This window comes from Streptomyces sp. NBRC 109706, from assembly GCF_000974485.1.
Classification (GTDB): Bacteria; Actinomycetota; Actinomycetes; order Streptomycetales; family Streptomycetaceae; genus Streptomyces.
On record NZ_BBOM01000008.1, the window covers coordinates 173014 to 403699 of the forward strand.

187 protein-coding genes, 1 tRNA gene, 2 pseudogenes and 1 riboswitch (2 of these 191 running past the window's edge) are annotated in these 230686 nt (G+C 71.3%); of the genes and pseudogenes, 104 read left to right on the top strand and 86 right to left on the bottom strand.

All coding sequences use genetic code 11. The features are described 5' to 3' along the window. The 3 genes from AOM46_RS17950 to AOM46_RS17960 form a co-directional block, all read right to left on the bottom strand. Positions 1-264, bottom strand: the start of a protein-coding gene (locus tag AOM46_RS17950) for a carbohydrate ABC transporter permease (RefSeq protein WP_062213062.1). The gene continues 666 nt to the left of window position 1, outside the view; 264 of the gene's 930 nt are visible here — the first part of the coding sequence; the start codon lies at positions 262-264; its stop codon lies beyond the left edge, outside the window. Continuing rightward, positions 261-1202, bottom strand: coding sequence for a carbohydrate ABC transporter permease (locus AOM46_RS17955; protein ID WP_062213067.1), 942 nt, complete (start codon positions 1200-1202; stop codon positions 261-263). The genes AOM46_RS17950 and AOM46_RS17955 overlap by 4 nt, the downstream gene beginning before the upstream one ends. 907 nt (positions 1203-2109) lie before the next feature. Further along, the gene (locus AOM46_RS17960) at positions 2110-3348 is read right to left on the bottom strand and encodes an IS110 family transposase (RefSeq protein ID WP_062213070.1); all 1239 of its coding nucleotides are present in this window, start codon (positions 3346-3348) and stop codon (positions 2110-2112) included. 623 nt (positions 3349-3971) lie between these two features. Between AOM46_RS17960 and AOM46_RS17965 the strand changes: the two genes are divergently transcribed. The 3 genes from AOM46_RS17965 (at position 3972) to AOM46_RS17975 (ending at position 7622) form a co-directional block, all read left to right on the top strand. Continuing rightward, positions 3972-6014: a glycoside hydrolase gene (locus tag AOM46_RS17965; protein WP_062213072.1), complete on the top strand. Its 2043-nt coding sequence runs from the start codon at positions 3972-3974 to the stop codon at positions 6012-6014. Positions 6015-6636: 622 nt separating this feature from the next. Next, the gene (locus AOM46_RS17970; RefSeq protein ID WP_062213075.1) at positions 6637-7290 is read left to right on the top strand and encodes a nucleoside deaminase; all 654 of its coding nucleotides are present in this window, start codon (positions 6637-6639) and stop codon (positions 7288-7290) included. Then, on the top strand, positions 7287-7622 hold the full coding sequence (locus AOM46_RS17975) for a hypothetical protein (protein WP_062213078.1): 336 nt from the start codon (positions 7287-7289) through the stop codon (positions 7620-7622). The genes AOM46_RS17970 and AOM46_RS17975 overlap by 4 nt, the downstream gene beginning before the upstream one ends. 265 nt (positions 7623-7887) lie before the next feature. On the opposite strand, the gene AOM46_RS17985 is transcribed toward AOM46_RS17975, so the two are convergent. The 12 genes from AOM46_RS17985 to AOM46_RS18040 form a co-directional block, all read right to left on the bottom strand. Further along, positions 7888-10347 (bottom strand): family 78 glycoside hydrolase catalytic domain, encoded by a 2460-nt coding sequence (locus AOM46_RS17985; protein WP_062213085.1) that lies wholly within the window; start codon positions 10345-10347, stop codon positions 7888-7890. Then, positions 10344-12275, bottom strand: a complete 1932-nt coding sequence (locus AOM46_RS17990) for a hypothetical protein (protein WP_062213088.1) — start codon at positions 12273-12275, stop codon at positions 10344-10346. Before AOM46_RS17990 ends, AOM46_RS17985 begins: the two co-directional genes overlap by 4 nt. A 55-nt stretch (positions 12276-12330) precedes the next feature. After that, positions 12331-13194: a carbohydrate ABC transporter permease gene (locus tag AOM46_RS17995; RefSeq protein WP_078856937.1), complete on the bottom strand. Its 864-nt coding sequence runs from the start codon at positions 13192-13194 to the stop codon at positions 12331-12333. Further along, on the bottom strand, positions 13191-14105 hold the full coding sequence (locus AOM46_RS18000; RefSeq protein WP_062213091.1) for a carbohydrate ABC transporter permease: 915 nt from the start codon (positions 14103-14105) through the stop codon (positions 13191-13193). Before AOM46_RS18000 ends, AOM46_RS17995 begins: the two co-directional genes overlap by 4 nt. Next, positions 14102-15394: an ABC transporter substrate-binding protein gene (locus AOM46_RS18005; RefSeq protein ID WP_062213094.1), complete on the bottom strand. Its 1293-nt coding sequence runs from the start codon at positions 15392-15394 to the stop codon at positions 14102-14104. The genes AOM46_RS18000 and AOM46_RS18005 overlap by 4 nt, the downstream gene beginning before the upstream one ends. Next, the gene (locus AOM46_RS18010; protein WP_067226325.1) at positions 15391-16761 is read right to left on the bottom strand and encodes an FAD-dependent oxidoreductase; all 1371 of its coding nucleotides are present in this window, start codon (positions 16759-16761) and stop codon (positions 15391-15393) included. The genes AOM46_RS18005 and AOM46_RS18010 overlap by 4 nt, the downstream gene beginning before the upstream one ends. After that, positions 16754-17596, bottom strand: a complete 843-nt coding sequence (locus AOM46_RS18015; protein ID WP_062213097.1) for an IclR family transcriptional regulator — start codon at positions 17594-17596, stop codon at positions 16754-16756. The genes AOM46_RS18010 and AOM46_RS18015 overlap by 8 nt, the downstream gene beginning before the upstream one ends. 601 nt (positions 17597-18197) lie before the next feature. After that, entirely contained in the window at positions 18198-18953 is a 756-nt protein-coding gene (locus AOM46_RS18020; RefSeq protein WP_199823997.1) for an IclR family transcriptional regulator, read from the bottom strand. A gap of 24 nt (positions 18954-18977) precedes the next feature. Continuing rightward, positions 18978-20948, bottom strand: coding sequence for a hypothetical protein (locus AOM46_RS18025; protein ID WP_067226328.1), 1971 nt, complete (start codon positions 20946-20948; stop codon positions 18978-18980). A 41-nt stretch (positions 20949-20989) separates the two neighbouring features. Beyond that, entirely contained in the window at positions 20990-21868 is an 879-nt protein-coding gene (locus AOM46_RS18030) for a carbohydrate ABC transporter permease (RefSeq protein WP_062213107.1), read from the bottom strand. Continuing rightward, positions 21858-22793, bottom strand: a complete 936-nt coding sequence (locus AOM46_RS18035) for a carbohydrate ABC transporter permease (protein WP_078856938.1) — start codon at positions 22791-22793, stop codon at positions 21858-21860. Before AOM46_RS18035 ends, AOM46_RS18030 begins: the two co-directional genes overlap by 11 nt. Further along, positions 22790-24097 (bottom strand): sugar ABC transporter substrate-binding protein, encoded by a 1308-nt coding sequence (locus AOM46_RS18040; protein ID WP_062213110.1) that lies wholly within the window; start codon positions 24095-24097, stop codon positions 22790-22792. The genes AOM46_RS18035 and AOM46_RS18040 overlap by 4 nt, the downstream gene beginning before the upstream one ends. A 264-nt stretch (positions 24098-24361) precedes the next feature. On the opposite strand from AOM46_RS18040, the gene AOM46_RS18045 reads away from it, so the two are divergent. The 6 genes from AOM46_RS18045 (at position 24362) to AOM46_RS18070 (ending at position 32395) form a co-directional block, all read left to right on the top strand. Next, positions 24362-25969, top strand: coding sequence for an FAD-dependent oxidoreductase (locus tag AOM46_RS18045; RefSeq protein WP_062213729.1), 1608 nt, complete (start codon positions 24362-24364; stop codon positions 25967-25969). 70 nt (positions 25970-26039) lie between these two features. After that, positions 26040-28310 (top strand): FAD-dependent oxidoreductase, encoded by a 2271-nt coding sequence (locus AOM46_RS18050; protein WP_062213113.1) that lies wholly within the window; start codon positions 26040-26042, stop codon positions 28308-28310. 256 nt (positions 28311-28566) lie between these two features. Continuing rightward, entirely contained in the window at positions 28567-29622 is a 1056-nt protein-coding gene (locus AOM46_RS18055) for an aldo/keto reductase (protein WP_062213116.1), read from the top strand. Between the two features lie 13 nt (positions 29623-29635). Beyond that, positions 29636-30154, top strand: a complete 519-nt coding sequence (locus AOM46_RS18060; protein ID WP_062213119.1) for a PaaI family thioesterase — start codon at positions 29636-29638, stop codon at positions 30152-30154. Between the two features lie 317 nt (positions 30155-30471). After that, the gene (locus tag AOM46_RS18065) at positions 30472-31758 is read left to right on the top strand and encodes an MFS transporter (protein ID WP_370592735.1); all 1287 of its coding nucleotides are present in this window, start codon (positions 30472-30474) and stop codon (positions 31756-31758) included. A 100-nt stretch (positions 31759-31858) separates the two neighbouring features. Continuing rightward, positions 31859-32395, top strand: coding sequence for a helix-turn-helix domain-containing protein (locus AOM46_RS18070; RefSeq protein WP_067226331.1), 537 nt, complete (start codon positions 31859-31861; stop codon positions 32393-32395). Here the strand turns inward: AOM46_RS18070 and AOM46_RS18075 are convergent. After that, positions 32379-32981: a TetR/AcrR family transcriptional regulator gene (locus AOM46_RS18075; RefSeq protein WP_062213130.1), complete on the bottom strand. Its 603-nt coding sequence runs from the start codon at positions 32979-32981 to the stop codon at positions 32379-32381. The genes AOM46_RS18070 and AOM46_RS18075 overlap by 17 nt on opposite strands. 174 nt (positions 32982-33155) lie before the next feature. On the opposite strand from AOM46_RS18075, the gene AOM46_RS18080 reads away from it, so the two are divergent. Both AOM46_RS18080 and AOM46_RS18085 read left to right on the top strand, forming a co-directional pair. After that, positions 33156-34232: an alkene reductase gene (locus AOM46_RS18080; RefSeq protein WP_062213133.1), complete on the top strand. Its 1077-nt coding sequence runs from the start codon at positions 33156-33158 to the stop codon at positions 34230-34232. Positions 34233-34342: 110 nt separating this feature from the next. After that, positions 34343-35044, top strand: coding sequence for an SDR family oxidoreductase (locus AOM46_RS18085; RefSeq protein ID WP_062213136.1), 702 nt, complete (start codon positions 34343-34345; stop codon positions 35042-35044). Between the two features lie 204 nt (positions 35045-35248). On the opposite strand, the gene AOM46_RS18090 is transcribed toward AOM46_RS18085, so the two are convergent. Continuing rightward, on the bottom strand, positions 35249-36244 hold the full coding sequence (locus tag AOM46_RS18090) for an NADP-dependent oxidoreductase (RefSeq protein WP_062213138.1): 996 nt from the start codon (positions 36242-36244) through the stop codon (positions 35249-35251). A 389-nt stretch (positions 36245-36633) separates the two neighbouring features. Between AOM46_RS18090 and AOM46_RS18100 the strand changes: the two genes are divergently transcribed. Continuing rightward, positions 36634-38745: a heavy metal translocating P-type ATPase gene (locus AOM46_RS18100; RefSeq protein ID WP_234313839.1), complete on the top strand. Its 2112-nt coding sequence runs from the start codon at positions 36634-36636 to the stop codon at positions 38743-38745. 58 nt (positions 38746-38803) lie between these two features. On the opposite strand, the gene AOM46_RS18105 is transcribed toward AOM46_RS18100, so the two are convergent. Beyond that, positions 38804-39460 carry a TetR/AcrR family transcriptional regulator gene (locus AOM46_RS18105; protein ID WP_062213144.1) on the bottom strand — a complete coding sequence of 219 codons (657 nt, stop codon included), beginning with the start codon at positions 39458-39460 and terminating at the stop codon, positions 38804-38806. Positions 39461-39661: 201 nt separating this feature from the next. Here AOM46_RS18105 and AOM46_RS18110 point away from each other — a divergent pair, with 201 nt between their 5' ends. Then, positions 39662-41830 carry an ABC transporter permease gene (locus AOM46_RS18110; RefSeq protein ID WP_234313840.1) on the top strand — a complete coding sequence of 723 codons (2169 nt, stop codon included), beginning with the start codon at positions 39662-39664 and terminating at the stop codon, positions 41828-41830. Positions 41831-41955: 125 nt separating this feature from the next. Here AOM46_RS18110 and AOM46_RS18115 read toward each other — a convergent pair whose 3' ends face one another. After that, positions 41956-43491, bottom strand: a complete 1536-nt coding sequence (locus tag AOM46_RS18115; protein ID WP_234313841.1) for an NAD(P)/FAD-dependent oxidoreductase — start codon at positions 43489-43491, stop codon at positions 41956-41958. On the opposite strand from AOM46_RS18115, the gene AOM46_RS18120 reads away from it, so the two are divergent. Beyond that, positions 43460-43945, top strand: coding sequence for a cyclophilin-like fold protein (locus AOM46_RS18120; protein ID WP_062213733.1), 486 nt, complete (start codon positions 43460-43462; stop codon positions 43943-43945). The genes AOM46_RS18115 and AOM46_RS18120 overlap by 32 nt on opposite strands. 52 nt (positions 43946-43997) lie before the next feature. Here AOM46_RS18120 and AOM46_RS36100 read toward each other — a convergent pair whose 3' ends face one another. Beyond that, a complete protein-coding gene (locus tag AOM46_RS36100; RefSeq protein WP_062213147.1) occupies positions 43998-44402 on the bottom strand; it encodes a hypothetical protein in 405 nt (134 codons plus the stop codon). Positions 44403-44487: 85 nt separating this feature from the next. Next, positions 44488-44572 (bottom strand) — tRNA-Leu (locus tag AOM46_RS18130). Between the two features lie 104 nt (positions 44573-44676). Here AOM46_RS18130 and AOM46_RS18135 point away from each other — a divergent pair. After that, complete coding sequence (locus AOM46_RS18135) at positions 44677-46107, top strand: PLP-dependent aminotransferase family protein (RefSeq protein ID WP_062213150.1); 1431 nt, start codon at positions 44677-44679, stop codon at positions 46105-46107. Here the strand turns inward: AOM46_RS18135 and AOM46_RS31395 are convergent. After that, complete coding sequence (locus AOM46_RS31395) at positions 46104-46733, bottom strand: ATP-binding protein (protein WP_158920473.1); 630 nt, start codon at positions 46731-46733, stop codon at positions 46104-46106. The genes AOM46_RS18135 and AOM46_RS31395 overlap by 4 nt on opposite strands. 232 nt (positions 46734-46965) lie before the next feature. Here AOM46_RS31395 and AOM46_RS18145 point away from each other — a divergent pair, with 232 nt between their 5' ends. Together AOM46_RS18145 and AOM46_RS18150 are read left to right on the top strand one after the other, a co-directional pair. After that, the gene (locus AOM46_RS18145) at positions 46966-47202 is read left to right on the top strand and encodes a DUF397 domain-containing protein (protein ID WP_062213152.1); all 237 of its coding nucleotides are present in this window, start codon (positions 46966-46968) and stop codon (positions 47200-47202) included. 100 nt (positions 47203-47302) lie between these two features. After that, positions 47303-48229, top strand: a complete 927-nt coding sequence (locus tag AOM46_RS18150) for a helix-turn-helix transcriptional regulator (protein WP_062213154.1) — start codon at positions 47303-47305, stop codon at positions 48227-48229. Positions 48230-48309: 80 nt separating this feature from the next. Here the strand turns inward: AOM46_RS18150 and AOM46_RS18155 are convergent, their stop codons facing one another. Further along, the gene (locus AOM46_RS18155; protein WP_062213157.1) at positions 48310-49125 is read right to left on the bottom strand and encodes an SAM-dependent methyltransferase; all 816 of its coding nucleotides are present in this window, start codon (positions 49123-49125) and stop codon (positions 48310-48312) included. Between the two features lie 208 nt (positions 49126-49333). Beyond that, a complete protein-coding gene (locus tag AOM46_RS18160; protein WP_234313842.1) occupies positions 49334-50275 on the bottom strand; it encodes an alpha/beta fold hydrolase in 942 nt (313 codons plus the stop codon). 298 nt (positions 50276-50573) lie between these two features. Between AOM46_RS18160 and AOM46_RS18165 the strand changes: the two genes are divergently transcribed. Continuing rightward, positions 50574-52088, top strand: a complete 1515-nt coding sequence (locus AOM46_RS18165) for a peptidoglycan-binding protein (RefSeq protein WP_370592743.1) — start codon at positions 50574-50576, stop codon at positions 52086-52088. 124 nt (positions 52089-52212) lie between these two features. Here AOM46_RS18165 and AOM46_RS18170 read toward each other — a convergent pair whose 3' ends face one another. The 3 genes from AOM46_RS18170 to AOM46_RS18180 all read right to left on the bottom strand — a co-directional run bounded on the left by AOM46_RS18170 (position 52213) and on the right by AOM46_RS18180 (position 54473). Next, complete coding sequence (locus AOM46_RS18170) at positions 52213-52962, bottom strand: hypothetical protein (RefSeq protein ID WP_062213163.1); 750 nt, start codon at positions 52960-52962, stop codon at positions 52213-52215. 167 nt (positions 52963-53129) lie between these two features. Further along, positions 53130-54137, bottom strand: coding sequence for a serine hydrolase (locus AOM46_RS18175; protein ID WP_062213166.1), 1008 nt, complete (start codon positions 54135-54137; stop codon positions 53130-53132). A 108-nt stretch (positions 54138-54245) separates the two neighbouring features. Next, positions 54246-54473 carry a hypothetical protein gene (locus AOM46_RS18180; protein ID WP_078856939.1) on the bottom strand — a complete coding sequence of 76 codons (228 nt, stop codon included), beginning with the start codon at positions 54471-54473 and terminating at the stop codon, positions 54246-54248. A 186-nt stretch (positions 54474-54659) separates the two neighbouring features. Here AOM46_RS18180 and AOM46_RS18185 point away from each other — a divergent pair, with 186 nt between their 5' ends. Continuing rightward, positions 54660-55577 carry a carbohydrate kinase gene (locus tag AOM46_RS18185; protein WP_062213172.1) on the top strand — a complete coding sequence of 306 codons (918 nt, stop codon included), beginning with the start codon at positions 54660-54662 and terminating at the stop codon, positions 55575-55577. Between the two features lie 97 nt (positions 55578-55674). Here the strand turns inward: AOM46_RS18185 and AOM46_RS18190 are convergent, their stop codons facing one another. Further along, positions 55675-55890 (bottom strand): dodecin, encoded by a 216-nt coding sequence (locus AOM46_RS18190; RefSeq protein ID WP_062213175.1) that lies wholly within the window; start codon positions 55888-55890, stop codon positions 55675-55677. Positions 55891-56046: 156 nt separating this feature from the next. Beyond that, a riboswitch (ZMP/ZTP riboswitch) is annotated at positions 56047-56139 on the top strand. A gap of 23 nt (positions 56140-56162) precedes the next feature. Between AOM46_RS18190 and AOM46_RS18195 the strand changes: the two genes are divergently transcribed. Beyond that, positions 56163-57614: a glycine hydroxymethyltransferase gene (locus AOM46_RS18195; protein WP_062213178.1), complete on the top strand. Its 1452-nt coding sequence runs from the start codon at positions 56163-56165 to the stop codon at positions 57612-57614. After that, positions 57611-58318 (top strand): endonuclease V, encoded by a 708-nt coding sequence (locus AOM46_RS18200; RefSeq protein ID WP_370592744.1) that lies wholly within the window; start codon positions 57611-57613, stop codon positions 58316-58318. Before AOM46_RS18195 ends, AOM46_RS18200 begins: the two co-directional genes overlap by 4 nt. 36 nt (positions 58319-58354) lie before the next feature. Here the strand turns inward: AOM46_RS18200 and AOM46_RS18205 are convergent, their stop codons facing one another. Next, on the bottom strand, positions 58355-59404 hold the full coding sequence (locus AOM46_RS18205) for an aminotransferase class V-fold PLP-dependent enzyme (protein ID WP_062213181.1): 1050 nt from the start codon (positions 59402-59404) through the stop codon (positions 58355-58357). Between the two features lie 225 nt (positions 59405-59629). Here AOM46_RS18205 and AOM46_RS18210 point away from each other — a divergent pair, with 225 nt between their 5' ends. From AOM46_RS18210 to AOM46_RS18220, 3 genes are all read left to right on the top strand, one after another. Beyond that, positions 59630-61924, top strand: coding sequence for a bifunctional serine/threonine-protein kinase/ABC transporter substrate-binding protein (locus AOM46_RS18210; RefSeq protein WP_062213184.1), 2295 nt, complete (start codon positions 59630-59632; stop codon positions 61922-61924). 345 nt (positions 61925-62269) lie between these two features. Then, entirely contained in the window at positions 62270-63412 is a 1143-nt protein-coding gene (locus tag AOM46_RS18215) for a serine hydrolase domain-containing protein (protein ID WP_062213739.1), read from the top strand. 81 nt (positions 63413-63493) lie between these two features. Then, positions 63494-63889, top strand: a complete 396-nt coding sequence (locus AOM46_RS18220) for a MerR family transcriptional regulator (protein WP_062213187.1) — start codon at positions 63494-63496, stop codon at positions 63887-63889. A 253-nt stretch (positions 63890-64142) separates the two neighbouring features. Here AOM46_RS18220 and AOM46_RS18225 read toward each other — a convergent pair whose 3' ends face one another. Continuing rightward, entirely contained in the window at positions 64143-65321 is a 1179-nt protein-coding gene (locus AOM46_RS18225) for a macrolide family glycosyltransferase (protein WP_062213189.1), read from the bottom strand. Positions 65322-65775: 454 nt separating this feature from the next. Here AOM46_RS18225 and AOM46_RS18230 point away from each other — a divergent pair, with 454 nt between their 5' ends. The 4 genes from AOM46_RS18230 to AOM46_RS18245 all read left to right on the top strand — a co-directional run bounded on the left by AOM46_RS18230 (position 65776) and on the right by AOM46_RS18245 (position 70522). Further along, positions 65776-66840: a DUF1996 domain-containing protein gene (locus AOM46_RS18230; protein ID WP_062213192.1), complete on the top strand. Its 1065-nt coding sequence runs from the start codon at positions 65776-65778 to the stop codon at positions 66838-66840. Positions 66841-67043: 203 nt separating this feature from the next. Further along, the gene (locus AOM46_RS18235; protein WP_062213195.1) at positions 67044-68885 is read left to right on the top strand and encodes a hypothetical protein; all 1842 of its coding nucleotides are present in this window, start codon (positions 67044-67046) and stop codon (positions 68883-68885) included. A gap of 303 nt (positions 68886-69188) precedes the next feature. Beyond that, entirely contained in the window at positions 69189-70025 is an 837-nt protein-coding gene (locus tag AOM46_RS18240; RefSeq protein WP_078856941.1) for a putative protein N(5)-glutamine methyltransferase, read from the top strand. 74 nt (positions 70026-70099) lie between these two features. Next, on the top strand, positions 70100-70522 hold the full coding sequence (locus AOM46_RS18245; protein WP_062213198.1) for an HIT family protein: 423 nt from the start codon (positions 70100-70102) through the stop codon (positions 70520-70522). 13 nt (positions 70523-70535) lie between these two features. Here AOM46_RS18245 and galE (AOM46_RS18250) read toward each other — a convergent pair whose 3' ends face one another. The 4 genes from galE (AOM46_RS18250) to AOM46_RS18265 form a co-directional block, all read right to left on the bottom strand. Then, positions 70536-71570 carry a UDP-glucose 4-epimerase GalE gene (gene galE / locus AOM46_RS18250; protein ID WP_199824001.1) on the bottom strand — a complete coding sequence of 345 codons (1035 nt, stop codon included), beginning with the start codon at positions 71568-71570 and terminating at the stop codon, positions 70536-70538. A 95-nt stretch (positions 71571-71665) separates the two neighbouring features. Beyond that, entirely contained in the window at positions 71666-73486 is a 1821-nt protein-coding gene (locus tag AOM46_RS18255) for a discoidin domain-containing protein (protein WP_370592736.1), read from the bottom strand. Positions 73487-73647: 161 nt separating this feature from the next. Then, positions 73648-74709 (bottom strand): LacI family DNA-binding transcriptional regulator, encoded by a 1062-nt coding sequence (locus AOM46_RS18260; protein ID WP_062213205.1) that lies wholly within the window; start codon positions 74707-74709, stop codon positions 73648-73650. A 104-nt stretch (positions 74710-74813) separates the two neighbouring features. After that, positions 74814-75713 carry a LysR family transcriptional regulator gene (locus tag AOM46_RS18265; protein WP_062213208.1) on the bottom strand — a complete coding sequence of 300 codons (900 nt, stop codon included), beginning with the start codon at positions 75711-75713 and terminating at the stop codon, positions 74814-74816. A gap of 98 nt (positions 75714-75811) precedes the next feature. On the opposite strand from AOM46_RS18265, the gene AOM46_RS18270 reads away from it, so the two are divergent. The 4 genes from AOM46_RS18270 to AOM46_RS18285 all read left to right on the top strand — a co-directional run bounded on the left by AOM46_RS18270 (position 75812) and on the right by AOM46_RS18285 (position 79165). After that, positions 75812-76225 carry a RidA family protein gene (locus AOM46_RS18270; protein WP_062213211.1) on the top strand — a complete coding sequence of 138 codons (414 nt, stop codon included), beginning with the start codon at positions 75812-75814 and terminating at the stop codon, positions 76223-76225. Continuing rightward, positions 76222-77139, top strand: coding sequence for an NAD(P)-dependent oxidoreductase (locus AOM46_RS18275; RefSeq protein WP_067226340.1), 918 nt, complete (start codon positions 76222-76224; stop codon positions 77137-77139). Before AOM46_RS18270 ends, AOM46_RS18275 begins: the two co-directional genes overlap by 4 nt. 68 nt (positions 77140-77207) lie before the next feature. Then, complete coding sequence (locus AOM46_RS18280; RefSeq protein ID WP_062213214.1) at positions 77208-78434, top strand: ROK family transcriptional regulator; 1227 nt, start codon at positions 77208-77210, stop codon at positions 78432-78434. 107 nt (positions 78435-78541) lie between these two features. After that, a complete protein-coding gene (locus AOM46_RS18285) occupies positions 78542-79165 on the top strand; it encodes a dihydrofolate reductase family protein (protein WP_062213216.1) in 624 nt (207 codons plus the stop codon). 139 nt (positions 79166-79304) lie between these two features. On the opposite strand, the gene AOM46_RS18290 is transcribed toward AOM46_RS18285, so the two are convergent. After that, positions 79305-79727 (bottom strand): ATP-binding protein, encoded by a 423-nt coding sequence (locus AOM46_RS18290; protein WP_062213218.1) that lies wholly within the window; start codon positions 79725-79727, stop codon positions 79305-79307. Between the two features lie 419 nt (positions 79728-80146). On the opposite strand from AOM46_RS18290, the gene AOM46_RS18295 reads away from it, so the two are divergent. The 3 genes from AOM46_RS18295 to AOM46_RS18305 all read left to right on the top strand — a co-directional run bounded on the left by AOM46_RS18295 (position 80147) and on the right by AOM46_RS18305 (position 85706). After that, positions 80147-82582, top strand: coding sequence for a Tex family protein (locus AOM46_RS18295; RefSeq protein WP_062213745.1), 2436 nt, complete (start codon positions 80147-80149; stop codon positions 82580-82582). 175 nt (positions 82583-82757) lie between these two features. Further along, positions 82758-83738, top strand: a complete 981-nt coding sequence (locus AOM46_RS18300; RefSeq protein ID WP_062213221.1) for an acyl-ACP desaturase — start codon at positions 82758-82760, stop codon at positions 83736-83738. Positions 83739-84092: 354 nt separating this feature from the next. Then, positions 84093-85706: an ABC-F family ATP-binding cassette domain-containing protein gene (locus AOM46_RS18305; protein WP_062213224.1), complete on the top strand. Its 1614-nt coding sequence runs from the start codon at positions 84093-84095 to the stop codon at positions 85704-85706. A gap of 45 nt (positions 85707-85751) precedes the next feature. Here the strand turns inward: AOM46_RS18305 and AOM46_RS18310 are convergent, their stop codons facing one another. Together AOM46_RS18310 and AOM46_RS18315 are read right to left on the bottom strand one after the other, a co-directional pair. Continuing rightward, positions 85752-87518 (bottom strand): ABC transporter ATP-binding protein, encoded by a 1767-nt coding sequence (locus tag AOM46_RS18310; protein ID WP_062213227.1) that lies wholly within the window; start codon positions 87516-87518, stop codon positions 85752-85754. Positions 87519-87859: 341 nt separating this feature from the next. After that, a complete protein-coding gene (locus AOM46_RS18315) occupies positions 87860-88132 on the bottom strand; it encodes a hypothetical protein (protein WP_158920475.1) in 273 nt (90 codons plus the stop codon). A gap of 325 nt (positions 88133-88457) precedes the next feature. Here AOM46_RS18315 and AOM46_RS18320 point away from each other — a divergent pair, with 325 nt between their 5' ends. Next, complete coding sequence (locus AOM46_RS18320) at positions 88458-88976, top strand: ATP-binding protein (protein WP_062213746.1); 519 nt, start codon at positions 88458-88460, stop codon at positions 88974-88976. Here AOM46_RS18320 and idi read toward each other — a convergent pair. The 3 genes from idi to galE (AOM46_RS18335) form a co-directional block, all read right to left on the bottom strand. Continuing rightward, positions 88945-89511 (bottom strand): isopentenyl-diphosphate Delta-isomerase, encoded by a 567-nt coding sequence (gene idi, locus AOM46_RS18325; protein WP_062213234.1) that lies wholly within the window; start codon positions 89509-89511, stop codon positions 88945-88947. The two genes, AOM46_RS18320 and idi, sit on opposite strands and share 32 nt — an antisense overlap. Positions 89512-89614: 103 nt before the next feature. After that, positions 89615-90559 carry a cation diffusion facilitator family transporter gene (locus AOM46_RS18330; RefSeq protein ID WP_062213238.1) on the bottom strand — a complete coding sequence of 315 codons (945 nt, stop codon included), beginning with the start codon at positions 90557-90559 and terminating at the stop codon, positions 89615-89617. A gap of 199 nt (positions 90560-90758) precedes the next feature. After that, positions 90759-91745, bottom strand: a complete 987-nt coding sequence (gene galE / locus AOM46_RS18335) for a UDP-glucose 4-epimerase GalE (protein ID WP_062213253.1) — start codon at positions 91743-91745, stop codon at positions 90759-90761. Positions 91746-91951: 206 nt separating this feature from the next. Between galE (AOM46_RS18335) and AOM46_RS18340 the strand changes: the two genes are divergently transcribed. The 11 genes from AOM46_RS18340 to AOM46_RS18390 all read left to right on the top strand — a co-directional run bounded on the left by AOM46_RS18340 (position 91952) and on the right by AOM46_RS18390 (position 103483). Next, a complete protein-coding gene (locus AOM46_RS18340; protein WP_062213753.1) occupies positions 91952-93763 on the top strand; it encodes a DUF5941 domain-containing protein in 1812 nt (603 codons plus the stop codon). After that, positions 93760-94512 carry a sugar phosphate nucleotidyltransferase gene (locus AOM46_RS18345; RefSeq protein WP_062213257.1) on the top strand — a complete coding sequence of 251 codons (753 nt, stop codon included), beginning with the start codon at positions 93760-93762 and terminating at the stop codon, positions 94510-94512. Before AOM46_RS18340 ends, AOM46_RS18345 begins: the two co-directional genes overlap by 4 nt. Continuing rightward, complete coding sequence (locus AOM46_RS18350) at positions 94500-95561, top strand: iron-containing alcohol dehydrogenase family protein (RefSeq protein WP_062213260.1); 1062 nt, start codon at positions 94500-94502, stop codon at positions 95559-95561. The genes AOM46_RS18345 and AOM46_RS18350 overlap by 13 nt, the downstream gene beginning before the upstream one ends. Further along, on the top strand, positions 95539-96324 hold the full coding sequence (locus tag AOM46_RS18355; RefSeq protein WP_078856990.1) for a CDP-alcohol phosphatidyltransferase family protein: 786 nt from the start codon (positions 95539-95541) through the stop codon (positions 96322-96324). Before AOM46_RS18350 ends, AOM46_RS18355 begins: the two co-directional genes overlap by 23 nt. 47 nt (positions 96325-96371) lie before the next feature. Further along, positions 96372-97217 (top strand): glycosyltransferase family 2 protein, encoded by an 846-nt coding sequence (locus AOM46_RS18360; RefSeq protein ID WP_062213749.1) that lies wholly within the window; start codon positions 96372-96374, stop codon positions 97215-97217. Between the two features lie 84 nt (positions 97218-97301). Further along, positions 97302-98210 (top strand): ABC transporter permease, encoded by a 909-nt coding sequence (locus tag AOM46_RS18365; protein ID WP_062213264.1) that lies wholly within the window; start codon positions 97302-97304, stop codon positions 98208-98210. Next, entirely contained in the window at positions 98203-99003 is an 801-nt protein-coding gene (locus AOM46_RS18370) for an ABC transporter ATP-binding protein (protein ID WP_370592737.1), read from the top strand. Before AOM46_RS18365 ends, AOM46_RS18370 begins: the two co-directional genes overlap by 8 nt. A 146-nt stretch (positions 99004-99149) precedes the next feature. After that, positions 99150-100049: a squalene synthase HpnC gene (hpnC, locus tag AOM46_RS18375; protein WP_234313843.1), complete on the top strand. Its 900-nt coding sequence runs from the start codon at positions 99150-99152 to the stop codon at positions 100047-100049. 13 nt (positions 100050-100062) lie between these two features. Continuing rightward, complete coding sequence (hpnD, locus tag AOM46_RS18380; protein WP_062213267.1) at positions 100063-100992, top strand: presqualene diphosphate synthase HpnD; 930 nt, start codon at positions 100063-100065, stop codon at positions 100990-100992. Further along, positions 100989-102416, top strand: a complete 1428-nt coding sequence (gene hpnE, locus AOM46_RS18385; protein WP_078856944.1) for a hydroxysqualene dehydroxylase HpnE — start codon at positions 100989-100991, stop codon at positions 102414-102416. Before hpnD ends, hpnE begins: the two co-directional genes overlap by 4 nt. Next, complete coding sequence (locus tag AOM46_RS18390) at positions 102413-103483, top strand: polyprenyl synthetase family protein (RefSeq protein WP_062213268.1); 1071 nt, start codon at positions 102413-102415, stop codon at positions 103481-103483. The genes hpnE and AOM46_RS18390 overlap by 4 nt, the downstream gene beginning before the upstream one ends. Positions 103484-103887: 404 nt before the next feature. Here the strand turns inward: AOM46_RS18390 and AOM46_RS18395 are convergent, their stop codons facing one another. Next, the gene (locus tag AOM46_RS18395) at positions 103888-104745 is read right to left on the bottom strand and encodes a tyrosine-protein phosphatase (protein WP_062213275.1); all 858 of its coding nucleotides are present in this window, start codon (positions 104743-104745) and stop codon (positions 103888-103890) included. Positions 104746-104845: 100 nt separating this feature from the next. On the opposite strand from AOM46_RS18395, the gene AOM46_RS18400 reads away from it, so the two are divergent. The 5 genes from AOM46_RS18400 (at position 104846) to AOM46_RS18420 (ending at position 108876) form a co-directional block, all read left to right on the top strand. Next, positions 104846-105523 (top strand): alpha-ketoglutarate-dependent dioxygenase AlkB, encoded by a 678-nt coding sequence (locus AOM46_RS18400; protein ID WP_062213277.1) that lies wholly within the window; start codon positions 104846-104848, stop codon positions 105521-105523. Between the two features lie 167 nt (positions 105524-105690). Beyond that, positions 105691-107412: a sensor histidine kinase KdpD gene (locus tag AOM46_RS18405; protein ID WP_158920477.1), complete on the top strand. Its 1722-nt coding sequence runs from the start codon at positions 105691-105693 to the stop codon at positions 107410-107412. An 82-nt stretch (positions 107413-107494) separates the two neighbouring features. Then, the gene (locus tag AOM46_RS18410) at positions 107495-107911 is read left to right on the top strand and encodes a roadblock/LC7 domain-containing protein (protein ID WP_062213761.1); all 417 of its coding nucleotides are present in this window, start codon (positions 107495-107497) and stop codon (positions 107909-107911) included. Between the two features lie 55 nt (positions 107912-107966). Further along, positions 107967-108293, top strand: coding sequence for a DUF742 domain-containing protein (locus tag AOM46_RS18415; RefSeq protein WP_062213762.1), 327 nt, complete (start codon positions 107967-107969; stop codon positions 108291-108293). Further along, positions 108271-108876 (top strand): ATP/GTP-binding protein, encoded by a 606-nt coding sequence (locus AOM46_RS18420; protein ID WP_062213283.1) that lies wholly within the window; start codon positions 108271-108273, stop codon positions 108874-108876. The genes AOM46_RS18415 and AOM46_RS18420 overlap by 23 nt, the downstream gene beginning before the upstream one ends. Positions 108877-108901: 25 nt before the next feature. Here AOM46_RS18420 and metG read toward each other — a convergent pair whose 3' ends face one another. Then, a complete protein-coding gene (metG, locus tag AOM46_RS18425) occupies positions 108902-110641 on the bottom strand; it encodes a methionine--tRNA ligase (protein WP_062213285.1) in 1740 nt (579 codons plus the stop codon). A 166-nt stretch (positions 110642-110807) separates the two neighbouring features. Between metG and AOM46_RS18430 the strand changes: the two genes are divergently transcribed. After that, positions 110808-112019, top strand: coding sequence for an anhydro-N-acetylmuramic acid kinase (locus tag AOM46_RS18430; RefSeq protein WP_234313844.1), 1212 nt, complete (start codon positions 110808-110810; stop codon positions 112017-112019). A 47-nt stretch (positions 112020-112066) separates the two neighbouring features. Here the strand turns inward: AOM46_RS18430 and AOM46_RS18435 are convergent, their stop codons facing one another. From AOM46_RS18435 to AOM46_RS18450, 4 genes are all read right to left on the bottom strand, one after another. Then, positions 112067-114217, bottom strand: coding sequence for a bifunctional diguanylate cyclase/phosphodiesterase (locus AOM46_RS18435; RefSeq protein ID WP_062213291.1), 2151 nt, complete (start codon positions 114215-114217; stop codon positions 112067-112069). Beyond that, on the bottom strand, positions 114214-115026 hold the full coding sequence (locus tag AOM46_RS18440) for an SAM-dependent methyltransferase (RefSeq protein ID WP_062213293.1): 813 nt from the start codon (positions 115024-115026) through the stop codon (positions 114214-114216). The genes AOM46_RS18435 and AOM46_RS18440 overlap by 4 nt, the downstream gene beginning before the upstream one ends. Positions 115027-115403: 377 nt before the next feature. Further along, the gene (locus tag AOM46_RS18445) at positions 115404-116648 is read right to left on the bottom strand and encodes a transglycosylase family protein (protein WP_062213296.1); all 1245 of its coding nucleotides are present in this window, start codon (positions 116646-116648) and stop codon (positions 115404-115406) included. A 222-nt stretch (positions 116649-116870) separates the two neighbouring features. Beyond that, positions 116871-117809: a phosphatase PAP2 family protein gene (locus AOM46_RS18450; RefSeq protein WP_370592738.1), complete on the bottom strand. Its 939-nt coding sequence runs from the start codon at positions 117807-117809 to the stop codon at positions 116871-116873. A 583-nt stretch (positions 117810-118392) separates the two neighbouring features. On the opposite strand from AOM46_RS18450, the gene AOM46_RS18455 reads away from it, so the two are divergent. The 6 genes from AOM46_RS18455 (at position 118393) to AOM46_RS18480 (ending at position 125627) form a co-directional block, all read left to right on the top strand. Then, positions 118393-119580, top strand: coding sequence for an ROK family transcriptional regulator (locus AOM46_RS18455; RefSeq protein ID WP_062213299.1), 1188 nt, complete (start codon positions 118393-118395; stop codon positions 119578-119580). A gap of 146 nt (positions 119581-119726) precedes the next feature. Beyond that, the gene (locus AOM46_RS18460; RefSeq protein WP_062213301.1) at positions 119727-121247 is read left to right on the top strand and encodes a sugar ABC transporter ATP-binding protein; all 1521 of its coding nucleotides are present in this window, start codon (positions 119727-119729) and stop codon (positions 121245-121247) included. After that, the gene (locus AOM46_RS18465; protein WP_062213303.1) at positions 121244-122311 is read left to right on the top strand and encodes an ABC transporter permease; all 1068 of its coding nucleotides are present in this window, start codon (positions 121244-121246) and stop codon (positions 122309-122311) included. Before AOM46_RS18460 ends, AOM46_RS18465 begins: the two co-directional genes overlap by 4 nt. A 55-nt stretch (positions 122312-122366) precedes the next feature. After that, positions 122367-123416, top strand: coding sequence for a substrate-binding domain-containing protein (locus tag AOM46_RS18470; RefSeq protein WP_062213306.1), 1050 nt, complete (start codon positions 122367-122369; stop codon positions 123414-123416). Positions 123417-123427: 11 nt separating this feature from the next. Then, the gene (locus AOM46_RS18475) at positions 123428-124594 is read left to right on the top strand and encodes a Gfo/Idh/MocA family protein (protein ID WP_062213308.1); all 1167 of its coding nucleotides are present in this window, start codon (positions 123428-123430) and stop codon (positions 124592-124594) included. 28 nt (positions 124595-124622) lie between these two features. Next, positions 124623-125627, top strand: a complete 1005-nt coding sequence (locus AOM46_RS18480; RefSeq protein WP_062213310.1) for a sugar phosphate isomerase/epimerase — start codon at positions 124623-124625, stop codon at positions 125625-125627. Positions 125628-125709: 82 nt separating this feature from the next. Here the strand turns inward: AOM46_RS18480 and AOM46_RS18485 are convergent, their stop codons facing one another. Continuing rightward, complete coding sequence (locus tag AOM46_RS18485; RefSeq protein WP_062213313.1) at positions 125710-126222, bottom strand: gluconokinase; 513 nt, start codon at positions 126220-126222, stop codon at positions 125710-125712. Positions 126223-126368: 146 nt separating this feature from the next. Here AOM46_RS18485 and AOM46_RS18490 point away from each other — a divergent pair, with 146 nt between their 5' ends. Then, positions 126369-127547 (top strand): MBL fold metallo-hydrolase, encoded by a 1179-nt coding sequence (locus tag AOM46_RS18490; protein WP_062213316.1) that lies wholly within the window; start codon positions 126369-126371, stop codon positions 127545-127547. A gap of 33 nt (positions 127548-127580) precedes the next feature. Here AOM46_RS18490 and AOM46_RS18495 read toward each other — a convergent pair whose 3' ends face one another. The 3 genes from AOM46_RS18495 to AOM46_RS34070 are packed head-to-tail and all read right to left on the bottom strand — an operon-like array spanning position 127581 to position 128777. Continuing rightward, on the bottom strand, positions 127581-127922 hold the full coding sequence (locus AOM46_RS18495) for a DUF3140 domain-containing protein (protein ID WP_062213319.1): 342 nt from the start codon (positions 127920-127922) through the stop codon (positions 127581-127583). Positions 127923-127952: 30 nt separating this feature from the next. Next, on the bottom strand, positions 127953-128585 hold the full coding sequence (locus AOM46_RS18500) for a hypothetical protein (RefSeq protein ID WP_062213322.1): 633 nt from the start codon (positions 128583-128585) through the stop codon (positions 127953-127955). 21 nt (positions 128586-128606) lie between these two features. After that, positions 128607-128777 carry a hypothetical protein gene (locus tag AOM46_RS34070; RefSeq protein ID WP_158920479.1) on the bottom strand — a complete coding sequence of 57 codons (171 nt, stop codon included), beginning with the start codon at positions 128775-128777 and terminating at the stop codon, positions 128607-128609. Positions 128778-128925: 148 nt separating this feature from the next. Between AOM46_RS34070 and AOM46_RS18505 the strand changes: the two genes are divergently transcribed. Further along, complete coding sequence (locus AOM46_RS18505) at positions 128926-129435, top strand: SET domain-containing protein (RefSeq protein ID WP_062213323.1); 510 nt, start codon at positions 128926-128928, stop codon at positions 129433-129435. Positions 129436-129517: 82 nt separating this feature from the next. Here the strand turns inward: AOM46_RS18505 and yicI are convergent, their stop codons facing one another. The 7 genes from yicI to AOM46_RS18540 all read right to left on the bottom strand — a co-directional run bounded on the left by yicI (position 129518) and on the right by AOM46_RS18540 (position 138980). Beyond that, on the bottom strand, positions 129518-131812 hold the full coding sequence (gene yicI, locus AOM46_RS18510; protein ID WP_062213326.1) for an alpha-xylosidase: 2295 nt from the start codon (positions 131810-131812) through the stop codon (positions 129518-129520). Continuing rightward, on the bottom strand, positions 131809-133293 hold the full coding sequence (locus tag AOM46_RS18515) for a GH1 family beta-glucosidase (RefSeq protein ID WP_078856946.1): 1485 nt from the start codon (positions 133291-133293) through the stop codon (positions 131809-131811). The genes yicI and AOM46_RS18515 overlap by 4 nt, the downstream gene beginning before the upstream one ends. A gap of 55 nt (positions 133294-133348) precedes the next feature. Beyond that, entirely contained in the window at positions 133349-134185 is an 837-nt protein-coding gene (locus AOM46_RS18520) for a carbohydrate ABC transporter permease (protein ID WP_062213328.1), read from the bottom strand. A gap of 7 nt (positions 134186-134192) precedes the next feature. Continuing rightward, positions 134193-135116 carry a carbohydrate ABC transporter permease gene (locus tag AOM46_RS18525; protein ID WP_062213330.1) on the bottom strand — a complete coding sequence of 308 codons (924 nt, stop codon included), beginning with the start codon at positions 135114-135116 and terminating at the stop codon, positions 134193-134195. Continuing rightward, positions 135113-136348: a sugar ABC transporter substrate-binding protein gene (locus tag AOM46_RS18530; protein ID WP_062213333.1), complete on the bottom strand. Its 1236-nt coding sequence runs from the start codon at positions 136346-136348 to the stop codon at positions 135113-135115. The genes AOM46_RS18525 and AOM46_RS18530 overlap by 4 nt, the downstream gene beginning before the upstream one ends. A gap of 57 nt (positions 136349-136405) precedes the next feature. Continuing rightward, positions 136406-137443 carry a LacI family DNA-binding transcriptional regulator gene (locus AOM46_RS18535; protein WP_234313845.1) on the bottom strand — a complete coding sequence of 346 codons (1038 nt, stop codon included), beginning with the start codon at positions 137441-137443 and terminating at the stop codon, positions 136406-136408. Between the two features lie 232 nt (positions 137444-137675). Further along, entirely contained in the window at positions 137676-138980 is a 1305-nt protein-coding gene (locus AOM46_RS18540) for an MFS transporter (protein WP_067226350.1), read from the bottom strand. A gap of 256 nt (positions 138981-139236) precedes the next feature. Between AOM46_RS18540 and AOM46_RS18545 the strand changes: the two genes are divergently transcribed. The 3 genes from AOM46_RS18545 (at position 139237) to AOM46_RS18555 (ending at position 141755) form a co-directional block, all read left to right on the top strand. Then, complete coding sequence (locus AOM46_RS18545; RefSeq protein WP_062213334.1) at positions 139237-140232, top strand: nucleotidyltransferase domain-containing protein; 996 nt, start codon at positions 139237-139239, stop codon at positions 140230-140232. Positions 140233-140407: 175 nt separating this feature from the next. Continuing rightward, positions 140408-141370 carry an aminoglycoside phosphotransferase family protein gene (locus AOM46_RS18550; RefSeq protein WP_234313846.1) on the top strand — a complete coding sequence of 321 codons (963 nt, stop codon included), beginning with the start codon at positions 140408-140410 and terminating at the stop codon, positions 141368-141370. Beyond that, positions 141357-141755, top strand: coding sequence for a VOC family protein (locus AOM46_RS18555; protein WP_370592739.1), 399 nt, complete (start codon positions 141357-141359; stop codon positions 141753-141755). Before AOM46_RS18550 ends, AOM46_RS18555 begins: the two co-directional genes overlap by 14 nt. 36 nt (positions 141756-141791) lie before the next feature. Here the strand turns inward: AOM46_RS18555 and bioD are convergent, their stop codons facing one another. Genes bioD through bioB form a run of 3 tightly spaced genes read right to left on the bottom strand, consistent with a single transcriptional unit; the run spans position 141792 to position 144927 of the window. Continuing rightward, positions 141792-142526 (bottom strand): dethiobiotin synthase, encoded by a 735-nt coding sequence (bioD, locus tag AOM46_RS18560; RefSeq protein WP_234313847.1) that lies wholly within the window; start codon positions 142524-142526, stop codon positions 141792-141794. A gap of 9 nt (positions 142527-142535) precedes the next feature. Further along, entirely contained in the window at positions 142536-143873 is a 1338-nt protein-coding gene (locus tag AOM46_RS18565; RefSeq protein ID WP_062213341.1) for an adenosylmethionine--8-amino-7-oxononanoate transaminase, read from the bottom strand. Continuing rightward, positions 143866-144927, bottom strand: coding sequence for a biotin synthase BioB (gene bioB, locus AOM46_RS18570; protein ID WP_078856947.1), 1062 nt, complete (start codon positions 144925-144927; stop codon positions 143866-143868). The genes AOM46_RS18565 and bioB overlap by 8 nt, the downstream gene beginning before the upstream one ends. 164 nt (positions 144928-145091) lie before the next feature. Between bioB and AOM46_RS18575 the strand changes: the two genes are divergently transcribed. The 3 genes from AOM46_RS18575 (at position 145092) to AOM46_RS18585 (ending at position 148348) form a co-directional block, all read left to right on the top strand. Then, positions 145092-146279: an 8-amino-7-oxononanoate synthase gene (locus AOM46_RS18575; RefSeq protein WP_062213343.1), complete on the top strand. Its 1188-nt coding sequence runs from the start codon at positions 145092-145094 to the stop codon at positions 146277-146279. Between the two features lie 120 nt (positions 146280-146399). Next, positions 146400-147380 carry a hydroxyacid dehydrogenase gene (locus AOM46_RS18580; RefSeq protein WP_062213768.1) on the top strand — a complete coding sequence of 327 codons (981 nt, stop codon included), beginning with the start codon at positions 146400-146402 and terminating at the stop codon, positions 147378-147380. A 149-nt stretch (positions 147381-147529) separates the two neighbouring features. Beyond that, positions 147530-148348, top strand: a complete 819-nt coding sequence (locus tag AOM46_RS18585) for an SAM-dependent methyltransferase (protein WP_062213350.1) — start codon at positions 147530-147532, stop codon at positions 148346-148348. A 9-nt stretch (positions 148349-148357) separates the two neighbouring features. Here the strand turns inward: AOM46_RS18585 and ligD are convergent, their stop codons facing one another. The 3 genes from ligD to AOM46_RS18600 are packed head-to-tail and all read right to left on the bottom strand — an operon-like array spanning position 148358 to position 150052. After that, positions 148358-149368, bottom strand: a complete 1011-nt coding sequence (gene ligD / locus AOM46_RS18590) for a non-homologous end-joining DNA ligase (RefSeq protein ID WP_062213352.1) — start codon at positions 149366-149368, stop codon at positions 148358-148360. A 55-nt stretch (positions 149369-149423) separates the two neighbouring features. Next, on the bottom strand, positions 149424-149804 hold the full coding sequence (locus tag AOM46_RS18595) for a DUF6256 family protein (protein WP_062213353.1): 381 nt from the start codon (positions 149802-149804) through the stop codon (positions 149424-149426). Between the two features lie 8 nt (positions 149805-149812). After that, entirely contained in the window at positions 149813-150052 is a 240-nt protein-coding gene (locus AOM46_RS18600; RefSeq protein ID WP_062213355.1) for a DUF6186 family protein, read from the bottom strand. Positions 150053-150224: 172 nt separating this feature from the next. Between AOM46_RS18600 and AOM46_RS18605 the strand changes: the two genes are divergently transcribed. From AOM46_RS18605 to AOM46_RS18620, 4 genes are all read left to right on the top strand, one after another. After that, positions 150225-150590, top strand: coding sequence for a PH domain-containing protein (locus AOM46_RS18605; RefSeq protein ID WP_062213357.1), 366 nt, complete (start codon positions 150225-150227; stop codon positions 150588-150590). A 93-nt stretch (positions 150591-150683) separates the two neighbouring features. Next, positions 150684-151754, top strand: a complete 1071-nt coding sequence (locus AOM46_RS18610) for an ATP-dependent DNA ligase (RefSeq protein ID WP_062213360.1) — start codon at positions 150684-150686, stop codon at positions 151752-151754. Between the two features lie 274 nt (positions 151755-152028). Then, positions 152029-152823, top strand: a complete 795-nt coding sequence (locus AOM46_RS18615) for an SAM-dependent methyltransferase (protein WP_062213364.1) — start codon at positions 152029-152031, stop codon at positions 152821-152823. A 59-nt stretch (positions 152824-152882) separates the two neighbouring features. After that, a complete protein-coding gene (locus AOM46_RS18620) occupies positions 152883-153413 on the top strand; it encodes an NUDIX domain-containing protein (protein ID WP_062213367.1) in 531 nt (176 codons plus the stop codon). Between the two features lie 10 nt (positions 153414-153423). On the opposite strand, the pseudogene AOM46_RS35935 reads toward AOM46_RS18620, so the two are convergent. From AOM46_RS35935 to AOM46_RS18635, 3 genes and pseudogenes are all read right to left on the bottom strand, one after another. Beyond that, positions 153424-154542 (bottom strand): annotated as a pseudogene (locus tag AOM46_RS35935) (type III polyketide synthase); the annotation flags it as partial. Positions 154543-154609: 67 nt separating this feature from the next. Continuing rightward, on the bottom strand, positions 154610-155815 hold the full coding sequence (locus tag AOM46_RS18630; protein ID WP_234313848.1) for a cytochrome P450: 1206 nt from the start codon (positions 155813-155815) through the stop codon (positions 154610-154612). 190 nt (positions 155816-156005) lie between these two features. Continuing rightward, positions 156006-157280 carry an ROK family transcriptional regulator gene (locus tag AOM46_RS18635; RefSeq protein WP_062213373.1) on the bottom strand — a complete coding sequence of 425 codons (1275 nt, stop codon included), beginning with the start codon at positions 157278-157280 and terminating at the stop codon, positions 156006-156008. Positions 157281-157593: 313 nt separating this feature from the next. Here AOM46_RS18635 and AOM46_RS18640 point away from each other — a divergent pair, with 313 nt between their 5' ends. The 7 genes from AOM46_RS18640 (at position 157594) to AOM46_RS18670 (ending at position 167353) form a co-directional block, all read left to right on the top strand. Next, entirely contained in the window at positions 157594-159282 is a 1689-nt protein-coding gene (locus AOM46_RS18640) for an ABC transporter substrate-binding protein (protein ID WP_078856949.1), read from the top strand. A 9-nt stretch (positions 159283-159291) separates the two neighbouring features. Continuing rightward, on the top strand, positions 159292-160281 hold the full coding sequence (locus tag AOM46_RS18645) for an ABC transporter permease (RefSeq protein WP_062213375.1): 990 nt from the start codon (positions 159292-159294) through the stop codon (positions 160279-160281). Positions 160282-160296: 15 nt separating this feature from the next. Beyond that, positions 160297-162213: a dipeptide/oligopeptide/nickel ABC transporter permease/ATP-binding protein gene (locus AOM46_RS36105; RefSeq protein WP_370592740.1), complete on the top strand. Its 1917-nt coding sequence runs from the start codon at positions 160297-160299 to the stop codon at positions 162211-162213. Continuing rightward, positions 162210-163136, top strand: a complete 927-nt coding sequence (locus AOM46_RS18655) for an ABC transporter ATP-binding protein (RefSeq protein ID WP_078856951.1) — start codon at positions 162210-162212, stop codon at positions 163134-163136. Before AOM46_RS36105 ends, AOM46_RS18655 begins: the two co-directional genes overlap by 4 nt. Before the next feature lie 273 nt (positions 163137-163409). Further along, positions 163410-165881, top strand: coding sequence for a glycoside hydrolase family 2 protein (locus AOM46_RS18660; RefSeq protein ID WP_062213377.1), 2472 nt, complete (start codon positions 163410-163412; stop codon positions 165879-165881). Next, a complete protein-coding gene (locus tag AOM46_RS18665) occupies positions 165882-166724 on the top strand; it encodes a LacI family DNA-binding transcriptional regulator (protein WP_062213379.1) in 843 nt (280 codons plus the stop codon). A gap of 38 nt (positions 166725-166762) precedes the next feature. Continuing rightward, entirely contained in the window at positions 166763-167353 is a 591-nt protein-coding gene (locus AOM46_RS18670) for a DinB family protein (protein ID WP_062213381.1), read from the top strand. Positions 167354-167384: 31 nt separating this feature from the next. On the opposite strand, the gene AOM46_RS18675 is transcribed toward AOM46_RS18670, so the two are convergent. Beyond that, the gene (locus tag AOM46_RS18675) at positions 167385-168731 is read right to left on the bottom strand and encodes an MFS transporter (protein WP_062213774.1); all 1347 of its coding nucleotides are present in this window, start codon (positions 168729-168731) and stop codon (positions 167385-167387) included. A gap of 227 nt (positions 168732-168958) precedes the next feature. Here AOM46_RS18675 and AOM46_RS18680 point away from each other — a divergent pair, with 227 nt between their 5' ends. Together AOM46_RS18680 and AOM46_RS18685 are read left to right on the top strand one after the other, a co-directional pair. Further along, positions 168959-169327: a tetratricopeptide repeat protein gene (locus AOM46_RS18680; RefSeq protein WP_062213383.1), complete on the top strand. Its 369-nt coding sequence runs from the start codon at positions 168959-168961 to the stop codon at positions 169325-169327. Between the two features lie 17 nt (positions 169328-169344). After that, a complete protein-coding gene (locus tag AOM46_RS18685) occupies positions 169345-170391 on the top strand; it encodes a hypothetical protein (protein ID WP_062213385.1) in 1047 nt (348 codons plus the stop codon). Here the strand turns inward: AOM46_RS18685 and AOM46_RS18690 are convergent. From AOM46_RS18690 to AOM46_RS18700, 3 genes are all read right to left on the bottom strand, one after another. Then, positions 170379-172226, bottom strand: coding sequence for a transketolase (locus tag AOM46_RS18690; RefSeq protein WP_062213387.1), 1848 nt, complete (start codon positions 172224-172226; stop codon positions 170379-170381). The genes AOM46_RS18685 and AOM46_RS18690 overlap by 13 nt on opposite strands. 112 nt (positions 172227-172338) lie before the next feature. Further along, positions 172339-173499, bottom strand: a complete 1161-nt coding sequence (locus AOM46_RS18695; protein ID WP_062213389.1) for a Vms1/Ankzf1 family peptidyl-tRNA hydrolase — start codon at positions 173497-173499, stop codon at positions 172339-172341. 27 nt (positions 173500-173526) lie between these two features. Next, on the bottom strand, positions 173527-174069 hold the full coding sequence (locus tag AOM46_RS18700; RefSeq protein WP_062213775.1) for a type 1 glutamine amidotransferase domain-containing protein: 543 nt from the start codon (positions 174067-174069) through the stop codon (positions 173527-173529). Positions 174070-174423: 354 nt separating this feature from the next. Between AOM46_RS18700 and AOM46_RS18705 the strand changes: the two genes are divergently transcribed. Then, positions 174424-176358, top strand: coding sequence for a Dyp-type peroxidase (locus AOM46_RS18705; protein ID WP_078856952.1), 1935 nt, complete (start codon positions 174424-174426; stop codon positions 176356-176358). A gap of 22 nt (positions 176359-176380) precedes the next feature. On the opposite strand, the gene AOM46_RS18710 is transcribed toward AOM46_RS18705, so the two are convergent. Next, positions 176381-177352, bottom strand: coding sequence for a TIGR03557 family F420-dependent LLM class oxidoreductase (locus tag AOM46_RS18710; protein WP_062213391.1), 972 nt, complete (start codon positions 177350-177352; stop codon positions 176381-176383). Between the two features lie 378 nt (positions 177353-177730). Here AOM46_RS18710 and AOM46_RS18715 point away from each other — a divergent pair, with 378 nt between their 5' ends. From AOM46_RS18715 to AOM46_RS18745, 7 genes are all read left to right on the top strand, one after another. Further along, positions 177731-178732 (top strand): LacI family DNA-binding transcriptional regulator, encoded by a 1002-nt coding sequence (locus AOM46_RS18715; protein WP_062213392.1) that lies wholly within the window; start codon positions 177731-177733, stop codon positions 178730-178732. A gap of 129 nt (positions 178733-178861) precedes the next feature. After that, positions 178862-180502, top strand: a complete 1641-nt coding sequence (locus AOM46_RS18720; RefSeq protein ID WP_234313849.1) for an ABC transporter substrate-binding protein — start codon at positions 178862-178864, stop codon at positions 180500-180502. A gap of 108 nt (positions 180503-180610) precedes the next feature. Beyond that, positions 180611-181738, top strand: a complete 1128-nt coding sequence (locus tag AOM46_RS18725) for an ABC transporter ATP-binding protein (protein WP_062213396.1) — start codon at positions 180611-180613, stop codon at positions 181736-181738. Next, the gene (locus AOM46_RS18730; RefSeq protein ID WP_062213398.1) at positions 181735-182715 is read left to right on the top strand and encodes an ABC transporter permease; all 981 of its coding nucleotides are present in this window, start codon (positions 181735-181737) and stop codon (positions 182713-182715) included. Before AOM46_RS18725 ends, AOM46_RS18730 begins: the two co-directional genes overlap by 4 nt. A gap of 4 nt (positions 182716-182719) precedes the next feature. Further along, the gene (locus AOM46_RS18735) at positions 182720-183790 is read left to right on the top strand and encodes an ABC transporter permease (RefSeq protein WP_078856953.1); all 1071 of its coding nucleotides are present in this window, start codon (positions 182720-182722) and stop codon (positions 183788-183790) included. Next, positions 183787-184782: an ABC transporter ATP-binding protein gene (locus tag AOM46_RS18740; protein ID WP_062213400.1), complete on the top strand. Its 996-nt coding sequence runs from the start codon at positions 183787-183789 to the stop codon at positions 184780-184782. Before AOM46_RS18735 ends, AOM46_RS18740 begins: the two co-directional genes overlap by 4 nt. A gap of 31 nt (positions 184783-184813) precedes the next feature. After that, complete coding sequence (locus AOM46_RS18745; RefSeq protein ID WP_062213402.1) at positions 184814-186220, top strand: GH1 family beta-glucosidase; 1407 nt, start codon at positions 184814-184816, stop codon at positions 186218-186220. A gap of 115 nt (positions 186221-186335) precedes the next feature. On the opposite strand, the gene gndA is transcribed toward AOM46_RS18745, so the two are convergent. From gndA to AOM46_RS18765, 4 genes are all read right to left on the bottom strand, one after another. Next, complete coding sequence (gene gndA, locus AOM46_RS18750) at positions 186336-187772, bottom strand: NADP-dependent phosphogluconate dehydrogenase (RefSeq protein WP_062213403.1); 1437 nt, start codon at positions 187770-187772, stop codon at positions 186336-186338. Between the two features lie 135 nt (positions 187773-187907). Then, entirely contained in the window at positions 187908-188738 is an 831-nt protein-coding gene (locus AOM46_RS18755) for an aldo/keto reductase (protein ID WP_062213779.1), read from the bottom strand. Between the two features lie 111 nt (positions 188739-188849). Continuing rightward, positions 188850-189611 carry a ZIP family metal transporter gene (locus AOM46_RS18760; RefSeq protein ID WP_062213405.1) on the bottom strand — a complete coding sequence of 254 codons (762 nt, stop codon included), beginning with the start codon at positions 189609-189611 and terminating at the stop codon, positions 188850-188852. A 65-nt stretch (positions 189612-189676) separates the two neighbouring features. Then, positions 189677-190705: a right-handed parallel beta-helix repeat-containing protein gene (locus AOM46_RS18765; protein ID WP_078856994.1), complete on the bottom strand. Its 1029-nt coding sequence runs from the start codon at positions 190703-190705 to the stop codon at positions 189677-189679. A gap of 249 nt (positions 190706-190954) precedes the next feature. Between AOM46_RS18765 and AOM46_RS18770 the strand changes: the two genes are divergently transcribed. Together AOM46_RS18770 and AOM46_RS18775 are read left to right on the top strand one after the other, a co-directional pair. After that, entirely contained in the window at positions 190955-191800 is an 846-nt protein-coding gene (locus AOM46_RS18770; protein WP_078856954.1) for an endonuclease I family protein, read from the top strand. Between the two features lie 48 nt (positions 191801-191848). After that, positions 191849-193084 carry a DUF4032 domain-containing protein gene (locus AOM46_RS18775; RefSeq protein WP_062213407.1) on the top strand — a complete coding sequence of 412 codons (1236 nt, stop codon included), beginning with the start codon at positions 191849-191851 and terminating at the stop codon, positions 193082-193084. 76 nt (positions 193085-193160) lie between these two features. Here AOM46_RS18775 and AOM46_RS18780 read toward each other — a convergent pair whose 3' ends face one another. Next, complete coding sequence (locus tag AOM46_RS18780) at positions 193161-194177, bottom strand: LacI family DNA-binding transcriptional regulator (protein WP_062213408.1); 1017 nt, start codon at positions 194175-194177, stop codon at positions 193161-193163. 327 nt (positions 194178-194504) lie between these two features. Here AOM46_RS18780 and AOM46_RS18785 point away from each other — a divergent pair, with 327 nt between their 5' ends. From AOM46_RS18785 to AOM46_RS18795, 3 genes are all read left to right on the top strand, one after another. Further along, complete coding sequence (locus tag AOM46_RS18785) at positions 194505-195818, top strand: ABC transporter substrate-binding protein (RefSeq protein ID WP_062213410.1); 1314 nt, start codon at positions 194505-194507, stop codon at positions 195816-195818. Between the two features lie 1014 nt (positions 195819-196832). After that, positions 196833-197783: a carbohydrate ABC transporter permease gene (locus AOM46_RS18790; protein ID WP_234313850.1), complete on the top strand. Its 951-nt coding sequence runs from the start codon at positions 196833-196835 to the stop codon at positions 197781-197783. A gap of 8 nt (positions 197784-197791) precedes the next feature. Next, positions 197792-198688 (top strand): carbohydrate ABC transporter permease, encoded by an 897-nt coding sequence (locus AOM46_RS18795; protein ID WP_062213414.1) that lies wholly within the window; start codon positions 197792-197794, stop codon positions 198686-198688. A gap of 38 nt (positions 198689-198726) precedes the next feature. Here AOM46_RS18795 and AOM46_RS18800 read toward each other — a convergent pair whose 3' ends face one another. Continuing rightward, positions 198727-199587, bottom strand: coding sequence for a UbiA family prenyltransferase (locus tag AOM46_RS18800; RefSeq protein ID WP_062213416.1), 861 nt, complete (start codon positions 199585-199587; stop codon positions 198727-198729). Positions 199588-199804: 217 nt separating this feature from the next. Here AOM46_RS18800 and AOM46_RS18805 point away from each other — a divergent pair, with 217 nt between their 5' ends. Then, positions 199805-200908: a CdaR family transcriptional regulator gene (locus AOM46_RS18805; RefSeq protein WP_234313852.1), complete on the top strand. Its 1104-nt coding sequence runs from the start codon at positions 199805-199807 to the stop codon at positions 200906-200908. 808 nt (positions 200909-201716) lie between these two features. After that, positions 201717-204254 (top strand): alpha-L-arabinofuranosidase C-terminal domain-containing protein, encoded by a 2538-nt coding sequence (locus AOM46_RS18810; RefSeq protein ID WP_062213420.1) that lies wholly within the window; start codon positions 201717-201719, stop codon positions 204252-204254. 175 nt (positions 204255-204429) lie between these two features. Here AOM46_RS18810 and AOM46_RS18815 read toward each other — a convergent pair whose 3' ends face one another. Both AOM46_RS18815 and AOM46_RS18820 read right to left on the bottom strand, forming a co-directional pair. Next, on the bottom strand, positions 204430-205173 hold the full coding sequence (locus AOM46_RS18815; protein WP_062213421.1) for a hypothetical protein: 744 nt from the start codon (positions 205171-205173) through the stop codon (positions 204430-204432). A 254-nt stretch (positions 205174-205427) separates the two neighbouring features. Next, the gene (locus AOM46_RS18820; RefSeq protein ID WP_158920481.1) at positions 205428-205817 is read right to left on the bottom strand and encodes a hypothetical protein; all 390 of its coding nucleotides are present in this window, start codon (positions 205815-205817) and stop codon (positions 205428-205430) included. A gap of 189 nt (positions 205818-206006) precedes the next feature. Between AOM46_RS18820 and AOM46_RS18825 the strand changes: the two genes are divergently transcribed. Both AOM46_RS18825 and AOM46_RS18830 read left to right on the top strand, forming a co-directional pair. Continuing rightward, a complete protein-coding gene (locus AOM46_RS18825) occupies positions 206007-206801 on the top strand; it encodes an Fpg/Nei family DNA glycosylase (RefSeq protein WP_062213424.1) in 795 nt (264 codons plus the stop codon). Positions 206802-206969: 168 nt separating this feature from the next. Further along, the gene (locus tag AOM46_RS18830; protein WP_062213426.1) at positions 206970-207509 is read left to right on the top strand and encodes a ferritin-like domain-containing protein; all 540 of its coding nucleotides are present in this window, start codon (positions 206970-206972) and stop codon (positions 207507-207509) included. A gap of 67 nt (positions 207510-207576) precedes the next feature. Here AOM46_RS18830 and AOM46_RS18835 read toward each other — a convergent pair whose 3' ends face one another. The 3 genes and pseudogenes from AOM46_RS18835 to AOM46_RS18845 all read right to left on the bottom strand — a co-directional run. Continuing rightward, the gene (locus AOM46_RS18835) at positions 207577-209598 is read right to left on the bottom strand and encodes an ABC transporter ATP-binding protein (protein WP_067226353.1); all 2022 of its coding nucleotides are present in this window, start codon (positions 209596-209598) and stop codon (positions 207577-207579) included. 665 nt (positions 209599-210263) lie between these two features. Beyond that, the gene (locus tag AOM46_RS18840; RefSeq protein WP_067226356.1) at positions 210264-212594 is read right to left on the bottom strand and encodes a DEAD/DEAH box helicase; all 2331 of its coding nucleotides are present in this window, start codon (positions 212592-212594) and stop codon (positions 210264-210266) included. A gap of 85 nt (positions 212595-212679) precedes the next feature. Continuing rightward, positions 212680-213851 (bottom strand): annotated as a pseudogene (locus AOM46_RS18845) (Cmx/CmrA family chloramphenicol efflux MFS transporter); the annotation flags it as partial. Positions 213852-214349: 498 nt separating this feature from the next. Between AOM46_RS18845 and AOM46_RS18850 the strand changes: the two are divergent. After that, the gene (locus AOM46_RS18850; RefSeq protein WP_062213430.1) at positions 214350-215108 is read left to right on the top strand and encodes a B3/4 domain-containing protein; all 759 of its coding nucleotides are present in this window, start codon (positions 214350-214352) and stop codon (positions 215106-215108) included. A 576-nt stretch (positions 215109-215684) separates the two neighbouring features. Continuing rightward, positions 215685-217829 (top strand): tetratricopeptide repeat protein, encoded by a 2145-nt coding sequence (locus AOM46_RS35860; protein ID WP_158920483.1) that lies wholly within the window; start codon positions 215685-215687, stop codon positions 217827-217829. Between the two features lie 73 nt (positions 217830-217902). On the opposite strand, the gene AOM46_RS18860 is transcribed toward AOM46_RS35860, so the two are convergent. After that, positions 217903-218823, bottom strand: a complete 921-nt coding sequence (locus AOM46_RS18860) for a carbohydrate kinase family protein (RefSeq protein WP_062213434.1) — start codon at positions 218821-218823, stop codon at positions 217903-217905. Positions 218824-219169: 346 nt separating this feature from the next. Here AOM46_RS18860 and AOM46_RS18865 point away from each other — a divergent pair, with 346 nt between their 5' ends. Then, positions 219170-221608, top strand: coding sequence for a glycoside hydrolase N-terminal domain-containing protein (locus tag AOM46_RS18865; RefSeq protein ID WP_078856958.1), 2439 nt, complete (start codon positions 219170-219172; stop codon positions 221606-221608). A gap of 73 nt (positions 221609-221681) precedes the next feature. Here AOM46_RS18865 and AOM46_RS18870 read toward each other — a convergent pair whose 3' ends face one another. Both AOM46_RS18870 and AOM46_RS18875 read right to left on the bottom strand, forming a co-directional pair. After that, positions 221682-222848 carry a lactonase family protein gene (locus AOM46_RS18870; protein ID WP_062213435.1) on the bottom strand — a complete coding sequence of 389 codons (1167 nt, stop codon included), beginning with the start codon at positions 222846-222848 and terminating at the stop codon, positions 221682-221684. Positions 222849-222954: 106 nt separating this feature from the next. Then, positions 222955-223569 (bottom strand): TetR/AcrR family transcriptional regulator, encoded by a 615-nt coding sequence (locus AOM46_RS18875; RefSeq protein WP_062213437.1) that lies wholly within the window; start codon positions 223567-223569, stop codon positions 222955-222957. A gap of 276 nt (positions 223570-223845) precedes the next feature. Between AOM46_RS18875 and AOM46_RS18880 the strand changes: the two genes are divergently transcribed. After that, on the top strand, positions 223846-226140 hold the full coding sequence (locus tag AOM46_RS18880) for a glycoside hydrolase family 3 N-terminal domain-containing protein (RefSeq protein WP_062213438.1): 2295 nt from the start codon (positions 223846-223848) through the stop codon (positions 226138-226140). Between the two features lie 45 nt (positions 226141-226185). On the opposite strand, the gene AOM46_RS18885 is transcribed toward AOM46_RS18880, so the two are convergent. Continuing rightward, positions 226186-227130 carry a zinc-binding dehydrogenase gene (locus tag AOM46_RS18885; RefSeq protein ID WP_062213440.1) on the bottom strand — a complete coding sequence of 315 codons (945 nt, stop codon included), beginning with the start codon at positions 227128-227130 and terminating at the stop codon, positions 226186-226188. A gap of 238 nt (positions 227131-227368) precedes the next feature. On the opposite strand from AOM46_RS18885, the gene AOM46_RS18890 reads away from it, so the two are divergent. The 3 genes from AOM46_RS18890 to AOM46_RS18900 form a co-directional block, all read left to right on the top strand. Beyond that, complete coding sequence (locus tag AOM46_RS18890) at positions 227369-228175, top strand: DeoR/GlpR family DNA-binding transcription regulator (protein WP_234313853.1); 807 nt, start codon at positions 227369-227371, stop codon at positions 228173-228175. A gap of 211 nt (positions 228176-228386) precedes the next feature. After that, positions 228387-229883 carry an FGGY-family carbohydrate kinase gene (locus AOM46_RS18895; protein ID WP_062213441.1) on the top strand — a complete coding sequence of 499 codons (1497 nt, stop codon included), beginning with the start codon at positions 228387-228389 and terminating at the stop codon, positions 229881-229883. After that, a protein-coding gene (locus AOM46_RS18900) for an FGGY-family carbohydrate kinase (RefSeq protein WP_062213443.1) crosses the window boundary here: on the top strand, positions 229876-230686 show its 5' portion. It continues 665 nt past the right edge of the window; 811 of the gene's 1476 nt are visible here — the first part of the coding sequence; it begins with the start codon at positions 229876-229878; its stop codon lies off the right edge, out of view. The genes AOM46_RS18895 and AOM46_RS18900 overlap by 8 nt, the downstream gene beginning before the upstream one ends.

The window sequence follows — 230686 nt, forward strand, 5'->3', positions numbered from 1 at the left end:
GAGGGTGTCGGCGATGTTCTCGAAGAACGCGAAGTCCCCGCTGAACCACAGACCGAAGGAGTCCAGCAGGGAGCCCTGCGTCTTGGTGGAGTTGATGACCAGCCAGGCGAGCGGCACGAGGCTGTAGAGCAGGACCAGCCCGGTGAGCACCGTGAGAAGAACGCTTCCACGCGGACGGTCACGCTGTCGCGGGCGAGTCCTGAGACGAACGGAGGAAGAACCCGCGGGGCGACGCGGCGCGCGCAGGGACGACGGTCCGCTCATCGGCCGTCCTCCGCCCGTGTGCCGCGGAGTTGTACGGCGTAGGCGATGGCCATGGTGATGACCCCCATCACGATCGCCACTGTCGCGGCGTAGTTGTGCTGCTGGCCGGAGAAGGCGAGGGAGTAGGTGAAGAGGTTGGGCGTGTAGTCGGTGGTGATGGCGTTGGGCGCCAGGTTCTGGAGGATGCTGGGCTCGTTGAAGAGCTGGAAGCTGCCGATGATCGAGAAAACGGTGGCGATGACCAACGCCCCCCGGATCGCCGGGAGTTTGATCGCCGTGATCACCCGCAGCTGCCCCGCGCCATCCACCTCGGCCGCCTCGTAGAGGGAGTGCGGGATCACCCGCAGCGCCGAGTAGAAGATCAGCATGTTGTAGCCGACGAACTCCCAGGTGACGATGTTGCCGATGGAGGCGAGCACCAGATCAGGAGAGAGCGGATCGGGCAACTCGATCCCGAAGGCGTCGTTGATGTTGCCCACCAGACCGAAGCGGGTCCCATAGAGAAAGCCCCACATCAGCGTGGCGACGACGGCCGGCACCGCATAGGGCAGGAAAATCGCGATGCGGAAGAAGTTCCGGCCGTAGAGCCGCCCGCTGTCGATGGCCAACGCCACCAGCAGGGCGATGAACAGCATGATCGGCACCTGCACGGCGAGAAAGAGCGCCACCCTGGAGAAGGACTCCCAGAAGCGTTCATCCCCGAAGACGCGCTGGTAGTTCTCCAGCCCGACGAACGAGGTGCCGCCCACCAACTGGTCGCGGTAGAGGCTGAGATAGAGGGAATAGGCGATCGGCGCGAGAAAGACCAGCGCGAACACGATCATGAACGGCCCCATGAACCCCCAGCCGGTCCAGCGTCCGCGTCCGCGTCGGCGCGGGGGCGGCTCGGAAGACGTCCTCCCGCGCCTCTTGGCCACCGTCGACTGCGCCGCCGTCATGGGCGTCTCCTCATCGTCACGGATCGATGTCCCCGCGTCGGGCGGAGACGGGGGAGAACAGCGGGGTGTTTGCGTAAACATCGCGATGGTTGCGAATTTGTTTACCTCTGAGGGCTGCGGCGCGTCAAGGGGACGGTGGCGAAATCGCGTGCGACATCGAGGTGTTGTGGACCGATAGGGCTCGCTGCGAGTACCCCGGCGGAGGCGAGGTTTCTGTCACGGTTACATCGGATTCTGCTGTTCGGGCTCGTCGCCAATGGCCTTGGGCTGCTCGATATTGGCTGCGTGGAGTTCCGGGTCACCGGGTCACCGGGTCGCTGGACCGGTACCCGGAGGCGTGGCGGAAGTCGTTGTCGTCGTCGTGCCGGTTCTCGCCCAACCGGTAGTGGTGGTCACCGACTTCGGGGGCGCGTCATGTGGGCGTGCAGGGGATCGTCAGCCGTTCGGTCAACTGCTTCCCGTTGGGGCGGTGTTCCGCACCGCCCGGGCCGGAGCATCCGGCGGGAGTGCTGCGGGGAGCCTCGGGCACGGTGTGACCAGCGACAGCGGGCGGCTCGCGGGTCATGGCCTCGTCGCCCGCCCGCAGTTGGGGTTCATGGGCGTTTCACCCACCCCGGACCAGCCGGCGTTGGACGGCACGTCAGAACGGACGTTGTGTTTTGCGGGATCTCGTTGCTTCGTGGGCTCTTCTGTTGCGCGGGGGCTTGACCGGAAGCCAGATCTCCTCATACTGGCGGACATCGGCGCTTCATGTTTACGCAAACATGTATGTCCCCTCCAGCTGCGGCCGGTGCTCCACTTCCCCACACCACGCTCCGGCGCCCCACCGCTTGCTCGTGTGGCCCTGCCTTCTGACGGGGCCACACCTTGAAGGAGCCCTGATTCGAAAATCACCCGTTCCCGCAGCTCAGACCGGTTCCGTGGATTGGAGTGAGACTTGGTAGCCCAGCTGGTTGAGCTGGCTGACCAGGCGGCGGGTCTGCCTGGCCCGGCCGGTGCGTTGGATGAAGTAGTCGCCTCCGAGGTCGTGGTAGCCGACGTCGTCGGTCAGCATGTGCCAGACCGAGGTCAGGATGGTGTGGCCGACGGCGACCAGAGCCCGCTTCTTCCCGCGGCGGAGCGCGATGCGTTTGTAGCGGGCGGCGAGGTAGGTGTCCTTGCTGCGAGCCGCGGCAGTCGCGGCCAGCCCGAGCGCGCCCTTCAGCCACGGGTCGCCGGGGCGGGACTTGCCGGAGGTGTGCTTGCCGGCGGACTCGTGGTTACCCGGACACATCCCTGCCCACGACGCGAGATGGGCGGCGCTGGGAAACCGGTTCATGTCGGCGCCGATCTCGGCGAGGATCACCTCGGCCGACTTCGTGCTGACCCCGGGGATGGTGGTCAGCAGCTCGATCTGCCGCCGGAAGGGGGCCAGCTGGCGGGCGATCTCCTCGCTCAGCCGGGTCTCGGTGGCGGTGACGGCGTCGATGCGGTCCAGCATCGTGCGGGCGAGGAAGGCGTGGTGGCTGGTGAAGTTGCCGGTCAGGGCGTGGGCGAGGATCTCCCGCTTGGCGCGCATGCTGGCCTTGGCCATCTCTGCGAGGACCAGCGGGTTGCGTTCCCCGGCGATCAGGGCTTCGAGCATGGCGCGGGCGGACTTGCCCAGCAGGTCGGAGACGACCGCGGAGAGCTTGATGCCGGCGTCTTCCAGCAGCTTCTCCAACCGCTGGGCCTCGCGGGTGCGCTCGCGGATGACCTCGGTGCGGTAGCGGGTCAGGTCCCGCAACTGCCGGATGGCCGGCGGGGGGACGAAGCTGGGGCGGACCAGGCCGTGCTCGACCATCCGGCAGATCCACTCGGAGTCGGCGACGTCCGTCTTGCGGCCGGGGACGTTCTTCATGTGGCGGGCGTTGAGCAGCCACGTCTCGATGTCGTTCTCCAACAGGTAGAACACCGGCTTCCAGTACGAGCCGGTGGCTTCCATACCGACCACGGTGACGCCTTCAGCGATCAGCCAGTCCCGCATGGCCAGCAGGTCTCGGGTCATGGTGGAGAACGTGCGGATCTCCTTGCGCCGCCGCTTGCCCGGTCCTGGGAGGCGGACGCATACCTTCACGTCCGCCTTGCCGATGTCGATCCCGGCGCATCGCTCGTGGACGACGTCCATCCTGCCCCGGCCTCCCCTTCTCACGTCGTGCGGTCACAGCGCGACCGACCGGCGGGGACCGGACAGGCAAAAGAATCTGATTCACATGCTCGAAGCAATACTTCCGGGTGCCTGACGAAGGATCCCCAGCGTCCTACTCAATGTCGGGTTCCGGTGGCACCAAGACTCCGCGACGTCAGCCGGACGGCCGCGTCCCGATTTTCTCCCCTTCGGGGAATCGCCGTCAGGAGATCGGATTACTCAATGACGAGATCCCGCGCCCAAGGTGTCCTCTCGACCAGGCCCGTGCCGGAGAGGCACAGGCGAGGCCCGACCGATGGGAGGGACCCCAGGGACCGGGCGGATGCCGGCGGTGGCGCCCGCCGAAACCGGTGACGTCGCACCCGCGTGATTGTTCGGCGTCTCGGTCGGTGCGTCGACCTCGCCGAGAAAACGGCCGCGAACGGGGGCGCTTTCGCCTCCGGGGGCCGTCCCGGCCACCCGCTGGACCGGGTGGGTCGCCCGAACAGGGTGGACGAGCCACCGCGAAGCCCGCCGCGCGAGAACGCACGCGTCGTGTGCCGGCCGATCCCCGCATATCGCCGTCGTCCACCGCGACGGCGCCGGAGTGATGAGAGGAAGACATGAGAAAGCGATCCAACAGGAAGTCCCGGCTCGCCGCGGCCGTGGCCACGGCCGCGGTTCTGGCGTCCGGAGGAGCCCTGGCCGCCGTGCCGGGCGCGGGGGCCGCCGAGGCGTCCGCCGCGGTGACCGTCACCCCCGATCCTTCCTACCAGGGCCAGGAGTTCGAGGGCTGGGGCACCAGCCTGGTCTGGTTCGCGAACGCGACCGGTGACTATCCGGACGAGATACGTGAGGAGTTGGCCGATCTGGTCTTCGGGGACGAGGGCCTCGCGCTGAACATCGCCCGCTACAACATCGGAGGCGGCAACGCCCCGGACGTCGCCGACTACCTGCGCCGCGGCGCCGCCGTCGAGGGGTGGTGGCAGGCCCCGGAGGGCACCACGCGCGAGGACACCGACTGGTGGAACGCCGATGATCCCGCGCACTGGAACCCGGACGCCGACGCGACCCAGCGTTGGTGGGTGGACCGGATCAGGGAGGACATCGACCACTGGGAGGCGTTCAGCAACTCGCCGCCCTGGTTCATGACCGTCAGCGGATACGTCTCCGGCGGCTTCGACGCCAACGACGACCAGCTCCGCACCGACGCGGTGACCGACTTCGTCCGGTACCTCGTCGGCGTGGTGGAGCGCCTGGAGGAAGCGCACGACATCGACATCGCCACCCTCGACCCGTTCAACGAGCCGAACACCGACTACTGGTCGACGCGGCTGGGCCCGGACGGCGAGCCGGAGGGGGGCCGCCAGGAAGGCGCCCACATGGGCCCGGCCCTCCAGCAGCAGGTGATCCTCGCCCTGGCGGCGGAACTGGAGGGCGCCGACACCGACGCCCTCATCTCCGCGATGGACGAGACAAATCCCCGCCGATTCGCCGAGAACTGGCAGGAGTACCCCGAGGAAGTACGCGACCTCGTGGACCAGATGAACGTCCACACCTACGGCACCGACGGCCGCACCACGGTTCGCGACCTGGCCAAGGGCGCCGACAAGCCGCTGTGGATGAGCGAGGTCGACGGCGACTGGGGCAACGGGCAGGACTTCGAGGACATGTCCCCGGGGCTCGGCCTCGCCCGTCACATCGTCGACGATCTTCGGCTGCTGGAGCCGAGTGCCTGGGTCTTCTGGCAGCCCGTCGAGGACTACGACAACATGGCGCCGGGCGGTGAGTCACCGGAGGGCGGGAACTGGGGAACCATCCAGATCCCGTTCGAGTGCACCAGCGAGGACACCCTGGAGACCTGCCCGATCCGGACCAACACCAAATTCGACACGGCGCGGAACTTCACGCAGTTCATCCAGCCGGGGGACCGGCTGATCAGGACCGACGATCCCACCGGTGTCGCGGCGATCTCCGCGTCGGGGGACGGCGCCACCGTCGTCCATGTCAACGACGCCACCACCACGCGTACCGTCACGGTCGACCTGTCGAAGTTCGCCGGGGTCGAGGACGATGCCACCGTCACCCCCGTGGTCACGGACGCCACCGGCGCCCTGGTCCGGCAGGACGCCATCCCGGTGGACGACCGGCAGGTGTCGTTCACGGTGCCGGCCGAGTCCGTGACCACCTTTGTCGCCGAGGGCGTCTCCGGGGTCGCTCCGGATGCCGCCCTGATCCAGCCGGGACAGGACTACCAGCTCACGGGCGTCCAGAGCAGCAGGTCCCTGGCCGTCTCCGAGGACGGCACCGGGACGGTCATCGCAACCACCGACCCGGCGGATGCCGCCCAGGCGTGGCAGGTGACCAAGGTAACCGAGGGCACCGACAACCGGCAGCGCTATGTGCTGACCAACGAGGCCGCCGACGGACGGTTGGTCGTGCGCGACGACGAGCTGATCCTGGAGCCCGACTCCGTCGACCGTGACATCGCCGCCGAGTGGATCATGTCGACCACCGGCAGCGGCACGTGGACCTTTGTGAACGCGGACACCGGACAGGTTCTCGAAGTCCCGGGCCAGGCAACGGAAGACGGCACCCCGGTGTCCGTCTGGACGCCGAACTCCGGGTCCAACCAGTTGTGGACCGTAACCGCCACCACACCGTAGAAGGTCGGCCGCGTCGTCCGGCGCCCGGCCCCCGGGGCGCCGGAAGGCGGCCCCTTTCCTCCGTTTTCCTCCGTTTTCCTCCGTTTTTCTTCGATTTTCTCCGGCCCGGACTCGGCCGAGCCCGCTGATCCTCGACGAGGTGAAGAACGGCACCGGTACCGGCCCCGAGCACAGAGGTTCGCGCGCGGGACCGGGTGACATCGATGTTCCCCGGTCCCCGCGGGGTGCCGGCGAAGTAGTTCGCCAGGCGCATGCGGGTCGGCGCCGGCGCCGGCGACTCCGACGAGGTCGGCCCGCGGACCTGGGACGTTCCATGCCCGTGGCCACCCTTCACCGTCCGCGCCCGCCGGTCATCGACGGGGCCGTGGCACACTGGGCGAGGACTTCAACGGCAGGAACGGCCGCTGTGACGGGTGAGGAGGCTGCGGTGCGCGAACCTTTCCCTTGGTGTACCGATCTGCGGCGCAGCGCCCGTCGGGATGCCTGGAGCAGGGGGCACGTCGCTCACGGTCGACCAGACGGCTGAGCCCGCCACCTCGCGCCGGTTCTGAGAGGGACCCCGCGTTGGCCGGTTCCAGAGGCGTCACCCTCCGTGTCCTTCCGCCGCCCCTTGAGGATCACCATGTCCCGAGCCCTGCCCACCCATTTCGATGTCCGTCTCCCCGCATGGGTGAGCGCCGAACTGGCCGACGTCCCCGACACCCTGCCCACCGACGAGGACCGCGTTGGCCTCGTCAACCGCCTTGCCGCCCGCAACCACCGGGAGGGCACGGGCGGTCCCTTCGCCGCTCTCGTCGTCGAGACCGGGACCGGCCGACTGCGGGCGGCCGGCGTCAACCTGGTCCTGGCCTCCGGCCTCTCCTCGGCCCACGCCGAGGTCGTGGCCCTGTCCCTGGCCCAGGCCGGACTTGGCACCTGGGACCTGGGCGCCCCGAAAGGGCCCGCGCTGGAACTCGTCGTCAACTGGCAGACCTGCGTCATGTGCTACGGCGCCGCCATGTGGTCCGGCGTGCGCAGGCTGCTCATCGCCGGGCACGGGCCCGAGGTCGAGGAGCTGACCGGCTTCGACGAGGGGCCCATGCGGGACGACTGGATCGAGCAGTTCGAACAGTGCGGCATCGCCGTGGACAGCGATGTCCTGCGCGACGAGGCCGTCGACGTCCTTCGCGACTACGGGCAACGACTCGACGTCGTCGTCTACAACGCCCGCGGCCGAGGCTCCCTGCGCACCACGGCCACCGAGGAGGACCTCGCTCTGCGGTTGCCGACCGGATGACGAACCTGGAACGCCCCGGCCGGTTGGGCGCACCCGACCGTCAGCATCACGGCACGGAGAAGCCCGTCACCATCCGGCCGTTCGAGCCCGCCGACGCGCCGCGGGTGACGGAACTCGTCCACCGGGCGTATGCTGAACTCGGCGACCGCGGGCTGAACTTCACCGCCGTCGACCAGGATGTCGCCACCACGTTGCGGAGGGCTTCGGCGGAAGCCTCCCGGGGCGCGCTGCGCGAGGAGGGCGTGGTCGCGACCATGACGCTCTCCCTCCCCCGGAGGAAGCTCTCCAGCGACTCACTACGGAAGCCCGACTGCCGCGACGCGTGTGGCTGAACCAGCTCGCAGCCGACCCTCGACGGAGAGGAGAATGCCTCGCCCGTCACCTGCGCGACGAGGGCTTCGCCTGGGCCTCGCGTGAGGGGGCCACCTCCATCGGGCTGGACACCGCACAGTTGGCCGGCCACCTGGTCCGCCTCTACTCCGCCTGGGGTTTCGAGCAACGCGACGTGATCCGGTGGCCGGGGAAGACACACCGGAGCGTCATCATGACCCGTCCCCTCTGAACCAGCCTGCCAGGCGCGTTGTGGGCGGCCACGGGTCAGGTCGGTCGGGAGTCGGTGGGGGGCGGCCGGTGCGTCGTCGAGTGGAGTAGGCCGTAGGGTGTGCGCACCGAGGCTCTGACCCAGTCGACGCCGTCGGGCAGTCTCGGCTCGGCGTGGGCCGCGCGGCCCCAGCCCGGTTCGGTCGGGCGCAGCCCGGCCAGCGTGTGGAAGAGCCAGTCGTCGAGCGTGCCCAGGAAGTAGTGGCCTCGGGATCGGGACTCCTCGCGCCAGTGTTCCCACAGTGTGGTCGCGCCGCGGGTGACCCAGTAGCCCCAACTCGGGTACGTGGTACGGGTGGCGACGTCGTGCGCCAGCTGGAGGTATCCGTACTCGGTGAGCACGGGCAGCAGGAACTTGGTCGCCAGCGCGCCGGTGGCCAGATGCCCGCCGCGGGCGCGGATGTCGCCGGCCAGCGCGTCGGCCGCGCGCCTCGCCGTCCCGGGCGGCAGCAGTCGCAGCGCCAGCGCCAGCACATGGTGGGACTGCCGGAACCCGGTGTCCCCCTGGCCGGCGACGACCGGCGCCTCGGGGTCCGAAGGCTCGGCGACGACGAACGCCCGCCGGAACGCGGTCCGTACCCGGGCCGCCTCCCGCCACCACCGGCCGGCCTCGGCCGGCCGGTCGGCGACCGGGGCCATCGAGGCCAGGGCGAGCGTCATGGCGTGCAGAAACGCGGTCGCCGCGATCCGCCGGTCCTCGGGCGGGTTGCCGCCCTCAGGGTCGGTGTCCGGGCTCACCCAGTCGCCCAGGGTGGTGTCGGCCAGGCCCTCGACCCTGCGGGCCAGTTCGAACTCGACGTAGGAGGTCATGTCGTCCCACAGCTCGTGGACGATCCTTCGATCACCGGTGTAGCGGTGCAGCCACCACGGGCCGAGCACCAGCGCCGAGTGCCAGGTGGGCGCGGGCGACCAGTCCATCCGCCAGCCGCCGAACGGTGCGATGACCGCCGGGGCGCCGGAGCCGTGCCGTGAGTCGGCCACGTCCGTGAGCCATTTCGCGACCAACTCGTGGGCGTCGAAGTTGAGGAGGAACAACTCGGTGCCCAGCATCCCGTCGCCCGTCCAGCCGTTCTTCTCGTAGGCCGGAGTGTCGGTGGGCAGATGGTGCAGGTTGTTGAGGACGGTGCGGCAGGTCAGCTCGTGCAGCCGGTTCAACAGCGGGTCGGAGCAGACGAACTGGCCGGTGCGACGGACCAGGGTGTGCGCGGCCTCCGCCGTGAGCACGGGCGGCGCGCCGAGGCCGGGGGCGCGCACCTCGACATGCTGGAAGCCCTGGTAACTGAAGCGCGGCCGCCAGTTCAGCGCCCGCCGGTCGACGGTGACCCGGTGGGTCTGGAACCGGCCGTCGTAGTAGCCGCGGTCGTCCTCGGCGCGCACCGTGCCGTCCGGACGGAGCAGTTCGCCGTGCGACAGCTCCACTGTGGTCGGACCGCGCTCCGGGTCGGCGGGCAGCTCCAGTCGCGTCCAACCGGCAAGAACCCGAGGGAAGGAGAACACCCAGTGCCCGGGACCGAGTTCGGCGACGGACTCGGGGGCGAGGACATCGGTGACGCCGATCGGCGGCTGACGCTGGTTGACCAACTGCCCGCGCGGCCCCGCGACCACGCGTGCCGGCCGCCACGCCGCGTCCTCGACGAACCCGACCCCGGCGAAGCCGGGTTGGTCGTGGCGGACGTCGAAGTCCTCGCCGGCGTACAGGTCGTCGGCGCGTGTCGGACCGCCGACGGTGCGCCAGGACCGGGAGCTGACCACGGTGTGCTCGCCCCCCGACGCGTCCCGGGCGAGGAGCAGCAGCCGGAGGCGGGGCGCGCCGTGCCAGGGCGCGGTGTGCCAGTCCCAGGTGTTGCGCCGCGCCATGCCGTAGAAGCCGCGCCCCAGCTCCACGCCCAGGGTGTGCCGACCGGCGCCGAGACGTGCCGTCACATCGGTCACCACATACTGGACCCGCACGTCGTAGTCGGTGAACCCCGGGCTGAGCAGGGAAGGTTCGACCGGTTCGCCGTCGAGCAGCACCCGGGCGTAGCCCCCGGCGGCCACCACCAGATGCGCCTCCACCGGGGCGAAGGGCAGCTCGAAGACGTGGCGCAGCAGCGGGGCCGCCTCGTCCGAGCCGGCCAGCCACCGCGCGCCCCGCCAGTCGCCGTCCAGCACACCGGTGACGAACTCCGAGGCGGCGGTGAGCCGTCGACCGCCCGCCCACGCCGTCACCGACCAGCGGTGGCGGCGCAACGAGGCCAGCGGTGGCCCGCTGTACTCCACCTCGGTGGTGCGGTCGCTCGTCACCCGGCCGGTGTCCCAGCGCACGCCGTCCCGGTCGCTCACCACGAGCCGGTACGCCGTGGGCGTGACCGGGTTCTCGTCGGGGTCGGTGACCAGCCAGCCGAACCGGGGCACCACATCGACCCCGACCGGCTCGGCGGTGTGCTCGACGGTCAGCCCGCCCAGGACGACGTTCACGACAGGCGGTAGCGGAAGACGGCGGTCGGCGGGTGGGCCACCCGCAGCACATGGGCCCGGCCGCGGGCGTCGGCGAAGTAGGTGCGGTCCAGATCGCTGACGGTCGCCTCCAGCTGGTCCCCCCAGTGGACGTCGAGGGTGACGCGGCCCCGGCGCAGGCGCAGGCCGCGCGCCGTGACGGTGTCGCCGATCTCGACCCGGCCCGGGCCGCCGGTCCAGGTGAGCCGGTCTCCCCGCCGCAGCAGCAGGGGCACCTGCTCGGTGGCCTCGCTGACGACGTCGAGGCGCCGGGTGATCGAGGCGTCGTCGAGTACGGCGGCGCCCGTGACATTGCCCTGCGGGCTGCGCCAGGTCAGGCCCAACTCGTCGGCGGTCGCGACCTGTTCGGGATCGAGTGCGACGCCGTCCGCCGGGTCCCCGTCGAAGTAGGCGACGGTGAGGTCGGCGGCGGCGTCGGTGCCGCCGCCGGGCAGCACGGTGGCCCAGCAGTCCTCGTTGCTGTTGTGTCCGCCGTGGATGAGGGTGCCGGCCTCGGGATGCCAGATCAGGGAGAGGCCGGAGCGGACCAGGGGGGTCGCGTTGGGCCCGTAGTGGGCCATGGTGTAGTAGCCCGGACGCCGCACGAACAGGTAGTCCTCGCCGCGCGGATCGCGTCGCAGCTCGGTGAACCGGTCCGACGCCAGATAGGGCAGTGCGGCGACGGCGGCGGCCTTGGCCGCACAGGTCGGATACCGCTCGCCGTAGGGGATGTTGACCAGGATGCGCGGGTTGGTCGCCCCGCGCTCCTGCTCCGGCACGGGCGCGGTCTCCGCCGCCCATGCCTCGCGTTGCGCCGCCCGGTCCTCGTCCGTCGGGTAGAACGCGGCCATCGCCGGCACCAGCGGGGTGAACCACGAGCCCAGATCGCGCTGTTGGGGCTCGTCGGTGACATCGTCCAGGTAGTACATGGGGGTGCGGGCGGATCCGGCCGTGTTGGCGATGTAGCCGGCGCCGTCGGGTTCGCGGACCAGGTTGTAGCCCAGCCAGTCGGCGAACCGCTCGACCGTGCCGACCAGTTCGGGCGCCTCGGTGTGGTCCAGTATCTCGACGATCTCGGAGAGCGTGACGTTGAGGTTGTAGGCGATGTCCATGCCGCGCGGCTCGTAGAAGTAGCCGGCCGGGCTCTGGCCCCTGGCGACGATGTCCGCTGTCCTCTCCCGGAGTCGGGTCGCGAGCCCGGGGTCGGGATCCAGGCGCAGGGCGAGGGTCGCGCCGGCGAGGCCGGCCATCGGCTGGTTGACGAACTCGATGGACCCCGGCTGCCACACGCCCTCGTTGGCCGGGTCGAGGAACCAGGTCATGGCGCGGTGCAGCGCCGCGCTGATCTCGTCCCTGGTCCCGGGGAGCCGGTCGGCGCGCCGCAGGTCCTCCAGGGTCTTGGAGAGATAGCCGAGGGCGAAGGCGGTGGCCGCGCGGGAGCGTTCGGTCGGCTCGAACTCGGACCAGAACCCCTCCTCGTGCTGAAGGGAGAGGTAGTAGCGGATGGCGGCGTCCAGCCGGGCCAGCAGCGCGGGATCGCCGTGGTAGGGGTTCCAGTCGCGTTCGGTGGTGGCGAACCAGGCGAGGGTGCGGACATGCTCCTGGATACGGGCGTTGAACGGTTCGACCGGCGTCCGCCACCAGCCGCCCGCCATCCAGCCGTGCCGCTCGGCCCCGTCGTCGACGATCTCGTTGACCATGGGGGCGAGCGTCACCAGGTAGGGGGCGAGCCGCTGTTCGGGGTGGCTGAAGAGGGACCGGTCGAGCGAGCCGGCCGGGAGGGGCGCGATCGGCGGCAGTCCTGAGGCGTCGGCGGGCGGGGAGGCGGCGAACGCGCTCGGACCGGCCAGCCCCGCGGCGGTCACAAGCGTTCCCGCGCCGGCCCCCAGCAGCAGGGTGCGACGGGTCATTCTCGGTGAGGTGGGTCTCGGTGAGGTGGGTTCGGCCATCGTCATCGGTGTCCTTTCAGCCCTTGAGCCCGGAGGCGAAGCCCTTGATGATCGACTTCTGGAGGAGGAAGTAGACGAGCAGGATCGGCAGAATCGCGAGGACCATGCCGGCGAAGATCACGCCCCAGTTGGTGCTGAACTCGCCACGGAAGGCGAAGATGGCCACCGGGAGCGTCTGTTGGGAGCTGCCGCCGACGTAGAGCAGCGGTGTCAGGAACTCGTTCCACACGTTGATCGACGAGATGATCACCACAGTGCCGGTGACGGGGCGCAGCAGCGGGAAGACGACCCCGAGGAACGTCCGCAGGGTGCCGGCGCCGTCCACATACGCCGCCTCCTCGTACTCGCGGGGCAGCGCCCGGGTGAAGCCGGCGTAGAGGAACACCGTCATCGGCAGCTGGGTGCCCACGTTGAAGATGATCAACGAGGTGTAGGTCTGGAGCAGGTCGATGTCCCGCATCAGTTGGTAGAGCGGCACCATGCCCAGCTGGAGCGGAATCATGATGCCCAGCAGGAACAGCACATAGGTCGTGTAACTGAGCCGCCCGGCGCGCCGGGCGATGGTGTACGCGGCCAGCGAGCCCAGCGCGATCAGCAGCGCCACGCTGATCGCCGCGACCACGGTCGAGTTGAACAGCGCCTGGCCCAACTCCGCCTCGCGCCAGGCGGTGGTGTAGTTGTCCAGATGCAGCCCGGACGGTGGGCCCAGCGGGTCGGAGGCGACCTCGTCCGGTGTCTTGAGCGAGATGCTGAGGAAGACGTAGAAGGGGAAGGCGAACAGCACGCCGACCGCGATCATGGCCAACTCGCCCAGCACCGCTCGCGGTCCACGTCCGCGTCGGGCGCCAAGAAGTCCGCCGCCCAGAAGTCCGCCGCTCATGAGTCCACCTCGAATCGGCGCAGCGTCCGCAGCTGGATCATGGCGAAGGCGAACACGATCATGGTAAGCACCAGGGCGATCGCCGCGCTGTAGCCGAACTCGCCCGAGACGAACGCCTCCTTGTACATCACCACCGACAGCGTCTCGGTGGCGTAGCCGGGCCCGCCGCCGGTCATGGCGAAGACCTGGTCGAACAGCTTGAGGCTCCCGATCAGCGTGAGCGAAAGCGCGATCGTCGTCGCGGGCAGCAGCAGGGGCAGCGTGACGGAACGGAACCGCTGCCACGGCCCGGCGCCGTCGATGGCGGCGGCCTCGTGCACCTCGGGTGGGATGCCCTGGAGCCCGGCGAGGTAGATCACCATCGTCAGTCCGGCGTTCTGCCAGATGATCACGCCGATCACCGACCACAGGGCCACCGAGCCGTCCCCGAGCCAGTTCTGGCGCAGCGCCCCGAGGCCCACATCGGACAGCGCCGTGTTCAGCGGGCCGGTCGGTGTGAGCACGTACTGCCACAGAAAGCCGATGATCACCGGCGGCAGCAGCGCCGAGGCGAAGAACAGGGTGCGCAGGACGTTCCGACTGCGTAGCCGGGTGTTCAGCGCCAGCGCCAGGCCGAGCCCGGCGGCGGTCTGGACGATGGTGCAGGCCGCCGCGATCGTCAGGGTGTTGACCAGCGCGGAACGCGCGGACTCCGTGTTGAACAGGCGGCGGAAGTTGTCCAGGCCGACGAAGTTCGCATCGCCGGCCCGGCCGGTCCAGTCGGTGAACGCGTACAGTCCACCGGCGGCCGTCGGGTAGAGCACCACGACGCCGTAGACCAGCAGGGCCGGCACCACGAACAGCCAGGGCGCCCCGCGCACCCCGACGCGTCGCCGCCGGCCGGCGCGGGCGGGGAGGGGCGGCGCGGTCACCTGGTCCCCTTCGCGTACTGTTCGTCCAACTCGTCCAGCAGCGCCGGAATGCCGATCTCCCCGGCGAGCAGCTGCTGCCCCGACTGGAGCAGCGTCTGCTGGGTGTCGCCGTTGGGCCACAGATAGTTGGCGTAGGGCGCGGTGCGGCCCGCGTCGACCAGCGGCAGCACCGGGGCCAGCGGCGAGTCCGCCGCCTGGGCGGTCTCGCCGAGGCCGGGCAGCACGCCCAAAGTGTTGGCGTAGGCCTCGATGTTCTCCGGCTCGGCGAGGAAATCGAGGAAGGTCCGCGCCTCGTCCACCCGGGGCGAGGCGGCGTTCACGGCGAGGAAGTCGGGCGCGGTGGGCAGCACCGTCGCGTCGGGGTCGTCGTTGGCCGGCAGGGCGAACACCTCGAAGGCGTCCGAGCCCTCGGCCGCGTAGTCGTACAGCTGCGGCAGTCCGGCCGAGACCAGCAGGGTCATCCCGGCCTCGCCCCTGGCCAGCGCCTGCTGCGCCTGGTCGGCCGGGACGCCGAGCGCGTCGGGCGTGAAGTACTCGTTCAGTTCGGTCAGCTTCTCGAAGACCTCGGTCCAGGCCGCCTCGTCGGCGAAGCTCGTCTCGCCGGCGCGCATCCGCTCGTCGAGGTCCGGCTGCTCGGCGTGGACCAGGGTGCCGGCCAGTGCGTAGACGAAGAACTGGAGGTAGACCCCTCCGGAGAGCCCGGCCGCGATCGGGGTCTTCCCCGCGGCCTCAAGCTCCTCGCAGACGGCGAGCAACTCGCTCCAGGTGGTGGGGACCTCCAGCGACAGCTCCTCGAACACCTCCTTGTTGTAGGCGGCGACGATCGCGTTGCGTCCGACCGGGTAGGCGACGGTGCGCTCCCCGTCTCCCGCCAACACGCCCGTGGACTCGTCGAGTCGGCTCGCCCATTCGGAGTCGGACAGGTCGGCCAGCTCGTCCGCCTCGCCGAGCACCCCGGCCGAGACGGGGCTGGAGTACCCCGGCGAGACCCGGATGATGTCGGGCGCTGTGCCGGAGGTCAGTTGGACGCGCAGCTGCTGGTTGAGCTCCTCGGCTGCCGCGTGGGAGGCGTCCACGGTCACGCCCTCCTGCTCCTCGTACGCCGCGTACAGGTCCGCCAGTCCCGTGTTCTGCTCGGGGCTGGTGTACGTGGTCAGCGTCGCGGCATCGCCGTCACCGTCACCGGTGTTGACGAAGCCGCAGCCGGACAGGGCGAGCAGGGTGGTCAACCCGGCCGCCAGCCCGGCCCGGGCCGGGCGGTGCCGACGGGCCATGTGGTTGGGGCTCATGTTTCCTCCTTCACCGGCGGGGCCGGGGGTTCCTGGGACGGACCGCCGGGCGCGGGCCCTGCTGGTCCTGGGGGTGGCGGGGGGACGGTGACGTCGCCGGGGACGGTGGCGCCGGTGTCGCGCAGCGTGCGGTGGATCGTGGGGAGGGGCACGTCCCGTACGGCGGTGCCGTCCCGCACCGACAGTGCGGCGACCGTCCCGGCCGCCTGCCCCATCGCCATGCAGGACGCCTGTACGCGGTAGGCCGAGTTCGCCTCCTGGTCACCGGAGACCGCACGGCCGGCGACCAACAGCGATCCCGGCGCGTCCCTGGGCACCATCGCGCCCAGCGGGATGGTGGGCAGCACGCCGTAGTCGAGGGGACGGATGTCGATCCCGTCGCCGTCGGAACGGTGCACGTCGATGGGGTAGAAGCTGTAGGAGACGGCGTCGTCCCACAGCCGGCCGGTCCGGTAGTCGTCGACGGTCACCCGTTCGACGCCGTCGATGGTGTAAGTCTCCCGGATGCCGGTCTCCACCGCCCAGGACTCGATGGACAGCCGCTCCAGCCCCGGCTGCGCCCGCAGGAACCGGAAGATCCGCAACAGCGCGCGGCGCCCTGCGAGTTCGGCCTCGGTCCTGGTGCGACTCGTGCCGCCGTCCACCCCCGTGACATGAATCGCGTTCTCGCCCCGGTGGCGCAGCAGCTTCCGCAGCGGGCGGGAGGCGGACTGGAAGTCGTCGGCGCGCAGCGTGCCGTCCACGAGCGCGGCGTCATAGGCCAGGTCGAGCGCGTCGAGGTCTATCCCGTCCAGGGAGCGGTGGTCGTAGCCGCCGAACCGCACCATCAACGTGCCGGGCTGCCGCTCCGGATTGCGCGATCTCGGCAGGCCGGCCAACGCCACCACGTCGGCGTCGCCGGTGCAGTCCACGACGCGGGCCGCGCTGATCTCGCGCAGCCCCTCCTTGCCGCAGAGCACCACCCGCCACCGCGACCCGGTCCAGGAGACGGCGGCCACCATGGTGTGCAGCAGCAGCTCGGCGCCCGACCCGAGCACCGCGCGGTCCGCGAGGGCGGCGTAGACCGGCGCGCTCACCGGGACCTGAAGCCGGTAGTGCGGCAGATCCCAGCGGGAGAAGTCGGGCAGCTTCGTCCCGCCGACCGTCACCGCCTCGCGCACCAGCCGCCAGCCGACGCCCGTGATGATCTGTTGTCCCCAGGCGTGGAAGAGTCCGGGCAGCGCGACTCCGGCGACGGTCGTCGTGCCGCCCAGCGCGCCGTTCTTCTCGACCAGCCCGGTGCGTGCGCCGAGCGTGGCCGACTGGATCGCGGCACAGATCCCGGCCGGGCCGCCGCCGACGACCAGCACGTCCAACTCCTCACGCACCTGGGGCCTCCCCACGGTCGGCGCCCGTGGGCGCGCCCACCAGCCGGGACAGCTCGGCGGCCGAGGCGATCGTCGCCTCCCGCAGCCGGCGCTCGTGCTCCGGCGTGCGACGGGCCGACGGATAGCCAAGGCACAGCGCGGCGACGACCCGCCCGTTGTGGTCGCGCACCGGGGCGGCGATCCCGCAGACCCCGGCGACCTCCTCGTCGTGGTTGGTGGCGTACCCGTCCCGGGCCACCGCCGCCAACTCGCCCAACACCCCTGCCCGATCGAACTCGGCGTGGCCGGAGGACAGCAGCCGATCCCGCTCGATGTCCGGGAGCCCGGCCAGCAGCACCTTCCCGGCGGCGGTGTGGATCAACGGCCCGACGGGCTCGGGGGCCGAACGCATCGTCGTCGGGTTGACGTTCAGCAGCTGGGGGCCGACCAGCACGCTGACGTCCACCCGTCGACCGTGCTGGAGCGTGGCGAGCTGCACGGTCTCGCGGCTGGTCTCCCACAGGTCCCGCAGCACGGGGGCGGCGACAGCTCCCAGGTCGTTCTGGAGCGTGTAGGTGCGGTTCAGCTCGAAGAACCGGGGGCCGAGCACATAGCGGCGGGTGGACTCGATCTGCGCGACGAGGCCGTGCATCACCAGGGCCGAGAGCAGCGTGCGTCCGGTGGAGGCTCGCAGGCCGACCGCGTCGGTCGCTTGGGACAGCCCTATCCCTGCGGGGCCGGCGCCGGCCAGGCACTCCAGCAGCGCCGTCACCCGGTCGATGGTCTGAATCGGGCTCCTGACCGCCCCGGCCCGGGTGCCCCCGGTGGGTTCGGACCTGTCCTCTTCGACAGCCATGATCCTCGCTGATCCTTCGCTTCTACAATGTAGAAGGCAGTTCGACTTTGTCAGAGCACACCATGGCACTCCAGGGATTTCGTGACAAGAGGTCGGACAAAAACGATTCAATGAAGGAGGTGGAGCGCCTTCGGGAGCCCTCGTGGAAGCGGGCCGTGGGTGGGCTCACGCGATCAAGGCGCGCGGCCGAGCCCATCTGACGTGGCGCAGGCGCTGCTGAATCGGGCCCGTGCAGAGGACGTCCGGTATCGGCGGGAGTGTCGGCGGCCGATCTCGGCGGAGACCACACGCGGTGATGTCCCTGGGGGCACACCCGATGGATGGCGTGCTGTCAGACCACCGGGACGTTCAGTTCGCCGTCGTCAGTCGACTCCCCGGTGACGCCCAGCGACGCCCGTATCGCGGAGATCGCGGCGATCGCGGCGATCGTTTACCCGGCGCGGGTGAGGGCCGTCGGCCGGCGAGAAACCGGGGGTCGGAACAGGTCTGACGGGGTGTCCTGAAGGGCTCGCACGGTAACCCAGGAGACCACGCCTTCAAGCCCCTGACCTGTGGTTCCCTCGCCGATGGCCGGATCGGGGGAGGCCCCCCACGGAACGGGTCACGGCTGTCCACCGTTCCGTTCGGCGCCTCCGTCGATCTCCTTGGCCGCGCTCCTCAACGCCGCGAGCAGGGCCGGGACCTCGTCGTCGGTCAGCGCTCCCGAGATGCCGAGCGCGGCGTACGGCGGGTGGCCGATGGTGACGGCGACGGTGCTCATTCCCGGCTCGGTCCCGATGAGCGCGTAGCCCTGCTCGCGGGTGCGCCTCAGGGTGGCGAGGAGGCCGTCCGCCCCGTCCAACGGGGGGCGCGGGGAACTCAGTTGGAACAGCGAGTCGTCGGTGGGGGCGTACACCTCGCGCACCTGCTCGTCGGGCTCGTGCGCGAGCAGGGCGATCCCGAGGCCCGAGGAGGCGGCCGGCCATGAGGTGCCCTGGAGCATATGGGCCTCGGGATCGCGGGTGCCGACGTGGTAGAGGTAGCTGACCTGGTCGCGCCAGAGCACGCCGAGCGCGACCGCGTGGCCGAAGTCGTGCAGGCCGCGCAGGTGGCGCAGGGCCCGGTCGATCAGCCCCGAACCGTGCAGGCTCTGTGCCGCCAGCACATGGATGCCGGTGCCCGGCCGGTACTTGCGGCCCTCCACCTGCTCGGCGAGCCGCATCGCCGCCAGGGTGCGCAGGAGGCGGTTGACGCGGGTCGGCTCCAGCCCCAGGAGCCTCGCCAGCTCGCGGGTGCCCAGCGGGCGCTCGCTGCTGACCAGGGCCTGGAGGCAGGCGATTCCGTCCATCAGGGACCGGTTGGGCTGGGCTGGCAACACGTCGCTGTTATAGCACCGAACGGGTCATCCGGAGAAATCGACGGCGACGGTGAGCGTCCCCGGGTGGGCCACCCGGAGCACGTGCTGGCGCCTGGCCCCGTCGGCGAAGAAGGTGCGGCTGGTCGGCGTGAGCGTCGTCGAGCGCGCCGTGCCCCAGGAGAACGTCGCGGTCACGCCGGCCCGGGTGATCGTGAACCCGGTCGCGTTCGCGCTCGCCTCGGTGTTGTAGACGACCGGCGTGCCGCTCCCGGCGAACGCCAGCGCGTCGTCGGGCTGGAGGACGAGCGGGACCATCTCGGTCGCGGCGCCACCGGCGGTGACCGCGCGGCAAAGCCCGGTGTCGGTGAACGTCGTGGTGGTCACCACATCGACGTGCGAGGCGGTCTGCCGGATGCGGAAGTCGCCGCTGATCGCGTCGACCTCGGCGTCGGGAATCGTCGCCTCGGCCGTGGTCAGGAACGTCGGCGTGAGGCTGGCCGCCGTCGTCGACTGCCGGGCGTCGTCGTCGCCCGTGTCGAGCACGGTCGCCCAGAACTCGTCGCCGGCGCCGTTGTTGAGTCCCACCGCGAGGGTGCCCATCGCCGGATGCCACAGCAGTTGGAGGCCGTGGCTGACCCGGGCGCTGGCCCGCTGGCCGAAGAGCGCCCCCGCGTAGTAGCGGGGCCGGCGCACGAACACGAAGCGCGTGTCCAGCACGGGAGTTGACCGCAGCCGGGTCCAGCGCGCGGACCGCAGGTGCGAGAGCAGGCCGAAGGCGGCGTCCTTCTGCGCCTGGGTCGGCCCCTGGGGTGCGCGGGAGATGTGCATCCACAGCCGGGGCGAGGTGTCCTGCTTCGCCCTGGCCGGCACGGGCGCCGTGGCCGCCGCCCAGGCTGCCCGCTCGGCGGTGCGCTCCTCGCGGGAGGTGAGGAACGCGGCGAGCTTGGGCTGCGTGTCCAGGAACCGGCTGGCGAACGCCCGGCTGTCCGAGGTGTCGGGCGTCGTGTCGAGCAGCGGTGTGCCGGAGACGGTGCGCGAGGAGGCGGCCGCCATCCGGATGAAGCCGCCGGCGCCCGGCTCGCGCACGGTCGTGTACTGGAAGAAGTCGACCCATTGGCCGACCTGCGACTCCAGTGCGGTGCCGCCGATCCTGTCGTGCAGCTCGCCCAGGTCGGGCAGTTGGACGTTGGCGTTGTACCCGGAGTCGAACCCCCTGGCCTCGTAGAACCAGCCGCCCGGCGACTGCCCGCGCTGGCCGAGCAGCACGACGCGCTCGCGCACGGTCGCCAGCAGCGCGGCGTCCTCAAGCGCCTCGGCGGCGGCGGCCGCGCCGGCCAGCCCGGCGGCCGTCTGGTTGGCGTAGCCGATCGGGTCGCTCCACGGCGCCGAGTGGGAGGTGTCCAGCAGCCAGGCCGACGACGCGGCGATCGCCTCGCGCATCCGCACCCGCCGGGCGTGCTCGGTGCCGGCGTCGCGCATCTCCACGAGGGCCCGGGCCAGCGCCACGGTGCCGAAGCCGGTGGGCGCGAGGCCGTGTTCGGTCGCCGAGTACTCGGGGAACGACCCGTCGGCGTGCTGGAGACCCAGGTAGTAGTCGACGGCGGCCTCAAGCCGCGCCCGCAGGGCGGCGTTCCCGTAATACGGGTTCCAGGGCCGGTCGTTGGCGAGGAACCACGCGAGGGTCGCGACATGTTCCATGACGCGGGCGTTGAACGGCTCGCTCGGCGTGCGCCACCAGCCGCCGGCCATCCAGCCGTGCCGCTCGGAGCCGTCGGTGACGATGTCGTTCGCCATCGGCGCGAGGATCTTCAGATAGCCGGCGAAGATCTGCTCGTGCGGCGCGAACAGCGAGCGGTCGGGTTCGGCGGGCAGCGGGGGGACGGTGGCCAGGGCGGCGTGCGCCGGGGGCGCGTTCACCAGGGGCACGGTCGCGGCCAGCGCCGTGGCGCCGGCTCCGAGCAGCAGGGTGCGGCGGGTCACAAGCGGGGGGACGGGTAGGCGGTGTTCGTGAGTCATCTTTGACCTCGAATGAGTCTCGTGAGGAGCGCGGAGGCGCTTCAGCCCTTGACGCCGGTACGGGCGAGTCCTTCTACGAACTGACGCTGTGCGAACAGGAACACGATGAGAATGGGAATGACGGTGAGCGCGGTGGCGCCGATCTGCGTGCTGTACATCGGCTCGCCATAGACGTCCTGGAACTGGGTGAGGCCGAGTCCGACGGTGAACCGTTCCTCACTGCGCAGGAAGATGAGCGGTTCGAAGTACATGTTGAACGAGTTGAGGAACTTCATGATCGCGACGGCGGCGATCGCCGGGCCGGCGAGGGGGAACGCGATGCGCGCGAAGATCCCGAGCCGGCCGAGTCCGTCGAGCCGGGCGGCCTCCTCCAACTCCACGGGGAGGGAGAGGAAGAACTGCCGGAAGATGAAGACCCCCACCACGCACTGCGGACCGAAGATCGGCACGATGATCAGCGGCCAGTGGGTGTCCATCCAGCCGAGTTCGGAGACCCAGCGGAAGATCGGGATGATGGTGACCTCACCCGGGACCATCAGCGCCGAGACCAGCACGAGGAACAGGCCGTTGCGGAACGGGAAGCGGATGCGTGCGAACGCGTAGCCGGCCAGCGCGCACACCACGATGGACACGGCCGTCACGATGACCGCGATATACAGCGAGTTGACGTACTGCCGCGCGAACGGGGTGGCTGTGAAGATCTTCGAGACCCCGTCCAGTGTCCACTCCTTCGGCAGGAGCGTCGGCGGGGTGGCGAAGATCTCGTGCGAGGGCTTGAACGCGGCGAGGACCATCCAGACCGTCGGGTAGACGAACGGAATCGACAGGACGGTCAGCAGCAGGTAGAGCGTCGCCTTCGACGCGACCGCGCTCCAGGGGGCGCGGCCCCGGCGGCGGGGTACGACCTTTTCAGACCTCATCGTGCACCCACCTGCGACGCCACTTCCACTGCACCATCGTGAGGGCCAGGGTGACGGCGAACAGCAGCACGCCGATCGCGGCCGCGTAGCCGAAGTCGTTCTGCCGGAAGGCCGTCTGGTAGAGGAGATAGGAGATGACCGTCGTCTCCCGACCCGGGCCGCCCGAGGTGAGGACCTGGATGGGGACGAACACGTCCATCGCCGCGATCATGGTGATGATCGAGACGAGCAGAATCGTCGGCGTGATGAGCGGCAGCGTCACGGATCGGAAGGTGCGCCAGACGCCGGCGCCGTCGAGTCGGGCCGCCTCCCTCAGCTCGCCCGGCACGCCCTGGAGCGCGGCGAGGAAGAGGATCATGTTCATCCCGACGCCCTTGAAGACCTGGATGACGACGACGGTGATCAGCGCCCAGTCCGGGTCGCGCAGCCAGTTCGGCCCGTCGATCCCGACCAGCGCCAGCGCGCCGTTGACGCCGCCGTTGTCCGCGACGAGATAGCCCCAGATCAGCACCCAGGCCACCGCCGACACGATCACCGGCGAGAAGAACAGCGCGCGGAACGTTGTGATGCCGCGCAGCCGTTGGTTCAGGAGCACGGCCAGGAGCAGCGCGAGGCTGATGTTCAGCACCATCAACAGCGCCGTGAAGGTGAGGGTCGTCAGCAGCGCCCCCCAGACGACGTCGTCGCCGAGCAGCCGGTCGAAGTTGTCGAGCCCGATCCAGCTGAACTCGCCCAGCAGCGGGTTCCACTGATGGAACGCGTACCAGACGACATACCCGAACGGCACGAGCCCGAGCCCGATCACCCCGACGACCGCCGGCGCCACGAACGCCAGGCCGACCGCCGCGTCGTTCCGCGCCAGCCGGCGGGAGGCGGACCGACGCGGTCCTGCCCCGGCCGTCCCGGGCGTGTCACGCCTCCTCATTCGCCGAGTGAGGGCTCGATCGACGAGCAGACGTCGGCCAGGACCGCCTCGACGTCCGCTTCCGGGGACCACAGGGAGTCCATCGACGCCCGGATGGTGTCGGCCATCGCGCTCAGACGTGGGTGGCCGACCTTGGTCGTCGCCGTGCGCGCCGGGTCGATCAGGGTCTCCTGGAGTTGCTCCTCGGTGAGCGTCGGCGCCGCCGCCCGCAGCGTCTCGACGGTGAGCAGCGACTCGCGCGGCGGGGGGAAGAACCGCGCGAGCTTCGCCGCGTTCTCCGGGTTGGTGAAGTAAGCGAGGAAGTCGGCCGCCACTTCGGGGTGGTCGCCGTTGGCGAGGACGCCGATCCCGGCCTGGCCCATCACCGGGACGGTGCCGGCCGGCCCTTCGGGCAGCGGCACGAAGTCCCACTCGAAGGCGTCGCCGAGCCCGGCGGACAGGCTCAACTGGCCGATGCGGAAGGCCGCCTGGCCGGAGGCGAAGTCGACCGTCTCACCGACCGCGGGGAACGCGCGGTGGTCGTAGACCTGCGCGTGGTACCACTCGAAGAAGGCGACGCTCTCCGGGCTGGTGTACGCGCATGTCGTGCCGTCCTCGCTCCAGGGCCTGGCCCCCCAGGCCAGACCGAGCGGCGTGATGGCGCCGTTGGGCAGCGCGTACGGGTCGTCGACGCTCAGCTGGATGCCGGCGACTCCCTCACCCTCGGCAGTCGCGGACGCGACCTCGGCGAGGCGGTCCCAGGTCCACCCGCCGCCGGCGATCAGCTCGCGCGGGTCCGGCTGTCCTGCCGCGGCGAGCAGATCGGCGTTGACATAGACGCCGAACGGGCTGGTGGAGAACGGGTAGGCGTAGAGCGCCTCGCCGTCCCGCCACAGCTCGGTCGCGGACGGCACGAGGTCTTCGACGTCATAGCCCTCGGTCCCGGCGAACACGGGGCCGAGGTCGGTCAGCACGCCGCTGGAGACGAACTCCTCGGCGTAGGACTCGGTGATCCACATGAGGTCGGGGGCGTCGCCGCCCGCGATCTGCGTGGTGACGGCGCTCACATAGGTGCCGTCGGTGATCGCGTCGAACTCCACGCCGCTGACCCGGTCGGGATGGGCCTCGACATAGGCGTCGGCGATCTCCTGAAGGACGGCCTGGTGCTCCTCGTTGCCGCTCCAGGTCGTCATCCGGAGCTGGACAGGCCCGTCGGCGGACGACCCCTCGTCGCTGCCGGAACAGGAGGTGAGGGTGAACGCGACCGCCAGCGTCGTCGCGGCGGCGACGGCTCTGGGCGTCCGTATGCGGACTAGGGGCTTCATGCGTGCGGTCCTCCTTGACTGCGGCGCTCCAGATGGCGTCTCGCTGCGGGGCCCGTCCAGTCAGGGAACGGGAGTTGGCGCCAAAGTGTCGCTTTTATAGCACGTTGCTGCTTGAATGTTGCTGTTATAGCATTCGGCAGCCGCGATGTCACCCCTTCCGTGAGAGGCGGTGCGCACGGTTGTCCGACCGGTGTCAGTGAAGCCGAACGCCAATGAATCCGAACGAAGCCAAATGAAACAAAACGAAGGGTGATGCACGTGGAGATCCGGGCAGACGTCGCCATTCTCGGCGGAGGACTGGGCGGTGTTTCCGCCGCCCTGGCCGCTCTCCAGGCGGGACGCCGGGTGGTGATCACCGAATCGACGCGCTGGCTCGGCGGACAGCTCACCAGCCAACTCGTCCCCACCGACGAGCACCTGTTCATCGAGAAGGACGGCGCCAACCGCTCCTACCGGACCTTCCGCGACGGCCTGCGCGGCATCTACCGCGACCGGTTCCCGCTCACCGACACCGCGCGCGCCGCCCCGCACCTCAACCCGGGCGCCGCCTGGGTCAGCCCGATCAGCACGGACCCCCGCGTCGCCGTGGCGCTCATCGACGAACTGCTCCTGCCGTATGTGGTCTCCGGCCACCTCACCGTGCTGCGGGAGACGACACCCGAGCAGGTCGAGTCCGACGGCGACCGCGTCACGGGCGTGCGGGTGGTGTCCGCCGACGGCACGGCCACCGACATCACCGCGCCGTATGTGCTCGACGCGACCGAGCTGGGCGACGTGCTGGCGCTCGGCGGCGTCGAGCACGTATCCGGGCGCGAGTCCCGGGAGATGACGGGCGAGCCGAGCGCGGCCGAGACCGCCGACCCCACCGACATGCAGTGCGTCACCTGGTGCTTCGCGGTCGACCACCTCGACGGCGAGGACCACACCATCGACCGGCCGGACGACTACGCGCGGTTCCGTGACTGGCGCCCGCACCAGATGGACCACAAGCTGATGCTGGGCTGGGAGGACGGCCTTGACGCCGAGGGCCGGCCCCGGCTGGTGTGGCGGATGTCGCCCAACCCCGACGACGACCCGTCCGCCGTGGACCCCGACCACCGCAACATGGGCACCACCCCCGACCTGTGGACCTACCGCAGGATCGCCGCCCGCCGGCAGTTCCGCCCCGACTTCTACCGCAGCGACATCACCGTCGTGAACTGGCCCATGAACGACTACGCCGGCGGGCCGCTCTTCGGCGTCCAGGACGCGGCCGACCACTGGCGGCAGGCCAAGGAGCTGAGCAGGTCGGTGCTGTACTGGCTCCAGACGGAGGCGCCCAGGCCCGACGGCGGCACCGGCTGGCCCGGCCTGCGGCTGCGGGCTGATGTCGCCGGCACCGAGGACGGCTACGCCATGCACCCCTACATCCGCGAGTCCCGCCGTGTCCTGGCGAAGAAGACGATCACCGAGCAGGAGGTCTCACTGCGGATACGCGGCGACCGGGGCGCCGCGACCTACCCCGACAGCGTGGGCGTGGGCCACTACTTCTGGATCGACCGGCACGCCTCCACCGTCAGCGGCCGTCACCCGGGCGACCGGCCGCAGCCGTTCGAGATCCCGCTCGGCGCGCTGCTGCCACGGCGGGTGCGGAACCTGCTGCCCGCCGCCAAGAACATCGGAACGACCCAGATCACCAACGGTTGTTACCGGCTCCACCCCGTCGAGTGGTCGATCGGCGAGGCCGCCGGCGCCCTGGCGGCGTTCTGCCTCGACCGCGGCACCGAGCCGCACGCCGTGCACGCCGACACCGCGCTGCTCGACGAGTACCAGGCGCTTCTCGTCCGGCGCGGCGTCCAACTCCGCTGGCCCGCCGGGCTCCGCTGGAGCTGAGCCCCCGCACCGGCCAGGATTGTCCGTCGGCCGCCCCGTGGCGGCCCACCCCAAGGAGCCCGAAAAGCCCATGAGTTCACCACGCGACCCGCTGACCGTGGCACCCGCCACCGACCACCGCGCGTTCCGCACCGAACACCTCCAGGCCGACACGGTGATCGTCGGAGGGGGGTTGGCCGGGACGTGCGCGGCCGTGACCGCCGCCCGGGCCGGCGCCCGCGTCGTCCTGGTCCAGGACCGGCCCGTGCTCGGCGGCAACGCCTCCAGCGAGATACGGCTCTGGGCGCTGGGCGCCAGCGCGCAGTTGTCCAACAACAACCGGTGGGCCCGTGAGGGCGGGGTCCTCGACGAGATCCTTGTCGAGAACACCTTCCGCAATCCCGAGGGCAACGCCGTGCTCTTCGACACCGTCCTGCTGGAGAAGGTCGTTGCCGAGCCGAACATCACCCTGCTGCTGAACACCGCCGCGACCGGCGTCACCAAGGAGGGCGAGCGGATCGGCTCCGTCACCGCCTTCTGCGCCCAGGACTCCACCCGGTACGAACTGGCGGCGCCGGTCTTCTGCGACGCCTCCGGCGACGGCGTGCTCGGCTTCCTCGCCGGGGCCGCGTACCGCATGGGCGCCGAGGGACGGGAGGAGTTCGGCGAGCTCTTCGCCCCCGAGGAGTCCTACGGCGCGCTGCTGGGGCATTCGATCTACTTCTACACCAAGGACGTCGGGGTGCCCGTGCGGTTCACCCCGCCCGGCTACGCGCTGGACGACATCACCGAGATCCCCAGGTGGCGCAGCTTCGACACCACCGTGCAGGGCTGCCGACTGTGGTGGATCGAGTACGGCGGCCGGCTCGACACCGTGCACGACACCGAGCGGATCAAGTGGGAACTGTGGAAGATCGTCTACGGCGTCTGGAACCACCTGAAGAACTCGGGCGCGTTCCCCGAGGCCGAGACGCTGACCCTGGACTGGGTCGGGCTGATCCCCGGCAAGCGCGAGAGCCGCCGGTTCGAGGGCCTTCACATGCTCCGTCAGCAGGACATCGTGGAACAGCGCACCCACGAGGACGCCGTCGCCTCCGGCGGCTGGTCGCTCGACCTGCACCCGGCCGATGGCGTGTACAGCGCACACGAGGGCAGCAGCCACCTGCACGCGCGCGGGGTCTACCAGATCCCCTACCGCTGCACGGTCAGCCGCGATGTGCCCAACCTCCTGTTGGCCGGGCGGATCATCAGCGTGACCCATGTCGCCTTCGCCTCCACCCGCGTCATGGCCACCTGCGCCCAGATCGGGCAGGCGGTCGGCCTGGCCGCCGCGTGGTGCGCCCGGGACGGTCTGCTCCCCGCCGACCTGGTCCACCCCGAGCGGATGCGCGCCCTCCAACGTGAACTCCTGCGCACCGGGCAGCACATCCCCGGACTGCGGCTCGACGCTCCGGACGACCTTGCCCGGCAGGCCACGCTGACGGCTTCGAGCGAGCTGAACCTGGCCACCATGCCGGCCGACTCTCCCGCGGTGCCGCTGGACCACTCGCGCGCCCAACTGCTGCCGCTGGCCCCCGGCCGGGTACCGCGGCTGACGCTCACCGTCGACGTGGCCGCGCCCACCACGCTGCGCGTGGAGATCCGCACCGGGAACCGGCCCGACGACTACACCCCCGATGTGGTGCTCGCCGCCCGGGACTTCGACCTCGGCGCGGGCGAGGGGCAGCGGATCACGCTCGACGTCCCGGCGTCGATCGACGCTCCCCGCTACGCCTTCGTCGTCCTGAGGCGGAACGACGACGTGTCCGTGCGCACCACCAGCCACCGCGTCACCGGCCTGCTCTCCGTCACGCACACCTCGACCCAGGAGGCGGACCCCGCTGTCGGCCGACCGCGGGTCGAGTTCTGGACCCCCGAACGACGGCCGGGCGGGCGCAACCTGGCGTTGTCGATCGACCCGCCGTTGCGCGCCTGGCCGGCGGCGAGCCTCGGCAACGGCCACGCGCGCCCCACCGCCCAGCCCAACGCCTGGGCGGCGGACGTCGATGACGACCGGCCCACCGTCCGCCTGCGCTGGGACGCCCCCCGGCGCCTCACCCGCCTGGAACTGAGCTTCGACACCGACTTCGACCACCCCATGGAGTCCGTCCTGTGGGGCCACCCCGAGCGGGCGATGCCGTTCTGCGTCCGCCACTACCTCGTGCGCGCCGGCGAGCGCGTCGTCGCCGAACGCACGGACAACCACCAGACCCGCGACACCCTCACCTTCGACCCGCCCGTCGACACCGACGAACTCTCCGTCGAGGTGCTGGCCTCCCACGGCGACACCCCACCGGCGATCTTCGCCGTCCGGTGCTACTGACCACGACGGGAGAAGGGGTACGGAGGTCCGGGGCCCGGTACGGGAGCGCGAGGAGGGCCGGGTGGCCGCGGCGCGTTCTGGGGTGAGTGAGGTTGGGGCGACAGGAAGCGAGCGATTGGCCACGGTCTCCCGTGCACGCCGTTGACGACGCGTCGAATTCGGCCCTCGTGCTACAGCTGGCTTGCCATGCCAAACTTAGCTGGCTAGCTTGGGGTTGCCAAGCTGGCTGCCGTTCCGTCTGAGGGGACCTTTCCGCATGCGCTACACCACTTTCGGTCGTCGTTCTGGGCTGCGTGTCTCGCAGTACGCGCTGGGTACGGGGAACTTCGGTACCGGGTGGGGCGTGGGTGCGGAGCGCGAGGAGGCGAAGGCCATCTTCGAGCGGTTCGTGGAGGCGGGCGGGAACTTCATCGACACGGCCGATGTCTATCAGGGCGGCCAGTCGGAGCAGCTCGTGGGCGAGTTCATCCACGCCGACCGCGACGACCTGGTGCTGGCGACGAAGTCCACGGTCGGCGCCCACCCTGGAGGCGGCCTCTCGCGCACCGGCAACAGCCGCAAGAATCTGCGTACTTCCGTCGAGGCCAGCCTCGGACGGCTGAACACCGACTACATCGACATCCTGTGGGTGCACTACCCCGACGCGCTCACCCCCGTCGAGGAACTCCTGCGCGGGCTGGACGACCTGGTGTCCCAGGGCAAGATCCTCCACGCGGCGTTCTCGAACTTCCCGGCCTGGCGGGTATCCCGCGCCGCGGCGATCGCCGATCTCTCCGGCTGGGCTCCCGTAACCGGCATCCAGATCGAGTACAGCCTGGTCGAGCGCACCGCGGACCGGGAGCTGCTGCCCGCGGCCGAGGCCCTCGGGCTCGGCGTGACCCTGTGGTCACCGCTGGGCGGCGGACTCCTCACCGGCAAGTACCGGCACAGCGAGAAGGGACGGCTGACGGACTGGAACCGCCTGGTACACACCGAGTCCACCGAGCAGAAGACCGCCGTCGTCGACTCCGTGATCGACATCGCGGATCAGGTCGGGGCGCCCCCCGCGCAGGTCGCGGTGGCCTGGGTCAACGAGCGCTCCCGGCGCCTGGCGACATCCTCCGTCCCGATCATCGGCCCGCGGAACCTCGCTCAGCTCGATGACTACCTCGGCGCACTCGATGTCGAACTCGGCACCGACGGGTACGAGCGGCTGAGCGAGGTCAGCGCGCCCCTCCTCGGCGTTCCTCACGAAGCGAACGCGGCATCGCTGGACGGGCTCCAGGGCGGCGCCGCGGCGCTTGTCGATGCTCCCGTCGTACCGGTCGCCTGACCGTCCGCGAGCGATGACCTCCACCAGCGGCCGAGCGGCCCGAACGAAGACCATCAGCTATCAGGCACCGGAGCCCGACCGCGAAAGACTCTTCGCGCTCTCCGGGCTTGAGCAGTTGCGACAGATCCAGGCGGGGGTTCTGCCCGATCCGCCGATCAGCAGCCTCTTCGGGCTGAGGATCGTGAACGTCGACGAGGGCGATGTCGTGTTCACTGCCGAGCCCGACGAGTCCCACTACAACCCCATCGGGTCCGTCCATGGCGGCTTCTTCGCCACCGTCCTCGACACGGCCTGCGGCTGTGCCTTCCACACCACCCTTCCCCCGGGAGTCGGTTACACGACTCTGGAGATCAAGGTGTCCTTCCTGCGGCCGATCACCGCCGACACGGGCATGGTCACCGCCCACGGCTGGGCCATCCGCAGGGGGCGCGGTGCCGGTTTCACGGACGCCGACATCCGTGATCGCGACGGACGCGTCCTCGCCACTGCGTCCAGCACGCTTCTCGTGACCCAACCCAGGTCCATACGGTGACGCCCCTTGGGCCGTGGTCCACGTCGCCGCACTGGCTCGGTAGGCGTGGTTCCTTCTTGGGCCGCGGCGGCCTTTCTCCCTCTCGCCCTCTGGTCCGGCGGAGCGCCCAGCGTGCTCTGCCCGATCTACTCCGAGCAGTGGAACCCGTTGTGACGAGACGCGCGGCGGCGCTGGAGCCGATCACCCACTCGGTCATGTCTTGCCGCCTTCGGCATGGACAGCCGCGGATCAGGAAGGCGTGAGGGGTGTCACTTCCTGACGAGCGGTCGGGGCGAGTTCGAAGGGGTGGGCGACGCGGTCTTCATCCGGCGTGGGCGGTGGCCGCCGTCACGTTCCTGGCGCTGATCGGGGCCGCTGGTTTCCGTGCCGCCCCGGGTGCGCTGATGGTGCCGTTGAACGACGAGTTCGGCTGGTCGACCAGCGTGATGTCGCTGGCTGTGAGCATCAACCTCGTTCTCTACGGCCTGACGGCACCGTTCGCCGCCGCGCTCATGGACCGCTTCGGTGTGCGGCAGGTCGTCGCGGCCGCTCTGTCGCTGGTGGCCCTGGGCGCCGGTGGCAGCGTCTTCATGACCGCGTCATGGCAGCTGCTCCTCTTCTGGGGGCTGCTGATCGGGCTGGGGACCGGCGCCATGGCCCTGGTCCTCGCCGCGACCGTCACCAACCGGTGGTTCCACACCCGTCGGGGGCTGGTGATGGGTGTTCTCACCGCCGGATCGGCCACCGGACAGCTCGTCTTCCTCCCCGTGGTGGCTCATCTGGCCGAGAGCTCCGGGTGGCGATCGGCCTCGCTGGCGGTAGCGGGCGCCGCACTGCTGGTGGTGCCCGTCGTGTGGCTGGTGATGCGTGACCGTCCCGAGGACAGAGGCGTGCGTCCCTACGGTGCGGACGAAACCTATGCGGCACCGCTTCCGGCCAGCGGAGGCGCGACCAGGCGCGCACTCGGAGGACTGGTCTTCGCCGTACGGCACCGCTCCTTCTGGGGGCTCGCCGTAGCCTTCGCGATCTGTGGTGCCACCACCAACGGACTGATTGGTATTCACTTCATTCCGTCCGCCCATGACCACGGCATGTCGACAACCACCGCCGCCGGCCTGCTCGCCGCTGTCGGCGTCTTCGATATCGCAGGAACAGTCGCGTCCGGCTGGCTCACCGACAAGTACGACCCTCGCAAGCTGCTCGCCGGCTACTACGTCTTCCGCGGGGCCGGTCTGGTCTCGTTGCCGTGGCTTCTCTCGGATTCCGTGCATCCCGGCATGGTGGTGTTCATCGTGTTGTACGGCCTGGACTGGGTGGCCACGGTTCCTCCCACCGCGGTTCTGTGCCGGCAGCTCTTCGGAGACCACGGGACGATCGTCTTCGGCTGGGTCTTCGCCTCCCACCAACTGGGAGCCGCCGTGGCGGCGCTCGGAGCCGGACTCATCCGTGACGCGTTCGGCACGTACATGTACGCCTGGTGGGGCGGCGCGGCGCTCTGCGCCGTGGCTGCCGCGCTCTCCGTCGGCGTGCGGTCCGGATCCGAGGAACGAGAACCTGTCCGTATCCGACCGCGAGCTGTCGACCCCGCCGGGAACGCCGAGGAGGATGGAGCGAAACGGGCGTAGGAAGCTGGCGGCGGAGGTCGAACGGTTACGGTGCTCGGGGCGTTGGGGGAGCTTGAAGCGTCCCTGGCTTGGTCGTGGCAAGCCAGAGTAGGCTCTCATCATGCCTTCTCGGTCAAGAGCGCTCGCCGAAGCCCTGGACAGTTCGTGTGCGATCACGCGTTGTCTCGGTGTGCTCAGTGACCCCTGGAGCTTCCTCCTGCTGCGGGAGGCGTTCTTCGGCCGGCGTACGTTCGCCGAGTTCCGTGATCGACTCGGGATCGCCACCGACGTGTTGAGTGCGCGTCTCGCCGGTCTTGTCGAGCACGGGGTCCTGCGGAAGGTCGCCTACCGCGAGCCCGGCCAGCGTACTCGTTTCGCCTATGCGCTCACCCCGGCGGGGGAGGAGCTGAAGCTCGTGCTCATCGCGTTGCAGCAGTGGGGGGAGGAGCACGTGCCGATCGGTGAGCCGTTGGGAGTCGTTCCTCTCGCGCGTGAATCACGGCGCCGCGTCCGGGCGGTGCTCGTCGACGAGATCGAAGAGCGCGTGGACCAGGGCGATGTGGAGTTCACTCGGGTGGCGCCGGCTTCGCCGAAGGGGGGCGAACGCGAGCGGCCGGTTGAGGGCCGCCCCGATGGCGGCATCAGCGAGGCAGGATAGCGCCGATCTGCTTGCGAATGTCCCGCTCGATGTCGTCGACGGTCAACTCGACATGGACCGTCGACGCCAGGCTGACGAACATGACGGCGGATACGACGTGCGCCAGCGTCGAAGCCTCGTCCTCGTGGATCCCCGCTTTCCGCCGCAGGACGGCCGTGATGGCGGTCTCCGTTCGCCCGATGATGTCCAGCGCCTCGCGATGATGGAGATCCGTGGGGTCGCCGAAGATGATCTCTCGTAGGTAGGCGCGGCCGTTGTTGACCTGCGTGCGATTGCATTCCACGATCGGGCGGACGATCGCCAGCACGGCGTCCAACGCGTCAGTCACATCTTCGGCGCGCGCCCGGCCACGTTCCAGGGACTCGACGTAGCGGGAGTTCTGTACGAGCAGGAGCAGCTCGGCCTTGGTTTTGGCGTAGAGAAAGAGCGTGCCCGTGCCGACATCGGCCTTGTCCGCGATCTCCTGGGTGGTCACCTCGTCGATCCCCCGCTCGGCGAAGAGCTCTCGGGCGGCGGCGGTGATGCGTTCGAGCTTCTGCCGCTTGTTCCGCTCGCGCCGTCCGGGGGGCTGGGGTGCGAGAGGCATGGTGTGTCCTTCGAGGGAATAGAATCTGACCAGGCTCAGTTTTGAGTGTGGCCACTTCCGGTGGGGCTCAGCTTTCTCGTGACATTTTCCCACGCAGAAGCTGGGACGTTTCCGCTCCGCACCAGCGCAGCGGTCATCGCTCTCCCATGCATCCAGACAAAGGACACGAAGGTCATGACCAGGTCGTCGCTCTGGCAGCCGTTCACCCTCGGCCGCGTGAAGCTCCCACATCGGCTCGCGCTGGCCCCGATGACCCGCGGCCGGGCAAACCCGGACGGCTCGCCCGGCCCGCTGGCCGCGACCTACTACGGGCAGCGCGCATCGCTCGGGCTCCTCATCTCCGAAGGGACGCAGCCCTCGGAGGACGGACAGGGATACCTGAACACGCCGGGCATCCACACAGCGGCACACGTCGAAGGGTGGCGAGAGGTCGCCCAGGCCGTACACGCCGGCGGTGGGGCGTTGTTCATTCAGCTGATGCATGTCGGCCGGATATCGCACCCCGACAACACTCCACATCACCGGCAGCCGGTGGCTCCGTCGGCGATCTCCGCCGACCAGGACGTGATGACCCCGACCGGGCCCCGGCGGACACCGGTCCCGCGGGAACTCAGCGGCCAGGACATCCAGTCCACCATCGACGCGTTCCGTGGCGCCGCGGCGTCCGCGACAGCCGCCGGCGCCGACGGGGTGGAGATCCACGGAGCCAACGGATACCTCCTGCACCAGTTCCTGTCCCCGAACGTCAACCACCGCACCGACTCCTACGGCGGTTCGGTGGAGAACCGCTCGCGGTTCGTGATCGAGGTCGCGCGTGCGGTGGCCGAGGAGATCGGCCCCGACAGGGTGGGAATCCGGTTGTCTCCCGCGATGCCACTGGGAGGGATCGACGAGGGCGACACAGGGAGCGTACGCGCCCAGTACCGGCATCTCGTCGGTGGGCTCGCCACGCTGAATCTCGCCTACCTTCACCTTCACCACGTCGGCGACGACGAGTTGCTCCGCACTCTCCGGGACATGTGGCCGACCGCCGTGCTCGTGGTTCGTTACGGCCGCACCCGGGACGGGATCGCCGACGACATCGACGCCGGCTTGGCCGACATCGCCCCCTTGGGCAGGTTCGCACTGGCCAACCCCGACATCGTCGAGCGGCTGCGCCTCGACGCTCCGCTGAACGAGCTGGATCCCACCACGCTCTACAGCGGTGGTGAGGCCGGCTACACCGACTACCCGGCTCTCCCCCTTCCCTGAACCCATCCCGGGGGCCGAGCGTTTCGGCCTTGCCGTCGTGCGGATCGACCCCGTCTCCCACCACCCCGACCGACCGGTAACACGCCGCTCATCAGAGAAGGAACCCAAAGATGCCCTCGCTCAGCGGAGCCGTCGTTCTCGTCACAGGAGCCAACGGCGGCATCGGAACCCACTTCGTCCACAGCGCCCTTGACCGTGGCGCCGCCAAGGTCTACGCGACCGCCAGAAACCCCCGCACATGGGATGACGAGCGGATCGTCCCGCTCCCGCTCGACGTCACCGACTCCGCGTCCATCGACGCGGCCGTTGCCGCCGCGCCCGATGTCACCGTGCTCATCAACAACGCCGGCGTGTCTCCTGCCAGCGAAAGTCTCCTCTCGCTGAGCGAGGCGGAGATCAGGGCGAACATGGAGACCAACTTCTTCGGCCCGGTCTTTCTCGCCCGGAAGTTCGCACCGGTCCTGACGGCCAAGACCGGGTCGGTGATCGTCGACATCCACTCGCTGCTGAGCTGGCTCGCCGTCGCCGGGGTCTACAGCGCGTCGAAGGCGGCGCTGTGGTCGGCGACCAACTCGCTGCGGCTCGAACTGACTCCGCAGGGAGTGCACGTCGTCGGCGTGCATGTCGGGTGGGTCGACACCGCCATGGCGGCACACGTCGAAGGGCCGAAAACGGCGCCGGGCGACCTCGTGCGGGTGGTGTTCGACGCCATCGAGGCGGGGGAGTACGAGGTGCTGGCCGACGAGGGCTCCGTGCGGGTCAAGGCAGGGCTGAGCGCTCCCGTCGAAGCGCTCTACCCGCAACTGGGCTGATCCCTCCTCAGCGCGAGGCGGGCACACGAGCCTCTCCCATACCGGCCCCAGGAAACGGTGGGGCACACCGCGCGCTTCGTGCCGTGTCGGCCGGCGTGACAAGCGGTCGGGTCCCGCAGCGGGTCCCGGCCGCCTGTGATGTCGAGTGGAACGGGTGTGCTCGACGACCGCCAGGGCCGTAACGGACAACCCGCGCGCGACCCCTCACTCACGGTTGACGACGATCTTGCCGTGAGTTCCGCCCTTCTCCAGGGCCACCAGCGCGTCCGGGGTCCGATGGAACGGGAAGACCTGGCCTACCACAGGCCGTAGTGCTCCCCCGTCGACCAGCTCCGCGATCTTCGCCAACTGCTCTCCACTGGAGTGCGTGAAGAGAAACTCGTATCTCACGTCCAAACGACGGGCCATCCGGCGGGCGCGGTGGCTGATCCCCCTGACAGCGAGTCGGGGCACGAGGCTGACGTCCATTTCGCGCGCGAACTCCGGGGTCGGGGGGCCGGTGATTCCGATCGCCTTGCCACCGGGCCGGAGCACCCGAAGCGATCCCTCAAGGTTCTTTCCGCCCAGGCTGTCCAACACCAGGTCGTAGTCGCGCAGGAGGTCCGTGAAGTCCTCGGTTCGGTAGTCCACGACGATGTCCGCACCACGTTCACGCGCCCGGTCGGCTTGGGGCGCGCCCACGGTTGTGGCGACGGTCGCGCCGAGGTGCTTCGCGAGCTGGATCGCGAGGGAACCCACGCCGCCCGCGCCCGCGTGGATGAGCACCTTCTGCCCGGGCCGTACCCGGCCGCGCTCCACGAGCGCCTGCCAGGCGCACAGCGCGACCAGGGGCAGCGAGGCCGCCTCCGTCATGCTGGCGGACGCGGGCTTGATCGCGAGGTCCGCCTCGGCCACCGCGACGCGCTCCGCGAAGGTGCCCAGCTGGCGTACGTCCGGTTTGGCGAACACCTCGTCGCCCGGTGCGAAGCTCCGGACGGCCGGCCCTACGGCGAGGACGACCCCCGCCAGGTCGCTGCCGAGCACCAGCGGCAACCGGTACGGCAGGATCTGCTTGAACTCACCCTCGGCGATCCGCAGATCGATCTGATTGACACTCGCGCTCTTCACTTCGATCAGAACGTCGTGGTCCCCGACGACGGGCTCGGCCACGTCCGCCTCACGCGGCGCGGCCCGGTAGCGGTCGATGACGAATGCCTTCATCGTGCGGTTCTCCTCGTAGGTCGTCAGGGGCCCGGCACCCGCTTCGCGTCGTGTCGGCGAGCAGGAGCGAAAGCTTCAGCGGCCCACGGTGCGCACGGACCGGGAGAGGCCGTCGATCGGATGATGCGACATCGCACCACTCGTGATCATGGCCCTGGCGAGCGTGCTCATTTATGACGCCACTCCATGGTGTCGGCTCTGGGTGGCGTCGGCAGGTTCCCCGATCATTGGATCGCGGACTCTGCCGGCGTCACCGGCGCCACGCGTCAATCGGCCACGAGAGTCGCGCCGGTGCGCCGGCCGAGCGTGACCTGAGGGCTGGCCGACCGGCGGCGGTCCGGGCTGCTCCGTCCCGGCGACTGTCCCGCACCAGGAGAGACGAGGACACGATGAACAAGCACGGGGACCACCACCCCATGGATCATGTGGGCCACGGCGGCCACCACGCCCCCGCCTCGCGTCATGGCCACGACCAGCACAGCGGTCATGGCGGCCACGGTGGGCAGGGGGATCATGTGGAGCGGTTCCGGCGTCTCTTCTGGATCATGCTGATCCTGGCCGTGCCCGTGGTCGGGTTCAACGAGATGTTCGCGCATCTCATCGGCTATCACCTGCCCGACGCCGAGTGGGTGCGGTGGGTCTCGCCGGTGCTGGGAACGGTCGTCTATCTCTGGGGCGGCTGGCCGTTCCTGACCGGAGCTGTTTCGGAGGTCCGCTCCCGCTGGCCCGGCATGATGCTGCTGGTCGGCCTGGCGATCACGGTGGCCTTCGCCTCCTCGTGGGGGGCCAGCCTGCGCCTGTTCGAGCACGAGCTGAACTTCTGGTGGGAACTCGCACTGCTGGTCGTCATCATGCTCCTGGGCCACTGGATCGAGATGCGATCCCTGGCTCGGAGCACTTCCGCCCTCGACTCGCTCTCGGCCCTCCTGCCCGATCAGGCCGAGAAGGTCAGTGGCGACGAGGTCGTGAAGGTGGCGCCGGGCGATCTGCTCGTCGGCGATGTCGCCGTCGTCCGTCCGGGATCGGCCGTGCCCGCCGACGGGACGATCGTCGACGGGGCGGCCTCGATGGACGAGTCGATGGTGACCGGCGAATCCAGGACCGTACGCCGCGAGAAGGGCGCCACCGTGGTTGCCGGGACCGTCGCCACCGACTCCGGGCTCCGCGTTCGGATCACCGCCACCGGCGACGATACCGCGCTGGCCGGCATCCGGAAGCTCGTCGCCGACGCCCAGGCATCCTCTTCCCGCGCCCAGCGGATCGCCGACACCGCCGCGGCCTGGCTGTTCTGGTTCGCCCTCGTCGCGGCTGCGGTCACGGCCGTTGTCTGGTCGCTGGTCGGTCTGCCCGGTGACGCCGTGGTGCGCACCATCACCGTCCTGGTGATCGCCTGCCCGCACGCCCTCGGGCTGGCCATCCCCCTCGTGGTCTCCATCGCCACCGAACGAGCCGCCCGAAGCGGTGTCCTGGTCAAGGACCGCCTCGCCCTGGAGTCCATGCGCACCGTCGACGCGGTGCTCCTCGACAAGACCGGCACCCTGACCCTGGGCGAGCCCACCGTCACCGCGATCCACCCGGTTGGCGATCGGGACAGGAACGAGGTGCTGGCTCTGGCCGCCGCGGCCGAGTCCGGCAGCGAACACCCCCTCGCCAAAGCCGTTGCCGGCGCCGCCCGCATCCGCGATCTGACGGTGGCGCCCGCGCGGGACTTTTCCTCCTCCCCGGCGGTCGGTGTCAAGGCCACTGTGGAGGGCGGCGTGATCGAGGTCGGCGGACCCTACCTGCTCGAACAGCGGGGACAGCCCGAGTTGGCGATCGCCGATCAGTGGCGGGCCGAGGGCGCGATCATCCTGCACGTGCTCGCCGATGGCCACGTGGTCGGGGCGCTGCGGCTGGCGGACGAGATCCGCCCGGAATCCCGCGAGGCGGTGGAAGGGCTGCACGTGGCCGGTGCGGAGGTCGTGATGATCACCGGCGATGCCCGGGCCGTCGCCGACGCCGTCGCGTCCGAGCTTGGCATCGACCGGGTTCTCGCCGGAGTGCGCCCCGAGGACAAGGCCGCCAAGGTCGCCGAACTCCGGTCGGAGGGCAGAAAGGTCGCGATGGTCGGCGATGGTGTCAATGACGCTCCCGCGCTGACCCGGGCCGACGTCGGCATCGCCATCGGCGCGGGCACCGACGTGGCCATCGGCTCCGCCGGAGTCATTCTCGCCTCCTCCGATCCCCGCTCGGTGCTCTCCGTCATCGAACTCTCGCGTGCGTCTTACCGCAAGATGAGGCAGAACCTGTGGTGGGCCGCCGGATACAACCTGATCTCCGTCCCCCTGGCCGCGGGCGTCCTCGCGCCGGTCGGGTTTGTGCTGCCCATGGGCGTCGGCGCGATCCTCATGTCCGCGTCGACCGTCGTCGTCGCCCTCAACGCCCAGCTTCTCCGCCGGCTCGACCTACGTCCTCACGTCGCCACCCGAGCGGCCCCCTCGTCCCGCCGGCGTTCGGCGTGAAGCTTCTTCCTCGAACCACCCGTGCCTCGCGGGAACTGGCACGGCGGCGGACGATGCGTCAGGGGGTGACAGCGCTGTCCCGGCCCGGGGAGTCGGTGGTGGTCGCTCGTCGGCTCACGGGAGCCAGCAACATGCCGGTGATGGCGTCGGAGAGGAAGTCTCCCGTCTCGTGCCATCGCGGGGTCGTCTCGTCTCGTTCGGCTTGCTCCTCCGCGTCCGCGCAGGCCGAGACGATGATGTGGGTCATCAGTGCGGCCCTGCCCCGGACGATGGTCGGGTCGAGGTGGGCGAGGCGGGACGCCACCGACCGCATGATGCGTGTCGAGGCGGGCGCGATGTCCGCGCTCTGGTGGAGCAGCGCCACGCCGACCGGGTCGTGCAGCGCCTGGTTGACGAAGCGGGCCCGGACGGATGGCTGAGGCAGCTCCGCCAAGGCGTTGGTCACCGGGACGACCAGACTGCGCACGTCTCCCAGGAGGGAGTCCGCCCGCTCGAACATCGTCTGACGGTCTTCCTCCAGGCCTGACAGATGGCGGGTGAGCAGCGCGCGCAGGAGTCCTCTTCGCCCCCCGAAGTAGTAGCTGACGGCCGAGTGGTTGGTGTTCCCCGCGACCTCCGCCACCTTGCGGTCAGACACCTTGGCGATCCCGGCCCGGGCGAACAGCCGCTCCGCCGCGTCGAGCAGTGCTGTTCTCGCCGCTTCCGATCTGGCCATCTGTTCTGTCGTTCTCCCCGCATGATGTGCCTCGCGATGTGATCAACCTAACCCAGAGACCGCTTCGTAAGTCGAGTGCCTTACATTATCTCTAAGGCGTGCGACTTACGGGGTGGTCCGCAGGACCCTGCCCGCCGTCGACGGCGACAGAGTCGCCCCACAGCGCCTTCACCGACCCGATTCCTGATCCAGGAGCAGCCTGTGGAGTCACCAACCGTCGACCCGCCCGCCCAGGGCCCCGGGACAGAAGCCGAGGGGGAGGACCGCAGGGCGCGGATCGCCCGCTATGTGGCCCTCTTCGTCATGCCGTTCCTCATGGTCACGATGATGTACGCGACCTATGTCGGCACCATGCACTCGGCGACCCCCAAGGACATGCCGGTCGCCGTCGTGGGCGCGGGCCCCGAGGCGGAAGCGGTGGTCACCGAGCTGAACGCGGATCCCCAGGGCGCCGTGGACGCCCGTCAGGTCGCCTCCGAGGAGGAGGCCCTCGACCTGCTGCGAGACCGCGATATCGCCGGTGCCCTGCGCGTTCCCGACGGCGGGGGAGACGCCGCCACGCTCTCCATAGCCACCGCCGCCGGCGCCTCGCAGGCGACCGCGGTGCAACAGGTTCTCGCCCCGGTCGCGGCCGGGAACGGTTGGGACGTCGTCGTCGAGGACGCCGCCGTGCTGCCCGACGGCGATCTGTCCGGCACGGCGGTGCTCTTCGCCGCGATGGGCATGATGCTCGCCGGCTACGTCCCGCTGAGCACCATGGTGACGTCGCTCCCGTTCCTGCTGTCGCTGCGGCGGTTCCTGCCGTTGCTGCTCGGCTGGTCCGTCGCCACGAGCACCGTCATCTGGGCCGTCCTCGGGCCCGTGGTCGGCGCCGTGGACGGCCACTACCTCACGTTCCTGGGGATCGGCGTCCTGGCGACCGGCGCGGTCGGCCTCACCCAGGTGCTGTTCACCAAGCTGCTGGGGCCGCTGGCCGTTCTGCTGGGCATGTTCCTGTGGGTCAGCCTCGGTATGCCGGCCTCCAACCTCGCGCTGTCCATCCATTCCATGCCCTCGTTCTTCTCGTTCCTGCACGGCGTGCTTCCCCTGCCGGCCGCCGGCGAGGCGCTGCGCTCGGTGCTCTACTTCGACGGGCGCGGTCTCGCCGGTCATCTGGTGACGCTCGCCTGCTGGATCGTCGCCGCGCTCCTGCTGTCCCTGCTGAGGGAGCGCCGGTCGGGGCACACCATCCCCGGCGCACCCCCCGTCACCAGCCCGGGGACTCCCCTCCCCGCGCTCGCCGGTAGCCCCGCGCGATCTCTGCGCTTCCGCTGTGTCACGGTGGTTGCGTTCCCGCTGTCCATCCTGGTGGCCGTGGTCGGCCTGATGAGTCTCTCGTTGCACAAGCCGGAGGTGCACGACCTGCCGGTCGTGGTGGTGGGCTCCACCGCGGAGGAGGCCGACCGGATGGTCGCCGCCCTGGAACCACAGCTCGGCGGCACACTCGACCTGCGCGGTGGTACCTCGGTCGCGGAGGAGACCGACAGGCTGCTGGAGCAGGACGTCGTCGCCGTCTACGCGCTGCCCGAGGCGCCGGGGGACGAGGCGACGCTGCTCACCTCGTCGGCGGCCGGCGCCGCACAACAGAGCGCTGTCCAGGCGATGTTCCAGCAGGTCGCCGCCGGACAGGAGATCCCGTTGGAGACGACCGACGTGCGACCGCTCACCGGCGACGACACCCAGGGCAGCAACAGCCTGTACGCCGGCATGTCCTGGATCATGGCGGGCTTCCTGATGGTGACGGTCCTGCGCGGCGGGGCCCCGGAGCTGACCCGGCTGCGCCAGTTCCTGCCCCTGCTCGGTGGGTGGGCGGTCGGCATCGCGCTGTGGCTGTGGTTCCTCTTCGACGTACTGATCGGCGCGATCAACGGGCCCGCCTGGCAGCTGATCGGCTTCGGCGCGCTCACCGTCTTCTGCGTCTCGTTGGCCGCCGGGGTCTTCACCCGTGTGTTCGGCATCGCCGCCGTGGTCCCCATCGTGGTGGTTCTCATGCTGGCCGGTGTTCCGGCTTCCGGGGGAGGACTGTCGGTCTACATGGTGCCCAACCTCTTCCAGACCCTTCAGGACGTGCTTCCTCTGCCCGCAGCTGTGGACACCGTCCGCTCCCTGGTCTACTTCGACGGGTTCGGCCTCACCGGGAACCTTCTGACGATCCTGGCCTGGGGGCTCGCCGGGTTCCTCCTCCACCTCGTGGTGGACCGGTGGTTGACCCGCCGGGCCGGGGCACCGCCGGCCACCGACGCCCCTGGCGATAGTCCCACGACGAACCCCGCGGCTCCTGACGAGCGATCCGTCTCGCTCCGCGAGGCCGGTGTGACACACACCGGCTGAGTTCTCCGCAGGCCCCGGACCCCGGAACGTCCCGGGGCCCAGGGCCTGTTGTGTTGCTGCGGCCGTGGGACGAGGCTGGCAGAAGCGGATGTCCGTTCCGCCGTCGCTGAACGGGTCGGCGTCCGTCAGGGCCGAGCCGTGGTCCGGGGTTGGAGGACCTCACCCATCGACTCCTCGCGCCACCGTGCCAGGAGTTGGTGGAAGGCGACGGCGCCGTGGGGGTAGGCGGTCGGGCCGTTCGGCCGCCCGTGCCCCTCGCGGTTGTAGTAGCCGGGGGTGCACTCGGCATGGAACCACTCGTGGTCGGGGGCGTCCCGGGCGAGGACGGCGATCCAGGTGTCCTCGGTCGCGCGGGACGGCTCGATGAGGGCGCCCTTGGCCTCGGCCGCCGCGACGAGAGCGCCGGCATGGACGGCCTGTTCGTCCAGGATGTGGGTGAAGTTGACGCTGCTGGCGTTCTGGAAGGAACCCATCTGGATCAGGTTCGGGAAGCCGTTGATGGTGAAGCCGTGCAGGGTGCGCGGGCCGTGCTGGGCCCAGGCGTCCAGGAGTCGGGTGCCGCCCCGGCCGTGGACAGGGAGTCTTCCGGAGTGCACGCCGGAGGACCCGACGAAGAATCCCGTGGCGAAGATCAGACAGTCGAGTTCGATGACGGAACCGCCGACCACCACACCGTTCTCGGTGGCGCGCTCGATGCCGTGGGTGTCGGCGGTGTCGACCAGGGTGACGTTCGCGCGGTTGAACGCCGGATAGTACGCGTCGGAGAACGCGGGCCGCTTGCAGGCGTAGCGGTACCAGGGTTTGAGCTTCTCCGCGGTCTCCCGGTCGGCGACGCTCCGCTCGACGCGGGCCCGGAGCTCGTTCATCTTGGCGGCGTCGGCGTCCTCGTAGGCGGCCTCGAAGGTTCTTCGGTCGCCTCGGCGGCGGAAGCTGGGCAGCAGCTTCTCCAGCAGTGCCGCCGAGGCTGTCCACCGGTCCGCCACGAGATCCCTGTCGACCGGCTCGCCGGAGACGATACGGAGGTAGTTCTCGCGGCGCTCGCGTGCCCAGCCCTCACGGTCCGCGCCGACATCCTCCGGTGCGGTGCGGCGGTTGGCCCGCACGTCCACGGAGGAGGGGGTCCGCTGGAAGACGTAGAGGTGCGCGGAATCCCTGGCCAGCATGGGAATGGCCTGTACGCCGGTGGCTCCGGTGCCGACCACGCCCACGCGCTTGTCCGCGAGGCCGGTCATGCCCCCCTCGGCGGTGCCGCCCGTGTAGGCGTAGTCCCATCGTGAGGTGTGGAACGTATGGCCCCGGAAGCTCTCGATGCCGGGAATGCCGGGGAGCTTCGGCTCGGTGAGGGTGCCGGTGGCGTTGACGACGTATGTGGCCCGGAACGCGTCGCCGCGATCGGTGGCCACGGTCCACGTCTCCGTGGCCTCGTCCCAGGTCAGCGAAGCGACCCCGGTGGAGAACAGAGCGTCCGAGTAGAGGTCGAACTTCCGCGCGATCCGGACCGCGTGTCGGCGGATCTCCTCCCCGGGGGCGTACTTCCACTCCGGTACGTAGCCGGTCTCGTCGAGCATCGGCAGGTAGACGTGCGACTCGATGTCGCAGTGCACCCCCGGGTAGCGGTTCCAGTACCAAGTGCCGGCAGCCGCCCTGCTGCTGGCCGGCACCGCCTGCTCCAGCGGAACACCGGACACCGCCCCGGCCGCCTCGTCCTCTGCGGCTTCTGGAAGGCAGCAGCCGCCGTCGGCGTCCCCCTCCGGAAGGAGTACACCCAAGAACATCCGGGTCACCCTCGACGGACGCCCCGTCGACGCCGTCCTGAACGACAGCCCCGCCGCCCGCGACCTCGCCGAGCTGCTGCCGCTCACCCTGGACCTGGAGGACTTCCACGACACGGAGCGGGTCGCCGACCTGCCCCGCAAGCTGAACACCGACGGGGCTCCCGAACCGGCCGCCGCGAAGGCCGGCGACATCGCCTACTACGCGCCCTGGGGCAACCTCGCCCTCTTCTACCAGGACGGGCCTGCCCCCTCCCCGGATCTGCTGGTCCTCGGCCACCTCGACGTCAGCGCCGACCAGCTCGGCCAGGCGACACGCATCACCATCGAAGCCGCCTCCTGACCCGGCCCCCGTGCGACCCGCACCCCGATCGGAGAACACCCGTGACGGTCACCTAGGACTTCCGCGGCACGACCGCCTTCGTCACCGGCACCGCCGGCGGCACCGGACGGGCCACTGCCCTCGCCGACACCGACGAGACGGCCGTCACCGCCGCCGTGAAGGAACTCACCGACGCCGGCCACCGGGCCCTCGCCCTGGTCTGCAACGTCACCGACGAGCCGGCTGCGACCGCAAGCTCGCCCGGCACGGCGCCGCACTCGAAGCCGGAGCCGCCCCGGCTCTCGTCGCGGCCTGGAGCCGAGAGGTCCAAACCGAACGCCTCGCGACCGAAACCCGCCTCAAACAGATCGGAACTCCCACCGGCATCGCGCGGCGGATGACCCGCCAGGAGATCCACGACCTTGTCGACGCCCTGCGCCGAGCCGACCCGGCGGACAAGGCGGAGGTGTACCGCCACCTGGGACTACGGTTGACCTACGACCACGAAAAACAAGAGGTGCTGGCCGAGTCCCGGCCAGCACCACGCGTGGGTGTACTGGTCGTGTCCGAGGGGGGACTTGAACCCCCACGCCCATAAGAGGGCACTAGCACCTCAAGCTAGCGCGTCTGCCATTCCGCCACCCGGACGAGTGGTGTGCGCGGGCCGTTGGCCGGCGCGACGGGGTCAACCATATCAAGGTTCGGTGGGTGCTGTTCGCCACGGTGGCCCAGGGGTGTGGTGGACTTGTGGTGTGGATGAAGGGGTCACTTTCCCGGTCAGGGCCGGCTTGGATCTGCATGTGGAGCTGGCGCGGGGTTCAGCGGGTGCGGGGGGCGGTGGGACGCGGGCCGGGTTGATGCGGGCGTTGCGGGAGGCCATCAGGGCCGGACGGCTGGCGCCCGGGAGCCGGCTGCCGTCGTACCGGTCGCTGGCCGTGGATCTCGGGATCGCGCGGAACACCGTGGCCGGGGCCTATGCCGAGCTGATCGCCGAGGGCTGGCTGGTGGCGCGCCCTGGCTCGGCGACCCGGGTCGCGCCGCGCGTCGTCGCGCCCGCCGCCGAACGGGCCCGGCCCGCGCCCGCCGGCGGCGTCGCGCGCCGGGCGCATGATCTGATGCCCGGGCGCCCCGACACCGCCTCGTTCCCGCGCGCCGCCTGGCTGGCGGCCGCCCGGCGGGCGTTGACCGCGGCGCCCAGCCAGGCGCTGGGGCTGGGCGACCCCCGGGGCCAGCTGCCGCTGCGCCGTGAACTCGCCGACTATCTGGCCCGGGCGCGCGGGGTGCACGCCGACGCCGAGCGGATCGTCGTCTGCTCGGGCGTCGACCAGGCGCTGCGCCTGTTGGCCGCCGTGCGTCCGACGCCGCTGGCGGTGGAGGGCTATGCGCTGTTCACCCAGCGGGCACGGTGGGCGGAGGCCGGGTTGTCCACCCTTCCGTTGGAGCTGGACGAGGGCGGCGCCCGGGTCGGCGATCTGGCGGCGACGGGGGCGCGCACGGTGTTGCTCACGCCGGCGCATCAGTTTCCGATGGGCGTCGCGCTGCACCCCGAGCGCCGGTCGGCGGTGATCGACTGGGCGCGTGCCACGGACGGGCTGCTGATCGAGGACGACTACGACGGCGAGTACCGCTACGACCGGCAGCCCGTCGGCGCCGTGCAGGGGCTCGATCCCGAGCGGGTGGCCTATGTCGGCTCGGTCAGCAAGAGCCTGAGCCCGGGGCTGCGGATCGGCTGGATGGTGCTGCCCGAGTGGCTGGTGGGGGATGTGTTGGCGGCCAAGGGCGCCTGGGAGCTGACGGTGGGCTGCGTCGACCAGCTGACACTGGCCGATCTGCTCGGCTCCGGCGGCTACGACCGTCATGTTCGCCAGAGCCGGCAGCGTTACCGGCTGCGGCGCGACCGGCTGGTGGCCGCGCTGGCGGAACGCGCCCCCGAGGTCGAGGTGAGCGGCATCGCGGCCGGGTTGCACGCCCTGCTGCGGCTGCCGTCCGGCGAGGAGGAGACCGTGGTGCGGCGGGCCGGCCGCCGGGGTATCGGCCTCGCCGGCCTGGCCCTCTATCGCCACCCCGACTACCGTGGGCCGGCCGTCGATGGGCTGGTGGTCGGCTACGGGGCGCCGCCCGAGCACGCGTTTCCCGCCGCTCTCGACGCCCTCTGCCGACTGTTCCCCGGCCAGGGAGGCTAGTTGGGGCTGGGGGAGAGGGAACGCGAGGTGGCGCCGAGGGCCTTGAGCCACGAGGGGCCGCTGAGCAGTTCCAGGAGTAACAGCAGACGGCTGAGCGGCTCCCACCGTGGGCCGGTCAGCGCGGACTCCGGCGCGTCCTGCGAGGCCAACAGCGCCCAGACGGCCTTGCCGTGCCGATCCGGCGTGGTCCAGCCCCAGCTCCGCGACAGCGCGTCCAACACCTGGAGCCCGCGCCCCGACTCCTGACAGAGCGACGGATCCTGGACGGCGGGCACCTCATGGCCCGGGTCGAACACCGCGCACAGCACTGAGCTTTCACAGTGCACCAGGCTCAGCAGCAGCGGCTGATCCGCGCTGGCCGGCGGCAGGGGGCGGGGCGTGGTGTCCTTGGGGAGGCCGTAGCGCAGCGCGTTGGTCACCAGCTCGGAGACCACCACGCTGGTGTCGCCCGCCAGCTCGTCGAGGCCCCACTCCGCGAGCGTGGCGCGGGTGTGGGCGCGCGCCACGCGGGGTGCGCCGGGCTCACCCGCCAGCGGGAACGTCGCGAAACCGGCTACCTCCGCGGAGACGGCTCGCCGTGCGACGCCGGCGTGCGGCGCCATCGTGGCATAGGGGGAAGCTGACATAACGACCTCCGCGGGTGTCCGACAAGACCCTGGCGGTGACTCCGCTGAGTCCATCCTGGGGGACTCAGAGTATCGCTGCAAGTACATCTGAAAGAACGAACGCAAGAACAGATGCAGTGAACAAATGCAAGAACGGATGCAAGAACGTGGGGAGTTGGGGCAGTATCCCCTCAGGCCGTACACCACCCCACGGTGTGCGGTGGCATGCACGACGACTATGCAGGGAGTGCGGATGCCGGAGTTTGTGAACGGTGTGTCGGCCGGTCGGATCGCTGGTGTGACCTGGCGGAAGAGCGGGCGCTCCAACCCGAACGGAAACTGCGTCGAGGTGGCGGCCCTGCCGGACGGCGGTGTCGCGATGCGCAACTCGCGTGACCCCGAGGGCCCGGCCCTCATCTACACCCAGGCGGAGATGACCGCCTTCGTTCAGGGCGCCCGCGACGGGGACTTCGACGACCTGATCGTCTGACCTGCGGCGCGTATCACCCTGAGTGCGAGTGGTGCGACTGTACGGCTCGTCCGAACAGTGCGACACTTGAGCGCTAATTCAACACTCAGGGGACACTCACATGGCGTCAGCTCAGGCAGGCCGCACTCCTTCGGTGAGGGATCTGCTCTCTCACCCAAGGGGCGGGCCGACGGTTCTGCGGATCGTGCTCGGCACTCATCTGCGCCGACTCCGTGAGGGCTGTGGGATCAGCAGGGAGGCGGCCGGCGAGTCGATCCGTGGCTCCCACGCCAAGATAAGCCGTCTTGAGTTGGGCCGGGTCTCGGCCAAGGAACGCGATATCGCCGATCTGTTGACGCTCTACGGCGTCACCGACAAGACGCAGCGTGAGCAGTTCCTGGCCCTGGCCCGGCAGGCGAGCACCCCGGGCTGGTGGCAGAAGTACGGGGATGTGCTGCCGAGTTGGTTCGAGACGATGATCGGCCTTGAGGAGGCCGCCTCGATCATCAGGACCTACGAGGTCCAGTTCGTGCCCGGTCTGCTGCAGACGCCCGACTACGCGCGGGCCTGTATCCGTCTCGGCAACCCGAGGGCCACGGACCGGCAGGTGGACCGCCGGGTCGAGCTGCGGATGCGGCGTCAGGACCTGCTGTTGCGTGAGCACGCGCCCAAGCTCTGGGCGGTGGTGGACGAGGCCGCGTTGACCAGGCCGATGGGTGGTCCCGCGGCGATGCGCATCCAGATCAGGCATCTGCGGGAGATGGCCGAACGGCCCAATGTGACGCTGCAGATCGCGCCGTTCCGGCTCGGCGGGCTGGCCGCCGCCGGAGGCCCGGTCACCATCCTGCGCTTCCTCGAACCGGATCTGCCCGACATCGTCTATCTGGAGCAGCTCAACAGCGCGCTCTATCTGGACAAGCGGGAGGACGTCGAGGACTACCTGGCCGTGATGGACAGCCTCTGCGCCACGGCCGAGCCGCACGGCAGGACGCCCGACACCCTGGATCGGGTGCTGGTTTCGCAGGGCCTGGAGGACGCGGACGGCTGAGCCGTCGTTCCCGGTAACGCGACGGGCGCCGCCCCGGGTTCGAACTCCCGGGCGGCGCCCCTGCGTTGTGCGGCCAAAGCTCAGGGCTTGCGGGCCACTCCGCCGAACTCGATCCACTCCTCGGTCTGTTGCTTGGGGCCGAGGTCGCTGTCCGGCCGCCAGGTGCTGATCTCGACCAGCCCGGGGTCCAGGATGTCCAGGCCCTCGAAGTACCGCCGCACATCGGCCTGTTGCCGCACCCGGCCCCAGTTGCCCTGGGTGGACTCGGCCATGAAGGTGCTGATCGAGTCGCGCAACTCCGCGTCGTCGCTGACCAGTTGGTTGATCACCAGGAAGCTTCCCGACGGCAGTCGGCGGGTCACCTCGCGCACCAGCGCGGTCGGGTCGTCCTCGTCCGAGATGCAGTGCAGCACCGAGACGAAGAGCGCGGCCACCGGCTCGTCGAAGTTGATCAGGCGCTGCACGTCCTGGTGGTCGAAGATGCCGTCGGTGTCCCGGAAGTCGGCCTGGATCACGGCCGTGTTGGTGTTCTCCTCCAACAGCGCGCGGCCGTGGGCCAGCACGATCGGGTCGTTGTCGATGTAGATGACCCGGGCGTCCGGGTCGATCCGCTGGGATATCTGGTGCACGTTGTCCTGGGTCGGCAGACCTGATCCGTGATCGATGAACTGCCGTATGCCGTACTCCTCCGCCAGGATGCGCACGGCTCGTTGCAGAAAACGACGGTTGTTGATCGCCAGCGGCCGGGTGCTGGGAGCGGTCTGCTCCAGCTGGTCGAACGCCTCCCGGTCCACGGCGTAGTTGTCCTTGCCGCCCAACGCGTAGTCATATATGCGCGCCACGCTGGGCACGTTGACGTCCACCTCGTGACTGGTGACGTCCTCGTTCTCGGCCATGCCGTCTCGCTCTCCCTCGCCATGGGTCAACAGGCCCTCGCCTGCGGTGATCAGGAGCGCATCCTCGCACGACGGACGGTAGTTGACGCGCCACCGGTGCGTGAGGCGGCCACAACAGGCCGAATGTGATCGGTCCCCAAGGGTGATCGTCCGCCGTGGGTGGGTAAGGGGGCCACCCCAACGGCGGTCGTCCCCAGGGGCGGTCGGCCTAGCGGTGGTCGTCGAGCCAGGTCAGCAGATCGGCCTGGACCTCGGCCCGGTTGGTCTCGTTGAGGATCTCGTGCCGGGCGTCCGGGTAGGCCCGCCAGGTCAGTTGGCGGGTGCCGTGGTAGCGGAAGTCCTCCAACAGCTCGTAGACCAGGGTCATTCCGCCGTGGCAGGGGTCCTGTTCGCCCACCGCCAGATGGACCGGCAGATCGCGTGGCACCCGGGCCTGCTGGTCCGGCGCGTTGATCTTCCGCACCCCCAGCACCCAGTCCAGCGAGAGACCGGCGCTGAACGGGAAGCCGCAGCGCTCGTCGGCCACATAGGCGTCCACCTCGGCGGTGTCCCGGCTCAGCCACTCGAAGCCGGTGCGGTGGGGGTAGGGGTCGTTGAAGGAGGCGAAGAGGTCGGGCACGAACGAGGAGGGCGCGTCCCGGCCGTGCTCCTCGATCTCGCCCTGCAGCCGCGTCGCGGCGCCGGCCGGCTCGCAGCCGGGGAGCGAGCGGAAGGTGCCGGAGAGGATCAGGCCGCTCAGCGTCTCGCCGTGCTCCTGGGCGAAGTCGCGGGCGAGCTGGGAGCCCATGCTGTGGCCGAGCATCACCAGGGGCACCCCGGGGTTGGCCGCCCTGGCCGCGTCGCCCACCCGGCGCAGGTCGGCCACCACGGCGCGCCAGCCCGAGGCGCCGACCACCCCGAAGCCGCCGGTGTGCCGTGCGGTGGCGCCGTGGCCACGGTTGTCCGAGGCCACCACGGCATAGCCGTGCGCGGTGAGCTCCCTGGCGAACCGGTCGTAGCGCAGGGCGTGTTCGGCCGCTCCGTGCACCAGCTGCACCACCGCGTGCGGGCGTCCGCCGTGCTCGGGGGGCCACGCGTAGGTGGCGACGGGCACCCCGTCCCTGCCGATGCTGACATCCGCGTGCGGGATCGCGTTCGGTTCCTGGTCCACCGTTGGCTCCTTCTCGCCGGGGTCCCCGGGCGACGGTCCTTCGCCGTGCCGACCGCCAGTATGTGGCGCGGTCGGTTTCGGTGAGGCGAGAAAGAACCGACGTTGGGTCAGAAAGAACGCATGCGCCCGAGTTGACGCGGCGCGCCGTAAGCGTCAAGACGTTGACATGGTCATGGCCCACGCTGAAGGCTGGGGGGCGCCGCGGGCGCCCGACCCCTTTGGGCGCCATCCAGGCAACTGCGAACGGAGAAGCGTGTTCAGACGATCTGCCCCACACAGACGGTACGGCACTTCGGTCCTGGCGGGCTTGACCCTCGCCGGCCTGCTCGTCGCCGCGCAGCCAGCGCTGGCCGATGACACCGCCGCTGTCGCCGACCCGGTCAACGCCGCGTTCGGCGAGGCCGCGACGGAGTACGAGGTCCCCAGGGATCTGCTGGTCGCGGTCGGCTATGGCGAGACCCGCCTCAATGACCACGACGGACTGCCCAGTCACGCCCGAGGGTTCGGCGTGATGCACCTGGTGGACAATCCGACCCACCGGACCCTGCGCACAGCGGCCGATGAAACGGGCCTGAGCGCCGACGAGTTGAGCCAGAACACCACGGCGAACATCCATGGTGGCGCAGCAGTTCTACGCGCGTATGCGGACGAGGTCGGCCTCTCCGCCGACGAGCGTGCCGACCTGGACGCCTGGTACCCGGCGGTCGCCCGCTACGGCGGCGCGGCCGAGGAGACCGGCGCCCGTTTCTATGCCGACGCGGTCTATGACCTGCTCCGCGACGGTATCGAAGCGGTCGTCGACGGTGGCGAGACGGTCGAGGTCGACGCTCAGTCGGTCGACCCCGAACGCGGTGAGTACGCCGACGTGGACCTGGGCGTCCTCAGCGAGGACTATCCGGCGGCCCGTTGGGTGCCGGCGCACTCCTCCAACTACAACACCGGCCGCACCCAGTCCATCAACACGGTCGTCATCCATGTCACCCAGGGTTCCTACGCCGGCTCCATCAGCTGGTTCCAGAACCCGTCATCCAATGTCAGCGCCCACTATGTGATCCGCTCCTCGGACGGCGAGATCACCCAGACGGTGCGGGACCGGGACACCGCCTGGCACGCCCGTTCCGGCAACGCCTACAGCATCGGCCTGGAGCACGAGGGGTGGGTGGACGAGCCGTCGTGGTTCACGGACGCGATGTACCGTTCCTCCGCCGCGCTCACCAGCCACCTCGCCAACCGCTACGGCATCCCCAAGAACCGGCAGCACATCGTCGGACACCATGAGGTGCCGGGCAACGACCACACCGACCCGGGCCCGCACTGGGACTGGAACTACTACATGCAGCTGGTCGGCGGCGACCCGGGCAACCCCGGCAACCCCGGGCTCGACTTCCCGTCCTACTCGACGCTGAGCAACGGTTCGAGCGGGCCCCAGGTGGTGGCGCTCCAGCATCTGCTCAACAACAACGGGCAGGACGCCGGCGCCGCCGACGGGCAGTTCGGCCCGGCCACCCAGGCCGCGGTGCGCGGCTTCCAGAGCGCCAAGGGACTGGCCGCCGACGGCGTCGTCGGCCCCAAGACCTGGACCGCGCTGCTCTCCGCGGGCAGCACCCCCACCCTGCGCGAGGGCAGCAGCGGCGAGGCGGTGAAACGGCTGCAACGGGCGCTGACCGCCGCGTTGGGCCGGACCGTCTCGATCGACGGCTCCTTCGGCCCGCTCACCACCCAGGCGGTGCGGGACTACCAGACGAGCCGGGGGCTCGGCGTCGACGGCGTCGTCGGACCGCTGAGCTGGGCGGCGCTCCAGGCCGGCGAATGACGGAAGCGGTCCTACCGCGGCCTCTTCGCGGTTGACCACGGTCGTTGACGCGGTTGGCCGAGGCCGCTTGTAAAGAGTCGGTGCCCCCGGGGACGGACAGCATGTCCCCGGGGCACCGGCACGCTCAGTCGTGATGCATGGTGTCGAAATAGTGCAGCGCCGCCTGCGCATAGGCGATCCGTGGATCGAGCAGTGTCGGATCGTGGTGGTAGTCCGTCCGCAGATGACCGAAGGTCAACGCCCGCCCCCCGGCGAGGCCGCCCCGTCGACGCCAGGTCACGCTGCGCGGGCAGCCCCAGACCACCATCTCCGCGACATGGCCGAACGTCAGCAGCGTGAGCAGCAGACAGCCCAGGAAGATCGTCAGCCAGAGCGGGAAGGCCAGCACAAAGACCAACCAGCCGCGCAGCGAACCCCGACGGCCGATGATCGGATCGCCCCCCTCGGCCAGATCGATCCGCCAGGAACAGCGCCGGCCGAACCGGGACGGCGTGTGGGTGATCTCGGCCAGCGGCCGGTCGTGTTCGTCGGTGACATGGAAGTGCTGCGGCCAGGGCACCCGCTCCTCGGGCACCACGGTGGCCATCGGGCTGCCGTCGGGGCAGGTCAGCGACAGCACCGGATGCGGATCACCACCGCCCTTGAGGCTCAGCCGCTCCTCCACCTCGGCGACGGTCACCGGCCGGGACGCCATCGCCAGGGCCGCCTCCGGCACCGCCTCCCGACCGTCGGCGGTGAGCAGCCTGACCCGGGCGGCCGGCTCGGCGTCCGCACCCCGCCGGTTGGGCCTGACCAGGAACTCCTCGCCGACCGTCCACTCCGCCGTCCGCATGCCGTCCGCGCCGGCTATGTCCACGGTGAAACCCGTCGCCACGTCACTCCCTCGGGTAAGGCCGGTCGGTACCGCCGCCGGCCGTGCCGTCAAGCCGTCTGCCGCGCCACGAAGGTACCCCGGTACCGCTGGGCGCGCCGCGACCTTGACCACACGTCAACCGGGTTGACGCCGGGCCCGTTCCGGCTTCGGCCGGGGGACTTCGGGGCTCAGGCGCAGGCCAGGCGGGTGAGGAGGCCGAAGCCCGCCCGGTCGACGGAGCGGGCCCTGGCGCTGAGCAGCACGACCGCGGCCTGGCGCGCCGGGGCCAGCGCCAACAGGGTGTGGTAGCCGGCCGTCCTGCCGTTGTGGAACAGCACCGCGTGCCGCCCAGCCGACGCCGGCAGACGGGTGCCATAGAGGCCGGGATGGGCCGTGTGCGCCCGGTGGACGCGCGCACCGGTGGTGTGGGTGAGGGCGATCGCCTCGGCCAACTCCCCTGAGGTGTCGCCCAGTTGAGCCACCGCGAAGCGGAGCATATCGGCCGGTGTCGAATGCAGCCCGCCGGCCCCGGCCAGATCCGCCAGATCCCAGTTGGGGCGTGGCCGGCCCCGGTAGGAGTGGCCGGGCACCAGTCGCGCGGACCGTTCCTCGTCCAACGCGACGCGGGTGTCGCGCAGTCCGAGCGGGGCGCAGATCTCCCGCTGGATCAACGCGTCGTAGCCGCCGCCCGTGTGCCGGGCGAGCGCGAGGCCGAGCAGTCCTGCGCCGAAGCTGGAGTAACGGAACCGCCGCCCCGGCGTCGACTTCAGCCGGGTGCGCGCCAACTCCTCGAGCAGCGCCGGCTCCTGGCAGCGGGCATAGGGGTCGGACGCGTCCCAGGGGGCGCGTGGCAGCAGGCCGCGCGGCAGTCGGGGCAGGCCCGAGGTGTGGCAGGCGAGCTGCCCGAGGGTGACGGCCCGGCCGTCCCGTTCGGGCACCTCGGCCTCCGGCGGCAGCAGCGTGGCCAGGGGCCGCTCCCAGTCGAGGGCGCCGCGCACGACGAGCCGGGCGAGTGCCAGGGCGGTGAACGTCTTGCTCACCGAGCCGATCTCGAAGAGCGCGGTGGGGTCGGCTCCGCACAGGGCGGTCTCGTCGCCCAGCACGGCGCCCACCGCCACCGGCCCCGGGCCCTCGGGCGCGGTCTCCCGCGCGGTCTTCCGGACCAGGGCGTCGAGCGCGGTCGCGGTCAGGGGCATCGGATACCTCCGGAAGGCTGCCCGGCCGAGCGGCCGGAAACGGAACACGTCATGGCCGAGCGGCGGCCGTCGGGGAGGTCGTTCGGGGACTGGCCAAGAGAGCAGGCCCTAGTCGGCGCGGCGCAGCAGGCGGCGCCCGCCGTGCTTCTTGTGCACGGCCTGCCGGGTGACGCCGAGCGCGGCGGCGATGGCGGCCCAGCTGGCGCCGTCGTTGCGGGCCCGCCGCACCAGCACGGCCTCGGCGCGTTCCAGCTCGGCCCGGGCCTCGGCGGCCAGGCGCAGTGCACGGAGCGGGTCGGGCGCCTCGGTGACGGGGGAGAGGTCGATCTCAGCCATGGCGTCAACCATGGTTGACAAGCGGCCCGCCTGTCAACCCAGGTTGACGCTCGTCGGTCCGCGCGGGCGCCCGTTTCCCCCTCCCGCGCCGCCCGGAACGCCGCCCCGGTTGCCGCCGACGGCGCGGCGCCCGCAGGATGGCGTAGCCGCGCTCGCCCGGGGGGCGGCCGAAGGGAGCGTGAAACGGTGGGAGTTCGGGTCGCCGTCGTGGGAGAGGCCCTGGTGGACCTGCTGTGGCGCACGGGAGAACGCCAGGCGCGCGCGGTCCCCGGCGGGAGCCCGGCCAACGTCGCGGTCGGTCTGCACCGCCTCGGCCGCCCCGTCACCCTGCTGACCAGCTGGGGCGACGACCCGCCCGGCGCGCTCGTCGACGCCCACCTGGGCGGCATCGGAGTCGAGGTTCGCCGGCTGGCCACCGCCGAACCCGCCAGAACGACCGTCGCGCTCGCCTACCTCGGGGCGGACGGCTCCGCCGACTACGACTTCCTCACCGCCTGGGCGCCGTCGGAGTTCCCGCTGCCGGCCGACACCGCAGTGCTGCACACGGGCTCGCTGGCCGTCGCGGTCGAACCCGGTGCCTCCCGGGTACTGGACCTCTGCCGCCGGGAACGCGCGGCCGGCCGGCTGGTGGCCGCCGACCTCAACGTTCGCCCCGCCGTCCGCCCCGACCGGGCCGACTACCGGCACCGGGCCGAACAGCTGGCCGGCGTCGTCCACGTGCTCAAGGCCAGCGACGAGGACCTGGGCTGGCTCTACCCCGACCACACCGCCGAGGAGGCCGCCCGAACGCTGCTGGCCTTCGGCCCCGAACTGGTGGTGGTGACGCTGGGGGAGCGCGGTGCCTTCGCGCTGACCGCCGGGCATCGCGTCTCGGTGCCGGCCCCCGAGGTGCAGGTGGTCGACACGGTGGGCGCCGGAGACGCGTTCCAGGCCGCGTTGCTGGACGCCCTCGTTGAGCGAGGCAACGTCCCCGTCGACTCCCTCGACCCCGTTGACCCCGCCCCCCTCACCGCTCTGCTCGAACGCTGCGTCCACGCCGCCGCCCTCACCTGTACCCGCGAGGGCGCGGACCCACCGACCCGTGCCGAACTCCTCCCGAGCTGACCCGTCGAACGCGGCGCCCCAGGCCGGGAACCCTCCGGCCCCGGACCGGCGACCGGAGGGTTCCCGGCCCCGCCGGCGGCATTACGCCGGCAAGGCGTCAGTCGTCGGATTCCAGGCGGAAGCCGACCTTCAGGCCGACCTGGTAGTGCTCGATCCGGCCGTCCTCGATATGGCCGCGGACCTGGGTCACCTCGAACCAGTCGAGTTGGCGCAGCGTGCGTGAGGCCCGTTCGATCGCGTTGTGGATGGCGGCGTCCACGCCCTCCGACGAGGAACCGACGATCTCCGTCACGCGGTAGATATGGGCGGACATGGCGACCTCCGGGGAGTCGGGAGCTGGCGCGGCGGCTGGAATCCACCGTGCCCCAGCCGTCCACGTCCCGCACCCGGAGGGACACCCGATGCCCGGATCCCGGTCACCGGCGATCACCGGCGATCGCCGGCCTGACAGTGCGCGATGTTAGGCTCCCTGCCGGGCCGTGACTGGCGCGTCAGGATGGACGAAACCATCAGGGAGCGGCCTCAGCGATGCGATGAGAAGCCGTGCGCCTGGGCCATCGCGACGTCTGGTCAAGGAGGCCCTGAGTGTCCGCGGAGAGTCCGTCCCGCACCACCGAGTCCATCGCGTTCCGGTCCAACATCGACGTCGTTCGTGCCGTCGAGCCCCGGATCGCCGACGCCATCGGCGCCGAGATCGAGGATCAGCGCGCCTCGCTCAAGCTGATCGCCAGCGAGAACTACGCGTCCCCCGCCGTGCTGGCGGCCATGGGCAACTGGTTCAGCGACAAGTACGCCGAAGGCACCATCGGCCGCCGTTTCTACGCCGGCTGTCGCAATGTCGACACCGTCGAGGCTATCGCCGCCGAGCACGCCCGTGAGCTGTTCGGCGCCCAACACGCCTATGTCCAGCCGCACTCCGGCATCGACGCCAACCTCGTCGCGTTCTGGGCCGTCCTCGCCCAGCGGGTCGAGCTGCCCGCGCTGGAGCAGGCCGGCGTCCGGCAGGTCAACGATCTGACGGAGGAGGACTGGGAGAAGCTGCGCAAGTCGCTCGGCGAGCAGCGGATGCTGGGCATGTCGCTGGACGCCGGCGGCCATCTCACCCACGGCTTCCGCCCCAATATCTCCGGCAAGATGTTCCACCAGCGCAGCTACGGCACGGACCCGGAGACCGGGCTGCTGGACTACGACGCGGTGCGCGCCGCCGCGCGTGAGTTCCGTCCGCTGATCCTGATCGCCGGCTACTCCGCCTACCCGCGCCGGGTCAACTTCCGCATCATGCGGGAGATCGCCGACGAGGTCGGCGCCACGCTGATGGTCGACATGGCGCACTTCGCCGGTCTGGTCGCCGGCAAGGTCCTCACCGGCGACTTCGACCCGGTGCCGCACGCACAGATCGTCACCACCACCACCCACAAGTCGCTGCGCGGCCCGCGCGGCGGGATGGTGCTCTGCGACGACTCGCTCGCCGACCAGGTCGACCGGGGTTGCCCGATGGTGCTGGGCGGTCCGCTGCCGCATGTGATGGCCGCCAAGGCCGTCGCGCTCGCCGAGGCCAGGCAGCCCGAGTTCCAGGACTACGCCCAGCGGGTGGTGGAGAACGCGCAGGCGCTGGCCGAGGGCCTGGTGCGGCGCGGCGCCCGACTGGTCACCGGCGGCACCGACAACCACCTCGCGCTGCTGGACGTCTCCGGCTACGGCCTCACCGGCCGGCAGGCCGAGGGCGCCCTGCTGGACGCCGGCATTGTCACCAACCGCAACGCCATCCCGCGTGACCCCAACGGCGCCTGGTACACCTCCGGTATCCGCCTCGGCACCCCGGCGCTCACCACCCGTGGTCTCACCACGGACGGGATGGACGAGGTCGCCGAGCTGATCGACAGCGTGCTGCGCCGCACCACCCCGGGGACGGCCAAGAGCGGCAAGCCCTCCAAGGCCACCTATGTGCTCGCCGAAGGCGTCGCCAAGGAGGTCGCCGGCCGCGCCGCCGATCTGCTGGCCGGGCACCCGCTCTACCCGGAGATCGATCTGGGCTGAGCGCGCGTCCGCAGCCCGTCGTGATACCGCCGCGCGTGGTCCGTTCGCACACCACGCCGACCACCGAGGCCGAGGCCGTCGCCATCCAGCGACGGCTCCGGTCCCTGGCCGTCTACGACTCCTCGGGCCCCGGGCCCGGGGAGCCGGGCACGGTGGTCGGCGTCGACGTCGCCTACGACGACGCGCGGAACCTGGTCGCGGCGGCGGCCGTGGCCCTGCACGCGATCACCCTGGAGGTCGTCGAACGGGCCACGGCGGTGGGCCCGGTGGCATTCCCCTGTGTCCCCGGGCTGCTGGCCTTCCGCGAGCTGCCGGCCGTGCTCGACGCCCTCGGCCGGCTGCGCCGCGCCCCCGACCTGGTGGTCTGCGACGGCTACGGGCTGGCTCATCCGCGCCTCCCCCAGACTTCGTCCGGGAGGTGCCCCCAGCCGACCATCGGCGTCGCCAAGAACCCGTTCACCTTCGCGCACACCCAACCCCCGCCGCACCGGGGCGCGTTCACGCCGCTGCTCGACGGGGACGAGGAGGTGGGCCGGGCGCTGCGCACCAGGGACGGCGTCAAACCGGTCTATGTCTCGCCGGGACACCGCACCACGCTGGACGATGCCTGCGCCCACACCCTGCATCTGACCAGGGGCGTTCGGCTCCCGGAGACCACCCGCGCGGCCGACCGGCTCTGCCGCGAGGCGCTTGCCGCGGCCTGACCGCGCGGCCTGCCGGCGGCTCAAGCGGCGGTCGGCTCAGCCGGCGTCGCGCAACGCGGCCAGCGCCGCGTCCACCTCGTCCTCCGTGTTGTAGAAGTGGAACGCGAACCGCAGCCGCCCCGCGCGCCTGGTCACCCGCACCCCGGCGGCGGCCAACGCCTCGGCGGCGCCCGGCGTCTCGGGCACGGCCACGATCGGTGAGCCCTCGAAACCGGCCGGCCGGCCCCACTCCGCAAGTTCGGCCCGGAACCGGGCGGCCAGCGCCAGATCGTGGTCGCCGATGGCCCCCTGCCCCAGCCGCGCCACCAACGCCAGCGAACGGGCCGCGCCCACATAGGGGAGGAACGCCGGGCTGGTGTCGAACCGTCGTGCGTCGGGGGCCAGTTCCTCGACCACACCGAGCACGCTGCTCGCCGGATCGACGGCTGCCGCCCAACTGGGGGAGAGCGGCACCAGCGGGCCGCCGCCCGGCGGAACCGTCAGAAAGGATGCCCCGCGCGGGCATAGCAACCACTTGAACGCCCCGCACACCGTGTAGTCGAACTCGCCCGCGTCCAGCGGCAGCCAGCCGGTGGACTGGGTGGTGTCCACCAGCGTCGCCGCCCCGTGCCGTCCGGCGGCCTCGGCGATCGCCGCCAGTTCCGCGGGCGCGCCGTCCGCCGACTGGATCGAGGAGACCGCGACCAGCCCCGTACCCGGGCCGACCGCCTCGGCGAGTCCGGCCAGCGGCACCTGCCGCAGCCGCAGCCCGGGCCGGAACGCGAACGGGGTGACCAGCGAGCTGAACTCGCCCTCGGCGCAGAGCACTTCGGTGCCCGCCGGCAACGACTGGGCGATCAACCCGACATGCGCGGAGACCGAACTGCCGACCGTCACTCGATCGGGTGGCAGATCCACCAGACCGGCGAACGTCCGCCGCGCCGCCTCCACCGCGCCGAAGTACCCCGGCTGGTCCAGCCGACCGCACGCCATGCCGTCCACTGCCGCCCGCAGCGCGGCGGCGGCGTCGGCCGGCAGCAGTCCATGGGAGGCGGTGTCCAGATAGCCGGGGTCGGCCGGGTACTCGGCCTTCGTCAAGGAGTTCATGCCAGCAGTCTTGACCGGCGCACCCGCCGGCACGCGCGAAGGCACCCGTTACCCCCGATCACGCCGGATTTCACCCCGAAAGCGCGAACACTCCCGGTGGTGGCCGGGGCACGCTAAGGTGCAGAGGACGAGGAACCGGGGAGGGACGGTGCGTCGACACAGGCACGTGGGGGACGCCGGCGCGTTGCGGGGCGTGGCCACGCCGACGGGGAAGAGCTTTACGTCATGCGGGAGTTGACGGCGGACGATCCGCGCCGCATCGGGGGCTATCTGCTGTTACGCCGGCTGGGCGAGGGCCGCAGCGGCGTGGTCTATCTGGCCCGTTCGCTCGGCGGCGATCCCGTCGCGCTCAAGGTGATCCGCCCGGCCTACGCTTCCGATCCGGCGTTCCGCGCCCGGTTCGAGGCGGATGTGGCCACCGCCCGCCATGTCCGCGCCCGCCGGCTGGTCACGGTGGCCGCCGCCGACACCGCCGGCGGCACGGTCTGGGCCGCGTATCCCTATGTCGCCGGCCCCACCCTGACGGAGGCCGTCGCCGCCCACGGCCCGCTGCCGCCGCGCACCGTCGCCGCCCTGGGCGCGCTGCTCGCCGAGGCGCTGCACGCGGTGCATCTGGGCGGCCTGACGCATCGTGATCTGCGGCCGGGGCATGTGCAGTTGACGCTCGACGGGCCACGGCTCACCGGCTTCGGCGGTTCCGGCACCCGGATAGGGCCCCCCGGCTATCTCTCGCCCGAACAGGCCGTCGGCGGCCCCGCCTCGCTCGGCCCGCCGAGCGATGTCTTCGCCCTCGGCTGTCTGCTGACGCTGGCCGCCACCGGCCGGGGCCCGTTCGGCGACGGCACCCCGCGCGAGCTGTTGCGGCGTGCGGCCTACGAGCCGGCCGATCTCGCTGATGTGCCGCGCGGGCTGCTGGAGGTCGTCCAGGCATGTCTGCACAAGGACCCGCGTCCCCGCCCCTCGGCCGCCGACCTCCGCCGCGAGCTGGCCGCGCCCACCGGCGCCGGCTGGCTGCCGGGCCGGCTGGCCCGGGAGGTCGCCGCCCGCTATGCGGCGCCGTTGCCGCGCCCCGCCTCCCATGAGCCGTTCGCCGCCGGCGAGCCGCCCGACGGCGGCTTCCCCCGGCTGCCGACCGGCTCCTCGGGCGACCACCACCCAGCCGAACGCCTCCCGGCCGATCACTTACCGAACGAAAGCCTCTCGCCCGGGAGCCTCCTGAACGATCGCCCGCCGGTCGGGCAACCTCCCGGCGGCGCCTTACCGTTGGGGGCCTCCGCCGTCCCCGGTCCGCCGGATCCGGCGGACCGCCCACCCGCCGGGGAGGCGTCGCCCGGCCGCCGCCGCACCCTGCGGTTGCTCGGCGGCGCGGGGGCGCTGGCGGCGGTCGGCTGGGGCGCGGGGCTGCTGATCCGGCACCAGCGCGCCGACGGCCCGTCGGCGGCCGCCGGCGCCACCACGTACACCATCGGACTGCACGCCGACCTCAGCGGCGAGCACGCCTCGTTCGGCAACGGTCAGCAGCGCGGCCTCAACATGGCCGTCGACGAGCTGAACCGGATGGGCAATCTGCCCTTCACCCTGGCCGTCCGGACGCTCGACGACGCCGGCGACGGCGAGCTGGCCGCAGGCGTGGCCCGCGAGTTGGCGGACGATCCCCGGGTGGTGGCGGTGATCGGCCCCACCCATGAGGAGGTGCTGCCGGCCGTCGCCGAGATCTATGGCGAGGCCGAACTCCCGCTGCTGGCCCTCTCGGTGAGCAGCCTGGTGGATCGCGAGACCTGCCCCACCCTGCTGCACGCCAGGCCGAGCACCGCGCTGGCCGGGTTGGCGGTGGGCGACTTCCTGCTGGGGCGCGGCGCCGCCCGGGTCGCCCTGCTCGACGATCTCTCCGCCGGCGACTACAGCGGCCAGACCACCCGGGTCGTCAACGGCACCATGGACCGCGAGCGGTTCGAGCTGTACCCGCGCCAACTGGACGCCGAACAGGTCGACTTCACCGCGCTCGCCGACGAACTCCTGGCGGACGAGGTGGACGCCGTGGTCTGGTGCGGCTACGCGGACGGCGCGGGCCGGCTGGCCCGGGCGTTACGGGACGCGGGCTTCGACGGCGTCGGGCTCGCGACCGAACGGGCCATCGGCGCACCGTACTTCCGCCATACCGGCCAGCCCCCCGACGACTGGTTCTTCCTCGCCACCTACACCGACCCGCGCCGCGATCCACGCGCCCGGGACTTCGGCCGCGCCCACCGCGAACGCTTCGGCTGGGATCCGGACCCCTACGCCGCCGAGGGCTATGACGCGGCCCGGATGCTGGTCGGCGCCATGCGGAGCGCGGTGGAGCGGAACGACACGCTGAACCGCGCCGATCTCTTCGCCCGGCTGAGAGCCAGCCAGTACCGGGGCGTGGCCAGGGATCTGGCCTTCGACTCCGTGGGCGACTACGCCGGCGGCGGCCCCCTCGCCTACCTCTACCAGGCCCACCTCGGCGAACTCCGCTTCCAGGGAGCCCTTTCCCACTGATGGCCCGGCCGGGAAGATGGCCGAATGCCGAACGCACCCCGGGAACTGCACCATGACCGCGAGCGGGCCGGCTCCTTCGGCGCCATCGCCGAGCGGTACGACCGCTACCGTCCGAACTACCCCCGCGAACTGGTCGACGATCTCGCCGCGTTGCGGCCGGCGCGGGTTCTGGACGTCGACGGCGCTGGACGAGACGGTCAGCGCCGCCGACCGGACGGCCGGGGCCGAAACCCCCTCGCGGCTGACCACACTCGTCCGTATGGTGGCCCGGTTGATCATCCTGTGACGCGGGGGGTGCCCCCGTGGCGCGGGCGGAACCACCGGCTTGTGGGAGGGCGAACGGCGATGGACGAACGGAACGGATGGGTGGACGAAGGCTGGGGGCCGGTCGCCGATGTCTTCGCCCGGAACTTCGCCGACTTCGACGAACTCGGCGCGGCCGTCACGGTGTTCGTCGACGGACGCAAGACCGTCGAGCTGTGGGACGGCATCGCCGACCGCCGCACCGGGCGGGCCTGGACCGGGGACACCGCCGTTCCCGTCTTCTCCTGCGCCAAGGGTCTGGTGAGCCTCTGCGCACATCTCCTCGCCCAGCGCGGCCGGCTCGATCTGGACGCGCCGGTGAGCCGCTACTGGCCGGAATTCGCCCAGGCCGGCAAGGAGTCCATCACCTGCCGCATGGTCCTGGCCCACCGGGCGGGCCTGCCAGCCCTGGACGCCTCGCCCGACTTCGACCGGATCGCCGCCTGGGCCCCGGTGGTCCGGGCCATCGAGGAGCAGCGACCCCTCTGGGAGCCCGATACCGCCTACGAGTACCACGGCCATGTTTTCGGCTTTCTGATCGGCGAGGTCATCCGCCGGATCACCGGCGACACCCCGGGTGTCTTCTTCCGCCGCGCGATCGGGGACCCGTTGGGCCTGCGGGCCTGGATCGGGCTGCCGCCCGAGGAGTGGGACGCCCGCGCCCGCCTTGTCGAGGCCGAGGGGCGCCCCCCGATGCCCGGCCCCGAGCATCTGCTCACCCGCATCGTGACGATGAACGGCGCGCTGGTCTTCCCCGGCCTCGACGAGCCGCACGGCTGGAACGATCCGGCACTGCTGGCCATGGAGTTGCCCGGCGCGGGCGCCACCGCCTCGGCGACCGGCCTCGCCGGTGTCTACGCGGCGGCCGTCTCCGGCATCGGCGACGGGGAGCGGCTGCTCAGCAGGGACACCGTGACGGACGCCGTCCGCGAGGTCTCCGCCGGGAAGGGCTGGCTGGGCTTTGACTCCGGGGCCCGCTGGGGCTCCGGCTATCTGCTGAACTCCTCCTTCCGGCCGATGTTGAGCGAACGGAGCTTCGGCAACGACGGCGCCGGCGGCCAGTTCGCCTTCGGCGACGACACCCACGGGGTGGGCTTCGCCTATGTGGCCAACCGCATGGTCGGCCACGGCGACGCCCGCGCGACCCGGCTGGTCGCAGCGGTCCGCTCCTGCCTGAACGCCTGAGCGTTCGCCGACGCTAAACTCCGACATCGGTGTCAGAGTCAGGTCGCGCGGCGCGCATCGCACACGGAGGGGACGGCCGGCATGCGGATGAAGGAGATGGTCCGGCGCACGGGGGTCCATGAGCGGCTGCTCCGCTATTACGAACAGCAGGGCTTGCTGGCACCGGAACGACTGCCGAGCGGCTATCGCGTCTATCGGGAGCCGGACGTCGAGAAGGTGCGCCGCATCCGCTGTCTGCTGGCCGCCGGACTCAACACCTCCCTGATCGCCGAGGTGTTGCCCTGTATCCGCTCCGACGACGGCGACCGCCTGGTGCCCGTCTGCTCGGACCTGGGCACCAGGCTGCGCGAGGAGAGCGACCGCATCACCCGCACCATCGAGGAGCTGCGAACCTCCCGCACCCTCCTCGACTCCGTGATCGCCGCCGCACCCCCACCGCCGGCCGACGGCGAGGCGCCGAGCCGCCACCCGGGGTGACGATCGCCCGGGGGCACGCAGCCGGGCACGAACTCAGGCGGACGAAACGACCGAAGGATCTCTCGCCGACCCCCGCGCGAGTCCGTGGGCCGGCCATCAGCGTGGAACGCAATGGAACTCATAGGAGCATTGCACTCCCCACGCCGTGAACCTGGTGTAAACGGACCCATCGGCCGCAACCCCGGCCGATGGGACACGTCAGGCCAGGGCCGGCACGCGCGCCAACCCGCGCGCGCCGGCCCTGGCCGTCCGGTCAGTCCAGCAGCCGCTCGACCAGATCGGCCGCCCGTGGGGTGCCGCCCTCGGCCAGGGCCCGGGCGCGCAGCTCGGCCGAGCGTCGGGCGACCCCGGGGTCGCCCGACAGCGCGAGCAGTGCCTCGCGCAGCCGGTCCACCGTGGCCTCCTCGGTGTCCAGCCGGCGGGCCACGCCCAGCTCGACCAGTCGGTCGGCGTTGGCGAACTGCTCGGCGGCCTGCGGGACGGCGATCATCGGGACCCCCGTGAACAGCCCCTCGCCGCTGCCGCCCATCCCCGCATGGGTGACAAACGCGTCGGCCTGCTCCAGGACGCGCAACTGCGGTACCCAGGAATGGACTTCGACATTGCCCGGGATCGGCCCCAGCTCCTCGGGGGCGATGTACTTGCCGATCCCGAGCACCACATGCCAGCCCGGCAGGTCACCGAAGGCGGCGAGGCACCGCCGATAGAACTCCGGCTGGCGGGTGAAGGCCGAGCCAAGCGAGATCAGCAGCACCCGTTCCGCGTCGGCCGGGCGACGCCAGTCCCCGTCGGCGGAACGGTCGCCGAAGCAGGGGCCGACAAAGGTGATCACCCGCTCGTCCACCCGGTCCAGGTTCGGCTGCATGGCGCTGGGCACCAGGGCCAACGCCCGGGGCGGCCGGCCGGAGAACGCGTCCATGTCCGTGGTGGTCGCGCCGGCCTCGACGAGCCAGTCGGTGAACCTGGCGCGGTAGGCGTCCGCGCCCGGCAGCCGCCAGAGCTGGGCGGCGACCTCCTCCTCGTAGCCCCGCCAGGCCACATAGGTCGGCGACAGCTGGAGCAGTCGCCGACCCTGGGTCTCGGCGAGCACCCGCGCGCCATAGGCGCCGATGTCGTACAGATAGAGATCGGCGGGATCGGGGTCATAGGCCGCCCGCAACTGGGGCAGCGCCTGGATCGCGTCGTCCAGGAAGACGCCCATCGCCTCGATCGGATCCTCCGGCCAGCGGTTGTCGGCCACCGGAAGCGTGGACCGGACGGGTACCAAGCCGGCGCCGGTGGACTTCACCAGCTCCGCGACGGCCGGATCGTTGGCGTAGGTCACGCGGTGGCCCCGGTCCACCAGCTCGCGGATGACCGCGAGGCTGGGCAGCACATGGCTGACGGCGGGGACACCGATCATCGCGATATGGGCAGGGTGGCGGCGTGCCATGGGACATCACTCATCTCGGGGCAGATCACGGCAGGTTGGCGGTGGGGTGCGCGAACGAGCGCCCGCGGCCGCCTCGGGCGGGGGGCGTGCTCAACGGTTCGCGCGACGGGGCGGGGCACAGGCTCTGGCCCCGGCCGGTCGGCCGTGAATCAGCCGTAGATCTGGAAGTGCATCCGTCGACTATAGCCCCGTGACCGATCCGGCCGACCCGATCGGCGCACCTCGGAAACGTTTCCCGACGCCCGCGCCAGGATTCAACGCCCGCCCCGGCGTCCGCGTCAGCGCCCATCCCGCCGTGAACCCGCCGCGCCCCGCCCGGTTCGCCCGCCCCGTCGGTTCCGGGAAAGTTCCGGTTCTTCCTGTCCGTTCACCGAGCATTGACACGTTCTCATCATCGACGCAACACTGCCGATGGGAGAGCGCTCTCCCGTTACCAAGCGACTCGGAGGTCCGCATGGTACGTAGAACCACCCTGATGTCCGGCACAATCGCGGCGGCAGCGCTCGCGCTCGTCGCGGCGGGGTTGGGCACCATGGGAGCCGCAGCCGCACCGGCCGGGGAAGCCGCCCCGGAGTCGGTCGCGGTCGACCACTCCAACCACCAGACCCACCAGCAGATGATGATGGCGGCGCCGCCCGGTGAGTGGATCCCGGTGGACGAGCCGGTCGAGGGCATCGAGCCCAACCCCGACGCGCCCTTCCGTGAACACCGGGAGTTCCAGGCGAACTGTTCGGTGACCCACACCGGCGACAACGACCCCATCGTCTTCCCGGGGATGCCCGGCGCCTCGCACAACCACTCGTTCATGGGCAACGACACCACCGACGCGTACAGCGACGAGGAGTCGTTGAACGAGGGGACGAGCAGCTGCGCTGTTCCGGCAGACCTGTCGGCGTACTGGATGCCGACCATGTACAACGGTGACGAGGAGATCCGCCCGCGCGGGCCCCAGGTCATCTACTACAAGTCCGGTGTCAGGGACCACACCTCGGTGCGTGCCTTCCCCACCGGCCTGCGCTATGTCGTCGGCAACCCGATGCAGACCGCCGAGGAGTTCGGCAACCACCCCGGCTACGTCAAGGGCTGGGAGTGCGGCGACGACTACGAGAACGTGGAGTTCCCGACGAACTGCCCGGCGGGCTCCCAGCTGAACGTGCGCTACCAGGCGCCGAGTTGCTGGGACGGACGGCATCTGGACTCGCCCAACCACCAGGACCACATGGCCTACACGGTGGTGGAGAACAACCAGAACGTCTGCCCGGACAGCCACCCGGTGGCCGTGCCGATGATCGAGTTCAAGATGGCGTTCCCGGTGGACGGTGACACCTCACAGGTGCGGTTGGCCAGTGGCCCGGCCTACTCGTTCCACTACGACTTCTTCAACAACTGGGACGAGGCCACGCTCGAAGCGATGGTGTCCCACTGCATCAACCAGGGCCTCCAGTGCGACACCCGGGGCTACGACCAGTTCAACCCCGAGTACGGAGCCGCCCTCACCGAGGACCACGTGCTTCCCTGACCCCCAACGGGCCTGAGGCCAGGCCCCTGACCTTCCCTTCGATGGCCGACCCGGCAGCGGGCCGGGTCGGCTGAACCCCCCACGAGAGCGCTCTCCGTCCCCTCTCCGTCACCATTCTCCCTAATTCCCCCAGTTCTCCCAATTCTCCCCAGCCCCCCACCAGCAGCCCGGCCGGCGACGGCCGGGAGGAACAAGGAGATCCCGTGCCATCCCCCCAGTCATCCGACGCCCCCAAGCACCGTCGCCCCAACGGGCTGACCCGGCGGGCCACCCTGGCCGGACTGGCCGCCACGGTGGTCACCTCAGCCGCCGCGACCCATGCGCTGGCCAACGGCTCCTCCACGCCCCAGGGCCCGGCCAGGCGTCCCGCCACTCTCGCCGCCGGCACCCCCATCACCCAGGCCGACCCCGTCCTCGGCCCGAACGTCACGGTGTTCGACCCCTCGATGTCCATCGGGGACATCCAGGCCACCCTGAACGCCGCGTTCCAGCAGCAGGAGACCGCCCAGTTCGGCTCCGGCCGGTTCGCGTTCCTCTTCAAGCCCGGCAACTACCAGGACCTCGACGTCAACATCGGCTACTACACCCATGTGGCGGGCCTCGGGCAGTCGCCCGACGACGTCAACATCACCGGGTGGGTCCGCGTCGAGGCCGACTGGTTCGACGGCAACGCCACCCACAACTTCTGGCGCTCCGCCGAGAACCTGTCCGTCACCCCCTGGGACGGTTACAACCGTTACGCCGTCTCCCAGGCCGCGCCCATCCGCCGGGTGCACATCCGTGGCGAGATGCCGCTGTGGAACGGCTACGACGGCTGGGCCAGCGGTGGCTTCATGGCCGACTCCAAGGTGGACCGGGTCGTCTCCGGCTCCCAGCAGCAGTGGCTGACCCGCAACAGCGAGCTGGGCGAATGGGCCGGCTCGGTGTGGAACATGGTCTTTGTCGGCGTGGACGGCGCCCCGCCGCACCACTTCCCCAACCCCTCGCACACCGTCGTGGACAGCGCGCCGAAGGTCAAGGAGAAGCCGTACCTCTACCTGGACGGCTCCGACTACGCCGTCTTCGTGCCCGCGATCCGCACCGACGCCAGGGGCACCAGCTGGAGCAACGGCCCGACGCCCGGCACCTCCATCCCGCTGAGCGAGTTCCATGTCGCCCAGGAGGGCGACGACGCCGCCAGCATCAACGCCGCGCTGGCCGCCGGCAAGCACCTGCTGATCACCCCGGGGATCTACCACATCACCGAGACCATCGAGGTCAACAACCCCAACACCATCGTGCTCGGCATCGGCCTGGCCACCCTGATCCCCGAGGGCGGCATCAACGCCGTCAAGATCGCGGACGTGGACGGTGTGCAGGTCGCCGGCATCCTGATCGACGCGGGCCCCGGCGGCTCGGAGACCCTGCTGGAGGTCGGCGACGAGGGCTCCACGACCCGCCACCAGGACAACCCCATCCATCTGCACGACGTGTTCGCCCGGATCGGCGGCGCCGGCGCCGGCAGCGCGGACCGCAGCGTGGTGGTGCACAGCCACGACACCCTGATCGACCATGTCTGGCTGTGGCGCGGCGACCACGGCGAGGGCGTCGGCTGGGACGTCAACCCGGCCCTCAACGGACTGGTCATCAACGGCGACGACGTGACCGGCTACGGCCTCTTCGTCGAGCACTACCAGGAACACCAGGTCATCTGGAACGGCGACAACGGGCGCACCTACTTCTACCAGTGCGAGCTGCCCTACGACCCGCCGAACCAGGCCGCCTGGATGAACGGCGACGAACTCGGCTGGACCGCCTATGTGGTGGCCGACAACGTCACCAACCACACCGCCTACGGCCTCGGCGTCTACAGCCTGATGCTGGAGGACGCGACCATCACCACCGAACGGGCGATCTCCACCCCGGAGGGCGGCGGGATCGACTTCACCAGCATGGTGATCGTCTCCCTCGGCCAGCTCGGGATCATCAACCACGTCATCAACGACCTGGGTGGCCCGGCCGGCCCCGGGCTCAACGACGGCATCTTCTACCTGCCGAGCAACTGAGCCGGGACACCGAGCTGGGATCGGATCCGGTGCCGATCCCAACCGCCGCTGCCGCGAGCCTGGGCGGGCTCGCGGCAGCGGCATTCCCCTCCTGCCGAGCGGCGGCCAGCCGGCGCGGTTCGGTTAGGATGGCGCGCGTGATCGCCCGCACGCCGTAGCGCGTGCCGGTGGAGGAACGATGGACGAAGGAGGTGAGCCCGATCACCGTCAGGTCAGCTCGGCCGCTCCCCTTCCGGGGTTCCGGAGCCGTCACGCCATAGGCGACGGGGCCCGGGGGAGCGCCCTGTGCGTGAGAGGCCCCGCATGCTCCCTTCCGTCAGTACCACTCACCCCACCACTCCCGTCCCTGTCTCGTCCGCGGCCGCGCCGTCCCCGCCCGGGATCGTCGACCGGCTGCGGGCCGCCGGCTGTGTCTTCGCCGAGGACGAGGCGGCCCTGTTGGTCGCCGAGGCCGGGGACGATCCGGCCGCACTCGACACCCTGGTGACCCGCCGCGAAGCCGGCCTGCCCCTGGAACACGTCCTGGGCTGGGCCGAGTTCCACGGCCTGCGCGTGGTGGTGCGGCCCGGCGTCTTCGTGCCGCGCCGGCGCACCGAGTTCCTGGTGCGCCAGGCCCTCGCGCTGGCCCCGCGCGCGGCCGTGGTCGTCGACCTGTGCTGCGGCTCGGGCGCGGTCGGCGCCGCGCTGCTCGCGGCGCTGCCCGACGTCGAGTTGCACGCCGCCGATCTGGACGCCCGCGCCGTGCGCTGTGCCCGCGCCAATCTGGGCCCGGCCGGCCGGGTCTACCGGGGCGATCTCTACCAACCGCTGCCGGCCCGGCTGCGCGGCCGAGTCGACGTTCTGGTGGCCAACGCGCCCTATGTCCCCTCGGCCGCCGTCCCGCTGCTGCCCGCCGAGGCACGGTCGCACGAGCCGCTCACCGCGCTCGACGGCGGCTCGGACGGCCTCGCCGTGCTCCGCCGGGTGATCGCCGACGCCCCCGACTGGCTTGCCCCCGGCGGGAGTCTGCTGGTGGAGACCGGCCGACGGCAGCGCGCCGAGGTGGCCGCGACCATGGCGGCACACGGTCTGACCCCCCGGGTGGCCATCTGCGACGACTGGGAGGCGACGGTCCTGACCGGCCGCCGCCCCACCGGCTGAGCCCCCGCCAACACCCCCTGGGCCCACCGCTATTCGGGTGCGGTCCAGGGGGAGTGCCGGCTAGGGTCGCCCGGGTGAACGAGCAGCCCTGCGTGTTCTGCGCCATCGTGCGCGGCGAGGCCGAGGCCAGTGTGGTGTACCAGGACGGGACGGTGCTGGCGCTGATGGACCTGCAACCCGTCACCCCAGGACACCTGTTGGTGATCCCCCGGGCCCATGTCGTCGGCCTGGCCGACCTGGACACGGCCACCGGCACGGCGATCTGGCGGCGCGCCCACCAACTGGCGGGCGCGCTGAGGCGATCCGGGCTCCGCTGCGAGGGCGTCAACTTCTTCCTGGCCGACGGCGAGGCCGCGTTCCAGGAGGTCTTCCATCTCCATCTGCATGTCTTCCCCCGGTTCGCCGGCGATCCGTTCCGGATCTCGGCGGACTGGCGGGCGCGTCCCCGCGCCGAACTGGACGCCAACGCCGCGCTGATCAGGGCGGTTTCGGACTAGAACGCGATGTGCCCTAGCCCCGGTCGTCCTCGCCCAGTGTCCGGGCCCGCACCGCGGCCCAGTCGAGTGCGTGGCCGATGCCGTCGGTCAGGGAGAACTCCGCGCGCCAGCCCAGCAGTTGGTGGGCCCGGTCGGTGCGGGTATAGGCGCCGACCACATCGCCGGGACGGCGTGGTGCCTCCACCGCGCCGATCGGACGGCCCGTCACCTCCCGGTAGGCGGCCAGCAGTTCGCGCACGGTGGTGCCACGTCCGGTGCCCAGGTTGATCGCGGTCGCGGTGGTCCCGTCCCGGAACAGCCCGTCGAAGGAGCGCAGCGCCGCCAGATGGGCGGTGGCCAGATCCCAGACATGGATGTAGTCCCGGATGCCGGAGCCGTCGCGGGTGGGGTAGTCCGTGCCCGTGATCCGGAACGGGACCCCGTCCTGGTCGGCAAGGATCAGCTGACCCAACGCATGGCTGGGCCGGGGGAGTTGAAGGCCGGTGCGGAGCCGGGGATCGGCGCCGACCGGGTTGAAGTAGCGCAGCGACAACACCCGCAGCCGGGTGCCGGCCGCGATATCGGCGAACATCCCCTCGCAGACCACCTTGGTGCGGGCATAGGGGCTGACCGGGGCGAGCGGGGAGTCCTCGTCGACGGTGAGGTCGTCGCCGGCCCGGTAGATGGAGGCGGAGGAGCTGAAGACCAACCGGTGGCAGCCGTTGCGCAGCAGATGGCCCACGAAGTCCAGGCTCTTGGCGACATTGGCCCGGTAGTACCCCAGTGGATCGGCCACCGAGTCGGGCACCACGATCAGCGCCGCGCAGTGGATGACGGCCCCGATGTCGGGATGCTCGGCGAAGACCCGGTCCACCAGGGCGCCGTCCGCGATATCGCCCTCGTAGAACGTCCGGCCGGTCGTGAACTCCCGCCGTCCGGTCGTCAGGTTGTCCAGCAGCACCGGTGCGATCCCGGCGTCCAGACAGGCCGACGCGATCGTGCTCCCGATAAAGCCGGCCCCGCCAGCGATCAGCACCTTCACCGCGATGTCCCTTTCCGTTGTCCGCATCCCCGGTCCGTTCGAAACCCTAGCCGGACGGCGGAACGGCCCCGGCATGGAGCGCCGGGGCCGTTCCTGGGGAGGAAAGACGGTTCAGTCGGGCCTCAGGAGGAGTACACCCCGAACTCGAAGAGCGAGTAGGCCCAGCCGGTGCCCCGTTCGGTGCCCAGCATCCGGACGTAGCGCCCGGAGGCGTCCACGTCCACGGTCTCGACCCCGCCGACGCCGGCGGTCTCGGCGTGGATCGTGCTCCAGTCCTGGCCGTTCTCCGAGACCTGGACCTCGTAGGCCCGGGCGAAGGAGGTCTCCCAGTGGAGCTGGACGGTGTCGATCGAGGTGGTGGAGCCCAGGTCGACGACCAGCCACTGCGGGTCCGCCCACTCGCTGGCCCAACGGGTGGTCGGGTCGCCGTCCGTGGCGTGCTCGGGGAGGTGCGGCGCGCCGTCCCCGTATTCCTGGAAGGTGGAGGCGGTGGTGGGGGCGCCCAGCGCGACGTTGGTGCCGTCGACCGGCGGGGCGACGACCCGCACCGAGGCGGTGTCGATGCCCAGGTGGCCCTGGCCGTCCCTGGCCGCCAGGTACACCTTCCACACGCCCGGACGGGTGGGCGCGGTGACGGTGAAGCTGCCGTCGCCGTTCGCGGAGAACTCGGCGGTCTCCAACGCGCCGCCCTCGTCGATGTACTTGCTGTTGAGCAGCACCTCGTAGTCGATCGCGTCGCCGTCCGGGTCGTTGACGGAGGCGCTCACGGTGAACTCGCCGCCGGCCGGGACGGAGGTGGCGTCGCCGTCGACCCCGAAGTCGGTGATCACCGGCGGGGTGTTGGAAGGCGCCTCGCCGCCGAACAGCTCGGAGACGGCGTAGTAGGACAGCCGCTTGTCGCCACCGGGCAGCAGGTTGAACCACACGCCGCCGAAGTCGTACTCCAGGCCGTAGTGGAAGAGCGTGGCGCCCAGGGCGACACCCTCGTGGTCCATCAGGCAGTCCCAGGCGGCCTGGTAGCCCTCGGCCTTGGCGACATCGGTGGGCTCCAGCGGAACGCCGTTGATGTCGTCGTCGACCTCCCACTCACCGGCGGGACCGCCCTCGGTGAGGATGTAGGGGCGGTCGTAGCCCTCGTCGATCCAGGTCTGCTGGATGTCGCAGACCGCGTCGTAGGAGTTGATCTGGAACAGGTCCAGGTCGGGCGAGTACGCGTCGTAGTACTCCCAGGCGCCGGTCCAGGCGTCGGTGGAGGTCACCGGGTGGTTGGAGTCCAGCGCCTTGATCTCCAGCGCGGCGATGTTGATGAACTCCGCGTAGGCGATCCGCTGGGCCTCCAGCTCCGCGCCCTCGTAGCAGTTCTGCAGGCCGAGCACGGACTCGTTGCCGACGCTCCACATCAGCACGGCGGGGTGGTCCTTGTAGGCGTCCACCCAGATGTTCATGGCTTCGAGCTGTTCGCCCTTGTAGTCCCAGTCGTTGACGTAGTCCACACAGCCACCGCTGCCGGGACCACCGCCGGGCTGGAGCCAGAAGCCGGCGATCACCCGGATGCCGTTGGCGGCGGCGGCGTCGAACAGCGGCTCGCTGCTCGCGTCGGTGCCCCAGGTACGGGTGGTGTTGACGCCCATGGAGGCCAGGTCCGGCATGTAGTTGGCGGCCTGGTCGGCCGGCGGGCCCCAGGTCAGACCCTCGACGGTGTAGGGCGCACCGTCCACGGTCAGTTCCCAGCTGCCGTTTCCGCCGGTCACCTCGACCACGCTGGCGGCGGTGAGGCCGACATCGGATCCGGCTTCCCCGGCGTCCGATGGGGAGGCGGTCGCGGTCTGGTTCGCCACCGTGAAGACACCGCCGAGCAGGGCCAGCACGGCACCGACGACCGCGACGGGCCGTCCTCGACGGGACCTTGACGTCCGCTTCGACGTCTCTTTCCTGTGCAGCACAACTTCTCCTTAGCGCGGGGGTGGCCGTGGCACTCGTCCGGGTGCGCGGAACGACCGAAAGGGAGGGAGAGCGCTCTCCCGAAAGAGACTGGCCCCCGCGCCGAGGTGTGTCAACGCCCGTGCAAGGTTCCGGATCGAGAAGTCCCGACCTCGCCGACGGCTCAGGCGGACTGCCGCACGACCAGGGTCGGCTCGAAGATCACCGAGGTCAGACGGCGGTCGGGCTGGTCCACCCGGTCCAGAAGGAGCCGCGTCATCTCGGCGGCCATCTCCTCGATCGGCTGCCGCACCGTGGTCAGCGCGGGACGGCTGGACACGGCGGCGCTGCTGTCGTCGAAGCCGACCACCGCCACGTCCCTCGGCACCCGGCGGCCGTGCTCGCGCAGCACGTGCAACGCCCCCTGGGCCATCAGGTCGTTGGCCGCGAACAGGCCGTCGATCCCCGGCTGCTCGGCCAGCAGCTTGGTCATCGCCTGCTCGCCGCTCTCCTGCGTAAAGTTGCCCTCCACGGTGGGGACATAGGGGTGCCCGTGACGGGCCATCGCATCCCGGAATCCGGCCAGTCGGTCCTGACTGGCCAACACGTCGAGGGGGCCGGTGATGCTGGCGATGTGCTGACACCCCTTCGCCACCAGATGGTCGGCGGCCAGCCGCCCGCCGTCCCGGTGTGCGACGTCCACATAGCTGATCGGGATGGGCTTGGGGGGTCTGGCGAAGAGCACACAGGGCAGCCCGGCGCCGACCAGCAGCTCGGGCAGCGGGTCCTGGGCGTGGATGGAGACCAGCAACGCGCCGTCGGCGTGCCCCTGGCGCAGATAGCTGACCACCTGTCTCCTGGCGTCCGTCGAGTCCGCGAGCATCAGCACCGGGTGCATGCTCCGGCGGCGCAGGAAGCCGACCACTCCGGTGGTGATCCGGCCGAAGAACGGGTCGGCCAACAGCTGGCCCCGGAACGGCGCTTCGGGGCCCTCGTCCGCCGGCTCGTCCTCGCCGGCGCCGGAGACCACCAGCGCCACCGAGCCGGCACGCTTGGTGACCAGCGAACGCGCGGCGCGGTTGGGGACATAGCCGGTGGTCGCGATCGCCTGGCGGACCACGTCCTGGATGCTGGGGTCGACGTTGCGAATGCCGTTGATCACGCGGGAGACCGTGGCCCGGGAGACGCCCGCCTCCCGAGCCACGTCCTCCAGCGTCGGGGACCCCTTGGCCGGACGATCGCTCATGGTGGCCTTTATAACACACTCAGAGAGCGCTCTCCCAGCGTTCTCCCGGCGCTCCCAAGGGGGGTGGGGCCGGCAGTTCCGCCGGCCGCCGGGACGGTGCCGCCTCAGGTGCGGTCGCCCGTCCTCGCGGCCCTGGTCAGCGCGCGGACGAAGGGGTCCGTCGGCGCCCCCGACGATGCCGCCCGCCGGCCGGTCGCGGCATACACGCTGCGCTGCGGGGGATCGACGAGCGGCCGGACCACCACATCGGGGCGGAGCGCAGGGACGAGCAGCCGGGGCGCCAGCATCACGCCGTGTCCCTCGGCGACAAACGCCTGCTTGCCGAGCCAGCCGCCGCACTCGATGTCGATGCGCGGGGCGAACCCCGCCCGGGCGCAGGCCATGGCGAGGGCGGAGGCGGCGCCCTCGTAGTCCTCCACCCAGGTCTCCTCGGCCAGTTCGGCGAGCGGCACGATCTCCCGGGCCGCCGCCGGATGGTCCCCGGGCAGGACACAGACGAGCGGATCGTCCAGCAGATGCGTCACGCCGAGGTCGGCGTGCGCGGGCAGCCCCGGCGGATAGCTCGTGACCACCGCGCAGTCCAGCTCACCGTCGAGGAGCCGGGGAAGCAGCCGGGGCGTGACATCCTCGCTGAACGTCACCCGCACCAGGGGCACTTCGGCGGTGAACGCGGTCAGCGCCCGGGGCAGGAGCGACGCCACCGCGCTGGGCACGGAGCCGATCCGCAGGCTGGAGACGGGCTGCTCGCGGGAGGCGCGGACATCGCGTTCCGCCTGGTCGACGCGCTGGAGGATCGCGGTGGCGTGCGCCAACAGGACCTCGCCCGCCGGGGTCAGCCGCACCCCACGGGCGTGCCGCCGCAGCAGCGGGCTGCCAAGCCGGCTCTCCAGCGAGGCGAGTTGCCGGGAGAGCGCGGACTGGGTGTAGCCGAGCACCCGCGCCGCGGCGGTGATCGAGCCTGTGCGGTGGACCTCCCGGAAGGAACGGAGGGCGGTGATCTCCATGACCGCTCACCCTAGGCCCGTGGCCATGCGCCGTGCGCATGGCTGCCCTGCGGGATATGCGCTGGTGTGATCGGTCGAGGGGTGCGGAGGATGGCGCCATGAGGGAAACGAAGCTCACGCATATCGCCGCCCCGGCGGGCGTCGCCCCTGGTCGGGGCTATACCCAGGTGGTCATCGGGACGGGGCGGCTGGTGGCGCTCTCCGGACAGGTCGCGCTGGACGAACGGGGCGAGGTGGTCGGCGTCGGCGATCCGGCGGCGCAGAGCCGGCAGGTGTTCGACAACCTGCGCCGCTGCCTGACGGCGGCCGGCGCCACGTTCGACGATGTCGTCAAACTCACCTACTACGTCACGGACATCGCCTTTCTGCCGGCCGTGCGCGCCGCACGCGACGCGCAGGTGGACGTCGAACGTCCGCCCGCCAGCACCGCCGTGCAGGTGGCCGCCCTGTTCGACCCCAGGCTGCTGCTTGAGGTGGAGGCGTTCGCGGTGCTCCCCGAGTCGGCGTCGTGAGGCTGGCGGTATGCGGCCTCGGCCGGCTGGGGGCGGCCCTCGCCGAGTCCCTGGCCGCCCACGGCCATGACGTCACGGGTTGGAATCGGACGCCCCGTGAGCTGCCCGGGCTCGGCGCCGCCCGCACGGCGGCGGACGCGGCCCGCGAAGCGGAGGCCGTCGTCGTCGCCGTCTTCGACGGCGGGGCCGCGCGGTCCGTGCTCCTCGGCCCGGCGGGCGTCACGGCCGGCGCCGCGCCCGGCACCCTGGTGATCAATGTGACCACCCTCGCCCCTGACGAGTCCCGTCGGTTGGCGCACGAGGTGCGCGGTGCGGGGCTGCGCTATCTGGAGGCGCCGGTGGCCGGCTCGGTGCCGGCGGTGCGGTCGGGCAGCCTGCGGGTGTTCGTCGGCGGCACGGCGGAGGACGCGCTGGCCGCCGAGCCGGTGCTGCTGCCCTGGTCGCACGCGGGCAGCCGGCGACTCGTGGGTCCGGTGGGCGATGCGTCCGCGCTCAAGCTGGTCGCCAACCTCGCGCTCGGGATCGCGGCGAGCGGGCTGCATGACGCGGTCCGGCTCGGCGCCGGCCTCGGCCTGGCCCGCGAGGACGTGCTCGACGTTCTCCAGAAGGGCGCGTTCGGCCCGCTGGTGGCGGGCAAGCGTCGGCGGCTCTCCTCGGGCTCGGGTGCCTATGACGCGGCGGACTTCACGGTGGCCGCCCTGGCGAAGGACCTGGCCCTTGCGACGGCCGCCGTCGACGAACCGTTGGCCGGCGCGGTGGCGGCGGCCCGCCTGGTCGGGCGGATGGCGGAGCGGGACGGAGACCTGGACATCGCGGCGCTCGGCGGCGCACCGCCCCACATGGCGGCCCGCGCCGAACGGGAGAGCAGGGAAGGGGAAGGGAAAGGGAAAGGGGCCGCCGCCGATGTGACCTGAGTTAAGCGGGAGGCCGAAGTGCACCTCGGCCGGGTCCGCACCGGTAGGTTGACTCAGCGGAGGAACACATGGCTGAGGTGAAGAAACAGACCGTGCGCGACCTGCGGCGCGCCAACCGCGCGTCGCTGCTGCGCCAACTCTATTTTCACGGCCCCCTGAGCCGCCATGAGTTGGGGCAGGCCATCGGTCTCAGCTCCGGCACGGTGAGCAATGTGACCGGCGGCCTGCTCGCCGACGGCCTGCTGGCCGAGGCCGGCTCGGTGGACTCCGACGGCGGGCGGCCCCGCACCCTGCTGCGGGTCGCCCCGGACTGCGGCCGGTTGATCGGCGTCGACGTCGGGGAGACCCGGGTCCGCGTCGAGCTGTTCGATGTCGCCCTGGGCGAGTTGGCCAGGACGGAGTACCCCCTCACCGACGCCGGTCACGATGTGCGGACGGTCGTGCGGCACATCGGCGACGGGGTCGCCGCCGTGCTGACCGCCTCCGGCGTCCCGGCCGACCTGCTGCTCGGGGTCGGCGTCGGGGTGCCGGGAATCGTCGAACACGACCGCACCGTCGGCGCCGTGGTGCACAGCCCGACGGTGGGCTGGGACGCCGTGCCGCTGGAGTCCCTGCTGCGCGAGGCGGTCGATCTGCCGGCCACCGTTCCCTTCCGGGTGGCCAACGGCGCCCGCACCTTCGGGCAGGCCGAGATGTGGTACGGCGCGGGCCGGGGCAGCCAGGACGCGGTGATCGTGCTGTGGGGTTCGGGCGTCGGGGCGTGCATCGTCACCGGAGGCGAACCCTATGGTGGAACGGGCAGCGCCGCCGGGGAGTTCGGCCATGTCACCCTGCGCCTGGCCGGTCGCCGCTGCCGCTGCGGGGCCTCCGGCTGCCTGGAGGCCTATGTGGGGGCGCACGCACTGCTCGAACGGTGGGCCGAGGCCGGCGGCGAGGTGGACGAAACGGATCACGAGGCGGCCCTCGGCGCCCTGTTGGCGGCGGCCGAGGCCGGCGACGAGCGGGCGGCGGGGCTGTTGGCCGAGGCCGCCGAGTACCTGGGCGCCGGGATATCCGATCTGATCAACCTCTTCAACCCCGAACGCATCGTGGTGGGCGGCTGGGCCGGCCTCCTCCTCGGCCCCCGGCTGCTCCCCGAGGTCCGGCGCGCCGCCGACGCCTACGCACTGCCGCACCCGGCGGGCCGCAGCACCATCGAACTCGGCCGACTCGGCCCCGACGCGGTCACGGTGGGCGCGGCGACCCTGCCCCTGGCCGACTTCCTGGCCCGGGGCGGCACCAGGGAGTCGCCTTAGTCGCGTCGGTCGACGAGTGCGAAAACCGGGTGCCCGGGGAGCGATGAGTTCGCCGAGGTTCGCCGGTCTACCTCCCGACGAGACAAGCGAATCAACGGGAGTAGGGCATGGGCCTCATCCACATCGACCTGTTCACCACCCTCGACTTCGTCGGGCAGGCGCCCGGCGGTCCCGAGGAGGACCCGGAGGGCGGCTTCGCGTTCGGCGGCTGGCAGGCGCCCCTGCTGGACGAGGTCGCGGGGGCGCAGGTCGGCGCCGCGTACGAGGACACGGACGCCCTCCTGCTCGGCCGGCGGACCTATGACATCTTCGCCGGCTACTGGCCGCACCAGGAGGGCGGCGAGGACGCCGAGATCGCCGCGCTCTTCAACCGCATCCCGAAGTACGTGGCCTCGCGCGGCAAGCCCGATCTCTCCTGGGCCGGCTCCACGCAGCTCGGCCCCGACCTGGCCGGCGCGGTGCGCGAGCTGCGTGAGCGGCACGAGCATGTGAAGGTCGTCGGAAGCCTGAACCTGGTGCAGACGCTTCTGCGCGAGAAGCTTTTCGACCGCCTCGACCTCTGGGTGCACCCGATCGTGCTGGGCGTCGGGAAGAAGGTCTTCGACGGTGGCGCGGTGCCGACCAACGTCACCCTCCTCGAACCGCCGTTGGCCAGCCCCAAGGGCACGGTGTACCTGCGCTACGGGCTCGCCGATGGCACACCGGAGACGGGGGACATGGACGCGTCCTGACGGCGAACCGCTGCGGGGCGCGTGGCGCGGGCCGCGCGCCCCGGCCGCGCGCTTCCGCTTCAGGGGCGGCTGCTGTCTGCGGGCGTCCTGCCGGCGTCCGCCAGCGTCTACCGGCGTCTACCGGCGTCTACCGAGGTGTTCAGAGGTGTCCGGTGTCGTCGCCGCGCACCGTGACCCAGACGCGCTTGCCGTCCTCGACGGGCTCGAACCCGAGATCGTCCGCCATCTCCCGCAGCAGCCAGAGGCCACGGCCCGCCTCGGCCGTCCAGTCCGGCAGGGTGATCGTGGGCAACACCCCCGACCGGTCCCGCACGGTCACCCGCACCGCGTCCCCGTCCAGCGCCAGCTCCAACCGGCAACGTGGGTCCGGGACATGGCGGGCGACATTGGACAGCAGCTCGGTGACGCCGTGCAGCACCACCTCGGTGACCCGGGGCGGTTGCCCCCATTCGCGCATCGCCAGCGAGGCCAGCCGTCGGAACCGGGCGAGATCCTCCCGCCGGGCGGTCAACAGCCAGCTGTGACCGCGACGTTGGGTGTCTGTTTCCTCGCTGGTAAGCATTGTGAACCCTTCGGTTGCCGCACGGGAGTCAGGGAGTGACTGCGCTGCGTTATGTCTCGCACCCTGCCCCTCTCGCGTGGCAGTCCGCAAAGAATTCAGCTGCACGTGTGCCGTTCATATCACTCGATGGAGTGATGGAGTTGACGGACCCTCAGATTGCTGGCCGGGGCGCTGAGCTGGGGAGGTCAGCCGTGTCACGGCGTGATCCGGCCCGGCCGACCGGCGGCCCCGCCGTCGTCGAGCGTAGTGCGCGGAACGCCCGTACTCCAGGGGGCGCGCGCCGCTCGTCGGCGTTCCGGTACCGGCTTCCCCACGGCGGAAAGCGGCCGGGCCGCGCGTGCCTGACCGCCCGACTGTCGGTGCCTCCTGCCACAATGCACAGCGCGGCGCAGGGCGCGCCGGGGAAGCGGAGCGTGATCGTGAACGAGCCTGTCGCAGGCCGGTCCATCGAGGGCAGGATCGCCGAGGAGCTGGGCGTCCGGGAAGGACAGGTGCGGGCGGCCGTCGAACTGCTCGACGGCGGCTCGACGGTGCCGTTCATCGCCCGCTACCGCAAGGAGGTCACCGGCACCCTGGACGACACCCAGCTGCGCGCCCTGGAGGAACGGCTCCGCTATCTACGGGAGTTGGCCGAACGCCGGGAGGCGATCCTGGAGTCCATCCGCTCCCAGGGCAAGCTGGACGAGGCCCTTGCCGCGCGGATCGACGCCGCCGACACCAAAGCCAGGCTGGAGGACATCTACCTCCCCTACAAGCCCAAGCGGCGCACCAAGGCGGGGATCGCCCGCGAGGCGGGCCTCGAACCGCTGGCGGACGGGCTGCTCGCCGATCCGACGGTGCCGCCGCCGGCCGCCGCCGCGGCCTTTGTCGACGCCGAGCGCGGCGTCGCGGACGCCGACGCGGCCCTCGCCGGCGCCCGCGCCATCCTCACCGAGCGCTTCGGCGAGGACGCCGACCTCCTCGGTGAGCTGCGGGAACGCATGTGGCGCGGCGGGCGGTTGGTGTCCCGGGTCAGGGACGGCAAGGAGGAGGCAGGCGCCAAGTTCGCCGACTACTTCGACTTCGCCGAGCCGTTCGCCGAACTGCCGTCGCACCGGGTGCTGGCCATGTTCCGGGGCGAGAAGGAGGACATCCTTGAGCTGACGCTGGAGCCGGAGGCGGGCGCCGACGACACCGGCCCCTCGGCGTTCGAGCGGGCCATCGCCCACCGCTTCGGCGTGGCCGACCGTGGCCGGCCGGCCGATGCCTGGCTCGCCGAGACGGTCCGCTGGGCCTGGCGCACCCGCATCCTGGTCCACCTCGGCATCGATCTGCGCACCCGGCTGCGTACCGAGGCCGAGGACGAGGCGGTGGCCGTCTTCGCCGCCAATCTCCGGGATCTGCTGCTGGCCGCCCCCGCCGGCACCCGCGCCACCATGGGGCTCGACCCGGGCCTGCGCACCGGCGTCAAGGTCGCCGTCGTCGACGCCACGGGCAAGGTCGCGGCCACCGACACCATCTACCCGCATGCTCCGCAACGCCGTTGGGCGGACGCGTTGGACCGGCTGGCCGCCCTGGTCGCGGAGCACGGCGTCGAGCTGATCGCCATCGGCAACGGCACCGCGTCCCGGGAGACGGACAAGCTGGCGGGCGAGTTGATCGCCAGGGTCGGTGAGTCCCGGCTGACCCGCATGGTGGTCTCCGAGGCCGGCGCCTCGGTGTACTCGGCCTCCGCGTTCGCCGCCCAGGAGCTGCCCGAGCTGGATGTCTCGCTCCGGGGCGCCGTGTCCATCGCCCGCCGTCTCCAGGACCCACTGGCCGAGTTGGTCAAGATCGATCCCAGATCGATCGGTGTCGGTCAGTACCAGCATGACCTCTCCGAGGTGAAGCTCTCCCGCTCGCTGGACGCGGTCGTCGAGGACTGCGTCAACGGCGTGGGCGTGGACGTCAACACGGCGTCGGTGCCGCTGTTGGCCAGGGTCTCCGGCATCGGCGCCACCCTCGCGGAGAACATCGTCACCCACCGTGACACCCATGGGCCGTTCACCGGCCGCAAGGCGCTGAAGCAGGTGCCCAGGCTCGGCCCCAAGGCGTTCGAGCAGTGCGCGGGCTTTCTGCGGGTCCGCGACGGCGACGATCCGCTGGACGCCTCGGCGGTGCACCCGGAGGCGTATCCGGTGGTGCGGCGGATGGTCAAGGCCACGGGCGGCGAGGTCGCCGCGCTGCTGGGCAACGCCTCGGCCCTGCGCGCCCTGCGGCCGGCCGACTTCGTGGACGACACGTTCGGCCTGCCCACCGTCAGCGACATCATCGGGGAGTTGGAGAAGCCGGGGCGGGACCCGCGTCCCGCCTTCCGCACCGCGCGCTTCAAGGAGGGCGTCGAGGCGCTGAAGGACCTGACGCCCGGCATGGTCCTGGAGGGCGTGGTGTCCAACGTCGCCGCGTTCGGCGCCTTTGTCGACGTCGGCGTGCACCAGGACGGGCTGGTCCATGTGTCGGCCATGTCGCGGAAGTTCGTCTCCGATCCGCGCGAGGTCGTCAAGCCGGGGGACATCGTCACGGTGAAGGTGCTGGATGTCGATGTCCCGCGCAAGCGGATCTCGTTGACGTTGCGCCTCGACGACGAGGCCGCCCCGGCGGGCCGCTCCGGCGGCCAGGGCGGCGAGCGCGCCGAGCGCGGCGCGGCCCCCCGGCAGCGGGACCGCAGGGGCGGCGCCCCGCGCGGCGGTGGCCAGCGCGGCGGCGGTGGCGGCGGTGGGCAGCGCGGTGGTGGCGGTGGGGGCCAGCGCAAGGGCGCGGCTCCGCCGGCCAACAGCGCGATGGCGGACGCGCTGCGACGCGCCGGGTTGGTCAACCCCGATCGCGGCGGTCGCTGACAACTTCCTTGCGCGGCGGGAGAGATAGCGGTTTCCCGGGCGGCCGGGGCCAGATGGCCCCGGCCGCCTTCCTTGTGAATTGGCCCGCAGTCGCTTGCCAGACCCACGAGTAACAACCTACGGTGCCGTAACCTACGGTGTCGTAAGTAGTTCTGGAATGCGCGCGGGAGATCATGTGACGCTCGACTCAGCCCACCCCACCGGCAGATCTGGCGACTGGACCGACGCCCGATTGATTTACGCGTTGGAGGAGGTCGTCGAGACCGAGTTGAACCGCCACCTCAAGGTGGCCAAGGACTGGATGCCGCACGAGTACGTGCCCTGGAGCCAGGGCCGTGACTTCGACGGTCCGATGGGCGGCGAGCCCTGGTCGCTCGACCAGTCGAAGGTCACCGACGTCGGCCGTACGGCGCTGGTGGTCAACCTGCTGACCGAGGACAACCTGCCCAGCTACCACCACGAGATCGCCTCGATCTTCGGTCGGGAGGGCGCCTGGGGCACCTGGGTGCACCGCTGGACGGCGGAGGAGGGGCGGCACGGCATCGTGCTGCGTGACTATCTCCTCACCACGCGTGCGGTCGACCCGGTCCAGCTGGAGAACTTCCGGATGGCCCATATGTCGGAGGGCTTCGAGTCCGACAACGCGCACTCCATGCTGCACTCCGTCGCCTATGTAGCCTTCCAGGAACTGGCCACCCGTATATCGCACCGGAACACCGGCCACGAGTCGGGAGACCCCCTCTGCGACCGGCTGCTGGCCCGGATCGCCACCGACGAGAACCTGCACATGGTCTTCTACCGCAACCTGCTCCGCGCGGCCTTCGAGATCGCGCCGGACCAGACCATGCGGGCCGTGCGCGACGTGGTGGTCGACTTCCGGATGCCGGGCCACGGCATCCCCGGCTTCGAGCGGGCCGCCGCCCGGATGGCCATCGGCGGCATCTACAACCTGCGCATCCACCACGATGACGTGATCCAGCCTGTGCTCCGCTACCTCAAGGTGATGGAGATCACGGGGCTCAGCCCCGAGGGGCTGAAGGCCCAGGACGAGCTGGGCACCTTCCTGGGGGGCCTGGACGCCGAGGCCCGGGTCTTCGACGAGCGGCTGGCCGCCCGGCGGGCCAGGATAGAGGCCCGCGCGGCGCGCCAGGACTGACCTGGTCGGCCGCGCCCGGAAGCGGCGCGGCCGGCCCGGCCACCGAGGGGCCGGGCCGGGGCGGTAGTCGCTTGCCCCGGCCCGACGGCCCTCGTAAACTCATCAGCGTCTCTGTTGTCGGCGTCGGGGGTTCCGTTGCGTATCTGAGGTCATGACACCGCGAGCCCATCGGCCCGTGCCATCCGCCGCGTCTCACGCGGTAGCACGAGTGCCACGCCGCGCGGATGACCTCGGAAGCCAACGGCATCGCTCTCCCCTCGTCGTTCTTCCTCGTCAACTCGGTGCCCGATCCGGGCCCGGTGTCTCCCTGTGTCGCCCGATATCCAGCGATATCCCCACACATGAGGAGGCCCTATGTCTCATCCCGGCACCACCCATATCTCCTGCCACCGGCTGACCTTCGACTGGCCCGACGGCAGTCGGCTCTTCGACGGCCTCGACCTGGCCATCGGCCCGGGCCGCACCGGCCTCATCGGTCTCAACGGCACCGGCAAGTCCACCCTGCTCAAGCTGATCGCCGGCGAACTCGCCCCGCTCTCCGGATCGGTGCGCGTCGAGGGGGAGATCGGCTATCTGGCGCAGCACCTCCCGTTGGACACCGCGCTCCGCGTCGACCAGGTCCTCGGTATCGACCGCACCCGGGCGGCGCTGCACGCCATCGAGGGCGGCGACGCGGCCGAGGAGCACTTCGCCGCGGTAGGCGACGACTGGGACATCGAGGAGCGCACCCGCGCCACCCTCGACCAACTCGGCCTGGCGCACATCGAACTGGACCGCCCGGTGGGACAGATCTCCGGCGGCGAGTCGGTGCTGCTGCGGCTCGCCGGACTGCTGCTGAGCGGCCCGGACGTGCTGCTGCTGGACGAGCCCACCAACAACCTGGACCTGCGGGCCAGGGAACGTCTCTACGAGGCGATCAGATCCTGGCGCGGCGTGCTGGTCGTGGTCAGCCACGACCGTGAGCTGCTGGAACGGGTGGACCAGATCGCCGATCTGCGGGAGGGGCGGGTGATCCGCTACGGCGGCACCCTCTCCGCCTACGAGGAGGCGCTGGCCGTCGAACAGGAGGCGGCCGAGCGGACGGTGCGGGCGGCCGAGGCCGATGTCCGCCGGCAGAAGCGGGAGTTGATCGAGGCCCACGAGAAGCTGACCGCGCGGGCCAGGGCGGGCAAGAAGGCGGGGGAGACCGCCGGGCTGCCCAAGATCGTCGCGGGCGCCAGAAAGCGCGCCGCCGAGGTCTCGGCCGGCAAACACCGCATCCTGCACGAGGAGCGGCTGGCCGAGGCCAGGGAACGCCTCACCGAGGCGGAGTCGGCGATCAGGGACGATGACGAGATCCGCGTCGACCTGCCGGGCACCGCCGTGCCGGGCCGCCGTCGAGTGCTGACCCTGCGGGAGCTTCGGCTGCGCAACGGCGCGCGGGCGGACGTCGAGGTGCTTGGCCCCGAGCGGATCGCCCTGGTCGGCACCAACGGGGCGGGCAAGAGCACCCTGTTGAACACCGTCGCCGGCCTGCTGGAGCCGGTGGCCGGCGAGGCAGTCGCCCATGTGCCGCTGCGCTATCTGCCGCAACGCCTCGACGTGCTCGACGGCGGACTGAGCATCGCCGACAACGTCCACGCCCTGGCGCCCACGGCCCGGCCGCAGCAGGTGCGCTCCCAGCTGGCGCGCTTCCTCTTCCGGAAGGAAACGCCCGACCAGCGGGTGGACACCCTCTCCGGGGGCGAGCGGTTCCGGGCCACGCTGGCCGCGTTGATGTTGGCCGAGCCCGCGCCGCAGCTGCTGCTGCTGGACGAGCCGACCAACAACCTGGACCTGGCCAGCGCGCGGCAGCTGACCTCGGCGCTCAACTCCTTCCGGGGCGCCCTGTTGGTCGCCAGCCACGACCTGCCGTTCCTCCGGGGACTGGGCATCACCCGCTGGCTGGCCCTGGAGGAGGGGGAGTTGACGGAGACCGGGCCCCGCTGAGGCTGCGGGGCCCGGCCCTCCCCTGCGCCGCCCGGCGCGGGCGGGTCAGGTGATCTGACCGGCCTGCAGCCGGGCGTAGGCGCCGCCACGCCGGAGCAGATCGGCGTGGCCGCCGATCTCCGAGATCCGGCCGTGCTCCATGACCACGATCCGGTCGGCGTTGCGGACCGTGGACAGGCGGTGGGCCACGACGAAGACCGTCCGCCCGCGCATCAGCCGGTCCATCGCGTCCTGCACCAACGCCTCCGAACGGGTGTCAAGGGCGGAGGTGGCCTCGTCGAGCACCAGCACCCGGGGGTCGCGGATCAATGCCCGGGCGATGGCGATGCGTTGGCGCTGCCCTCCGGAGAGGCGGGCGCCGCGCTCGCCGACGACCGTGTCGAGCCCTTCGGGCAGCCGCTCGACGAACTCCAGGGCGTTGGCGTCCCGCAGCGCCGCCCGGACCTGCGCGGCCTTCACATCCGGCATGCCGTAGCCGACGTTCTCCGAGATGGTGCCCTCGAAGAGCACCGACTCCTGGGGGACCACCGACAGGAAGCGGCGGTAGCTGCGGAGGTCGAGCGTGCTCATGTCGGCGCCGTCCAGCAGGATCCGCCCCGAGACCGGCCTGATGAAGCCGATCAGCAGGTTGAGCACCGTGGACTTGCCGGCCCCCGACGCCCCCACCAGGGCGATCGTCTCCCCGGGCGGCACGGTGAGATCGAAGTCCACCACGGCCGCGGGGCCGTCCCCCTCGTAGCGGTAGGTGACGTTCTCGAAGCGCAGTTGCCCCTTGACCGCCTCGACCTGGGTCTTGCCCGCGTTGACCTCCAGGTCGGGGGCCTGGAGCACCTCGCCGGCCGAGCGGACGGACTCAAGGCCCTTGCTGATGATGGGGGCAAGACCCATCAGCATCGTCATGGAACCGGTCAGGGTGGTGAAGAAGGTGCTCAGCATCACCACATCGCCCGCGGTGATCGGCAGCCAGGCATAGTACGAGACGGTCGCGGCGCCGGCGAGGAAACCGATGCCGATGGCGTTGAGCAGAATCCAGGCGAGCGCGCCGAAGTGTCCGTTCAACAGGTCCAGCCGTATGCCGGAACGGAGCACCTGGCTCAGCGAGTTGTCCACCCGGCCCAGGGCCGTGCGCTCCAGGCCGTGCGCCCGGGTGACGGGGATCAGGCTGGTCATCTCGCCGACCCGGGTGGAGAGTTGCTCCACCTCCTTGCGGAACTGCGCGTTCCTGGTGCGCAGTCGGGTGCGCAGCCGGCGCACCAGCAGGGCGGCGGCCGGCACGATGATCACAAAGGCGGGCAGCGCCGACGGCACCCGCACCGCGATCACCGCGAGCCCGCCGACCAGGGTGATGATGGCGGCGAGCCCGGTGTCGGCGCTCTGCTGGGAGGACACCTCGATGTTCTCCACATCCCGGATCACCTTGGTCTGGAGGGCGCTCGCGCTGACCCGGGAGTGATAGCCGATCGAGAGTTCCTGCATGCGGCGGCAGAGCGCGGAGCGCAGCTTGGTGCCCACGCGGCGCACGCTGCCGTGCATGCACCGGACATAGAGCAGGTGCGTGGGGTAGTTGAGCATCAGGACCACCAGCAACACCAGGGTGTTGGTGCCCAACTCCTCGATGGGACGGCGCTCCACCACGATGTCGATGATGTTGGCGGTGACCAGAGGCAGCAGCCACACCGGGCTGTGCTTGACGATGAACGCCAAGACGGCGACCAGGATCCGGAGGCGGTCGTCCCGGAAGAGGTAGGCGAGGGTCCGCACCGGATGCTCCCCCCGGTAGCGATGCTCCAGGGGGCCTTGCGGAAGAGCCATGACAGCAGCACTCCAACGTCCAGGAAATGGGTCGGGATGACCTTGCCCCTGATACGTCTCGAACACTCACCGAAATGGTGCCTGGAAGTGGACTCTGCCCTATTCCTTATGGTTCGGGGTAATTCATATACATCGTGATAGTAGGCATGTATGGGGCTGCCTGTACCGAAAGGTACCAGGTGGTCGCCCACCCGCAGTCAGATTTCTCAACTTCCGTATATTCGCGACACAGAGGCGCCCTCGCACCGGCGCTCGCGCCGGTGCGTCGATTCCCCGGGGGTTCACCACCACGCGCCCGCCCGGACGGGTGAGCCCCGTGGGGCGTCGCTCACCGCTCCGGCTCAGGCGGCCTCGTAGCGGATCTGAGGGTCGAGGAACATCTGGACATGGCCGCACTGCGCGCAGATCAGGCCGGTCGCCGACTTGTTCGCCCAGTCCAGGCCGAAGAAGCTCATCCCGGTGCTGTTGAGCTTGATCTCCCGCTCGTTGAAGAGGTGGTAGCGGCAGAAGGGGCAGTGCACCTGCTGGTTGCCCACGAACACGCGCATCGGGCTCTGCGCCATGGCGGCCTCCTGGTCGGGGGTCTCTCGACCCGTCGCGAATGTGATGATCATGCCATCGCCGTCCGTCGCCACCCAAGGCGGGCACGGAGCGGACGCTCGGCCCCGGCGGTTGAGCCGGGCGCGGCGGAGCGAAACGTTGCGCCCGGGGTGAACGGTCGGTAGGCATGTCAACTCTGTCTTAAGCGAAGCAAATTGGTCGAACTCCGCCTTGTTCCTCGCGAGTTTCGTTCACCCGGTCATGTAGCGCTGGCACATGCCAACACTCGACAGAGCAAGGCCATCCGCACCCGGCCCCCGTCGGGAAGCGTGCGTGGTTGGCCAGGACCGTTCCCCGAAGCACCCCGATACCCCAGGAGAGGGGCCCGTGTCGAACATCATGGACAGGTCATCGGACGCGCCGCCGCACCCCGCCCAAGCCCTGCCGACCCCGGCCTGGCAGGGCACCTGGCGCTTCACCCTTCCCCCCACCGACAGCTCGGTGCCCCAGGCCCGGCACGCCGTTCGCGATCTGCTGCGTCGACGATCCGCACCGCTCACGGACGAGCGGACCCACGGACTGATGCTGATCCTCTCCGAGCTGGTCACCAACGCTGTGCGGCACGCGGCCCTGCTCACCCCCGAGATCGGCGTCGAGGTGACCGTCGATCCGTACTGGGTCTGGGTCCGGGTCGAGGACGGCCACCCCTACCGCCCGCACGCGCTGGCCGCGTCCCCCGAGCGACAGCGCACCGGAGGGCGCGGGCTGCTCCTGGTGCAGGCCACCGCCCAGGAGGCCGGCGGCTCCTGCGGAGTGCGGGCCACCGCCGGCGGCGGCAAGGTGATCTGGGCCGTGCTCCCGCTGGACCGCCCCACCGGCTGGCCGACTACCAGCCCGCCGCCCCGGCCAGCTCCCTGACCGCCGGCCCGGCGGCGTCCAGCACGGTGCCGAACCAGGCGGAGAACGCGCTCCCGGCCCGTAGCCCGGCCAGCTCGCCCGGGGTGACGAAGGCCGTCTCGGCGATCTCCTCCGGATCGGGCCGCAGCGGCTGCCGCACCACCCCGGCGAAGAGGTGGTTGTACTCCTGCTCCACCAGCCCTGAGACCGGATCGGGGTGGTTGTACCGCACGGTGCCGGCCTCCCGCAGCAGGCTCGGCGCCGCGCCCAGCTCCTCGAACGTCCGGCGGGCCGCCGCCAGGAACGGCGCCTCGCCGGGGAGCGGATGGCCACAGCAGGTGTTCGACCACACGCCGGGGGAGTGGTACTTGCCGAGCGCGCGGCGCTGCAGCAACAGCCGACCCGCGTCGTCGAGGAGGAACACCGAGAACGCGCGGTGCAGCCGACCGGGCGCCTGGTGGGCGGAGAGCTTCTCCGCCGTCCCGACGGTGTGGCCGTCCTCGTCGACGAGTTCGAGCAGGATCGGCTCGGTCGACACGGCTGCGCGGTGGGACATGGCCACCAGTTCCTCACTCCCGGATGCGGGCCTCGGGATGCCCCTGGCCCCGTACCAGTGTGCCGCACGCGCGCGTCGTGCCCGGTCGGAGCGGTCGGAGGCTTCAGTGGCAGAGGCCGACCTCGTGTGCCTTGTGGCCCGAGGGTTCGAGTTGGAAGGTGCAGTGCTCCACCGCGAAGTGATCGCCCAGACAGCGCTGCAGCTCGTGCAGCGTGCGCTCGTGCCCCACCTCGTCCAGCACCTCGCGGCTGACCACGACATGGGCCGAGAGGACGGGCATCCCTGAGGTGATCGTCCACACATGGAGATCGTGCACACCCTCGACGCCCGGCAGCCCCAGGATGTGCTCACGCACCTCGGCCACCCGCAGGTCCTTGGGTGCCGTCTCCAGCAGCACGTCCACGGCCTCCTTGGCCAGCTTGACCGTGCGCGGCACGATCAGCAGCGCGATCAGCAACGAGGCGACCGGATCCGCCCGCTGCCAACCGGTGATCATGATCACCAGCGCCGCCACGATCACCGCCAGCGAACCCAGCGCGTCCGCCAACACCTCAAGGAAGGCGCCGCGCACGTTCAGGCTCTCCCGTTGGCCCCGCATCAGCAGCGCCAACGAGACGCAGTTGAGAGCCAGGCCGACGACACCGAACACCAGCGTGGTCGCGCCCGGCACCTCGCTCGGCTCCCGCAGCTGGTCGATGGACTCCATCAGGATGTAGCCGCCGACACCGAAGAGCAGCAGGCAGTTGAGCAGCGCGGCGAGGATCTCCATCCGCGCCAGCCCGAACGTGCGCCGCTCGCCGGTGCTGGGGCGGTTGGCGAAGTGGATCGCGACCAGCGCCATCCCGATGCCCACCGCGTCCGTCGCCACATGCCCCGCGTCCGCGAGCAGCGCCAGCGAGCCGGTGATCGCGGCGCCGATCAGCTCGGCCACCAGCAGCAGCCCCGCGATGCCCAGCGCGATCCACAGCCGCCCCCGGTAGGCGGCCCCCTGCGTTCCGCCGCCGCCCGACGGCCCCCCGCCGTGGCCGTGGTGATGCCCCGCGCCCATGTGTGCCCACCCCTCCTTGGTCGACTTCCCCCACAGTGAACTACGGGGAGGGGGTATCGGGCAACGCTGCACTGAACACCGTTGTCATGTGCTCTGACCTGCGGGTTTGCCCAACGGGCGGAGGGTGGGCGCGACCTGCGACGATGCCGGACGTCGGCTGCCGGACGGGCGGTGCCGGGTGCCGGGTGCCGGCGGACCGTCAGGGAGTGTCTGCCTGGCGGCACCACCCCTCCCAGGCCGAGGCCACCATCTCGCGCAGCCCGTGCCGGGCGGTGAAGCCCAGTTGTCGCGCCGCCAACTCGGCGGAGGCGACCACCCGGGCCGGATCCCCCGCCCGCCGCTCGGCGACGACCGGCGCCAGCTCCGGCCGCCCCGTCACCTCGCCCACGAGATCGGCCAACTCCCGCACCGAAACCCCCTGCCCGGTGCCGATGTTCACCGTCAGATCGCCGGCGGGACCGTCGGGCGCGGCCCGCTCCAGGGATCTGGCCGCCGCCAGATGCGCCTCGGCCAGATCCGCCACATGCACGTAGTCGCGGACACAGGTGCCGTCGGGGGTCGGATAGTCGCCGCCGAGGATCACCGGCGGCAGCCCCGCGCTGATCCGCTCGAAGAACAGCGGGATGACATTGGCCGCGCCCCGATCCGCCCACTCGGGCCTGGCCGCGCCCGCCACGTTGAAATAGCGCAGACAGACCGTCCGCATCCCCCGGGCCAGGCCGGCGGCCCGCACCAGCCACTCGCCGGCCAGCTTCGTCTCGCCATAGGGATTGACCGGCCGGCAGGGCGTCTCCTCCGTGACCAGCGGAACGTCGGGCGAGCCGTAGACCGCGGCGGAGGAGGAGAAGACCAGCCGCCGCACCCCGGCAACCGCCATCGCCTCCAACAGGGTGACCAGACCGCCGACGTTCTCCCGGTAGTAGAGCAGCGGCTCGGCGACCGACTCGGGAACCCGCTTGCGGGCGGCCAGATGCACCACGCCCGTGACCCCGTGCGCGGCGAGCGCCCCGGCCACCGCCGCACCGTCCAGCACCGAGGCCCGCACCACCGGCACCTCAGCCGGCAGCCGCTCGGCGACCCCCGCGGAGAGATCGTCCAGCACCACGACGCGCTCCCCGCCCGCGATCATCGCGTGCACGACATGAGCGCCTATGTATCCGGCGCCGCCGGTTATCAGCCAGGTCATGGCCGCAGCCTAATCCCTGCCACCGACAGCGCGACTTCGCTCGGTGTCAGAGGCGTCGCGTAGGGTCACCTTCGGTGTCGACGCGACACCGGAAATGAACCGGGGGTTTCCACACCCCAACGCCGTTCTTGCCGCGCGGTGGTCATCAGATAATCTCTGCCGACATGCCGCCGCAGAGCGCGGAGTTGCTGCAAGGAGTGAGTCAGCTGTCGAGCGCCATCCTCACCGGTCCGCCCGTTGCCGGATCACCGCTGGAGGAAGATCTTCGGGCGTTGGGCTTCTCCGTCACCGTGGCCGAGCGGCCAGCCGAGTTGGCCCGGGCCCTCGCCGAGGCCCCGGCCGGTGAGCGGGTCGCCGTCGTCGATCCCCGCTTCGTCGGCCATCGGCACAGCCTCCGCCTCGGGCTCACGGACCCCAGGTTCCCCACCTCGGCCATCCCCGGCGCCGTCACCGCCACGGGACCGGCCAGGCCCGCCCTGGCCGCCGCCGTCGCCGCCCTCGGCGACAGCGCGGCGCAGGCCGGCGGCCCGCTGGCCGCCCCGCCCGAGGCCGGGCGGCTGGCCGCGCTGCTCGCCGCCGAGGGCGCCGAGCCGCACCGCCCCGAGCTGGGCACGCTGGTCGCCGAGGTGCCCACCGGCGAACGCGCCCGCGCCGAGGCCGCCGAGCGGGTCGCCTCGGTCGACGAGGAGGCCGTTCGGCTGCGCGGCGCCGTCAAGTCCCGCGACGGCTTTGTCACCACCCACCTGGTGAGCCCCTACTCCCGCTATCTGGCCCGCTGGTGCGCCCGGCGCGGCCTCACCCCCAACCAGGTCACCACCGCCTCGCTGGTCACCGCGCTGATCGCGGCCGGCTGCGCGGCCACCGGCGACCGCCTCGGCTTCGTCGCCGCCGGCCTGTTGCTCCTCGCCTCCTTCGTGCTGGACTGCGCCGACGGCCAGTTGGCCAGGTACGCGCTGCGCTACTCCACCCTCGGCGCGTGGTTGGACGCCACGTTCGACCGCGCCAAGGAGTACGCGTTCTACGCCGGCCTGGCGCTGGGCGCGGCCAGGTCGGGGGACGATGTCTGGGCGTTGGCGCTGGGCGCGATGGTGCTGATGACCTGCCGCCATATCGTCGACTTCGCCTATAACGAGGCCCATCCGCCAAGCCCTTCGGGCGGCGGCGCCAGCGCCATCTCCGGGCGGCTCGACCGGATCGGCTGGACGGTCTGGGCGCGCCGGATGATCGTGCTGCCGATCGGCGAACGCTGGCTGCTGATCGCGGTGTTGATCGCCTGCACCAACCCCAGGACCACCTTCACCGTGCTGCTGGTCGCCAGCGCCTTCGCCGCCTGCTACACCACGGCCGGCCGGCTGCTGCGCTCGCTGCGGGCGCGGGGCGGCACGGCTTCCTCGGCGCCGGCCGCGCTCGCCGGTCTGGCGGACAACGGGCCGCTGGCGGGCGCGCTCGGCCGGCCCCTGCCGGCGCTGGCCAGGGCGCTGCCGGCGCCGGTGTGGGCGCTGCTCGGCCTGGTCCTGCTGGGGGTGACGCTGCCGCCGCTGGTCGGCGAGGGCAGTTGGCTCGCCGTGCTGGGCGCCGTCGGCTACGCGCTCTGCGCCGGCCGGGCCGCCGCCCGCCCGCTGCGCGGCGCGCTCGACTGGCTGCTCCCGCCGCTCTTCCGCGCCGGCGAGTATCTGACCGTCCTCCTCCTCGCCGCCCACAGCGAGGTGAACGGTGCGTTGCCGGCGGCTTTCTGCCTGGTGGCGGCGAGCGCCTACCATCACTACGACACGGTGTACCGCCTCCGAGGCGGTGCCGGGGCGCCTCCCCGCTGGCTGGTCATGGCCACCGGCGGACACGAGGGGCGCGTCCTGGTGGTCACGGTCGCCTGTGCCCTCTGGGCCGGCGGACAGGGCTTCACCATCGCGCTCGCGGCCCTTGCCGGGGTCGTCGCGCTCCTGGTGCTGGGGGAGAGCATCCGTTTCTGGATCTCCTCCCAGGCACCGGCCGTACACGACGAAACAGGAGAACCCGCATGATCGGCCTCGTGCTGGCCGCCGGCGCCGGACGGCGTCTTCGCCCCTACACCGACACCCTGCCCAAGGCGCTGGTGCCGGTGGTCAACGAGGACGGCGAGGACAGCAAGACCGTCCTCGACCTCACCCTCGCCAACTTCGCCGAGGTGGGTCTGGCCGAGGCCGCCATCGTGGTGGGCTACCGCAAGGAGGCCGTCTACGAGCGCAGGGCCGAGCTGGAGCGCCAGTACGGCGTGAAGCTCACCCTGATCGACAACGACAAGGCCGAGGAGTGGAACAACGCCTACTCCCTGTGGTGCGCCAGGGAGGCGATCGCCGAGGGCGTGATCCTCGCCAACGGCGACACCGTGCACCCGCCGTCCGTCGAGCGCACCCTGCTGGCCGCGCGTGGCGAGGGGCGGCGGATCATCCTCGCCCTGGACACGGTCAAGTCGCTGGCCGACGAGGAGATGAAGGTCGTCGCCGACCCGGAGAAGGGCGTGCGGCGGATCACCAAGCTGATGGAGCCGGCCGAGGCCAGCGGCGAGTACATCGGGGTCACCCTGATCGAGCCAGAGGCCGCCGCCGAGCTGGCCGACGCGCTGCGCACCACCTATGAGCGCGACCCCCAGCTCTACTACGAGGACGGGTACCAGGAGCTGGTGCACCGCGGCTTCCGTATCGACACCGCCCCGATCGGCGAGGTCAGCTGGGTCGAGATCGACAACCACGAAGACCTCGCCAGGGGAAGGGAGATCGCGTGCCGGTACTGACCCGCCTCATCCCGTCCCCCGTCTCGGTCGACATCGCCGCCGGGGCCCTGGACAAACTGGCGGGGCTCCTGGCCGACCAGCGGATCTCCTCCTCCGGCCGGCTGGCCGTCGCGATCAGCAAGGGGTCGGGCGCCGCGCTCCGCGAGCGCCTGACCCCCGCACTGCCCGGCGCCGACTGGTACGAGGTCGGCGGCGGCACCATCGACGCCGCCGTGCAGCTGGCCGACGCCATGCGTTCGGGCCACTACGACGCCGTCGTCGGCCTCGGCGGAGGCAAGATCATCGACGCCGCCAAGTACGCCTCGGCGCGGGTCGGCCTGCCGATGGTCGCGGTCGCCACCAACCTGGCGCACGACGGCATCTGTTCGCCGGTCTCCATCCTCGACAACGACGCGGGGCGCGGGTCCTACGGCGTGCCAGCGCCCATCGCGCTGGTGGTCGACCTGGAGGTGATCCACCAGGCGCCGGTGCGCTATGTGCGCTCCGGCATCGGGGACGCCGTCTCCAACATCTCCGCCATCGCGGACTGGGAGCTGTCCCACCGCGAGACGGGCGAGCAGATCGACGGTCTCGCCGCCGCCATGGCGCGGCAGGCCGGGGAGGCCGTGCTCCGACACCCGGGGGACTGCTCCGACGACCGCTTTCTGACGGTGCTCGCCGAGGCGTTGGTGCTCTCCGGCATCGCCATGAGCATCGCCGGCCACACCCGGCCGTCCTCGGGCGCCTGCCACGAGATCTCGCACGCGCTGGACATCCTCTACCCCCGGCGCTCGGCGCCGCACGGCGAACAGGTCGGCCTGGGCGCGGCGTTCGCCATGCATCTGCGGGGCGAGAGCGAGAGCTGTGGGCTGATCGCCGCCGTGCTGCGGCGCCACGGGCTGCCGGTGCGGCCGGACGAGATCGGCTTCAGCACCGACGAGTTCGTCACCGCCGTCGCCTTCGCGCCGCAGACCAGGCCGGGCCGTTACACCATCCTCGAACACCTCGATCTGACCACCGACGAAATCAGGGACGCGTACGCGGACTATGTCAAAGCCATCGGTAGCTGAACTCCGTCCCGTGGTGCACCCCGCCGGCGTCAAGGACCGGCGCAGCGGGGAGCACTGGGCCGGTCGCCTGTACATGCGGGAGATCTCCCTGCGGTGGACCAGGCATCTGGTGAACACCCGCGTCACGCCCAACCAGCTCACCTATCTGATGGTTCTCGCCGGGGTCGCCGCCGGCGCGGCGCTGCTGATCCCGGGCCTGGTCGGGGCGGTGCTGGCCGCGCTGCTGATCCAGCTCTACCTGCTGCTGGACTGCGTGGACGGCGAGGTCGCCCGCTGGCGCGGCCAGACCTCGATCACCGGCGTCTATCTGGACCGGATCGGCCACTACCTCTCCGAGGCCGCGCTGCTGGTGGGCTTCGGGCTGCGGGCCGCCGATGTCCTCGGTCAGCACGAGGCGTCCGCCAACTGGTTCTGGGCCTTCCTCGGCTCGCTGGCCGCGCTGGGCGCGATCCTGATCAAGGCCGAGACGGATCTGGTCGATGTGGCCCGGGCCCGCAGCGGGCTGCCCGCCGTGAAGGACGAGGCGGCCACGCCGCGTTCCTCGGGGCTCGCGGTGGCGCGCAGGGCCGCTGCGGCGCTGAAGTTCCACCGACTGGTAGGCGGGGTGGAGGCGTCGCTGCTGATCCTGGCCGTGGCCATCCTGGACGTGATCGGCGGCGAGCTGTTCTTCACCCGTCTCGGGGTCGCGCTGCTGGCCGGCATCGCCATCGTGCAGACCCTGCTGCACCTGGTGTCCATCCTCGCCTCCAGCAGGCTGCGGTGAGCGCGGGGGACGCCGGGCGGCTCACGGTCGGCGCCGTGGTGCTGACCATGGGGGACCGGCCGAAGGAGCTGCGCGCCCTGCTGGACTCGGTGGCCGGGCAGCGCGGCGACCCGATCGAGGTGGTGGTCGTGGGCAACGGCGCCCGGCTGCCCGAGCTTCCGGAGGGCGTGCGCGGCATCGAGCTCCCGGAGAACCTGGGCATTCCCGGTGGGCGCAATGTGGGCATCGAGGCCTTCGGCGCCGCCGGCGCCGATGTCGATGTGTTGCTGTTTCTGGACGATGACGGACTGCTTCCGGACAAAGAAACGGCCGAGCTGGTTCGGGAGGCGTTCGCCGCCGATCCCCGGCTGGGCATCATCAGCTTCCGGATCGCCGATCCCGACACGGGAGTCACGCAGCGTCGCCACGTTCCCCGGTTGCGCGCCTCGGACCCGATGCGCTCCTCCAGGGTCACCACTTTCCTCGGCGGTGCCAACGCGGTGCGCACCGCGGTTTTCCAAAAAGTTGGTGGACTTCCGGAGAACTTCTTCTACGCGCACGAGGAGACCGATCTCGCCTGGCGCGCCCTGGACGCCGGCTGGGCCATCGACTACCGCGCCGATCTCCTGCTGCACCATCCGACCACGGCGCCCTCACGGCACGCGATGTACCACCGGATGGTCGCCAGAAACCGGGTCTGGCTCGCGCGCCGTAACCTCCCGTTGCCGCTGATCCCGGTCTATCTGGGGGTCTGGCTGCTGCTCACCCTGCTCAGGCGGCCGTCGTGGCCGGCGCTGCGGGCCTGGTTCGCCGGCTTCGCCGAGGGCTGGCGCACCTCGTGTGGTCAACGGAGGGCGATGCGTTGGCGTACGGTATGGCGCCTGACCCGGCTGGGACGACCTCCTGTTATCTGACAAGCTCGGGTCTGAGACCATCCTGGGGCCGAGCGTTCGCGCGGCCCCAGCCGCCCTGTGCCCTGCGAGGACGAAAGTTTCAAGGTGAGTGAGACCACGCACGACAGTGCGTCCCCCCGCGATCTGCCACTGGCCGAACTCGCGGCCCGTCATGGTCTGTCCGTCAGCGGTGCCCGGCCCTCACTGCCGCAGTACATCCGGCAGTTGTGGGGCCGTCGCTACTTCATCCTCGCCTTCTCCCAGGCGAAGTTGATGGCCCAGTACAGCCAGGCGAAGCTCGGCCAGCTCTGGCAGGTCTTCACCCCGCTGCTCAACGCCTTGGTCTACTTCCTGATCTTCGGCCTGCTGTTGGGCGCTCGTGCCGATATGACGAACCACGAGTACATCCCGTTCCTGGTCACCGGGGTGTTCGTCTTCACCTTCACCCAGCAGTCGGTGCTCTCCGGGGTCAAGTCGATCTCCGGCAACCTCGGCCTGGTCCGCGCACTGCACTTTCCCCGGGCCTCGCTGCCGATCTCGTTCTCGCTGCAACAACTTCAGCAACTGCTCTACTCGATGATCGTGTTGGTGGTCATCGTGGTCAGTTTCGGGCACTTCCCGAGGTGGACCTGGTTCCTGGTGGCCCCGGTGTTGCTGTTGCAACTGGTCTTCAACCTCGGCCTCGCCATGATCATGGCCAGGCTGGGCTCCTCGACTCCCGACCTCGCCCAGCTGATGCCCTTCGTCCTGCGCACCTGGATGTACGCCTCGGGCGTGATGTTCCCGCTCGGATACATGGTGGAGCGGGCGGACGGTCCCCCCTGGCTGGGAGAGGTGCTGGAGGCCAATCCGGCCGCCGTCTACATGGACCTGATGCGCAACGCGTTGATCGACGGCCTCTACGATGACAGCATGCTGGCCACCTGGCTGTTCGCCGTCGGTTGGGCAGTGGTGGTCGGCATCGGGGGATTCCTGTATTTCTGGAAGGCGGAGGAGCGGTACGGCCGTGGCTGACTGGAACATTCCCGCCCCCATCAGGGTGGTCGACGACGGGCGCGTCCCCACCGTGATCGCCGACGATCTGCACATCGTCTACCGCGTCAACGGCGCCGCCAAGCGCGGCAACGCCACCGCCGCGCTCCGCCGGATCATCAGGCGCGAGCCCAACACCCGCTTCCGCGAGGTGCACGCGGTGCGCGGCGTCAGCTTCGTGGCCTACCGGGGCGAGGCCATCGGCCTGATCGGCTCCAACGGCTCCGGCAAGTCCACCCTGTTGCGCGCCATCGCCGGCCTGCTGCCGCCGGAGACCGGCAGGGTGTACACCGACGGACAGCCCTCGTTGCTCGGCGTCAACGCCGCCCTGATGAACGATCTCACCGGCGAGCGCAACGTCATCCTCGGCGGCCTGGCGATGGGCATGACCAGGGACCAGGTGCGCGAGCGGTACGAGGGCATCGTCGAGTTCTCCGGCATCCAGGACAAGGGCGACTTCATAACCCTGCCGATGCGGACCTACTCGTCCGGTATGCAGGCGCGGTTGCGGTTCTCCATCGCCGCCGCCAAGGACCACGACGTGTTGATGGTCGACGAGGCGTTGGCCACCGGCGACAAGAAGTTCCGGCGCCGTTCCGAGGAGCGGATCCGGGAGATGCGCGCGCACGCCGGCACCGTCTTCCTGGTCAGCCACAACAACAAGACGATCAGGGACACCTGCGACCGGGTCCTCTGGCTTGAGCACGGCAAGTTGATGATGGACGGCCCCACCGACCAGGTGCTCAAGGCCTACGAGGAGGAGACCAACAAGTAGGCGTGGGCGGCCGGGTGGCCGGTGGGGACCGGCCGTGACCGGCCGTCCTCGGGCAGTGGTCGGGGTAGCGTGTCCGGACGCGGATTCGTCGCATATCAAGGTAGAAATACGAGCATGACGGCAATGGTGATGACGGGCTGGGCCCGGTGACCGCGACGGCCGACCAGGCCTCGGCGGCGGTGCTGGCCAAGGCCGCTCACGAGAACTTCCCGGTCGCTCCGCGCTTCCTCCCCCGCGCCTGGCGGGACGATCTGATGGCCGTCTACGGCTATGCCCGACTGGTGGACGACATCGGCGACGGCGATCTGCCGCCGGGCGGCGCCGACGCCACCCTGCTCGGCGTCGACCGGGAGCAGTCCTCGGACCGGCTGGCCCTGCTGGAGGCGCTGGAGGCCGACCTCGGCCGCGCCTTCGCCGACCGGGGCCCCGGCCCCCGGCACCCGCTGCTCGTCCGGCTGGTCCCCACCCTCCGACGCGCCGGCCTCACCCCGGAGCCGTTCCGCGCCCTGATCGAGGCCAACCGGCTCGACCAGCACGTCCGCCGCTACGAGACGCAGCGCCAACTCCTCGACTACTGCGAGCTGTCCGCCAACCCCGTCGGCCGCCTGGTGCTGGCCATCACCGACACGGCGACGCCCGAGCGGGTGCGCCGCTCCGACGCCATATGCACCGGGCTCCAGCTGGTCGAGCATCTGCAGGATGTCGCCGAGGACCTGGCACAGGGACGCGTCTACCTTCCCGCAACCGCCATGCGAAGATTTCGGGTGAGTGAGAACGATCTTCTCGCCCCCAGCGCCAACGCCTCGGTCCGCACCCTGGTCGCCTACCAGACCGAAAGGGCACGTAGGCTGCTGGACGAGGGCGCCCCCCTGGTGGGCAGCGTCCACGGGCGGCTGCGGCTGCTGCTCGCCGGATTTCTCGGCGGCGGCTACGCGGCGGCCCGCGCCATCGCCGACGCCGGGTACGACGTGCTGGCCGGCCCCCCACGCGCCAGCAAGGGCCGCCTGGTCTTCGCGGCGGCAACCGCACTGCGACGAGGAACGTGAGGCTCGACAGCCCGTGACCAAGAGCCCACCGACGTCCCCTGCCGTAGAGGCCGCCTACCAGTACTGCGAGACCGTCACCGGCCAGCAGGCCAAGAACTTCGCCTATGGCATCCGACTGCTGGCGACGCCGAGGCGGCGGGCGCTCTCCGCGCTGTACGCCTTCTCCCGCCGGGTCGACGACATCGGCGACGGCCCGCTCCCGGTCCCGGCCAAGGAGGACCGGCTGCGCGAGACCCGCGAGCTGCTGGCCAGGATCAAGGCCGACGAGATCGCCGAGGACGCCACCGACCCGGTCGCCGTCGCCCTCGCCGACACCGCGCGCCGCTACCCCATCCCGCTGAGCGCCCTCGACGAGCTGATCGACGGCGTGCTGATGGACGTCCGGGGGCGCCGCTACGAGACCTGGGAGGAGCTGCGCTCCTACTGCCGATGCGTCGCGGGCGCGGTCGGCCGCCTCTCCCTCGGTGTCTTCGGCACCCAGCCGGGCGCGCGCGACGCGGACCGCGCCCCCGAGTACGCCGACACCCTGGGGCTCGCCCTGCAACTCACCAACATCCTCCGCGACATCAGGGAGGACGCGGGACACGGGCGGAGCTATCTCCCCGACGAGGAGCTGCGGAAGTTCGGCCTCACCGACGGCGCCCACCACCATCCGCCTCGCGAGGACGCCGACTTCGCCGGCCTGGTGCGCTTCCAGGTGCGCCGCGCCAGGGAGCTGTTCGCCGACGGATTCCGGCTGTTGCCCATGCTGGACCGCCGCTCCGGCGCCTGCGTCGCCGCCATGGCCGGCATCTACCACCGGCTGCTCGACCGTATCGCCGCCGATCCGGAGGCCGTGCTGCGCGGCCGGGTCGCATTGCCGACCGCCCAGAAGGCCCTGGTCGCCGTCCGTGGCCTGGCCGGGCTCGACGCCCGCAGGGCCGCGCTCAGGGAGCGGCCATGAGCGCCCCGGGGCGCCGCGCCCTGGTGGTGGGCGGCGGGCTCGCCGGGATCACCGCCGCCCTGGCCCTGGCGGCCCAGGGGCGCCGCGTCACCCTGCTGGAGACCAGGCCGCGACTGGGCGGCCTCGCCTTCTCCTTCCGCCGCGAGTCCGCGGTGGGCGAGCTGACCGTGGACAACGGGCAACACGTCTACCTCCGCTGCTGCACCGCCTACCAGGGGTTGCTCGACCGGATCGGCGGCGCCCAACTGGCGCCCGTGCAGCGCCGGCTCGACGTCCCCGTGGTGGACGCCGAACGCGGCGTCCTCGGCCGCCTCACCCGGTCGGCGCTGCCGGTGCCGCTGCACCTGGCCGGCGGGCTGGCCCGCTATCCGCATCTGACGCTCGGGGAGCGCGCCGGCGTGGCCCGCGCCGCGCTGGCCCTCGGCCGGCTCGACCCGGCCGATCCCGCGCTCGACGAGCTGAGCTTCGCCGACTGGCTGCGCGCCAGGCGGCAGAGCCCGGCGAGCATCGCCGGACTCTGGGACCTGGTGGGCGTCGCCACCCTCAACGCCAGGGCGGAGGACGTCTCCCTCGGCCTGGCCGCCAAGGTGTTCCGCACCGGGCTGTTGAGCAGGCCGGCCGCCGCCGACATCGGCGTGCCCATGGTGCCGCTCGGCACCCTCCACGACGAGCTGGCCGGCGCGGCGCTGGACCGGGCCGGCGTCCGCACGTTGCTGACCACCAGGGCCAGGGCCCTGCGCACCGCCCCCGGCGGCGGCTGGCGCCTCGCGATCAGCACCAGGCCGGGGCAGGGCGACGGCCACCGCCCCGACCAGGAGCTGGACGCCGACATCGTGGTGCTCGCCGTCCCCCAGCAGGCCGCCCACCGGCTGCTGCCGCCGGGGTCCCTGCCGGACGCGGACCGGCTGCTGCGCATCGACAGCGCACCGATTCTCAACGTGCATGTCATCTACGACCGTCCGGTGCTGCGGCTGCCCTTTGTCGCCGCCGTCAACAGCCCGATCCAGTGGGTCTTCGACCGCACCGGCCCCGCCGGCCTCAACGCGCTGCCGGCGGCGCGCCACGGGCAGTACCTGGTGATCTCCCAGTCCGCGGTCACCGAGGAGATCCAGCAGCCGGCCGAGGTGCTGCGCAAGCGTTATCTGCCGGCGCTCAGCCGCCTGTTGCCCAGGGCGGCCGAGGCCCGGCTGCTCGACTTCTTCGTCACCCGGGAGCGCACCGCGACCTTCGCGCCCACGCCGGGCGTCGGCCGGTTGCGGCCCGGCCCCGTCACCGGCGTCCCGGGTCTGTTTCTTGCCGGGGCGTGGACGGCCACCGGCTGGCCGGCCACGATGGAAGGCGCGGTGCGCAGTGGTCTCGCCGCGGCACGCGCCGCGGCCGAGGGAGAGTCCACCGCCCACCGACCGGCTAAGGAGCCCGTGTGAACCCGGCCGCCCCCCTTCGTGACCACCTGCCCGATATCGTCCCCGACCTGCTGGAACGCTCCCGGGCGCTGGTGACTCCCGCGCTGCGCGTCGCCGTCGACCGGCTGGCCTCGCCCATGGACACCGTGGCGGCCTACCACTTCGGGTGGATCGACGCGGCGGGTCGGCCTTCCGAGGGCGACAGCGGCAAGGCCGTGCGCCCCGCGCTGGCGCTGCTCTCGGCGGAGGCGGCCGGCGCCGATCCGGCCGTGGGCGTGCCGGGCGCGGTGGCCGTCGAGCTGGTCCACAACTTCTCGCTGCTGCACGACGATCTGATGGACGGCGACGAGCAGCGTCGTCACCGGGACACCGTGTGGAAGGTGCACGGTCCCTCCCAGGCGATCCTGGTGGGCGACGCGCTCTTCGCGCTGGCCAGCGAGATCATCCTGGAGGGCACCGACGTCAACGCGGTGCGCGCCGCCCGCCGACTGGCCGTCGCCAGCCGGCAGTTGATCGACGGCCAGGCCCAGGACATCGCCTTCGAGCACCGGGAACAGGTCACCGTCGACGAGTGTCTGGCCATGGAGGGCAACAAAACGGGCGCCCTGCTCGCGTGTGCCGCGTCCATCGGCGCGGTACTGGGCGGCGCGGACGACCGGACGGCCGACGCGCTGGACTCCTTCGGCCGGCATCTGGGCCTCGCCTTCCAGGCGGTGGACGATCTGCTGGGCATCTGGGGCGATCCGAACAGCACCGGCAAGCTGACCTGGAGCGACCTCAGACAGCGCAAGAAGTCGCTGCCGGTGGTCGCGGCGATGGCCGCCGAAGGGCCGGCGGCGCGGCGGCTGACCGCGCTGCTGATGGCCGACGCGAAGAAGTCGCAGCGGGAGTTCGAGGACTTCGACGAGGGCGAGTTCGCGGCCAGGGCCGAGCTGATCGAGGAGGCAGGCGGCCGCCGCTGGACCGCCGACGAGGCCAGACGCCAGTACGACATCGCGGTCGACGCCCTGGCCGATGTGCCGCTGCCCGACCCGACCCGGGACGAACTCCTGGCGCTGGCCGACTTCGTGGTGATCCGCAGCAAGTAGCCATCCGGCGCCGGGCCACGGCGGCGACGGCGGGTGGGTGGCCGGCGACCGCTGCCGGACGTCGGCCGGTGCGAGGTGCGCTGCGCACGGCTGCGCGGTCGTCTCCGGTTTTCGACCGCCGGGCCCGACGGGGGCCGGGCGTTCTCCGGCACCGTTCGCCCGACGGCTGGCCGGCAGTGACCGTCGCGCGTCCCGAAGGTAGCGCGGCCGGCCGCCCGCCCGCGCCCGAGGCGCCGAGCCGGCCACCGCACACGGGATCGCGCCGTGCCGGCGTGCTTCCAGCACTCTGCCGCCGGCTTCCGCCAGCCCGACAGGACCACGATCCGGCTACGCCCGCCGTCTCTGAGCCAGCCGGCGCCCGCCGCCGGGCCGACCGGCCGGTTTCCGGTGCCCGGGGCCGGCGCTTACCCGGGGACGCGTCCGCCCGTCCGGTGGTCGTCGTTCGGCAGGGGAACCGCGGGGGTGAGCAGGTGGGTTCCGAGGCGGGCGCGGTGGGTGGGGGTGAGGCCGAGGGCGGTGGTCAGATAGGCGTCGGTGCCGCCCCAGTCCCGGTCGATGGTGTCGAAGGCCGTCGTCAGATACTCGATCCTGGCGTCGAACATCGGCGCCAGCAGCTCCTGGATCTCCTGGTCGAGCGCCGTCAGTTCCCTCTCCTCGCCCGAGCTCGCGCGCCGGAGTCGGTAACGGCGGTGCGCGGCGTTGGACTTGAGATAGTCCTCGGCGATGGTCTCGCGGCTCACGCCCACCGCGAGCAGTACCACCGCGACCGTCAGCCCGGCGCGGTCCTTGCCCGCCGCGCAGTGCAGCAGCGCGGGGACGTCGCCCGCGGCGAGCGCGCGCAGCACCCGGCCCTGCTCCTCGGTGCGGGTGCGGATGATCTCGCGGTAGCTGTCGCACATCTGGCGGACGCCCTGCCCCTCGGCGAGCGCCCGGCGCAGCCGCTTCACCTCGCCCCGGCGCACCAGCTCCCAGAAGGCGCCGCCGGCCGCGGGGTCGCTCAGCGGGATGTTGACGTGGCGCACGCCGGGCAGCGGCACATCGTGCCCGTCCAACGCCTGGTCGGCCGCGTTACGGAAGTCGAAGACGGTGTGCAGGCCGAGGGAGTTGAGGAACGCCTGGTCGGTCTCGGTGGCGTGGGCCAGGTGCCCGCTGCGGAACAGGCGGCCGTGGCGCACCACCCGGCCGTCCGTGGTGGGCAGGCCACCGACATCGCGGAAGTTGCGTATGGCGTCGAGCGCAGGTTCGGTTGACGGTTCGGTCATCGAGCCTCCTTACGATCGGGGCCGGGGCGCGGCCCCTCGCGACCCTATGTCACCCCTTGGGCCGGCCGGAATTGTCAGTGCCGGTCCGCATGATGGGGGCATGAGTGATTCGGACGCCGGCCTCGACGGCGCGTTGTTCCCGCTGGCCGCCCGCCTGGTCGCGCCGGGTGCCGTGCATCTTCCCGGCTGGCTGGACGAGGGGCGGCAGCGTGCCCTGTTGGCCGCCTGCCGGGAGTGGGCCCGGCCGCCCGCGGGGCTGCGCACGGTCCGCACGCCGTCCGGGCCGATGTCGGTGCGCCAGCTCAGCCTCGGCTGGCACTGGTACGCCTACGGCTATGCCCGCACGGTGGTCGACGGGGACGGGGCGCCGGTGAAGCCGTTCCCCCGCTGGCTGGGGGAGTGGGCCGGCGAGGCGGTCGCCGCCGGACTGCCCGAGGAGGCGCCGCCCGCCGGCGCGTTCGATGTGGCGCTGGTCAACCACTACGGGCCCGATGCCCGGATGGGCATGCATCGGGACAGCGACGAGCGGTCGCCCGCGCCCGTGGTCTCGTTCAGCCTGGGCGACGCGTGCGTCTTCCGCTTCGGCACGGCGGAGAGCCGGGGCCGCCCCTGGACGGACGTGACGCTGCGCTGCGGCGACGCGTTCGTCTTCGGCGGTCCGGCGCGGCTGGCGTACCACGGGGTGCCACGCACCCTGCCCGGCAGCGGGCCGCCGGCGCTCGGCGTGGTGGGGCGGCTGAATATCACCGTGCGCGTCTCCGGGCTGGCCGACCCGTAGCGCCGTCCCTCGAAGGAGACATCAGGCGTGCCACGGTCAAGTCGGTTGGTCATATTCACTCGATGGGAGCTGGCGAGGGGTGGCGATTGCCGGAACTATGCCTGTTCGCCTGCCTGTTGACCCATAGCGTGGCTTCCGCAGACTTGACCGGCCGGATAAGGACAGCCATGCCAGAACAGCTACGCCAGGTGCCCCGCACCGCCCGCCACGGCCGGCAGCACGGTCGCGGCTCGGCGCTTCGGGAGCCGGGGTTCCGGCGCCGGCTGCTCTGCCTGGCCCTGTTCCCCGCCTCGGCGGTCGCGTTGGTCGCGGCCCTGGCCGTCGGCATTGTCTTACAGAGCCGCCCGCCCGCCGACGGTCGTGCCGGCGATGCCGCGCTCTGGGCGGTGCTCTGCGGGGCGACCCTGCTGGTCGGCGCGGTGCTCGCGGTGGCCGCCATGCTGGCGGGGGCCGAGGCCGCCTCCCAGGCCACCCGGCTGCACGGGCTGCGCCGCCAGGCGGCCAGGGGGCGGGTGGAGTTGCAGGCGCTGCTGGACCAGGTGGAGCGCGGCGAGCGGATCAGGCCGCCCGAGGGTCCGCCGCCGAGCGAGCCCGGCGATCAGCCGCTCGATCTGCTCCGCCACGAGATCGCGGCCAGCCGGTACGCCGCGGAGACCGCCGTCGCCCAGGCGGTGGCGCTGGCCGACGACCGCGCCGTCGCCGACGAACGCGTCGAGGTCTTCGTCAACCTGGCGCGCCGGATGCAGTCCTTCGTGCACCGACAGATCGAGTATCTGGACGAGTTGGAGCACGATGTGGAGGACCCCGAGCTGCTCAAGGGGCTCTTCCACCTGGACCATCTCGCCACCCGGATCCGCCGCCACGCGGAGAACCTCGCGGTGCTCGGCGGCGCCATCTCGCGTCGGCAGTGGAGCCGCCCGGTGCGGATGTCCGAGGTGCTGCGCTCCTGTATCGCGGAGGTCGAGCAGTACTCCCGGGTCAAGCTGGTGCCGCCCGTCGAGGGCACGGTGCGCGGTCACGCGGTCGCCGACGTGGTGCATCTGCTGGCCGAACTGGTCGAGAACGCGACGGAGTTCTCGGCCCCCCAGACCCATGTGCTGCTCCGCGTCGAACGGGTCACGGCCGGCCTCGCCATCGAGGTGGAGGACCGCGGCCTCGGCATGACACCGGCCGAGCAGGGGCGGATGAACGCCGTGCTCGGCGGCACCGAACGCCATCCCGTGAGCGCGCTGCTGGAGGAGGGCAGGGTCGGCCTCTTCGTCGTCGCCACGCTGGCCAGGCGGCACCAGATCGGGGTCCGGCTGCAGAGCAACATCTACGGCGGAGTCCAGGCGGTCCTGGTCCTGCCGCACGAGCTGTTGGGCGACGAGTCCGAGGGGCACTTCACACCGGGGCAGACCATGGGGCCGCGCTGGGGCACCGCCCCCCGTTTCCCCTCCACGCCCAGCGGGGCCGAGTCCAGGCCGCCGGCGCCGCTCCCCGCCGTCCCCTCCATCGCCCCGGCCCCGGCTCCCGCCGCCCCGGCCGCCCCCGCCGCGTCACCGGAGCAGCCCGCGCCCGCCAACGCGCCCGCCAAGACGGCCAAGACGGACAAGACGGCCACGGCGAAGGCGCCCACCAAGCCACCCGTGCCGGCGCCCGCGAAGACGGCCGCCCCGTCGACCGCCGCGTCGGCCGCCCCGCGTCCCGTCGAGGCGTCCGCCGCCGGCCGGGACCATCGGCCGCCGTTGCCGCGCCGCCGTCGTCAGCAGCATCTGGTCCCGCAGCTGCGGGACGCCGCCCCGCTGCGCCCGGCGCCGGTCGACGAGGAGGTGCAGCCGCCCGACCCCGGCCTGATGGCCGCGTTCCGGCGCGGCGCCAGCCTGGCCGAGGAGTCCGAGGGCCGCTGAGCCCCGGGCGTCGCCGTCCGTATCGCCGCCCTCGCGGCACCCGTCCGTCCGCTCCCGCCTGCCCAAGGAGATGAAGGTGATCATGGCGAGCGATCCCCCCAGGGGTCAACAGCCCGATCTCGGCTGGCTGTTGACCGGCCTCGTCGAGCGGGTCCCACATGCCCGCAGCGCGTTGCTGCTGTCGACGGACGGCCTGGTGAAGGCCGCACACGGGCTGGAGCGGGACGCCGCCGAGCAGCTGGCCGCGCTCGCCTCCGGGCTGCACGCCCTGGCCAGGGGCGCCGGCGCCCGATTCGCCGAGGGTGGCGAGGTGCGGCAGGTGGTGGTGGAGTGGGAGTCGGCGCTGCTCTCGGTGGCCAGCGCCGGCCAGGGGTCCGTGCTGGCCGCGCTGGCCGACCGCAGGGCCGATGTGGCCGTGCTGGGCTATGAGTTGACGCTGCTGGTGAAGAGCGTCCGCTCCGTCCTGGAGACCCCGCTGCGCCTGCCGGCCGGGTACTGATCCGGTGGTCGGACACCCGTGCGGCGCGTGGCTCGACGAGGACGCCGGGCGGCTGATGCGCCCGTACACCGCGAGCGACGGTCGCACCAGGCCCCCGGTGCGCCTGGATCTGATGACCCTGGTGATGGCGACCGGGCGGGCGGTGCGCCGGGAGGCGCCGGGGCCCGAGCACCACCAGGTGCTGAAGCTGTGCTCGGGGCCGATCTCGGTCGCCGAGATCGCCGCCCAGGTGCGGCTGCCGGCCACCGTGACCAAGGTGCTGCTGGGCGACCTGCTGGCCTGTGGCGCGGTGACCGTCGACGCGCCGGCCGCGACCGGCGCATCCCCGACCGACCGAGAACTGTTGGAGGCGGTGCTGCGTGGACTCCGCGAACGGCTCTGAGCCCTTTCCCACCACGGCCAAGATCCTGGTCGCCGGCGGCTTCGGCGTGGGCAAGACCACCCTGGTCGGGGCGGTCAGCGAGATCGAGCCGTTGAGCACGGAGGAACTGCTCACCCAGCTCAGCGCCGAGACCGACAGCCTGACCGGGGTCGAGCGCAAGACCACCACCACGGTGGCAATGGACTTCGGCCGGATCACGCTGGACAACCAGCATGTGCTCTATCTGTTCGGCACCCCCGGCCAGGAGCGGTTCTGGTTCGTCTGGGACGAGCTGTGCCACGGGGCGTTGGGCGCCGTGGTGCTGGCCGACACCCGCCGGCTCGAACACAGCTTCCCCGCGGTGGACTTCTTCGAGCGCCGGGGCGTCGGCTTCGTGGTCGCGGTCAACGAGTTCGACCACGCCGTCCGTTACACCTCCGACGAGGTGCGGACGGCCCTGGACCTCGACGCCCGGGTGCCCGTCGTCAGCTGTGACGCGCGGAAGGCGGCGTCGGCCACCCGGGTGCTGGTCGCGCTGGTGCGCCATCTGATCGCCACCCGCGAGGGCGACGAGGCCCAGCCCCCGCCGACGGATCGATCCTGACGCCGGCGGAGGCGGGGCCCTCGGCTCAGCCCTCCTCGCCGCCGAACCGTTCGCGGTAGGCGGCCAGATCGTCGTCGGTGAGCTTGGTGAAGAGCACCGGCGGCACGGTGAACGGGGTGCCGGCCGCCACCGTGTCCAGGGCGCGGGCCGCGTCGGCGGTCACCCAGTCGGTGTCGAGCCGGGCCCTGGCGTCCGCGTCCGTCGGCGTGAAGACCTCGCGGATGGCGGCCGAGGTGAACGGGATGAACGGCTCGGAGACCACCGCGTAGAGATGGATCAGGTTGATGGCGGTGCGCAGCGTCAGCGCCGCGGCGTCCGGATCGGCCTTGATCTCCTTCCAGGGGGCCTTCGACTCCAGATAGACGTTGCCCGCGCTCCACAGCGCGCGCAGCGCGAACGCCGCCTTGCGGAACTGCAGTGCCTCCAGCTGCTGTTCGTACTCGGCCAGCAGCCCGGCGACCTCCTCGCCCAGCGCCCGCTCCGCCTCGCCCGGCTCGTGCCCGGCGGGCACCTCGTCCCCGAACCGCTTGCGGGAGAACGACAGCACCCGGTTGACGAAGTTGCCCAGGGTGTCGGCGAGATCCTTGTTGACCGTGGAGGAGAACAGCTCCCAGGAGAACGCCGAATCGTCCGACTCCGGCGCCGACGCCATCAGGAAGTACCGCCAGTAGTCGGCGGGCAGCAGCTCCAGCGCCTGGTCGGTGAAGATGCCGCGGTTCTGCGAGGTGGAGAACTTGCCGCCGTAGTAGGTGAGCCAGTTGAGCGCCTTGACGTAGTCGACCTGCTTCCACGGCTCCCTGGTGCCCAGCTGGGTGGCGGGGAACATCACGGTGTGGAACGGCACATTGTCCTTGGCCATGAACTCCGTGTACCGGACGGTGTCGTCCGCCTCGTACCACCAGGAGCGCCAGTCCCGCGACTCGCCCTCGCCGGCCGCGTCGGCCCACTCCTTGGTGGCGCCGATATAGCCGATCGGGGCGTCGAACCAGACGTAGAACACCTTGCCCTCGGCGGCCAGTTCGGGCCAGACATCGGCCGGCACCGGGACGCCCCACGCCAGGTCCCTGGTGATGGAACGGTCGTGCAGGCCCTCCGTCAGCCACTTCCTGGCGATGGAGGAGGCCAGCGTCGGCCACTCGGCGCCATGGCGCTCGACAAAGGCGTCGACCTCGGGCTCCAGCTTGGACTGGAGCAGGAACAGGTGCTTGGTCTCCCGCACCTCCAGGTCCGTGCTGCCGCTGACGGCCGAGCGGGCGTCCAGCAGATCCGTGGGGTCGAGCACCCGGGTGCAGTTCTCGCACTGGTCGCCGCGCGCCGCCTCGTAGGCGCAGTACGGGCAGGTGCCGACGATATAGCGGTCGGGCAGGAAACGGCCGTCGCTGATCGAGTAGACCTGGCGGGTGGTGCGTTCCTCGATGAAGCCGTTCTCCGCCAGGCGTCGGGCGAAGTGCTGGGTGATCTCGATGTTCTGCGCGGACGAGGTGCGCCCGAAGTAGTCGAACTTCAGGCCGTAGCCGTCGTAGATCGCCTTCTGGGCCTGGTGCTGCTGGGTGCAGAACTCGTCCACCGGCAGCCCCGCCGCCTGGGCCGCCAGCTCGGCGGGTGTGCCGTGCTCGTCGGTGGCGCAGATATAGAGCACCTCGTGTCCGCGTTGCCGTAGATAGCGGGCGTAGACATCGGCGGGGAGCATCGAGCCGACCATGTTCCCCAGGTGCTTGATCCCGTTGATATAGGGCAACGCACTGGTGATGAGGTGTCGGGCCATCCTCGGATGCTCCAATGGTGAGAGGAATGAGCAGGCAGTGACGGGTCACGGAGGGTGACGGATCACTTTCATGGACTTCACTTATCCTACCGAGCCGACAACGGGCGATCTCACAGTGTTTTCGACTGCGGGTTCCCCCGGGCGGCCCGCCCTCGGGGCGCTTCGGGTGATCGGTCTGCTCAGCGGCACCTCCCATGACGCGGTGGACGCGGTCGTCGCCGATCTCTCGTTCGCGCCCGAGCCAGGCGAGGCGCCGGACGAGCGGGTGGTGGTGCGGCCCCTCGGGATGCTCGGCGTGCCGCTGCCGCCCGAGCTGCGCGAGGCGCTGACCGAGAGCCTTCCGCCGGCGGAAACCACGCTGGAGCGGGTCTGCCGACTCGACACCTGGCTGGGCCAGTTCTTCGGCCGGGTCGCGGCCAGCGCCGATGCCGAGCTGGCCGGTGGCGCCACCGATCTGGTCGCCTCGCACGGCCAGACCGTCTTCCACTGGACCAGCGGCGCGCGGGCGCTGGGCACCCTGCAGCTGGGCGCCGCCGGCTGGATCGCGGAGGCCACCGGGCTGCCCGTGGTCTCCGACTTCCGCACCCGGGACATCGCCAAGGGCGGACAGGGCGCCCCGCTGGTGCCGCTGCTCGACGCCCTGCTGCTGCTCGGCGGCGACGGCGACGGCGAAGGGGGCGGACCCGGCGGCGCCGGCCGGGGCGTTGTCAATCTGGGCGGGATCGCCAACATCACCGCGCGGGACACCGCCGGCCGGCTGGTCGCCTATGACGTGGGCCCGGCCAACGCGCTGATCGACGCCGCCGTGGTGGAGACCAGCGGCGGCGCGCTGCGGATGGACGTCGACGGTGCCGCCGCCGCCCGCGGGCGGGTCGATCCCGCGCTGCTGGCCCGGCTGTTGGCCGAGCCCTACTACCGGCTGCCGCCGCCCAGATCCACGGGGAAGGAGCTGTTCCACGCCGGCTATCTCCGGGACCGGCTGCCGGCCGAGCCGATCGCGCCCGACGATCTGGTCGCCACCGTCACGGAGTTGACCGCCGTGCTGGTTGCCGAGGCCGCCGCGGGACTCGGGCTGACGGAGCTGCTGGTCTCGGGCGGCGGGGTGCGCAACCCGACGCTGCTCGCCCGGCTGCGCGCCCTGGCGGCGCCCGCCGAGGTGCGCCCGACCGACGAGCTGGGGCTGCCGTCGGACGCCAAGGAGGCGCTGCTGTTCGCGCTGTTGGGCTTTCTCACCCTGCACGGGCTGCCGGGGAACGTGCCGGCGGCGACGGGCGCGGCGGAGGCCGCCGTGCTGGGCTCGATCACCCCGGGCGCCGGCCCGCTGCGGCTGCCACCGCCCCGCGCCCGCCGGCCGCGCCGGCTGGTGATCGAAAGCTGAACGTGCCCCCATGGCCCGGGGCGTTCCGGGCCGTGGGGGCGTCGCGCTCAGACCGCCTCGGGCAGCCGCTCCGGCGGGCCCGGCCTGGCGTAGTACCAGCCCTGCGCCGAATCGCAGCCGAGATCGCGCAGCTGCTCGGCCTGGGTGGAGGTCTCCACGCCCTCCACGGTGACCGAGAGGCGCAGCGCGTGCGCCAGCGACACGATGCCCTCCACGATCTTGAGATCCACCGGATCGGCCGGGGTGCGCTGCAGGCCCTGGGTGAAGGAGCGGTCCAACTTCAGTGTGCTGGCGGGCAGTCGGCGCAGATTGGCGAGGTTGGAGTATCCGGTGCCGAAGTCGTCGAGGGCGATCCCCACGCCCAGCTCGGCCAGCTGCCGCAGCGGCCGCAGCTCATGCTCGTCGGCCCGGATCATCGCCGTCTCGGTCACTTCGAGGCAGAGCGCGCTCGGCGGCAGGCCCGCCTCCTCCAGCACCGCGACGGTGTCCTCCACCAGCTCGGGATGGTGCAGCTGACGGGGCGAGAGATTGACGTTCACCCGCAGCGGACGGGGGCCGCCGATGCCGCGCACCTGCCATTTGCACGCCTGCCGGACCGCCTCCTGCAGCACCCAGCGGCCCAACGGCACGATCAGCCCGGTGTGTTCGGCGAGCGGGATGAACCGGTCCGGGCCGAGCACCCCGTGCCTGGGGTGGCTCCAGCGCACCAGGGCCTCGGCGCCCTCCAGGCTGCCGTCCTCCATCTTCACCAGTGGCTGGTACTCGATGAAGAACTCGCAGCCCTTGAGGGCCGCCGGCAGATGGTGGGTGAGGTGGTGGCGGCTGATCGCCCGGGCGTCGGAGTCCGGATCGGCCAACGCGTAACGGTTGCCGCCCTCGGCCTTGGCCCGGTACATGGTGATGTCGGCGCTGCGCAGCACCTCGGCCGAGGTGAGGTTCCGCGTGGGCCCCTCCACCACGCCGATGCTGGCCCGCACCATCAGCTCCCGGTCGCCGACCGTGACCGGCGTGGCCAGCGAGGCCAGCGCGCGGCGCGCCAGCTCGGCCACCGCGTCGCTGGTCGGCGGGTCGATGATCAGCGCCACGAACTCGTCGCCGCCGATCCTGGCCAGCATCTGGCCGGGGCCGGCCGCGCACGCCTGGAGGCGTTCGGCCACCGCGATCAGCAGCTGGTCGCCCACCGCGTGCCCCAGGCTGTCGTTGACCGCCTTGAAACCGTCCAGATCCAGATAGCAGAGGCCCACCCGGCTCTGCTGCGAGCCAGCGGCCAGGGCCTGTTCCAGCTTCTCGAAGAACATCGACCGGTTGGGCAGATCGGTGAGCGCGTCATGGGTGGCCTGGTAGCGCAGCCGGAGGTTGAGCAGCCGACGCTCGGACACGTCCTCCATCATCGCCAGCATGTAGCGCGGGTCGCCCTCGGCGTCGCGCAGCAGGGACACCGTCAGATTGGTCCACAGCACGGTGCCGTCGCTGCGGCTGTAGGGCTTCTCCACCTGGTAGTGCTCGCGTTCGCCGCGCATCAGCTCCCGCTGCATCCGCCACATCTCGGGCGAGTCCTCGGGATGGGTCCAGTCCAGCACGTTGCGGACCTGCGGCGGGGTGGACTGGCCGCCCATCATCCGGGCGAAGGAGTCGTTGGTGTCGATGATGTTGCCGTGGATATCGGCGATGCCGATGCCGAGCGCGGCGTCCCTGAAGACGGCGCGGAACCGCGTCTCGCTCTCGTGGAGGGCGTTGGCGATCTCGGTCTGGGCGGTCAGGGCGGCCACCGACAGCGATTCCTGCTCGCTGCGGGTGCGTTCCTGGAGGGCGCGCGCGAAGCCGGCGGAGATCGCGTGCTGGAGGCGGGCGCACCGGCTGCGCGCCTCCTCCTGGCCGAGGGCGGCGATATCGGCGCAGTACAGGAGCAGATAGGCGTCGACCACGCCCAGCACCCTGGGCAGCGCCTCGGGCGCGGTGCAGTGCGCGGCGACCAGCGCCTCGCCGACGAAGACCCCGGGGCTGGGGTCGAAGGGCTGGGCGCGCAACGCCCTGGCCAGGCGTTCGGCGAGGGCCGTCAGCAGGCCCTCGAACTCCCGCTTGGTCATGGAGGTGGTGGTGGCCGGATAGACCGCGCGGCACCAGATGGTGGCGAAGCGCCGCAGCCCGTCCGGCGGCAGGGAGGGCGTGGGGGTGGGGGTGTGCGGGGAGTCGGTCACGCCGTGCGCCCCACCCCGGCGATGCCGCTGAACGCCAGCGGGTCCTCGTCCTCGATCGCGTCCTCGGGCCGCCAGTGGCCCAGGGGGACCAGGCCGGGATCGACCAGCTCGAAGCCGTCGAAGAAACGGGCCACCTCGGACTCGCCGCGCATCACCAGATCGGAGCCGTTCCCGCGGTACACCTCGGTCAGCTCGTCGCCCTGGTCGGCGGTCACGGGGCCGTTGTCGACGGAGGCGTGGGTGAGGATCAGAAGGCTGCCGGGGGCCAGCGCGTCGCGGAGGGTGGCGACCTTCTCCAGCGGCTTCTCCTCGTCGTCCAGGAAGTGCAGCAGCGCGACCAGGAGCAGGGCCACCGGCTTGCCGAAGTCGAGCAGTCGTGCGGCCTCCTCGCTGTGCAGGATGGCCTCGGGTTGCCGGAAGTCCGCGGCGACGATGTCGGTGCGGGGGACGTTTTCCAGCACCGCGCGGCTGTGGGCGACGGCGACCGGATCGTTGTCCACATAGAGCACGTCGGCCTCGGGGCACGCCTGTTGGGCGACTTCGTGGACGTTGCCATGGGTGGGTATTCCTGAGCCGATGTCGAGGAATTGGGTGATGCCCTCGGCCACCGCGTAGCGCACCGCCCGACGCATGAACGCGCGATTGGCCTGCATGATCTTGGGGAGGCCGGGAAACACCTCCACCGCCCTGCGGGCCACGACGCGGTCGACCTCGAAATTGTGCGAGCCGCCGAGGTAATAGTCGTACATGCGCGACACGCTCGGCACGGACAGATCAATGCCCTGTGGTGCCCAGGTGGGTCGTTCCATTGACGTCTCCAATGTCCCCTGCATATGCGCTAAATGGCCCCGACGGATGAGACTACTGACCCCGCGCCAGTTCAGGGAAGGAAACGGAAGGTCAACCTCCTCCTGTTGGGCGGGTACTGGAGCATCTGTCCCGATTGACGGACGCGTCACACCCGCCCGACACGCGCGGGTTCCGCGCGCTCCGGGGGCGTTCGCCCTCGTGGAGAAGGCGAAGCGGATCGTTCAAAGCCCGTGCGATATGGCCGAGTTCGAACGGTCGCAAACTTCTTCGGTCTTCTTCGAAACAGGCCGCGACGCCTCGCGGGACACCGCCGGGCGGCGTCCCGCGCGTCGCCGGCGGGCCGCGAGGCCGGATTCTGGCCGAGACTCGACGCCGCTCAGAGGGTGACGCCGTTGTTCCTGAGGTATGCGACCGGGTCCACATCGGTGCCGAACGCCTCGCCGGTGCGGATCTCGAAGTGCAGGTGCGGGCCTGAGGAGTTGCCCGTGGAGCCGGCGCGGCCCACCCGCTGCCCGGCGCTCACCGGCTGCCCCTCCGACACCGAGATCGCGGAGAGATGGGCGTACTGGCTGTAGTGGCCGTCCCCGTGGCGCACGATGACCTCGTAGCCGAACGATCCGGACCAGCCGGCCGAGACGACCTGACCGTCCGTCACCGACTTCACCGTGGTGCCGGTGGAGACGGGGAAGTCGACGCCGGTGTGGTAGCCGAGGGACCAGGAGCCGCCGGAGGCGTGGTACGCGGTGCCGGTGCCGGCGTCGACGGGGGAGTGGTACGCGGCGGCGGCTGGCGCCGGATCCTCGGCGCGCTCACCCTGCGGCTCCTCGACGGGCTCCGGTTCGGGCTCGGGCTCCGGCTCCGGCTCCGGCTCGGGCTCCGGCTCCGGCTCCGGCTCTGGTTCCGGTTCAGGCTCGGGTTCTGGTTCGGGCTGTTCGGCGGGCTGCTCCTGGGAGGCGCGCAGTTCCAGCCGCTGGCCCGGGAAGATCAGGTTGGGATCGCCGCCCACCGTGCCCCGGTTGAGGTCGTAGAGCGACTGCCAACCGCCGGAGACACGGTGGGTCTCGGCGATCTCGGAGAGGGTGTCACCGCTGACCACCTCGTGGCGCTCCGGGGCGTCGGTCGTCGTCGCCGCCGCTGCCTGCCGCACCGGCTCGGCCTCCGCCTCCTCGGCGGCATCGCTGTCCGTGTCCCGCTCCGCGTCCCGGTCCGTGCCCGTGGCCGGCGAGATGGCCGGCCGCGGGCCGCCCCGGTCGAGACCGGCCCGCACCGAGCAGGTGGGCCAGGCCCCGGGGCCCTGCCCCTGCAGCACCTCTTCGGCGACGGCGATCTGCTGGTCCCTGGTGGCGAGGTCTGCGCGCGCGGCATACGCCGTGCCGCCGTACTCCTCCCAGGTGCTCTGCTGGAACTGTAAGCCGCCGAAATAGCCGTTGCCGGTGTTGATGTCCCAGACGCCGCTGCTCTCGCACTCGGCGACCTGTTCCCAGGTCTCCAACGGGGCCGCGCCCGCCCCGCTCGCGTTGACCAGTGGAAGTGCCAGACCCGCGCCGCCCGCCGTGACGGTCAACGAGGCGCGGGACACCGCGCTGGGTCGGTAGCGGCGGTGGCGCCCACGTCCGGACATCTGCTGTTCCCTCCCCGACGAGACCCCTGGCACCGCGTCATTTCCACGTGCGGACAGGGCAGTTGGCCCCAACGATATGGGGCGGACAATCGGTGCGGCAAGGGAGCGAAAGGCGCGCCGGCCGACCGCCGGCGGCGCCGTTCAAGATCCCGACGGGAGATCCCGAGGGAGATCCCGATGAAACCAGGGGGACACGCGGCCGGCGGTCGAACAATGGCGCTTTCAGTGGTCCTTGGGGGCGAGCCCGGCCTCCGGGGCCGCGAGTTCCTGTTTTTTCCGGAGGGTGGCGATCTCCCGGTCCCCGTCGCCCACGCTCCCGACGGCGCCGACCTCGGGCGTCCGGGCCGGATCGGTCACCTCGGTGGTCGGCACCCTTCTGTTGCTCGCCGGGGCGGCGGCCCGTGCGGCCGACGCGGCGGCGCGCAGCGGTGGCCTGAGGAAGTAGAGCACCGTGCCGAGGATCGCGCAGGCGACCAGCCCGTCCATCCAGTAGTGGTGGGCGGTGGCCACCACGGCGAGCGCGGTGATCAACGGATGCAGCAGCCAGAGCCAGCGCAGTCGGCTGCGGGTGGCCACGATCAGCCCGACGGCGATCAGCACCGCCCAGCCCACATGGAGGGACGGCATCGCGGCGAACTGGTTGGCCATCGAGTTGGGGTCGGGTTTGTCGTAGACGGCCGGGCCGTACTCCAGGCCGGTGTCGATCATCCGCAGCGGCCGGAAGAGCCGGGGCGGGGCGAGCGGGACCAGCAGATGGAGCACCAGGGCGGCACCGGTCAGCCAGGTGATCGTCCACCGTATCCAGACGTAGAAGCCCGGACGGCGCCAGTACATCCAGATGAGAAAGACCACCGTGGCCGGAAAATGCACCGTCGCGTAGTAGACGTTTATGAACCTGATCAATGCCTCGCTGTGCAGTACCAGATCCTGAACGGCGGCCTCGCTGGGCAGTCGCAGGAAGCGCTCCAGATCCCAGACGCGTTCGGCGTTGGCATAGGCGTCGTCGAACTGGCCGTTGGCCGCGCGCCTTCCCAGTTTGTACGCCAGATAGAGCGCCCCGACGAGCAGCAGCTCCCGGATCAGCGGGGGTCTCGGCGAGGGCGCCGGGCGTTGCCGGTCTCGCAGGGGGCGGAGCATCTTTGACGCTCTGGTGAGTGGCATAGGCAGCATTCCCGAATGGCAGGGGTGTCGATCGCGGTCTGGGATACGCGTGGGAACCTGCTCTTCCCGCTTCGATCTTCAGTTCCCTGAGGCGAGTTTACGGCGGTCTTTCTCTCGGCTGCCCAGGGGGCGGACCGTGCACACCCCTGCCTGGTCGTTCCCCGGCTCGCTGCGGCGCTCCGACCGGGCAAGGTGGGCCAGGAGAAGGGCTTCCCCCGGTCGGGTGAACGGGCGTTGAGTGGACGTGGAGAAGACGGGAGGAGGAGACGTTCCGTGCGGCGCGACCGGGTCGCGGAGGCGTCCCGAAACGGGCCCGACGCGGCCTCCCGTTGCCCGTTATCTCGCCGTTATCTCACCGTTGCCGCCTGGGGTGCCGCTGTCCAGGCGTTGAAGGGGTGGACGTTTTAGCAGGTCAGAGGGGCGCCTCGGGAATCTTTGTCCTCACCGAGGAGAAAGTTCAAGCGATCCATGCGGAACTTCTTCCCAGCCGGCCCCGCCACTGCTACATTCCCACGGCAAGCCCGGCATGGACCTCGTGTCGGGGATCGATGCCGACGGTGGCGGGAGGGGCAGCGTGAGGCGCATGACGGCTCGGCCCGCGAACGCGCACCAGGCGCGGTTGCTACGGCTGTTGCGCGACGCGGGGCCGAGTTCCCGGGCTCAACTGGGCGACCAGATCGAACTGTCCAGGTCGAAGCTGGCGGTGGAGATCGACCGCCTGTTGGGGACCGGCATGGTGGTCGGCGACGGCTTCGCCGCCTCCCGTGGCGGTCGACGTTCGCACAATGTCCGGCTCGCGCCCGAACTGCGGTTCCTGGGCGTGGACATCGGCGCCACCTCCCTCGATGTGGCGGTCACCGGACCGGAGTTGGAGATCCTCGGCCATCTCACCGAGCGGATGGACGTCCGCGAGGGGCCGGTCGCGGTCTGCGAGCAGGTCCTGTCGATGGCGCAGAAGCTGCGCGACGCGGGCCTGGCCGAGCACTTCGACGGCGCCGGGATCGGCGTCCCGGGGCCGGTGCGCTTCCCCGACGGGGTGCCGGTGGCACCCCCGATCATGCCCGGCTGGGACGGCTTCCCCATCCGTGAGGTGCTCAGCCAGGAACTCGGCTGTCCCGTCATGGTGGACAACGACGTGAACCTGATGGCCCTGGGGGAGCGGCACGCCGGAGTCGCCCACTCGGTACAGGACTTCATCTGCGTCAAGATCGGCACCGGCATCGGCTGCGGTGTGGTCGCCGACGGCAAGGTGCACCGTGGTGCCACCGGCAGCGCCGGCGACATCGGGCACATCCAGGTGGAGGCCGACGGACGGCAGTGCCCCTGTGGCAACCGAGGCTGCCTGGAGGCGTACTTCGGCGGCGCGGCCCTGGCCAGGGACGCCGAACAGGCGGCCAGGGACGGTCGATCCGTCGAGCTGGCCACCCGGCTCTCCGCGGCCGGCGGTCTCACCGCGTCCGACGTGGCCGCCGCGGCCTCGGCCGGCGACGTGGCCTCGTTGGACCTCATCCGACAGGGCGGCGCCCGCACCGGACAGGTGATCGCCGCCCTGGTCAGCTTCTTCAATCCCGCACTCGTGGTGATCGGCGGCGGGGTGACCGGTCTCGGCCACACGCTGCTCGCCAGCATCCGCACCCAGGTCTACCGGCAGTCGCTGCCGCTGGCCACGGGCAACCTGCCCATCGTTCTCGGTGAACTGGGCCCCGTCGCCGGCGTGACCGGCGCCGCGCGCCTGATCAGCGACCACCTCTTCAGCTACACCCCTACCTGATACCTGACGTGAAGCCGTAGCGACCGAACCGAACCGGCCCTACCGGGGCTCGCTCCAGCCTCCCCGGACAACCGGCGTATCACCGCACCGCCCCCGCCCTACCCCCGCATGTCCGCGCATCGGCACAGTTGCCCAGGAGACCAGCCATGGCAAGCGCGCCACCACCGATCCTCACTCTCACCGGCATCACCAAGTCCTTTCCCGGCGTGCGCGCCCTCGACGGAGTGGACCTGGACGTGGCGCCGGGTGAGGTGCACTGCCTGCTGGGCCAGAACGGCGCCGGCAAGTCCACCCTGATCAAGGTGATCGCCGGCGCGCACCAGCCGGACACCGGCCGGATCGGCTGGAAGGGGGAGGACGTCACCCTCAACAACCCGGTCTCCGCCATGCGGTTGGGGATCGCCACCATCTACCAGGAACTCGACCTGGTGACGCACCTCTCGGTGGCGGAGAACGTGCATCTGGGGCATGAGACCTCGACCGCCGGCTTCGTCCGCCGCGCCGTCGCCAGGGAGCGCACCGCCGAGCTGCTGGCGCGGCTGGGACACGGCGAGATCCACCCCGACACCATCGTCGGCGACCTGTCGTCCGCCGGACAGCAGATCGTCAGCATGGCCAGGGCGCTGTCCCACGAGACCCAACTGATCGTCATGGACGAGCCGTCGGCGGTGCTGGACCCGGACGAGGTCAACAACCTCTTCCGGATCGTGGAGAACCTCACCGCGCAGAACGTCGCCGTCGTCTATATCTCGCACCGGCTGGAGGAGATCCGCCGGATCGGGGACCGGGTCACCGTGCTCAAGGACGGCAGGGCCGTCGCCCGTGGCCTGTCGGCGAAGGAGACCGCGACCAAGGACATCGTCGCCCTGATGACGGGACGCGACGTCGAGTACGACTTCCCGCGCCGCGCCGTGCCCTTCGACCCGACGGGGAGCGAGCCGGTGCTGGTCGCCGAGGAGCTGTCCAGGAAGGGCGAGTTCGCATCGCTCGACCTCACCCTGCGGCCCGGCGAGATCGTCGGCCTCGCCGGCCTCGTCGGCTCGGGACGGTCCGAGATCCTGGAGACCATCTACGGCGCCAGGCCGCCCAGCACCGGCCGGGTGCTGGTGGACGGCAAGCGACTGCGGCCGGGCAGCGTGACCTCCGCGGTGAAGGCCGGGCTCGGCCTCGCCCCCGAGGAGCGCAAGGCCCAGGGGCTCTTCCTGCTGGAGTCGGTGGCGCGCAACGTCTCCGTCTCCTCGCTGCCCAGCTTCTCCAAGGGCGGCTGGCTGGACCGGTCCAGGGAGCGGCGCGAGGCCTACGCCAGCACCCAGGACCTGTCGCTGCGCCCCAACAACCCCGACGCGCGCATCCGCACTCTCTCCGGCGGCAACCAGCAGAAGGCCGTACTGGCCCGCTGGCTGCTGCGCCGCTGCAAGGTCCTGCTGCTCGACGAGCCCACCCGTGGCGTCGATGTCGGAGCCAGGGCCGAGTTGTACGCCCTGATCCGCCGCCTGGCCGACGACGGTGTCGCCGTCCTGCTGGTCTCCAGCGAGATACCCGAGGTGCTGGGGCTCGCCGACCGGGTGCTGGTGATGCGGGAGGGCCAGGTGGTGCACAGCGCACCCGCCCGGGAGCTAGACGAGCACCGGGTTCTCGATCTCGTGATGGAAGGGAGCCAGGCGTGACCACTGGCGCCACCCAAGAACCGGCCTCGACCGCCTCGCTCGACAAGGCGTCGCCACCGGGGCCGCCCCCGAAGAAGCCGCGGGGCGATGCCGCCTCCAACGGTCGGCCCAAGCTGGTCCTGGGCAAGTTGCTCGACCTGCACACCGTCTCGCTGCTCGCCGTGCTGGCCGTGCTCTGCCTGATCGGCGGATTCACCCAGGGGGACAAGTTCCTGACCACCAGCAACCTGCAACTGGTGCTGGTGCAGGCGTCCGTGATCGGTGTGGTCACGGTCGGCATGACCTTTGTGATGATCGGTGGCGGGATCGATCTCTCCGTCGGCGCCATCGTGGCGTTGGCCTCGGTGTGGTGCACCACGGTCGCCACCCAGGACTTCGGGATCGGCGGCATCATCTTCTGTGCCCTGGCGGTCGGCCTGGGCTGCGGACTCGTCAACGGGGTGCTGATCTCCTACGGGCCGATGGTGCCCTTCGTCGCCACCCTGGCCATGATGGTCTCGGCGCGCGGCCTGGCCCTGGAGATCACCGACGGCTCCACCCAGATGGTCACCGTGGACTCGGTGCTCGAACTGGGCCGGCGCGACTCCTACATCCTCGGCGTCCCGCCGCTGGTGATCATGTTCGCGGTGGTCGCGGTGCTCGGCTGGGTGCTGCTCAACCGCACCACCTTCGGCCGCCGCACGGTCGCCATCGGCGGCAACCCCGAGGCCGCCAGGCTGGCCGGCATCGCGGTCAAGCGCCAGCGGCTGCTGCTCTACGCACTCTCCGGACTGTGCTGTGGCATCGCCGCCTTCATGTTGGTGGTCCTCTCCGGCTCCGGCCAGAACACCAACGGCAACCTCTACGAACTCAACTCGATCGCCGCCGCGATCATCGGCGGCACCCTACTCACCGGTGGTCGGGGCACGATCATCGGCTCCGTGCTGGGGGTGCTGGTCTTCACCACCATCACCAACCTGTTCGTCCTGAACAACCTGGAGAGCGCCTTCCAGCAGATCGCCACCGGCGCCATCATCGTGGCCGCCGTGCTGCTCCAGCGCCGCTCCGCCAGCCAGCAGACATAGACCAGTCGGAAAGAACTTCAACCACCCTCATCCGCATGGAAGGTTATTTTTACTGATGAAGATGAACGGAATGGGCCGGAGAGGTCTTCTCTTCGGTGGCGCCGCCGCCGGCGCCGGGGTGTTCCTCGCCGGGTGCACCAGCAACGAGAGCAATGACGACGACAACGACTCGGGCACCGCCAACCAGGCGGCCAACACCGACGAGCCGGGCCCCGCCGTCACCATCGGCTTCGCCGGCCCGCAGGCCGACCACGGGTGGCTCAACGCCATCAACGAGGAGGCCCGTCGGCGCGCCGACGAGTACGAGGACGTCACCCTGGAGATCACCGAGGGCTCCAACGACACCGCGCAGCAGATCGGCCAGATCGAGTCGCTGATCAACAGCGGGGTCGACGTGCTGGTGGTGCTGCCGGCCGACGGGCGTTCGCTCACCCAGGCCGCGCTCTCGGCGATGAACGCCGGCATCCCGGTGATCAACCTCGACCGCGTCTTCGACACGCCGCAGGCGTACCGGTGTTGGGTCGGCGGCGACAACTACGGCATGGGTCTCAACGCCGGCCACTACATCGGCGAGCGGCTCAAGGACGTCCCGAACGCCAAGGTCGTCGAGCTGTCCGGGCCCGACAACCTCGAACTCACCGTGCAGCGCACCCAGGGCTTCGACGACGCGCTGGCCAACTACTCCAACATCGAGAAGGTGGCCCGCCAGGCCGCCGACTTCACCGTCGAGTCCGGGCAGAGCGTCATGGCGGGCCTGCTCCAGGCCCAGCCCGAGTTCCACGCGATATGGAACCATGACGACGACCAGGGCGTGGGTGCCGAGCGCGCCATCGACCAGGCGGGCCGGGACGAGTTCTTCATGGTGGGCGGTGCCGGCTCCCTGCACGCGATGGAGCAGATCAAGGCCGACAACGGAGTCATCAAGGCCACCGTGCTCTACCCGCCGACCATGGCCGCCTCCGCCATCGACCTGGCGCGCGCGGTCGGGCAGGCGAAGGGTGTCAGCGGACTCGCCGAGTTCGAGATCCCCTCCTCGATCACCCTCTACTCCGCAGTGGTCACCAAGGACAACGTCGAGCAGTATCTGCCGACCGGATTCAACTGACAGGGATCTACATGCCGTACTCCACCTCCGCACCTACCCTCGGCGTGGGCATGGTCGGCTATGCCTTCATGGGCGCCGCGCACTCGCAGGGTTGGCGCACCGTCGGGCGGGCCTTCGACCTGCCTCTCTCGCCGGTCATGGCCGCCGTGTGCGGCCGTGACCAGGCGGCCGTCAACGCCGCTGCCGACCGCCTCGGTTGGGCGTCGGCCGAAACCGACTGGCGTGCGCTGATCGCCAGGGACGACATCCAGCTGGTCGACATCTGCTCGCCGGGCGACAGCCACGCGGAGATCGCCATCGCCGCGCTGGAAGCCGGCAAGCACGTGCTCTGCGAGAAGCCCCTGGCCAACACCGTGGCGGAGGCCGAGGCCATGGTCGCCGCCGCCAAGGCGGCCAGGGAACGCGGCCAGTTGGCGATGGTCGGCTTCAACTACCGGCGGGTGCCGGCGTTGGCGCAGGCCCGCAAGATGATCGCCGACGGCCGGATCGGCACCCTGCGCCATGTGCGCGCGGTCTACCTGCAGGACTGGGGGGCCGATCCGGAGCTGAAGCTGGTCTGGCGGCTCCGCAAGGAGACGGCCGGCTCCGGCGCGCTGGGCGACCTCGGCGCCCATATCGTCGATCTCGCCCAGCATCTCTCCGGCGAGCTGATCACCGGGATCTCGGCCGCCACGGAGACCTTCGTCAAGGAGCGCGAGCTGCCCGACGGCAGCGGCCGCCTCGGCCAGGTCACCGTGGACGACGCGGCCCTCTTCACCGGCCGGCTGGCCTCGGGGGCGCTGGCTTCCTTCGAGGTCAGCCGGTTCGCCACCGGCCGCAAGAACGCGCTCAGGATCGAACTCAACGGGTCGGACGGCTCGTTGGCCTTCGACCTGGAACGGCTCAACGAGCTGGAGTTCTACGACAACACCCAGCCGGCGACCGAGGGCGGCTTCCGTCGCATCCTGGTCACCGAGCCGGACCACCCCTATCTGGAGGGCTGGTGGCCCGCCGGACACGGCCTCGGCTACGAGCACACCTTCGCCCACCAGGCCAGGGACCTGGTGTTCGCCATCGCGGAAGGAACCGACCCGGAGCCGTCGTTCGCCGACGGTCTCCAGGTGCAGCGGGTTCTCTCGGCGATCGAGGAGAGTGCGGAGAAGAACGCCGTCCACACTCCCGTGCAGATTGTCGAGTGAGTCAGCGCAACGGAAGGAAACTCACCCCATGTCCCGCAAGTTCACCCTGTTCACCGGCCAGTGGGCTGACCTGCCGCTGGAGGAGGTCTGCCGACTGGCCCGTGACTTCGGCTACGACGGTCTCGAACTGGCCTGTTGGGGCGACCACTTCGAGGTGGACCGGGCCCTCAAGGAGCCCGACTATGTGGCCGGCCGGCGGGCCCTGCTGAAGAAGTACGGCCTGGAGTGCTGGGCGATCTCCAACCACATGGTGGGGCAGGGCGTCTGCGACCACCCCATCGACGAGCGCCACCAGGGCATCCTGCCGTCGCGCATCTGGGGCGACGGCGAGCCCGAGGGCGTCCGCACCAGGGCGGCCAAGGAGATGGCCGACACCGCCAGGGCCGCCGCCGCCTTCGGCGTGGACACCGTGATCGGTTTCACCGGCTCCTCCATCTGGCATCTGGTCGCCATGTTCCCGCCGGTCCCGCCCGGCATGATCGAGCGTGGCTACGAGGACTTCGCCAACCGGTGGAACCCCATCCTGGACGTCTTCGACGCCGAGGGTGTCCGGTTCGCGCACGAGGTGCACCCGAGCGAGATCGCCTACGACTACTGGACGACCAAGCAGGCCCTGGACGCGGTCGACAACCGACCGGCGTTCGGGCTGAACTTCGACCCCAGCCACTTCGTCTGGCAGGACCTCGACCCGGTCGGCTTCCTCTACGACTTCCGCGACCGGATCTACCACGTGGACTGCAAGGAGGCCCGTCGGCGGCTCGACGGCCGCAACGGACGCCTGGGCTCGCATCTGCCGTGGGGCGACCCGAGGCGCGGCTGGGACTTCGTCTCGGCCGGGCACGGCGACGTCAAGTGGGAGGACGTCTTCCGGATGCTGCGGGCCATCGACTACCAGGGCCCGATCTCCGTGGAGTGGGAGGACGCCGGCATGGACCGGCTGGCCGGTGCGCCCGAGGCGCTGGCCCGGCTGCGCGCCTACGACTATCCCCCGCCCACCGCCTCGTTCGACGCCGCCTTCAGCACCGGCGACTGACACGAGGCGCCCGTCCGCCCGCGTGGCGCGCCCCGCTGCACCCGGGGCCGCGCCACGCGGGCGTCAACGTTCTCCGGCCCGGTCAGCCGTCGGCGGTGGTCAGCGCCTCCACGGCCATCGTCACCAAGCGCTCGGGGCCCGGTGCCACATCGAGGACCAGGCCGCGCTCGTCGTCGGCCAGCGGCTCAAGAGCGGCCAGCTGGGTGCGCAGCAACGAGGGCGGCATGAAGTGGTCGGTGCGGCGCTCGATGCGCTCGCCGACCAGCTCCGTCGAGCCGGACAGATGCAGGAAGAAGACGTCCGGGTCGGCCGCGCGCAGCAGATCGCGGTACTTCCGCTTGAGCGCCGAGCAGGTCACCACGCCCCGCTCCCCGGTGCGCGCCCGCTCGCCCAGCCAGACGCCTATGGAGCGCAGCCACGGGAGACGGTCGTCGTCGGTCAGGGGGACACCGGACGACATCTTGGCGACGTTCGCCTCGGAGTGGAAGTCGTCCGCCTCGGCGAAGGGCACCCCGAGACGGCCGGCCAACGGCCGCGCCACGGTGGTCTTGCCCACACCCGATACACCCATCACGACCACGGTGGAGAAACCCATGCCCCCTACTATCTGACCAGGGCGGCGAGAAACCAAGTACGGTCCGCCAGCCGGTCCCCAGGGGCCCGCCGTGGCGCCAGGACGGCCCCCGGGAATGTCAGAGGCATCAACTAGGGTTGCTCCGTACACGTGTTCCGGAGGTTCCCGTGCCAGAGCCAGCGTCCCGTTCCGTCTCCTCGCCGCTCACCCGGCTGCGCCCGGCCGCCTTCGGCGCCCCGCCGGCGGGCGAGCGGCTGGCCCGTATCCAACGCTCCCCGCAGTACCGGGACGGCGCCTTCCACAACGACCGCCCGGTGGCCATGGCCGGCCCCCGGCAGATACCGCAGCTGGTGTGGGCCATGGCCCGCTCCGCCGACCGGTCGCGCCGCCGCCCCGCCCAGCAACCGCCGCTGGCCCGCCCCGAGTGGCTTGACTCCACCGCCCCGCCCGCCTCGGGGCTCCGGCTGACCTGGCTGGGCCATGCCAGCGTGCTGGCCGAGATCGACGGCCATCGGGTGCTCTTCGATCCGGTCTTCGGGGAGCGCTGCTCGCCGTTCTCCTTCGCGGGACCGCGCCGGTTGCATCCCTCGCCGGTCGCGCTCGACCGGATAGGCCCGGTGGACGCGGTGATCATCTCCCACGACCACTACGACCATCTGGATCTGCCCACTGTGCGGGCGCTGACGGCGGGCGACGCGGTCTTCGCCGTCCCCCTCGGCGTCGGCGCCCATCTGGAGCACTGGGGGGTGCCGGCCGCCCGGATCGTCGAGCTGGACTGGCACGAGTCGACCCGGGTCGGCTCGCTGACGCTGACCGCCGAGCCCGGTCAACACTTCTGCGGCCGGGGCCTGTTCGGACGCTTCCAGACGCTCTGGGCGTCCTGGGTGGTCGCCGGCCCCGAGCACCGGATCTTCCACAGCGGCGACACCGGCTACTTCCCCGGCTTCGCCGGCACCGGCCGGGAGCACGGCCCGTTCGACGCCACCATGATGCAGATAGGCGCCTACAGCGAGCGGTTCTGGCCGGATATCCATATGACCCCCGAGGAGGGCGTGCGCGCCCATCTCGATCTCGCGGCCGGCCAGGACCCCGGGGTGCTGCTGCCCATCCACTGGGGCACGTTCAACCTCGGCCCGCACGCCTGGGAGGAGCCGGCGGAGCGCACGGTCGCCGCGGCGGAGGAGAGCGGGGTGCCGCTGGCGGCACCCCGCCCGGGGGAGTCCTTCGAGCCGTCGGGCGAGCTGCCGAGCGCGCCCTGGTGGCGGCCACTCGCCCGGCCGGTGCCGCAACCCCGCCGCCGGCGTGGCGCGCGGCCGCTGGGGGAGGCCAGGCCGGCCGACGGTTGACCAGGCCGCCCGCCCGGCCGTCCCGGGGGTGGGTCAGCCGGCCCGCAGCGGGTCGTGGCCCAGGGACATCAGCTGATAGCGCCAGTCCGGCTCGGGGCGGGTCTCCCGGGGCCCGGCCTCCCGTTCGCTGCTGACGGTCTCCACCACCTCGCGCATCAGGTCGATATCCGCGTCGGTGAGGTCCATCTGCCGCTTCCGCAGGATGGACAGCACCCCGCGGCCCCGTTCCGGGCCCGCCCGTTCGGGGAGCCGCTCGGCGTCCTCGCCCGCGCTGCTCACCCGCAGCCAGGCGGCCAACTCCTGCGACGTCATGTTCACCGCGCTGTGGAAGTCCGACCACAGCGCGTCCATCTCGAAAGCCTCGGCGTCCGTCATGATCCGCCTCCAGGACCGGTCGTGCGATGGTCAGGCGTGGGCCAGCTCTTTCACGTCCCGGGCGAGGCCCCTGTCCAGGGAGACCCGGACCAGCCCGGCCGTCAGCCGGGGCACCTCGCCGCGCCGCACCAGGCCGGACAGGCCCTTGGCGGAGCGGGGCAGGCCCACGCGGCCCGCACCCTCCTTGGCCCGGCCGTCGATATAGGGGGCGTACTCCGGCCAGACGGCCTGCGCCTCCCGCAGGAAGATGTCCACGCCCGTCGGGCCGATGCCGGGGAACTCCCGCAGCCGCCGGGGCGCCTCGTCCCGCAGCCGCCGCAGGTCACCGCCGTAGCGGTCCAGCAACAGCCGTGCGCCGTCGCCGAGTTGGGTCGCGGTCCGCTCGTCGTAGCGGCGGTAGTGGCCCACCCCCAGCGCGTCGACCCGCTGCTGCCAGCTGGCGTCGGCCATCGCGCGCGGGGTGCGCATCCCCGCGTCGAAGAGCGCCCGCGCGGCGGCCACCGCCACATCGGCCCTGATCCGGGCCGACAGCAGATGGGCCAGCACCAGCGTCTGATAGAGCGGCGCCGGGGTGTCGCGAAGCCGGATGCCGGCCTGCGCCGCATAGGTCTGCCCACAGCGGTCGAGCAGCGCCCGCGCCGTGCGTTCGGTCTGGGTGGTCATCCCGCCTCGCCTCCTCGCCCGTCAGTCCGTCTCCGGGAGCTGATCACCGAACACGGCGCGTTCCGGGACGGACCCGATGGCGCGTTGCGGCGTGTGTTCCTCCGGCGGGAGCGTCCGCTCCCGGCCGGGGCGGCCGCCCCCGGTCGGCTGGGTGGGCTCGGTCTCCAAGGTCGTCCTGGCTGGTTCCGCCATCTCTTATCACCTCGGCACTGGCGGGTTCCCGGCGCCGGGCGCCTGAAACCCCCCAAGCCGGACCGAACGGCCACCGTGACCGTCCCCCGAATACCACCCGCGACCACCCGCGACCGCCCGCGACCACCCGAGAGAACGGAGCGCACCCATGCGAACCGAGGACGTCCCCACCAGCTGCTGGCTCAGCCCGGCCGCCGAGGTGCGGCCCTCGCCGATCGAGGGCAGCGGGCTCTTCGCCCGCGCGCCGATCCCGGCCGGGGCGGTGGTGCTGCGGCTGGGCGGCCGGCTGATCGACACCGCCGAACTGGCCACCCTGACGCACCACAACAGCCTCTCCGTCGGCCCCGACCAGCATCTGCTGCTCCCCGACGACCACCCCGTGCGGTTCGGCAACCACTCCTGCGCGCCCACCCTCTGGCATCGGGACGCCTGCACCGTGGTGGCCCGCCGGGACATCGCGGCCGACGAGGAGCTGACGCTGGACTACGCCACCCTCACCGGGGTGCCGGAGTGGACCATGGACTGCCGCTGTGGGAGCCCGAGTTGCCGGGGGCGGGCCACCGGCGAGGACTGGCGGCTCCCCGAGCTGCGTGCTGCCTACGGCCGACACTGGACCCCGCCGCTGCTGGACCGCATCGACGCGGACCGGGCCGGATAGCACCGTGCGGGCCGGGCCCCGGAAAGGCCCGGCCCGCACGGGAAGCCGGCGGTCAGTCGGCGGTCAGCCAGGTCAGCCGGCGTCAGTCGGTCACCGACAGGGTCAGCGTCCCGGTGCCGGCGGCGGCCCGCACCGGCTCCGCGTACCCCTCGGGCCCGGCCAGCACCACCGACCAGGGCCCCACGGCCCCGTCCGCCGTCACCGTCAGCTCGGTGCCCCTGCGGCGGGTGCGGAAGGTAGCCCCCGCGCCCCCGTCGGGGGCCGGCACCCGGGTGACCACCTCGGCGCCGTCGACGGGGGCGTGCACCCGCAGAGTCACCCCGTCCGCCCAGTCGCCGTCCACCCGGTCGCTCTCGGCGGCGAACGGGATCACCGAGCCGGGCCTGGCCAGCAGCGGCAGGCTGTCGAAGCCGAACCGTTCCCGGCGCCAGCCGGGCCCCGTGACCTCGGCGCCGGTCAGCAGATGCGTCCAACGCCCCTCGGGCACGTAGTACTCGGCCAGCCCGTCCTCGTTGAACACCGGCGCGACCAGCAGATCGTCGCCCAGCATGTACTGGCGGTCCAGCGGATGGCAGGCCGGATCGTCGGGGAACTCCAGCACCATCGCGCGCATCACCGGCGTGCCCTGCTCCCTGGCCTGCTCGCCGGCCCGGTAGAGGTACGGCATCAGCCGGTGCTTGAGCCGGGTGAAGTCCCTGGTGACCTCGACGGCCTCGTCGTCGTAGTTCCACGGCACCCGGTAGGAGCCGCTGCCGTGCAGCCTGCTGTGCGAGGACAGCAGCCCGAACTGCACCCAGCGCTTGAAGACCGCGGGTGTCGGGGTGCCCTCGAAGCCGCCGATGTCATGGCTCCAGAAGCCGAAGCCGCTCAGCCCCAGCGAGAGCCCGCCGCGCAGCGATTCGGCCATCGCCTCGAACGTCGACTCGCAGTCGCCGCCCCAGTGCACCGGGAACTGCTGTCCGCCGGTCGTGGCGGAGCGGGCGAACAGCACCGCCTCGCCCTCGCCGCGCTTCTCCTTCAGCACCCGGAAGACCGTGTCGTTGTAGAGCTGGGTGTAGTAGTTGTGCATCCGCTCCGGATCCGAGCCGTCGTGCCACACCACATCGGTGGGCACCCGCTCCCCGAAGTCCGTCTTGAAGCAGTCCACGCCCTGGTCCAGCAGCGCGCGCAGCTTCCCGGCGTACCACTCCCCGGCGTCCGGGTTGGTGAAGTCCACCAGCGCCATGCCGGCCTGCCACATGTCCCACTGCCAGATGTCCCCGTTGGCCCGGCGCACCAGATAGCCGAGCCGACGGCCCTCGTCGAACAGCGGCGACTTCTGCGCGATATACGGGTTGAGCCACACCGAGATCCGCAGCCCGCGCTCCCGCAGTCGGCGCAGCATCCCCTCCGGGTCCGGGAAGACGTCCGGGTCCCAGACGAAGTCGCACCACTGGTACTGCCGCATCCAGAAGCAGTCGAAGTGGAAGACGCTCAACGGGATGTCCCGCTCCGCCATGCCGTCCACGAAGCGGTTGACGGTGCCCTCGTCGTAGTCGGTGGTGAACGACGTGGACAGCCACAGGCCGAACGACCACGCCGGCGGCAGCGCGGGGCGGCCGGTCAACGCGGTGTACCGGTCCAGGATCTCCTTGGGCGAGGGCCCGTAGATCACGTAGTACTCCAGCGCCTGGTCCTCGACGCTGAACTGCACCTGCCCGACGGCCTCCGAGGCGATCTCGTAGGAGACCAGGCCCGGATGGTTGACAAAGACGCCATAGCCACGGTTGGTGAGATAGAACGGGACGTTCTTGTACGCCTGTTCGCTCGCCGTGCCGCCGTCCGCCTGCCAGATGTCCACGGTCTGGCCGTTCTTGGTGAACGGAGTGAATCGCTCGCCGAGGCCGTAGACCAACTCGCCCACCCCCAGGGAGAGCTGGGCGACCGAGTGATGGTGCTCCGCGTCCGTGACATAGCCGGTGCCGCGCTTCCCCGCCGAGGTGAGGGTGCGGCCCTCGGCCGTGAAGTCCAGCCGCCAGGGCTCCTCGGTGTCCACCCGCAACGCCAGCGGCCCGCTGCTGAGTTCCACGATGCCGCCGGCGGCGCGCGTCTTGGCGCTGTGGCCCTCGGCCGCGCCCAACGCGAAGTGCGGCCCCCGGTCGACCGCTCCGGCGTGGTGGGTGGCGCGCACCCCTATCACGCCCTCGGCAGGCGAGAAGCACTCCACCGTCAGCAGCGGGCTGTTGAGGGTGTCGCCCCGGCTCGGGGCGCCCGCCCCCGGGCGCACCGAGCCGTACAGGGTCAGCCGGTCGTCCTCGATCCGCGCTTCGGCGACCCGGGTGGCGAACGTGGCCCGCACGCCGTCCCTGATCAGCCAGTAACCGTCGGTGAACTTCACGGTGTTCGGGTCTCCTCTTCCTGTTGGCCGTCTCCGGCTTCCTGATGACCGGCCCCGTCGGCGTGGGCCCGCCGGTGGTCGCGGATCATGCCCTGGTACCAGCGGTAGCTGTCCTTGGGCAGCCGCTCCAAGGTGTCGTAGTCCACGCGGACGATGCCGAAGCGCTTGTCGTAGCCGAAGGCCCACTCGAAGTTGTCGAGCAACGACCAGACGTAGTAGCCCCGCACGTCCACGCCCGCCCGCACGGCCTCCGCCAGGGCGGTGAGATGGTCCCGCAGATAGGCCACCCGGTCCGCGTCGTGCACCTGGCCGTCCTCGGCCACCGTGTCCGCCTCGGCCGAGCCGTTCTCGGTGATGTACAGCGGCGGCAGCCCCGGGTAGCGCGCGACCAGCTCGACCAGCAGCTCGGTGAACGCCTCCGGCACCACCGGCCAGCCCATCGTGGTGTGCCGCACATCGTCCCGCCAGGTCTCCACCGCGCCGATGTCCACGGCGGTGCGCCGGGCGGGATCCGGCTCCCGGTGCGGCGCCGCGGTGATGGTGATCGGCCGGTAGTAGTTGACGCCGACGAAGTCCAGCGGCGCGCCGATCAGCTCCAGATCCCCGTCCGCACGGTAGGAGCCGTCCGCCAACTCGCCCCAGGTCTCCGCCTCGTGCTCCGGATAGCGGCCGGCGAACAGCGGGTCGAACCACACCGCGTTGTGCAGGGTGTCCGCGCGCCGCACCGCCGCCAGATCCTCCGCCGTGTCGCTGGCCGGCAGCAGCCGGTCCGGGTTGAGCGTGATGCCCACCTCGCTCTTCCCCGCCGCCCGCAGCGCCCGCACCGAGAGACCGTGGCCGACCAGCAGATGGTGGGCCGCCGCCAGCGCGCCCCGCCCCTCCTGCGCGCCGGGCGCGTGCCGGCCGATGGCATAGCCGACGAACGACGCGCAGAACGGCTCGTTCAACGTGATCCAGCGGCCGATCCGGTCGCCGAACCGCTCGGCCACCAGCGCGGTGTACTCCCCGAACCGCTCGGCGGTGTCCCGCACCCGCCAGCCGCCCAGATCCTCCAGGGCCTGCGGCAGGTCCCAGTGGTAGAGCGTGGCCGCCGGGCGCACCCCGGCCGCCAGCAGCTCGTCCACCAGCCGGTCGTAGAAGGCCAGCCCCTCGGCGTTGGCCGGCCCGGTGCCGGTCGGCTGGATCCTCGGCCAGGCGATCGAGAACCGGTAGTCGTCCACGCCGAGTTCGCGCAGCAGCGCCACGTCCTCCCGGTAGCGGTGGTAGTGGTCGCAGGCCACGTCGCCGGTCGCGCCACCGGCCACCTTGCCCGGCTGGCGGCAGTAGGTGTCCCAGATGGAGGGGCCGCGACCGCCCACGTCATGGGCGCCCTCGACCTGGTAGCTCGCGGTCGCGGCGCCGAAGGCGAAGCCACGGGGAAACTCGGGAAACTCAGGAGACTCGGGGAACTCGGGAAAGGCTGTCGTCTCTGCACTCGTCATCGGTGTTCCAGACCCTTGTCGTGCGGTGTGCGTATGGCCGGTCGTCGCGCGGCCGTCACTTGATGGAGCCACCGGCGATCCCGGCGGCGATGTACTTCTGCGCGACGACCAGCAGTATCGCCGCGGGGATCGCCGACAACACGGCGGTGGCCATCACGGCGCCCCAGTCGCTCACATGCGCCCCGATGAACTGGTAGATCCCCAGCGTCACCGGCTTGACGTCGTCCGTGGTGTTCAGCGTCAACGCGAAGATGAAGTCGGCCCAGGCGAAGAGGAACGCGAAAAGACCCGAGGTGATCAGCGCGTTCCTGCTCATCGGCAACACGATACGGACAAAGGCGGTGAACCGGTTGGCGCCGTCCACCATGGCCGCCTCCACCACCTCGCTCGGGATGGACACCATGAACGCCCGCAGCAGCACGATCGCGAACGGCAGCCCCAACGAGGCGTCCGCCAGGATCAGCCCCAGATAGGAGTTGACCAGCCCCAGCTCCGCATAGGCGCTGTAGAGCGCGTTGGCCACCACGATCCCCGGCACCATCTGGGTGATCAGGGTGCCGAAGACGATGCCCCGGCCGCCGCGCAGCCCGAACTGCGCCAGCCCGTAGGCCGCCGGCGCGGCCAGCGCCAGACAGACCACCACCGCGCCCAGCGCCACCACCAGACTGGTGACCAGCGAACCGCCCTGGGTGTCCAACGCCGCCCGGAAGTTGTCGAAACTCGGCGAGGTCGGGATCAGATCCACCGAGGCGATGCTCGAATGGGGCTGCAGCGCCGTGCTGACCATCCAGTACACCGGGAACAGCATCACGGCCAGGATCAGCAGCGCCAGCGCGGTGTTCCCCCACCGCCGGGCGCCCGCCGCGGTCGTCTCCCGCTGCGACTGTCTCATCGCCGCCTCACCTTCCTCGTCCGACGTCCGAGCGGTTGACCCGCAGATAGAGCAGGGCGAAGACGGCACTGATCAGGATCAGGACATTGCCCACCACGGCGCCCTGGCCGAAGTCGAGCTGCATGAACGACAGTTGGTAGGTGAGGGTGCCCAGGGTCTGGGTGGAGTCGGCCGGGCCGCCGCCGGTCAGCGCCAGGATCAGATCCAGGATCTTGACGGTGGACATGAAGCCCAGCACCAGCACCACCGTCACCACCGGACGCAGCATCGGCAGCGTCACGCTGCGGAACGTCCGCCAGGGCCCGGCCCCGTCCAGCGACGCCGCCTCGTACAGCTCGCGCGGGATCTCCTGCAGACCGCCGTAGAGGATCACCATGTTGAACGGTATGCCGATCCAGATGTTGACCAGGATCGCCGACAGCAGCGCCACGCTGGGGGAGGAGAGCCAGGGCACCCCGTCCGACGAGAGGCCCACCAGCTCAAGGAAGCTGTTGAGCACCCCGTGGTCCTCGTCCATGATCCGCCGCCAGACCACCGCCGACACCACCATGGGCACCAGCCACGGCAGCAGCAGCACCGCCCGGATCACCCCGGAGAGCCGGAAGCGCCGGGAGAAGAACACCGCGAGCGCGAGACCGATGGTGAACTGCCCCACCAACGACCCGACCGTGAACAGGATCGTCTGCCAGAACGCGTCCCCCAGCAGCGGGTTGTCGAAGACCGCCCGCCAGTTCTCCAGCCCGTTGAACGGGGACTCGCCGGTGAAGTACGTCGTCGGCGTGAACTCCTGGAAGCTCATCAGCACGTTCCGCACCAGCGGATAGCCGAAGAACGCCAGCAGATAGAGCAACGCCGGCAGCACGAACAGCCACTGGTACAGCCGGCGCCGCGCCGCGCCCCGGCGCGCCCGCCGGCTCGTCACCGCGCTCACTCGTCGCCCCCCGCCTGCCGCTGGGCCTGCCGCAGGGCCTCCTCGGGGGAGGCGCGTCCGGTCAGCACCGACTGGAACGCGCCGGACAGCGCGTCGCCGATCACCGGCCAACGCGTCCCGACCCGCGCCGTGCGCGACCGGGCGGTCTCCACCAGATCGGCGAACGGCGCCAGCTCCGGATTCTGCTCCCGGTAGGTCGCCGCCGCATGTATGTCGGTCGGCACGTTGTTCACCCGCTCACCCCAGGCCAGCTGGTTCTCCTCGGAGTTGAGGCACTCCAGAATCCGGCCGGCGTTCCGCTCCCGCTCCGGATCGTCGTTCCTGGGCACCGTCATCACCGTGCCGCCGATCGGCGGCACCGGATCCAGGCCCGCCTCGGGCACCGGAATGCTCGCCACCGCCCAGTCCACCTCGTCCTGCGCGCTGAGCACGGGCACCTGCCAGGGGCCGTTGATCATCATGGCGGCCCGGCCCGACAGGAACTGGTCGTTGACGTCCTGCTGGTTCCAGTTGACGACCGAACGCGAACTCGACCCCGCGTCCACCAGGTCCTTCCACAGCTGGAGCGCCGAGGCCCCGGCCCCCTCGTCCAACCGCGCCTCGTCGCCGCCCGCCGACCAGAAGAACGGCAGGAACTGGTAGACGCCGTCCGCGTTGGGGCTGGCGCTGAAGGCCATGCCATAGGTGTCGCCCACCGTCAGCGCCGCCGCGGTCTCCCGCAACTCGTCCCAGGTGGTGGGCGGTTCGAGCCCCGCCTCGGCCAACAACCCGGTGTTGTAGATCAACGCCAGGGAGTTCACCGAACGGGCCACCCCGTAGCGCGTCCCGTCGTAGGAACCAAGCTCGATCGAACTCTCCGAGAACCGCTCGGCGCCGACCCCGACCTCCTCGATCGGGCGCAGCCCGCCGGTCTCGGCGAACTGCGGCAGCTCCGAACCGTCCAACTCCAGGATGTCGGTCAGCGAGTCCGACGAGGCCATCCGCAGCGCCTTGGAGGCGACCTGGTCGGCGGGCACACTGATCTGCTCGATCTCCAGGCCCAACGGCTCGGCGCAGCGTTCGAAAAACTCCTGGTTCGCCTCGTGTTCGGCGGTGTCGGTGGCCGAGTTGAGCACCGTCACCGTGCCGGGGTCGGGTTCGGCCGCGCACCCGCCGAGGCCCGCCGCCAGCGTGGCGGTGGCCACGGCCAGAACGGCGACGGACGACGGGGTGCGCCCGGTTCTACGTTGCATGATGTCCCGCGCTTTCGTTCACGGTGCGTGCGGCTCGTGTCGCGTTCTCGGCCCCGCTCAGTCGGGCGCCGCGCCCGGCGGGGCGAGGGCCGGCCCCTCGGCCATCCGCGGCGCGATCAGCTGGTGCCGGGGCGACGGCTCGCCCGACGGCGGGTCGATCGCCGCGACCACCAGCCGCACCACGGCGTCCGCCATCTGCCCGACCGGCAGATCGATGCGCGGCAGCGGAGCCGACAGCGGCCCCGGCTCGTCCGGCAGGCTGCCGACCAGCACCACCGCCAGATCGTCCGGGACCCGCAGCCCCAGCGCCGCGACCTCGTCCAGGAGCGTCGACAGCGGAATCAGATGCTGGACCAGCAGCGCGGTGGGCCGGGGCACCGAGGTCAGCGCCTCCCGCAACCGGGCGCGCAGCACCCCGGGATCGTTGGACGAGCGGCGCACCAGCACCTCGGCCCCGGTCGCCCGCGCGGCGACCTCGGCCCCGGCCCGGCCGCGCAGGGCGTAGCCGCGCCTGGCCTGGAACTCGTGATCGGCGGACGCCCAGAAGAGGATGCGCCGATGCCCGGCGGACACCGCCTCGCGCACCGCGAGCGCGACCGCCGCCCGCCAGTCCAGATCCACCCAGGGCGGCTGGTCCTCGTCCCGCTCGGAGCCATGGCCGACCATCGCGGTCGGGAACCCGAGCTCCCGCAGCGTCCCGATCCGGGGGTCCTCCTCGCGCACCGCCATCAGCACGGCGCCGTCGGCGAGCCCGCTGCGGGCGATCCGCTGCAACCCCTGGACGCCGTCCGGGTCGGTCATCATCAGCACGTCGTAGCCATGGCCACGGGCCACATCGCTGATGTCCACGGCGAACCGTCCGTCCACCGCCCGGTACTTGCCCGGCTCCCTCGGCACCGCCAGCACCAGCACCTCGCTGCGGGACCGCCGCAGCGTCCGCGCCGAGGCGCGGGGGTGGTACCCCAGCTCGGCGATCGCGGCGCGGACCGCGTCGGCGGTCTCGTCCGAGATCTTGCGCGAGCCGCTGAGCACATAGGACACCGTGCTGGGCGCGACACCCGCGTGCCGCGCCACGTCCTTGATGGTGACCACCACGTGCCCTCCCTCGGGACCGTCTGTCGAACGCGTCGAATCGATTCGACTGGCAAACCTGACGGGGATCCTAGGCACCCGAACGCCCACCGGGCAAGAGACGGCCACCGACAGACGGCGAGGATCCTGCGGAGCGGCACCGAACGTGCGGCGCGGCCCGGGCGGACGAATACCGATGGCGCGAAGCCGGCGCTCGCCCGAACCGGCAAGGGGGTGGCGGCAGTTGCCCGACGCGTTACTGGTCGTCCGAGGCGCGTGGGCTGCCGTCGGTCGCGTCCGTGTGGCCGCCCGAGCCGTCGTCGCCGCCCGCGCGGGGCCCGCGGTGTTCGGTGACGGGGGTGGAGCGGGCGCGGGAGGTGGGGCGGACCGCGTGGGCGACGGATCCGGCGACCAGGACCATCAGCAGCACCGCGATCATCGCGTTGCGCAGCCCGAACTCCTCGCCGAGGAAGCCCAACGCGGGCGGTCCCACCAGGAACGCGAAGTAGCCCGTGGTGGCCACGGCGCTGACGCGGGCCGCCGCGCCCGCCGGATCGTCGCCGGCCGCCGAGATCGCCACCGGGAAGCCCAGGGAGGCGCCGAGTCCCCAGAAGAGCACGGCGATCGCGGCCAGCGCGGGGGCCGGCGCGAAGACCACGCCGAGGATGCCGGCCACGGCGAATCCGGCGCTCACCCGCATCACCGGGACCCGCCCGAAGCGGGTGAGGAAGAACTGGCCGCTGAACCGGCCCACCGTCATCGACGCGGCGAAGACGGTGAACACCACGGAGCCCGCGACCTCGTCTAGGTCGTAGCCGTCGACCATGATCAGCGGCAGCCAGTCGTTGGCCGAGCCCTCGGCCAGCGCCATACCCAGCACGATCAGGCCCAGCAGGATCACCCGGTGCTCGCGCCAGACGGCCATCCGGGTCCGGAGGCCGCCGGCCCGCGAGCCGTCGGAGCCGGGCTCGTCCCGGCCGGTGTCGACGGGCATCCGTTCCCTGGCCCACAGCACGCCGGCGGCCACCAGCAGCATGACCAGCAGCAGATGCCACATCACCGGGAAGTCGATCGCGGTCAGGCCGATGCCGACGGCGGCACCCAGGACCGTTCCGCCGCTGAAGCAGCCGTGCAGGGCCGGCATCACCGGCCGTTCCATGACCCGTTCGACGGCGGCGCCCTCGACGTTGACGGCTATCTCCTGGAGGCCGGTGCCGCAGCCGAAGAAGGCGAGGCCGAGGAAGACCACCGGGCCGGTGCCCATTCCGACGCCGACGGCCAGCACGGTGAGGCCGAGCGCGATCGACGAACCGCCCAGCGTCGCCACCCAGCGGCCGCCGTTCCTGGCCACCAGGGCGCCGGACGAGAGGACGCCCAGCATCGAGCCGATGGAGAGGCCGAAGAGGATCAACCCCATCCCGGCCGTGGAGGTGTCCACGGCGTCCCTGATGGCGGGGGTCCGGGTCACCCAGGAGGCCAGCGCGAAACCGGGGGTCAGGAAGAGGGCGAACAGCGCGGCGCGCCAGCGCCGGACTCGGGGGTCGACTGCCGCTTGTGGCATGGGAGTTGGCTGTCTTTCTGGTCTGCGGTGCCGGCGGCGTGCGGATGCCCTGGGCGCGACGGTGACGACTGGCGTTGAACTCTGGGGGTCGTTGGGTGGCTCTGACGGGCTCTGGTGGGCAAGGTCAAAGAATGTGTGATTGAGCGATAAAGGAACGGTCGCATGGGACGATATGCGACGGCAATGGGGTATCGCCTGTCGGACGAGCGCCCAGGTCAGCGGGGCCGGCGTCGGCCCCCGGAAACGGGAGCGGTTGATGTCTGCGTCGGTGTCGTTGGCCACGTCGGTGTCCCCACGGTGGCGGGCCCTGCTGGACGAGCGGGCGGCCGAGGCGGTATCCCTGCTGTGCGCGATACCCGGGGTGCGCGGGGTGATCGTCGGCGGCAGTCTGGGGCGGGACGAGCCCTGGCCGCTCTCGGATATCGATGTGCTGCCGGTCTACGAGCGGCCGTCGGAGACCGCGGCGGCAGCCGTCGCCGAGTGCCAGTCCGCGCTGGTGGACTGGTGGGCCGCCTCCGGGCGGGCGCAGACACTGGACCTCGGCTGGCTCGCCTTCACCGCCGAGGAGTTGCGCGCCGCGCTGGCCGGCGGCCCCGCGCTGGTCGCCGAGCGCGTGGCCGCCGACACCCGCTGGTTGCACGGCCTGGACAAGGCGTACGGCGGCCGTTCCGGGCTGGCCGACGACGGGCTGATCGGGGAGTTCACCGCCTTCGCCACCGCGGTCAGATTCGATCCGGTGGTGGTCGCCGCCCGCCGCGAGCACTGGCGCGGAGAGGCCCGCCGGCTGGCCGCCGAGGCGCGGTCCGCCGCCGAGGATCCGGCGGGCGCCACGGCGCTGCTGCGCGAGACGGCGCGGGCGCTGCGGCTGGTCCGGGTGGAGAGCTGGGGCGAGCGCCTGGGCTCGATGGGCCGGGAGTGGACCCGGTTCGAGGCCATGGCCGAGCGCCATGGGCAGCGCCAACAGGCCGAGCGGCTGGCCCGGTTGGCCGGCGCCGATCCGGCCGACGCGGTCCGGCGCGGCCAACTGGCGCCGCTCTGGCTGCGGGAACGGATCGATCTCGCGCTGGCCGCGCGCCGTGCGGTGGGCGAGCCGATCGACGAGGCCCGCAACGCCAGGGACCAACTGGCGGCCTTCGCCGTCCATGTGACGCGCCATCGCCCCGATCTGCACGGCGCCTGGACGGGCAGCCCCGATCCGGCCCTGTCCGAACACCTGGACGAGATCGAGGAGTTGGTCACCGAACTGGCCTGAGGCCCCGGGCACGGTTCCGTGTCGCCCGGGGTTGGGTCGCCCGGGTTCGCTTGGCGCTGTGCTCGCTTGGCGCCGGGTACGGCTCCGCGCGGCGCCGGGCTCGGGCGGCCCATGGTTTGTGCGGCGCTGGGTTGTTCCGCACGGCGCCCGGCCCGCGCAGCACTACGCTTGCGCGGTGAACGCCAACGACATGCCGTCCGCCGAGGTGTCGGTCTCCGTGGAGCTGGTGCGTCGGCTGCTGGCCGACCAGCATCCCGATCTGGCCGAACTCGACATCGAGGTGTTGGCCAACGGTTGGGACAACCTGGTCTGCCGGCTGGGCCGCGATCATCTGGTGCGCCTGCCCAGGCGGGCCGCGTCCGCCGGTCTTGTGGTGCACGAACAGCGCTGGCTGCCCGGGCTCGCCCAACGGCTGCCGCTGCCCGTTCCGGCGCCGGTGCGCATCGGGCGGCCGGGGCACGGATATCCCTGGGCCTGGAGCGTGTTGCCGTTCCTGCCGGGCGAGATCGCGGCCCGGACGCCGCCGGCCGATCCGGGCGCGGCCGGGCGCGTCCTCGGCGGGTTCCTGGCGGCCCTGCACCTGCCGGCGCCGGGCGACGCGCCCGCCAACCCCTCGCGCGGGATCCCGCTCGCCGGCCGGACCGCCCGGGTGCTGGCCCAACTGCCGCAGGTGGCCGACCCCGTCGAACGGGCCACCGCGTTGCGGGTGTGGCAGAGCGTCACCGCCGTGCCCGCCTGGGACGGACCTCCGGTGTGGCTGCACGGGGATCTTCATCCGGCGAACATCCTGGTCGATCACGGCGCGGTGGCCGCCGTGATCGACTTCGGCGATATCACCGCCGGGGACCCGGCCACCGATCTGGCGGTGGCCTGGATGCTGCTGCCCGCACCGGGACGCGCGGTGTTCCGGCGCGCCTACGGCCGCGCCGACGACAACACCTGGGCACGGGCACGCGGTTGGGCGCTGGCGCTGGCGCTGGTCTTTCTGGCCCACTCCGCCGACAACCCACTGATGGCCGGAATCGGCCGCCGCACCCTGAACGCGGCGCTGGACCAGGACCTGCGGCCCCCAGCTTTCGACAACTTTCGATCAAGGCTTCGCACAGAGCGGGAGGTGCCGGGTGATGAGCACCGGTGATCGGTCCGGGGGCGACATGGCGGCGACGATGAGACTGCGCGCGATCACCCTCGACTGCGCCGATCCGCTGGCGCTGGCCGCGTTCTACCAGCGGGCCACCGGCCTCGAACCGCATCCGCGATCCGGTGCCGACTTCGCCGGTCTGCTCGGTGCGGACGGACTCCTCATCGGCTTCCAACGGGTCGACGACTACCGCCCGCCCCGCTGGTCCGGGCAGGCCGTTCCCCAGCAGTGCCACCTCGACTTCGCCGTCGACGATCTCGACGAAGCCGAGAGCCGGCTGCTCCGGCTGGGGGCGAGCAGGCCCGATCACCAGCCCGACGAGGGGCGTTGGCGCGTTCTCAACGATCCGACCGGGCATCCGTTCTGCCCGGTCGGGGAGTGACGGACGCCTTCGGTCGGCAGGGGTGGGCGGCGGGGCTCAGGGCGTGCCGGTGAGCGTCGTCGGGTCGAGTCGGCCGCCGAGGGCCGGGGCCAGCCAGTGCACCGACGCGGTTCTGAACGTCTCCGGCGGCAGCGCCCCCGCGCCCTCGGGGATCGCGCCGAGCAGCGGGGCGTCCGCGACGTTCGGCAGGTCGGCGAGGTTGCAGCGGGCCGCGAGGTCAGGGGTGGCCGGCCAGCGGCCGATCACCAGGCCGGCGAGCGGCAGCGCGCGGGCGCGCAACGCCTCGGCGGTCAGCGCCGTCAGGTTGAGGGTGCCGAGGCCGGCCTCCACGACCACCAGTACCGGGGCCGCCAGCAGAACGGCCGCGTCGGCCAGGGTGCCGCCCAGCGCGTCGAAGCGCACCAGCAGCCCGCCGGCGCCCTCGATCAGCACCAGATCGTGCTGGTCCGCCAACTCCTCGGCGGCCTTGGCGACTTCGGCCGGTGTGACGGGTGGCAGGCCGGCCCGGGCGGCGGCGGTGGCCGGCGCCAACGGGTCCGGGTAGCGGGCCAGTTCGCTGATGGTGAGCCGCCCGGCGAGCCGCGCGGCCTCGGCCGCGTCGCCGGGGGCCCCGGCCGGGAGCCCGGTCTGCGCCGGCTTGAGCACCGCGACCCGCTGTGCGTCCGCCAGCGCCCGCGCCGCCACCGCTGCGGTGACCACCGTCTTGCCCACCTCGGTGCCCGTTCCGGTGATCACCAACACCCGGCCCCGGCCCGGTCGTTCGCCACCCACGCCCACCGGTCAGCCCGCCCTGGCGGCGGCCAGCGCGCCGGCGCAGATCCGGGCCAGGTCCGCGTCGTCGGTGACATAGGGCGGCATGGTGTAGATCAGATCGCGGAACGGGCGCAGCCAGACGCCCTCGCGGACCGCGGCCTCGGTGGCGGCCGGCAGATCGACCGGATGATCCAGCTGGATCACCCCGATCGCGCCCAGCACCCGCACGTCCCCGACCCCGGGCAGCGCCCGCGCCGGGGCGAGGCCGGCGCGCAGTCCGCGTTCGATCCGGGCCACCTCGGCGGCCCAGTCGCCCGTCAACAGGAGATCGATCGAGGCCAGCGCGACGGCGGCGGCGAGCGGGTTCCCCATGAACGTGGGGCCGTGGGCCAGCACCGGCACCTCGCCACGGGAGATCCCCTCGGCAATGCGCGGTGTGCACAGTGTCGCCGCCAACGTCAGGTAACCACCCGTCAATGCCTTGCCGAGGCAGAGCACATCGGGCACGATGCCTGCGTGTTCGGTGGCGAAGAGCCGCCCCGTGCGGCCGAAGCCGGTGGCGATCTCGTCCGCCACCAGCAGCACCCCGTGCTCGTCGCATGCCTCCCGCAGCACCCGCAGATAGGCGGGGGAGTGGAACGCCATCCCGCCGGCGCCCTGGACCACCGGCTCCACCACCACGGCCGCCAACTCGTCGGCGTGGTCGGCTATCAGCGCCCGCAGCCCGGCCGCGTACGTGGGGTCGGGCGGGGCGTCGAAGCCGGGCGGCGGGGCATCGGCGAACAGCTGCTCGGGCAGCGTCCCGGCCCAGAGTTGGTGCATCCCGCCCTCGGGATCGCAGACCGACATGGCATGCCAGGTGTCGCCGTGGTAGCCGCCGCGCCAGGTGAGCAGCCGCCGTTTGGCGGGGCGGCCGACCGAACGCCAGTACTGCAGACACATCTTGAGCGCGACCTCGACGGCGACCGAGCCCGAGTCGGCCAGAAAGACATGCCGCAGATCGCCGGGGGCCAGCTCGGCCAGCCGGGTGGCCAGCGCCACCGCGGGGCGGTGGGTCAGCCCGCCGAACATCACATGGCTCATCCGACCCAGCTGATCCCGGGCCGCCGCGTCGAGCACCGGATGCCGGTAGCCGTGCACCGCCGACCACCAGGAGGCCATCCCGTCGACCAACTCACGCTGTCCGAAGGCCGGTTCGGCCAGCCGCAGCCGCACGCCCGAGGCGGACTCGACCAGCAGCGGCGCGGTCCGGCCCGGCATCGGCCCATAGGGGTGCCAGACATGCTCCCGGTCCAGCGCGAGTACCCCGGCCGGCGAGAGCGTGGCCGTCCGGTCCGTCGACGGGGCCGTCAACCGGTCAGGCATTGGGCGGTAGTTCCGTGCCGGCGCCCCTGCGGCGCACCGTGACCAGACCGTCCCGGTGCTCGGGCAGGGTGTCCGTCTCGGCGCCCTCCACCTCGAAGCCCGCGTCCGTGATCATCTCCAGGTCGGCCTGGCCGGCCTGCCCCTCGCTGGTCAGATAGTCGCCCAGGAAGATGGAGTTGACCAGATGCAGGGCCAGCGGCTGCAACGAGCGCAGCTGTACCTCCCGGCCGCCGGCGAGCCGCACCTCCACGTCCGGGCAGACGAACCGCACCATGGCCAGGATCCGCAGCGCCCGACGCGGGGTGAGATGCCAGGTCCCGGCGAGCGGGGTGCCGTCGAACGGGATCAGGAAGTTGACCGGCACCGAGTCGGGATCGAGATCGCGCAGCGCGAACACCACGTCGACCAGATCCTCGTCGGTCTCGCCCATGCCCGCGATCAGCCCCGAGCAGGCCGAAAGGCCGGCAGACTGTGCCTCCTTGACCGTCGCCACCCGGTCGCTGAACTCATGGGTGGTGCAGATATCCCCGTAGGTGGCCTCCGAGGTGTTGAGGTTGTGGTTGTAGGCGTCCGCGCCCGCCTTCCGCAGCCGTTCGGCCTGCCCCGTGGAGAGCAGTCCCAGGCAGGCGCAGACCTCCACCTCCGGATGCTGCTCCCTGACCGCCTCGATGGTGCGGGAGACCCGTTCCACGTCCCGGTCGGTCGGCCCCCGGCCGCTGGCCACCAGGCAGACCCGCTTGGCGCCGCCGGCCACCCCGGCGGCGGCGGCCTCGGCGGCCTCCGCCGGCTTCAGCCAGGTGTACTTGAGCACATCGGCCTCTGAGCCCAGCCGCTGGGAGCAGTAGAAACAGTCCTCCGGGCAGCGGCCCGACTTGAGGTTCACCAGATAGTTGAGCTTCACCCGCCGCCCGAACCAGTGGCGGCGCACCCGGCCGGCCGCCGCCACCACGTCCAACAGCTCCTCGTCGGACGTCGCCAGCACGGCCAACGCCTCGTCGCGGGTGGGCCGCTCGCGGCGCAGCCCCTTCTCCACCAGCCCGTCCAACAGGTCCATGACGCCGATCCTGACGCACCGGGGGGTGGCGGGGCCACGGAGGAACCCCACAAGACCGTTGACCGTCCTGTGTCCATCACCACATGTTCCCCGGCCGCGAAGGGCACTAGTTTTATTGGCAGTCGACAACAGACAGCCAACAGCAAGGCGAGGGACGGCGCGCCGTGTCAGGTCAGCTACCCGAGCAGGTCTTCGACCGACTGGACGAGGCCGCCGGCCGCCGCGCGAAGGCCGGGCTGACCCGGACGCTGCGGCCCAGGGCCGCCGACGCCGCCGTGCTCGATCTGGCCGGCAACGACTATCTCGGCCTGGCCCGGCACCCCGAGGTGACCGGGGCCGCCGCCGATGCCGCCCGGCGCTGGGGCGCCGGCGCGACCGGCTCCCGGCTGGTCACCGGATCCACCGAGCTGCACGCCCGACTGGAAGCCGAGCTGGCCGCGTTCTGCGGCGCGGAGGCGGCGCTGGTGTTCGCCTCCGGCTATGCCGCCAACCTCGCCGTGCTCACCGCGCTCGCGCCCCGCGAGGCGCTGATCGTCTCGGATGCCGGCAACCACGCCTCGTTGATCGACGGTTGCCGGCTCGCCCGCGCCACCACCACGGTGGTCCCGCACGCCGGCACCGAAGCCGTCGACGCCGCGCTCGCCGCCCATCCGGGCCCCGCGCTGGCCGTGACCGACGCGGTGTTCTCGGTGGACGGGGACGCCGCCGACCTGCCGGCGTTGCTCCGCGCCTGCCGCGCGCACGGCGCGGCCCTGGTGGTGGACGACGCCCATGGCCTGGGCGTGCTCGGCCCCGGCGGGCGCGGCACGGTGGCCGCCGCCGGCCTGGCGGGCGCGCCCGATGTGGTGGTCACCCTGACCCTGTCCAAGGCGTTGGGCGGTCAGGGCGGCGCGGTGCTCGGCCCCGCCCGGGTGATCCGGCATCTGGTCAACACCGCGCGGACGTTGATCTTCGACACCGGCCTCGCGCCGCCGGCCGCGGGCGCCGCGCTGGCCGCGCTGCGGCTGCTGCGCCGGCGGCCGGAGCTGGCCGCGCGCGCCCGCTGGGTGGCGGGCGCGCTGCACGACGGGCTCGCCGCCGCCGGGCTGCCGGTGGCCCGCCCGGCGGCGGCCGTGCTCGCGGTGCGCGCCCCGACGCCCGAGGCGGCGGTGCGGTGGGCCGGGGACTGCCGGGACGCCGGCGTCGCCGTGGGGTGCTTCCGGCCGCCCTCGGTGCCGGACGGCGTCTCCCGGCTGCGGCTCACCGCCCGCGCCGACCTCTCGTCCGCCGAGGTCGAACGGGCCCTGGACACCGTGCTCGCCCATGCCCCCGACGGCTGGTCGACGGGCCCCGGGGGGCCCGCGCCGAGCTGACCAGCGGCCACGTCGCATACCATGCACGAGTTTGGAGTAACCGCTTACCGCCGCCCCACCTCGACCGTCCCACCTCCGGAGGAGTTTGTGCAGCGTCCACGCCCCCAGGCCGCTCTCGCCATGATCGCCGACCTGCCGGACCGGTTGTTCTCGCCGCCCCAGTGGTCCCGCCTGCGGGAGCTGGCCGACCTGGGCGAGGAGCGGGTGCTCACCGACTTCACGTCGCCCGCGTCGCTCGCCCGACTCGCCGAGGTTGAGGTGCTGATCACCGGCTGGGGGTCGCCCGCCGTGGACGAGGCGGCGCTCGCCGCCGCCCCCCGGCTGCGCGCCGTGCTGCACGCCGCCGGCTCCGTCAAGGGGCATCTCTCGCCGGCCTGTTGGGAACGCGGCGTCCAGGTGTCCACGGCCGCGCAGGCCAACGCCCAGCCGGTCGCCGAGTACACCCTGGCGATGATCCTGCTCACCCTCAAGGGCGTGCCGGCCGGCACGGTCCACCTCCGCGAGCGGCGCGACCGGGTCGATGTGCTCCGCGCCTTCCCGCGCATCGGCAACCACCAGCGGCGCGTCGGACTGGTCGGCGCCTCCCGGATCGGCCGCCTGGTCGCCGAGGCGCTGCGGCCGTTCTCCCTCGACGTGGCCATCGCCGACCCCTACCTCAGCGAGGCGGAGGCCGCCGAGCTGGGCGCCACCCTGCTGCCGCTGGAGGAGCTGCTGCGGGAGAGCGATCTGGTGAGCCTGCACGCGCCCGCCATCGCCGAGACCCGTCACATGCTGAACGCCGAGCGGCTTGCCCTGCTGCGGGACGGCGCGATCCTGATCAACACCGCGCGCGGCGCGCTGATCGACCATGACGCGCTGACGCCCGAGCTGGTCAGCGGCCGGATCGACGCCATCCTCGATGTGACCGAGCCCGAGCCGCTGCCCGCCGACTCGCCGCTCTGGGAGCTGGACAACGTCTGGCTCACCCCGCATATCGCGGGCGCCCAGGGCACCGAGCTGTACCGGCTCGCCGATGTGGTGCTGGACGAGCTGGTCCGCTACACGGCCGGCGAGCCGCTGGGCCATCCGGTGCACGCCGCCGAACTGGGCCGGATCGCCTGACCCGTGGGGGGCCGGGTGCCTCCGGCCGGCCCGGCTCGCCGCTTCGCGCTCCCGGAACGGGGCACGGCGTGGTGAGCCTGGCCGCACGGGCCCGCCGTTGCGGTTACGTTGGCCCCTGGCAGGCCCGACACACCGTAGGAGAAACGCCCGTGACAGACGACGCGTCAACCCCCCGGCCCGTGCCGGTGTCCAAGATCGACACCTCGGTGCCGCATTCGGCCCGGATCTGGAACTACTGGCTAGGGGGCAGCGACAACTACGAAGTGGACCGGATCGCGGGGGACCAGTACCGGGAGGCGTTCCCCGGCATCGTGGACATCGCCCGCGCCTCCCGGCAGTTCCTGGTCCGCTCCATCCGCTATATGGCCCGCGACGCGGGCGTCTGGCAGTTCCTCGACGTCGGCACCGGACTGCCCACCGTGGACAACACCCACCAGGTGGCCCAGCGCGTCAACCCCGAGGCCCGGATCGTCTATGTCGACAACGACCCGCTGGTGCTGATGCACGCCAACGCGCTGCTGACCTCGACGCCGAACGGGCACACCGAGTATGTCGAGGCCGATCTGCACGATCCCGAGCGGATCGTCGCCGCCGCCGGCGAGGATCTGGACCTGGAACAGCCCGTCGGCCTGATCCTCAGCGGCATCCTCGGCCATATCGAGACCTATCCGGAGGCCAGGTCGCTGGTGCGCCGGCTGATGGACGGGCTCGCCCCCGGCAGCTATGTCTCCATCAACGAGGGCACCGACATCGACGCCACCTACTGCGAGGCCCAGGCCGCCTACAACGCCTCGGGCGCCATCCCCTACCGGCTGCGCACCATGGACGAGATCACCGGCTACTTCGACGGCCTCGAACTCGTCGACCCCGGTGTGGTGTCGGTGCCGCGCTGGCGCCCCGACTTCGCCTCGGCCGGCCAGAAGCCGGGCGAGGTCGGCCAGGCCGGTGGGGTGGCCCGCAAGCCGTGACGCCCGGGCTCAGCCCTCCCGGCGCGCGCGGCTCGGCTGCACCCGCTTGGGCTCGCCGGCCGCCTTGGGATGGTCGGGCGGATAGGGCAGGTCGCCGAGGCCGTGCTCCCGTTCGTCCCGCTCGGCCAGCTCCAGCACCGCCTCAAGCCGGCACGGATGCTCGGCCATCTCCGCGTGCCGGTCGCCGACCTCGGCGTAGCGGGCGGGCATGGTCCGCAGATCGAAGTCCTCGGGCCGGGCGTCCGGCACCTCGTCCCAGGTGAGCGGCGCCGAGACGGTGGCGTTCTCGCGCGCCCGCACCGAGTAGGCGCTGGCGATGGTGCGGTCCCTGGCCATCTGGTTGTAGTCGACGAAGATCCGCTCGCCGCGCTCCTCCTTCCACCACGCGGTGGTGACCCGCTCGGGGGCCCGCCGTGAAAGCTCCCGGCCCACCGCGATCGCCGCCCGCCGCACCTGGGGGAACGTCCACTCCGGCACGATCGGCACAAAGACGTGGATGCCCCGGCCGCCCGAGGTCTTCGGCCAGCCGCGCAGCCCCAACTCGTCGAGCAGTTCGCGCAGTTCCAGCGCGGCCCGGACGGCGTCCGCGTAGTCGGTGCCCGGCTGCGGGTCCAGGTCGATCCGCAGTTCGTCGGGGTGCTCGGTGTCGTCGCGCCGCACCGGCCAGGGGTGGAAGGTCAGACAGCCGAGGTTCGCCGCCCACAGCACGGCGGCCGGCTCGGTCGGACAGAACTCGTCCGCGTGCCGACCGCTGGGGAACGAGATCCGACCGGTCGGGATCCAGTCCGGACGGTTCTTCGGCGCGCGTTTCTGGAAGAACGACTCGCCGCCGATTCCGTCGGGGAAGCGCTGGAGGGTGGTGGGCCGCTCCCGGAGGGCCCGCAGCGCCCCGTCGGCCACCGACTGGAAGTAACGTGCCACGTCCAGCTTGGTGTAGCCGCGCTCGGGGAAGTACACCTTGTCCGGATTCGACAGGCGCACCGTGCGTTCGCCGACCGTCAGTTCCAGCGCCTCGCCCATGGGTCCACGGTAGGGCCGGGTCCGCCGGGCCGCAGTCCGGGCGGCCGGGGCGGCCTCAACGGAAGCGGTCCCGGTCCCGGCGCCGGTTCCGTCGGGAGGCGGGTCGCCGGCGGCGCCGCTCGGCGAGCCAGGACGCGAGGGCGAAGAGCGGCAGCGCGACCGCCAGCAGCGCGGCGCTCCCGGTGAGCCCGTCCCGCAGGAACCCGCCGCCGAGTCCCGCCAACCCCACGTAGTAGCCGACCAGCACCACCACCAGCAGCGCCCAGCCGCCGAGCACCGTGCCGGCGATCCGCCGCAGCAGCGCCGGCCGCCCCCGCCGCCCCGTCTCGGCCGGCGCCCCGGCGCGGCGCAGCCGCAGGCCGAGGGCCAACGTGGCCATCAGCAGCAGATAGCCGACCGTGGTCATGCTGAGCACCAGCGCCGTCGGGGGCCGCATCGGGATCCTCACTCCACCGGGCCGCGCAGCAGGAAGTGCCAGCCGCGCACAAAGGTGTGCCACCCGAACCACAGCCACACCGCGAACAGCACCCAGCGGCCCACCGGGTAGCGCATCACGGCGTCCAGGGCATCGCTCAGGGTGGGCAGGCCGGCCTCCGGCCGGGCCAGGGTCAGGGCCTCGTAGCCGAAGAGCGCCCCGAACAGGACCGCCCAGACGAGATAGCCGAGCACCGGATGATCTGCCACGGAAGAACCTCCCACCCGCACCCTCGCACCGGGCGTCGGTCGACCGGGGGAGCCACGAGGCGGATACGACGGATGGCCGGCCCCCGCCCATCCCCCGCTGCGCTGTCAGTGGCCGGGGGTACAGTGCGGAACACGAGGATTCGTCACGCCACGTCACCCAGGGGGGCCGTCCATGGCGCTGTTCGGCAACGCGCACAGTATCGATCCGGCGAAGGCCCAGCAGGAGTACGCCCGCCTCCTCGGCCGGGGCGAACAGCTCCGCGCCGCCTTCCTGTTGATCCGCGACACCCTGCTGTTCACCGACCGCAGGCTGATCCTGGTGGACAAGCAGGGCGTCACGGGCAAGAAGGTCGAGTACCACTCCATCCCGTACAAAAGCATCTCGCACTTCTCGGTGGAGACGGCCGGCCACTTCGATCTGGACGCCGAGTTGAAGATCTGGATCTCCAGCAGCACCACCCCGCTGAAGAAGACCTTCACCAAGGGCGTCGACATCTACGAGGTGCAGGCCATCCTCACGGAGTTCGTCACCGGCTAGCCGACGGCCTCCCGGCCGGCCGGGAGGCGGCGCTCGCCCGGACGGCCGTACAACACCGGCCGCCCGGGCCGGGGCACGGGGACAATCCGCAGCATGGAGCTGCCCGTGATGCCCCCCGTCAAGCCCATGCTCGCCAAGCCGGCCGCCAGGATTCCGCCCGGCCTGCACTACGAGGCGAAATGGGACGGCTTCCGCGCCATCGTCTTCCGCGACGGCGACGAGATCGAGCTGCACAGCCGCTCCACCAAGCCGCTCACCCGGTACTTCCCCGAGCTGGCCGACGGCCTGCTGGCCCGGCTCCCGGAGCGCTGTGTGCTGGACGGCGAGATCGTCATCGCCCGGGAAGGACGGCTGGACTTCGACGCGCTGCTGGAGCGGATCCACCCCGCCGACTCCCGGGTGCGGATGCTCGCCGAGCGCCATCCCGCCGGCTTTGTCGCCTTCGACCTGCTGGCCCTGGGCGAGCGGTCCCTGCTGGCCGCGCCGCTCGCCGAGCGCCGGGAGGCGCTGCGCGTCGCGCTGGCCGACGCGGGATCGCCGCTGTTCCTCGCCCCGGCCACCACCGAGCTGGCCGTCGCCAGGGACTGGTACCAGCGCTACGAGGGCGCCGGGCTCGACGGCGTGGTCGCCAAACACCTCGACCAGCCCTACCGCCCCGGCGAACGCACCATGGTCAAGATCAAACACGAACGCACCGCCGACTGTGTGGTGGCCGGCCTGCGGCACCACAAGAGCGGCCCGGTCGTCGGCTCCCTGCTGCTGGGCCTCTATGACGCGGACGGCGTGCTCCAACACGTCGGCGTAAGCGCCTCGTTCACCGCCGCCCGGCGGGCCGAGCTGATGGCCGAGCTCGAACCGCTGCTGATGGACTCCGTGGCCGGCCACCCCTGGGCACGCTGGGCCCGCGACGAGGCGCACGAGAAGAGCCGGCTGCCCGGCGGGCCCAGCCGCTGGAACGCCGGCAAGGACCTCTCCTGGCTGCCGCTGCGCCCCGAGCGCGTCCTCGAGGTGGCCTACGACCATATGCAGGGCGACCGCTTCCGGCACACCACCCGCTTCCGCCGCTGGCGCCCGGACCGCGAACCCCGCGAATGCACCTACGCCCAGCTGGAGGAGCCGGTCAACTACGACCTGGCCGAGGTGCTGACCACCCCGAGCGGCTGACCCTCCGTCAGGTGCCGCCCGCACGCTGTGATCTGAGTGACCTCCTGTGCATGGTGTGACGGGAGGTCAGTCCTGAGCACTTTGTCGACGCATCGATATCGCACCTCTATGATGCGTTCCTGTTATGTGTCTCCGCTTCCCGCAGCCCACACCATCCGTCACACCGTTCTTCGTCGCGCACTCCCGGCTCGGACGGGCCCGCTGAACGACCCGGAGCACAACCCCCGCCCGACCCTCGCACCGCAGCCCATGGCACCACCAGGAGAACCGCGCCGTGACCGAAGACGCACCCCTGATCGACACGACGGTGCCGCATTCGGCTCGGATCTGGAACTACTGGCTCGGTGGACGTGACAACTACGAGGTGGACCGCACGGCCGGCGAGCAGTACCGGGAGATCTTCCCCGATGTTCTCCATGTGGCCCGCGCCTCCCGGGAGTTCCTGGGGCGGAGCATCCGCTATCTGATCGGCGAGGCGGGCATCACCCAGTTCGTCGACATCGGCACCGGGCTGCCCACCGTGGAGAACACCCACCAGATCGCCCAACGGTTCGCGCCCCAGGCCCGGATCGTCTATGTGGACAACGACCCGCTGGTCATCGCCCACGCCAGGGCGCTGCTGACCAGCGGCCCGCGCGGGGCGACCCACTATCTGCACGCCGATCTCCGGGAACCCGAGCGGGTGTTGGCGGCGGCGGCCGACTTCCTGGACCTCAGCCGCCCGGTCGGCCTGATCCTCTGCGGGGTGCTGGGCCATGTCGACGGCCACCGGCGGGCGCGCGGCATCGTGCGCACGCTGATGGACGGTCTGCCGAGCGGCAGCCATCTCTCGGCCAACGACGGGGCGTACGGACGCTCCCCGGCCTTCGCCGAGGCCCAGGGCCACTACAACCGCAGCGGCGCCGTTCCCTACCACCTGCGCAGCCGCGAGGAGATCGCCGCCTTCTTCGACGGTCTCGACATCGTCGCGCCGGGCATCGTGCCCTGCCCCCGCTGGCGCCCCGAACCGTTCCGTGAGGAACCGGCGGACGGCCTCGACCTGATCGGCGGCGTGGGCCGTAAACCCTGAGACGGGGCCGGGACGCGTTAGCCTCTCCCGGGAGAGCGGAAAGGCGGAGAACTCCCCTCATGACCTATACACACGGGCGGACCGTGACGCACTGTCCCTACTGCGGCGCCGGCTACGCGGCGGTGGCCGGTTGGCCCAGAGACTGCCCCGGCTGTGGCGAGACCCTCTGGGCCAACCCGCTGCCCGTGGCCGTCGCGCTGTTGCCGGTCGTGCTGAGCGGCGGCAGCGACGGTGCGCACGGACTGGTGGTGGTGCGCCGGGACATCGAGCCCTGTCGAGGCGAACTGGCCCTGCCCGGCGGCTTCATGGAGATCGGTGAGGACTGGCGGCAGGCCGCCGCCCGTGAGTTGTGGGAGGAGACCGGGCTGACCGCGCGCGCCGACGGGATCGTGCTCCACGAGGTGGTGAGCACCGAGCGCAACCTCAATGTCTTCACGCTGCTGCCCCCGCGCGAGCAGGACACCCTGCCGCCGTCCAGACCGACCCCCGAGGCCACCGAGTGGCTGGTGCTCACCGAGCCGACCACACTGGCCTTTGTCACCCACACCGAGGTGGCGGCCCGCTACCTCGCCGCCCACGGCGCGCGGTAGCGCCGCCGCCTCAGCCGACCCTGGCCCCTGGCTCCGCCCTCCTGCCCTGCTGTCCCACGGTCGCCGGGCGGTCCTCGGTCACCCAACTCCCCAGCGCCATCTCGGCGGTGATCCCGGGGCCGAAGCCGGCGATCTGACCCCGCGCGTCCTCGGCGACGCCGCCATGGGCGAAAAGCCGCTCCAGGGCGTCGAAGACCACACAGCTGGCGATGTTGCCCCGTTCGGTGAGGGTGGCCCGGCTGAATCTGAACATCTCCGGGGCCACGTCGAGGAAGTGGCAGAGATCGTCCAGAATGCGGGGACCGCCGGCGTGCACGATATGGAAGTCGAGACCCGAGACGTCCCACTCGTGCGCGGTGGCCAGCGTGCGCAGCGCCGGGGCCAGCATCTTCATGGTGGTGGGGACGCGTTTGTCCAGCTGGAAGTGGAACCCGGTGGCGCGGACGGCGTAGGAGATCCAGTCCTCCGTGTCCGGCACCAGATGCGATCCGTTGCGTTCGAGACGCACCCCGCTGCCGCCCTGCCCGCGCACCACGGCGGCGGCCACCGCGTCGCCGAAGAGGCCGTTGGACAGCAGCTGCCCCACGCCCAGATCGGTCGGCTGGTAGCACAGCGAGCAGAACTCGCAGGCCACGATCAAAGCGTTGGACCCCGGATACGCCTGGCAGAAGTCGTGCGCCCGGTTGATCGCCGCGCCGCCGGCGGCGCAGCCCAGCTGGGCGATGGGCAACTGCCGTGTTTCCGGGCGGAAGCCCAGCGTGTTGATCAGCCAGGCGGTCAGCGAGGGCATCATGAAGCCCGTGCACGAGACATAGACGATCAGGTCGATGTCGCGTACCCCGAGCCCCGCGTGGTCGAGCGCCCGGTACACCACCTGGGGCACCCGGCGTTTGGCCTCCGCCTCGTAGACGACGTTCCTCGCCTCGAAGCCCGGATGACGGAGCGTTTCCTCGATCGGCTGCACGATATGTCGCGTGCGGACCCCGGTGTTCTCGATCAGCCGCAGGGCCAGGGGGAGTTGTGGATGGTCGGCGTGCATGGTGCGCGCCAGCTCCAGTGTCTCCTCCAGGGTGAGAACGTTCTCCGGTACCGCGATGGCGGGCCTGCACAGAATGGCCATGATCCCCTCCCCTTGCCGCGCCCGGACGACGGAGCGCCCGGTGCGGCCTCGATGGCAGTCTCAGTGGTGGTACCGGTCACCAAGCGACCGGTAGCTCATACGGATAGCGCCAGATGGACTCGTCGTTCCATCGGACATCCTCGGCCGGCACGGCCAGGCGCAGGCGCGGGAACCGGGCCAGCAGGGTGCCGATGGCGAGCTGCAGCTCCATCACCGCCAGCGGCGAGCCGATGCAGTGGTGGGCCCCCCAGCCGAAGGTCATATGCGGCGTCGGCGCCCGGTCCAGATCCAGCTCGTCCGGCCGCTCGAAGCGTTCGGGGTCGCGGTTGGCCGCCAGATAGGACACGTGCACCGTGTCGTTGGCCCGGATCGTGACATCGCCGATCCGGACGTCCTCCAGCGCGATCCGGGGAATGCCGACGCCCTTGCGGAACGGGATGAAGCGCAGCAGCTCCTCCAGCGCGTCGGGCAGCTTCTCCGGGTGCGCCCGCAGCTTGGCCAGCTGCTCCTCCTGGGTGAGCAGGGTGTAGGTGATGTTGCTGAGCTGGTAGGTGCTGGTGTCGTGGCCGGTCATCATGAGAACCATGGCCATCACCGCCAACTCGTCGGGCCCCAGGCGCTCGTCGCCGTCCCTGGCGGTGGCCAGCGAGCTGATCAGGTCGTCGCCGGGCTCGGCCCTGCGGCGCTGGGTGAGCTCCTGGAAGTAGCCGCGCAGCTCGGCCTTGGCCTGGATCGCGGTCTCCCTGGTGGACGGGCCGATGGCCATCATCGCCATCGCCCGGCGGCGCAGCTCGGGGCGGTCGTCCTCGGGAATGTCGAGGACCTCGCAGATGGTGGTGAGCGGGAGCCGGGTGGAGAGATGTGCGACGAGATCGGCCGGCGGCCCGTGGTCCGCCATCTCGTCGAGCAGCCCGTCCACGATGCGTTGGGTGGCCGGCTTCATCCGCTCCACCTTGGGGGCGGTGAACGCCTGGGCGACCAGCCGACGGAGTCGGCTGCTGACCGGCGGATCCAGCAGGTTGATCGATTCGGACTGGACGATGGGCTCCGGGGTCATCCGGGGGAAGTTCCGGCCGGCCACCGCGGCGCGGCTGAACCGGCGGTCCGTGGTGACCAGTCGGACGTCCTCGTAGCGGGTGACCAGCCAGGCCGTGCCCTCGCCGTAGGGCATGGTGATGCGGGCGACGGGCGCCTCGGTCATCAGTCGCCTGAGCGACGGATCGAACGCCAGCCCCTCGGCGAAGTCGAAGGGGCAGTGGTAAACGGTTTCGGAGGGAGCCACGTGGGCGCTCCAGTTCATCGGGGATCGCCTGGACGAACGGTTGTGTCCCCGGACCGCGGTTCCGTCATGTGTCAACGGAGGGAAATTAACCCGTTAGTGGAGAGATACCGCGATATTTCTTTACTTCGCGTAGTGCGCCCCCCAAGGGTGCGGAGCGTGCACGACGTGCGCTCCCCGCGCTCCCGGCGGGTCAGCGGCTCACCGGGTGGCCGTGCGGCTCGGCGTCGCCCAGGTTATCCGGCAGCCTGGAGCCCTCGCGCAGCGGCACCAGCTCGGACTGGAGCACCAGCGCGGCGGCGCCGATGGCCGGGGCGGTGGCGGCGGAGCGGGACAGGCGCACCGTGATGGAGTGGGTGGCACGGGAGAAGAAGGAGCGGTTCAGCTCCTCCTGGACCACGGGCAGATAGATCGAGCCGGCGATGGCCAGGCTGGGCCCGGTCAGCACCAGCTGTTCGAGATCCATCACATTGGCCAGGGTGCGGGTGGCCACGGCCAGATGCCGGGCGGAGTCCTCCAGCAGGTCCTTGGCGCGGCCGTCGCCGCGCAGCGCGGCGCGGGTGATCGCGGCGAAGTCGGCGAGCCAGCGCGGCCGTTCGGGGGACTCGGTGAGCCCGGCCGAGCGGCTGAGCCGGGCGTCGGTCCTGGCGGCGGCGACCACGGCCCCCGGCCCGGCCAGGATCTCCGTGCAGCCGCGCGCCCCGCACCAGCAGAGGGGACCGTTGATATCGAGACAGATATGACCGATCTCGCCGGCGTTTCCGCTGGCGCCCCGGTAGGTGATGCCGTTGACCATCAGGCCGGAACCGATTCCGGTGCCCATATAGAGGGCGGCGAACGTGGACGTTCCGCCGACGTCGCCCGACCAGTGTTCGCCGAGCGCGGCGGCGGTGGCGTCGTTGTCCAGCACCACCGGAAGACGGGTGGCGTCCTCCAGCACTCTGGTCAGTGGGTAGTCTTCCCAGTGACGCATCGTCGGCGGGCTGAGCCGCATCCCACTGCTCTGGTTCATGGGGCCGGGAGCGACGAGTCCGAGGCCCAGTATCCTGCTGCGGTCGATGCCGGCTCCGTCGATCAACGCGTCGACCTCCGTGGCCATGCGGTCCATGATCACGGGCGGATCGTCGGTGCCCAAGCCCGCCCGGGACATCCGGGCGACCACCGAACCCCCCAGGTTGGTCAGCACATAGGTGATGCCAGCATGGTCGAGATGCACGCCGACGGCGAACCGGGAGGACTGGTTGAGCTGGAGCAGTACCCGGCGCTTGCCCCCGGTGGACTCCGCCCGCCCGGACTCCAGGACCAGGCCGTCGTCGATCAGCCTCCGCACCACGGTGGAGATGGTGGCACCGGTGAACCCCGTGGCCTTCACAAGCCCGACCCTGCTGATGGTGCCGGCGGCCCGGATCACGTCGAGGACGGCTGCCCTGCTGCTGGCATGGGGGGTCGCTCCGGCTGGTCCGCTCACTGAATCCTCCGCATCACGCACGGCAGTTCGCAACTTCGATATGCGTTGCGTGTGTAACGCTGCGCGACTCTTAGTTTATTTGGCTGATGAAGCATTTGGCCAGTGAGACGGCTGAGGCGGAGGAGACTCCCCCGACGCGATGGCGTCGGGTGCTCACGCATGCGCGGGGCGTGTTCGGTGGGGTGCACGCATGTCGTTGTCTGTTCGTGTCACTGGAGGGTTGACTTTGTTAATTCGGCGGCTTAACAATCACATACCCCTGGGTGACTCCGCCCATGCCCCAACGAAGGGGCAGGCAAAGAGAGGAACAAGAATGTCCTTGCACGCAAGGTGGCGGCGCGGGCGTACCGCGGCGATCGGGACGGTCACGATCGGTCTGCTGGCGGTCGGTTGTGGTGGATCGAGTGGCGGATCGTCAACCGACCCCGACACGTTGATCGTCTACACGGGTCTGGCCGATGACTGGCAGCGCAACTACAACCCGTACTCGCCGGAGGCGATCGAGGGAATCGGCAGCATCTACGAGCCGCTCTTCTTCTTCAACAACGCCCGACAGGACGACCCGGCCGGGCGGTTGGGCACCGAGTACGAGTGGAACGAAGACGGCACCGAGCTGAGCATCACCCTGCGCGAGGGCGTGAAGTGGTCGGACGGCGAGGACTTCGACGCCGAGGACGTCGCCTTCACCTTCGACCTGGTCCGGGAGACTCCGGCCTTCAACAGCTTCGGTTTTGACGGTGCGACAGAGGTCGTCGACGAGTCCCATGTGGTCGTCAGCTTCGAGACCCCCGCCTATATGGACGCCCCGCAGCTGCTCGGCAAGTCACCGATCGTGCCCGAGCACATCTGGTCCGGTATCGAAACGCCCGAGACCGACATCATGGCCGAACCGGTCGGCACCGGCCCCTTCGTGCTCAGCGACTTCAAGCCGCAGGCGTTCACCATCAGCGCCAACCCCGACTACTGGGACGGCGAGCCGCAGCTGAAGAACATTCGTTATGTCGCCCTCTCCGGTAACCAGGCCGGCGCCGACGCGCTGGCCGCGGGTGAGATCGACTGGCAGACGGGCCCCGTGCCCGACATCGCCAACTTCGAGGCGAACCACGAGGGTTACAAGTCGATCACCATCCCGATGAACCAGATGGTGCTGGTGACCTGCGCCAACCCCGAGCTGGGCTGTGAGGGGCCGCAGACCGACCCGGCCGTCCGGCAGGCGATCTTCCACGCCCTGGACCGGGAGACCCTCAACTCCCTCGCCTTCCAGGACACCGCCAGCGAGATATCGCCCGGATTCGCGCTGCCCGAGCGGGACGCCGCCTATGTCTCCGCCGAGTTGGAGAACCGCACCGCGAACATGAGCCCGGACTTCGCGCAGGCCGAGGAGATCCTGGAGGGCGCCGGCTATGTGAAGGGCGGCGACGGGATCTACGCCAAGGACGGCGTCAAGGTCGAGATGAGCGTCCGGGTGGTGGCCGGCTGGACCGACTACATCACCGCCGTCAACACCATGTCGGAGCAGCTGACCGAGGCCGGTATCAAGCTGAACGTCAGCCAGGCGTCCTGGAACGAGGTCACCGACGCTCGCAACACCGGCAACTTCGAGCTGGCCATCGACTCGCTCTACCCGGGTGCCTCGCCCGACCCGTACTACATCTACTACCAGTTCTTCCACAGCCAGAGCACCAAGCCGGTCGGCGAGAGCGCGAACCCCAACTGGTCCCGTTACGCCAACCCCGAGGTGGACGCGGCGATCGAGGCGCTGTCGGAGCTCAACCCCGAGGACGGCCAGGAGGCGCGGCAGGAGTTCTACAACACCATCCAGAGCAACATCGAGCGGGACATGCCGTACATCCCGCTGCTGGTCGGTGGCACCACCAGCCAGTTCAACTCCGGGAAGTTCTCCGGTTGGCCGACGGACGTCAACCTCTACGCGTTCCCGGCGGTGTGGAGCCGCCCGGACCAGGCGGAGATCTACCGCAGCCTGAAGCCCGCGGGTGAGTGACGCTGCCCTATGAGGTACTACGCCCGGAAGCTCGGGTTCTACCTCGTCGCCCTCTGGGCGGCGTTGACCCTGAACTTCTTTATTCCGCGAATGATGCCGGGCAACCCGGTCGACGCGCTGCTGGGCAAGCTCCAGCAGCGTGGCGGCCAGGTCGGGCCCGAGGTGCGCGAGTCCTATGAGGTGCTGCTCGGCGGCAACTCCGGCGAACCCCTGTGGAACCAGTACTTCTCCTATCTGGGGAACCTGGCCAGGGGCGAACTGGGCGTTGCCACCAGTGCCTTCCCCGCGCAGGTCACCGACGTCATCGGGCAGTCCCTGCTCTGGACGATCGGATTGGTGGGTATCGCGACGCTGCTGTCGTTCGTGCTGGGCGTGGTGCTCGGCACGGTGGTGGGCTGGAAGCGGGGCTCCCGCCTCGACGCGCTGGTCCCGGCCACCACCGTGCTCTCCGCGGTGCCCTACTTCTGGCTGGCCCTGATCTTCGTGCTGATCTTCTCCACCAACCTGGGCTGGTTCCCCCGGCACCACGGCTACGACGTGGCGCTCAGCACCGGTTGGAACTACGAGTTCATCAGCTCGGTCATCGAACACGGCACCCTGCCGGCGCTGACCATCGTGGTCTCCTCCGTCGGCGGCTGGCTGCTGGGCATGCGGAACATGATGGTGTCGACTATCTCCGAGGACTACATCCTCACCGCACAGGCCAAGGGTCTGCGCAACAGCCGGATCATGACCAGGTACGCGGCGCGGAACGCGGTCCTGCCCTCGGTGGCCGGATTCGCGATCTCGCTGGGCTTCGTGGTCTCCGGCTCGATCATCACCGAGCAGGTCTTCTCCTATCCGGGCATCGGCTCGCAGCTGCTCCAGGCGGTGCAGAACAGCGACTACGCCCTGATGCAGGGGATCTTCCTGGTGATCACGGTGGCCGTGCTGGCCGCCAACCTGGTCGTGGACCTGCTGTACGGCGTCATCGACCCCCGTACCCGAGTCGAGAACTGATCAGGAGCCGGCATCGTGACCCAACTCAGCCCGCTCCCCGGCGGCGCCGAAGAGAGCGCGCCGCTCACCGGGAGCACCCCCGATCCGATCGCCGCGGCACCGCGACGTGCCAAGAGCGGTCTGCGAGCCCTGCTGCCGAGCTGGTCGGCCCGGCTCGGCGTGGGACTCTTCCTGGTGCTCGGCATCGCCCTGTTCGGCATCGTCGGCCCGGCGTTCTTCCCGAACCCCAACGCCATCAACCCCATCGGTCAGCAGCCGCCCAGCGGCGAGTACTGGCTGGGTACCACCCAGACCGGTCAGGACGTGCTGGCCCAACTGACGCACTCCACCCGGGGATCGCTGCAGATCGGCCTCCTGGTGGGGGTGCTGGCCACCCTGCTCTCCGCCGTCTTCGGCATCATCGGCGGCTATGTCGGCGGCATCGTGGACGAGGGATTCTCCCTCTTCAGCAACGTGATGCTGGTGATTCCGGGACTGCCGCTGGTGATCGTCATCGCCGGCTTCGTGCCGGCGGAGGACCGAGGCTGGTGGACCGTCGCGCTGGTGCTCGCGGTCACCGGCTGGGCGGCGGCGGCCCGGGTGCTGCGTGCCCAGACGCTGTCACTGCGCAACCGTGACTATGTGGCCGCGGCCCGAGTCGCCGGCGAGCGCCGCTGGCGGATCGTCTCCGTCGAGATCCTGCCGAACCTGCTGCCGCTGCTGGCCTCGCAGTTCGTCTTCGCGGTGATCGCGGCCATCCTGGCCGAGGCGGGCCTCTCCTTCCTCGGCCTGGGCGCCTCCAACAGCCACACGCTGGGCACCATGCTCTACTACGCCCAGAACGGCTTCGCGCTGCAGTACGAGGCCTGGTGGTGGTTCGTGCCGCCCGGGCTGTTGATCGCACTGTTCGGCTGTGGTCTTGCGCTGATCAACTTCAGCATCGACGAGATCATCAACCCGAAGCTGCGGATCGCCCGCAAGGTCAAGGCGGTCGGAGACGTCGCCGAATCGGTCGTCAAGCGGGACGCCGAGCCCGAGGAGGCGCCCGCCGACGCACATGGCGAGCCGGTGCTCACCGTGCGCGGCCTCAACGTGGTCTACCAGACGGACCGCCCGGTCCACGCGGTCAAGGATGTCTCGCTCACCCTGACCAGGGGGGAGATCCTGGGCCTGGCCGGCGAGTCGGGCTGTGGCAAGACCACCCTGGCCTATGCCATCAACCGGCTGCACCGGCCCCCGGCCGAGGTCACCGATGGCACCGTCACCTTCCACGACAGGTCGGGCCAGGACATCGATCTGCTCTCGCTGCAGAACGAGGAGCTGCGGGTCTTCCGCTGGTCCAAGCTCTCGATGGTGTTCCAGGGCGCGATGAACTCGCTCAACCCGGTGATCTCCATCCACGAGCAGCTGGACGACGTGCTCACCACGCACCGTCCCGAGATGTCCAAGGAGGCCAGGCGGGCCAGGTGCGCCGAGGTGCTCACCCTGGTGGGCGTCGATCCCCAGCGGCTCGACTCCTTCCCGCACGAGCTCTCCGGCGGAATGCGGCAGCGGGTCATGATCGCGATGGCGATGCTGCTGGACCCGCAGGTGATGATCATGGACGAGCCCACCACCGCGCTGGACGTGGTGGTACAGCGCGGCATCCTGCGGGAGATCATCAGGCTCCGTGACGAGCTGGGCTTCGCGGTCGTCTTCATCACCCACGACCTGCCGTTGCTCCTCGAACTCACCGACCGCATCGCGGTGATGCGCGCCGGGGAGATCGTCGAGTACGGGCCGGCCGAGGAGATCTACGAGCGGCCACGGCACGCCTACACCCGTCAACTGCTCGAATCCTTCCCGAGCCTGACGGGCGAGCGGGGCTCCTTCATCCGCAGCGGCGCGTCCGCCCACGGGGACGGCCCGGCGGTGGCGAGCGGGAACGACGCGAACGAAAGGGCGCAGCCATGACCGCACTTGAGGTCCGCGACCTGGTCAAGGACTACCCGATCCGTTCAGGACTGCGGCGGTCCACGCTGCGCGCGGTGAACCATGTCTCCTTCACCCTCACCCCCGGGCGCACCGTGGCCCTGGTGGGGGAGTCGGGGTCGGGCAAGTCGACGGTGGCCAAGACCATCGCCCGGTTGGAGCGACCCACCGGCGGACGGATCATCGCCACCCAGGACGACGGCAGTCCGGTCCGCGACCGCGACTACCGCGACCATGTGCAGATGGTCTTCCAGGACCCGTTCGCCTCGCTGAACCCGTTCCACAGCATCGAGCACCATCTGGCGCGTCCGCTGCGGCTGCACGGCAAGGCCAGGGGGCGGGAGGAGACCAGGCGACAGGTCGAGCAGCTGCTGGAACGGGTCAACCTGACCCCGGCGTCCGAGATGGCGCCCCGCCGGCCGCACGAGCTGTCCGGTGGCCAGCGGCAACGCGTCGCCATCGCGCGGGCGTTGGCCCCGGGGGCGCAGGTGGTGATCGCGGACGAGCCGGTGTCCATGCTGGACGTCTCGATCCGGCTCGGCGTGCTCAACCTGCTGGCCAGGCTGCAGCGGGAGGACAACCTGGCGGTGCTCTACATCACCCATGACCTGGCCACCGCCCGGCACTTCTCCGACGAGATCCTGGTGATGTACCGGGGGCGGGTGGTGGAGCGCGGTCCCTCGGACGAGGTCATCCTCAACCCGAGGCACTCCTACACCAAGCTGTTGGCCAAGGCGGCGCCCAACCCCGACGAGCGCGGGCGCTCGTTGGCGGACTCGCCGGGCGCCATCACCAGCCAGGACCTGGGGCGTGGCTACGACCATGCCAGCGGCTCCTGGTACGAGTTCGACCGGCCCGTCTCCGTCCCCCTGCAGGGCGCGGGGCCGAGGGCCGAACAGCCCTGAGCGGCACCGGGCCGCCCCTTCCGCCACGCGCGGCGAGGGGCGGCCCGGGACCGGGGTCATGTCACCTTTCGTGACGGGCCCCTTGGTCCTCTTACGTTTCAATATGTGACCTGGGTCACTCACGTCCGTGGCCCTCTGATGGGTGACACGCCTACCACCTGTGACAAAAGCCCAGCTGGGGCCTGCGAGAGGGAAGTTGTCTGTTGACTTACTTAATTCGGCGGCATAACAATCATGAGGTCGTAAGCCGGTAATCTCTGGGGAGTAATCACGATGATCCGCCATGCCCTGCACGATGGTTGGCATCTCAAGGCGATCGCCGGTCCGGTGCCGGACCACATCGCCGACCGCACGGTGCCGGCCCAGGTGCCGGGCAGCGCGCACACCGACCTGCTGACCGCGGGACTGATCGAGAACCCCTACCTCGACCGCGTCGAGGAGGACCTGGTCTGGGCGCACCGCACCGACTGGCGCTATGCCACCACCGTGCACGCCGAGGCGGCGGCGGCCGACGAGCGGGTGGATCTGGTCTTCGACGGTCTTGACACCGTGGCCACCATCGCCTGGGGCGGACACGAACTGGGCTCCACGGCCAACATGTTCCGCGGCTACCGCTTCGACGTACGCGAACTGCTCGACGGCGGCCCGGCCGAGCTGGTGGTCACCTTCCGCTCCGCCCTCGCCTACGCCGAGGAGGCCGAGCAGCGCCTCGGCCCGCGCCCGCACGTCTACCCGCACCCGTTCAACGCCGTCCGCAAGATGGCCTGCAGCTTCGGCTGGGACTGGGGCCCCGACCTGCAGACCGCCGGCATCTGGAAGCCGGTGCGCCTGGAGCGCTGGCGCACCGCCAGGTTGGCCCGGGTCCGTCCGCTGGTCACCGTCGACGACCGGGGCGTGGGCCGGGTCGAGGTGCACGCGGACATCGAGCGGTCGGGGCTGGGCGCCCCGGCGGAGCTGACCCTGACCGCCACCGTCGCCGGCCGCACCGTCGACGTCACGGTGCCGGCCGACGCCGCCACCGCCACCGCGACCGTCGAGATCCCCGACGTCGCGCTCTGGTGGCCGGCCGGCTACGGCGAACAGCCGCTGTACGAGCTGACGGTCGCCCTGACCGCCGGCGACGAGTCCCTGGACTCCTACGAGCGCCGCGTCGGCTTCCGCACCATCACCCTGGACACCACCCCGGACGAGCAGGGCACCCCGTTCACCTTCGTGGTCAACGGCAAGCGGATCTTCGCCAAGGGCGCCAACTGGATCCCGGACGACCACTTCCTGACCCGGATCACCCGCGAGCGCCTTGAGCGCCGGGTGGACCAGGCCGTGGGCGCGCACATGAACATGCTGCGCATCTGGGGCGGCGGCATCTACGAGACCGAGGACTTCTACGACGTCTGCGACGAGCGCGGCGTCCTGGTCTGGCAGGACTTCCCGCTGGCCTGCTCCACCTACGCCGAAGAGCCGGAACTCTGGGACGAGTTCGAGGCCGAGGCCAGGGAGAACGTCGCCCGGCTCACCCCGCACGCCTCGCTCGCGGTGTGGAACGGCGGCAACGAGAACCTCTGGGGCTATATGGACTGGGGGTGGCAGGAGGAGCTGCGGGGCCGCACCTGGGGCCTGGGCTACTACAACGACCTCTTCCCCCGGGTGCTCGCCGAACTCGACCCCACCCGCGCCTACTCGGCGGGCAGCCCGATGAGCCCCGGCTACGCGCCCACCGAACTGCACCCCAACGACCAGGACCACGGCACCCGCCACGAGTGGGAGGTGTGGAACCGGGTGGACTACACCACCTACCGGGACCACACCCCCAGGTTCTGCTCCGAGTTCGGCTTCCAGGGCCCGCCCACCTGGGCCACCCTCACCGACTGGATCACCGAACGGCCGCTCACCGCCACCTCGCCCGGGTTCCTGCTCCACCAGAAGGCCGACGACGGCAACGGCAAGCTGGACCGGGGCATGGCCCCGCACCTGCCGGACACCGACACCTTCGAGGACTGGCACTGGGCCACCTCCCTCAACCAGGCCCGCGCGGTGGCCTTCGGCATCGAGCACTTCCGCTCCCACTGGCCGCGCACCGCCGGTTCGCTGGTCTGGCAGCTCAACGACTGCTGGCCGGTCACCTCCTGGGCCGCCGTGGACGGCGACGAGCGCGTCAAGCCGCTCTGGTACGGCCTCAGGAACGCCTACGCGCCGAGGCTGCTCACCGTCCAACCTCGCGGGGAGCGCACGGTGTTGGTCGCCGTGAACGACACCGACGAGCGGTGGGAGGGCGAACTCCGGCTGGAGCGTGTTGCGTTCGACGGCGAGGTGCGCGAGGCCGCTACCATTCCCCTCGGCGTCGCCGCCCGCTCGAACGCCGAGATCGAGCTGGCCGACGCCCTGTTGAAGCCCGCTGACGCACGACGGGAGGTACTGGTGGCGACCGCGGAGGAGATCAGGGGCTTCCATCTGTTCGAGGAGGACCGCGATCTGGCCTACGACCCCGAGGCGCTTACCGCCACCGTGACCCCCGTGCCCGGTGGATACCAGGTCGAGGTGCGGGCCGGGGCCTTCGCCAGGGACATCACCCTGCTCGCCGACCGGGTCGCCCCCGACGCCGTGGTGGACGACGCGCTGGTGACGTTGCTCGCCGGCGAGAGCCACACCTTCACGGTGCGGACCGACGCCGAGGTCGATCCCGCCGAGTTGACCGGGCCGCTGGTGCTGCGCGGTGTCAACTCCCTGCACGCGGCGGTGCAGGGCTGAGTGGGCCGTTCAGAGGCCGTCGGCCTGGTCCTGGCCAGGCCGGCGAGACTGCTCGGGGTCGAGCCGTTCTTCATGGAGTTCATCGCCGGCATCGAGGAGACGCTGGCCGAGCGTCGCCTCTCGGTGCTGCTCCATGTCGTCGCCACCCATGACGAGGAGATCGCCACCCACCGGCGGTGGGCGGAGCGCGATCTCGTCGAGGCGGTCGTCGTGGTCAACCTGACCGTCGGCGACCGGCGCCCCGATGTGCTCGCCGGACTCGGGCTGCCCGCCATCATGGCGGGCGCCTGGGACGGCGGCCCCGACACCCCGGCCGTTGTCACCGACAGCACGGGCCCGGTGCGGGAGGCCCTGGCCCGGCTGCTGGAGCTGGGCCACCGGCGGATCGCCCGGGTCACCGGGCCGGGCGCCCTGGTCCACACCAGGGCGCGCACGGCGGCGCTGACCGACGGCTGTCGGGCGGCGGGCATCGAGCCGGTGCTGCTGGAGGGCGACTACTCGGCGGAGGCCGGCGTCGAGCTGACCGAGCAGCTGCTGCGACGTCAGGAACGGCCGACCGCGATCATCTACGACAACGATGTGATGGCCGTCGCCGGTCTCGGCGCCGCCAAGGCGGCCGGGATCGAAGTGCCCTCGCAGCTCTCGCTGTTGGCCTGGGACGACTCCACGATGTGCCGTCTGGCCTCGCCCGCGCTCTCCACCATGAGCGTGGACGTGCACCAGTTCGGCGTCTCGGTCGCCGAATCGGTGCTCGAACTGATCGACGGACGCCCGGTGACGCCCCGCTGGTCGCCCGCCGCCCGGTTCGTCCCGCGCGGTACCACGGCGCCGCTCACCGGCTGAGCCCGGCGTTGTCAGTGGCGGGTGCGAGACTTCCGGGCATGGACGAGAGCAAGGCCAAGGCCGACCTTCAGCGATATCTCCGGAGCGCCCGCGACGCGCTGGTGTGGAAGCTCGAAGGGCTCGGCGAGTACGACGCCAGACGGCCGCACACCGCCACCGGCAGCAATCTGCTGGGGCTGCTCAAACACGCCGCCGGCGTCGAACTCGACTACTTCGGGCAGGTCTTCGGCCGCCCCTGCCCGGACGCGCCGGCCTGGGTGGGGGCCGAGGGCGAGCCCAACCACGACATGTGGGCCACGGCGGAGGAGTCGCGCGCCGATATCCTCGCCCTCGCCCACACGGCCTGGGCCCACGCGGACGCCACCATCGCCGCGCTGCCGCTGGACGCGGTCGGGCGGGTGCCCTGGTGGGCCGAGGCACGCCGCGAGGTGACGCTCCACCAGATCCTGGTCCATGTGATCGCCGATCTCCAACGGCACGCCGGGCACGCCGACATCCTCCGCGAGGGGATAGACGGAGCGGCCGGCCTCCAGGCGGGCAACGACAACCTGCCGCCGGTCGACGCCGACTGGTGGGCCGCCTACCGCGAGCGCCTTGAGCGCGTCGCCAGGGAGGCCGAGGCGCGCTGAACGACCGCGCGGAGGCGGCCGGGGGCCGGGACTACCCGGGCCGATCCCCCTCGGGGAACTTCGCGCAGGCGCGCTCGGTGGTGCGGCGGGCGCGGGCCCCCGTGGTGGCCGCGCCCAGCAGCAGCACCAGCCCGCCGCAGCCGCCGATCACCCACCAGCCCGCCGTCCGCGACCCCGCAGCCAGCACGGTGCCCACCACCGCCACGCCCAACGCCGAGCCCACCTGCCGACCGGTCGACGCGATCCCGGCGGCGACCCCCGCCTGGGAACGCGGCATCCCCGTCACCGCCGTATGGGTGATGGGCGCGTTCACCAGACCGAAGCCGATCCCGAAGACCACATAGCCGGTGAACAACAACGCCAGCGGGGTGTCGGCATCGATTTCGGACAGCAGCACCCCGCTGAAGGCGATCGCCACCCCCGCCACCACCAACGGCCCCCGGGGGCCGATCCAGCCGACCAACTGCCCCGACAGCGGCGAGAAAATCAGCGTGACGCCGGCCATCGGCAGCAGACAGAGCCCCGCCTCCAACGGCGAGAGCCCCCGTTCGTCCTGCAGGTAGAGGGTGTTGAGAAAGAGGAACCCCGCCAGCGCGGCGAACGCGGCGATGGCGATCACAAACGCCCCGCTGAACGGCACGCTGCGGAAGAAGTCCAACTCCACCAGCGGCTCCCGACGGCGCGGCTCGTACCACACCAGCCCGGCCAGCGCGGCCGCCGCGATCACCAGACCGCCGACCAGCAGGGGAGACGCCCAGCCGCTGCGGCCACCCTCGATGATGCCGAAGGTCAGCGAGCCGAGCAGCACGATGACCAGCAGCTGACCCACCGGGTCCAGCCGCCGGGGCCTGGGGGCGCGCGACTCGGGGACGAAGCGGGTGGTCAGGATCAGCGCGGCCAGCCCGATCGGCAGATTGAGCCAGAAGATCGCCCGCCACCCGAAGGAGTGCACCAGTGCCCCGCCCACGATCGGCCCGATCGCCATCGAGAGCCCCACCACCCCGCCCCAGGCGCCGATCGCCCTCGCCAGCTCCCGCCGGTCGGTGAAGGTGTTGGTGATGATCGACATCGCCACCGGATTCAGCATCGAGCCGCCGATCGCCTGCGCCGCCCGGAACGCGATCAGCCAGCCGAGCCCGGGGGCCAGCGCGCACAGCACCGAACCGCTGGTGAAGACCACGAGGCCCACCCGGAACACCCGGCGTCGCCCCACCCGGTCGGCCATCGACCCGGAGAGCATCAGAAAGGACGCCAGCACCACGGTGTAGACGTCGATCGTCCACTGCAGCCCCGAGACATCCGCGTCCAGCTCGCGCCCCAGCTCGGGCAGCGCCACATTGAGCGCCGTCACATCCAGACTGACGATGAGCAGACTCATGCAGCAGATGGCGAGGATCAACAGACGGCGACGGCGGGGGAGGGGCTCGTTCTCTGCCACGATCGCTCAGCGTAGCGCCTGTCTCGCTCTCGGCCGAGGGGCCCCCGCCCGCCGCACCCCGCCCCGGCCCGGCGGGGAATACCTGGCACACACGCCGCGTTCGCCCCAGGGAGCTCCCCGGGGGCCGACGTCGCCCGCCCCGCCGTCATCAGCCAGGAGGAGGGCCTGTGTCCGACACCTCACCCGCCACCCATGTCATCGCCTACCGCGCCGCCGAGCAGCTGCTCGACGCGAACGACCCGCGTGGCGCGCTCAAGCTGCTCGACCCGCTGATCAGCGCCTACCCGGAGAACACCTCCGCCCGGCTGCTGCGCGCCCGCGCCTTCTTCCTCGGCGCCCAACTGCGCAATGCCGAGCTGGAGTTCCAGCTGATCCTGGAGCGCGAGCCGGACAACGCCTACGCACACTTCGCGCTGGCGCGCACGCTCCAGCGCGCGGCGCGCGGGGACGAGGCGCTGCGCCACTTCCGGTTGGCCGCCGCGCTCGACCCCAAGCCGGACTACCTGGCCGCGGCTCGTTTCGACGAGGAGCACTGAGCCCCCATCATGGGGGCATGAGAGTCGGGGAGGCGCGGGCGGCGGCTCGGCACTGGGTGGCGACGCGGGCCGCTGGGGAGAGCTGGTTCGCCGGCGCCTACTTCAGCGGCTCCACCGTCGGCCTGCCCGACGAGGCCGAGGTGCCGCTGGGCTCGGACACCGATGTGATGGTGGTGACGACCCTCCCCGAACCGCCGGCCAAGCCCGGCAAGTTCCGCCATCGGGGCGCCCTGATCGAGATCAGCCCGGTGCCCTGGTCCGCGCTCGCCTCGCCCGAGGCCGTGCTGTCCGCCTACCATCTGGCCGGCCCGTTCCGCACCGACACCGTGATCGCCGACCCCACCGGACACCTCGGCAGGCTCCGTCGCGACGTCGCGGCCCGCTTCGCCGAGCCCGCCTGGGTGCGGCGCCGCTACGGGGAGGCGCGCACCCGGGTGGAGCGGGGGCTCGCCGGCCTCGACCCCTCGGCGCCCTGGCCCCGGCAGGTCATGGGCTGGCTCTTCCCCACCGGCGTCACCACCCATGTGCTGCTGGTCGCCGGGCTGCGCAACCCCACCGTCCGGCTGCGCTATCTGCGCACCAGGGAACTGCTCGCCGAACACGGTCTCGCACACGCCTACCCGGCGCTGCTCGACCCGCTGGGCTGCGCCGAGTTGACGGCCGAGCGGGCCGAGCACCATCTCCACGCGCTGGCCGAGACCTTCGACGCGACCGCGGCCCTGGCCCGCACCCCCTACCCCTTCAGCTCCGATATCACCCGGGACGCGCGGCCCGTCGCCATCGACGGGACGCTGCGGCTGATCCGCGCCGGCCACCACCGGGAGGTGGTGTTCTGGCTGCTGGCCACGGCCGCCCGGTGCCACATCATCCTGGACGCCGACGCCACCCCGGCCGAACGCGACCGGCACACCCCCGCCTTCACCGGGCTGCTGGCCGACCTCGGCCTGCGCACCCCGGCCGACCTGCGGCACCGCGCCCGGTCGACCCTGGCCAGGATGCCCGAACTCATCGAGACCGCCGAACAGTTGCTCGCCGCCCGGCCCCCGGCGCGTCAGGCGCCGTAGCCGGCCAGATAGCGGCGCGCGGCCGTCGCGATGGCACCGCTGTCGATCCCGGCGGCCCGCAGCTGCTCCTCGGGAGTGGCCGAGCCCGGCAGTGTCTCGACGGCCAGCCGCACCAGCCTGGGCACCTCGCGACCGTCCCGGAACGCGTCCAGCACCGCGTCGCCCAGACCACCGGCCGGCCGGTGGTCCTCCACCGTCAGCAGACAGCCGGTGCGCTCGGCGGCCTCGCGGAGCGCCGCCGCGTCCACCGGCTTGACCGAGTACAGATCGATCACCGCGACCGGCACGCCCTCGGCCGCCAACTCGTCGGCCGCGCGCAGCGCCTCGTGCACGGTCACCCCGGCCGCCACCACCGTCAGCCGGTCGTCGGGCGAGGAGCGCAGCAGCTTGCTGCCGCCCACCGGGAAACGTTCGTCCGCGTCGTAGATCACCGGATCGGCACCGCGCGAGGTGCGCAGATAGCGCAGCCCGCTCTCCTCGGCCATCTCGGCGACGAGCTGGGCGGTCTGGTTGGCGTCGCACGGGTAGAGCACGGTGGAGTCGTGCAGCGAACGGAACATCGCCAGATCCTCAAGGCCCATCTGGGACGGGCCGTCCTCGCCGATCGCCACGCCGGCGTGCGAACCGGACAGACAGATGTCCGCGCCGCTCACCGTCGCCATCCGCAGGAAGTCGTGCGCCCTGGTCAGAAACGCGGCGAAGGTGGAGGCGTAGGGCAGCCAGCCGCGCACCGCCATCCCGACGGCGCCGGCCACCAGCTCCTGCTCCGCGATATAGAACTCGAAGAACCGGTCCGGATGCCGCTTGGCGAAGAACTCCGACCTGGTCGAGTCGCTGACCTCGCCGTCCAGCGCCACCACCGTGGGCAGTGCCGCGCCGAGCGCCGCCAGCGCCTCGCCGTAGGCGTTCCGCGTCGCCACCTCGTCCCCCACCGCGTAGCGCGGCAGTTCGATGTCGATGCCGCCGGCCGGCCGGGGCACCGTGGTCGCCGGCGGGCGCCGCACATCCACCCGCAGCTCGCGCCGGCCGCCCAACTCCTCGATGGCCTCCGCCTCGTCGGGCACCGGCTTGCCGTGCTTGCCCTCCAGATCCTGGACGGACCGCACCCCGCGCCCCTTCATGGTGCGCGCCAGGATCGCCGTGGGCCGGTCGCTGACCCCCTCGGCCTCGGTGTAGGCGGCGTCGATCGCCGCCGGATCGTGGCCGTCCACCTCCACCGTGTGCCAGCCGAAGGCCCGCGCCCGGTGGGCGTAGGCGTCCAGATCCCACTCGTGGCGCGTCGGCCCCCGCTGGCCGAGACGGTTGATGTCCAGGATCGCGGTGAGGCTGGCCAGCCGCTCGTACCCGGCGTGCTCGAACGCCTCCCAGACGGATCCCTCCGCCAGCTCGCTGTCGCCGCACAGCACCCACACCCGGGACTTCATCTCCCCCAGCCGCTCCCCGGCCAGGGCCACGCCCACCCCGATCGGCAGTCCCTGCCCGAGCGATCCGGTGGCCACGTCGACCCAGGGCAGCCGTGGCGTCGGATGGCCCTCCAGCCGGCTGCCCAGCTTGCGGAACGTCAGCAGCTCCTCGTCGCTGATCGCGCCGGCCGCCCGGTAGGCGGCGTACAGCAGCGGCGAGGCGTGGCCCTTGGAGAGGATCAGCCGGTCGTTGCCCGGGTGTTCGGGCCAGTCGAAGTCGTACCGCAGATGACGGGCCAGCAGCACGGCCATCAGATCGGCCGCCGACATCGACGACGTGGCATGCCCGGAACCGGCGGCCGAGGTGGCGCGGATCGAGTCCACCCTCAGCTGTTGTCCCAGTTCGGCCAGGTACTGGTCTGCGGTGGTCATGCGCCTGCCTCCCGGGGTTGGGCCCGCCTGGTCCTGGTGCCGCTCGCGCTGCCGGGTACCCGCGCCGCACCCGTCCTAACGGGCCCGTCGCGGGCACCCGTCCGCTCCGCGGTCAGCCGGGCGGCCGGTGGCCGCCGTCCGGCACCCCGTCGCGGTAGGGCCAGCGCAGCAGCGCGCCCATGCCGCCGGCGGGCAGCTCGGCCGACTCGTCGACCAGCACCACCACCTCGGCGTCCGTCGCCGCCACCGAACGCAACAGCGCGTCGTCGGCCCGCGCCGCCACCGGGGACGGATCCCCCAGGTACTTGGACTCCGAGCGGCGCGCCGAGAGCTGGTCGGGATCGTCGCCGACCCATACGTCGCGGTGCAGGTCCGGGCCGCCCAGACGCACCAGCAGGGTGTCGATCCGGTGCTCGCGCGCCGCGTCCACCAGGGCCGGCACGCCCTCAACCGCGTCCACCTCACGCTCGTCGGTCGCCACCCGGCCGGCCAGGAAACGGTCCAGCAGGTCGGCGGTGTGCCGTTCGCCGGTCCTGATCCGCGCGTCGTCGACGCTCGCCGCGAGCAGGCCGGCGTCCGATCCGGCCGCCCTGGCACCGTGCTCGGTCTCCACGGTGATCGCGCGCAACGGCTGCGGCAGCTTGTCGTGCACCGCGCGACGCTCCCTGGCGTCGCCGGCCAGCACCAGCAGTTCGGCGCCCTTGGCGGCCGCGTCGTCCGCCAGCGCCTTGGCGATCAGCGCGGCGTTCTCCTCCCAGGTGTTCTCGACGGAGAGCTGGAAGTGCCGCTCCGACCAGTCGGCCTTGCCGGTGCGGTGGATCGGCCAGTCCTGGCCCCGCACCTCGTCCACCGGGTGGGTTCTGCCGTGCGAGCCGTGGAAGCTGACGTCGGCGCCCTTCCGGTCGATCGTGGCGATCAGGGTCGGCGGCCGGCGCTCGCCGAAGTCCAGCATCGGCCCCAGTCGGGGGAGCGGCGCCCATTCGCTGATCGGCGGCGACGGCGGGGCAGCGGTCAGGGGCACGTCCAGCACGACCCGACCCCCGCTGGCGAAGACGGCGTGGCCCGCCTCCTCCCGGTCGAGATCGGACAGTGTCTCGTACACCGCCCGGCAGGTGGCCTGGTCGGCGCCCTGCGCGGCCAGCTGGTCGCCAGCGGCACGCGCCTGCAGGTGCAGCTGTTCCACGGCGTCCTCGGCGATCTCCGAGGTGTTGAAGTACACGGAGGCCCAGGGGCCCGGCTGGTGCAGCAGTGGGGTGAGAAATCCGAGATTCATGACGCCCTCCGGCTCGTCGGCGGTGGGTCAGGCGGCGACCCGGCCGAACTCGCGCAGCATCGCCTCGTTGAATTGCGGCAGGTCATCCGGCTTACGGCTGGTCACCAGCGGCCCCGGCGCGGCATGGCAGACCTGGACCGGCTCGTCCACCCACGTCGCGCCGGCGTTCCGCAGGTCGGTGCGCAGGCTGGGCCAGGAGGTCAGGGTGCGGTCGCGCACCACATCGGCCTCGATCATGGTCCACGGCGCGTGACAGATCGCCGCGACCGGCTTGTCCGCCTCGAAGAACGCGCGGACGAAGGCCACCGCCGCCGGGTCGGTGCGCAGCGCGTCCGGATTGGCCACCCCGCCGGGCAGCACCAGCGCCTCGAACTCCTCGGGCGAGGTGTCGGAGACCGTGCTGTCCACGGGAAAGGTTTCGGCCTTGTCCAGATGGTCGAAGGCCCGCACCTCCCCGGGACGGGTGGAGATCAGCTGCGGTGTCTCACCGGTGCTGGCGACCGCCTGCCACGGCGAGGTCAGCTCCACCTGCTCGACGCCCTCGGGCGCGGTGAGAAACGCGATACGCATCTGCTGGTTCACCGTCTTTCCTGGTCGCGTGCCTGGGTCGGGTGTCGGATCGCCTGCCGGCGGCCGGCCCCGGCGCCGGCGGACGGTGAAGGGCTGCCCCTTCGTGCCGCGTGTCCCGCTGCTCCGGGGTCCGGTCGACCCGCGCACCGAGTAACCGGGACGGCCGGACGGAAAACCCCGGACGCCCCGTGGTTTCCGGTCACCGGTGCCGCCCGGCGTCATCCCCGGTCGACGCGGTCCACCCGAAGGGGTGGTCCCCGTCGCGGAATGGCCTATTCCGGTCGCCCGCTCGGTAGCTTCCGGACGCGCGGGGAATTCCCTCCGCCGTTCCCGAGCCGTACCGCCGGAGAGCCGATGCCGCACCCGTCCGAGCCCGCCGACACCGCCCCGTCCGCCGCTCCTCCCACGGCCGCCACCGGCCGGATCCCCGAGCAGCCGGCGCCCGAGGAGCCGGCCGCGCTGCCGCTGCGGCGGAGCACCGAGATCCAGGGCGACATCCTCGCCGGCTTCAAGAAGGACCATGTCCATCTGCTGCTGCTCACCTTCGGCGACCAGGCCGGCGCCCGCGGCTGGCTGGAGCGGCTGGTGCCCCGGATCGCCACCACCAGGGAGGTCGCCGAGTTCAACCTCGCCTTCAGCCGCGCCCGGCAGGCCCGTTCCGGGCTCGACCCCGAGCGACACCACGCGCTCTGGCGGTCCGTGAGCCTCACCCACGCCGGGATCGTCGAGCTGATCGGCGGCCAGCCGTACCGGGACGTTCCCCGGGGCACCACCCAGGAGGCCTTCCAGCGCGGCGCGGCCCTACGCGGCGAACTGCTGGGCGATGTCGGCGTCAACGCCCCCGAGCACTGGCTCTTCGGCGCGGCACACCACAGCCCGGTGCACGCCGTGCTCACCCTGGCCGCCGACGGGGAGCGGGAGCTGGAGCGGGCGCTGGCCCAGGAGCGCGCCGAGGCCGAGGAGCACGGGCTGGCCGTCGCCTTCGAGCAGCCGGCCGGCACGCTGGCCGGCTCCCTCAGGGGGCGGGAGCACTTCGGCTTCAAGGACGGCATCAGCCAGCCGGGCGTCGCCGACTTCGACGAGCCCGATCCGGACGACCCCGACCACCAGCTGGGCAAGCCGGGCACCCGGATCATCCCGGCCGGCGAGTTGGTCGTCGGGTATCCGGTGGACCATCGGCTGACGCCCGAGCTACCGGAGTGGATGCGGGACGGCTCGTTCCATGTGGTGCGCCGCCTCGCCCAGGACGTGCCCGGCTGGTGGGGGCAGATCTCCGACCAACTCGCCCGGCTCAAGGAGCGGAAGGCGGTGCCGCCGGAGGCCACCAGCGAATGGCTGGCGGCGCGGCTGATGGGCCGCTGGCGCTCGGGCGCGCCGGTCAACAAGCATCCCGACGCCGATCCGCACACCGATCCGGAGACGGAGTCGGACAACGACATCGCCTATGCCGATGATCAGCACGGCCGGATCGTCCCGCTCTGTGCCCACCTTCGCAAGAGCAATCCGCGCGATGGGCTGCTGGCCCGCCCCGAGGATCCGGAACCGGTCCCGCTCGCCGGCGCCCTGGACGGCCGGCGGATCATGCGCAGGGGCGTGCCCTACGGCGAGCGGTTCGATCCCACGGGCGGTCCCGAGCACGGGCCGGACGCCCCGCGCGGCCTGATCTTCGTCTCCTACCAGTCGGACCTGTCGGCCCAGTTCGAGTTCGTCCAGCGCAACTGGATCGACGCCGACGCCTTCCCCGAACGCCCGGGCCGGGTCGGCAGGGACGCCGTGATCGGCCGGGACGACGAGGTGTCCTTCCCGGTCCATGGCTCGGCGGACGACGAGATGACGACACTGACGCTGCGCCAGTTCGTCCGCACCGAGGGCGCGGTCTACGCCTTCACACCCTCGCGCAGCGCGCTGCGACGGCTCGCCGCCGGCGAGATCGCGCCGGACGACGCCCCGCCGGTCGACCGCGAGGTGTCGGCCCCCGAGGTGCTGCGCCGGGGCGATGTGATCAGCTCGGGCAAGGCCCGCCTGCGCTACGAGGCGGACGGGGACCTGCGGGTGCGCGACGAGCGGGAGGAGATCGTCTGGGCGGCGGGCTACACCGAGGGCCTTTCCGGCCGGGCCGAGTTCTGGGAGGACGGCCGGCTGGTCCTGGTCGACGCGGCCGGTGAGGCCCTGTGGTCCACGCCGACCGAGGGCGCGAGCGGCGCGGTCCTGGTGGTCGCCGCCGACGGCGATGTGCTGATCAGGGACGCCGACGGCGAGGTGTTGTGGCGCACGGACACCGGGCACTGAGCGCAGGGCGGTGCCCCGGGGGTCAGCCGCCCGGGGTGAGCGCGCGGAGGGCGGGTTCGAGTTCGTGTCGGTAGAAGTCGACGAACGCGTCGGGGTCGGGTCCCGCGTTCATCAGCACGAGTCGGTCGAAGCCGGCGTCGACAAAGGGTTGGGCGACCTCCAGATAGCGGTTCAGCTTGTTTCCGCAAGCGAACTGCTCCAGGATGTCGTCCTCCCTGACCGTGGTGGTGGCCGCCTCGAAGTTCACCGGGTTGGGGAGCTCGCTCATCACCTTCCAGCCGGTCAGCGCCCAGCGGTTGGTGGTCAACGCGGCGCGTGCCGCCGTCTGTTCGTCGGCCGCGAAGGACACCGGCAGCTCGGCATAGCGGGGGCCGTCGCCGCCCGCCTCGCGGTAGGCGTCCACCAGATCGGCCCTGGGCTCGGTGGCGAACAGGCCGGTGCCCAACTCGGCCGCGATCCGGGCCGCGTCCGAGCCGCCGGCCGCCACCGCGACCGGCGGGGGAGTCGGCGGCAGGTCGAAGACCCTGGCGTCCTCAAGGCGCAGATGCTGTCCCTCGTAGGAGCGGTAACCGCCCTGCCAGAGCAGGCCGATGATCTCCAGCGCCTCCCGGAGCATCTGGTGCCGCACCCGCACGGAGTCGGGGAACTCCAGGCCCACCACATGTTCGTTCAGCCGCTCGCCGGACCCGATGCCCAGGGTGAAGCGGCCGTCCGAGAGCAACGCGAGGGTGGCGGCGGCCTGGGCGATGACCGCCGGGTGATAGCGCAGGGTCGGGCAGGTCACGCCGGTGGCGAGCCCGATCCGCTCGGTGCGTGCGGCGATGCTGCCCAGCACCGCCCAGGCGAAGGGAGAGTGGCCCTGGACGTCGAGCCATGGGTGGAAATGGTCGCTGATCTCCACGAAGTCGAAGCCGGCCCGCTCGGCGAGCACCGACTGTCGGACGAGTTCCGCCGGCCCGAACGCCTCAGCGGCCAGTTTGTAACCAATCTGCATCTCGTTCCCTAACCCTGGTGGACGCGCTCCCGGGCTGGCACGCTGCCAGCGGAGGCAGCCGGTCCGGCGTTGACAGGGCCGCGACCGGTGGCGGAGTCCGTCGGATGGCCGACGTGCCGGGGAAACGGCATGGTTACGTGACCATGAAGCTCGCCGTACTGGTCAGAGCTGGTGCAACGATTTCTCTGTTCATCCCTTGCACACATAACTGGCGCTGAGGGCCCATCAAAAGAGTTTGGTGCGACCTATTGACGCCAGTGAGACAAGACGATTAACTCCCACGCAACATCGCCGGAACCGGTTCCGGAACCGGTGTCGGCGCTGCCGCCGCGCCCACGCGTGGCAGCCCCCCGCTCAGCTTTGCCGAGGAGCCCCTCCATGCGTGTCACCATCGCCGATGTCGCCCGAAACGCTGCGGTCAGCAAGACCACCGTCTCGCGCGTGCTCAACGGCAAGGGCGAGGTGGACTCCGAGACGGCGGAACGGGTGCGTACCGTCATCGCCGAGCTCGGGTATGTGCCGTCCTCCCGAGCCGTGGGCCTGGCCAGGGGAAACAGCCGCACCCTGGCCATGCTGGTGCCCTCGCTCACCTGGCCCTGGGTGGGGGAGGTGCTCCAGGGCGCGGCCGACACCCTGGAGGCCGCCGGCTTCGGGCTGTTGCTCTTCACCTGTAACCGAGGTGAGGAGTCGATGGCCCAGTTCACCAGCCAGGTATCCGCCCGGGCCTTCGACGGGGTCCTGGTGATCGAACCGGAGAACACCCGGGGTTCGATAGCCGCCCTGCACCATCAGGGCCTGCCGCTGGTGCTCGTGGACGATCGTGGCCAGGGCGCCGACTTCCCCTCCGTCGCCACCACCAACTTGGCCGGAGGCGCCTCCGCGGCCCACCACCTGCTGGCCTCCGGACGACGCGCGCCGTTGGTCATCACCGGGCCCGCCCAGTTCGGCTGCGTCCAGGACCGGCTCTCCGGTTTCGCCGACGTGCTGGCCGAACACGGCGTGGCCCAGCCCGAGTCCCGCACCTTCGAAGGGGACTTCACCGTCCGTTGCGGGCAGAGCGTGATCGAGTACGCGCTGGCCGACGGCCAGGAGTTCGACTCCGTCTTCTGCCACAACGACCTGAGTGCCACCGGTGCCCTCCACGCGCTGCGCGCCGCCGGTCGTCGGGTGCCCGACGACGTCGCCGTCATCGGCTTCGACGACATACCGATCGCCGCTTTCACCGAGCCCTCGCTGACCACCGTCCGCCAGCCCATGCAGGCGATCGGGGAGGCGGCGGCCCGGCGGATGCTCGACCACCTCAGCGGCACCACCCCGTTGGAGCCGGAACCCGTCGTGCTGCCCACCGAACTGGTCATTCGGTCCTCCGCACCGGGGTGACCCGGTCCCCCCGCTTCTTTCACAACGCATCACTCACAACAATGAATTGATCACCCTGGGAGCAAAGCCGTGAGAGTCCAATCACGATCCCGTAGAACCCGCAGAAGTATCACCATAGCCACCGGCCTTGTGCTGTCGCTCTCCCTGATCTCCGCGTGTTCCGACGCGAACAGCAACAAGGGGTCGAACAACAACAGCGGTGGCGGCACCGGCGTGCTCAACGTCTGTATGCCGAACGGTGCGCAGGCCAACAACAGCAACCCGCTGCTGGAGACCTCGGCCGGCGCCTCGCTCGGCTACCGCGCCATGCTCTACGAACCGCTGGTGATGACCAACGGCATCGCTCCCGAGGAGGAGGGCAAGCCCTGGCTCGCCGAGGAGTGGTCCTGGAACGAGGAGTTCACCGAGCTGGTCCTGACCGTCCGCGAGGGCGCTACCTGGTCCGACGGTGAGGTCCTGGACGCCGAGGACGTGGCGTACACCTTCCAGTTGCTGAAGGACACCCCGGGTCTGAACCTCAGCGCGATCCCGTTCGAGGAGATCACCCAGGACGGCAACCAGGTCACGCTGACCTTCTCGTCCTCGCAGTTTGTGAACCAGGTCAAGCTCTACCAGACCTACATCGTTCCCGAGCACGTCTGGTCGCAGGTCGACAACCCGGAGACCTTTGAGAACCAGGAGCCCGTGGGCAGCGGTCCCTACGAGCTGAAGACGTTCACCCCGCAGACCATCACCCTGACCCGGCGCGACGAGTACTGGCAGGACCTGCCCGAGGTCGAGGAGCTGCGTTACTCCGGCTACAACGACAACAACGCGGCGACCACGGCCCTGGCCAACGGCGAATGCGAGTGGTCCTACGTCTTTATCCCGAACTACGAGGACGTCTACCTCTCCCACGACCCGGACAACTTCAACCTGTGGTTCCCCACCGGTCTCGGCATCCACGGTCTGTGGATCAACACCGAGCGCGAGCCCTTCGACGATGTCGTGCTGCGTCAGGCCATGAACATGGTCATCGACCGGCAGGCCATCCACGAGCAGGGTCACGCCGGCGCGTTCCCGGTGGTCGAGAGCCCCACGGGTCTCGCGCTGCCCGCCGGTGAGTCCTACCTCGCGCCGGAGTACGTGGGCGTCGTCCACGAGCGTGACGTCGAGGGCGCCAGGGCCCTGCTGGAGGACAACGGCTACACCTTCGACGGGGACACCCTGAAGACCCCCGAGGGCGACGCCGTCAGCATGTCCCTGGTGGACCCGGCCGGTTGGTCGGACTACCTGACCGCGCTGTCGGTGATCTCGGACAACCTCGCCGAGATCGGCATCGACGCCTCCGTCGAGACCGCGACCGCCGACGGCTGGCGCAACTCGGTGGACGCGGGCGGCTTCGACGCCACCCTGCACTGGACCAACGGTGGCGCCACCCCGTACGACACCTACCAGCACGTCATGGACGGCAACCTCTACAAGCCGATCGGCGAGGCCTCCGGCGGCGGTAACTTCGGTCGCTTCCAGAGCGAGGCCGCGACCGAGGCGCTGCAGGAGTACGCCAACGCCTCCGACGAGGAGGCCCGTACCGAGGCGATGAACGAGCTGCAGCGCATCTTCGTCGAGGAGGTGCCGATGATCCCGACCGTCGCCGCCCCCGTCGGCGCCGAGTACAGCACCCAGAGCTGGGTCGGCTGGCCCTCGGAGGAGAACCCGTACGCTCCGCCGCAGCCCACCCAGCGGAACGCCCTCGAAGTCGTGCTCAACCTCGAATCGGCCAACGGCTGATCCCGGCAGCCAGGTCACTCACGCCCGCCCGCCCTCACCGCGAATCCACCCCCACGCCCCAGGCGGTGGGGGCGGGCGCCTTCGCCGACGTACGACAGGAACACCGTGATGTCCAAGACCCCCGATCCACCCCGTCAAGCGACCAGTGCGCCACCCGTTGGGGAAGTAGTCCTCGAAGCCCGGTCCATCAGCAAGCACTTCCGGGTTCGCCGCACACTGCGTAGCTTCGCCGACCGCAACCGTCCGGTCGTGCACGCGGTGGACGATGTCTCCATCAAGCTCCGCCGCGGCTCCGTCACCGCCGTGGTGGGCGAGTCCGGCTCGGGCAAGTCCACTATCGCCCGACTGTTGGCCCAGCTGTACCCGACCACGTCGGGCGAACTGCTGCTCAAGGGCGAGCGCACGACCGTCAGCAAGGGCCGGGCCTTCCGCGCGTACTGCCGCCAGGTCCAGATGATCTTCCAGGACCCCTTCGGGTCCCTCAACCCGACGCACACCGTGCGTTACCACCTGACCCGGGCGCTGCGGATCCACGGCCGGGCGGGCAAGACCTCCCAGGACCTGGAGCAGGCCCTGAAGGCGCTGCTGGAGCGGGTGCACCTCAGCCCGCCGGAGCGCTATGTCGACTCCTTCCCCCACGAGCTCTCCGGCGGCCAGCGGCAGCGTGTGGCGATCGCCCGCGCCATGGCCGCCGACCCCTCCGTGCTGCTCGCGGACGAGCCGGTCTCCATGCTCGACGTGTCCATCCGGCTGGGCATCCTGAACCTGCTGCGTGACCTCAAGGAGCGCCTGAACCTGGCGATCCTCTACATCACCCACGACATCGCCTCGGCGCGCTACTTCGCCGACGAGACGCTGGTGATGTACGCCGGTCGGATCGTGGAGGGCGGCGACAGCGAGACCGTCACCCAGCGGCCCGCCCACCCCTACACCCAGCTCCTCACCTCATCCGCGCCCGACCCCGACCGGATCGCGGCGGTCAAGCCCGTCACGGTCGACCCGTCGGGCGGCGAGGTCGTCGAGGAGGAAGAGGAGAGCGAGACCGCCGGCGAACCGCCGAGCCTGATCTCGCCGCCCAGCGGCTGCCGCTTCCACCCGCGCTGTCCCAAGGCGATGGCCCGGTGCAGCACGGATACGCCGCCGCGCTTCGATCTGTCGGACGGCCAGTGGGCCGCCTGCTGGCTCTACGCCCCGGAGACGGACGAACGTCCCGCGCCTCAGGAGGCGTCGGCGTGAAATACCTGATTCAGCGCCTCGGCTTCTATCTCTTCACGGCCTGGGCCGCCATCACGATCAACTTCTTCATCCCCCGGCTGATGCCGGGTGACCCGGTGCAGTCGCTGATCTCGCGCTACCAGGGCCAGTTGGACAGCAAGGCGATCGACTCGCTGCGCACGCTCTTCGGGTTGGACAACGAGTCCTCCCTCCTGCAGCAGTACTTCGACTACTGGGGCAACCTCTTCAACGGTGACCTCGGCACGTCCTTCACCTTCTTCCCGTCCGGCGTCAGTGACATCATCGGACAGAGCATCTGGTGGACGCTCTGCCTGATGGGTCTGACCACCGTCCTCAGCTTCCTGCTCGGCACGGCGATCGGCATCTACGCGGGTTGGCGGCGTGGTTCCTGGCTGGACAACATGCTGCCGGTCACCACCTTCCTGTCGGCCATTCCGTACTTCTGGCTCGGCCTGATCGCCATCGCGCTCTTCGCCGTGCAGTGGTCGATCTTCCCGGCGTCCGGCGGCTATGACAACGGTCTGGTGCCGGCCTTCGACTGGCCGTTCATCTCCAGCGCCATCTACCACGGCATCATGCCGGCCGTCACCATCATCATCAGCGCCATCGCCGGCTGGATCCTCGGCATGCGGAACATGATGGTCTCGGTGTCCGCCGAGGACTACGTGCTGGTCGCGCAGGCCAAGGGCCTGCCCGAGCGGCGGGTGATGTTCTCCTACGCGGCCAGGAACGCGATCCTGCCCAGCATCTCCAACTTCGCGCTGTCCCTGGGCTTCATCGTGGGCGGCACCCTGCTGGTGGAGCAGGTGTTCTCCTATCCGGGCATCGGCTTCATCCTCTTCCAGGGCGTCGGTGCCAAGGACTATCCGCTGATGCAGGGTGTGTTCCTGATCATCACCCTCGCGGTGCTGGCGGCCAACCTCCTGGCGGACCTCATCTATCTGCTGCTCGACCCGCGTACCCGAAGGGAGGCCTGACGCCATGGCCCTGCAAGCCACCGACTCGGCCGTCGCCACGGCGCCGGAGCCGTCCGCGCCCAAGCGCCGTGACCGGCTGCGCTTCCTGCGCAACGGCAAGACCCTCGTCGGCATCTCCATCCTGGGCGTCTTCATCCTGCTGGCGATCTTCGGCGAGGCGCTCGCGCCCTACGACCCGTCGGCCCGCAGCGACAGCATCATGGAGTCGCCGTCCTGGGACCATCCCTTCGGCACCACCCAGACCGGGCAGGACATCTTCTCCCAGATCCTGGTCGGCACCAGGGGCGTGCTGGTGGTGGGCTTCGTCGCGGCGATCCTGGCCAGCGTGCTGGGCGTGTTGATCGGGGTGACCGCCGGCTATCTGGGCGGCGCGGGCGACGATGTGCTCTCCTCGTTCAGCAACGTCTTCCTGGTGATCCCCGGGCTGCCGCTGATCATCATCGTCACCAGCTTCCTGCCGGACACCAACGACCTGACCATCGCGCTGGTGATCGGGTTGACGTCCTGGGCCTGGGGCGCGCGGGTGCTGCGGGCGCAGACCCTGTCGCTGCGCAACCGGGACTATGTCCAGGCGGCCCGCGCGACCGGCGAGACCACGCCCCGGATCATCGTCTTCGAGCTGCTGCCCAACCTCACCCCGGTGATCGCCTCCGGCTTCATCGGCACGGTGATCTACGCGGTGCTCTCCAACATCACCCTGGCGTTCATCGGCATCGCCGACATCTCCGAGTGGAACTGGGGCACCGTCCTCTTCTGGGCACAGAGCAACCAGGCGCTGGCACAGGACGCCTGGTGGTGGTTCGTGCCGGCGGGCCTCTGCATCGCGCTGCTCGGCACCGCGCTCGCGCTGATCAACTTCGGCATCGACGAGTTCATCAACCCCAGGCTGCGCAACGACAAGGCCAACCGGGTGGTCAAGATGCGTATCGGGTTCACCCCCGTGCTCCGCGACGAGGCCCCCGCCCCGGCCCAGGTCGCCCCGCCCGGCGCCTCCCTCGCGAAGGTGCCGACGCCCGCCGCGCCGCCACCCGAACAAGCGCCGGACGGCACCACCCGGAAGGACACCCCGGCATGAGCAGCACCGCACCCGTCCTGGAGATCAAAGGGCTGAACGTCAACTACGGGCTGGGCGAGAAGGCCGTGCGCGCCGTGCGCGACATCAATCTCACCCTGCACCGTGGCGAGGTGCTCGGCCTGGCAGGGGAGTCGGGCTCCGGCAAGTCGACGCTTGCCTACGGGGTCACCCGGCTGCTGCCCCCGCCCGGCGTCATCACGGGCGGCGAGGTCCGCTACCACCCGCGGGAGGGCGCCAGCATCGACATCCTGTCGCTCGAATCCGAGCAGCTGCGAGCCTTCCGCTGGTCGGAGATCTCGCTGGTGTTCCAGGGCGCGATGAACTCCCTCAACCCGGTGCACACGGTGCGCTCCCAGCTCACCGACGTGATCAGGGCGCACCGGCCGGAGATGAGCAAGTCCCAACGGGTGGAACGCGCCGCCTCGTTGCTCTCCCTGGTCGGGATCTCCGCCGACCGGCTGAGCAGCTTCCCGCACCAGCTCTCCGGCGGGATGCGGCAACGGGTGATGATCGCCATGGCGCTGGCCCTCGACCCGGAGATCGTCATCCTGGACGAGCCGACCACCGCCCTCGACGTGGTGATGCAGCGGCAGATCCTGAAGCAACTCACCCGGCTGCGGAACGAGTTGGACTTCTCGGTGGTGTTCATCACCCACGACATCTCGCTGCTGATCGAGTTCTCCGACCGGATCGCCATCATGTACGGCGGGCGCATCGTGGAGGAGGCGAAGGCCAAGGAGATCTACCACACCGCTCACCACCCCTACAGCCACGGACTGTTGCACTCCTTCCCGGCGTTGCACGGCCCGCGCAGGGAGCTGACCGGCATCCCGGGCTCGCCCCCCGACCTCACGGCGATGCCCAGTGGCTGCGCCTTCCACCCTCGCTGCCCCAAGGTCTTCGAGGCATGCGACCAGAAGGTCCCCGTGCTCGGCCCCATCCGGGGCGACGCGGGCCGGACGGTGGCCTGCTGGCTCCATGCCGAGCACTGACCAGGAGCGATCAGAAGCGATCAGGAGTGTCATGACTTCTCAAGCGACAACGACCGCCCCGGCGGGGCCGCCACGGGCCATCCCGGAACTGGCGGAGAACTTCACCTGGGGCGTCGCCACCTCGTCGTACCAGATCGAGGGCGCCACCGAAGCCGACGGCCGGACCCCGTCCATCTGGGACACGTTCTGCCGGGTCCCCGGCGCCGTGGTGAACGCCGACAACGGGGACACGGCCTGCGACCACTACCGGCTGATGCCCGAGGACGTGGGGCTGATCGCCGACCTCGGCGTGGACGCCTACCGCTTCTCGCTGGCCTGGCCCCGGATCCAGCCCGGTGGCAAGGGCCCGATCAACCCCAAGGGCATCGCGTTCTACGACCGGCTGGTCGACACCCTGCTGGAGCGGGGCCTCACCCCCTGGGCCACCCTCTACCACTGGGATCTCCCCCAGGAGTTGGAGGACGCCGGCGGCTGGCCGGAGCGGGACACCGCATACCGGTTCGCCGAGTACGCCGAGCTGACCTACGAGGCGCTGGGCGACCGGGTGACCAACTGGACCACCCTCAACGAGCCCTGGTGCTCCGCCATGCTCGGCTACCACGAGGGCATCCACGCGCCGGGCCGCAAGGACTTCGGCGACGCCCTGCACGCGGTCCACCATCTGCTGCTCGGACACGGCCTGGCCGCCCAGCGCATCCGCGCCAGGGCCACCAACGAGCTGAACCTGGGCATCGTGCTCAACCTCGGCCACGGCAGCGCCGCGACCGACAGCGAGGCGGACAAGGAGGCGGCGCGCCGCTCCGACGCGCTGGGCACCCGGCTCTACCTCGACGCCCTGGTGCACGGCCGTTACCCGGAGGACCTGCTCGCCGAGCTACCCGCCCGGGGCGTCACGCTCCCGGTGCGGGACGGCGATCTGGAGATCATCTCGGCGCCGCTGGACGTGCTGGGGGTCAACTACTACAGCAGCCACCAGTTCTCCGGCACCGACGAGCAGGGCGCGACGCACGACGCGGACGGCCAGCCGGTGGTGCGTCAGGTGCCCTTCGGCCTGCCGCGCACCGCGATGGACTGGGAGATCGTCCCCTCGGGACTCACCAAGCTGCTGCTCCGCATCCAGCGTGACTACGGCGTGCCGACGGTGGTCACCGAGAACGGTGCCGCGTTCGACGACCAGGTCGCCGAGGACGGCAGCGTTCCCGACGCCGACCGCACCAGCTATTTCGCCCAGCACCTGGCGGCCGTCGCCGAGGCGCGTGCCGCCGGCGCCGATGTGCGCGGCTACTTCGCCTGGTCGCTGTTCGACAACTTCGAGTGGGCCGAGGGCTACGCCAAGCGGTTCGGCATCGTCCGCGTCGACTACGAGACCCAGCGGCGCACCGTCAAGGAGAGCGGCGCCTGGTACCGCGACACGGTGCGACTGACCAGGGGCGACTAGCCGCGGGGGGCATTCAGACCACAACTCCCAGGGAAGGTGGGGCGGTCCTGACCTCGGTCAGGACCGCCCCACCGTTTTTCTGGTCCCCCGGTTTTCGCCCGGTGGGCCTACCCGATCAGGCCGGGCGCTCCGAGCGGTCCCCGCCCCACAGGGTGTGGAACGCGCCCTCCCGGTCGGTGCGCAGATAGGTGTGCGCCCCAAAGTAGTCCCGCTGCCCCTGGATCAGGGCGGCCGGCAGCCGCTCGGCACGCAGCGCGTCGTAGTAGGCGAGCGCGGCGGAGAACCCGGGCGCCGGAACGCCCAGCTCGGTCGCCCGCGCGACCACATGCCGCCAGGCGTTCTGCGCCGAGGCCAACGCCTCGGCGAACAGCTCGTCGGCCAGCAGGGTGACCGGCGCCCCGCCCTCCGTGTAGGCGCGCCTGATGCCGTTGAGGAACCGCGCCCTGATGATGCAGCCGCCCCGCCAGATCGCGGCCACCGAGGCCCGGTCGATGTCCCAGCCGTACTCCTCGCTGCCGCTCTGGATCAGCTGCCAGCCCTGGGCGTAGGCCACGATCTTCGAGGCGTACAGGGCCTGTTCGACCTGGTCGGCGAAGCGCGCCGCATCGTCCGGGTGCAGCTCGGGAACGGTGGGCCCCGGCAGCTCGCGGGCCGCCGCGCGCAGCTCGGCGTGCCCGGACAGCCCCCGGGCGAAGACCGCCTCGGCGATCCCGGAGACCGGGACCCCCAGGTCCAGCGCGGTCTGCACCGTCCACCGCCCGGTGCCCTTCTGCTCGGCGCGGTCGGCGACGATGTCCACGAAGGGCTTGCCGGTCTCCGCGTCCACATGCGCCAGCACCTGGGCGGTGATCTCGATCAGATACGAGTCAAGCCGGCCCTCGTTCCAGGTGCGGAACACCTCGGCGATCCTGGCCGGCTCGTAGCCGGCGACCCGCCGCAGCAGGTCGTAGGCCTCTGCGATCAGCTGCATGTCGGCGTACTCGATGCCGTTGTGCACCATCTTGACGAAGTGCCCGGCCCCGTCGGGGCCGATGTGCGCACAGCAGGGCTCGCCGTCCACCTGCGCGGAGATGCTTTCCAGCAGCGGACCCAGGGCCTCGTAGGATTCCTTGGAACCACCCGGCATGATGCTCGGGCCCAGCAGCGCGCCCTCCTCCCCGCCGGAGATGCCACAGCCGACGAAGTGCAGCCCCCGCTCGCGCAGCGCCGCCTCCCGACGGCGGGTGTCCTCGTAGTGCGCGTTGCCGCCGTCCATGATCATGTCGCCGGGCTCCAGCAGCTCGGCGAACTCGTCGATCACCGCGTCGGTGGGCGCGCCCGCCTTCACCATCACCACGATCCGCCGGGGCCGCTCCAGCGAGGCGACGAACTCCGCCGCCGACTCCGCCGGGACGAACGCGCCCTCGTGGCCGAACTCCTTCACCAACTCCCGCGTCTTGGTGGCGGTCCGGTTGTGCACCGCCACCGTGTGACCACGGCGGGCGAAGTTGCGGGCCAGATTGCGTCCCATCACCGCCAACCCCGTGACACCGATCTGGGCCTGCTCAGCCATCTCATCAACTCCCGTAGTGGAATGCTTCCCGACCGGATGGGCCCGGCCGGGATCGGCCACGCTCCCGCGCCCCCCGGGCGGCGGCGCGGTATTCCCGCGCCCCGCGACACCCGGTGGTGCTGCGCCGTCGACGACTCACATCTCCTCGTGGTGGTCAGGATCGCCGCCGAGCCGCCGGTGTGGGCGGTCGGCGACGGCGGTCATCTCCTCGGCGCTGAGCGAGAATCCGAAGATATCCAGGTTGCCACGTCGGCGCTCCTGGTCGGCCGACTTCGGAATCGGCACCGCGGCCAGCTGGATGTGCCAACGCAGGATCACCTGAGCGGGACTCACCCCGTGGGCCCGGGCGATCTCCCCGATCCGCTCGTCCTTCAACAGCGTGCTGCCCCGGCCCAGCGGGCTCCAACTCTCCGTCACAATCCCGCGTTCGGCATGGAACGTACGCGCTTCGACCTGCGGAAACAGCGGATGCAACTCGATCTGGTTGACGGCCGGCAGCACGCCGGTCTCCCGTTCCAGCTGCTCCAGTTGCGCCGGGGTGAAGTTGGAGACCCCGATCGAGCGCACCAGACCCTGGTCCCTGAGCTTGACCAGGGCCCGCCAGGATTCCAGGTATTTCCCAACGCTGGGATTGGGCCAGTGGATCAGGTACAGGTCCAGATAGTCGACGCCGAGGCGGGCGACGGACTCCTCGAACGAGGCCAGCGTCTCCTCGTAGCCATGGTGGCGGCCCGGCAGCTTCGAGGTGAGCACCACCTCCTCGCGGGGCACCCCGGAGGCGGCGACGCCGCGCCCGACGCCCGTCTCGTTGCGGTAGTTCACCGCCGTGTCGATGAGTCGATAGCCCAGCCGGAGCGCGTCGGCCACCGAACGCTCGGCCTCGGTGTCGTCCAACGGATAGGTTCCGAAGCCCACGGCGGGCAGGGTGCGGTTGTCCACGAGGGTGTGGGTGGGGGCGGCTGCCACGGGTCCTCCTCGATCGGACCAGCGCGCGATCCGATCCTCGTCGATCATGTTCCGTCAGCGTAGCCAGCGTAGCCAGCACGGATGGTTCGCCGGTGCAGGCGGTGCCCGGGGTCAGCCGTGCGCCAGCGTGAAGGTCAGCAGGAAGCCGCACACCAGGATCAGCCCGACCGCCGCATGGGCGTCGTCGAACGCCTCCGGGATCATGGTGTCCGCGACCATGGTCAGAATCGCCCCGGCGGCCAGCGCCGTCACCGCGGCCACCACCGAGTCGGGGAAGTCGCCCAGCACCGCGTACCCCAACAGCGCCGAGGCCGAGCTGACGGCGGCGATCCCACCCCAGACCCCGAACACATAGCCGGCCCCCCGGCCGGCGCGCCGCATCCCGGCCGCGCTGGACAGCCCCTCCGGCAGATTGCCCAGGAACACCGCCACCACCGTCACCAGGGACACCGCGCCGCCGTCCAGCAGGCTCACCCCGATCACCGCCGACTCCGGCACCCCGTCGAGCAGCGCTCCCAGCGCCAACGCCAGCCCGGAGCCCGCCTGTTGGGCCTCCGACGGCTGGCGTTGGCGGGGGGAGTGTCCCGAGCGCTTACGGTGCCGGGCGCCGCGACCGGCCAGCGCGACGTTGCCGGCGGTGTAGGCGAGGGCGCCCAGCAGCGTGCCCAGCACCACGGGCGCGAGCCCCGACTGCCGGAACGCCTCGTCCAACAGCTCGAAGGCCGCGGCCGACAGCAGCACCCCGGAGCCCAGCGCCATCGCCGAGGCGATCAGCCAGCGCGGCACCCGCACCCCGTAGCCGAGCCCCGCGCCCAGCAACAGGGCCGAGCCGGCGACCAGGCCCCAGACGGCGGCCCATGACATCTCGGACATGGGCCCTGCCTATCCCGTCCGCCGCCCCGGGCGTGGGACCGTCACCCGACCGGCGGCGCCCGGGCTCAGTCCGTGATCGGCACCCCGCCGTTGACCAGGCCGTTGCCGCCGGTCACGGTGTTGCTGCCGGCGACGGTGACGGGGCAGTCGGCCGGGTCGTAGTTGGTGACGTTGATCGCCAGCCGGTCGGGCCCCGAGGCGCCGGTCAGATCGGAGTGGTTGTCGCGGAACACCGCGCGGCAGCCCCAGCCGTTCTGGACGGTGTGCACCTGGAACCCGTCGTTGGTGGTGTTGACGCCGGTGTTGCCCTCGACGAGGACATCGTTGCCCTTGATGTCGACCCAGGAATCGTCGTAGTTGGCGCCGGTCAGACCGCTGCCGTCGAAGGTGTTGTCGATGATCCGGGCGCCGCTGGTGCCCTCCTTGATGTCGATGTTCTCGCCGCCGATGCCCGGTCCCAGGGTGTTGCCCCGGATCAGGATGTTGTCGCTGCGGTCGCCCGTCCCGCCGGCGCTGCCGACATAGACGCCCTCGCCCATGCCCCGGCCGTCGTTGCCGGTGTCGTAGATGGTGGAGTTGGTCAGCGAGCCGTTCGAGCTGGAGTTCCGGAAGTGGACGGCCTCCATGGTCAGCCCGTGCACGGTGACCGAGTCGATATGCACCTCGTCGGCGGCGTCGGTGACGATGCCCTTCTGGCCGCCGGTGACGGTGAAGCCCCGCAGGTTCCAGTGCGAGGCCCCGTCCAGATGCAGACCGTAGCCGCCGCCGTTCGACCTGAGCTGGGCGTCGGCGGGGCCGGTGAGCGTGATGGGGGCGCCCGCCGTGCCCGGGGTGGTGGCGCGGAAGACGCCCGAGTAGACCCCGGCGGCCAGCTGGATGGTGTCGCCGGGCCCCACCGAGGTCAGCGCGGCGCGCAGCTCGTTGGCGTTGCCCACCTCGATCACCGCGGCGGCGGCCGGCTCCCCGGCGGTCGCCACGGGGACGGCGACGACGGCGACCAGCGCGGCGCCGACCGCGCCCAGCGCGAGGGCGGTGGTCCGGCGGGACCTGAGAAACCTGCGGGACCTGCGGAACCTGCGGAACCTGCCAGACATCGACATCAACTCCGGTTCATATGGGGGGACTTGTTCCGTGTATATGAACGACTCGCGGCGCTGGCAAGCCCATGGACACGCCGAAACCCCGAATGACGCGCGTAAACCGCGCTACGCGGGAAGAATCCCGTTGTCTGAATGTCCATGCCAACGTCAACGGAGACGCGGGCGCCCGATTCCGCGTCCCCTCCCGCCCCGGCGGGAGTCACCGCGCCAACCCCTGGCTATCACCAGCGAGAGGTCCCCCACATGCGTTCCACCCACGCCGCGCGCGCACTGGCCGCCGCCGCCCTGGCCACGGCCGTCACCATCCCCCTGACCCAGGCCACCGCCGCCGACCGGTCCTATGTCTCGCAGGAGGTCGCCCAGCACACCGCGCCGTCCCAGGTGTCGGCGGCGGACTTCGACGACGCCACCTACTACGCGGACGCCTTCGGCAAGACCGGCCAGCCGCTCCGCGCGGCGCTGCACGACATCATCAGCACCGACGCCACCCGGCTCAGCTACTCCCAGGTCTGGGACGCCCTCAAGGTCACCGACCGCGACCCGGCCGACCCCGACAGCGTGATCCTCCTCTACACCGGCATCTCCCGCTCCGCCGACAACCACGGCGGCAGCGTCGGCCAGTGGAACCGCGAACACGTCTGGCCCCAGTCGCACGGCGGCTTCGGCACCGCACCCGGGCCCGGCACCGACCTGCACCACCTGCGGCCCAGCGATGTGCAGGTGAACAGCGACCGGGGCAACAAGGACTTCGACGAGGGCGGCACCGAGGTCCCCCGCGCCCCCGGCAACTACACCGACTCCGACTCCTGGGAGCCCAGGGACGAGGTCAAGGGCGACATAGCCCGGATGGCCTTCTATATGGCCATCCGCTGGGAGGGCGGCGACGGCTTCGCCGACCTGGAGGTCAACAACACCACGGGCAACGGTTCCGTGCCCTACCTCGGCCGGCTCTCCACCCTGCTGGAGTGGCACGAGCAGGACCCGCCGGACGCCGCCGAGATCGCCCGCAACGACGTGATCTTCGAGGACTTCCAGCACAACCGGAACCCCTTCGTCGACCACCCCGAGTGGGTCGCCGACATCTGGTAAGCCCCCGGCGCCCACTCCCCGTCCGGGTCGATGGCGCAGACTGGGGGCATGGAACTCCAGATCACCGCCACCGACCCGGAGCACCCCACCACCCTCCTCGACCTGCCCTGGGACGTGTCCCTGGTGGACTGGCCCGAGGAGCATCTGGTGTCGCTGCCCCGGGGCATCTCCCGCCATGTCGTCCGGTTCGCCCGGGCCGGCGGCGAGGTCTTCGCGGTCAAGGAGGTGGGGGAGTGGGCCGCCGTGCGCGAGTACGGCCTGCTGCGGGACCTGGACCGGCTGGCCGTGCCGGCCGTCGACCCGGTCGCCGTGGTGACCGGCCGCACCGACGCCCTCGGCGGCCCGCTGGAGCCGGTCCTCATCACCCGACAGCTCAAGGGCTCGCTGCCCTACCGCTCCATGTTCGAGACGACCATGCGTCCGACCACCATCAAGCGACTGCTCGACGCGCTGGCCGTGCTGCTGGTCCGGCTCCATCTGGACGGCTTCGCCTGGGGCGACTGCTCGCTCTCCAACACCCTCTTCCGACGCGACGCCGGTGCCTACGCCGCCTATCTGGTGGACGCCGAGACCGGGCAGATCCAGCCGACGCTCAGCCGGGGACAGCGGGAGTACGACCTGGAGGTCGCGCGGGTCAACATCGCCGGCGAGCTGATGGACCTGGAGGCCGGCGGCTCCCTCCACCCGTCCGTCGACCCCGTGCTCTTCGGCGAGGAGATCGTCACCCGCTACGGCGAGCTGTGGCACGAGCTGACGCGCACCTCGGTCTACCCACGGCACAAGAAGCACTACATCGACCGACGCATCCGCAGGCTCAACGAACTCGGCTTCGACGTGGCGGAGATGCAGATCCAGCGCTCCCCGGACGGCGACCATGTCACCTTCCTGCCCAAGGTGGTCGACGCCGGCCACCACCAGCGCCAGCTGCTGCGGCTCACCGGCCTGGACGCCGAGGAGAACCAGGCGCGCAGCCTCCTCAACGACCTGGAGACCTGGATGGCAGGCCAGGACGACTACGCCCCGGGCGACCCGCTCGGCGCCAGGCCCGAGGTCCTGGCCCACCGCTGGGTACGGGACGTCTTCCGCCCGGCCGTGCGCGGCGTGCCCCGCGAGCTGCGCGAGGGCATCGACACCGCGCAGATCTACCACGAGCTGCTGGAACACCGGCTGACCCTCTCCGAACGCGCCCAGCGCGATGTCGGAATGGACCTCACCACCGAGGACTATGTCCGCACCGTGCTGCCCACCCGCCCGGCGGGCGAGCCGGTGCTGGCCGACGAGTGACCGGATCCGTGCCGCCGGGCCGGGCGGCGCGCCGGCCGGACCCGCGTCGGCTGGACTACCGTCGGCCGGGCTCCCGTCAGCTGGACTCGCGGATCACCAGCTCCGTCGGCAGCACGGTGCGACGCGGCGCCCGGCCCGGCTCCCTTATCTCCATGAGCAGCAACTCCGCGATGGTGCGACCCAGTTCCTCCACCCGCTGCCGGACCGAGGTGAGCGGCGGGTCGGTGTGGCGGGCGACGATCGAATCGTCGAAGCCGACCAGCGCCACATCGTCCGGCACCCGGCGCCCCCGCGCCCGCAGTTCGGCCAGCGCGCCGGCGGCCATCACGTCCGAGGCGGCCAGCACCGCGTCCAACGCCGGGTGCCGGTCGAGCAGTTCGCCCATCGCCAGCCGGCCGCCCCGTTCGGTGAAGTCCCCCCGTGCCACCAACTCCTGACCGGGCGTCACTCCAGCCGTGGTGAGGCCGGCCCGCCAGCCGCGCAGCCGTGCCTCGGCGACCTCCATGTCCGGGGGCCCGGCGATGGTGCAGACGGTGCGGTGGCCGCGCTCCCACAGGTGGGCGACGGCCGCCGAGGCGCCGCCCACATTGTCCGAGTGCGCGTGCACCAGCGGCTCGTCGGACGACCTGCGGCCGGCCAACACCGTTGGCAGTTCGAGCCGTTCCAGCAGTTCGGGCAGTGGATCGTGGCGGTGCACCGAGACCAGCAGCACCCCGTCCACCCGACGCTCCGTCAACACATCGACCAACCGGTCGAGTTCGAGCTGGTCCCGGACCAGGGTGAGCAGCAGCTGCATCGGCGTGCCGGCCAACGCCCGGCTCACGCCCCGGATCACGGCGGGAAAGTAAGGCTCGGCGCCCAGCCGGCTCTCCGACTCGGGGATGACCAGCGCGATGGAGTCCGCCCGGCTGCGCACCAGGCCGCGGGCCAGCGAGTTGGGCACATAGCCGAGTTCGGCGATGGCCTCCTCGACCGCCTTCCTGGCCCGGTCGCTGACCAGGGGCGATCCGTTCAACACCCGGGAGACGGTGGTCCTTCCCACGCCCGCGCGCGCGGCCACGGTCTTGATGGTGGGGCGTCGACTGCCAGCCATGGCATCGGTCTCCCTCTCGGCAGTTCGTGAACCGGTCGGCCGGGCCACCGGCCCCGCGGCGGGCAGGGCCCGGCGCCCCCGTCGGCCGACGGGGGTCAACCACACTCACTCATCAGGAGTTTGCTCTCTCCTCCTTGACATCACCGACGCGGAACGCGGACAGTCTTTCACAGCCGTGGGATCGCTCCCACGCGAAGTGGGAACGATCCCAACGGACCTTTCGGGCCGACGCGTCATGTCCCGCGTCAGCCCGCGCACCACCCGCACCATCCGCCCGGCGCCGCGTGGTCGTGCCGGCGGAGACCGGCACGGCGCAAGGAGGACGTCATGGGCACCACCTGGAAACCCTTCCGAACACGACGCGCGGCCACGGCCGCCGCGGCCCTCTCCCTGGTGTTGCTCGCGGGCTGCTCGGGCGGCGGCGACAGCACCGGAGGCGGTCGCTCCGACGACGGCTCCGTCACCATCACCGTCGGCCTCTTCGGGGTGATGGGCTTCGAGGAGACCGGACTCTTCGAGCGGTACATGGACGAGAACCCCGGCGTCCGGGTCGAGGTCGAGGTCGCCGGCGACGAGCAGACCTACTACACCGCGCTCCAGACCCATCTGGCCGCCGGCAGCGGGCTCAAGGACATCCAGGGCATCGAGATCGGCCGGGCCAAGGAGATCGTCGACACCCAGGCCGACAACTTCGCCGACCTCTCCGGCACCGCCGGAACCGACCACTTCCTGCCGTGGAAGCTCAACCAGATGACCACCCCGGACGGACAGGTCCTCGGCCTCGGCACCGATATCGGTCCGATGGCCGTCTGCTACCGCAGGGACATGTTCGAACAGGCGGGACTGCCCACCGACCGGGAGGAGGTGGCTGCCCTCTGGGAGGGCGACTGGGCGCGCTATGTCGAGGTGGGCGAGCAGTTCATGGCCAACTCGGCCGACCCCGACCTCTCCTATATGGACAGCTCGACCGGCCTCTTCAACGCGATGGTCTACGGCGCGTCCGAGCAGTTCTACAACGCCGAGGGCGATCTGATCTACCAGGACAACCCGGTGGTCACCGAGGCCTGGGAGCTGGCCACCCAAGCCGCGTCCTCGGGAATGACGGCGGCGCTGCGCCAGTACCAGCCCGAATGGGACCCGGGGCTGGCCAACAGCACCTTCGCCACCGCCGTCTGCCCGGCCTGGATGCTCGCCCACATCAGCGAGAAGGCGGGCGAACAGAACGCCGGCAACTGGGACATCGCGCGGGCCCCGCAGGGCGCCAACTGGGGCGGCTCCTTCCTCTCCGTGGTGGAGGACAGCCCGGTCCGTGACGAGGCCGCCGAACTGGTCGCCTGGCTCACCGCGCCCGAACAACAGCAGTACATCTTCCAGGAGTTGGGCAACTTCCCGTCCTCGGCCGAGGCCATCGAGTCCGAGGAGGTGACGGGGGCGACGGCGACGTACTTCAACGACGCCCCGATCGGCGAGATCTTCGGCGCGGCGGCCCAGGAGATCCCGGACGAGCAGGTGCTGGGCCGGAAGGACGGCACCATCAAGGACGCGTTCGGGCAGGGGCTGCAGCTGATCGAGTCCCAGGGCAGAAGTGCGGAGGAGGCCTGGGAGGCGACGGAGGAGAACATCTCCCGAGCGGTCGGCTAGCGGCTTGCCGCCGGGGCTTGGGCGGGGCCGCCCGCCGGCCGCGCTGCGCGCGGCCCGGGCGGCCGGCCGGGCCGGGGACGGTGGCCTGGCCGGCCGGCCCCGGCAGCTTTGGGGGTGGGGCCGGCTCGGACGGATCTCGCGTGGCGGGCTGGACGCGGTCGGGAGTTGGCCGGACCGGGCCGGGCGCCCTGGGCGGGATGCGGTGGCCTGGCCGGCCGGGCCGGGCGGGATGCGGGTTGGTCGGATGTGGCCTGTGGTGGATGGGGCCTGTTGTGGATGGGGCGGGGGCAGTGCGGTTGTCGGGTCCGGGCCGGGTCCGGGGAGGCCCGTTGGCCTTGTCGGTGGGCGGGATGAGGGATGCGGGAGGGGGCGGGTTTGTGTGTGGGGCGGTGGTTGGGCCTCTGGCCTGTGCGGGTGGGTTGGCTAGCTGGGCGGGGTCGGGCGCGGTGCGGTGTTGGCCGTGTCGGCGGGCTGGGGCTGGCCGGTCGGGCGGTGGGCGGGGCGGTGGTTGGGCCCCTGGCTTGGCCCGTGCGGGTGCGTTGGCTTGGCCGGCTGGGGTGGGGTTGATGTGGCGCGTTGGCCTCGTCGGTGGGCGGGATGAGGGATGCGGGAGGGGGCGGGTTTGTGCGTGGGGCGGTGGTTATGCCCCTGGGCTGTGTGGGCGGGTTGGCTAGCTGGGCCGGGCGGGGCTGGGCGCGGTGCGGTGTTGGCCGTGTCGGCGGGCTGGGGGTAGCGGGTGGTGTGTGGGGCGGTGGTTGGGTCCCTGGCTTGCCTGGGGCTTCGGGGGCGGCCGTTCGTGGTGCTGGCTCCGGCAGTGGGTGTCGGCGCTTGCCACCGACGTGGGCCGGCCAGGCCAACCGTTCCGGCCGCTGGCCCCCGGCGGGGTTCGTCCTGGGGTTGTGATTCACGGCGGTTCCCGTGTCGTCGTGTCCGTGTGGCCGCGGTCCGTTCGAGGGCTGTGTCCGATCCGTTCTGTCCGTCCCTTTGGGTTCGTGTATGGGAAGGAAGCTCACCGTGGCCAGTTCCACCTCGGTTGCCCCCGGCAGGGGGCAGCGATGGCGCAATCTGCTGCACCGTCTTGATCTCGGGGCGGCGCCCTACGCGTTCATCACGCCGTTCTTTGTCATCTTCGCCGCGTTCAGTGCCTATCCGTTGATCTACACGCTCTGGGTCTCCCTGCACCGGGTCGAGTTGGCCACTCAGGATCAGATGGACTGGTTGGCGCTGGACAACTACACCGCGCTCTGGCAGGACGACCGTTTCTGGAACGCGCTGGCCAACACCATCACCATCGGGGTGCTCTCCACCGTGCCGCAGTTGCTGATGGCGCTGGGGCTGGCGCATCTGCTCAACTACCGGCTGCGCGGCTCCGCGTTCTTCCGGGTGGCGGCGTTGGCGCCCTATGCCACCTCGGTGGGGGCCGCCGCGTTGGTCTTCACCATGTTGTTCGAGCGTGACTTCGGAATGATCAACTGGGGGCTCAGCCTGTTCGGGTTCGACCATATCGACTGGGAGAGCCAGAAGTGGCCGGCGCAGTTCGCCATTTCCAGCATGGTGATCTGGCGTTGGACCGGCTACAACGCGCTGCTCTATCTGGCCGCGATGCAGGCCATCCCGAGGGACCGTTACGAGGCCGCAGCGATCGACGGGGCCTCCCGTTGGCAGCAGTTCACCAAGGTCACCGTTCCCGGTATCCGGCCCACCATCGTCTTCACCATCGTGCTCTCCACCATCGGCGCCACCCAACTCTTCGGTGAGCCGCTGATCTTCGGCCAAGGGGTCAACGGGATCACCGGCGGAGCGGAGAACCAGTACCAGACGCTGGGGCTGCTCCTCTACGAGGAGGGGTGGCGCAACTACCAGATGGGCCGGGCCGCCACGGTCGCCTGGGCGATGTTCCTGTTGTTGATCCTCCTCTTCGTGCTGCACCGGGTGCTGTGGCGCGTCCTGTCCCGCCGAGCCTGACCAGGAGCGTGGATCCCGTGACCACTGACACCGTCGCCCCCGAGGAACGCGCGGACCGCCGTTGGTTTCTCCGCCCCGGTGCCGGGCGGCAGCACCATGCCGGACCGGTGGCCTATGTGCTGCTCGGGCTGGCCGCCCTGCTGTCGCTCTTTCCGCTCTACTGGACCATGGTGGCAGCCTCCACTGACAACACCCGGGTGACGCAGAGCCCGCCGCCGTTTCTGCCCGGGCCGAACCTGTTCACCAATCTGCGGACGGCCTGGCAGGACGCGGGGCTCGGCCAGGCGATGGCCAACAGCCTGATCGTGGCCGGGGCCATCGCCACCTCGACCGTGCTGTTCGCCACCCTGGCGGGCTTCGCCTTCGCCAAGTTGCGGTTCCGGGGGCGCAACGCGCTGCTGATGCTGGTGATCGGGACGATGATGATCCCGCCCCAACTGGGCGTCGTCCCCCTGTTCATGATGATGAGCGAGCTGGGTTGGGGCGGCTCCCTGCCGGCGGTGATCTTCCCGACCCTGGTCAGCGCGGTCGGCGTGTTCTTCATGCGGCAGTATCTGGGCAACGCGCTGCCGGACGAGCTGGTGGAGGCCGCGCGGGTGGACGGGGCCCATTCGCTGCGCATCTTCTGGAGCGTGGTGCTGCCGGTCGCCAGACCGGCCATGGCCGTACTCTTCATGATCACTTTTGTGCAGGCATGGAACGACTTCTTCTGGCCCTATATCGCCCTGGACGACTCCAACCTCACGGTGCCGGTGGCCCTCACCCGGCTGAGCGCCGGCTATGTGCGGGACCAGTCGGTGATCATGGCGGGCGCGCTGCTGGGAACGTTGCCGCTGCTGGTGATGTTTGTCGTCTTCGGCCGGCAGATCGTCGGCGGGATCATGCAGGGCGCCGTCAAGGGGTGAACGGGGCGGCCGGCGCCCGGCGTCGGCCGCCCGACGGGTCAGGCGGTGGAACCCATCGAGAGGCCCGCCGTCAGCAGCAGCGCCATGTCGAGCGTCGCCACCAGCAGCACCGTCTGGAACGCCACCCTGGTGTCCCCGGCCCGGCGCCCGAAGAAGAGGCCGACGCCGGCCGCGAGCGCGGCCACCAGGAGGACGAGCAGCCGCAGGTCACCGCCCAGCTGGAGCGGACCGACCAGCAGCAGCGCCGAGGCCAGCAGCGCCACGGCCGTCACCACCCGGCTGCCGTTCGCGCCCAGCCGGTGGGGCAGGCCGCGCACGCCGACCTTCGCGTCGTCCGCCAGATCGGGCAGCGTGTTGACGAAGTGTGCCGCGCAGCCCAGCAGCGCGCCCAGGGCCACCAGCCACAGCGGTGGCAGCGGGGCGCCCGGCAGCGAGAGCACCACAAAGGTCGGCAGCAGTCCGAAGGACACCAGATAGGGCAGCACCGACCAGGCCGTCGCCTTGACGCCCAGGTCGTAGAGCCACGCCGACACCAACGCCAGCAGGTGGGCGACGACCGCCGGCCAGCCGCCGGGCAGGGAGAGCGCTATCGCCAGCAGGGCCGAACCCACCACCATGCCCACCACCGCGGTCGGGGCCAGCCGCCCCTGGGCCACGGGCTTGGCCACCCGCCCGACGCGTGCGTCGCGCGCGGCGTCCACCAGGTCGTTCAGCCAGCCGACCGACAGCTGGCCCGCCAGGACCGCGCCGGTGACCAGGGCCGTGCCGTGCGCCGAGTGCCCGAAGCTGACGGCCAGACAGACCGTGAGCCCGGTGACCACCAGCACCGGAACGGGGTGCGCGGCGCGCACCCAGGCCCATGGGGTGCCCGTCCATGACAGGTGTGTGCGGTTACGCATCGCCAAGTATCTCCCACTCGTCCGTGTCGGTCCTGCTCGTCGGGGCCGCAGGGGCGACCCCGGTCGAGTGTCGGCCCGCTCACCGGGAGCGCAGTAGGGCGCGCGTCCGGCGGCGCGCGCCGCCGGGGCCCCGGGGGACCGGCGCGGGTGCCGCTGCGTAGGCTGGGTGCGCCAGCGCGCCCCGATGAGGGCAGGGGCGAGGAAGGGCGTCAACTCCGTGGCACATCGCGTGATACCGGCTCACTATCTGGACGCCTATGCGGAGATTCTGGCCGAGGTGTCCGTCACCGGCCGGCGTCTCACCCGGCCTGAGGTGGACGAGCGCAGGGAGTTGGGGGAGCGCGCGGCGCGGGAGGGTCTTGGGCTGCGCGAGTTGATCCGCGGCCATCTGGTGGCCACCCGCGCGTTCTGGCTCGACCTTCCCGGCGTCGCGGAGGCGCCGGGCGCGCGCCAGGTGCGTACGGCGGCGGCATGCGTGCTGGCCGCCGCCGAGCAGGCGGTGGACGCGTTGGCCGAGGGATACGAACGGGCCCAGCTGGTCGCGGTGCGCCGGGACGAGGCCGCCAGGCGTGAGTTCATCGACGACCTGCTGCACGGCCGGAGTGATCTGGGTGATCTCTCGGCTCGCGCGGAGCGCTTCGGGTTGCAACTGGCGCACACCCACACCGTAGCGGTGGCGGAGAGCGGCCAACCGCACGACGACACCCATCCGTTGACCCGAAGGGTGGAGACGGCGCTGGCCGCGAGGTTCGGTCAGCGGCGGGTGCTGCTCACCACCAAGGACGGTCGGCTGGTCTGTGTGGTGCCGGGCCACCATCCGGATGTGGTGGAGTACTTCGCCGAACAGGCCAGGATCGCTCTGTCGTTCGAGGGGAGTTGTCGGGTCGCGATCGGGCGCGCCCATCCGGGCCCGGGCGGCGTGGTCCAGTCCTACGAGGAGGCGCTGAGCGCACTGGAGTTGGCGGAGCGGATGGGGCTCCAGCCGGAAGTGCTCAGGGCCTCCGAGCTGTTGGTCTTCCCGGTGCTCACCAGGAACCAGCACGCCATGGCCGATCTGGTGCGTACCGTGCTGGGCCCGTTGCGCGAGGCCAGGGGCGGCGCCGGGCCACTGGTGCGCACCCTGGACGCCTATTTCGACGCCGGCTGTGTCTCGGCCGAGGCCGCCCGTCAACTCGCCCTGAGCGTGCGGGCGTTCACCTATCGGCTCAAACGGATAGCGACCCTGACCGGCGCCGATCCGGCCGACCCCATCCAGCGTTACACCCTGCAGACCGCCGTCATCGGCGCCCGGCTGCTCGGCTGGCCCGAGCGGGAGTTGTAGCACGCCCCTCCGCCCCGGCGTGTGGCACGCCCCGTGGGACGGAAGGCCGCTCGAACTCCCGTCCCACGGGGGTGCGTTGAGGTGGCCCGGCCGGCCCGGGCGGACGATCCGAGGCCCCCACCTCGTGCTCGTCGCCGTCGGCTGCCCACGTCACCGGCCCCCCAGGTCGTGGGTGGGGCTCTCCCCCCGCTCACCCCGACCACACTCCGGTCACGCTTCGACAGCCAACGCACCCAGGCCCGCCCCCCGTTGGGCCACCTCACCCACCCACGCCCCCCGTGACCGCCGTCCCCCGACGGCGGTACCAGCGGCGGTTCCCGGACCGGCCCCCCAGCACGGCCCGGGAACCGCCCGCAGCGAGGGGAACGGTGCCCGGCCTCGACGTTTCCGCCGATCGTCCGGCCGGGCCCTGACCGTCAGTGGTCGCGCGGTGCCGTCATGCCGGCTCCAGGCAACCATCTCCGGGAGGCCCGCTCCCTTGTCGCTGCTTCCTGCTGGTAATCAGATAGTGCCATCTCGGGGGTCGAGAATTCATTGCCAGAATCCGGCAATCTTAACGCTTCTTTAATGCCTGCCAGCCGCCGCGAACCCCGGTCACGCACCCGGCGGGTGCGCTTGCGGTCCGTGCTCGGCCCGGGGTGTCACGTCCGCAATTCCGGGGTCGGCGCGAGGTGTTGACGGGGTGCGGGGGTGCCCCTATGGTCCGTTCGAGTGGCTGAGCAGCGTCCGATATGTCGAACGAAGGGTGTCGGATGGCCACTTGTGCGCGAGACCAGAAGCCAGAGGGCCCCCACCTTCAGGAGACCGCATGTCAACCAGGAGACTCAGGACGGGTCTCACCGCCGGCGCCCTGATCGCCGGCGTACTCGTCGTCGCTCCGCCCACCGTCGCCGATCCGGCGGCGGCGGAGACCGACTACACCCTCTCCGTCGACGCCGGCGGGGCGGGGCCGACCATCGACGACACCCTGTACGGCGTCTTCTTCGAGGACATCAACCAGGCGGCGGACGGCGGCCTCTACGCCGAACTCGTCCAGAACCGCTCGTTCGAGTACAACCAGGCCGACCACGCCTCGTTCACCCCCCTGACCGCCTGGCGTGAGGTGTCGGCCGGCGCCACCGGAACGGCCCTGGCCGTGGACGACGACGGCCGGCTGAACGAGAACAACCGCGGCTATCTGCGGCTCGACCTCAACGGCGACGGCGCGTCGGCCGGCGACGGCTACGGTCTGGCGAACGCCGGCTGGGGCGGCATCGCCCTGGACGCGGGCGCCGCCTACGACTTCTCCGTCTGGGCCCGCACCGACCAGTCGCTCACCCCCCTGACCGTCCGGTTGCGCGACGACCAGGGGGCGGACCTCGCCGACCCGTTGACCGTCGAGATCGCCGGCGACGGCTGGGCCCGCTACTCGGGCACCCTGAACGCCACCGGGACCACCGACGCGGGCGAGATCGTCGTCACCGCCGGCGGCGCAGGCAGCGTGGCGCTCGACATGGTCTCGCTCTTCCCCCGGGACACCTACCTCGGCCGGGAGAACGGCCTCCGCCCCGACCTCGCCCAACGGGTCGCCGATCTGGAGCCCAGCTTTGTCCGCTTCCCCGGCGGCTGCATCGTCAACACCGGCAGCCACGAGGCGTACGAGGCACCGGACTTCCCGCGGGAGCGTTCCTTCCAGTGGAAGGAGACCGTCGGCCCGGTCGAGGAACGGCCGACCAACCACAACTTCTGGGGCTACAACCAGTCCTACGGCCTGGGCTACTACGAGTACTTCCAGTTCAGCGAGGACATCGGCGCCCTGCCGCTGCCCGTGCTGCCGGCGCTGGTCACCGGTTGCGGCGAGAACCACCACACCGACGACCCGGAGCTGCTGCGGCGGCATATCCAGGACGCCCTGGACCTGATCGAGTTCGCCAACGGCCCGGCCGACTCCGAATGGGGCGCGCTGCGCGCCGAGATGGGGCACCCCGAACCGTTCGGCCTCACCCATGTGGCCGTCGGCAACGAGGAGAACCTGGCCGAGGAGTTCTACGCCAACTTCGAGCAGTTCCGCGCGGCGATCGAGGCCGAGCACCCCGGGATCACGGTGGTGAGCAACTCGGGCCCGGGATCGAGCGGTCCGCTCTTCGACCATCTCTGGCGCCTCAACACCGAGGGCGGGGTCGAGCTGGTGGACGAGCACTTCTACAACTCGCCCGCCTGGTTCCTGGAGAACAACGACCGCTACGACTCCTATGACCGCGAGGGCCCGGACGTCTTCCTGGGGGAGTACGCCTCCCAGGACAACACCTTCTACAACGCCCTCGCCGAGGCGTCCTTCCTCACCGGCGTCGAACGGAACGCCGACGTCGTGAAGATGGCCTCCTACGCCCCGCTCTTCGCGCACGAGACCAACCACCAGTGGCATCCCGACCTGATCTGGTTCGACAACCGCGAGTCCTGGCCGTCCGCCAGCTACGAGGTGCAGAGGCTGTTCAGCACCAACCGGGGCCACCAGGTGGTGCCGAGCGAGGCCAGCGGCACCCCCGTGCCACTCGAACCGATCACCGGTGCGGTGGGCCTCGGCACCTGGCTGACCAGTGCCGCCTACGACGATGTGACGGTCACATCGGCCGATGGCGAGACCCTGTTCACGGAGGACTTCTCCGCCGGCGCCGAACGCTGGAGCGGGAACGGCAACGGGAGTTGGGCCGTCCAGGATGGCGCCTATGTCCAGCACGACACCGCCGCCGAGGACGCGCTGGTCACCGCGGGCGACCCCGGCTGGCACGACTACGACCTCAGCGTCACCGCCACCAAACAGGCCGGCGACGAGGGCTTTCTGATCGCCTTCGGCGTCCGGGGCACCGGAAACCACTACTGGTGGAACCTGGGCGGCTGGGGCAACACCGTGTCCGCCGTGGAACGGGCCGACGGGGGCGCGAAGAGCACACTCATCCAGAACGGCACCACGATCGAGACCGGCCGCGCCTATGACATCGAGATCCAGGTGCGCGGCCGCCAGGTCACGCTGCTGCTCGACGGCCAGGAGTGGGGCAGCTTCACCGACGACGCGGTCGCCGAGCCGTTCCGCCAGGTGGTGACCCGCGACCTGGAGACCGGCGAGCTGATCGTCAAGGTGGTCAACGCCCAGCAGGACGCCGCCCGTACGACGATCGATCTGGGCGCCGACGTCCAGGTCGGGGCCAGCGCCGAGCTGACGCTGCTGCGGGGCGATCCGGAGGCGGTGAACACCCGCACCGAGCGGCCCATCCAGCCGGAGACCTCGACGCTGGACGGGGTGGACAACACCTTCGTCCACACCTTCCCGCCGTACTCCGTGACCTTCCTGCGGATCCCGACGGACTGAGGGATCCCGGCCACGCTCCCCGCCCTCGACCCGGGCCATGACCCGGGTCGAGGAGCGGAGAGTTGGCGTCCCGTTCGATCCGTCCGCCGATGGATCGAACGAGGCGACGTCTGATGGACGTCAACCCGGCGCCCCGTGGTTCCTGAAACGCGTGGGGTGGGAGTTCCCGTCCCTCTCAGCCCTGTTCGAGGCCCCGCCGGATCGCCCGCTGCTCGTCGGTGGCGCGGTCCAGGGCGACCTGGTAGCGCGGGATCGCCCGCGCCAACTTCGTGTAGAGGCGCACCCCGTCCGCGGCCAGCCGGCGGATCTCCGCGTGCCGGTCGAGCCCCTGGCAGCCGGGCAGCACGGCGGACCGGAAGCGGCGCCGCTCCCGGATGAACGGCATCGGCTCGTCCGGTGCCACCGGCCACCGGTCGCGTTCGTGCGTCAACACCCTTGGATAGGTGACCATCAGACGGGCCATCAACAGTCGCGACGAGGCCGCCCCGGCGATCCGTTCGTCGGCCGGCACCGGCTCCTCGTCGGCGGGGTCGAGGCGGGGCAGCACGGGGAAGGGCCCGGAGAGCAGCGGGCCGACGGCCTCCGGAACGCCGCCGCCCGGATCGGCCAGATGCGCGGCCGCCAGCGCGGTGCGGGCGTGTGCCATGGCGAACCTGCGGGATCTGGCGGCCTCGATCGCCGGCACACCCTCGCGGCCGATGGCGCCCAGCGCGTAGAGCACGGGGGTGTGGTCCGTGCGCGGCAGGACGTTCCGCTCCTCCTCCTCGCGCCGGGACACGTTGCGGTACAGCAGAAAGGCGTTGATCCCCCGCTGGTAGGCCAGCCCGGCCCGCGTGGTGCGGCCGGCCGCCCGGAAATCCCGGGCCTGCCGCCAGGCGTCCAGTGCCTCCGCCAACCGGCGTTGGGTGTCGCGTGCCATCGTCCATCCCAGGGTGAGCGTCGATCGACCCGGGGGCGGCGCCCGACCCCGCGATGCCACGCTACCCGGGCGGTGCGGCGTGCGCAGGGGGCGCGGCGGCCGCTGTCCGGCAACTCGATGAGTTACCGGACAGCTACGGAGAGTTGTCTGCCAACATGGTGAGTTGGCGTCCAGGTGTGACATCTCTGTCGCCGTTTGACGGATGTGTCGCCAGTTGTGGGCGCGGTGCGGCCGGAAGGCCCATGGCCTCGGACTCAGATGCTCGCCGGTCGGGCGGCGGGCTCCGGGAGGGGGCGGGCGACCAGGGCGAAACGGTGGCAACTGACGTGCAGTGGGGCGCGGTTGTCCATCCGCCGATGCAGCGCGTCCAGTTGCTCAGCGTACCGATCGACATCGAAGTCCGGTACATGCCAGGGGGTGATGCGCAGAAACAACACCAGCGCGGCGATGTCCGCGATACGGTCCTCGACCCGCGCCTCCTGCCGCCAGTCGATCGCGAAGCCGCCGCGCTCCAGCTCCGCCACGGCGGAGGCCAGGGAGAAGTCCCGATAGGTGTGGGGCGGGGCGCCCAGGGCCTCGTTCACCTCCTCCAGATCCCGACCCCCGACCTGCTGGGTGACAAACACCCCGTCCGCCGTCAGCACCCGGCGCAACTCTGCCGGGTCATAGGCCGTATGGCGGCTGACGACCAGCCGGAACGAGGCGTCGGGGAAGGGCAGCCGGCCCTCCTCGCCACGCCGTTTACGGCGCCGAGGGCACGGGCGGGGCTCCGCACTGCCGGGGGGGGGATCCCTGGCCGTGCCGGGACGGCGGAGGCGTCGTAGCCTGGGCCTATGCCCGAACTGTCGGATGTCGAGGCGTATCGGCGGGTCCTGGCCGACTGTGGGCCGGGGCATCGCGTCACCCGTGTCGAGGTGCGGGACTCCGGGGTACTGCGCGGCGGGCTCACCGCCCGGCGGCTGCGGGACGCCGTCGCCGGGCGCCTGGTCACCGAGCCGCGCCGCCACGGCAAGTGGCTGATCATGCACACCGACGGGCCAGCGCTGCTCCTGCACTTCGGGATGACCGGGAAACTGGTCTGCGCCCCGGCGGACGAGGCCCCCGAACCGCACGACCGGGTGCTGTTCGGCCTGGACGACGACCGGCAGCTCCGCTTCCGCGACCAGCGCAAGCTGCGCGGCATCTGGCTCGCCCCCACCCCGGGCGATGTGGACCGGCTGCTCGCCGACCAGGGGCCCGACGCCCTCGGCATCAGCCGGGAGCAGCTGACGGACGCGCTCTCCGGGCGTCCCCGTCAGCTCAAGGCCGCACTGCTGGACCAGTCCGCCATCGCCGGTCTCGGCAATCTGCTCTCCGACGAGATCCTCTGGCACGCCCGGCTGCATCCTGGCCGGCGCGCCAACCAGCTGAGCGGGGAGCAACGCGGCCGGCTCGGCCGGTCGTTGCACCAGGTGCTGCGCGTCTCCGTCCGGGCCGGACACGTGCCGGCTCGGCGCTCCTGGCTGACCGGGCACCGGGACGTGACGCACGGGGACTGCCCGCGCTGCGGTACGGAGCTGGCGCACGGCCGGTACGCCGGCCGGGGGACCGTCTGGTGCCCCCGGGACCAGCCGGCCCCCGCCGGCTGACCTCCCCGGGGGGCGAAGGCCCCGCGCTGCGCCATTGGAGTCGGGCTCAACCGGTACGGCGTGTGCCGATCGGTCGGCAACCGGGCGGCTGCCTACTGTCCGGAACCGAGGCGCTCGCGCCCACCGGAAGCGCCGTCGCCCAGCTCGCCGCACAAAGGAGACCTCCCCATGACCACCACCGACGACTTCGTCCTCGATGTGACCAGGATTCGCGACGAGGCCAGGGCGCGGATGGAGGCCGGACCGGTGACCGACACCTACGGCCTCAACCACGACCGGGTCATCGGGGTGCTCAACGATGTCGTAGCTACCGAAGTAGTGTGCTGGTTGCGTTACACCCGACACGCCATCGCCGCCACCGGGATCGACCGGGCCCAGGTGTCCGCCGAGTTCACCGAGCACGCGAAGGAGGAGATGGACCACGCGCTGCGCGCGGCCGAGCGCGTCTCGCAGCTCGGCGGCGACCCGGACTTCGACCCCGCCACCCTGGCCCAGCGCGCCACCACCGACTACACCGCGCCCCGCGACGGCGACCTGGAGAAGATGCTCAAGGACAACCTCCTGGCCGAGCGCATCGTGATCTCCACCTATCAGGAGATCATCCGCTGGCTCGGCAACGAGGACCCCACCACCAGGCGGCTGCTGGAGTCCATCCTGGAGGAGGAGGAAGACCACGCGGACGATCTGGTCGACCTGTTGGGCATCTGAGCCGGAGCGGGTAGCCCCTGCCGCCGCCGGCCACCCCGGGCGGTCCCGCCCGGGGTGGCCGCTTCGGCTAGCCGGTCCCCCCATGCTCCACCGCTCCGGTCAGCCCATCCGCCGCCGGCTCGGCGTCGCCCCGTGGCGACGGCACCGGGCGGAACTGGGCGGCCTGGAGATCGTGCAACTCCCGGAAGTGCCCGCCCTCCGGCCGGGACAGCAGCTCCTCGGGGGTGCCGGACTCCACGAGTCGGCCCTCGTGCAGCACATGCACCACATCGGCGTGGCGCACCGAGGCCATCCGATGGGTGATCAGCACGACCGTCTCGCCCTGGTCGGCGAGCGATCTGATCTGCTCGAAGACCCGCTGCTCCGCCCGCGCGTCCAGCGCCGCCGTCGGTTCGTCCACCACCAGCAGCGGAGCGTCGCGATAGTGCGCCCTGGCGATGCCCAACCGCTGCCACTGCCCGCCGGAGAGCTGATGGCCGCCCTGGAAGGTCCGGGAGAGCAGTGTGCCCCAGCCCCCGGGCAGCCCCGCGATCATCTCCTCGATGCCGGCATGGCCGGCGGACTGCGCCAACCTCCCCTCGTCCACCGGGACTTCCGTCCGGGAGATGGTGGTGTTCACCCGGGCGGTCATCGGCCAGCGGTAGTGGTCCTGGTGCACGATGGAGCAGTGCCGGAAGACCGCCTGGCGGTCCAGCTCGGCCACGTCGATGTCGTTCCAGCGGATCGTGCCGCTCTGCGGCAGGTAGAGCCCGCAGAGCAGCTTGGCCAGGGTGCTCTTGCCCGAGCCGTTCTCCCCGACCAGGGCCACCACCGCGCCACGGTCCATCGGCATGGTGAGTGACACGTCCCGTAGCACGGGCTCTCCCGAGCCTCCCGGGTAGTGGAAGGTCACCCGCTCGAAGCTGATCTCCCGCACCTTCCGGGGCAGGGGCCGGCCGCCCTCGGGCATCCTGCGATGCTCGGACTCCCGCATCAGCCGATCAAGATCGCCCACATACAGCGACTCCTCGTGCAGATAGTTGATCTGCCGCACCAGGCTGTCCAGGTTTCCCGTGCCGCTGCGGATGGCCAACACCGCCGTGCCGGCGGCGGCCAGCGCCATCGTGCCGGTCCAGAGCAGCCCGGCCAACAGCAGATAGGTGCCCAGGGTGGCGATGCCCGTGCAGAGGGCGGCCAGCACCTCGGTGCGCGCCGCCAGCCGGGCGAGCCGGGCCTGCTCGTTCTCCTGGCTGATCGACATGCCACGGAAGTGCCGCAGCAGATAGGGCCCCACGCCGTGCACCCGGATCTCCGGCGCCGCGTCGGTGTCCGTCACCAGCCGGCTCAACATGCCGGCCGCCCTGCCGTGTTGCACCCAGCGGTGGAAGCTGCGGTAGCGACGACGCGCCACGCTCAGGGTGGCCCAGGCGCGCGGCAGCACGATCAGGGCCAGCATCGGCAGCAGGGCCGGATGCAGGGCGGTCAGCACGGTGGCCGCGGCCAGCAGGGACAACAGCGCACCGACGACGGAGACGCTGTGACGGATCATGTTGCGCGCCGAAGTCGCCCCGTACTGGGCCGACTCCAGCAGCCGATGGAAGTCGTCGTCCTCCATGGCCGACATCTCCACCTGGTAGGCCCGCTCCAGATAGCGTTCCCTCGCGAGCCGTTCGACCTTGGGCTCCAGAGGGCCGGTGAGCATGGTCGACAGCGCGCCGCAGAGCGCGCCCAGCCCGGCCACACAGGCCAGCAGCACGGCGACGGGCAGGGCGTCGCGCAGCCGGTCGGTGATCTCGCCGCCGGCCAGCAGCCTGGTCAACAGCCAGTTGACCCCCAGCAGGCCAAGGGCCTGACAGACGCCGGATGTCAGCTCGGCCAACGCGACCCGGACGGTGGCGCTCCGGTCGGCCCGCCAGGCGAGGCCGACCGCGCGGCCCACCAGACGCGGCATCTGACGGACCATGGTGCGCAGATCCAACTGGAAGCGCTCGCCCTCGTGCCGCGCCCAGGAGGTGTCATAGACGAGCTGGCCGCCGAACAGCTCCCGTTCGGATTCGGACACCTCGACCTCGGGGCCAAGATCCTCCGACGCTTTGCGGCGTGCTCTCATCGGCCGCTCCTCTCCGGTGCGGGAGCGCGGTACGGGATCGGTGGTTCGGGGGGACGCATGGCATCGCCTCTTCCGGAAGGGACGGGAAACGGCACGGCGAACAGGCGTCGACAGCAGCCGACTTGGTCGCCCTGGGTGATGCGTCGGCTACTTTATGGTTTGGGTCTGACAGCCGTCCGGCTATTTCGCCGCCGCCATCGCCTCTCGGTGGCCAGTTACCGTGCATTCCGGTATGGCGGCCGATGGGGCTCCGCGAGATGTGCGACAGGGAAGCGAACAGTGCCTCTTCCGTTCGCCTACGTGTTCGCCTGGGCGTCGCGGATCGTTGCACCGGCCAACCGGGGCCCGGGGGTTGTGGCCGCGTCCGGCCACCCCCGCTTTCCGAGCCGCCCGCCTGCGGCAGCTGGGCCGACGGCCCGAGCGGGCCGACGAAAATCGGCCAACTCACCGGCGGCGCGCGGCAGTCATCGACGCGCCCCCGGCGCACATCCACCGACGCCGCGAGCGCGCCCCGCTCCCTCCCCGGTGGCGCTCCCGGGCGGTCGTCACTGTCAGTGACGGCTCGTACGATGTGGGTCAGATCTGGGCGAGCCTCCCTGGCGCGTCCGTGAACGGAGGTCGGATCGATGGCTGACACCCCTGTCCGCCCCACTGGGCGGCGCGGGCTAATGACGCGGCGCCCGCTTGTCGGTCTCCGCGCCGGTCCCGTAGCCCTCGCCGTCGCTGCCGTCGCTGCCGTCGCTGCCGTCGCTGCCGTCGCTGCCGTCCTGGCCGTCCTGGCCGGCCGGATCGGCCGGGCCTGTGGCCTCGCTCGCCGCCGGCTCGGGGCCGGTCGTGGCAAGGCGGCGCTGCTCGTCCTCCACGATGCGGCGGGCCAGGGCGGCGTCCGAGAGATCGACCGCTTCGTCGGCGGAGGCCGCGGTGGCGCTGCGTCGGGCATACGCGTCGAACAGACGCTCCTTGCGGGCGAGCAGCGCCAGCATGCGCTGGTCCACGCTGTCGGTTGCCAGCAGTCGGTGCACCTGGACACGGCGAACCTGGCCCATCCGGTGGGCGCGGGCCACGGCCTGGCTCTCCCACGTCGGCTTCACCTGCGGCTCACAGAGGATCACCACGGAAGCGGCCTGCGCGTTGAGCCCCACGCCGCCGGCCTGGATCTGGCACAGCAGCACCGCGTGCCCGTCGACGGCGGCGAACCGGTCCACCAGTTCCTGCCGCGCGGCCGCGCCGAGCCGCCCGTCGACCGGGCCGAGCGGGGCGGGCTCCAGCGCGTCTCCCACGGTTCTCAGCACATCCCGGAAGAAGGAGAACACCAGCACCTTCAGTCCGTTGGCCGCGGCTTCGGCGACGATCTCCCGCAGCCGCCCCAGTTTCGCCGAGGTGGCCGGGGCGGCGTAGCCCGCTCGCCGCATCGCCATGAAGTTGCCCTGGGCCACGGCTGCCCGATAGGCCGCCAGATCCCCCGGCGAGAACTCCTCCCACTCGTCCACCCGCACCAACTCGGGCAGTTCCGTGAGTACATCCCGCTGGTTCCGCCGCAGATAGACAGGCGCCACGGAGCGGCGGAACGCCCGTGCACCCGCGACGGCCTTGCGATGGTGGACCTCCTCCACCAGTTCGGGACGCAGATAGCGCACCAGTTCGCGGAACTCCTCCACGCGGTTCTCCATGGGGGTCCCGGTCAGAAACAGCACCCGGTCCACCCGTTCCGTCCAGCCGGCGACGGCCAACGACCGTTGGGTGCCACGGTTCTTGACGAAATGAGCCTCGTCCAGCACCAGCATGGCCACCTCCGGTCCCGGCGCGTCGGGGCCTGGCAGCGCGCGCAGCCCGTCGAAGGTGGTGACGGCGACTCCGCCGTGCTCGGCCCACTCCGCGCGGCTCGCCTCGCGCTCCTGGCCGTGCAGCCGGAAGGCAGGAAGCGTGCTGCGCTCCTCGATCTCCCGTATCCAGTTCACCAGCACGCTCGCCGGCACCACCACCAGGAAGTGCCGCGCCCCCTCGGCGCGCAGATGGGCGAGCACCGCGACAGCCTGCACCGTCTTGCCCAGTCCCATCTCGTCGCCGAGAATCGCGCGTCGCCGTGCCAACGCGAACCTGGCGCCGAAGCTCTGGTAACCGCGCAGCGCCACTCGACGATGTGTGTCGTCCAGGGGCTGCCGGCGGACCTGTGCGACCACTTCGCCTGGGAGGAAGCCCTCGGCTCCCTCCCAGGCGCCCGAAGCGGAGGACAGCTCCCCGAGCACGGTGTGGTACTCGGCCGCCCGGGAGGCGAAGTCCAGCCACGCCGCGGCCTCGGACGGCGGCTCGCGCAGCAGGTCGGCCGAGGCTTGCGCGAGCAGCGTCGGCACGTCCCGCTCCTGGGCCTCCCGCAGGGTCTCGGCCAGCCGAGGGAGCGCCTCGCGCGCCGAGGCACGCCCCCGGCGACCGGCCACCAGCATGCGCAACCGGCCGGACGCCGGGCGCGTGTCGGCCAGCAGCGCGCTCACCTCGCGCGCCACCCGTTCCGCCGTCTCCACCGTGCGAGCCAGCTCGGGGCCGGCGGCGACCAGCCGGCCCAAGGCGACCACCAGGGCCGTGTGGCGGGGATCGTCCCCTCGCTCGATGTCGAGCCGGACGGTCACCGTCTCCTCCGCGGCGCCCGCGATCTGTCGTGCGGCGGCCTTGGCATGCCGCGCCGTCTGTTCACCGACTCCGGGAATCCGCCGGAGCCGGTACTCGGTGGCCTCGGCGATCCGGCCGACCGTGTCGAGGCCGGCGTCCTCGAAGGCGCCGATCCGCAGCCGGCCGGAGGTCACCTCGCGCAGCCGCGACACGGGGATGCGGTCCAACTCCGCCTGTACCAGTTCGGCCACCAGCGGCGTCAACGCGGCCCGCGCCTCGGCACCCGCCCAGGCGCGATCCCGCGTCACGGCCTCGGCCGCGAAGAGCAACGCGTCGGCCCGGGCGCGGAGTTCGCGTACGGTGCGCCCGGCCCGCCAGTTGACCTCGACCATCGCGCCCCCGTCTCGCCCGTCGACCCCCGGAAACCATCATGGTCCACCGGCGGCCGTGCCTCCTCGCGGGGGCGGGTCGGCTCACCTCCGCAGCGGCTTGGGTCCGGGTTGCCGCAGGCCGCCGGCGGACAAGCCGACGACCAGGGCGCCCGCCACCAGCGACACGCTCAGCCAGGCCGGCGCCCGATAGCCGAGACCGGCGTCGAGGGCCAGCCCACCGGCCCAAGGGCCCAGCGCCGCACCGACGTTGAACGCCGCGGTGGCGAACCCGCCGGCCAGCCGGGGCGCGTCGGTCGCGGCGTAGAGCACCATCGAGATCAGCGTCGAGCCCACGGCGAAGGACAACGCGCCCTGGACGAAGGCCAGAACGAGCAACGCCGCCGGCTCACCGGCGGTCAGGGCCAGCGTTCCCCAGCCCAGCAGCAGGGCGGGACCACCGATCAGCAGCAGCGCACCGGACCGGGTGTCGGCCAGCCGCCCGGCGATCGTCACCCCGACGAAGGACCCCAGGCCGAACAGCGCCAGCACGCCGGGCACCCAGGCATCCGCCAGGCTGCCGACCTCGGTGGCCAGCGGCGCCAGATAGGTGAAGGCACAGAACGTGGCACCGTTCACCAGCGCGCCCAGCGCCAGCACCAGCAGCAGCGCCGGGCGCCGCAGGGCGCGCAGTTCGGCACGGGCGCCGCCGCCCGCCCCCGTCACGCTTTCCGGCGCACCGGCCGGCACGGAGCGGGGAATGGCGAGCAGCGCGGGCACCGACACCAAGGCGACGGCCCAGAACGCGGCGCGCCAGCCCCAGAGTTGGCCCAGCAGCGCACCGCAGGGGACCCCCACCACACAGGCGGAGGTGACCCCGCCCAACAGCACGGCGGTGGCCCGCGCCTTGGCGTCCGGGGCCACCATCGCGGTCGCGGCGACCAGCGCCACCGCCAGAAAACCGGCGTTGGCCAGGGCCCCGACGACCCGGGTGGCCAACAGCAGCGGATAGCTGGTGGTCAACGCCCCCAGCACATGGCTCAGCAGAAAGACCGCGAGAAAGCCCCACAGCGCCGCGCGCCGCGACCAGCGCAGGCTCAGCAGGGCCATCGCGGGCGCCCCCACGATCATTCCGACGGCGAACGCCGAGGTCAGCGAGCCGGCGGCGGATACGGACACGTCCAGGTCGGCGGCGATCTCCGGGACAAGACCGGCCAACATGAACTCGGACGTCCCCTGGGCGAAGACCGCGAGGCCCAGCAGGAAAACAGCGAATGGCACGACAACACTCCACAACCACATCGTGGATCGACACGGAGAATCGACACGGCGACCGGCGAACCGGGCAGCGGAGCGTTCCGGCGGGAACGGAGCAACGTCGAGCTGGAGAGAGCTGGAAAGAGCCGGAAGGAGCCGGAGAGAGACCGTCAGGCGGCCACCGCGCGAGAGCGGCCCAGGGGCGGGAAGGCCCGAGGGCGAGAGAAACCCCGGGGAAACCCCAGGAGTTCGCGATCCGGTGGCAGGGGTCGGGCACGGGCCGCCCGGCGCCCGGCTGACGGGCGCGGCGGTGGTGTGGGACGACGGGAAGCCACCGGGGGACGGTGGCTAGCGTCTGGACGACTCCGGGCTGGACACGGGAGGCAGCCTAGCCACCCCGCCGGGCCCCCGTCGAACCGCTTCCTCGCGCGCCGGCCCGTCCGGCCAGCGGGCACCCCGGCCTTCCAGGGGCGGCCCGTCGTTAGACTGGCGCCGCCTTCGACCAGCCGCACAGGGAGTGACGTGTCCGCTACCACCCTCGATCCCGACGACCTCAAGGCCCCCGAGGATCTGGCGGCCTGGCTGGCCACCGCGACGGTGGCTCCCGAGATCGGCGCGCTCCGCCCCGACTACCGGGCGTTGCTGATCGCCGCGGACGGGCTGCTCCCCGGCCCCAGCGACGAGATCAGCGAGCGGCTGCTCGCCGGGGCCGAGAACGAGGCCAGGGCGCGGTTCGCCGACACCCCGCACGGCGAGCACCCGCATCTCGTGGCCTGGCACGAGGCGTTCCGGGCCGCCGGCGCCAAGCCCAAGCGCACCCGTCCCAGCGCGGACGCGCTGCTGCGCCGGCTGGCCACCGGGCTGCCCCGCGTCAACCGCCTCACGGACATCTACAACGCCGTCTCCATCGCCCATGTGGTGCCGCTCGGTGGGGAGGATCTCGACCACTACCGGGGCGCGCCCCGGCTGGTGCGGGCCACCGGCGACGAGACCTTCGACACCACGGCGAACGGCGAGTCCGTGGTGGAGTCGCCCGATCCGGGAGAGGTGGTCTGGCGCGACGGCGTCGGCGTCACCTGCCGCCGGTGGAACTGGCGCCAGTGCACGCGGACCCAGCTCACCGACACCACCACCCGCGCGCTCTTCGTCCTGGACGCGCTGGGGCCCATGGACGACGAGGCCCTGGAGCGCGCCGGCGACGCCCTGGTCGACGGTCTCCGCGCGGCCAGCCCTCGGCTGCGCGTCGTCACCCGTCTCGTCCCCGCGTCAACGGCGGGCTGACAAGCGGGAGTTGTCAACGGCTCGACGCCCCTTCGACGGGGCGTGGCGGGGCATGCCCTCTGGTTGACCGGCGCTCTGCTGTGCGAAAGTCCTTTTAGGCCATCGCTGACGGAAGTGGTAAGTCGCCGCAGGGGCGAGCGGGCCGGCCGCCTGGGGGCGCTGGTGTGGTTGCGAGTACGAGATCCGTGGGATGCGAGGGGCGGCGGGCGACGGGGCCCCCGGCCCCGCCGCGGGATCCGCCGACGCCCGTCCCGCTTCCGGGCGATGCCAACTCTCCGCGATGGTGCGGATATCCGGGCGAAGGCCGCTTTGTCCACCTCTCTCCTCGGGGCCGTGCCGGGGGTCGGTCCGCGCCGCCCAGGCGGCGGTGCCAGGCTCCGCGGGGGCGCAGAGGAGGCTCATATGTGCCGTAACACGGCATCCACTCAGCCTCAATGCTTGGTGGAGGGTGTGAAATGGCAACATCAACCGGGCCTCACACGGTGGACGAGGAGGTACCGGGCGATGTGATGTGCCGTGCCGGAGTCGGCGTCGGTGCGCGCGGGGTTGATCACACGGACACTCTGGGGGGCACGAGTGCGAGATTCCGAGGGCCGGGCAGCCGGGGCGGCGGCAGCCGCCCACAACGACCAGTCCGGCACGAACAGTGGCAACAGCGTGCAGGCGGCGACCATCCACGGCGATGTGTACTTCGGCCACCAACCGGCCCCCGCCCCCCGGACGCCGCGACAGCTGCCGCCACGGCCACGGCATTTCACCGGCCGCGCGGAGCAGCTGGCCAGGCTGGACGCGGTCTTCGAGCGAGCCGACTCGGAGGGTGTGCCAGGGGTGGTGATGATCAGCGGCCCGCCCGGTGTCGGGAAGACCTCGTTGGCCCTGGCCTGGCTGCACCGACGCATCGCGCGCCTCCCGGACGGGCAGCTCTTTGTCGACCTGCGGGGCCATCGCATACACGAACCGATCGAGATCAGCACCGTCCTGCCCCGTTTCCTGCAGGCGCTGGGTGTGGCGCCCGAGTCGATCCCCGGCGATCTGGCCGGGCAGACCGCGCTGTTCCGGACGGTCACCGCGGACCGGCGGCTGGCGGTGCTGTGCGACAACGCGATGTCGGCGGCCCAGGTGCGCCCGCTGATACCGGTCTCGCCGGGCAGCGTCTGCCTGGTGACCAGCCGGTGGCGGCTCACCTCGCTGGCGCTGGACGGTGCCGAGATGTTTCCGCTCGGGCCGCTGGACACCGGCTCCGCCCTCGAACTGCTCGGCCGCATCGTCGGTCAGGAACGGGTCGCCGCGCACGCCGCCGCCGCCCGTGAGCTGGTGACGGCGTACGGCCGTTTTCCCCTGGCGGTCTGTGTGGGGGCCGCGCTGCTGGCGAGCCGACCGGGGTGGAGCGTCGCCACCGCCGCGAGTCTGGTGATCAGCCCGCACACGGCGGCCGCCGACGCACCCGAGGAGGTTTCCATGAACACCAGCCTGGACCAGTTCCATGACGCACTGCCAGCGGAGGCCGGGCGGCTCTACCGTCGGCTGGGGGCCCATCCCGGGCCGGAGTTCGAGACGGAGCTGGCGCTGGCGGTCGCCCAGGCGGGCCCGCCGGTCGAGGATCCGGGCGGCTCGTTGGCCACGCTGGTCGAGGCAAACCTGTTGACGGCGGCCCCGGCCGGCCGCTACCGGTTCCACGACCTGATCCAGCGGCACGCGCAGTCGCGCGCCGAGGCGCAGGACTCGCCGGCACTGCGCGCGGAGACGGAGCGGCGCGTGATCGACCACTATCTGGCCACCGCCAACGCGGCGGACGCCGTCGTCTCTCCTCTTCGCAAGCGGCCGGAGCCGCACTATGTCCATCCGCCGGAAAGCCCCAGGGAATTCCCCGACACCGCCTCGGGAATCGCCTGGTTCACCACCGAACACACCAATCTCATCGCGACCCAACGCCTCGCCGTGGAAAGGGAGTACGACGACGCGGTCTGGCAACTCGCGGACGCGATGTGGCCGTTGTTCTCCTACCTGCGCGTCTATCACGACTGGATCATCAGCCAGGAACGGGGCGCCGCCGCCGCCGCGCGACTCGGGCACCTGCTGGGCGAGGCCAGGCTGCGGATGGGGCTCGGCATCGCCCTGCGCGAGGGCGGACGCCACAGGGAGGCCCTGGCCGTGTTCGACGAGGCACGGGAGCTGCGCCGCGCCCTGGGCGACCGTCGGGGCGAGGGGAACGTCTTGCACCAGGCCGGCCTCACCCACCGCCGGCTGGGCGATCTGGAAGGGGCCGCCGCCTGTTTCACCGAGGCGGTCGAGATCCGCGGCGAGGCGGCCGATCACTGGGGGGCGGCGCGCGGTCGGGCGCGGCTGGGGGAGCTGGCGAGCCTGCGGGGAGACCATCGGCGGGCGCTGGACCTGCTCGGCACCGCGCTGGCGACGCTGGGCGAGGCCCCGCCCTCCGTCCATCTCCTGATCGTTCGGCGCCTGATGGGGGAGGCATGCCTTCGGGCCGGGCAGCCGGCGGCGGCGCGTGCCCAGCTGCTGGAGACGTTGGAGCACCTGGGCGAGGTCGGTCAGGTCTTCGAGGCAGGACGGGTGCACGAGGCGTTGGCCGAGGTGGCGGCGGCGTCGGGGGACGACGAGACGGCCCGGGCGCATCTGGCGCGGGCCGAGGAGGTGTACGCCGAGGTCGGCGCCGTGCCCGATGCGGAGCGGGTGGCTCGCGGGCTGGCCGAGCCGGACTGACGACCGGCCGGCCGCGCGGGGTACCGCGCGCCCGGCCGTCGCACGGCGGGGCGCGCGGCCCCGCCCGGGCGGCTCAGCCGCCGTCGCGTCCCGGCAGCCAGGAGCTGACCCTGGTGCGCAGCGGGTAGACCCTCCGCAGCGCGGCCAACTCCCCGCCGGTCAGGAACCCTTCGGTCGCCGTCTCCGCGCCGATCTTCCAACCGGCGAACAGCACGGCCGACTCCAGCGCCTCCACCGGTTCACCCGCCGAGAGCCAACCGTGCAGGAAGGAGGCGAACAGCGCGTCGCCGGCCCCGTCGGTGCTGCGCACGGGGCGCGGGGTGACGGCGTCGATCTCCACCAGGCGCCCGTCGCGCAGCCCCATGACGCAGCCTTGCTCGCCCCGCCCGACGGCGGCCAACTGGCAGCCCGGGTAGCGGCCGAGCACCTCGCCAATCCACTCGGCGGGCGGGAGCCGCAGCCGCTCGTGGCTGCAGAAGAGCACGTCGGCCGCTTCGAACCAGGGGCGCTGCCCGGGATCGGTCAGATCCGCCGCCACATGGAGGTCGACGGCGACCGGCAGACCCAGCAGGTTCTTCGCGGTGTGCAGGAACGGCTCGCCGAACGGGGTGCTGGAGATGACCGCCAGATCGGCGTCCACGGACTGTTCGATGAACCGCTCCATCGGGTACTCCTGGGCCACCCCCGAGGCCGAGGCGCTTCTGGCCACCCGCCCGTCGGGCTCGACGAGGATCACCGTCTTCGCCGACTCCGGTGTGTCCACCACGCCGCGCCCCTCCAGCCCGTGCCGGCGCAGTGTGGCGCGAATGACCTCTCCCGCCTCGTCCGTGCCGACCAGGGTGCAGATCCTGGGATCGCTGCCCAGGCTCTTCAGCGCACTTCCCACATTGACCGAGCCGCCGACCACGGCGCACCGCATCCAGGACGGCCGGCGATACGCGTGGTACGGCAGTGGAAACACCTCGACCGGCATCGTCATGGCCAGTCTGGTCATTCCCACGATGGTGATATCTGGCATCGTTCCTCTCTTCCCCCGCTCTGCTCGAATTCCGGGCGGAACATGGCCCGTCGCGTTGATTGTGCGGGGGGAGTCCGGACAGAAACGTTGCAGTTTCCGTGCGGAGGGCGAGCAGCGCGCCGCCGGGGGGTGCTCAGCGTCGGGGTTGCTGCGGGGTGTCGGGCCCGCAGTCCTCGGGGGACATCCCATGTACTGCTCGCCAGATCGGGCTCGTTGGTGGTTTTCTCGGTCTCTGCCGGTTCTCTTGCCGAGTTTTCATTGGATGTCTAGCCTGGCTCAGGCCCTGGCATCCGTCATGCATGTTGGCCCCAGGAGGCCCACGATGAGGCAAGGGATCACCCGTAGGAACGCCATCAGGACGGCGATGGGAGGTGCGGCGGCAATGGCCGTGGGAGGTGTGTCCGTGGCGTCGGCGAAGGCGACGGGCGGCGCGGGGAGTGGCGGTGCGGCGGTGAACGCGGCGCCGTCACCGGAGTTGACGCTCTGGTACGACGCGCCGGCGAACGAGTGGGAGAGCGAGACGCTGCCGATCGGCAACGGCGCGCTGGGCGCGGCGATCTACGGCGGCGCGGCCGCCGAGCGGCTGCAGTTCAACGAGAAGACCCTGTGGACGGGCGGCCCCGGCTCGCCCGGCTACGACTTCGGCAACTGGCGCGAGCCGAGGCCGGGCGCGATCGAGGACGTCCAGCGGCAACTGGACGCGAACGGCCGTGCCACGCCCGAGGAGGTGGCGGCCAGGCTCGGACAGGGCAAGACCGGGTTCGGCGCCTACCAGACCTTCGGCGAGCTCACCCTCGCGTTCCCCGACACCCCGCAGAACCCGGACGGTTACCGCCGCGAACTGAGCATCGCCGAGGCCGTCTCCAGGGTCGGCTACTCGGCCGGCGGCGCCCAGCACACCAGGGAGTACTTCGCCTCCTACCCGGCCGGTGTGATCGTCGGGCGGATCGCCGCCGACCAGGGCGGACGGGTCTCGTTCACCCTGTCCTACGACGGGCCGCACCAGGGCGCCCAGGTGAGCGCGGCGAACGGACGGATCACCGTGCGCGGTGCCCTCCAGGACAACGGGCTGGTCTACGAGGCGCAGGTCCAGGTGCTGACCGAGGGCGGCAGCCGTGGTGAGGACGGGAACGGCGTCACCGTCTCCGGCGCTGACGCGGCCTGGTTCGTGCTGTCCGCCGGCACCGACTACGCCGACAGCTATCCCGAGTACCGGGGCGACGACCCGCACGACGCGGTGACCTCGGCCGTTGACGCCGCCGCCCAGCAGAGCTACCAGCAGCTGCGCGACGCCCATGTCGCCGACTACAGCGCGCTGTTCGACAGGGTGGCACTCGACATCGGGCAGCAGATGCCGGCGGATGTGCCCACGGACGCCCTGCTGGCGGGGTACGGCGGCGGCGACTCCGCGCGGGACAAGGCGCTGGAGGCGCTGTTCTTCGCCTATGGCCGCTATCTGCTGATCGCCTCCTCCCGCCCGGGATCGCTGCCGGCGAACCTGCAGGGGGTGTGGAACGAGTCGACCGCGCCGCCGTGGTCGGCCGACTACCACGTCAACATCAACCTGCAGATGAACTACTGGCCGGCCCATGTCACCAACCTCTTCGAGACGGCCGGGCCGCTGCACGAGTTCATCGACGCGCTCCGCGCCCCCGGACGTGAGTCCGCCCGGCAGATCTTCGAGTCGCGCGGCTGGGTGGTCGGCAACGAGACCAACCCGTACGGCTTCACCGGGCTCCACGACTGGGCCACCTCGTTCTGGTTCCCCGAGGCCGGCGCCTGGCTCAGCCGGCATCTGTGGGACCACTACCGCTTCACCCAGGACACCGACTTCCTGGCCGGCACGGCCTATCCGGTCCTCAAGGAGGTGTCGGAGTTCTGGCTGGACAATCTGCACACCGACCCCAGGGACGGGCTGCTGGTGGTCAGCCCCAGCTACTCGCCCGAGCACGGCGACTTCACCGCCGGCGCCGCGATGTCCCAGCAGATCGTCCACGAGGCGTTCACCTCCACCCTGGAGGCGGCCGAGATCCTGGGCACCGACCCGGAGCTGCGCCAGCAACTGGCCGCCGCCCTCGACGGGTTGGACCCGGGGCTGCGGATCGGCTCCTGGGGGCAGCTGCAGGAGTGGAAGGAGGACCTGGACGATCCGAACAACGATCACCGCCATGTCTCCCACCTCTACGCGCTGCACCCGGGCAACCGGATCACCCCGGGCAGCCCGGAGGCGGCTGCGGCCGAGGTCTCGTTGAACGCCAGGGGCGACGGCGGCACCGGCTGGAGCAAGGCATGGAAGATCAACTTCTGGGCGCGGCTCGGCGACGGCGACCACGCGCACACCATGCTGGCCCAGCAGCTGCGGGAGTCGACGCTGCCCAACCTGTGGGACACCCACCCGCCGTTCCAGATCGACGGGAACTTCGGCGCCACCTCGGGCGTGGCGGAGATGCTGCTGCAGAGCCACCACGGCGAGGTGGAACTGCTGCCCGCGCTGCCGGGGAGCTGGCCCGACGGGTCGGTGACGGGGCTGCGCGCGGTCGGCGACGTCACCGTGGACATCGACTGGGCGGACGGGCGGCCGACGAGTGCCCTGCTCACCGCCGGTCGTGACGGCGTGCTGCGGGTGCGTGGCGCGCTGGTGGCCGGCGGCTGTTCGGTCACCGACCGGACGGGCGGCGGGGTGACCACGCTGGCCGCCAGGGACGGGGTGGTGGAGATCCGGGCCAGCGCCGGACACTCCTACGAGATCACCGCGGGCTGACCCGCGAAGGACTCGACGGACTCGGGGCCCCGACCGGCGGATCGGGGCCCCGACCCCGTTCAGTGACGTGCCGTCACGCGGTGACGGCCGGCAGGACGCATTCCACGCCGGGGAAGTCGAGCGTCGCGCCGGTGGGGGTCAGGGTGCCCTCGTCCGGGTCCCGGTCCAGGACCACCACCGATCCGGTGCTCTGGTTGGCGACATAGAGACGCGACTCGTCGGCGTCCAGCGCTATGTGACGGGGGGTCGCCCCGCCGCTGTCGAAGTGGCCGACCAGGCGCGGCTCCGCCTCGTCCGCGCCGTCGACGGCGAAGACCGCGATGGAGTCATGGCCCCGGTTGGAGGCGTAGACGAACCGGCCGTCGGAGCTGACCAGCACCTCGGCGGCCGAGTTGCCGTCCGGTGAGGTGCCGTCGGGGAGCAGCGGGACCACGGCGCCGGGGGTGAGGGCGCCGCTGTCGGGGTCGTAGCCGCAGGCGGTCAGGGTCGAGTCCAACTCGCCCAGCACATAGGCGGTTTGCCCGCCCGGATGGAAGGCCAGATGGCGCGGCCCTGAGCCGGGCGGCAGCTTCGCCTCGTGCTCCTGGGTGAGTTGGCCGGCCTCCGCGTCGAAGGCGTAGACGAAGACGGAGTCGGTGCCCAGGTCGACGGCGAAGAGCCGTTCGCCGGTGGCGTCGGGCAGCACCTGGTGCGCGTGCGGTCCCTCCTGCCGGCCCGGGTGGGGACCCGAGCCGGTGTGCTGTACGACCTGGGTCACCTCCCCGGGGGTGCCGTCCGGCGCCAGCGCGACCACGGCCACCGTGCCGTCGTTGTAGTTGGCGGAGAAGGCGTGGCCGCCGGCCGGGTGGACGCTGACATGGCACGGCCCGTCGCCGAGCCCCGAGGTGCTGCCCAGCTCGCCCAGGACGGCGCCGTCCGCGTCCAGCGCGAAGGCGTCCAGCCGCCCGCCGTCGTCGCCGATGACGGAGTACAGGGCGTTGACCGTGGGCGACACCGCCAGGAACGACGAACGGGTGCCGGGGATCAGCGCGTCCACGGACAGCGCTCCCGAGGTGGGGTCGGCGCTGGCCACGCCGATCTCGTGCTGCACGGAACCGAGATAGAACCGCGTGGGGTCGGCCAGCGGTGCCGGGGCGCGCGTGCCCGAGGCGTGCGCGCCCGAGGCGACAAATGGCAGGCTGCCGGCGGTGGCGGCGAGAAGAGTCAGGGCGGTACGTCGGGTAACCGGTGGTGGGGGCATCGGTTTCCTCCTTGTAGTGACGGGTGGGTCCCTTGTTGCCAGGCTCAGCATCCAGGCAACCCCCGCCAATCGGAAGGGGGTTGGCGCCCGGGCCGGGAACCGGAACCTACGGCTTCGGGGCGAGCAGCAGCTCCAGCTGGCGCAGCGTCTCCTCGATGTCGATCTCCGGATCGAGCAGCCACTGGATCTGCAGGCCGTCGGAGGCCGCGATCACCAGCGCCGCCGCGGCCTCGGGGGCGATGTCGGCGCGGATGTCGCCCCGCGACTGGTCGGCCGCCACCTGCTCGGCCAGCCGCTGCCTGAGTCGTTCGAAGCGGGTGGCGAAGTACTCCCTGGACTCCTCGTGGTCGTCCTCCAGCGCGCCGGCCACCAGCGTCGAGTACAGCTGGACCAGCCCCGGCACCGCCCGGTTGCGGCGGGCCGCGTGGGTCATCACGCCGACCACCGAACCGCCGGCCGGCTCCGGATCCTCCTCCTCGCTGCGCTGCTCGGCGAACTTGTAGACCTCAAGCAGGAGTTGTTCCCTGGAGTCGAAGTAGTGCCGCAGCGCGGCATGGGACACCCCGATGGCGTCACCGATCGCCCGCAGCGACGTCCGCTGCGCGCCACGCTCGGTGAAGACCTCGATCGCCCGGGCCAGAATCTCGCGGCGACGTTCGATGCCCTTGGCGTAAGGGCCTCGGCGCGACGATCCGTTCGAGGTCCCTGCCGGCTCATCCATGGGGGCAGAGTAGTCCCGGAACCGGCAAAACCTCCATACGGAAGTTTTCAGTGCTAGCGTTTCTTCGGTAGCGCTCTCACCAGCCAGATTTCCTCATCAGCTTCCTCTTCAGCGAACCGGAGTCACCGTGCGTCCTGCCCGACACACCACGCGAGGCGGTCCCTCGCCCGGGCGGACGCGGGGCGGGTACACCGCCCGGTGGCTGTACCCACCCGTCCGCGTGGCGAACCCGCGCGCCTGAGTGCCCCGTCTGCTTCGCCCCGGGAAAGGAACCCCGTGAACTCCCCTCTGCCCTACCTCGACCCCGCGCTGCCTGTCGCCGAGCGCGTCGCCGACCTCCTCGGCCGGATGACCCTGCCGGAGAAGGTCGGGCAGATGCTGCAGCTCAACGCCAAGGACGGCGTGCGGGAGCATGTCGAGGAGATGCACGTCGGCTCGATCCTGCATGTCTCCCCGGAACGGGTGCTGGAGGCCGCCGAGCTGGTCCGGCAGACCCGGCTGCGCATTCCGCTGCTGGTCGCCGAGGACTGTATCCACGGGCACTCCTTCTGGGAAGGCGCGACGATCTTCCCCACCCAGCTGGGGATGGCCGCCACCTGGGACCCGGCCCTGATCGAGAAGGCCGCCCGGGCCACCGCCGTCGAGGTCGCCGCGACCGGCATCCACTGGACGTTCTCGCCGGTGCTGTGCATCACCCGCGACCTGCGGTGGGGCCGGGTCAGCGAGACCTTCGGCGAGGACCCGTTCCTGATCGGCGAGTTCGCCTCAGCGATGGTCCGCGGCTACCAGGGCGACGGGCTGACCGACCCCACCGCGATCCTGGCCTGCGCCAAGCACTTCGCCGGCTACTCGGAGACCCAGGGCGGACGCGACGCCAGCGAGGCCGACCTCAGCCAGCGCAAGCTCCGCTCCTGGTTCCTGCCACCCTTCGAACGCGTCGCACGCGAGGGCTGCCGCACCTTCATGCTCGGCTACCAGTCCATCGACGGCGTGCCGATCACCGTCAACGACTGGCTCCTCAACGATGTGCTGCGCGGCGAGTGGGACTACACCGGCACGCTGATCACCGACTGGGACAACGTCGGCCGGATGGTCTGGGAGCAGCATGTCTACGCCGACCACACCCAGGCCGCCGCGGCCGCGGTGCGCGCCGGCAACGACATGGTGATGACCACCCCGCAGTTCTTCGACGGCGCCCAGCGGGCGGTGGCCGAAGGGCTGCTGGACGAGGCCGACATTGACGCGGCCGTCGCCCGCATCCTGACCCTCAAGTTCGAGCTGGGCCTCTTCGAGAACCCGCGCCACCCCGAGCCGGCCCGCCAGGCCGAGGTCATCGGGATCGACGCGCACGCCGCCGTCAACCTCGACGTGGCCCGCCGCTCGCTGGTGCTGCTCCGCAACGACGGCGTCCTGCCGCTGGCCGGTGGGCTCACCGCCGACGAGGCGGGCCGCGCCCTCGCCCCGTCGGACGGCCGGCCCCGCACGGTGGCCGTGATCGGCCCCAACGCGGACGATCCGCACGCCCAACTCGGCGACTGGGCCGGCGCCTCCGGGCAGACCGACTGGCTGCCCGAGGGACACCCGCGCACGATGATCCAGACCGTGCTGGACGGCTTCCGCGACCAGGCCCCGGCCGACTGGACGATCACCCACGCGACCGGCGCCGAGATCCTGAGCGTCGGCGCCGACCCGGAGGGCGCGTTCTTCCCCGACGGGCAGCCCCGCCCCGATGTGGTGATCCCGGCCGAGCCCGACGAACGGCTGATCGCCGAGGCCGTCGCCGCCGCCGAGGCCGCCGACTATGTGGTGGCCGTCGTCGGCGACCGGATCGAGCTGATCGGCGAGGGCCGCTCCACGGCCACCCTGGAACTCGTCGGCGGCCAGGTCGCGTTGCTCGACGCGCTGGCCGCGACGGGCAAGCCCATGGTGGTGGTGCTGATCAGCTCCAAGCCGCTGGTGCTGCCCGACTCGGCGCTGGGGGCCTCGGCGCTGATCTACGCCGCCAACCCGGGGATGCGCGGCGGTCGCGCCGTCGCCGAGCTGGCGCTCGGCCTGATCGAGCCCACCGGCCGGCTGCCCGTCTCCTTCGCCCGGCACGTCGGCCAGCAGCCCACCTACTACAACCAGGTGCGCGGCCAGCACGGCACCCGTTACGCGGATCTGACGCAGAGCCCGGCGTTCGCGTTCGGCGAGGGCCTGAGCTACACCACCGTCGAGTACGACGAGTTGGAGGTGCTGACGCCGGTCCTGGAGAGCCACGAGACGGTGCGCGCGCGGGTCACCGTCCGCAACACCGGCTCCCGGCCGGTGCTGGAGACGGTCCAGCTCTATGTGAGCGACACCGTCACCTCGGTGACCTGGGCCGAGAAGGAGCTGAAGGGCTACCGCCAGGTGTCCCTCCGGCCGGGGGAGTCCACCGTGCTCTCCCTCGAACTCCCGGTCGCCGACTGCACCCTGGTGGACGCGAAGGGCCGCCGCACCGTGGAGCCCGGCGCCTTCGAGCTGCTGGTCGGGCCCTCCTCCAGGGACGACTCGCTGCTCCGGGCCGGCTTCACCGTCAAGGGCGTCTGATCGGGACCGCCCCGCCCCCGAACCCACCCGCCCGGGGGCGGGGCCTCAGGCCGCCGTGTTGAGGGCGAGTTTGCCCAGGTGCGTGCGGCTGGCCAGGGCGCTGTGCGCGGCCGCCGCCTCGGCCAGCGGGTAGAGCCCGCCGGTCACCGGGCGGAGCGCGCCGGTGCGGACCGCGCCGAACAACGCCTCGACGCCGGCGGACAACGCGGCGCGGTCCCCGTAGAGATGGGGCAGCCAGAAGCCGGAGACGGTGATCGACTTCTCCAGCAGCAGCCGGGTCGGCAGATCGGTCAGCCGGCCGCCGACATAGCCGTAGACCGCGACCCGCCCCCGCGGTGCCAGCGCGCCCAGCGTCTGGCGCAGCACCCGGCCGCCGGTCATCTCCAGGGCGGCCTGGACCGGGCCGCCGGCCGCCTCGACGACGCGGTCGGCGAGCTCTTCCGCGGTGGAGTCGACGGCGGCGGCCGCGCCCAGGTCAAGGGCGAGTTGACGCTTCTCCTCGGTGCTGGCGAGGGCCACCACCCGGGCGCCGGCCGCGTGCGCCAGCTGCACCGCCATCGAGCCGACCCCGCCGGCCGCCGCCGGGATCAGCACGCTCTCGCCGGGCCGCACGCCGGCCACGGTGAAGAGCAGATGCCAGGCCGCCTGCCCCTGGAGCGCCAGCGGAAGCGCCTGGTCGTCGCTGATGTCGTCGGGGATCTCCCAGGACACCCGCCGGTGCGCGTGGGCCTGTTCCGCGTATCCGCCGCCCCGGGTGAGCGCGAGCAGCCTGCGACCGTCGGGGGCCCGGCCCACCACCTCGTTGCCCGGCACACAGGGCAGGGTCATCGGCGCCAGATAGGAGTCCGTTCTGGTGTGCACATCGGCCCAGTTGACGCCGGCCCTGGTCACCCTGAGCACCTCGTGTGCGACCCGTGGCTCCAGATCCGGCACCTCGGCCAGGCGCAGCACCTCGGGGCCACCGAACTTCTCCATCACGACGGCGCGCATCTCGCCCCCGCCTTCCCTGCGTTGCTTCCCGGATCTCCCCGGCGGTCTTCCGGAGCAGCACGATAGAGCATGTGGTCACGTTGGGTCGTTGCACGATTACTCTGTGCGGATCCGGGGGTGCGGTGCGGTGGGGAGGCGGGCGCCCTCCGATGCGGGAATCGCACATAGAGCCGGGAGCGGGCCCGGTGCCGATGCCGCGTCAACCGGCCGCCCGGGGCGGCGTGCGATGCTGGGGGGCGTGGTCAGTGATCCCTTCGCCGCGGACGGCGCGCGCCGCAATCCCGAGTTGCGCCGGGTGGCCATGCGGCGGCAGGTCGCCGAGGCCGGGTTTGTGCGCGTCGACGTGCTGGCCAGGGAGTACGGCGTCAGCATCATGACGGTCCACCGGGATCTGGACGAGCTGGAGAAGCGCGGCTTCCTGCACAAGGTGCGCGGCGGCGCGACGAGCGCGCCGACCACCACCTTCCACGGTGATCTGGAACACCGGATGCAGGCGCAGGTGGAGGCCAAGTCGGCGATCGCGCGTGAGGTGTTGGCCACCGAGGTGGAGTCGGGGCAGGTGGTCGCGCTGGACGACAGCACCACCTCGCTGATGCTGGCGCGGCTGCTGCCGCAGCGCGCCCCGTTGACGGTGGTCACCCACTTCCTGCCGGTGATCCGGGCGTTGGCCGCCCAGCCGGGCATCGAGCTGATCGGCCTCGGCGGCCGCTATGACGCCTCCTACGACTCCTTCCTCGGCCGCGCCACCGCCGAGGCCGCCGCGGAGCTGCGCCCCGATGTGCTCTTCCTCTCCACCACGGCGGTCGCGGACGGGTTCTGCTACCTCCAGTCGCTGGGCACGATGATCACCCGGCGGGCGCTGATCGCCTCGGCGGCGCGGACGGTCGCGCTGATCGACCACACCAAGTTCGACCGCAGGGCACAGCACCGGCTGGTCGGCATAGCCGACCTCGACCGGGTGGTGGTGGACGACCGCACCCCCGATCTGACGGTCCGTGGGCTTCGGGCGCGCGGCGCCCGGGTCGATGTGGTACGCGGCGCCTGATCCGCGCTGTCGATGGTGCGGTGACTGCGAAGTCATGTGAAGTCAAACCCGATGTGCGGATGGTCCCATCCGGTCAACACCCGTCCCCACCTGCGAATTCGCAAATCGACTCGCGCCGGGCGACCAAGATCAATGTTAAAAGTTGCGAAATTTCTGAGCCCCTGCCTGTAATACGCCTCACTTCGGGCGAGGCCAGGAAGGGGCGCGGCAGGTGACTCTGGACGAACCGATCGCGGTGTGCGTGGACGCCGGCACCACCGTGATCAAGGCGGTGGTGTTCGACGCCGAAGGACGGGAACTCGCGGTGACCAGAAGGGACACCGCGGTACACCACCCCCGGCGCGGACTGGCCGAGCAGGACATGGACGAGGTCTGGCGGGCGGTCGTCGACACCGTGCGCGAGGCGGTCCGTCAGGTGGCACGGCCGGTACGGTTTCTGGCCCTCACCGCTCAGGGCGACGGCGCCTGGCTGGTCGACGAGGCCCACCGTCCGGTACGCCCCGCCGTCCTCTGGAACGACGCCCGCGCCGCCGACGTGGTGCGCGGCTGGGGCGCGGACGGCACCCTGGAGTCGGCCTTCCGGATCAACGCCTCGCTCACCAACGCCGGCCTCCCCAACGCGATCCTGCGGGCCCTGGACGTCGAGGAACCCGCGACCCTGGACCGCGCGCACGCCGTGCTGACCTGCGGCGGCTGGCTCTTCCTACGGCTCACCGGGGTGCTGGGCATCGAGGCGTCCGAGGCGTCGGCGCCCTGGCTCGACCTGCGCACCCGGGCCTACTCGGACCAACTGCTCGACCGGTACGGGCTGACCCACCGTCGCGCCCTGCTCCCCCCGCTGCTGACCGGCGACCAGCGGATGGCCGAGGTCACCGGGGACGTCGCCGAACAACTCGGCGTCCCGGCCGGCACCCCCGTGGTGCTCGCGCCCTACGACATCGTCTCCACCGCGCTCGGCACCGGCACCACCACCCCGGGACAGGCCACCTGTGTGCTGGGCACCACGCTCTGCACCGAGACGATGATCGACGCCCCCGACCCGGACGGTGAACCCTCGGGCCTCACCCTGGACTTCGGGATGCCGGGCCTGCTGATGCGCGCCTACCCGACGCTGGCCGGAACCGGCGTGCTGGACTGGCTGGTCGACCTGCTGGGCCTGGCCGACCACGCCGAACTCTCCGCGCTGGCCGCGCTGGCCCCACCGGGCGCCGAGGGCCTGCGGGTGCTGCCCTACCTCTCCCCGGCGGGGGAGCGGGCACCCTTTCTGGACCCGGCGGCCAGCGGACTGGTCACCGGCATGCTCTTCGCCCACCGCAGGGAACATCTGGCCCGCGCCGTGCTGGAAGGGCTGGCCCATGTCATCAGGGACTGCCTGGCGGCGGCGCCGCACCGGCCGGTGGAGCTGGCCCTGTGCGGGGGCGGCGCCGCCAGCGAGCTGTGGTGTCAACTGATCGCCGATATCACGGGAGTTCCCGCCGTGTGCACCGAGGACACCCAGGTCGGGGCGAAGGGCGCGCTGCTCTTCGCGCTGACCCTGCTCGGCGACCATCCCGACCTCACCACCGCCGCCGAGGCGCTGGTCCGCACCCGCCGGCGGTTCGAACCGGAGCCCGCGACCCGCGCCCTGCACGACCGTGAGCACGCCGAGTTCCTGGCCACCAGGGAACTGGCCGCCGCCCGGTGGAGCGATTGGCGGACCCATGACTGAGCCGCTGTGGATCGGCGTCGACCTGGGTACCCAGAGCGTGCGCGCGCTGGCCGTCGACGAGGAGGGACGGCAGATCGCCGCCGCCTCCCGGCCGTTGACCGGCCGGCGGAGCGGGCCGCGACACGAGCAGGATCCGGCCGACTGGTGGCGGGGGACCGTCGAGGCGCTGGCCGAGCTGACCGCGAACCTGGCCGGCCGGCCCGTCGGCGCGCTCGCCGTCTGCGCCACCTCCGGAACGGTGCTGCTCACCGACGCCGACGGCACCCCCCGCACCGCGGGGATGATGTACGACGACACCCGCGCCGGGGCGTTGGCCGCCGAGGCCCAGGAGGCGGGCGCCGCCCTCTGGTCGCGCCTCGGCTACCGGATGCAGCCGGCCTGGGCGCTGCCCAAGCTGCTGTGGTGGCGGGACGCCGGCCTGTTGACCGGCGGCGCGCGACTGACGCACCAGCCGGATGTGATCGCCGCCCGGCTCGTCGGCCGCCCCGTCGCCAGCGATTCCAGCCATGCGCTGAAGACCGGTTACGACCTGATCGCCGGCGGCTGGCCGACGGAGATCCTGGACGCGCTGCGCCTCGACCCGGCGGCGTTGCCCGAGGTGGTCCGGCCCGGCAGCGTCCTGGGCACCGTCGCCGCCGAGGCCGCCGCGCTCACCGGACTGCCGGTCGGCACCCCGGTGATCGCCGGCATGACGGACGGCTGCGCGGCCCAACTCGCCGCCGGCGCACTGGACATCGGGCAGTGGAACGCGGTCCTCGGCACCACCCTGGCGTTCAAGGGCGTCAGCGCGGCGCTGCCCCACG

Bases quoted from the DNA above. Each gene is read 5' to 3' on its own strand.
- AOM46_RS18505 (WP_062213323.1), top strand. From the start codon at position 128,926: ATGCGAACCGAGGACGTCCCCACCAGCTGCTGGCTCAGCCCGGCCGCC.
- AOM46_RS18780 (WP_062213408.1), bottom strand. From the start codon at position 194,177: ATGGCTGGCAGTCGACGCCCCACCATCAAGACCGTGGCCGCGCGCGCG.
- AOM46_RS18740 (WP_062213400.1), top strand. From the start codon at position 183,787: ATGAGCAGCACCGCACCCGTCCTGGAGATCAAAGGGCTGAACGTCAAC.
- AOM46_RS18290 (WP_062213218.1), bottom strand. From the start codon at position 79,727: ATGCTTACCAGCGAGGAAACAGACACCCAACGTCGCGGTCACAGCTGG.
- AOM46_RS18265 (WP_062213208.1), bottom strand. From the start codon at position 75,713: ATGGAGATCACCGCCCTCCGTTCCTTCCGGGAGGTCCACCGCACAGGC.
- AOM46_RS18660 (WP_062213377.1), top strand. From the start codon at position 163,410: ATGATCCGCCATGCCCTGCACGATGGTTGGCATCTCAAGGCGATCGCC.
- hpnE (WP_078856944.1), top strand. From the start codon at position 100,989: ATGAGCGCCCCGGGGCGCCGCGCCCTGGTGGTGGGCGGCGGGCTCGCC.
- AOM46_RS18715 (WP_062213392.1), top strand. From the start codon at position 177,731: ATGCGTGTCACCATCGCCGATGTCGCCCGAAACGCTGCGGTCAGCAAG.
- AOM46_RS18800 (WP_062213416.1), bottom strand. From the start codon at position 199,587: ATGCGTAACCGCACACACCTGTCATGGACGGGCACCCCATGGGCCTGG.
- AOM46_RS18225 (WP_062213189.1), bottom strand. From the start codon at position 65,321: ATGGCACGCCGCCACCCTGCCCATATCGCGATGATCGGTGTCCCCGCC.
- AOM46_RS18055 (WP_062213116.1), top strand. From the start codon at position 28,567: ATGCGCTACACCACTTTCGGTCGTCGTTCTGGGCTGCGTGTCTCGCAG.
- AOM46_RS18865 (WP_078856958.1), top strand. From the start codon at position 219,170: ATGAGGCAAGGGATCACCCGTAGGAACGCCATCAGGACGGCGATGGGA.
- AOM46_RS18515 (WP_078856946.1), bottom strand. From the start codon at position 133,293: ATGACGAGTGCAGAGACGACAGCCTTTCCCGAGTTCCCCGAGTCTCCT.
- AOM46_RS18025 (WP_067226328.1), bottom strand. From the start codon at position 20,948: ATGACTCACGAACACCGCCTACCCGTCCCCCCGCTTGTGACCCGCCGC.
- AOM46_RS18555 (WP_370592739.1), top strand. From the start codon at position 141,357: ATGAGCACCGGTGATCGGTCCGGGGGCGACATGGCGGCGACGATGAGA.
- AOM46_RS17975 (WP_062213078.1), top strand. From the start codon at position 7,287: ATGACGAACCTGGAACGCCCCGGCCGGTTGGGCGCACCCGACCGTCAG.
- AOM46_RS18785 (WP_062213410.1), top strand. From the start codon at position 194,505: ATGGGCACCACCTGGAAACCCTTCCGAACACGACGCGCGGCCACGGCC.
- AOM46_RS18485 (WP_062213313.1), bottom strand. From the start codon at position 126,222: ATGGGTTTCTCCACCGTGGTCGTGATGGGTGTATCGGGTGTGGGCAAG.
- AOM46_RS18440 (WP_062213293.1), bottom strand. From the start codon at position 115,026: ATGGAACGACCCACCTGGGCACCACAGGGCATTGATCTGTCCGTGCCG.
- AOM46_RS18710 (WP_062213391.1), bottom strand. From the start codon at position 177,352: ATGCAGATTGGTTACAAACTGGCCGCTGAGGCGTTCGGGCCGGCGGAA.
- AOM46_RS18455 (WP_062213299.1), top strand. From the start codon at position 118,393: ATGACGGCTCGGCCCGCGAACGCGCACCAGGCGCGGTTGCTACGGCTG.
- AOM46_RS18220 (WP_062213187.1), top strand. From the start codon at position 63,494: ATGCGGATGAAGGAGATGGTCCGGCGCACGGGGGTCCATGAGCGGCTG.
- AOM46_RS18725 (WP_062213396.1), top strand. From the start codon at position 180,611: ATGTCCAAGACCCCCGATCCACCCCGTCAAGCGACCAGTGCGCCACCC.
- AOM46_RS18520 (WP_062213328.1), bottom strand. From the start codon at position 134,185: ATGAGACAGTCGCAGCGGGAGACGACCGCGGCGGGCGCCCGGCGGTGG.
- AOM46_RS18180 (WP_078856939.1), bottom strand. From the start codon at position 54,473: ATGGCTGAGATCGACCTCTCCCCCGTCACCGAGGCGCCCGACCCGCTC.
- AOM46_RS18405 (WP_158920477.1), top strand. From the start codon at position 105,691: ATGCCAGAACAGCTACGCCAGGTGCCCCGCACCGCCCGCCACGGCCGG.
- AOM46_RS18770 (WP_078856954.1), top strand. From the start codon at position 190,955: ATGCGTTCCACCCACGCCGCGCGCGCACTGGCCGCCGCCGCCCTGGCC.
- AOM46_RS18270 (WP_062213211.1), top strand. From the start codon at position 75,812: ATGAGGGAAACGAAGCTCACGCATATCGCCGCCCCGGCGGGCGTCGCC.
- AOM46_RS18330 (WP_062213238.1), bottom strand. From the start codon at position 90,559: ATGGGCGCGGGGCATCACCACGGCCACGGCGGGGGGCCGTCGGGCGGC.
- AOM46_RS18460 (WP_062213301.1), top strand. From the start codon at position 119,727: ATGGCAAGCGCGCCACCACCGATCCTCACTCTCACCGGCATCACCAAG.
- AOM46_RS17960 (WP_062213070.1), bottom strand. From the start codon at position 3,348: ATGGACGTCGTCCACGAGCGATGCGCCGGGATCGACATCGGCAAGGCG.
- galE (WP_199824001.1), bottom strand. From the start codon at position 71,570: ATGCGGACAACGGAAAGGGACATCGCGGTGAAGGTGCTGATCGCTGGC.
- AOM46_RS18445 (WP_062213296.1), bottom strand. From the start codon at position 116,648: ATGTCCGGACGTGGGCGCCACCGCCGCTACCGACCCAGCGCGGTGTCC.
- AOM46_RS18080 (WP_062213133.1), top strand. From the start codon at position 33,156: ATGACCAGGTCGTCGCTCTGGCAGCCGTTCACCCTCGGCCGCGTGAAG.
- AOM46_RS18475 (WP_062213308.1), top strand. From the start codon at position 123,428: ATGCCGTACTCCACCTCCGCACCTACCCTCGGCGTGGGCATGGTCGGC.
- AOM46_RS18605 (WP_062213357.1), top strand. From the start codon at position 150,225: ATGGCGCTGTTCGGCAACGCGCACAGTATCGATCCGGCGAAGGCCCAG.
- ligD (WP_062213352.1), bottom strand. From the start codon at position 149,368: ATGGGCGAGGCGCTGGAACTGACGGTCGGCGAACGCACGGTGCGCCTG.
- AOM46_RS18835 (WP_067226353.1), bottom strand. From the start codon at position 209,598: ATGAGAGCACGCCGCAAAGCGTCGGAGGATCTTGGCCCCGAGGTCGAG.
- AOM46_RS18285 (WP_062213216.1), top strand. From the start codon at position 78,542: ATGGGCCTCATCCACATCGACCTGTTCACCACCCTCGACTTCGTCGGG.
- AOM46_RS18060 (WP_062213119.1), top strand. From the start codon at position 29,636: ATGACCTCCACCAGCGGCCGAGCGGCCCGAACGAAGACCATCAGCTAT.
- AOM46_RS18580 (WP_062213768.1), top strand. From the start codon at position 146,400: ATGATCGCCGACCTGCCGGACCGGTTGTTCTCGCCGCCCCAGTGGTCC.
- AOM46_RS18565 (WP_062213341.1), bottom strand. From the start codon at position 143,873: ATGCCTGACCGGTTGACGGCCCCGTCGACGGACCGGACGGCCACGCTC.
- AOM46_RS18145 (WP_062213152.1), top strand. From the start codon at position 46,966: ATGCCGGAGTTTGTGAACGGTGTGTCGGCCGGTCGGATCGCTGGTGTG.
- AOM46_RS18205 (WP_062213181.1), bottom strand. From the start codon at position 59,404: ATGAACTCCTTGACGAAGGCCGAGTACCCGGCCGACCCCGGCTATCTG.
- AOM46_RS18830 (WP_062213426.1), top strand. From the start codon at position 206,970: ATGACCACCACCGACGACTTCGTCCTCGATGTGACCAGGATTCGCGAC.
- AOM46_RS18530 (WP_062213333.1), bottom strand. From the start codon at position 136,348: ATGCAACGTAGAACCGGGCGCACCCCGTCGTCCGTCGCCGTTCTGGCC.
- AOM46_RS18070 (WP_067226331.1), top strand. From the start codon at position 31,859: ATGCCTTCTCGGTCAAGAGCGCTCGCCGAAGCCCTGGACAGTTCGTGT.
- AOM46_RS18675 (WP_062213774.1), bottom strand. From the start codon at position 168,731: ATGAGTCTGCTCATCGTCAGTCTGGATGTGACGGCGCTCAATGTGGCG.
- AOM46_RS18175 (WP_062213166.1), bottom strand. From the start codon at position 54,137: ATGCCCCTGACCGCGACCGCGCTCGACGCCCTGGTCCGGAAGACCGCG.
- AOM46_RS18410 (WP_062213761.1), top strand. From the start codon at position 107,495: ATGGCGAGCGATCCCCCCAGGGGTCAACAGCCCGATCTCGGCTGGCTG.
- AOM46_RS18760 (WP_062213405.1), bottom strand. From the start codon at position 189,611: ATGTCCGAGATGTCATGGGCCGCCGTCTGGGGCCTGGTCGCCGGCTCG.
- AOM46_RS34070 (WP_158920479.1), bottom strand. From the start codon at position 128,777: ATGGCGGAACCAGCCAGGACGACCTTGGAGACCGAGCCCACCCAGCCG.
- AOM46_RS18870 (WP_062213435.1), bottom strand. From the start codon at position 222,848: ATGCCCCCACCACCGGTTACCCGACGTACCGCCCTGACTCTTCTCGCC.
- AOM46_RS18150 (WP_062213154.1), top strand. From the start codon at position 47,303: ATGGCGTCAGCTCAGGCAGGCCGCACTCCTTCGGTGAGGGATCTGCTC.
- AOM46_RS18155 (WP_062213157.1), bottom strand. From the start codon at position 49,125: ATGGCCGAGAACGAGGACGTCACCAGTCACGAGGTGGACGTCAACGTG.
- AOM46_RS18500 (WP_062213322.1), bottom strand. From the start codon at position 128,585: ATGACCACCCAGACCGAACGCACGGCGCGGGCGCTGCTCGACCGCTGT.
- AOM46_RS18360 (WP_062213749.1), top strand. From the start codon at position 96,372: ATGGGGGACCGGCCGAAGGAGCTGCGCGCCCTGCTGGACTCGGTGGCC.
- AOM46_RS18545 (WP_062213334.1), top strand. From the start codon at position 139,237: ATGTCTGCGTCGGTGTCGTTGGCCACGTCGGTGTCCCCACGGTGGCGG.
- AOM46_RS18085 (WP_062213136.1), top strand. From the start codon at position 34,343: ATGCCCTCGCTCAGCGGAGCCGTCGTTCTCGTCACAGGAGCCAACGGC.
- AOM46_RS18810 (WP_062213420.1), top strand. From the start codon at position 201,717: ATGTCAACCAGGAGACTCAGGACGGGTCTCACCGCCGGCGCCCTGATC.
- AOM46_RS18765 (WP_078856994.1), bottom strand. From the start codon at position 190,705: ATGTCTGGCAGGTTCCGCAGGTTCCGCAGGTCCCGCAGGTTTCTCAGG.
- AOM46_RS18305 (WP_062213224.1), top strand. From the start codon at position 84,093: ATGTCTCATCCCGGCACCACCCATATCTCCTGCCACCGGCTGACCTTC.
- AOM46_RS18090 (WP_062213138.1), bottom strand. From the start codon at position 36,244: ATGAAGGCATTCGTCATCGACCGCTACCGGGCCGCGCCGCGTGAGGCG.
- AOM46_RS18105 (WP_062213144.1), bottom strand. From the start codon at position 39,460: ATGGCCAGATCGGAAGCGGCGAGAACAGCACTGCTCGACGCGGCGGAG.
- AOM46_RS17955 (WP_062213067.1), bottom strand. From the start codon at position 1,202: ATGACGGCGGCGCAGTCGACGGTGGCCAAGAGGCGCGGGAGGACGTCT.
- AOM46_RS17970 (WP_062213075.1), top strand. From the start codon at position 6,637: ATGTCCCGAGCCCTGCCCACCCATTTCGATGTCCGTCTCCCCGCATGG.
- AOM46_RS18875 (WP_062213437.1), bottom strand. From the start codon at position 223,569: ATGGATGAGCCGGCAGGGACCTCGAACGGATCGTCGCGCCGAGGCCCT.
- AOM46_RS18595 (WP_062213353.1), bottom strand. From the start codon at position 149,804: ATGCGGCCCCCGACGGCGCTGGTGCTCAGCATGACCACGGTCGGCTAT.
- AOM46_RS18415 (WP_062213762.1), top strand. From the start codon at position 107,967: ATGCGCCCGTACACCGCGAGCGACGGTCGCACCAGGCCCCCGGTGCGC.
- AOM46_RS18735 (WP_078856953.1), top strand. From the start codon at position 182,720: ATGGCCCTGCAAGCCACCGACTCGGCCGTCGCCACGGCGCCGGAGCCG.
- AOM46_RS18540 (WP_067226350.1), bottom strand. From the start codon at position 138,980: ATGCCACAAGCGGCAGTCGACCCCCGAGTCCGGCGCTGGCGCGCCGCG.
- AOM46_RS18315 (WP_158920475.1), bottom strand. From the start codon at position 88,132: ATGATCATCACATTCGCGACGGGTCGAGAGACCCCCGACCAGGAGGCC.
- AOM46_RS18210 (WP_062213184.1), top strand. From the start codon at position 59,630: ATGCGGGAGTTGACGGCGGACGATCCGCGCCGCATCGGGGGCTATCTG.
- AOM46_RS18280 (WP_062213214.1), top strand. From the start codon at position 77,208: ATGGCTGAGGTGAAGAAACAGACCGTGCGCGACCTGCGGCGCGCCAAC.
- AOM46_RS18815 (WP_062213421.1), bottom strand. From the start codon at position 205,173: ATGGCACGCGACACCCAACGCCGGTTGGCGGAGGCACTGGACGCCTGG.
- AOM46_RS18695 (WP_062213389.1), bottom strand. From the start codon at position 173,499: ATGAATCTCGGATTTCTCACCCCACTGCTGCACCAGCCGGGCCCCTGG.
- AOM46_RS18260 (WP_062213205.1), bottom strand. From the start codon at position 74,709: ATGAGCGATCGTCCGGCCAAGGGGTCCCCGACGCTGGAGGACGTGGCT.
- AOM46_RS17965 (WP_062213072.1), top strand. From the start codon at position 3,972: ATGAGAAAGCGATCCAACAGGAAGTCCCGGCTCGCCGCGGCCGTGGCC.
- bioB (WP_078856947.1), bottom strand. From the start codon at position 144,927: ATGGACCTGTTGGACGGGCTGGTGGAGAAGGGGCTGCGCCGCGAGCGG.
- metG (WP_062213285.1), bottom strand. From the start codon at position 110,641: ATGGCCCGACACCTCATCACCAGTGCGTTGCCCTATATCAACGGGATC.
- AOM46_RS18620 (WP_062213367.1), top strand. From the start codon at position 152,883: ATGACCTATACACACGGGCGGACCGTGACGCACTGTCCCTACTGCGGC.
- AOM46_RS18885 (WP_062213440.1), bottom strand. From the start codon at position 227,130: ATGCGCGCCGTCGTGATGGAGAAGTTCGGTGGCCCCGAGGTGCTGCGC.
- AOM46_RS18640 (WP_078856949.1), top strand. From the start codon at position 157,594: ATGTCCTTGCACGCAAGGTGGCGGCGCGGGCGTACCGCGGCGATCGGG.
- AOM46_RS18450 (WP_370592738.1), bottom strand. From the start codon at position 117,809: ATGCCACTCACCAGAGCGTCAAAGATGCTCCGCCCCCTGCGAGACCGG.
- AOM46_RS18035 (WP_078856938.1), bottom strand. From the start codon at position 22,793: ATGAGGAGGCGTGACACGCCCGGGACGGCCGGGGCAGGACCGCGTCGG.
- AOM46_RS18215 (WP_062213739.1), top strand. From the start codon at position 62,270: ATGGACGAACGGAACGGATGGGTGGACGAAGGCTGGGGGCCGGTCGCC.
- AOM46_RS18840 (WP_067226356.1), bottom strand. From the start codon at position 212,594: ATGGTCGAGGTCAACTGGCGGGCCGGGCGCACCGTACGCGAACTCCGC.
- AOM46_RS18775 (WP_062213407.1), top strand. From the start codon at position 191,849: ATGGAACTCCAGATCACCGCCACCGACCCGGAGCACCCCACCACCCTC.
- AOM46_RS18030 (WP_062213107.1), bottom strand. From the start codon at position 21,868: ATGAGGTCTGAAAAGGTCGTACCCCGCCGCCGGGGCCGCGCCCCCTGG.
- AOM46_RS18395 (WP_062213275.1), bottom strand. From the start codon at position 104,745: ATGACCGAACCGTCAACCGAACCTGCGCTCGACGCCATACGCAACTTC.
- AOM46_RS18190 (WP_062213175.1), bottom strand. From the start codon at position 55,890: ATGTCCGCCCATATCTACCGCGTGACGGAGATCGTCGGTTCCTCGTCG.
- AOM46_RS18355 (WP_078856990.1), top strand. From the start codon at position 95,539: ATGTCAAAGCCATCGGTAGCTGAACTCCGTCCCGTGGTGCACCCCGCC.
- AOM46_RS18075 (WP_062213130.1), bottom strand. From the start codon at position 32,981: ATGCCTCTCGCACCCCAGCCCCCCGGACGGCGCGAGCGGAACAAGCGG.
- AOM46_RS18040 (WP_062213110.1), bottom strand. From the start codon at position 24,097: ATGAAGCCCCTAGTCCGCATACGGACGCCCAGAGCCGTCGCCGCCGCG.
- AOM46_RS18015 (WP_062213097.1), bottom strand. From the start codon at position 17,596: ATGGCTGTCGAAGAGGACAGGTCCGAACCCACCGGGGGCACCCGGGCC.
- AOM46_RS18860 (WP_062213434.1), bottom strand. From the start codon at position 218,823: ATGACCAGACTGGCCATGACGATGCCGGTCGAGGTGTTTCCACTGCCG.
- AOM46_RS18645 (WP_062213375.1), top strand. From the start codon at position 159,292: ATGAGGTACTACGCCCGGAAGCTCGGGTTCTACCTCGTCGCCCTCTGG.
- idi (WP_062213234.1), bottom strand. From the start codon at position 89,511: ATGTCCCACCGCGCAGCCGTGTCGACCGAGCCGATCCTGCTCGAACTC.
- AOM46_RS18670 (WP_062213381.1), top strand. From the start codon at position 166,763: ATGGACGAGAGCAAGGCCAAGGCCGACCTTCAGCGATATCTCCGGAGC.
- AOM46_RS18690 (WP_062213387.1), bottom strand. From the start codon at position 172,226: ATGACCACCGCAGACCAGTACCTGGCCGAACTGGGACAACAGCTGAGG.
- gndA (WP_062213403.1), bottom strand. From the start codon at position 187,772: ATGGCTGAGCAGGCCCAGATCGGTGTCACGGGGTTGGCGGTGATGGGA.
- AOM46_RS18320 (WP_062213746.1), top strand. From the start codon at position 88,458: ATGGACAGGTCATCGGACGCGCCGCCGCACCCCGCCCAAGCCCTGCCG.
- AOM46_RS17995 (WP_078856937.1), bottom strand. From the start codon at position 13,194: ATGAGCGGCGGACTTCTGGGCGGCGGACTTCTTGGCGCCCGACGCGGA.
- AOM46_RS18400 (WP_062213277.1), top strand. From the start codon at position 104,846: ATGAGTGATTCGGACGCCGGCCTCGACGGCGCGTTGTTCCCGCTGGCC.
- AOM46_RS18310 (WP_062213227.1), bottom strand. From the start codon at position 87,518: ATGGCTCTTCCGCAAGGCCCCCTGGAGCATCGCTACCGGGGGGAGCAT.
- AOM46_RS18705 (WP_078856952.1), top strand. From the start codon at position 174,424: ATGCCGCACCCGTCCGAGCCCGCCGACACCGCCCCGTCCGCCGCTCCT.
- AOM46_RS18745 (WP_062213402.1), top strand. From the start codon at position 184,814: ATGACTTCTCAAGCGACAACGACCGCCCCGGCGGGGCCGCCACGGGCC.
- AOM46_RS18495 (WP_062213319.1), bottom strand. From the start codon at position 127,922: ATGACGGACGCCGAGGCTTTCGAGATGGACGCGCTGTGGTCGGACTTC.
- AOM46_RS18230 (WP_062213192.1), top strand. From the start codon at position 65,776: ATGGTACGTAGAACCACCCTGATGTCCGGCACAATCGCGGCGGCAGCG.
- AOM46_RS18100 (WP_234313839.1), top strand. From the start codon at position 36,634: ATGAACAAGCACGGGGACCACCACCCCATGGATCATGTGGGCCACGGC.
- AOM46_RS18610 (WP_062213360.1), top strand. From the start codon at position 150,684: ATGGAGCTGCCCGTGATGCCCCCCGTCAAGCCCATGCTCGCCAAGCCG.
- AOM46_RS18655 (WP_078856951.1), top strand. From the start codon at position 162,210: ATGACCGCACTTGAGGTCCGCGACCTGGTCAAGGACTACCCGATCCGT.
- AOM46_RS18240 (WP_078856941.1), top strand. From the start codon at position 69,189: ATGCTCCCTTCCGTCAGTACCACTCACCCCACCACTCCCGTCCCTGTC.
- AOM46_RS31395 (WP_158920473.1), bottom strand. From the start codon at position 46,733: ATGTCAGCTTCCCCCTATGCCACGATGGCGCCGCACGCCGGCGTCGCA.
- AOM46_RS18345 (WP_062213257.1), top strand. From the start codon at position 93,760: ATGATCGGCCTCGTGCTGGCCGCCGGCGCCGGACGGCGTCTTCGCCCC.
- AOM46_RS18825 (WP_062213424.1), top strand. From the start codon at position 206,007: ATGCCCGAACTGTCGGATGTCGAGGCGTATCGGCGGGTCCTGGCCGAC.
- galE (WP_062213253.1), bottom strand. From the start codon at position 91,745: ATGACCTGGCTGATAACCGGCGGCGCCGGATACATAGGCGCTCATGTC.
- AOM46_RS18005 (WP_062213094.1), bottom strand. From the start codon at position 15,394: ATGAGCCCCAACCACATGGCCCGTCGGCACCGCCCGGCCCGGGCCGGG.
- AOM46_RS18700 (WP_062213775.1), bottom strand. From the start codon at position 174,069: ATGCGTATCGCGTTTCTCACCGCGCCCGAGGGCGTCGAGCAGGTGGAG.
- AOM46_RS18050 (WP_062213113.1), top strand. From the start codon at position 26,040: ATGAGTTCACCACGCGACCCGCTGACCGTGGCACCCGCCACCGACCAC.
- AOM46_RS18685 (WP_062213385.1), top strand. From the start codon at position 169,345: ATGAGAGTCGGGGAGGCGCGGGCGGCGGCTCGGCACTGGGTGGCGACG.
- AOM46_RS17990 (WP_062213088.1), bottom strand. From the start codon at position 12,275: ATGACCCGTCGCACCCTGCTGCTGGGGGCCGGCGCGGGAACGCTTGTG.
- AOM46_RS18480 (WP_062213310.1), top strand. From the start codon at position 124,623: ATGTCCCGCAAGTTCACCCTGTTCACCGGCCAGTGGGCTGACCTGCCG.
- AOM46_RS18470 (WP_062213306.1), top strand. From the start codon at position 122,367: ATGAAGATGAACGGAATGGGCCGGAGAGGTCTTCTCTTCGGTGGCGCC.